The sequence below is a fragment of the Burkholderia sp. 22PA0099 genome (assembly GCF_047497165.1).
Taxonomy (GTDB): Bacteria; Pseudomonadota; Gammaproteobacteria; order Burkholderiales; family Burkholderiaceae; genus Burkholderia.
On sequence record NZ_CP163165.1, the window covers coordinates 3831275 to 4060571 of the forward strand.

Sequence of the window (229297 nt, forward strand, 5' to 3'; positions counted from 1 at the left end):
GCGAACGCCGCGTCGAACGCGGTTGCCGTGGTGGACGACGAATACTGCGGATACAGCGGCATCAGCAGCACCCGTTCCGCGCCCGCGTGCTTCAACTGGCCGAGCACCGTGCCGATGTCGGGCGTGCCGTAGCGCATCGCGTAATCGACCATCACCTGATAGCTGTTGGCGGCGAACAGCGGCCGCAGGCCTTCGACCTGCCGCTCGGTGTGCACGCGCAACGGCGAGCCTTCGGGAGTCCAGACGGTCGCGTATTTCTTCGCCGAGGCGCGCGAGCGGAACGGCAGGATCAGCCCGCGCAGGATCGGCTGCCAGGCGATGGCCGGGATTTCCACCACGCGCGGATCGGACAGGAATTGCGCCAGATAGCGCCGCACGGCGCCCGGCGTGGGCGCGTCGGGCGTGCCGAGATTGACGAGCAGAACGGCGATGCGATGCGCCGGCGCGTGTTGCGACGGCGGCTCGAGATCAAAACGCATGAACGGGGATGGGCCTGGGCACCGGATCGAACGAGCCTCATTATAGCGACGGCCCACGACCCGGCGACACGAGACGGCGAAAGGCCGACGCGCCAATCGGGGCAATAGCGAACGGCTTACTGGTTGCCGCTCAAGGTCAGCGACAGCAGCCGCGCCGTGATGTCGACGATCGGGATCACGCGGTTGTAGGCCATCCGCGTCGGCCCGATCACGCCGAGCGTGCCGACGATCTTGCCGTTCACCTCATAGGGCGCGGTGACGACGCTCATCTCGTCGATCGGCACCAGCGTCGATTCCCCGCCGATGAAGATCTGCACGCCCTGCGCATGGCTCGACACGTCGAGCAGTTGCAGCAGGCTGGTTTTCTGGTCGAACACGTCGAACAGCTTGCGCAGCCGCGCCATGTCGGACGACAGATCCGCCACTTCGAGCAGGTTGCGCTCGCCCGAGATCAGCAGCGTGTCGCCGTCGTCGGGCGTTTCGGTGCTGGCCGTGACGGCGGCGTGCATCAGTGCGGTCACGTCGTCGCGCAGCGCGTCGATTTCCTCGCGCAGGCGGCGGCGCACCTCGTCGAACGACAGCCCGGCGAAATTGGCGTTGATATAGTTCGAGGCCTCGGTCAGCTGCGACGGCGAATAATCGCGCTGGGTGGCCATCATGCGGTTCTGCACGTCGCCCTCGGGCGTGACGATGATCAGCAGGATCCGCTTGTCGGACAGCCGCATGAATTCGACCTGCTTGAACACATGGCTGCGGCGCGGGGTCAGCACCACGCCGGCGAACTGCGACAGGTTGGACAGCACGCTGGCGGCGGCGGCCACCACCTTCTGCTGCGGCTCGCCCGCCTGCAGGGTGGTTTGCACGAGCCGCGTGAGCGCGTCGCTGTCGATCGGCGATTCGACCGACAGCATGGTGTCGACGAACAGCCGATAGCCGCGTGGCGTCGGTACGCGCCCGGCGGAGGTGTGCGGGCTCGAAACGAGGCCAAGCTCCTCCAGGTCGGACATCACGTTGCGGATGGTGGCCGGGCTCAGCTCGAGCCCGGAATACCGGGACAACGTGCGCGAGCCGACCGGCTGACCGTCGGCGATATACCGTTCGATCAGGGTTTTCAGGAGGGTGCGTGCGCGGGGATCTAACATGGTCGAAAATTCTAGCGCAAGCGCGCGGCGCCCGCGAGGGTTGCGGCGCCAAGGCGCCCTCGGCCTCCCGGCCGGTTCCTTTTCGTCATCCAGCTATGGTGTAATGCCGCCATGAATACCGGCAACCAGTTCCAGACCGTGGCGCTCGTCGGGCGCAGCAACACCCCCGGCATCGCCGAACCGCTCGCCGCGCTGGCCGCTGCCATCGTGAAGCGAGGGCTCGAAGTCGTCTTCGAGGCAGCCACCGCGCAAGAATACGGCATCAAGGGCCATCCGGCGCTGACACCCACCGAAATCGGCGCGCGCGCCGACGTCGCGATCGTGCTCGGCGGCGACGGCACCATGCTCGGCATCGGCCGCCAGCTTGCCCCCTACCGCACCCCGCTGATCGGCATCAACCACGGCCGGCTGGGCTTCATCACCGATATCTCGGCCTCCGAGATGCTCGACCTGGTGCCGCTGATGCTGTCGGGCAGCTTCGAGCGCGAGGAACGCACGCTGCTCGAAGCGCGCATCGTGCGCAACGGCGAGCCGATCTATCACGCGCTGGCCTTCAACGACGTGGTGGTGAACCGCAGCGGCTTCTCCGGGATGGCCGAATTACGGGTCTCGGTGGACGGCCGCTTCATGTACAACCAGCGCTCGGACGGCCTGATCGTGGCCACCCCCACCGGCTCCACGGCCTACGCGCTGTCGTCGGCCGGCCCGATCCTGCATCCGCAACTGCAGGGCATCGTGCTGGTGCCGATCGCCCCGCACGCGCTGTCGAACCGGCCGATCGTGCTGCCCGACGACGTCAAGGTCGGCATCCAGATCATCGGCGGGCGTGACGTCAACGTGAACTTCGACATGCAGTCGTTCACGGCGCTGCAACTGAACGACACCATCGAGGTGCGCCGCTCGCGCCACACGGTGCCATTCCTGCATCCGGTCGGCTACAGCTTCTACACGACGCTGCGCAAGAAGCTGCACTGGAACGAGCATCCGTCGCACGACGACGATCCGGAATCCTGACGCGGCCGCGCCACCCACCATGCTCCGCCATCTCTCGATTCGCGACTTCGTCATCGTCGCCGGGCTCGACCTCGAATTCGACACCGGCTTCAGCGTGTTCTCCGGTGAAACCGGCGCCGGCAAGTCGATCCTGATCGATGCGCTCGCGCTCGCGCTCGGCGAGCGGTCAGACGCCAGCGTCGTGCGCGCCGGCTGCCAGCGCGCCGACATCACCGCCGAATTCACGCCGCACGACCGTGTCGCGCAATGGCTCGACGTGCATGCGTTCGATGCCGACGACGTGGTCATGATGCGCCGCGTCATCGACGCCAACGGCCGGTCGCGCGCGTTCATCAACGGCACCAGCGCCACGCTCTCGCAATTGCGCGAGCTGGGCGAGATGCTGGTCGACGTGCACGGCCAGCACGCGCACCAGTTGCTGATGCGGCCCGACGCCCAGCGCGAGATGTTCGACACGCACGCAGGCCTGACGGCCGACGCGGCCGCCGTGGCGCGCGCCTGGCGCGCCTGGCGCGATGCGCTCCATCAGATCGAGCTCGCGCAAACCCACGAGCGCGAACTGCAGCTCGAACGCGAAAAACTGGCCTGGCAGCTCGCCGAACTCGACAAGCTCGCGCCGCAACCGGGCGAATGGGACGAGGTCAACAGCGAGCACGGCCGCCTCACGCATGCGGCGAACCTCAGCCAAGGCGTGCAGGCTGCGCTGCTGGCGATCTCCGAATCGGATCAATCGATGCTCGGGCATCTGGGCGCGGTGCTCTCGAACGTGCGCCATCTGGCCTCGCTCGACCCGGCGCTCAACGACGTGCTGGCCTCGCTCGATCCGGCCGAAATCCAGTTGCGCGAGGCCTCGTATTCGCTGTCGCACTACGCGCAGCGGCTCGAACTCGATCCGGGCCGGCTCGCGCAGGTCGAGATGCGGCTCGACGCGCTGCATTCGGCCGCGCGCCGCTTCCGGCTGCCGCCCGACACGCTGCACGACGAACACCTGGCGCGCCGCGAGCAGCTTGCCGCGCTCGACGCCGCCGCCGACCTGAGCAACCTGCAGGTCGCGGCCGACCGTGCCCGCGAAGCCTATCTGGACGACGCGCGCACGCTGTCGGCGGCGCGCGCCGATGCGGCCACCGCGCTGGGCAGCGCCGTCACGGCCGCGATGCAGGAGTTGTCGATGGCGGGCGGCAGCTTCGATGTCGCGCTGGTGCCGCTCGCCGAAGGCGGCGCGCACGGCCTGGAACAGATCGAGTTCCGCGTGGCCGGCCATCCGGGCGTGCCGCTGCGCCCGCTGACCAAGGTCGCCTCGGGCGGCGAGCTGGCGCGCATCAGCCTCGCGCTCGCGGTGATCGCCAGCGCGGCCAGCCTCACGCCCACGCTGATCTTCGACGAAGTGGATACCGGCATCGGCGGCGGCGTGGCCGAGGTGGTCGGGCGGCTGCTGCATCAGTTGGGCCGCGACCGTCAGGTGCTGTGCGTGACGCACCTGCCGCAAGTGGCCGCGCGCGGCGATCATCACTTCCAGGTCGCCAAGGGCCGGGACCACGCGGGCGGCACCGTCTCGACGGTCACGCCGCTCGACCGCGCGAGCCGCGTCGAGGAAGTCGCGCGCATGCTCGGCGGCATCGAGATCACCGCCACCACGCGCAAGCACGCCAAGGAAATGCTGGCCGCCTGAGGCCGAGGCGCCGCGCACCGGCGCCATGCCAGCCTGCTCGATCTCGCAGGCCGGCCACCGCGAGCCGATCTCAGTGAGCCGCCAGTGCGTGCCACGGTCGATCGCGGCCGGATCGCCCGCACGGAACGCGTGCTTAGAGAAACAGATGCGGATGGATGACACGTCGCCATTTGAGCGCCGCGCCCGCCCCGTCTGGTTTCCTTCAGCCCTCGGCGTCCCCCGCAGCGGCCGGCGTCACCCCGCCGAACACCCGCTCCCACAAGGCCTGCACGGCCGCGCGCTCGGCCGCCACGGCCTCGCCCGGCACGCGCGCCTTCTCCATGCCATCGAGCCGCAATTGATGCTGCCGCTTGCGATAGACCCGGTAGGCGGCGCCCACCGTCTCGGCCTCGGTGTCGTCCATCAGGCCGAAACGCGCCACCTCGCGCAGCAGCGCGATATTGCCGGTATTGCGGATCAGGGCCGGATCGCTCGCCGCATGCAGCAGCACCCAGTACTGGACGATGAACTCGATGTCGACCATCCCGCCGCGATCGTGCTTGAGGTCGAACAGCTCGCTCGTGTTCGGGTGGCCGGCCGTCACTTTGTCGCGCATGCCGACGATCTCGCGCGCCAGCAGCTCGCCGTCGCGCGGCGTGGTCAGCACCTGCTCGCGGATCGCCTCGAACGCCGCGCCGATCTCGGGATCGCCCGCGCTGAAGCGCGCGCGCGTGAGCGCCTGGTGCTCCCAGACCCAGGCGGTGTTCGCGCCGTCGCCCTCGCGCAACTGATAGCGGCGGAACGCATCGAGATCGGTGACGAGCAGCCCCGCCTCGCCGTTCGGCCGCAGCCGCAGGTCCAGATCGAACAGCGCGCCGGCGCCGGTGGCGGTGGTCAGCCAGGTGATCAGCCGGCGCGTGTAGGTGGTGTAGATGTCGGCGGCGCGGTCGTCGGGGTCGTCGTAGAGGAAGATCACGTCGAGGTCCGACGCGTAGCCCAGCTCCTTGCCGCCGAGCTTGCCGTAGGCGATCACGGCGAAGCGCGGTGCGTCGCGGTGACGCTTGGCCAGTTGCGACCAGACCACGCCGAGCGTCACGTCGAGCACGGCGTCGGCCAGCTCCGAGAGCCGATCGCTGACATGCTCGACCGACAGCTTGCCGGCCAGATCGATCAGCAGAATCCGAAATACCTCGGCGTGCTGCGCGTGGCGCAGCAGGTCCATCTGCTGTTCCATGCCGTCGGCGGCGGCGAGCCGCGCGCGCAACGTGTCCTTGAACAGCGTCACGTCGAACGGGCTGGCGATCGCCTCGTCGTCGAGCAGTTCGTCGAGCAGTTGCGGATGGCGGATCAGGTAGCCGCCGCCCCAGCGCGTCGCGCCGAGCACCGACAGCACGCGCTCCAGCGCGGCCGGGTATTCGGTCAGCAGCGCCAGATAGGCGCCGCGCCGGCCGACCGTCTCCAGCAGATCGAAGAAACGGATCACGGTGTCGCCGCGATGCGCGGCATCGATGCCGGGGGCCGCGTCGAGCGCGCGCTTGGCGACGCGATCGAAACGCTGCCGGCTGCTTTCGGGCAGCCCGGCGTAGCGCGACGAGCGCCACACACCGCGCAGCCGCGCCAGCACGGCCGCCGGGTCGGCGAAGCCGAGGCCGGACAGGCGAGCGAGCAGCGCGTCGTCCTCGCCGTCGTCGGCCAGCGCCTCGCTCCAGATCCAGGCCGACGCACCGTCGTCGCCATGGCCGTTGCCGCCCGGCTCGTCGGCCAGCCGGTTCGAGAAGATCTGGTCGAACTGCGCCTCGACGAAACCGCGATGGCGATCGAGTTCGACCAGCAGCGCGGCGTAATCGGCATAGCCGAGCGAGGCCGCCAGCGCCGCGCGATCGGCGGGGTCCACCGGCATCGCGTGGGTCTGCGCATCGTTGCGGTATTGCAGGCGGTGCTCGATCACGCGCAGGAACCGGTAGGCCTCGGCGAAGCGCTCGGCCACGTCGGCCGCCACCAGCCCGCGCGTGACCGCGTGCGCCAGCACCGCGAGCGTCGGCCGAATCCGGAAATCGGCATCCTGGCCGCCGCGGATCAACTGGAACACCTGCGCACTGAATTCGATCTCGCGGATGCCGCCACGGCCGAGCTTGATGTCGTCGGCCTTGTCGGGGCGCATCGAAGCGCGCCGCTGCGCTTCCTGGCGGATCTGGCTGTGCAGCGAGCGGATCGCGCCGATCACGCCGAAATCGAGGTAGCGCCGGTAGACGAACGGCTTGACGATCGCATCGAGCTGTTTCGCCAGGCGCTGCGCCGGCTCGCTGTCGGGCTCCGACACGAGCCGCCCCTTGATCCACGCATAGCGCTCCCACTCGCGGCCCTGCACGTAGAAGTATTCCTCCAGCATGCCGAGGCTGCAGACCAGCGGGCCGGAATCGCCGTTCGGGCGCAAGCGCATGTCGACGCGAAACACGTAGCCGTCGGCGGTGGCGTCGGACATCACGCCGATCAGGCGCCGGCCGAGCCGCGTGAAATATTCCTGGGTGGCCAGCGCGGCGCGCGTGCCGCCGGCCGTCTCGCCGTCGTCTTCGTAGACGAAGATCAGGTCGATGTCGGACGACACGTTCAGCTCGCGCCCGCCGAGCTTGCCCATGCCGACCACGCCGAGCGTCAGGCGCTCGCCCGACGGCCCGCGCGGCTCGCCGTAGAGCGCTTCCAGTTCGGTCGACAGCACGGCCAGCGAGCGTTGCAGCGTGGCTTCGGCCAGGTCGGTCATCGCGCCGGTGACTTCGGCGACGTCGGCCAGCCCGGCCAGATCGCGCTCGGCCACCGCGCCGAACACCTCGATGCGCAACTGCCGCAAGGCGCGGCGCAGCGGCTCCTCGCCGATCGGGTGACCCGGCCCGCCCGCGGCGGCGTCGAGCAGCTCGGTGAGCCGCGCCTCGATCGCGGCGCGGCCGACCGGTGCGGCGGCCCAGGCGGCGATACGCGCGGCGAGTTCGGAGCGCGCGACGGCAGCGCGTGCGAGGTAGCGGGAATAGGCAGTGCTGATCAGGGCGGAGGCGTCGGTCATGGCGGCGGCGCGGCAGGAAGGCAGTCGGAGCGCCGACGCAATGCGCGCGGCGCCAGGAGGCAAGCAGGAGACTGGCCGGATAAGCCGGCGCGCGGCGGCCATCGCCCGCGCTTCGATTTTCCGGCGACAAAGGCGCGCAAGCCGGCCATACGGCCGCTCCGGCGCACCCCTGTGTTACATTCCAGCGTCAGTCCGCAACGCTATCACATCGCCGCCCCTCAGCCGCATGCCCGACCGCCAGGAATCCGCAGCCAGTCAAGAAGCCGGACCTCCCGAGCACGATCATCCGGTGCTGCGTCGCGTGCTCCGCGTCGCCATCGTGAGCGGCGCCACCCTCTATTTCGTCGCCGCCACCGGCTACCTCGGCCTGCGCTACGTGCTGCTGCCGCAGGTCGACACGCTGCGGCCCCGCATCGAAACCTTCGTTTCCGACAAGCTCCATACCGAAGTCCGGATCGGCAAGCTCGCGCCGCATTGGTCGGGCATGCAGCCCGGCGTCGACATCACGGCGCTGACGATTCGCGGCAAGGACGGCAAGACGGCGCTGAACGTGCCGCACGCCACCGCCGCAATCTCGTGGCGCTCGCTGATCCAGTTCTCGCCGGCCCTGTCGAGCCTCGTGGTGGACGCCCCCGACCTGCTGATCGCACGCGCGCGCGACGGCACGCTGTCGGTGGCGGGCGTGACCGTGCCGACCGTGCACACCGGCGGCAACGACACGTTCAGCACCTGGCTGCTGCGCCAACAGGCGATCGTGCTGCGCGGCGGCACGCTGCGCTGGCTCGACGCCCAGCGTGACGCGCCCGAGCTGACGCTGACCGGCATCCGCCTCGCGGTGCTCAACGACGGCCTGGTGCACCGGCTCGCGCTGCAGGCACCGGCCAACGGCACGCTGTTCGCCGGCCCGCTCGATTTCCGCGCGCGCTTCACCCACAAGCCGCTGGCCGCGATCGGCCGGCCCGCCAACTGGACGGGCGACGCCTACGTATCCACCGGCGCGGTCGACCTGCCGACGCTCGCGCGCTACCTGCCGGTGCCGCTGCGCGCCTACGCGGGCCGCATCGACAACACGATCTGGATCGGTTTCCGCAACGGCCGGCTGTTCGACGCGCACGGCAGCCTGAACGGCGCCGATCTGGCGCTGCGCGTGCGGCCGACGCAGCCGCGCCTCGATATCCCGGTCGCGAAGTTCGGCTGGGATCTCGCGCTCGATCCGGGCCACGACTACACGCTGAGCCTCTCGAACCTGCACGCCGAGCTGGGCCAGCCGCCGCTCGACGACGGCACGCCGCTGTCGCGCTCGCTGGCGTTCTCGACGCTGACCGCGCGCTATCGCGTGCCCGACGCGCAGCACGGCCAGTTGATCCGGGTGGCCGGCGACCGCGTCGATCTCGGCATCCTCGCCGAATTCATCCGCGGCTTGCCGCTGCCCGCGCGGTTCCGCAACGAACTGGTGCGCGTCGACCCGCGCGGGCTGGTCGCCAATTACGTGATGGAAGCCGAGCGCGCCGCACCGAGCCGCGCCGAGCTGGCCGGCGACGACACCGCGCATGCCGCGCCGATCGTGCATTACCACGCGACGGGCGATCTGCAGGGCATCAGCTTCGAGGCGCAGGAGCCCGGGCCGGGCCTGTCGCCGCGCGGCCACCCGCGCGCCGGGATACCGGGCTTCGAGAACCTCTGGGGACATATCGATGCGAGCGAGCGCGGCGGACAGGCACAGATCGATACGGTCAATGCCGCCGTCACGGTGCCGGGCGTGTTCGAGGATCCGCGCCTGACGTTCGACCGGATCCGCGCGCAAACCGCCTGGACCATCGCGGCCCAGCCCGCGCCGGGCGAACGGCGGCCGCGCATCGAGGTGCAGGTGCCGTCGCTGTACGTGGCCAACCCGGATGCCGAGATCACCGTGACCGGCAGCTACACGAACCCCGGCCACGGGCGCGGCAACCTCGACCTGAAGGCCGACTTCGGCCGCGCGGCGGTGGCGCGCATCGTCCGCTACCTGCCGACCAGCATGTCGGATCGCCTGCACCTGTACCTCGGCCATGCACTGCAAGCCGGCACGGTGTCGAAGGGCGCGACCATCATCGCCAAGGGGCCGCTCGAAACCTTCCCCTACGAATACACGCCGGATCAGGGCATCTTCCACGTGCACGCGCCGTTCACGGGCGGGCGCTTCGAGCCGACGCCGCAGCCGCCGCGCCGGCTCGCCAACGGCACGCTGAGCGTGTGGCCGGCGCTCGACGGCATCGAAGGCGTGTTCGAGATGCAGCAGAACAAGCTGCGCTTCGACATCCCGCGCGCCCGCTACAAGGGCGTGCAACTGACCAACGTGGTCGGCCGCATCGACGATCTCGGCCATCCGCTCAAATCGCCGCTCGTGATCGAGGGCCGCGCCCACGGCCCGCTGGCCGACCTGATCGACTACGCCGACAACAGCACGCTCGGCGGCCTGTCCGGCCACGTCGGCCAGCGCCTGCGCGCGCAGGGGCCGGCCTCGCTGGCGCTGAAGCTGACCATCCCGCAGCGCCAGAAGCAGCCGCACACGCAGGTCGCCGGCGCGCTCGCGTTCGGCGGCAACACGCTGGAGGCGGACGGCCTGCCGCCGCTGTCGCAACTGCGCGGCACGGTGCGCTTCACGCAGCAGAGCGCCTCGCTCGACCGGCTTTCGGCGCGCCTGCTCGGCGGCGAGGTGCACGCCAACGGCGGCTTCCGTCACGGCGGCAACTACGATGTCGACGTGGACGGCCGGATCGCCGTCGATTCGGCGCGCGGGCTGAACCTGCACGGGCCGGCGGCGGCGCTGCTCGGCCGGGTGGTCGGCGACGCGCCTTACCAGTTGTCGGTGCGCGGCACGAAGGGCGGCCTGCCCGAAGTCAGCGCGTCGTCCGACCTGACCGGCCTCGCGCTCGATTTCCCCGCGCCGTTCACCAAGCCGGCCGGCACGGCCATGCCGTTCAGCTTCACGCTGCGCCCGCTGCCGCCCGACGGCCGCCGCACGCTCGGCCAGGCCGACCTGAAGCTCGGCCCCGTGGCGGCCACCTATCTGCTCGATGCGACGCACGGCGAGCCGCTGCACGCGGTGCGCGGCGCGCTCGGCATGAACCGCATGCCCGACCTGCCGCGCGACGGCGTGACGGCCGTGGTCGACGCCTCCGCGCTCGACGCCGACGCCTGGCTCGCGTTCGCCAAGACGCTGCGCCCGACCGCCGGCACGCGCGCGGTCGCGGCCCCGGCAGCGGCGGCGGTGGCCGACAAAGGCCCGACTGCGCCGTCGGCGCCCACTTCTGCGTCGGCGCCCGCCGCCGCGAACGCACCGCTGCCGGCCGCGCGCGTCGATCTCGCCAGCTTCGCGCCGAAACGCTTCGCGCTGCACTTCGGCACGCTGAAGCTGATCAAGCGCAACTGGGAAAACGTGATCGTCGGCGCCTCGCACGTGGACGACCTCTGGCAGGCCAACGTGGCCTCGAACCAGGTATCGGGCTACCTGTCGTGGGAGCCGCGCGGCGGCCAGAACAGCGCGGGCGTGCTCAATGCGCGGCTCGCCAAGCTGGTGATCCCCGACAGCGCCGATCACGACCTGGTGGGCGGCGCGATGAACATGCCGACCGATCGCGCGATGCCGGCCATCGATCTGGTGGTCGACCAGGTGGTGGCGCGCGGGCACGACATCGGCCGGTTGCAGGTCAACGCGCACAACTTCGACGAAAACGGCATCCCGGTCTGGCAGCTCGACAAGCTCGAACTGGCCAACCCGGCCGCCAAGCTCACCGCCACTGCCAACTGGCGTACCTCGCGGCGCGCCATCGCGCACGGCGCCGACGGGGACGACGCGCCGCGCCGCACCGTGTTCGACTTCAAGCTGGCGATCGACGACGCCGGCGCGCTGCTCGACCGCGTGGGCCTGCCGCGCACGGTCGCGAACGGCCGCGGCACGCTGGAAGGCAAGGTCGGCTGGCGCGGCGGCCCGACCGCCATCGATTACCCGTCGCTCGACGGCCGGCTCGCCATCGATCTCGCTCACGGCCAGATCCTCAAGGTTGATCCGGGCGCGGCCAAGCTGCTCGGCGTGTTGAGCCTGCAGGGGCTGGCGCGCTTCCTGACGCTCGATTTCCGCGACGTGATCGGCAAGGGCCTGCCGTTCGACTCGATCCAGGGCACCAGCCGGATCGACGACGGCATCGCCACCACCGACGATTTCCGCATGGTTACCGCGCCGGCGCGCGTGACCGTCAAGGGCACGGTCGATCTGGCCCACGAAACACAGGACCTGCACGCGCACATCGCGCCGAAGGTGAGCGCCAGCGCGGCGGCGGTGGGCGCGGCCGTGATCAACCCATTGCTCGGCCTCGGCGTGCTGGCCGCCAACCTCGCGCTGTCGCAAACGCTGTCCCACGCGTTCGCGTTCGACTATGCGATCACCGGCTCGTGGGCGCATCCGCGGATTCAGCGAGTGACCGGCGATCGGGGTAAGATGATCCGCACGCCCGACGGCGAACCCCAGCGCTGATGCGCCGCGCCGCCACCGGGCCGCACCCTTTTTACTCCTCGACGAAGCTTCCTCGATGACCGACCGACCCGATCGCGTTTCCCCGTTCACGGTCGCCGCGCTGCAGATGGTCAGCACGCCCGACGTCGTCCGCAACCTCGACGAGGCCGGCCGGCTGATCGCCGAGGCGGCCGCCGACGGCGCGCAACTGGTGCTGCTGCCCGAATACTTCTGCTTCATGGGCCACCGCGATACCGACAAGCTCGCGATCGCCGAGCCCTACCCCGACGGCCCGATCCAGCGCTTCCTGGCCGACGCCGCGAAACGCCACGGCATCTGGGTGATCGGCGGCACGCTGCCGCTGGCCGCGCCGGAACCGTCGCGGGTGCTGAACACCACGCTGGTGTTCGATCCCGAGGGCCGCGAGGCGGCGCGCTACGACAAGATCCACCTGTTCAGCTTCGAGAAGGGCGAGGAATCGTTCGACGAGGCTCGCACGATCCGTCCCGGCGAGGCCGTGCAGACGTTCGACGCGCCGTTCGGCAAGGTGGGCCTGTCGGTCTGCTACGATCTGCGCTTCCCGGAGCTGTACCGCAAGCTCGGCGATTGCGCCCTGATGGTGGTGCCGTCGGCCTTCACGTACACCACCGGCCGCGCGCACTGGGAAACGCTGCTGCGCGCACGGGCAGTCGAGAACCAGTGCTACGTGCTGGCGGCCGCGCAGGGCGGCAAGCACGAGAACGGCCGCCGCACCTGGGGCCACAGCCTGCTGATCGATCCGTGGGGCGAGATCGTCGCCGTGCGCGAGGAAGGCGCCGGCGTCGTGGCCGGCCCGCTCGACGCGGCGCGCATCGCCGAAGTTCGCCAGAGCCTGCCCGCGTGGCGGCATCGCGTGCTCGGCTGAGCGCACCGCCCCCATTACGAGACATCCCCGAGTCACCTGCTAAGAACCCCGATACCGCATGAACATCATCGAACCCGGCATCCGCAATCTCGCCCTCGCCAAGGACATCCTGCTCACGCCGTACGGCCTCGACGAATCGCTGCTCACGCGCACGCTCGCCGACATCTTCACGCATCGCGTCGACTACGCCGACCTGTACTTCCAGGCCACGCGAAGCGAAGCCTGGAGCCTCGAGGAAGGGATCGTCAAATCGGGCAGCTTCAGCATCGACCAGGGGGTGGGCGTGCGCGCCGTGGCCGGCGACCGCACCGCATTCGCCTACTCGGACGACCTCTCGCCCGAGGCGATTCGCCAGGCGGCCTCGGCCACCAAGGCGATCGCCGCGGCAGGCGGCGGCCGGCGCAAGGTGCAGGTCGCCTCGTCGCTGACCGGCGTATCGGGGCGTGATCTGTATCTGCCGTCCGATCCGCTGGCCTCGCTCGACGCCACCGCCAAGGTCAAGCTGCTGGAGCGCGTCGAGCAGATGGCGCGCGGCCGCGACCCGCGCATCACGCAGGTGATGGCGGGCCTGGCCGGCGAATACGACGTGGTGCTGGTGGCGCGCAGCGACGGCGTGCTGGCCGCCGACATCCGCCCGCTGGTGCGCGTGTCGGTCACGGTGATCGCCGAACAGAACGGCCGCCGCGAAATCGGCTCGGGCGGCGGCGGCGGCCGCTTCGATTACGGCTATTTCAGCGACGAAGTCCTGTCGAAATACGTGGACGACGCCGTGCACGCGGCGCTCGTCAACCTCGACGCACGGCCGGCCCCGGCCGGCACCATGACGGTGGTGCTCGGCTCGGGCTGGCCCGGCGTACTGCTGCACGAAGCGATCGGCCACGGCCTGGAAGGCGACTTCAACCGCAAGGGCTCGTCCGCGTTCGCCGGCCAGATCGGCGAGCGCGTCGCCGCCAAGGGCGTGACGGTGGTGGACGACGGCACGCTGCCGAACCGCCGCGGCTCGCTGAACATCGACGACGAAGGCAACCCGACGCAGTGCACCACGCTGATCGAGGACGGCATCCTGAAGGGCTACATCCAGGACACGCTCAACGCGCGCCTGATGAAGATGCCCGTCACCGGCAACGCGCGCCGCGAATCGTACGCGGCGCTGCCGATGCCGCGCATGACCAACACCTACATGCTGAACGGCGACAAGGACCCGCAGGAAATCATCGCGTCGGTCAAGAACGGCCTGTACGCGGTCAATTTCGGCGGCGGCCAGGTCGACATCACCAACGGCAAGTTCGTGTTCTCGGCCTCCGAGGCCTACATGATCGAAAACGGCAAGATCACGTACCCCGTCAAGGGCGCAACGCTGATCGGCAGCGGCCCGGAATCGCTGAAATACGTCAGCATGATCGGCAACGACATGAAGCTCGATTCGGGCGTGGGCGTGTGCGGCAAGGAAGGCCAGAGCGTGCCGGTGGGCGTCGGCCAGCCGACCCTGCGAATCGATTCGATGACGGTGGGCGGCACCGCGTAAGCCGGGCCGGATCGCATGGTGCGATGCGGCAAGCCCGCATCGCCATGCAGAATTTCCTCATTAATTCTTGATTTCGCGCGGATCATCCGCGTTTTTCACCGCCCAGGCTTGCACATCGCGTGCAGCCCGGGTATAAAGTTGCAATCCTCTGCTCGACAACACATCGAACACGCCATGTCCGCCAAGTTTTATTTTTACTTTTTTTGGTATCTCAGACCGTTGGCGGATCGAGAGGAGTGATAGCGCGTAAAGCGCGAACCGAATTCCTGAAAAGACCGCCGGCGAACCCGGCGGTTTTTTTGCCCCGCCGGCGTCGCTCCGGCTCCCGATGAACCACCGGCCGCCCATTCAACCCACGATATCCGCAACGGCCCGACGCAAGCCCGAACCGGCAAAGCGACACTGGAGAACATAGCCATGCCCCCGCACAACACCGACGATGTCCGTATCCGCGAATTGAAAGAACTCACGCCGCCCGCCCATCTGATCCGCGAATTCCCGTGCTCGGAAACCGTGGCCGAGCTGATCTACTCGACGCGCCGTTCGCTGCACCGGATCCTGCACGGCATGGACGACCGGCTCGTGGTGGTGATCGGCCCGTGCTCGATTCACGATACCAAGGCCGCGGTCGAATACGCGAACCAGCTCGTCGACCTGCGCCGCAAGCACAAGGACGACCTGGAAATCGTGATGCGGGTGTACTTCGAGAAGCCGCGCACGACGGTGGGCTGGAAGGGGCTGATCAACGATCCGCAACTCGACAACAGCTTCAAGATCAACGAAGGCTTGCGCACCGCGCGCGAGTTGCTGCTGCAGATCAATACGCTGGGCCTGCCGGCCGGCACCGAATTCCTCGACATGATCAGCCCGCAGTACATCGCCGATCTGGTGTCGTGGGGCGCGATCGGCGCACGCACCACCGAATCGCAGGTGCACCGCGAGCTGGCGTCGGGCCTGTCGTGCCCGGTCGGCTTCAAGAACGGCACCGACGGCAACGTCAAGATCGCCGTGGACGCGATCAAGGCCGCTTCGCAGCCGCACCATTTCCTGTCGGTGACCAAGGGCGGCTACTCGGCGATCGTCTCGACCGCCGGCAACGAGGATTGCCACGTGATCCTGCGCGGCGGCAAGGCGCCCAACTACGACGCGGAAAGCGTGAACGCCGCCTGCGCCGATGTCGGCAAGGCCGGCCTCGCCGCGCGCCTGATGATCGACGCGAGCCACGCGAACAGCTCGAAGAAGCACGAGAACCAGATTCCCGTGTGCGCCGACATCGGCCGCCAACTGGCAGCCGGCGACGACCGCATCGTGGGCGTGATGGTGGAATCGCATCTGGTGGCCGGCCGTCAGGACCTGACGCCGGGCTGCCCGCTGACCTACGGCCAGAGCATCACCGACGCCTGTATCGGCTGGGACGACAGCGTCACGCTGCTCGACGGACTGGCCGAAGCGGTGCGGGCGCGCCGCGTGGCGCGCGGCAGCGGCAACTGAGGCGCGCGGGCTGGGCTGGCAGGGCGTGTCTGAAGCGCCGCCGCCAGGCCGCTGAATTGCCGAACCACTGAAATACACACATCGCCCGGGGGCGTCAACGCTCCCGGGCGATGTTGTTTACCGCGCTCGATGGGTGGTTCGACCGATCAGTCGATCGCGCCCGAACCGAAGATTTCCGCATGCACGCGCTCGCGCGCCACGCCGAGCGCCAGCAGCGCATCGCGCTGCGCGTTCATGAACGCCACCGGGCCGCAGACGTAGTAATCGGCGTCGGGCAGCATCGAGGCGCGCAACACGTCCGGCGTCAGACGCCCTTCGCGATCGTGATCGACGCCCGCGCGATCGCCCGGGCCGACGATTTCGTAGAGCACCTCGCGTTTCGCATCCGGGTAAGCCTTGACCAGCGCATTGAGCCAGTCGCGGAACGCATGCACGCTGCCCGAACGGCAGGCGTGCACGAAGCGGATTGGCCGCGTGCCGCCCGAGGCCGCCAGCGTCGTGGCCATCGACACCATCGGCGTGATGCCGACCCCGCCCGAAATCAGCACGACCGGCTTGCCGGCCTCGCGCGACAGCGTGAAATCGCCGGCCGGCGCCGTCACCTCGACGATCGCGCCCACCTCCACCCCGTCGTGCAGTTGCAACGAGATCTTGCCGGCCGGCACCGCCGGCACGCTGCCTGCGGCATGCCCGGCCTCGCGCTTCACCGAAATCCGCAACCACTTGCCGTTCGGCGCGTCCGACAGGCTGTACTGGCGCGGCTGATCGACGCCGAGATCGCCCACATAGCGCTTGATCGACACGAACTGGCCCGGCTCGAACTTAGGCGCCGAGCCGCCGTCGGTCGGCTCCAGATAGAACGAGGTGATTTCGTCGCTTTCGCGCTCCTTGCGCGCGACGCGGAACGGGCGATAACCGCTCCACGGCGCAGCGTCGTACAGCTTCGCCTCGACGCCGATCAGCAGCTCCGCGAGCTGCGCGTAGGCCGCCTGCCAGGCCGCGACCGTGTCCGCATCGACGGCATCGCCGAGCACCTCGACGACCGACGCCAGCAGATGCTCGCCGACGATCGGATAGTGTTCGGGCCGGATCGCCAGGCTCACGTGCTTCTGCGCGATGCGCGACACGGCGCTGCCGAGCACGGCGAGGTTGTCGATGTTCGCCGCGTACGCGTACACCGCCTTCGCCAGCGCCTCCGGCTGCCCGCCGCCCGCAGTCTGGTGGGTCTGGTTGAACAGGTTCCGCACTTCCGGGCGGTGCTTGAACATCCGCTGGTAGAAGTGCCGCGTGATGGTCGTGCCGTGTGCGGCAAGAACGGGAGCGGTGGCCTTGACCCGGGCCATCTGGTCGGCAGTGAGCGTCGTCATGCGTGTTCTCCATGGGGGTTGTTCTTAAAGATGCACAAACAATACATCTTTAAGAACCGCACGTCGACATAGGCAAATTGACGCATCGCTTCCATCGATAACGACCGAAGCGATCATGCCCTCATTCGGGCCGGCCACGCTCCCACAGCACGTCGCTGCCGCCAGCCGCGCGGTTCAGCACCCGCGCCAGCACGAACAGCAGATCGGAGAGCCGGTTCACGTAGCGGCGCGGCGTGGCCTCGACCGCTTCGGCCGCCCCCAGCGCCACGATCGCGCGCTCGGCGCGCCGGCACACGGTGCGGCAGACATGCGCGAGCGCCGCCGTGCGCGCGCCGCCCGGCAGGATGAACTCCTTGAGCGGCGGCAGTTGCGCGTTGTAGTGCGCGAGCCAGTCGTCGAGTCGGGCCAGATGCGCGTCGGTCATCGCCACATGGCCCGGGATGCACAGCTCGCCGCCCAGGTCGAACAGATCGTGCTGGATCGCCGACAGCGCGCCGCGAATATCTTCCGGCAACGGCTCGGCCAGCAGCACGCCGAGCTGCGAATTGAGTTCGTCGATATCACCGATCGCCGCGATCCGCGCCGCGTCCTTGGCGACGCGGCTGCCGTCGCCCAGGCCCGTGGTGCCGTCGTCGCCGGTGCGGGTTGCAATCTTGCTCAGGCGGTTGCCCATGGTTCGATCCTCGTCGTGTGCGGGCGCGCGGCGCGGCCCGGCCGGTAATGTGACAGCGCGGCGACCGTGCCCTTCCCCGCCACGGAGAAAGGCCGGCGCACGCGCGCGAACGCCGATTATCCCAGCGGCGGCCCCGCTCAAGGCGACGGCCTTTGCGCGTAGAATGATTTCCCCATCGTCGCACCGGCGCACCTCTCGCCGGCCCGCGACTGCACGCCCCCACAAGCCGTTCCAGGAGACACGCGTGAACCATCCCGCCCCGCCGGCGTCGCTGCGCCGTCCGTTCCCCGATGCGCTGCGCGACGCGCTGGCCGCTGCGTTCGGCGAGCGCCTGTCCACCTCTGAAGCCGTGCGCACCCATCACGGCCGCGACGAATCCCCGTTCGACCCCGAGCTGCCCGACGCCGTGGTGTTCGCGCAAAGCGCCGATGAAGTGCGCACCGTGGTCGCGCTGTGCGCGCAACATGGCGTGCCGCTGATTCCGTACGGCGCCGGCTCCTCGCTCGAAGGCCATCTGCTGGCGGTGCGCGGCGGCGTCTCGCTCGATGTCTCGCGCATGAACCGCGTGCTGTCGATCGACGCCGACGACCTGACCGTCACGGTCGAGCCGGGCATCACGCGCAAAGCGCTCAATGAAACGCTGCGCGACACCGGCCTGTTCTTCCCGATCGATCCGGGCGCCGACGCCAGCATCGGCGGCATGGCCGCCACCCGCGCCTCGGGCACCAACGCCGTGCGCTACGGCACGATGCGCGAGAACGTGCTGGGCCTGAACGCCGTGCTGGCCGACGGCCGCCTCATCAAGACCGGCAGCCGCGCGCGCAAATCGTCGGCCGGCTACGACCTGACGCGCCTGCTGGTCGGCTCCGAAGGCACGCTCGGCGTGATCACCGAAATCACGCTGCGCCTGCATCCGCTGCCCGAGGCGGTATCGGCCGCCACCTGCACGTTTCCGTCGATGAGCGACGCCGTGCGCAGCGTGATCGAAACCATCCAGACCGGCGTGCCGATCGCGCGCGTCGAGTTCATCGATGCGCTCGGCATCCGCGCCATCAATCGCCACTCGAACCTGACGCTGGCCGAGGCGCCGACGCTGTTCTTCGAATTCCACGGCACCGAGGCCGGCGTGCGCGAGCAAGCCGAACGCGTGCAGGAGCTGGCCGCGCAGAACGGCGGCCAGGGCTTCGAGTGGGCCACCCGCCCCGAAGACCGCACGCGGCTCTGGTCGGCACGGCACAACGCGTTCTTCGGCATGCTGCAACTGAAGCCCGGCTGCCGCGCCGTGACCACCGACGTGTGCGTGCCGATCTCGCGCCTGGCCGCCTGCGTCGAAGAAACCGAGGTCGACCTGCGCGCCTCCACGCTGCCCTGCCCGATCGTCGGGCACGTGGGCGACGGCAATTTCCACGTCGCGATCCTGATCGATCCCGCCCGTCCCGAGGAATTGCAGGAAGCCGAGCGGATCAACGAGCGAATCGTCGAACGCGCGCTGCGCATGGGCGGCACCTGCACCGGCGAGCACGGCGTGGGCCTGCACAAGATGCGCTTCCTCGCCGCCGAGCACGGCGAGAACGCGATCGACGCGATGCGCGCCATCAAGCTCGCGCTCGATCCGCACAACCTGATGAATCCCGGCAAGATTTTCAGCCTCGACGCATGAGGCGCACGGCGGCGCGCGGGCAACCCGCCGCGCCGCCGGCCCTCGATACCGAGACGACACGAAACGGCCGACCACGGCCGCCGCCCCAGGAGGAGACATGAACGCCAACACCGACGCGCAGGCCGCCGCCGCGAGCGCCGAACCCCCGCCGCTCGGCCCGGCCGCGCGCGCGCAGCGCCAGCGCGAGGTGGTGCAGGCGCTGATGGCCGTGCTGCCGACCCACTGCCTGCTCCATCGCGACGAAGATACCGCCGCCTACGAATGCGACGGCCTGGCCGCCTACCGGCGCCTGCCGCTGGCCGTGGCGCTGCCCGAAACCGAATCGCAGGTGCAGCGGATCGTGCAGATCTGCCGCCGCCTGAACGTGCCGATCGTGCCGCGCGGCGCGGGCACCAGCCTGTCGGGCGGCGCGCTGCCGAACCAGCACGGCATCGTGGTGTCGCTGGCGCGCTTCACGCGCATCGTCGAGGTCGATTCGTACGCACGCACGGCCACCGTGCAGCCCGGCGTGCGCAACCTGGCGATTTCGGAGGCAGCCGCGCCGTACGGCCTCTATTACGCGCCCGATCCGTCGTCGCAGATCGCCTGCACGATCGGCGGCAACGTCGCCGAGAACTCGGGCGGCGTGCACTGCCTCAAATACGGTCTGACCGTGCACAACGTGCTGCGCGTGCGCGCCGTGACGATTGACGGCGACGTGGTGGAATTCGGCTCGCTCGCGCTCGACACGCCGGGCCTCGACCTGCTGGCCATCATGATCGGCAGCGAGGGCATGTTCGCGATCGTCACCGAGATCACCGTCAAGCTGATCCCCAAGCCGCAGGCCGCGCAACTGGTGATGGCCAGCTTCGACGACGTCGTGAAGGGCGGCGAGGCGGTGGCCGCGATCATCGCCGCGGGCATCGTGCCGGCCGGGCTGGAGATGATGGACAAGCCCGCCACGCAAGCCGTCGAAACCTTCACGCAGGCCGGCTACGACCTCGACGCGGCCGCGATCCTGCTCTGCGAATCGGACGGCACGCCCGACGAGGTCGCCGAGGAAATCGCGCGCGTGACGGCCGTGCTGAAGGCCAGCGGCGCGACGCGCATCCAGGTGTCGCGCTCGGAGAGCGAGCGGCTGCGCTTCTGGTCCGGCCGCAAGAACGCGTTCCCGGCCGCCGGCCGCATCTCGCCCGATTACTACTGCATGGACGGCACCGTGCCGCGCCGCGCGATCGGCCCGCTGCTCGCGCGCATCGAGCAGATGGAAACGCGCTACGGGCTGCGCTGCATCAACGTGTTCCATGCGGGCGACGGCAACATGCACCCGCTGATCCTGTTCAACGCCAACGAGCCGGACGAGCTGCACCGCGCCGAGCTGTTCGGCGCCGACATCCTCGAAAGCTGCGTGGAACTGGGCGGCACGGTGACGGGCGAGCACGGCGTCGGCGTCGAAAAGCTCAATTCGATGTGCGTCCAGTTCTCGCCGGAGGAGCGCGACACGTTCTTCGCCGTCAAGCGCGCGTTCGATCCGGCCAACCTGCTGAACCCCGACAAGGGCATCCCGAGCCGCGCGCGCTGCGCCGAATACGGTCGCATGCACGTGCGCGGCGGCCTGCTGCCGCACCCCGATCTGCCGCGCTTCTGAGCCGCCGCGCGCGCGTTCGGGCGCACCGGCGGCGCGCTTGCCGGCAACGCGCCGGCCTCGCCGGGCGGCCTTTCCGAGATACCCGGCGCGGCTGCCGGGCCGCGCGTCTCTAGGGACTTCGCCCGACTGTCGGCGCGCATGGCGTCGGTACAATCGACACAGAACAAACTTGGGAGGAGCCGGCACCGGATGGAACAGGACGACATCGTCGCGCACTGGGCCGAGCGCATTCGCGCGGCGGGCGCCGCAGGCCACGGCCTGCGGATTCGCGGCGGCGGCACCAAGGACTGGTATGGCCACGCGGTCGACGGCGAACTGCTCGACACGCGTGCCTGGCGCGGCATCGTCGCCTACGATCCGGCCGAACTGGTCGTCACGGCGCGCGCCGGCACCCCGCTGCACGAGATCGAGGCCGAACTCGCCGCCCACAACCAGATGCTGCCGTTCGAGCCGCCCCACTTCGGCCCGCAGGCCAGCTTCGGCGGCGCAATCGCGGCCGGGCTGTCGGGGCCGCGCCGCGCCAGCGCCGGCGCGGTGCGCGATTTCGTGCTCGGCGTGACGCTGATGAACGGCCGCGGCAACGTGCTGCGCTTCGGCGGCCAGGTCGTCAAGAACGTGGCCGGCTACGACGTCGCGCGCCTGATGGCCGGCTCGCTCGGCACGCTCGGGCTGATGCTCGAGCTGTCGGTCAAGGTGCTGCCGCGCCCGGTCGCCGAACTGACCGTCAAGTTCGAGATGAGCGCCACCGACGCCGTGCGCAAGCTCAACGAATGGTCGGGCCACCCGTTTCCGCTCAGCGCGAGCGCCTGGCGGTTCGGCACGCTGGTGCTGCGGCTGTCGGGCGCCGAGGCGGCCGTCAAGTCGGCCAAGACCATGCTCGGCGGCGAGGCGGTCGACGCGGTCGAGGCCCAGCGCTTCTGGGAAGGCGTGCGCGAGCAGAACGATCCGTTCTTCAACGCGCTCGCGCCCGGCCAGGCGCTGTGGCGGCTGTCGCTGCCGTCGATAACCGAACCGCTGCACCTGCCCGGCTCGCAGATGATGGAATGGGGCGGCGCGCAGCGCTGGTGGATCACCGACGCCGACGCCACCGCGGTGCGCATGAGCGCCAAGCAGGCCGGCGGCCACGCCACGCTGTTCCGCGCCGCCACCGGCTACGCGCAGGGCGTGCCCGTGTTCACGCCGCTCGCCACGCCGCTGCTGGCGATCCACCGCAGCCTGAAAACCGCCTTCGATCCGGACCGGGTGTTCAACCGCGGCCGGCTCTACCCCGATCTCTGAGCCGCTCATGCAGACGAATCTCGCCGATTTCATTCGCGGCACGCCCGATGGCGACGAAGCCGAATCGATCCTGCGCAAGTGCGTGCATTGCGGCTTCTGCACGGCGACCTGCCCGACCTATCAACTGCTCGGCGACGAACTCGACGGCCCGCGCGGGCGCATCTACCTGATCAAGCAGATGCTGGAAGGCGCGCCCGTCACGCGCAGCACCCAGCAGCATCTCGACCGCTGCCTGACCTGCCGCAGTTGCGAAAGCACCTGCCCGTCGGGCGTGCAATACGGGCGGCTCGTCGAAATCGGCCGCCAGCAACTCGAAACACGCGTGCCGCGCACGCTGTCGCAGCGCCTGATGCGGCGCGCGCTCGCGAGCTTCGTGCCGAACGGCGCGTTGTTCGGGCCGGCCATGCGGCTCGGCCAGCAGATCCGCCCGCTGTTGCCGCGCCAGTTGCGCGACAAGGTGCCGCTGCGCACGCGGCCGCTCGCGTGGCCCACCGCGCGGCATCCGCGCAAGATGTTGATGCTGGCCGGCTGCGTGCAACCCAGCATGATGCCGAACGTCAACATCGCCACGGCGCGCGTGCTCGACGCACTCGGCATCGAAACCGTGGTTGCGCCCGAAGCCGGCTGCTGCGGCGCGATCCGGCTGCACCTGAACTACCGCGACGAGGCGCGGGCCGACGCGCGCCGCAACATCGACGCGTGGTGGCCCGCCATCGAGGCCGGCGCCGAGGCGATCGTCATGAACGCGAGCGGCTGCGGCGCGACCGTGCTCGACTACGCGCACCTGCTGCGCGACGATCCGGCCTATGCCGACAAGGCGCGGCGCGTGGTCGAGCTGACGCACGACATCTCCGAATTGCTGGCCGGCTTCGAGGCGCGGCTCGTCGCGCTCGCGAAACGGCGCGGCATGCAGCCTGTCGCCTATCACCCGCCCTGCACGCTCCAGCACGGCCAGCAATCGCGCGGCAAGGTCGAGCGGCTGCTCGGCGCGCTCGGCGTGGACCTGCGCGTGCCGACCGACAGCCACCTGTGCTGCGGATCGGCCGGCACCTATTCGCTGACCCAACCCTCGCTGTCCTACAAACTGCGCCGCCGCAAGCTCGCCCGGCTCGGCGAGCTCGATGCGCACCTGATCGTGTCGGGCAACGTCGGCTGCATCTCGCATCTGCAAAGCGGCACCAGCACGCCCGTCATGCACTGGATCCAGCTCGTCGAGCAGTTGATCGACGACTGACGCCTGCGCCCGCGGCGCGGTCCGTATAATGAGACCGCGTCGCCTCCGGGCGGCACCGCATCGTTTCCGTTTGCGCTGTTCGTACGCCTTCGTCCGCCTCTTCGTCCGTCTTCCGCCGCGTATGTCCGATCTCGCCGCCAGCCTCGCTTCCGTTCACCGCCGCATCGACGACGCGGCCCGCTCCGCCGGGCGCGCGCCCGGCGACGTGGCGCTGCTCGCAGTGTCCAAGACCTTCCCCGCCGACGCCGTGCGCGACGCGCACGCGGCCGGCCAGCGCGCGTTCGGCGAAAACTACGTGCAGGAGTCGCTCGACAAGATCGCCGCGCTCGCCGCGCTGCGCGACACGCTCGAATGGCATTTCATCGGCCCGCTGCAATCGAACAAGACGCGCCCGGTGGCCGAGCAGTTCGACTGGGTGCATTCGGTCGACCGCCTGAAGATCGCGCAACGGCTGGCCGAGCAGCGGCCCGCGCACCTGCCGCCGCTGAACGTGTGCGTGCAGGTCAACGTCAGCGGCGAGGCCAGCAAGAGCGGCGTCGAGCCGGCCGAGGCGGCCGCGCTCGCGCGCGCGGTGGCGGCGCTGCCGTCGCTGCGGCTGCGCGGGCTGATGGCGATTCCCGAGCCGGCCGGCGATCTCGACGCGCAGCGCGCGCCGCACCGGCGGCTGCGCGAACTGTTCGACACGCTGAACGCGGGCGGGCTGGCGCTCGATACGTTGTCGATGGGCATGTCGGCCGACCTCGAGGCGGCCGTGCTCGAAGGCGCCACGCTGGTGCGCGTCGGCACCGCGATCTTCGGCGCGCGCGACTATTCCACGCCGCGCGCCGCCTGAGCTTCCGAATCTTTCCTCACTCGCACTCATCATGAAAATTGCATTCATCGGCGGCGGCAACATGGCGGCCGCGCTGATCGGCGGGATCGTCAAGCGCGGCACCGCGGCTCCCGGCGACATCTACGTGATCGACCCCAACGACAGCACCCGCCAGCGCCTGCGCGACACCTCGGGCGTGCAGACCGGCGAGGCGATCGACGCCACGCTGGCCGGCTACGACGCGATCGTGCTGGCGGTCAAGCCGCAGGTGCTGAACGATGTCGCGAAGGCGCTCGCGCCGCACGCGGGCCGCGCGCTCGTGATCAGCATCGCGGCCGGCATCCGCGCCACCGATCTGTCGCGCTGGCTCGGCGGCAACACGCGCATCGTGCGCACCATGCCGAACACGCCGGCCCTGGTCGGGATGGGCGTGACGGGCCTGGCGGCGCTGCCCGGCGTCGATGCGGCCGGCCGCGAGCTGGCCTCGGCCGTGCTCGGCGCGGTGGGCGACACCGTGTGGTTCGACGATGAATCGAAGCTCGACGCCGTCACCGCGATCTCGGGCAGCGGCCCGGCCTACGTGTTCTATTTCATCGAGGCGCTGCAGGAAGCCGCGCGCCAACTCGGCATGAACGACGAGCAGGGCCGCGCGCTGGCCGTGGCCACCTTCACCGGCGCCGCGCAACTGGCCGCGCAATCGGGCGAGCCGGCCGGCGTGCTGCGCGAGCGCGTGACCTCGAAGGGCGGCACGACCGCCGCCGCGCTGGCCGCGTTCGACGCCCAGCAACTGAAGGATGCGATCGTGCGCGGCGTGCTGGCCGCCGATGCGCGCGCCAAGGAACTCGGTGACGAACTGGGCCAGGCCTGACGCCCGAAGCCCGAACGGGCGCCATCAACAAAAAAGCGACCTCGACGGTCGCTTTTTTCATGGCGGCTGCGGTGCGCGGCCGGGCTCAGGCGCCGGCCAGCGCGTAATGCAGCGCGATGCCCACGAACAGCGCACCGCCGAGCCAGTTGTTGTGGCGGAACGCAGCGAAGCACTTCATGCGGTCGCGATCCTTGATCAGCGTGTAGTGGTAGACGGCGCAGCCCACTGCCGCCGCCCAGCCGAGCCAGAACACCGGCCCGAAATGCTCGACCATGCCGATCCACACGTAGATCGCGAACATCGCCGCATAGCAGAACATGATCGCGATCACGTCGTACTGACCGAACGTGATCGCGGAGGTGCGCATGCCGATGCGCAGGTCGTCGTCGCGATCGACCATCGCGTAGGCCGTGTCGTAGGCCACCGACCAGAACACATTGGCGATCAGCATGACCCAGGCGATCGGGGGCACCGTGTCCTGCACGGCCGCGAACGCCATCGGAATGCCGAAGCCGAACGCGATGCCGAGATAGGCCTGCGGAATCGCGAAGAAGCGCTTCATGAACGGATAGCTGCCGGCCACGAACACGGCCACCACCGACAGCCCCTTGGTCAGGCCGTTGAGCGGCAGGATCAGCAGGAACGCCAGCAGCGCGAGCACCACGGCGATCGCGATCGCCTCCCATGCCTGGATCTTGCCCGAGGTCAGCGGCCGGTCGACGGTGCGCTTCACGTGGCGGTCGAAATCGCGGTCGGCGTAATCGTTGACCGCGCAGCCTGCCGAGCGCATCAGCAAGGTGCCGACGATGAAGATCGCGAGCAGCGAGAGCGTGGGACGACCGCCCGAGGCGATCCACAACGCGTTCAGCGTGGGCCACAGCAGCAGCAGGCTGCCGATCGGCTTGTCCATCCGGACGAGGCGCAGATAGAGGGGGAAACGGGCAAACATGTCGGAATTCCGCCGCGAAAACGATGGCGGCATTGTAACGCGCGACGGCGGCCGGCCCGCGCGAGCGACCCTCCGTGGCTTGCCGCGCGCGGACGAAAAAAAACCTCCCGCCGATGCGGGAGGCCTCGTGCCGCGCGAACCACCGCGCCGGCTTATTGCAGCAGCGAGCGCAGCATCCAGGCGGTCTTTTCGTGGATCTGCATGCGTTGCGTCAGCAGGTCGGCGGTCGGCTCGTCGCGGGCCGAATCGGCATCGGGGAAGATCTCGCGCGCGGTGCGCGTGACGGCTTCGTGCCCTTCCACGAGCTGGCGGATCATCTCTTCCGCAGCCGGCACGCCCGAGGCTTCCGGCACCACCGTCAGCTTCGCGAAATCGCCGTAGGTGCCCGGCGCCACCACGCCCAGCGTGCGGATCCGTTCGGCCACGGCATCCACCGCGAGCCAGAGTTCGTTGTACTGCTCCTCGAACATCAGGTGCAGCGTGTTGAACATCGGCCCGGTCACGTTCCAGTGGAAATAATGGGTCTTCAGGTACAGCGAAAACGTATCGGCCAGCAGCCGCGACAGGCCGTCCGCAATCTTCTTGCGGTCCTTGTCGCCGATGCCGATGTTGATCTGCGTTGCGTTGCCTTTTTTGGCCATGTTGCTGACTCCTTGTCGATGAGTTGAACCGGCTTGAAACGCCTCGGGATCACCCGCTTGTCCTGCCTGAAACGAGCGCCCCCGAGCGCGGCTCAGTGTAGCGTAGATCGCTGCACGGGGACGGATGGCGCGGCAGGCCTCGGGCGCTCCGCACCGCGCTCAGGCGCCGTTCAGATGAGCCATCGCCTGTGCCGCGAGCGTCAGCACGCCGGCGAACGTGATGGCGAAACCGAAGGTCTGGCGAAAGGCCGAGGTGGCCGCGCGGTTGACGACGGCGGTAACGGCGACGGCAGGCGCGGAAACGGGACGGGCGATCTGCATGATGAGTTCTCCTTCGAATCGGAAATCGGGTTGGGCTCAGGCGCCGAGCAGGCGGCCGGCGAAATACGCAACGGCCAGCGGGCGAAGCTGCCGGAACAGCACACGCGCGCGATGGGCCGTGCGTTCGGCGTCGATCTGTTGCGAGATTCGGTTCATGGCGGCTCCGGGGTTCGGCAAGCGGAATGCGAAAGACCGGTGATCCGGTCCGGGCCGGCCCATACGGCGAATCGATCGCCGTTGCGCCAGCCCATGCATGCCATCCTACGGAACGCTATCGAATCAGTAAATTCAATAGAATTTATATAAATGATAGGCAAAACAAAACCGGGGCAAGCCGCACCCCGGTCAGTTCACGCCACCCGCCCTGCCGCTCAGTTCAGCGTGGCGGGCATGTCGAGCTTGGCCACGCCCGGCAGGGAACAGGCGGTGATCGCCTCGCTGATCGCGTCGATGGCCGGCATCCGCGTGAAGCTCTTGCGCCACACCAGCACCACGCGGCGATCGGGCACCGGCTCGTCGAACGGCACGTAGGACAGCAGATCCGAATCGGAGTTGTTGGCCAGCGGCCCCACTTCGCCCACCGACATGCGCGGCAGCACCGTGATGCCCACCCCGCTCGCGACCATGTGGCGGATGGTTTCCAGCGACGAGCCTTCGAAGGTCTTCTGGATGCCGTCGGCGGTTTGCGAGAAGTGCATCAGCTCGGGGCACACGCCGAGCACGTGATCGCGGAAGCAATGGCCGTTGCCGAGCAGCAGCATGGTTTCCTGCTTGAGGTCGGCGGCGTCGATCTTGCGGCGCTTCGACCACGGATGGCTCGACGGCAGCGCGACCACGAACGGCTCGTCGTACAGCGGACGCACCATCAGGCCCGTTTCGGGGAACGGCAGCGCCATGATGGCCGCGTCGATCTCGCCCTGCTTGAGCAATTCGAGCAGCTTCAGCGTGTAGTTCTCCTGCAGCATCAGCGGCATCTGCGGCACACGGTGGATCATCTGCTTGACCAGCGTGGGCAGCAGGTACGGCCCGATCGTGTAGATCACGCCAAGCCGGAACGGACCGACCAGCGGGTCCTTGCCCTGCTTGGCGATTTCCTTGATGGCAAAGGTCTGTTCGAGCACGCGCTGCGCTTGCGTGACGATCTGGTCGCCGATCGGCGTCACGCTCACTTCGCTCGCGCCGCGCTCGAAAATCTGCACGTTCAGCTCGTCTTCGAGCTTCTTGATCGCAACCGACAGCGTCGGCTGGCTCACGAAGCACGCTTCGGCCGCACGGCCGAAATGCCGCTCGCGGGCGACGGCGACGATGTACTTCAGTTCAGTAAGCGTCATTTAGGTCAATCACGGGGATGCAAACGATAGTTTTAATTTATACACCGGATAGCGCGGTTTCGCCAGCGTTCTTCGCGGCAATAGCTCACGCCCCATTTAATGCCGGCGGGAAACGAAGCCGGCCAGCCTGGTTCGGCGCATACCGGGAGGATTTCAGGTGAACGTCAGGCCTTCAGGAATTGCTCGCGGGCGCCGAGCCAGCGCGCGAGATGCTGCGTGACGACATCGGGATAATGCGCGATCAGTGCAGCCGCCGCTTCGCGTGCCGGGTCGATCAGCCAACCGTCGAGTTCCAGGTCGGCGAAGCGCAGCATGGCCGCGCCCGATTGCCGCGCCCCGAGGAATTCGCCGGGGCCGCGAATTTCGAGATCGCGGCGGGCGATCTCGAAGCCGTCGTTGGTTTCGCGCATGGTCTTGAGCCGCGCGCGGCCGGCGATCGACAGCGGGCCACTGTACATCAGCACGCAGGCCGACGCCGCCGTGCCGCGCCCGACCCGGCCGCGCAACTGGTGCAATTGCGCCAGGCCGAAACGCTCGGCGTGCTCGATCACCATCAGCGATGCATTCGGCACATCCACCCCCACTTCGATCACCGTGGTCGCCACCAGCAACTGCACCTCGTTACGCGAGAACGCCTCCATCACGGTGGCCTTCTCCAGCGGCGACAACCTGCCATGCACCAGCCCGACGTTGATGCCGGGCAGCGCCGCCGCGAGCGTCTCGTAGGTCTCGACGGCCGTCTGCAACTGCAGCGTCTCGCTCTCCTCGATCAGCGGGCAGACCCAGTACACCTGCCGCCCGCCGAGCGCCGCGTCGCTCACGCGGCCGATCACCTCCGCCCGGCGCGCGTCGGCCACCAGCTTGGTGACGATCGGCGTGCGGCCGGGCGGCAACTCGTCGATGGTCGACACTTCGAGATCGGCGTAATAGGTCATCGCCAGCGTGCGCGGGATCGGCGTGGCCGACATCATCAACTGATGCGGCTGGAAGCCGGCCGGGCCGCCGGCCTTGGCGCGCAAAGCAAGCCGCTGCGCCACGCCGAAGCGGTGCTGTTCGTCGACGATCACGAGGCCGAGCCGCTTGAATTCGACGGTGTCCTGGATGATCGCGTGGGTGCCGATCACGAGCTGCGCGGTGCCGAGCGCCGCCGCCTCGATCGCCGAACGCTTCTCCTTCGCCTTCAGGCTGCCGGCCAGCCATGCCACCGTCACGCCGAGCGGTTCGAGCCAGCCACGCAGCTTGCGCGCGTGCTGCTCGGCCAGGATTTCGGTCGGCGCCATCAGCGCGGCCTGGTAGCCGGCGTCGATCGCCTGCGCGGCGGCCAGCGCCGCGACCACCGTCTTGCCGCTGCCGACGTCGCCCTGCAGCAGCCGCGACATCGGGTGCGGCATGGTCAGATCGGTGGCGATTTCGTCGACCACGCGCGTTTGCGCCTGCGTCAGCGAGAACGGCAGCGCCGCCAGCAAGCGCGCGACCAGCGAACCGGCATCGGCGGAGGTGCTGCGCGGCATGGCGGGCGCCGCGCGCGTGCGGCGCTCCTCGTGGGCGCGCTTGAGCGACAACTGCTGCGCGAGCAGTTCGTCGAACTTGATGCGGGTCCAGGCCGGATGCGTGCCGTCGATCAGCGCCGTTTCGTCCGATTCGACGCCGGGGTGATGCAACTGGCGCACCGCCTCGGCCAGCGCCGGCACGCCGAGCGGCCGCAGGTACGCGGCCTCGACGTCGGGCGGCAGCAGCTCGGGCAGCGGCGTGCGCGTGAGCGCGTTGTCGATCGCCTTGCGCAGGTAGGCCTGCGACACCCCGGCCGTGCTCGGATAGACCGGCGTGAGCACCTGCAGCAGCGGCGTGTCCTCGTCGACCACGCGCACCGCTGGATGCACGATCTCCAGCCCGAAGAAGCCGCCGCGGATGTCGCCGCGCACGCGCAGCCGCTGGCCGACCGCCATCTGCTTGACCTGCGAGCCGTAGAAATTGAGGAAGCGCAGCACCAGCTCGTCGCCGTCGTCGTCGCGCAGGCGCACCAGCAACTGGCGGCGCGGCCGGAACGCGACCTCGTTGTCGTACACCACGCCTTCGGTCTGCGCGATCTCGCCGGGCAGCAGTTCGCGGATCGGCGTCAGCGTGGTTTCATCCTCATAACGCATCGGCAGATGCAGCACGAGATCGATCGAGCGCGTGAGGCCGAGCTTGGCGAGCTTGTCGGCGGTCTTGACGAGCTTCGGCGCGGCCTTGGCGGCCTTGGCGCCCTTGGCGGGTTTGCCGTCCGCGGCGTTGCCCGTATCGCCGGGTTCGCCCGCATCGCCATCGGCCGGCACGGCCTTCTTGCGCCCGCGCCGGGCCGGCGGTGATGCGGCGTCGCCATTGGCGGATGGGCCGATTTCCTCGGTTTCGCCGGCCTCGGCGCGCCCCATGTCGGCCGCCGCGACGGCCGGTGCGGCGAGCCGCCCGTCGGCGCCGCGCCGTGGCGTGCGGGCGCGCGGCGCGGGCTGCGCCTCGTCGTGCGTGGGCGGATTGCCGGAATCGGCATCGGCGGCGGCATCGACGGAAACGGAGCGGCGGGCGGGTACAGGCATCGGATCGGGATTTCGCAAGGGACAAGCAAGTACAATAACGGCTTTGACGTCGCCCGACCGGGCGGTGCCCGCGAGCCGCGCGACCCCGCCATCATAGCGGCTCGCGTCGGCGATGACGCGGCTCTCGCGCCGCTTCGCCCCCATTTCTCATGTTCAAGCTTTCCGATTTCGATTTCGATCTGCCGCCCGAGCTGATCGCGCAAACGGCGCTCGCCGAGCGCAGCGCGAGCCGCCTGCTCGAGGTGGACGGCAGCGCCAGCCCGGCGCGCCTCACCGACCGCCGCTTCACCGAGCTGCCCGACTGCATCGGCGCGGGCGACCTGCTCGTGTTCAACGACACCAAGGTGCTGAAGGCCCGCTTCTTCGGCCAGAAGGCCAGCGGCGGCCGCATCGAGGTGCTGGTCGAGCGCATCACCGGCCCGCGCACGGCGCTGGCGCAGATCCGCGCCAGCAAGAGCCCCGTGACCGGCACCACGCTGCGGCTGGCCGAGGCGTTCGACGTCACCGTCGGCGAGCGCGTCGAGCCGTTCTTCACGCTGCACTTCCCCGAGGATTGCCTGACGCTGATCGAGCAGCACGGCCGCCTGCCGCTGCCGCCGTATATCGAGCACGATCCCGACGCGACCGACGAAACGCGTTACCAGACCGTGTTCGCCAGCAACCCGGGCGCGGTCGCCGCGCCCACCGCCGGCCTGCATTTCGACGACGCGCTGCTCGCCACGCTGCGCGCGCGCGGCGTGGAAACCGCCACGCTCACGCTGCACGTGGGCGCGGGCACGTTCCAGCCGGTGCGCGTCGACGCTATCGCCGAGCACAAGATGCACAGCGAGTGGTACGAACTGACCGACGCGCTGGTCGCGCAGATCGCCGCCACGCGTGCACGCGGCGGCCGCGTGATCGCGGTCGGCACCACCTCGATGCGCGCGCTCGAAGCGGCCGCGCGCGACGCCGAAGCCGCGGGCCGCCCGCTCGCGGCCACCCGCGCCGAAACCGACATCTTCATCACGCCCGGCTACCGCTTCCGCGTGGTGGACCGGCTCGTGACGAATTTCCACCTGCCGAAGTCGACGCTGCTGATGCTGGTGTCGGCGTTCGCGGGCGTCGAGACGATCCGCGAGGTGTACCGCCACGCGATCGCCGAGCGTTACCGCTTCTTCAGCTACGGCGACGCGATGCTGCTGACGCGCCGCGAGCCCGAATAAGCCTGCCTTTCCTCATGAAAATTCGCCGTGGCGCATTCCGCCGCGGCGCCGCTAACGCGCGCCGAACTGTTCTTCGGTAGCCAAGGAGTCCCGCGATGACCGATCGCCAACCGGAACCCGTGCAATCGCACGTCCCGCCCGAGAACGGGCTCGAATTCGAACTGCTCGCCACCGACGGCCACGCCCGCCGCGGCCGCGTCACGCTGAACCACGGCGTGGTCGAGACGCCGATCTTCATGCCGGTGGGCACCTACGGCACCGTGAAGGCGGTGCAGCCGCGCGAGCTGCACGAGATGCACGCGCAGATCATCCTCGGCAACACGTTCCACCTGTGGCTGCGCCCGGGCCTGGAAACGATCGCCGCGCACGGCGGCCTGCACCGCTTCATGGGCTGGAACAAGCCGATCCTGACCGATTCGGGCGGCTTCCAGGTGTTCTCGCTGGGCGATCTGCGCAAGATCACCGAGGACGGCGTAACGTTCGCGTCGCCGATCAACGGCGACAAGCTGTTCCTGTCGCCGGAAGTGTCGATGCAGATCCAGAAGGTGCTGAATTCGGACGTCGTCATGCAGTTCGACGAATGCACGCCGTACGCCACCGACAACGTGCCGACCACCCACAAGGAAGCGGCCGAATCGATGCGCATGTCGATGCGCTGGGCCAAGCGCTCGCTGAACGAATTCAATGCGCTCGGCAACCCGAACGCGCTGTTCGGCATCGTGCAGGGCGGCATGTTCGAGGATCTGCGCGACGAATCGCTGGCCGGCCTGGCCGAGCTCGATTTCCACGGCTATGCGATCGGCGGGCTGTCGGTCGGCGAGCCGAAGGAAGACATGATGCGCGTGCTGCGGCACACCGGCCCGAAGCTGCCGGCGCACAAGCCGCATTACCTGATGGGCGTGGGCACGCCGGAAGATCTCGTGGAGGGCGTGGCGAACGGCATCGACATGTTCGACTGCGTGATGCCCACCCGCAATGCGCGCAACGGCTGGCTGTTCACGCGCTTCGGCGACGTGAAGATCCGCAACGCCACCCACAAGCATTCGCTGAAGCCGCTCGACGAAAGCTGCACGTGCTACACCTGCCGAAATTTCACGCGCGGCTACCTGCACCACCTGCACCGCGTCGGCGAAATCCTCGGCGCGCAGTTGAACACGATCCACAACCTGCATTACTACCTGACGCTGATGAGCGAGATTCGCGAAGCGATCGAAACCGGCACGTTCGACGCGTTTCGCGCCCGTTTCGCGGCCGATCGGGCGCGCGGCGTCGAGCAGCGCGAGTAGCGCCGGCAGGGGCGCCGGGGCGGCCGCGCGGCCCGAAATGCGTCGCGCGCGGCGTTCGTCACACCGGTGTCGAACGCCGCGGCGATCCTTCGGGATTGCATTTTTCGCACGCATCGCCCGACCGGCACATTACAATCGCCTTTCGCAAAACACGCTCACGCGCCCTGATTCAGCTTAATTGCTTGATCCGAAAGCGCATTTGCTGTGATGTCGCGGTTTTCGCCGGTGGTAGAATACCCGGCTATTTTTCTGATTTTCCCCAACGGAGAGACCAAGGTGTCGTTCATTTCCAATGCATTCGCGCAGGGTACCGGCGGTGGCGCCGAATCGAGCCTGATGAGCTTTCTGCCGCTCGTCCTGATGTTCGCGGTGCTCTACTTCATCATGATTCGTCCGCAGATGAAGCGACAGAAAGAGCATCGCAACATGCTCTCGGCCATGGCCAAGGGCGACGAGGTCGTGACGAACGGCGGCCTGGTCGGCAAGGTCACGAAGGTCGGCGAAGCCTATGTCGGCGTCGAAGTGTCGGAAGGCACCGAGATCACGGTGCAGAAGTCGGCCGTGACGACGATCCTGCCGAAGGGCACGATCAAGTCGCTGTAAGAGGTACCCCGAGCGTCCGGCATCCGGGCCGGCCCGCGTCATGAAGCGCGGGCGGCACGGCGGCCGGACGCGACGCTTTTCAAGCCAACTTTCCCGTTCGGCCCCCTCATGAATCGTTACCCAATCTGGAAATATGTCGTGATGGTCGTCGCGCTCGCGATCGGCCTTCTGTACACATTGCCCAACTTCTACGGCGAAGCGCCGGCGGTGCAGGTGTCGAGCGGCAAGGCCACGGTCAAGATCGACACGGGCACGCTGTCCGATGTGCAGACCGCCCTCGCGGGCGCAAAGATCACGCCGGACGACATCACCTTCGACAATTCGGCGAGCAACGCGAACATCCGCGTGCGCCTGAAGGACACCGACACCCAGCTTCGCGTCAAGGATCTCTTGCAGACGGCGCTCAACAGCGACCCGAGCGATCCGCAGTACGTCGTCGCCCTGAACCTGCAAAGCGCCTCGCCGCGCTGGCTGACCGCCCTGCACGCGCTGCCGATGTACCTCGGCCTCGATCTGCGCGGCGGCGTGCACTTCCTGTTGCAGGTGGACATGAACGGCGCGCTGACCAAGAAGCTCGATTCGGATGCCACCGACGCGCGCACGCAATTGCGCGACAAGGGCGTGCGCGACGGCGGCGTGAACCGCGTCGACCTGTCGGTCGTGGCGAATTTCGCCGACCAGGACACCGCCGAACAGGCGCGTCGCCTGCTGACGGGTTCGATCACCGAACTGCAATGGGCCACCCAGCCGGGCGGCGGCGGTTACCAGGTGGTCGGCACGTTCTCGCCGGCCGTGCAGGCCGCGGTGGAAGACGCCGCGCTCAAGCAGAACCTGACCACGCTCCACAACCGCGTCAACGAACTCGGCGTGTCCGAGCCGATCCTCCAGCAGCAAGGCAAGGATCGCATCGTGGTCGAGCTGCCGGGCGTGCAGGACACGGCCAAGGCGAAGGACATCATCGGCCGCACGGCCACGCTCGAAGCGCGCCTCGCCGATCCGGTCAACCTCCATCCGAACCCCACCGACCCGGTGCCGCCGGGCGACGAGCTGTTCACGCAAGGCGCGCAGGCGCCGGTGCTGCTGCGCAAGCAGGTGATCTTCACCGGCGACCGCATCATCGACGCGTCGGCCGGCTTCGACGATCACCAGCGCCCGTCCGTCAACATCCGCCTCGACGCCGCCGGTGGCCGCTCGGTGCGCGACGTGTCGCGCGAGAACATCGGCAAGCCGATGGCGATGGTGCTGTTCGAGAAGGGCAAGGGCGAGGTGCTGACGGTCGCGACGATCCAGTCCGAACTCGGCGACCGCTTCCAGATCACCGGCCAGCCCACCTCGCAGGCCGCCACCGACCTCGCGCTGCTGCTGCGCGCCGGTTCGCTGGCCGCGCCGATGGACATCATCGAGGAACGCACGATCGGCCCGAGCCTCGGCGCCGACAACATCCGCATGGGCGTGCACTCGGTGGTGTGGGGCTTCGTCGCGATCGCGGTGTTCATGGTGCTGTACTACATGCTGTTCGGCGTGGTGTCGGTGATCGGCCTGTCGCTGAACCTGCTGCTGCTGGTGGCTGCGCTGTCGATGATGCAGGCCACGCTCACGCTGCCCGGCATCGCCGCCATCGCGCTCGCGCTCGGCATGGCGATCGACTCGAACGTGCTGATCAACGAGCGGATTCGCGAGGAACTGCGCGGCGGTGCGGCGCCTCAAGTGGCGATCCAGCAAGGCTACGCGCACGCCTGGGCGACCATTCTCGACTCGAACGTGACCACCCTGATCGCCGGTCTGGCACTGCTCGCGTTCGGTTCCGGCCCGGTCCGCGCGTTCGCGATCGTGCACTGTATCGGCATCCTGACCTCGATGTTCTCGGCCGTGTTCTTCTCGCGCGGCCTCGTGAACCTCTGGTACGGCGGCCGCAAGAAGCTCAAGTCGGTAGCGATCGGCCAGGTCTGGAAGGCGCCGGCCGCCGAAGCCGCCGGCCTGCCGATCCTCGAGCAGGACGCCGACACCGACACGGCCAAGGCCGTCGCCGGGTCGTCGGCCAAGGCCTCGAAGCAAGGCGCCAAGCAGGGTGCTGCGCGCGGCAATGCCAAGCCGGTGGCGCGTCGCCGCACCGGCCCCGGCGTGCCGCCGAAGACGCCCGGCTCCTCCAACTAAGCGCCGGAGAACGTACATGGAATTTTTCCGCATCCGTAAAGACATCCCGTTCATGCGGCACGCGTTGATCTTCAACGTGGTTTCGCTCGTGACGTTCCTGGCCGCCGTGTTCTTCCTCGTGCATCGCGGCCTGCACCTGTCGGTCGAATTCACCGGCGGCACGGTGCTCGAAGTGCAGTACCAGCAAGCCGCCGAACTCGAACCGGTGCGCGCCACGCTCGGCAAGCTCGGCTACAGCGACGCGCAGGTGCAGAGCTTCGGCACCTCGCGCAACGTGCTGATCCGCCTCGCGCTGAAGTCGGGCCTGACCTCGGCGCAGCAGAGCGATCAGGTGATGGCGGGCCTGAAGGCGCAGAACCCCGACGTGCAGTTGCAGCGCGTGGAGTTCGTCGGCCCGCAGGTCGGCAAGGAACTCGCCACCGACGGCCTGCTCGCGCTGGCCTGCGTGGTGATCGGCATCGTGATCTACCTGTCGTTCCGTTTCGAGTGGAAATACGCGGTGGCGGGCATCATCGCCAACCTGCACGACGTGGTGATCATTCTCGGCTTCTTCGCGTTCTTCCAGTGGGAGTTCTCGTTGTCGGTGCTGGCCGCCGTGCTCGCGGTGCTCGGCTACTCGGTCAACGAATCGGTGGTGATTTTCGACCGGATCCGCGAGACGTTCCGCCGCGAACGCAAGATGACCGTGCAGGAAGTGATCAACCACGCCATCACCAGCACGATGTCGCGCACGATCATCACCCACACGTCGACCGAAATGATGGTGCTGTCGATGTTCTTCTTCGGCGGCCCGACGCTGCATTACTTCGCGCTGGCGCTGACGGTCGGCATCATGTTCGGCATCTACTCGTCGGTGTTCGTGGCCGGCTCGCTGGCCATGTGGCTCGGCATCCGCCGCGAGGATCTGATCCGCGACAAGAAGAGTGCGCACGATCCGGGCGACCCGAACGCGGGCGCACAGGTCTGATCCTCACCGTGCTCGCGCTGCATGAAAAAACCGGCCGCCCTGGCCGGTTTTTTTCGTCTGCGCGCGGTGGGCGAACGTCCGGGTTCAGGCGTCCGCCCTCGCCTGCTCCCAGTCGAGGCCGAAGCGCGCCGGGTATTTGCGCAGGCGGCGCGCGTCGTTCGGCTGCCGCGACGGGGAATGGATTCCGCTCGCACAGCGCTTTTGCACAGGCGCCTGGGGACAAGCGCTGTGAGTCGGCCATCTTCATGCGCCTGTGCGCTCGCCACAAAACAAAAACCGCCGCACCCGTTCCCGGATTGCGGCGGTTTTTTCTGCAGGAAACCGAAACGCTTACTGCGCCACGCCTTCCGCCGTGATCAGCAGCTTCGTCTGCATCTTGAAGCCGTAGGCCTTGCCGTAGTCGAGGCCGAATTCGTCGCGGTTGAACACGCCGACGGCGTCCACGCCGCACACTTCGCGCTTGAGCATCGGGTGCTGCATGCACTTGAACGAATCGATCTTCAGGGTCAGCGGCTTGGTCACGCCGTGCATCGTCAGCGTGCCGACGGCGGCCACCGGCTTGTCGCCCTTGAACTTCAGGTCGCCCTTGAACGTCGCGTCCGGGTACTGGGCGGCGTCGAAGAACTCGGCCGTCTGGACGTGCTCGTCGAGCTTGGCGCTGCCGGTGTGGATCGAGGCGATCTTGGTCGTGACTTCAACCGAGCCCGTCTTGGCTTCCTTGTCGATCGTGACCGTGCCGCTCGACGTGTCGAACTTGCCGCGCCAGACCGACAGGCCGCCGAAGTGGTCGGTCTCGAAGCTCGGGTACGTGTGGCTCGGGTCGAGCTGGTACGTCACCGGTGCGGCCATCGCCGGGATCGACAGCGCTGCGGCGAGTGCGCCCGCAGCCATCATCAGGGTCTTGTTCAATTCATTCTCCTAACTAACGTTGAACGGACGCCACAGCGAGTTGCGGCTTCCGGATGCGATTCGCCGGCCTTACTTGGCGGCGACGAGATGAAACTTGATCTGCACTTCGTCGGCCACGATCGAGGTGTCCTTCCACTCGCCCGTGCCGATCTCGAACGTCGAGCGCTTGATCGGCAGCACGCCGTCGAACACGCGCGTGTTGCCGCTGTCGGCGATGGTGACCGGCACCGTGACGGCCTCGGTCTTGCCCTTGATCGTCAGCTTGCCGGCGACGTTGTACTTGTTGCCGCCCGCGGGCGCGATCGACGACGACACGAAGCTCGCCTGCGGGAAGCCCTTCGCGTCGAACCATTCCTTGCCGGCCACCTGGTCGTTGTACATCTTGTCGCCGAGGTCGAAGCTGGCGATGTCGATCGTGACCTGCGCACTGCCTTGCGCGGCGTGGGCCGGATCGAACTTCAGGTTCGCGCTGAATTTCTTGAACACGCCTTCGGTCGGCACGTTCATCTGCTTCGAGACGGCCGACACCTTGCTCTTGGCGACGTCGACCTGCGCGAGCGCGCTGCCCGACACGGCGAGCGCGGCGGCGGCCACGGCCGCCAGCACGGTGCGATGGAACGAGATCTTCATGGCTTTCCTTTTGTTATTTGAGGAACGGGAGCATGCGGGCCAGCACGCCGTCGCGATCGACGATCTGGTGCTTCAGCGCGCCCAATACGTGCAGCGCAACAATCGCGAGCAGCGTGTAGTTCAGCGTGATGTGGAGCGTCTTCAGCGTTTCCTTGAGCACCGGATCGGGATCGATCAGGCGCGGCAGCGGGATCAGGCCGAGATAGACGACCGGGATGTTCGAGGCCGAGCTGTACAGGTAGCCGGTGATCGGGATCGCCAGCATCAGCACGTAGAGCAGCCCGTGCACCGCGTGCGCCACGCCCGTGACCAGCTTCGAGGTGCCGGCCGGCAACGGCGGCGCGGCATGCGTGGCGCGCCACAGCACGCGGATCACGGCCAGCGCGAACACGGTCACGCCGATCCACTTGTGCCACGAGAAATACTTGAGCTTGGTGGGCGTGAAGCCGGGGATGTCGGTCATCACCCAACCGAGCGCGAAACCGCAGACGATCAGCAGGGCGATCAGCCAGTGCAGCGCGATCGCGGTGCGCGTGTAGGCGGCCGGCCGGTTCAGCGTGAGGGACGATGCCATGTGTCGGAGCCCAGGGAATGACGGTGGAGCGTCGCCTGCCTCGGCGGCAGATTCGACGGATTCAAGGCCGCCATCCTAACCCAACAATCTGGCGCCCGATGCAACTGAAAACTGGCAAACCAGTCAGAATCGGGCAGGGTGTCGCCAACCCGGCGTAATGCGCCGTTACGTTCCCGTAACCGGGCCTTGACACCGGGAAAATGCCCTTTTGGTAAGATTGGCGCGGCTTCCCGCCTGCCCCCGCGTCCTCGCAATGCCGCGCAACCGGCTTCCAATATGGAAACAAACGACCTGATTGCCTGTCACGAGTGCGACGCACTGTTGCACAAAACGCAGCTTAGCGGCAAAGAAGCGGCCCGCTGCCCACGCTGCGACGCCCTGCTCTACCGCGCTACGGCGAGCCATCTCGAACGCATCTGCGCGTTGACGCTGACCGCGCTGATCACCTTCGTGATCGCTCAGACCTTTCCCATCCTCGAAATGGACGTCAACGGCATGCGCGTCCAGACCACCCTGGTCGGCGCGCTCGGCGCGCTGTGGGACCAGGGCATGCAGGTGGTGGCGGTGATCGTATTCTGCTCGACGCTGCTGTTCCCGCTGATCGAAATGTCCGCGCTGCTCTACGTGCTGTTCGCGCTGCGCGCGGGCACCGTGCCGCCGGCCTTCAACGCCGTGATGCGGGCAATCCACCTGGTGCGTCCGTGGGGGATGATCGAGGTGTTCATGCTCGGCATCCTCGTGACGATCGTGAAGATGGTCAGCCTCGCCCGCGTGGTGCCGGAGGCCGCGCTGTTCGCGTTCGGCGCGCTGACGCTGATGCTGGCCGTGGTGGTGATGTTCGATCCGCACACGTTGTGGGACATCGCCGACGAGATCCGCGCTCGCCGCCAGGCGAAAGGCCGCGCCGGCCCGCATGAACACGCTCACGCCGGAGTGCCGCGCCAATGAAGATCACCACCGCCGCCAGCCGGGGCATGGCGAGCTGCCACACCTGCGGCCACGTGCAGAAGCTCGAGCGCCCCGCTGCGCATCCGCCCGAGCCGTGCGCGCGCTGCGGCACCGCGCTGCATCTGCGCACGCCCGACAGCGTGATGCGCACCTGGGCGCTGCTGATCGCGGCCGCGATCCTGTATATTCCCGCGAACCTGTTGCCGATCATGCGCACGGCCTCGATCGTCGGCTCGCAGGAAGACACCATCATGAGCGGGGTCGTCTATTTCTGGACCTCGGGCGACTGGCCGCTGGCGCTGGTGGTGTTCGTCGCCAGCATCCTAGTGCCGATGCTCAAGCTCGGCGCACTGACCATCCTCGTCATCACGGCGCAGCGCCGTTCGAGCTGGCGGCCGATACAGCGCACCCGGTTGTACCGGATCGTCGAGCGGATCGGCCGCTGGTCGATGCTCGACATCTTCGTCGTCACGCTGACGGTCGCGCTCGTCCACTTCCGCTCGCTCGCCGAGATCACCGCCGGCCCCGGCGCGATCGCGTTCGGCTCGGTGGTGATCCTCACCATGCTCGCCTCGATGCAGTTCGACCCGCGCCTGATCTGGGACTACGTCGTCACCTCTGGAAAACACCATGAATAGTCCGCAAGGCCCGCAACACGACCCGAACGAGGCGCCCTCCACGCCCCCCAACCCGCTCGACCTGCCGGACGCCGTCGTCGCGCGCCGCACCGGCTGGCTGCCGTCGCTGGTGTGGCTGGTGCCGCTGGTCGCCGCGCTGATCGGCATCGGGCTGGTGGTCAAATCGGTATTCGACCGCGGCCCCGAGGTCACCATCAGCTTCCGCAACGCGGAAGGGCTGGAGCCGGGCAAGACCCAGGTGAAATACAAGGACGTCGAGATCGGCACGGTCAAGACCATCAAGCTCTCGAAGGATTTCTCGCACGTGCTCGTCAACGTGCAGCTCAAGAAGGAAGCCGAGGATTTCGCCGTCAAGGGCACGCGCTTCTGGGTGGTGCGGCCGCGCGTTGGCGTGAGCGGCGTGTCGGGCCTCGGCACGCTGCTGTCGGGCGCCTACATCGGCGTGGATGCGGGCCGCTCGCCCGATTCGCAGACCGATTTCACCGGCCTCGAAACGCCGCCGCCCGTCACGGGCGACGAAAAAGGCAGTTCCTATGTGCTGCACGGCGATTCGCTCGGCTCGGTCGACATCGGCTCGCCCGTCTATTACCGGCGCGTGCAGGTCGGCCAGGTGGTGGGCTTCTCGCTCGACAAGGACGGCACGGGCGTGACCTTCAACGTGTTCGTCAATGCGCCGTACGACCAGTACGTCGGCTCGAACTCGCGCTGGTGGCAGGCAAGCGGCGTGGACCTGCGCCTCGATTCGAGCGGCTTCAAGCTCAACACGCAGTCGCTCGCGACGGTGATTCTCGGCGGCCTCGCGTTCCAGTCGCCGCCGAACCAGACGGCCGGCAGCACGGTGCGCAACGGCGCGACGTTCCGGCTCGGCTCGGACGAAGCCGATGCGATGCGCGATCCGGACGGCCAGCCGGTGGCGGTGGTGATGAACTTCAACCAGTCGCTGCGCGGGCTGTCGGTGGGCGCGCCGGTCGATTTCCGCGGCATCGTGCTCGGCAACGTCACGAACATCGCGATCGACTACGACCCGAAGGCCAAGAACTTCATGATGCCGGTCACCATGAACATCTATCCGGAGCGGCTCGGCAAGACCTTCCGCGAACTGGTGGCCAAGCAGGGCGAGGCGGGCCAGCGCGAGATCCTGACGCGCCTGGTCGAGCACGGGCTGCGCGGCCAGTTGCGCACCGGCAACCTGCTGACCAGCCAGCTCTACGTGGCGCTCGACTTCTTCCCGAAGGCCGCGCCGGCCAAGGTCGACCTGAACCGCAAGCCGGTGGAACTGCCGACCGTGCCGAACACGCTCGACGAGCTGCAACTGCAGGTGGCCGACATCGCCAAGAAGCTCGACAAGATCCCGTTCGACCAGATCGGCAACAACCTCAACGACGCGCTCAAGCACGCCGACACGCTGTTCCAGCAGCTCGACACGCAGGTCGCGCCGCAGGCGCGCGACACGCTGTCGGCGGCCAAGCAGACGTTCACGACGGCCGAGGCCACGCTGCAGCAGGATTCGCCGCTGCAATCGGACGTGCGCGGCGCGCTGAAGGAGCTGACGCGCACGCTGCAATCGCTGAACAACCTCGCCGACTACATGGAGCGCCATCCCGAATCGCTGCTCCGCGGCAAACCCGGAGACCAGAAATGAGCGCATCCACGCCCCGTCCGACTCGCCGCGCCGCGCGCGCCGGCCTGAAGGCGCTGGCCGCCCTGGCCGCCGCCACCGGCGTCGCGCTGGCCACCGGCTGCGCCTCGCCGAGCGCGCACTTCTACACGTTGTCGGGCGACGCCGGCAAGCTGAGCGCCGGCCGCGCGATGCCGGCCAATCCGGCGTTTCTGATCCAGGTGCCGGCCGTCAACGTGCCCGAGCAGGTCGCCAAGCCGCAGCTCGTCGTGCAGCGCGGCGACGCGCACGTGGACGTGCTCGAGGAACACCGCTGGGCCTCGACGCCGGCCGACGAAATTCGTCGCGCGCTGTCGGGTGCGCTGACGCGCCGCCTCGACACCATCGACGTGGCCGATTCGGCCGTGCCGCCGGGCGTGCCGGTGTATCGCGTCAGCGTGGATGTGCAGCGTTTCGAATCCTGGCCCGACAGCAAGGCCGCGATCGACGCCGTGTGGAGCGTGCGTTCGTTGAGCACGCAATCGGTGATGACCTGCCGCACCGCGCTGGTCGAGCCGGTCGGCGCGGGCTATGACGCGCTGGTGGGCGGCCACCGCAAGGCGATCGGCGAGCTGGCCGGGCGCATCGCGGTGGGCGTGCGCGCGATGGCGGCCGCGCCGGCGCCGGCTGCGTCGAAGAGCGGGGGGGTGAATCCGGTGGCGGTGCGGTGCCCGGTGGAAGCGGGGGGGTGACGCTGCTTCCCGGCGGATTCGGAAATCGGGCCGCTCGGCCCGCTGCGCCGTTCTCCGCCCGCCGCACCTCACGCCACTGCATCAATTTGACAATCCTTGTCATCCCCCGCCCATCCGCCGGGCCGATAATTCGCCAACGCGGTGGCCGCCCCATCGCCCACCGCACGCATTTCTGACCGATTGACGCGCCCGGGCCGCACACGGCAAGCTCCTCACGGCGCGCCGCCCGCCGCACCACGCTCCGGAAGCCACCGCCGCCGCCCATCCGGCGCGGTATGTGCCGCCCCTCCGTCCGACCGACCCGCGCCGCCACCCGCGGCGCCTGACCGTCCGCTGCCATGTTCCGTTCCCTTGCCACGCTCCTGAAGAAATGGCGCGCCTCGCGCAGCGCCAGCCAGCAACTCGACGCGCTGCTCGCCTCCGCCGATGCCGCTGCGCCCTACGCCGAGCGCAGCGAATGGCTGATCGAACTCACGCACTGGCTGCGCCGCGAAGGCGGCGTGCAGCAGCCGGCCGAGGCCGAATCGCCGGCCCGCCCCGCCGAAACCGGCGACGACGACGCGCCCCGCCGCTTTGCCTCGCACGCGCGGCTGCGCTACGTGCTGCACGTGCTCGACCGCAACCCGGCCTGGAAAACCCACGTCGCGCGCATGCTGCGCGCGCTGCTGCGCGAAAGCGACGGCATCTCGCTGCTCTGCGACGCCGGCATGCCCGTGCATTCGGGCTTCTTCGGCGCGCTGTTCGAACGCATCGACGCGTCGCTGGTGCCGCCCGCGCCGAACCGCCGCGAGCTGGCCGCGCTGTTCACGCTGATGTTTCCCGCGCCCGGCGACGCGGCATCGATCGAGGCGCTGCCGGCCGATCTGCTCGCGCGCCTGCAGGCGTTGTTCGCCCATGACATCTCCGACACCGAACGCCACCAGCCCGGCTCGTTCTCGCGCGACCTGCTGGCCGCGCTGCACAACCTGACGCTGCAGATCAGCTCGACCGGGCTGTCGCACACCGTGCGCAGCCGCCTGTCCGACGACGACGCGCGCAAGCCGGCCGAGGCGCAGCCGTTCTACCGGCTCACGCGCGCGATGCTGGCCGTGGAAGCCGCGCAGGACGACACCGGCCACGCCGAGCCGGCCCGGCTGCTGCACGAGGTCAACTACCTGCGCGTGCTGCTCGACGAATGCCGCCAATCGGCCGACGACGTGTCCGCGCATCTCTATCGCAACGGCGTGTCGGTCGACATCGTGTTCCAGGTCGAGCGCATGCGCATGCGAATCCAGCGCGCCGAGGCGCTGCTCGACGCCTGGATGGCGCGCAGCGACCCGCGCAGCCTCGCGCGCCTGACCGCCGCGCTGATCGACGCGAACCAGAACAGCCAGAGCGTCTCGCACCTGGTGCGCAGCAACTTCTCGCTGTTCGCGCGCAAGCTGGTGGAAACCAACGCCGACACCGGCGAGCACTACATCACGCGCGGCCGCGCCGACTATCTGAAGATGATGCGGATGGCGGCCGGAGGCGGGCTGGTGACGGTGGCCACCGTCTGCGTGAAGTTCTGGATCACCGGCGCGCACCTGCAATCGATGGTCGAGGGCGTGCTGGCCGGCATCAACTACGCGGCCAGCTTCACGCTGATGCACTTCCTGCATTTCACGCTGGCCACCAAACAGCCGGCGATGACCGCGCCGACGCTCGCCCGCGAACTCGACGACATCGGCCACGAGGAAGGCGTGCGGCGCTTCGTGGCGTCGGTGGTGGCACTGATCCGCACGCAGGCGGCCGCGATCTCCGGCAACGTGCTGGCGGTGTTGCCGGTCTGCCTGGCCGTGCAGCTCGGCGCGCACGCCTGGCTGCATGCCGACGTGATCTCCGTCGAGAAAGCGCACGCCACGCTGCGCTCGTTCTCGCTGCTCGGGCCGACGCCGTTCTATGCGGCGCTGACCGGCGTGCTGCTGTGGGCGTCGAGCCTGGTGGCGGGATGGGCCGACAACTGGTTCGTGCTGCATCGCGTCGCCGACGCGATCGCCTGGCACCGCCGCCTGCGCCTGACGCTCGGCGTGGCCGGCGCGGCGCGGCTGGCGCGCTTCTGCCGCAGCAACGTGGCCGGGGTGATCGGCAACGTCGGCCTCGGCATGATGCTCGGGCTGGTGCCGGCGATCGTCAGCGCGTTCGCGTTCGGCTTCGAGGTGCGCCACGTCACGCTGTCGGCCGGCTCGATCGGCGTGGCGCTCGGCGTGATCGGCGAGCGTGCGCTCGGCTCGGGCGAGCTGTGGTGGGCGATGGCCGGCGTGCTGTCGATGGCGGTGCTCAACGTGGCCGTGAGCTTCGCGCTGGCGTTCACGATGGCGGTGCGCTCGCGCGCGCTGCGGCCGACCAAGGTGCGCGCGCTGATCGCCGCGATCTGGCGCGCGGTGCGCGCGAACCCGGCCAGCCTGATCTGGCCGCAGGCCGCGCGCGGCCAGGATGACGGCGCGCCGGGTTCACGGCCGCACTGAGGGGCGGTGAGGCACGGCGGCGGCTTCGTGTTGCTCCGTGTTGCTCCGTGCTGCTCCGGCCTGCTCCGTGCTGCTCCGTGCTGCTCCGTGCTGCTCCGTGCTGCTCCGTGCTGCTCCGGCCTGCTCCGGGACACGCGGAGCGCCCTCGGCGACCCCGCAAGCCCCCCTCCTTGAACGATAGCGGCCCGACGGCGCGCACCCGCCCCGCCCGCCCTCATTCCGATTCGCCCCGGCGACAGCCCCCGGGCCGCGTACAATGACGGCTTTTGCACGCACCGCCCCGCCTAATGTCCTCTTCCGACTTCGATTTCTTCGCTCCCTGCCCCCGCGGGCTCGAGGCCGCCCTGGCCGCCGAGCTGGCCGAAATCGGCACCCGCCGCACCGGCGGCGCGCCGTTCGAGGTTGGCGCCCAGGTGCCGGGCGGTGTCCACTTCCGCGGCGGCTGGATGGCCGCAATGGCGGCGAACCTCTATTCGCGGATCGCCAGCCGCGTGCTGCTGAACATCGCCGACCGCCCGTACCGCAGCGAACAGGATGTCTACGCGCTCGCGCTCGAACAGGCCTGGGAGCGCTGGTTCGCGCCCACCCAGACGCTGCGCGTCGACATCACCGCGATCAAGTCGCCGCTCAAGAGCCTCGAATTCGCCACGCTGCGCGTCAAGGATGCGATCTGCGACCGCCTGCGCGAAAAAACCGGCTCGCGTCCGAGCATCGACACCGCGCTGCCCGACGTGCGCGTGTTCGCGTTCCTGACCGCCACGCACTGCACGCTGTATCTCGACACCTCGGGCGAGCCGCTGTTCAAGCGCGGCTGGCGGCTCGACAAGGGCGCCGCGCCGCTGCGCGAGAACCTCGCCGCCGGCATCCTGCGCCTGGCCAACTGGACGCCGGAAGTGCCGCTGTACGATCCGATGTGCGGCAGCGGCACGTTCCTCGCCGAAGCCGCACAGATCGCGCTCGACGTCGCACCGGGCGTCGAGCGCCGCTTCGGCTTCGAGAAGCTCAAGCAATACGACATCAGCGCGTGGCAAACGCTGAAGGTCGCCGCGATGGACGCCAAGCGCGCCGCACGCGGCCGCCGCGACGGGCTGCAGGTGTACGGCAGCGACATCTCGGGCGACATGCTCGACAAGGCGCGCGCCAACATCGAACGGGCCGGCGCGCCGGGCGTCTCGCTCAAGCAGGTCGATGCGCGCTTCATGGCGCCGCCGTGCGACGCGCCGGGCCTGATCATCGCGAACCCGCCGTACGGCGAGCGGATCGAGGTGCGCGGACGCAACGCGCGTGGCGAAGTGCGCGAGACGGGCCGCAACCGTGGCGCCGACGACGCGTTCCGCCGCACCCACACCGACGCGCCGCCCGACAACGAGTTCTTCATCGCGCTCGGCACCGCGCTCAAGCAGCGTTTCACGGGCTGGCAGGCGTTCCTGCTGACCTCCGACCGCTCGCTGCCGGGCCTGCTGCGCCTGCGCGAATCGGCCAAGACGCCGCTGTTCAACGGCGCGCTCGAATGCCGGCTGTTCCGCTTCGACATGATGGCGGGCAGCGTGCGCCGGCAGCCGGGCGAAGCCGGCACGGACGAATAAACCGGCACCGCGCGGCGCCCGCCGCGCATCGTGCGCCTCACCCGACAGGGCCGGATTTTCCGGCCCTGTCGCGTTTCCGGGGCACCCTTCATTTGCTGCGGCAGGTTGTTGCCGGCTGCTGACAACACGCTGTCAGCAGCCCCCCGCCACACTGCGTCTCACGCATCCGACGCGATGCGCTCCTCCCCGCCACTTCCTCTTCCGGAGACGCCCCATGACGACCGCCACCGCTACCCCCACCGCCACGACTACCGCCGCCGACACCCCGCTCACGCGCCGCCCGATCACGTGGTTCGAGATCCCGACCGTCGATCTCGACCGCGCCACGCGCTTCTACGAGGCGATGCTCGAGATCCGCCTGCGCCGCGAAAACTTCGGCGGCGCGCCGATCGCCGTGTTCGACGGCGAAGGCGCGACCAGCGGCGCGCTGGTGCAGGACCCGCACGGCAGCAAGCCCGCCAAGGCCGGCCCGGTCGTCTACCTGGGCGCCGGCGACTCGGTGACGGGCGCGATCGAGCGTGCCAAGCGCGCGGGCGGCGCGGTCGATGGCCCGGTGCACGAACTGCCGCGCGGCATCGGCTACATCGCCTACGTGTTCGACACCGAAGGCAACCGCGTCGGCCTGCACGCCAGCGCACACTGAACGCGTCACCGCCCTGCCACGCCTGCGCCACGGCCACGCGATGACCTGCGCCGCGCCGCATGCGCGGCGCTATCATCGCGGCACCGCCCACGCTTTCGCCGCACCCACGCCATGACCCGCCGCGCCGACCGCCTGTTCCAGATCGCCGAATTGCTGCGCGGCCGCCGCCTGACGACCGCGCAGCAACTGGCCGAATGGCTCGCGATCTCGCCGCGCACCGTCTACCGCGACATCCGCGATCTGCAGTTGTCCGGCGTGCCGATCGAGGGCGAGGCCGGCATCGGCTACCGGCTGAATCGCGCGGCCAGCCTGCCGCCGCTGACCTTCACGGCCGACGAGCTGTCCGCGCTCGCGGCCGGCGCGCGGATGCTCGAATCGTGGGGCGGCACGCGCTTTGCCGGCGGCGCGCGTTCGGCGCTGGCCAAGATCGCCTCGGCGATGCCGGCCGACAAGCGCGTCGTGCTGGACCGCCTGCCGGTGTTCGCGCCCTCGCAGCGCGTCGATGCCGCCTATTCCGAAACGATGGACGTGCTGCACCGCGCGCTGGAGGAACGGCGCGTCGTGCATTTCCGCTATCGGGACAAGAAGGATGCGGCCAGCGAGCGGCGCATCTGGCCGCTCGGCCTGGCCTATTGGGGCGGGCAATGGACGGTGTCCGCGTGGTGCGAGCTGCGCGACAATTTCCGCAATTTCGACGTGGCCCGCATGCGCGGGGCCACCGCCTGCGAGGTCCACCCCGACATCGACGGGCGCCGGCTCGCCGATTTCCTGCGCACGCTCGAACGCGAATGCGGCAAGGACTGGCCGGCGGGCTGAACGCCGCGCCGGCCGCCGCGCGACTCGAGCGGCTACTCGACCGACTTGACCATGTCCTCGACCACCTTCTTCGCGTCGCCGAACACCATCATCGTCTTGTCCATGTAGAACAGCTCGTTGTCGAGCCCCGCGTAGCCGGAGGCCATCGAGCGCTTGTTGACGATCACGGTGCGCGCCTTGTACGCCTCCAGGATCGGCATGCCCGCGATCGGCGATTTCGGGTCGTTCTTCGCGGCCGGGTTGACCACGTCGTTCGCGCCGAGCACCAGCACCACGTCGGTCTGGCCGAACGCGTTGTTGATGTCGTCCATCTCGAACACCAGGTCGTACGGCACCTCGGCCTCGGCCAGCAGCACATTCATGTGCCCCGGCATGCGCCCGGCCACCGGGTGGATCGCGTAGCGCACATCGATGCCCTTCTCGATCAGCTTGTCGGTCAGCTCCTTGAGCGCATGCTGCGCGCGCGCCACCGCCAGCCCGTAGCCCGGCACGATCACCACCGTTTCGGCGTTGGCGAGCATGAACGCGGCGTCGTCGGCCGAGCCCGATTTCACCGGCCGCTGCTCCTTCGCGCCGGCCGCATCGCCCGCGCCGGCCTCGCCGCCGAAGCCGCCGAGGATCACGTTGAAGAACGAGCGGTTCATCGCGTGGCACATGATGTACGACAGGATCGCGCCCGACGAGCCGACCAGCGAGCCGGCGATGATCAGCATCGGGTTGTTCAGCGAGAAGCCGATGCCGGCCGCCGCCCACCCCGAATACGAGTTCAGCATCGACACCACCACCGGCATGTCCGCGCCGCCGATCGGGATGATGATCAGCACGCCGAGCGCGAACGCGATCGCCGTCATCACGATGAACGGCAGCCACGCCTGCGTGACGAAGAACAGGATGCCGAAGCCGAGCATGCCGAGCGCCAGCATCAGGTTGATCAGATGCTGGCCCGCGTACACCACCGGCGCGCCCTGGAACAGCCGGAACTTGTATTTCCCCGACAGCTTGCCGAACGCGATCACCGAGCCGGAGAACGTGATCGCGCCCACGAAGGTGCCGATGAACAGCTCGATGCGGTTGCCGAACGGGATGAAGTTGGCGGCCGCCGCGTCCTGCGGCACCAGGCCGAACGCTTCCGGCTCGGCCACCACGGCGTAGGCGATGCACACGGCAGCCAGGCCGATCAGCGAGTGCATCGCGGCGACCAGCTCGGGCATCTTGGTCATCTCGACGCGCGCGGCCACGTAGGCCCCCACCGCGCCGCCGACCACCAACGCGCCGAGCACCAGCGCCAGCCCGAGCGGCAGGTTGGCGCCAAGCCAGGCCGCCTGCCGGACGATCAGCGCGAGCGTGGTCAGGATCGCGATCGCCATCCCGACCATCCCGAACAGGTTGCCGCGCCGCGCGGTGCGCGGATGCGACAGCCCCTTGAGCGCCTGGATGAAGCACACCGAGGCGACCAGATACAGCAGCGTGACGACGTTCAGGCTCATCGCGCGCCCTCCGTCTTGCCCTGGGCGCCGTCCTTCGGCGTCTTCTTGCGGAACATCTCCAGCATTCGCCTGGTGACGAGGAAGCCGCCGAACACGTTGACGGCGGCCAGCGCCACCGCGATCGTGCCGAACACCTTGCCGGTGGTGCCGACCGTCAGCGCGGCGGCCAGCATCGCGCCGACGATCACGATCGCCGAAATCGCGTTGGTGACGGCCATCAGCGGCGTATGCAGCGCCGGCGTGACGTTCCAGACCACGTGATAGCCGACGTACACCGCCAGCACGAAGATGATCACGTTGATCACCGTGTGATTGATCACTTCCATCGCGATCGCCCCCTTATTTGCGAACCACGTCGCCGTCGCGACACAGCAGCGTCGCGGCGACGATGTCGTCGTTCATGTCGATGTTCAGGACGCCTTCCTGCGTGACGATCAGCTTCAGGAAGTCGGCGAGATTGCGTGCGTAGAGCGCCGAGGCATCGGCCGGCACCTGCGCGGCGAGGTTGGTGTGGCCGGCGATCGTCACGCCGTGCACGTTCACCACTTCGTCGGCCACGGTCAGCGGGCAATTGCCGCCGCGCCGCCCGTCCGGGCCGGGCGCGCCGCGCCCGGCGGCCAGGTCGACCAGCACCGCGCCGGGCTTCATGGCGACCACCGTCTCGGCCTGGATCAGCGTGGGTGCGGCGCGGCCCGGGATCAGCGCGGTGGTGATCACGATGTCGGCCTGCTTGGCGCGCTCGTGCACCAGCCCCGCCTGCCGCGCGAGCCACGACGGCGGCATCGGCCGCGCGTAGCCGCCGGTGCCCTGCGCGGCCTCGCGTTCCTCGTCGGTCTCGAACGGCACGTCGACGAACTTCGCGCCGAGCGATTCGATCTGCTCCTTGACGGCGGGCCGCACGTCGGACGCCTCGATCACCGCGCCGAGCCGCTTGGCCGTGGCGATCGCCTGCAGGCCGGCCACCCCCGCGCCGAGCACCAGCACGCGGGCCGCCTTCACGGTGCCGGCGGCCGTCATCAGCATCGGCAGGAAGCGCGGATAGAGCGAGGCGGCCAGCAGCACGGCCTTGTAGCCGGCGATATTGGCCTGCGAAGACAGCACGTCGAGGCTTTGCGCGCGGGTGGTGCGCGGCGCGGCCTCCAGCGCGAACGCGGTCACGCCGGCTGCCGCGAGCTGCGCGGCCTGCTCGGTGTTGAACGGATCGAGCATGCCGGCCAGCACCGCGCCACGGCGCATCAGCGCCAGCTCGGCCGCGTCGGGCGCCTGCACCTTCAGCACCAGGTCGGCGGCGTAGACGGCTGCGCGCTCGGCCAGCGTCGCGCCGGCGGCCGCATAGGCGTCGTCGGGGTAGCTCGCGGCCGTGCCGGCGCCATGCTCGACACTGACGGCGTGGCCGGCCGCCACGTATTTCCTGACGGTTTCGGGCGTCGCGGCCACGCGCGCCTCATGAGCCCGCGTCTCGACGGGCACTCCGATCTGCATCGTGATCCTCCAGCTGGCTTTCTGATTCTTGATTTCGACTGCGAGGCGAGCCGGAGCATTTCCGGACGACGACGACCGGCTCGGGGCAACGGCATGGTCAACGCGCCAATGTACCCGATCGCCGCCGCCGCGCCGCATCCGGCCCTTTCCCGGCTGGACAAACGGCTGCGGATCGGTCAGGCACGGTGGTGGCCGGCTTGCGACTGGCTTGCTGCAGGCTTGGGGCCGGATCGCCGCGCGTGCCGGGGCCGCCCCCCGCTTGCGCTTCGGCAGCCGCGCCGCGCAACCGGTAAAATGCTCGCCCATGAAACCCGAACTCTGGACCCCGCACGTCACGGTGGCCGCGATCGTCGAACGCGACGGCCGCTTCCTGCTGATCGAGGAACACACGTCGGCAGGATTGCGGCTCAATCAGGCCGCCGGCCATCTCGAGGCCGGCGAAACGCTGATCGAGGCCGTGATCCGCGAAACGCTCGAGGAAACGGCGCACCCGTTCGAGCCGGAAGCGCTGGTGGGCGTCTATCAGACGCACTTCGAGCGGCCCGGCAAGGGCGGCGCGACCTACCTGCGCTTCACGTTCTGCGGGCGGGCCGGCGAAACCGTCGCGGGCCGCGCGCTCGACGACGGCATCGTCCGCACGCTGTGGATGACGGCCGACGAGCTGCGCGCCGCCTCGCATCGCCACCGCACGCCCGCGGTCATGCAGTGCGTCGACGATTACCTCGCCGGCCGCCGCGTGCCGCTGGAGTTCGTCCATACGCATTCCGTCGCGCCCTACCGCGCGACGCCCGAACATCAGGCTGTCAGCAAATGAAGAAGCAACGTGTCGTGGTCGGCATGTCGGGCGGTGTCGATTCGTCGGTCACCGCGTGGCTGCTGAAGGAACAGGGTTACGACGTGGTCGGCCTGTTCATGAAGAACTGGGAAGACGACGACGACGGCGAGTACTGCTCGACCCGTCAGGACTGGATCGACGTGGTGTCGGTGGCCGACCTGATCGGCATCGACGTCGAGGCTGTCAATTTCGCCGCCGAATACAAGGACCGCGTGTTCGCCGAATTCCTGCGCGAATACTCGGCCGGCCGCACGCCGAACCCGGACGTGCTCTGCAACGCCGAGATCAAGTTCAAGGCGTTCCTCGATCACGCGATGTCGCTCGGCGCGGAAACCATCGCCACCGGCCACTACGCGCGCGTGCGCGAGCGCGACGGCCGCTTCGAACTGCTCAAGGCGTTCGATCACACCAAGGATCAGTCCTACTTCCTGCACCGGCTCAATCAGGCGCAGCTTTCGAAAACGCTGTTCCCGCTGGGCGAGATGCCGAAAACGCGCGTGCGCGAGATCGCCGAACAGATCGGCCTGCCGAACGCGAAGAAGAAGGATTCGACCGGCATCTGCTTCATCGGCGAGCGGCCGTTCCGCGATTTCCTGAACCGCTACCTGCCCACCCAGCCCGGCCCGATGAAGACGCCCGACGGCCGGCGCGTGGGCGAGCACATCGGCCTGGCGTTCTACACGTTCGGCCAGCGCAAGGGCATAGGCCTCGGCGGCAGCAAGGACGGCAGCGGCGAGCCGTGGTTCGTGGCCGGCAAGGACATCGCGTCGAACACGCTGTACGTCGCGCAGGGGCACGACCATGCGTGGCTGCTGTCGCACGAACTGGTGGCCGGCAACGTCAGTTGGGTGGCCGGCGAGCCGCCCGCCGAAGGCTTCACGTGCGGCGCGAAAACACGCTACCGGCAGGCCGACGCGGCCTGCGCGTTCGGCCGCGCCAAGCCGGGCGAGGCCGGCGAGGCGCGCTTCTCGCTGGCGTTCGAGGCCGCGCAATGGGCCGTCACGCCGGGCCAGTCGGCCGTGCTCTACGACGGCGAAATCTGCCTGGGCGGCGGCATCATCGAGGTGGTCGCAACGGGCCAGCCCGGCTCGGCCGACGCAGTGGGCGCGGCGCTCGCGCGCGAGACGGCCGGCGGCGTGGCGATCTGAATCGGGCCGCTTTCTCCCGCCTTTCAACCGCCTTTAGTGGGGCCGGCTTCGAAGCGGCCTGACACATTATCGGTTTAGACTTGCGGCACGCGACGATTGGCCGCCGCACCAGCAGGCGGCCGGCGCCGTGCGCCGCCGGCCGCGGCCTTGACGGCCTCGCCATGGCGGCCAACCGAAGAATAAGGAATCCCCCATGTTTGCAAGACGCTATCTCGCGATGTGGTGCGCGACGCTCGTGCTCGTTCTGCTCGCCCTCCTCGCCTTGTCCCACCTGATCGCCTGGCCCTGGATCCTGATCCCCGCCGCCCTCGTCGGCCTCGGCCTCTGGGATCTCCAACAGGATCACCACGCGATCCTGCGGAACTACCCGCTCTGGGGCCACTTCCGCTTCATGTTCGAGTTCATCCGCCCGGAGATCCGCCAGTATTTCGTCGAGGACGATACCGACGAGAAGCCGTTCTCGCGCGCCCAGCGCAGCGTGGTTTACCAGCGCGCCAAGAACGTGGCCGACAACCGGCCGTACGGCACCGAACTGAACGTCAAGGCGGTCGCGCACGAGTGGATCAGCCACTCGCTGGTGCCGACCCGGCTCGCGAACCACGATTTCCGGATTCGCGTCGGCGCCGAGCGCGCCCAGCCCTACGACATTTCCATCTTCAACGTCTCGGCGATGAGCTACGGCTCGCTGTCGGCGAACGCGATCCGCGCGCTGAACCTCGGCGCCAAGAAGGGCGGCTTCGCGCACGACACCGGCGAGGGCTCGCTGTCGAAATATCACCGCGAGCACGGCGGCGACATCATCTGGGAAATCGCCTCGGGTTACTTCGGATGCCGTAACGACGACGGCACGTTCAACGCGGACAAGTACGCGAAACAGGCCGCCGATCCGCAGGTCAAGATGATCGAGGTGAAGCTGTCGCAGGGCGCCAAGCCGGGCCACGGCGGCGTGCTGCCGGCCGCCAAGATCACGCCCGAGATCGCCGAGACGCGCGGCATCCCGATGGGCAAGGATTGCATCTCGCCGGCCTCGCATTCGGAATTCTCGACGCCGCGCGGCCTGCTCGAATTCGTCGAGAAGCTGCGCACGCTGTCGGGCGGCAAACCCACCGGCTTCAAGCTGTGCATCGGCCACCCGTGGGAATTCTTCGGCATCGCCAAGGCCATGCTCGAAACCGGCATCGTGCCGGACTTCATCGTGGTGGACGGCGCCGAGGGCGGCACCGGCGCGGCGCCGCTCGAATTCACCGACCACGTGGGCGTGCCGTTGCAGGAAGGGCTGCTGCTGGTGCACAACACGCTGGTGGGCATCGGCCTGCGCGAGCGCATCAAGATCGGCGCGAGCGGCAAGATCATCACGGCATTCGACATCGCGCGCACGCTCGCGATCGGCGCGGACTGGGTCAACTCGGCACGCGGCTTCATGTTCGCGGTGGGCTGCATCCAGGCGCAGACCTGCCACACCGGCCGCTGTCCGACCGGCGTGGCGACCCAGGACGAAGTGCGCCAGCGCGCGCTGGTGGTGCCCGACAAGTCGGAGCGCGTCTACAACTTCCACCGCAATACGCTGCATGCGCTGCAGGAGCTGGTGCAGGCCGCCGGCCTCGCGCATCCGGCCGACCTGCACGCGCATCACATCGTGCAGCGCGTCGCCCCGCACGAGGTGCGGCTGATGTCGCAACTGCTCAAGTACGTGAAGCCGGGCGCGCTGCTGACCGGCGAGAAGCTCGGCCTGACGCTCTACGACACATGGTGGCCGGCGGCGCGCAGCGATTCGTTCTCGATCGGCGACGCGGCTTATGCGGCGTGGGCGGCCTACGACGAATAAACCCCGCGAGGCCGTGCCGCACGCGTAAAAACGCCCCGCCGGTGCGATGCCCGGCGGGGCGTTTTTTTGATGCTGTTCGTTGAAAAGCCCGACGGGCGATCAGTCCTGCGGCACGGTATCGATGAACGACTGCCGCTGCGAGAGCTTCACGAAGTGCTTGTCGAGGTTCGGATGCCGCTCGCGCCAGGCGAGTTCGGGCATGCGGAAGTCGAGATAGCCGAGCGCGCAACCGAGCGCGACATCCGACAGCGTGTAGTGATTGCCGACGCACCACGGCTTGCCGCCGAGACCTTGCGACATCGCCACCAGGCCGTCGTCGATCTTGCGCTGCTGGCGCGCGATCCAGGCCTCGCTGCGCTGTTCCGGCGTGCGCTGCGTGTGTTCGACACGAATGTTGACCGTCGCATCGAGCACGCCGTCGGCGAGTGCCTCCCAGCACCGCACCTCCACGCGCTCGCGCCCCGACGGCGGAATCAGCTTGCCGACCGGCGACAAGGTATCCGCGTATTCGCAGATCACGCGCGAATCGAACACGGCCGCACCGTCGTCCATCACGAGACACGGCACCTTGCCGAGCGGATTCGAGCCGTGAATCGTGGTGTCCGGCCCCCACACGTTCTCGAGTTCCAACTGGTAATCGATCTTCTTTTCGGCCAGCACGATACGCGCCTTGCGCACGTAGGGGCTGCCGAGCGAACCGATGAGTTTGATCATCCTGCTTGCCTGCCTGCCAAGTAAATACCGCCCGAGAGTATACGTCGTCAGACGTCGGCGACGATCATAACCGCCCACCCGGCCCTCGGCGCAAGTCGACCGGACAGCCTGTGGACCGGATGCAACAGCGTCGCAACGCCGCTTGCGACAAGGGCCGGCGGCCGTCGGCCGGCCGCACCGACCGACGCGCGCCCTGCGCGACAGCGCTACAATCGCGCCATGAACGCACCCACCGAAACCGCCCTCGCCCCCGACGTCTACCGCCAGCGCCGTGCGCGCGTGCTCGCCGCGCTGCGCGCGACGGGCGGCGGCGTCGCGATCGTCCCCACCGCAGCCGAAGCGATGCGCAACCGCGACGCCGGCTATCCGTACCGTCACGACAGCTACTTCTATTACCTGACCGGCTTCACCGAACCCGACGCGCTGCTCGTGCTCGACGCGCGCGCGGCCGGCGGCGAACCGGAATCGATACTGTTCTGTCGTGCGAAGCATCCCGACCGCGAGATCTGGGAAGGCTTCCACTACGGCCCCGACGCCGCGCGCGAGACGTTCGGCTTCGACGCCGCGTTCGCCAACGACGTGCTCGACACCGAACTGCCGCGCCTGCTCGGCGACGCGGGCGCGGTGCACTACCGCTTCGGCGCATCGGCCGAGTTCGACCGGCAACTGGCCGGCTGGCTCGACGCCGTGCGCGCACGCAGCCGCGCCGGCGTGGCCGCGCCGGCCTCGGCCCACGATCTCACGCCGCTGCTCGACGAGATGCGCCTCGTCAAGGACGTTCACGAGCAGGCGATCATGCGCTGCGCCGGCGTGATTTCCGCGAGCGCGCACCGACGCGCGATGGCGGTCACGCGCCCCGGCATCCGCGAATACGAGATCGAGGCCGAACTGCTGCACGAATTCCGCCGCCACGGCTCGGCCGGGCCGGCCTACGGCTCGATCGTCGCGGCCGGCGCGAACGCCTGCGTGCTGCACTACCCGGCCGGCAACGCCGTGGCCCAGGACGGCGATTTGATCCTGATCGACGCGGCCTGCGAACTCGAAGGCTATGCCTCCGACATCACCCGCACGTTCCCCGCGAACGGCCGCTTCTCCGGCCCGCAGCGCGCGCTCTACGACATCGTGCTGGCCGCGCAGGAAGCCGCCGCCGCGGCCACGCGCCCCGGCGTGCCGTTCGAGGCGCCGCACGACGCGGCGGTGCGCGTGCTCGCGCAGGGCCTGCTCGACACCGGCATCGTGCCGAAGTCGCGCTTCGCGAGCGTCGACGACGTGATCGCCGAGCGCGCCTATTCACGCTTCTACATGCACCGCACCGGCCACTGGCTCGGCATGGACGTGCACGATTGCGGCGACTACCGCGAGCGCGGCGCCGAACGCGACGCCCAGGGCGCGCTGCCGTGGCGCACGCTGCGCGCGGGCATGGCGCTGACCATCGAGCCGGGCCTCTACGTGCGCGCGGCCGACGACGTGCCGGCCGAATTCCACGACATCGGCATCCGCATCGAGGACGACGCATTCGTCACCGCCGACGGCTGCGAGCTGATCACGCGCGACGTGCCGGTGGCCGCCGACGAGATCGAGGCGCTGATGCGCGACGCTCGGGGCGCGGCGGCCGTCGTACCCGTCGTAAGTTAAGCGCAGGCGAACCCGCACGATGACGCACGCTCCCGCTCCCACCGCCCCGTCCGACACGCCATTCGACGCCGATGTCGCCATCATCGGCGCCGGCCCGGTCGGCCTCGCCCTGGCCGGCTGGCTCGCGCGCCGCAGCGCGACGCAGGCGCTGTCGGTGGTGCTCGTCGATGCCCGCGACCCGTCGGCCAGCGCCGGCGACCCGCGCGCGATCGCCGTCTCGCACGGCAGCCGCGTGTTGCTCGGCGCACTCGGCTGGCCCGGCGACGCGACGCCGATCGAACACATCCATGTTTCGCAGCGCGGCCACTTCGGCCGCACGCTGATCGACCGCGAGGAACACGGCGTCGATGCGCTCGGCTACGTGGCGCGCTACGGCTCGCTGGTCGGCACGCTGGCGCGCGCGGTCCACGCCACGCCGGTGCAATGGCTGACCTCGACCACCGCGCGCGCGCCGCAACAGGACGCCGACGGCGTGAGCGTCACGCTCGACACGCCCCAGGGCGAACGCGTACTGCGCGTGCGTACGCTCGTCAACGCCGAGGGCGGGCTGTTCCAGGACACCCCGCGCAACGGCGTGCGCGACGAGCGCCACCGCCGCGATTACGCGCAAACCGCCATCGTCGGCACCGTCAGCGTGGCCGCGCCGCAGCCGCGCGTGGCCTGGGAACGCTTCACGCCCGAAGGCCCGCTCGCGCTGCTGCCACTCGGCGGCCCGAACCAGGCCGACTACGCGCTCGTCTGGTGCTGCTCGCCGGACGAAGCCGCGCGCCGCGCCGCGCTGCCCGACGCGGCGTTTCTCGCCGAACTCGGCATCGCGTTCGGAACACGCATGGGCCGTTTCACGCAGATCGCCGGCCGCGCCGCGTTCCCGCTCGGGCTGGCCGCCGCGCCCACGCTGGTCAGCGGCCGCGTGGCGAGCGTCGGCAACGCCGCGCAAACCCTGCATCCGGTGGCGGGACAAGGGCTGAACCTCGGCCTGCGCGACGCGCACACGCTGGTCGACGCGCTGTCCGAACACGGCGCCACGCCGCTCGCGCTGGCCGCGTTCAACGGGCGCCGGGTGCTCGACCGGCGCCTGACGATCGGCGCGACCGACCTGCTGGCGCGGTTGTTTACGATCGAATCGCGCCCGCTCGCGGCGCTGCGCGGGGCCGCCCTGACCGCGCTCGAATTCGTGCCGCCGCTCAAGGCGGTGATCGCGCGGCAGATGATGTTCGGCCAGCGCCGCTGACTCCGCGCCGGCGCCCAGGTCGGGCGGTATCGGCACGACATCAGGTCAACACCCGGGCAGCGGCAGGCCGGCATGGTCGCCCGGCCCCACCGTGACACCGTCACCGGAATTTCACCGAAGCTTCATCTCGATTTGACGCTTGTCGACAATCGCGATCGCCCGGCCCCCCCGGCGCTTACGGTAAAATGCGCGTTTTCCCACCGTCCGATCGTTGCCCGCGCCCTCGCGCGGGCGCTGCCATTGCAATGCCCGTTCTCGGCTCTCACGTCCTGCGCAACAACCTGTTCGTCGCCCCCATGGCCGGCGTCACGGATCGCCCGTTCCGCCAGCTCTGCAAGCGGCTGGGCGCCGGCTACGCCGTGTCCGAGATGGTCGCGTCGAACGCGCAGCTCTGGAAAAGCGAGAAGACCATGCGCCGCGCCAACCATACGGGCGAGGTCGAACCGATCGCGGTGCAGATCGCCGGCGCCGATCCGGCGATGATGGCCGAGGCGGCCCGCTACAACGTGGCGAACGGCGCGCAGATCATCGACATCAACATGGGCTGCCCGGCCAAGAAGGTCTGCAACGTGGCGGCCGGTTCGGCGCTGCTGCAGAACGAACCGCTGGTAGTGCGGATCGTCTCGGCCGTGGTGGCGGCCGTGGGCACCGGCCCCGACGCGGTGCCTGTCACGCTGAAGATCCGCACCGGCTGGGATCGCGAGCACAAGAACGCGCTGACCATCGCGCGCCTCGCGCAGGACGCCGGCATCGCGATGCTGACCGTGCACGGCCGCACGCGCGCCGATCTCTACAAGGGCGACGCCGAATACGACACGATCGCCGCCGTGAAGGCCTCGGTGAAGATCCCGGTGGTGGCGAACGGCGACATTACCTCGCCGGCCAAGGCACGTGCCGTGCTCGACGCCACCGGCGCCGACGCGCTGATGATCGGTCGCGCCGCGCAAGGCCGCCCGTGGCTGTTCCGCGAAATCGAGCATTTCCTGCGAACCGGCGAAACCCTGCCGCCGCCGAGCGTCGACGAGATCCAGCACCTGCTCAACGAGCACCTGGAAGATCATTACGCGTTCTACGGCGAATTTACCGGCGTACGTACTGCGCGCAAGCACATCGGCTGGTACACTCGCGGCCTTTCCGGCGCCAACGCGTTCCGGCACCGGATGAATACGCTCGATTCCACACGCGACCAGCTTGCCGCCGTCAACGATTATTTCGACGCGCAGCGCGCGCTGTCCGACCATCTCGTCTATGTCGACGACGGCGGCGCATCCGACCCTATTCAATAGCAGCATGAGCAAGCACAACATCGAACAATGTGTCCGCGACAGCCTGGACGTGTATTTCCGGGATCTCGACGGGTCCAACCCGCATGACGTCTACGACATGGTGATGTCGTGCGTCGAGAAGCCGATGCTCGAGGTCGTGCTCGAACAGGCGGGCGGCAACCAGTCGCTCGCCGCCGAGTACCTCGGCATCAACCGCAACACGCTGCGCAAGAAGCTGCAGCAGCACGGCCTGCTGTAAGGCCGTTGCACGACCGGCCGCTTCCGTCCCCCGTTTCCCTGGCTACTGGTGCTCCCCATCATGATCAAGCAAGCGCTCCTTTCCGTTTCCGATAAAACCGGCATCGTCGAATTCGCGACGGCCCTCTCGCAACAGGGCGTCAAGCTGCTGTCGACGGGCGGCACCGCGAAGCTGCTGGCCGACGCGGGCCTGCCCGTCACCGAAGTGGCCGACTACACCGGTTTCCCGGAAATGCTCGACGGGCGCGTGAAGACGCTGCACCCGAAGGTGCACGGCGGGATCCTGGCGCGCCGCGACCTGCCCGAACACATGCAGGCGCTCGACGCGCACGGCATCCCGACCATCGACCTGCTGGTGGTGAACCTGTACCCGTTCGTCGCGACCATCGCGAAGGACGACTGCACGCTGGCCGACGCGATCGAGAACATCGACATCGGCGGCCCGACCATGCTGCGCTCGGCCGCGAAGAACCACCGCGACGTGACGGTGATCGTCGATCCGGCCGACTACGCCGTGGTGCTCGACGAAATGAAGGCGAACGGCAACACGGTGGGCTACACCACCAACTTCCGCCTCGCCACCAAGGTGTTCGCGCACACCGCGCAATACGACGGCGCGATCACGAACTACCTGACGAGCCTGACCGAAGAGCTGCAGCACGCCACGCGCAAGCCGTACCCGGCCACGCTGAACCTGGCGTACGACAAGGTGCAGGACCTGCGCTACGGCGAGAACCCGCACCAGACGGCCGCGTTCTACCGCGACCTGGCCACCCCGGCCGGCGCGCTGGCGAACTACCGCCAGTTGCAGGGCAAGGAACTGTCGTACAACAACATCGCCGATTCCGACGCGGCCTGGGAATGCGTGAAGACCTTCGACGCCCCGGCCTGCGTGATCATCAAGCACGCCAACCCGTGCGGCGTGGCGGTGGCCGCCAGCCCGGCCGAAGCCTATGCCAAGGCATTCCAGACCGATCCGACCTCGGCGTTCGGCGGCATCATCGCGTTCAACCGCGAAGTGGACGAAGCGACCGCGCAAGCCGTGGCCAAGCAGTTCGTCGAAGTGCTGATCGCCCCGTCGTTCTCGGAAGCGGCCAAGCAGGTGTTCGCGGCCAAGCAGAACGTCCGTCTGCTCGAAATCGCGCTCGGCGAAGGCTTCAATGCATTCGACCTGAAGCGCGTCGGCGGCGGCCTGCTGGTGCAGTCGCTCGACTCGCGCAACGTGCAACCCGAAGAACTGCGCGTGGTGACGAAGCGCCAGCCGACGCCGAAGGAACTCGACGATCTGCTGTTCGCCTGGCGCGTCGCGAAGTTCGTCAAGTCGAACGCGATCGTGTTCTGCGGCAACGGCATGACGCTCGGTGTCGGCGCCGGCCAGATGAGCCGTGTGGATTCGGCCCGCATCGCGGGCATCAAGGCGCAGAACGCCGGCCTCACGCTAACCGGCTCGGCCGTGGCGTCGGATGCGTTCTTCCCGTTCCGCGACGGCCTCGACGTGGTGGTGGCCGCCGGCGCGACCGCGGTGATCCACCCGGGCGGCTCGATGCGCGACGACGAAGTGATCGCGGCAGCCGACGAACACGGCATCGCGATGGTGCTGACGGGCATCCGTCACTTCCGTCACTGATCGCACGCGCCGGCCACGGCGCTCGACAGGCGGCAAACCGGGGCGAGCGGGCAACCGCCGCCGCCCCGCGAAACGGCGGCGCAGGCTTTCCTCGCCGCCGTTTTTCATGGCGCGACGTGGTGCGAACCGCGCCCGCCGTTGCCCAACCCACGCGGTGATCGTTGTACCATCGGCGCATTCCGCTGATTTCCCCTGCGCTCCTCACCCGCTTTCCCACCCGCTCTTCATGCGTATCATCGGCATCGACCCCGGCCTGCGCGTCACCGGCTTCGGCGTGATCGACGTGCACGGCAGCAAGCTCGCCTACGTGGCGAGCGGCGTGATCCGTACCCCGTCCGCCGCCGATCTCTCGGTGCGCCTCGGCGTGATCTTCGACGGCGTATCCACGCTCGTGCGCGAACATGCGCCGGACCAGGCCTCGATCGAGAAAGTGTTCGTCAACGTCAATCCGCAATCCACCCTGCTGCTCGGCCAGGCCCGCGGCGCGGCGATCTGCGGGCTGGTGGCCGGTGCGCTGCCGGTGGCCGAATACACCCCGACGCAACTGAAGCAGGCCATCGTCGGCTACGGCCGCGCCACCAAGGAGCAGATGCAGCAGATGGTGGTGCGCCTGCTCGCGCTGTCGGGCCTGCCCGGCACCGACGCAGCCGATGCGCTCGGCGTGGCGATCTGCCATGCGCACGGCGGCGGCACGCTCGAAGCGCTCGGCGGCCTCGCCCCTTCGCTGGTCAAGAAGGGCTTTCGCGTGCGGCGCGGCCGGCTGGTGGGCTGAGGCGGGCGCGGGCGCCTGCGCTTCCCTCTCACACTTCACGCCTGCGGCGCGATCAGCGCGAGCTTCGGGAAATAGGTGCGATAGCGGCCGATATCCCGCGTCAGCAGTTGCACGCCGAGCACGCTGGCGTGGGCACCGATGAAAAAATCGGGCAGCACGCCGACCTTCGCGCCGGCCGTGCGCCGGTATAGCCCGAACGCCTTGCCGGCCAGGAACAGCGCGGCACGCGGCATCGGTTCGATGCGCAGCCCGGCGCTCGCCACGAACGCATCGAGCGCCTCGATGCGCGCATACCCCACGCCAAGTTCCGCATAAACGACCTCGTTGATCGACAGCGGCCCGTGCAGCGAAGCGGCTTCGAGCTGATGCTGGGACCAGCCGGCCCAGACCGGATCGTCGGTCGCCAGATCGAGCAGCACGTTGGTGTCGACGAAGATCATGCGCCGTCGCCCCGCGTGAGGGCGAGGATCTCGTCGGTGCTCATCGGCGCATCGAGCGAGCCGCGCAGCTCGGCAAAACGCGAGGCCGGCGCGCCGCCGCCCGCCCGCTGCACCGTCACGCGGCCGTCGCTCTCCATCCGAAAATCCACCTCCATGCCCGGCACGAGGCCGAGGCGCTCGCGCACGGCCTTCGGAATCGTCACCTGCCCCTTCACGGTCATCGTCGACATCGTCGCTCCCGAGTAATACCTGAAATCGAGAGCGTAATACTTCAACTCCGGAGCGACAAGCGACACGATGTCGGCCGGTTCGCGTCGCACGGCGTGGCGTGCGCTACACTCGCGCTTTCGGTCCTTCGTTGTCCTCGCCATGATCGGTCGCATTGCCGGCACCCTCCTCGAAAAAAACCCACCCCACCTGCTGGTCGACTGCAACGGCGTCGGCTACGAGCTCGACGTGCCGATGAGCACGTTCTACAACCTGCCGAACACGGGCGAGCGCGTGGTGCTGCTCACGCAGATGATCGTGCGCGAGGATGCCCACCTGCTGTACGGCTTCCTCACGCCGCAGGAACGCACCACGTTCCGCGAGCTGCTGAAGATCACCGGCATCGGCGCGCGCATGGCGCTCGCGGTGCTGTCCGGCATGAGCGTGCAGGAGCTCTCGCAGGTCGTGACGATGCAGGACACCGCGCGCCTCACGCGCCTGCCCGGCATCGGCAAGAAAACCGCCGAACGCCTGCTGCTCGAACTGAAGGGCAAGCTCGGCGCGGACCTCGGCGAACTGGCCGGCCAGGCCTCGCAATCGGACCACGCCGCGGACATCCTCAACGCGCTGATCTCGCTCGGCTATTCCGAGAAGGAAGCGCTGGCCGCGATCAAGAACGTGCCGGCCGGCACCGGCGTGTCCGAGGGCATCAAGATCTCGCTGAAGGCACTCTCGAAGGCCTGATCACCGGCCGGCGGCAGCCCGTGGCCGGCCTGGCACCACCACGATCTCATGCCGCGCCCGGCCGCGCGAGTCGGCCGTTCGGCCGATTCTTCGGCGCGGGGCCGCGCGGTACAATGCGCGCATGATCGAAACCGACAAACTCGCCGGCGAGCGCATCATCGCCGCCACGCCCGCCTCGTCGCACGAGGAGGCGTTCGAACGTGCGCTGCGGCCGCGCCAGCTCGACGAATACGTCGGCCAGGAAAAGGTGCGCGGCCAGCTCGAAATCTTCATCGAAGCCGCCAAGCGCCGCGCCGAAGCGCTCGATCACGTGCTGCTGTTCGGGCCGCCGGGCCTCGGCAAGACCACGCTCGCGCACATCATCGCGCGCGAGATGGGCGTGAACCTGCGGCAGACCTCCGGCCCGGTGCTGGAACGCCCGGGCGATCTCGCCGCGCTGCTGACCAACCTCGAAGCGAACGACGTGCTGTTCATCGACGAAATCCACCGGCTCTCGCCGGTCGTCGAGGAAATCCTGTATCCGGCGCTCGAGGATTACCAGATCGACATCATGATCGGCGAGGGGCCCGCCGCGCGCAGCGTCAAGCTCGATCTGCAGCCGTTCACGCTGGTCGGCGCCACCACCCGCGCCGGCATGCTGACCAACCCGCTGCGCGACCGCTTCGGGATCGTCGCGCGGCTCGAGTTCTACGATGCGGGCCAGTTGTCGCGGATCGTCCAGCGCTCGGCCTCGCTGCTCAATGCGCGCATCGATCCGAACGGCGCGTTCGAGATCGCGCGGCGCTCGCGCGGCACGCCGCGGGTCGCCAACCGCCTGCTGCGCCGCGTGCGCGATTACGCCGAGGTGAAGGCCGACGGCGCGATCACCGCCGAGGTGGCCGATGCGGCGCTGGCGATGCTCGATGTCGATCCGGTCGGCTTCGACGTGATGGACCGCAAGCTGCTCGAAGCGATCCTGCACAAGTTCGACGGCGGCCCGGTCGGCGTCGACAACCTCGCCGCCGCGATCGGCGAGGAGCGCGACACCATCGAGGACGTGCTCGAGCCTTACCTGATCCAGCAGGGCTTCCTGCAACGCACGCCGCGCGGGCGCGTCGCCACGCTGCTGACCTACCGCCACTTCGGCCTGCCGGTGCCCGAGTCGGGCAACGACGCCACGCCGCGCTAGCTCGCGGCACCCAGCCATGTCGCGGCCACCACCGAATCGGGATCGCAAGCAGGCGCCTTCCGCGCAGGCCGCGCCTTCGTCCGGCGGCCTCGCCGGGCTGCTGCGCGCACGGCTCGCGGCCGGCGTCACGATGCTGACCTCGGGCGGCGGCGGGCCGTCGATCGATTATTCGTCGCCGCCGGGCGACCCCGGCCTGTTCGGCCCCGACGCCGTGTGCTGGCGGGTGCACGCCGATTTCACCTCGATGATGGCGGGCGGCATCGCCGCGCTGCTGTTGCAGGCGCTGCATCCGCTCGCGCTGGCGGGCGTCTGGGATCACTCCTCGTTTCGTACCGACATTCTCGGCCGGCTGCGCCGCACCGCCACGTTCGTGGCCGGCACCACGTTCGCGAGCCGCGCCGATGCGCTGCACCTGATCGAGCGCGTCAAGACCATTCACGACGGCGTGACCGGCACTGCCCCCGACGGCCGGCCCTACCGCGCCAGCGATCCAGCGCTGCTGACCTGGGTGCATGTGGCCGAGGTGTCGAGCTTCCTGGCCGGATACCTGCGTTACGTGAATCCGGCGCTCACCGGTGAGGAGCAGGACCGCTACTACGCCGAAACCTCGCGCATCGCCGTGATGCTCGGCGCGGCCGACGTGCCGTGTTCGCGCGCGGAAATCGCCGCCTATCTCGAACGGATGCGCGGCGAGCTGGTGGCCAGCGAGCGCACCCGTGAAGTGATCCGCGTGCTGCGCGAGGCGCCGGTGCCGCGCGCGGTGATGCGCCCGGCGTCCGCCATGCTGTTCCACGCGGGCGTGGATCTGCTGCCCGACTGGGCTCAACAGCAGCTCGGCCTCGCGGCCCTCGCACCGATGCGGCGAATGGTTGCCATCCCCGGCGTGCGGCTTATGGGGCCGGTGATGCGCTGGGCGCTCGTCAACGGCGCGTCGAAGCGTTCGCGGCGCCGGGCCGCAGCGGCCCCGGCCACGGCCACGGCCCCGGCATCGGCATCGGCATCGGCATCGGCATCGGCATCGGCATCGGCATCGGCATCGGAGTCAGTATCAGCGCCGAAGTCGGCACCGACAGCGCCCGCAACAGCCGAATCCGCGCCGCCGCGCCAGCAAACCGAGCCACCTCACACGGCCGTAGCCCCTCAATCCGCCCCGCACCGCACCCCGGCCGTCGACGAATAACACCGCTCGTTCAACGCCCGACCGCCCTCGCTTTCACGGCCAGACACCGCCGCTCCACCGCCCCGCCCGTCTCATCGATTTGTCATATTTCAAATCGCTGTCACATCCCGTCGGCAAGCTTGCGCCTTTTCTTGCATCTGCCTTCCAACTCTTACCGATTGCTACCCCGATGATTCCTTCGCTCCACCGAATCGCGCTGGCCGCCTCGTTCTCGTCGCTGATCGCGCTTGCCGCGTGCGGTGGCGACGGCACGTTGGCCTCGTCCTCGCTCGCCGCCTCGCCGGCGCCGGCTTCCTCGACGCCCACGACCACCCCGGGCAAATGGGCCGCGGCCGTGCCCGGCGACATCCTCGACGTCGCACTGAGCGACCTGCACCCGAGCCAGGACGCGCTCGGCTACGACCAGATCTATTACAAGCTCGGCCGCTACGAACTCGATCCGACCAAGAAGTTCGACGACTTCTGCGCCGACGAAGGCCTCGGCGGCCTCGTCTCGGGCAGCTCGACCCCCACCTCGAAGCTGACCGACGCCACCACCTACACCTGCACCACCACCGACCCGACCAAGCGCGACACCACCGTGCTGAACCCGGTCGTGATCGGCCCGAACGGCAGCACGCTCTACCTGACCGACGGCCACCACGGCCTGTCGACCTACTACGAAACGACCGACGGCGGCCCCGCGCTGCACGTCCACGTGCTGGTCAAGGCGAACTTCAGCAGCTACGCCGGCAGCACGTTCTGGTCGATGATGCAGACCGGCGGCTTCACGCGCCTGAAAGACGCCAACGGCGCGGCCATCACGCCGGACAAGCTGCCCACCGCACTCGGCCTGACGCACGGCATGCAGAACGACGTCTACCGCTCGCTCGTCTACTTCACGCGCGACATCGGCTACAGCAAACCGACGCCGTCGACCGACTTCCTGGAATTCTTCTGGGCCGACTGGCTGCGCGCCAACTTCCCGCTGTCGGGCTACACGCTGACCAAGCTCGGCACGGTCAGCCCCGATCCGGCCACGGCCGATACCGGCTACCTGAACGCCACCTGGAACGCGTCGGTGAAGATGGTCGCCACCACCGATCCGGTGATCGACGGCAAGACGGGCGCCGAACTCGGCCGCCTCGCCCAGATCAATGTCGGCAAGGCCTATACGAAGGGCAATTTCGGCGACCTCAGCGCGGCGATCACCGCCTCGAAGCCGGGCAAGCTCGCCTACGCACTCGACTACAAGTCGCGCCACAACATCCAGTAAGCCGTCTCGGCCCGCCGGTGAACATCGCCGCCGCACGAACGCGGTGGCGAAAAAAAGCCTCGCAGATGCGAGGCTTTTTTCATGGGCTGGAAGACGCGGCGTTACATCACCTTGCGATAGCCGTCGTCCTCGCTCTCGCCACCGAGATGATCGACATCGGCCCAACGGACGATGCGCGGCGCGTTGCCGTCGAACTCCACCACGTTGATGCTGGTGTTCAGCAGCGCGTACTGGCGCGGCGCGTCGAGCGGCAGCGAAATCGCCCACCGATAGACGCAATCGAGCACGCCGCCATGCGCCACCACGGCGATCCGGCCGCCCGGATGCGCCGCCACGATCGGTTCGAGCGCATGCAGCACGCGGTGGTAGAACGCGCGCTGCGATTCGCCGCCGGCCGGCTCGAAACCGGGATCGCGCGTCTGCCATTGGGCATGGGCATCGGGAAACTTCTCGGCGATCTCGGCGCTGTCGTGGCCCTGGAACGCACCGTAGTTGCGCTCGCGCAGCCCTTCGTTCAGCACCACCGGCAGGCCGAGTGCGTCGGCGAACGGCTGCGCCGTCTGGCGCGCGCGTTGCAGATCGCTCGAATAGATCGCGTCGAGCCGCTGGCCTTCGCGGGCCTCGCGCGCGAGCCGTTCAGCCAGTTGCGCCGCCTGCTCGACGCCGCTTTCCGCAAGCGGAATGTCGATATGGCCCTGGATGCGCTTGATGCGGTTCCACGGGGTTTCGCCGTGACGAATGAAGAGGATTTGCGTGGTGGTCATCGTGTGGCGAAGCGAGAGAAGGGCCGGCGGCCGCACGGCATCACGACGGACGCACCTGCAGCCAGAACGTGACGGGGCCGTCGTTGACGAGCGATACCTGCATGTCCGCGCCGAACTCGCCGGTCTCGACGACCGGATGGCGCGCGCGTGCCGCATCGACGAAATGGGAGAACAGCCGGGCGCCTTCATCGGGCGGCGCGGCCGGCGTGAAGCTCGGCCGCATCCCGCTTTGCGTGTCGGCCGCCAGCGTGAACTGCGAGACCAGCAGCAGGCCGCCGGCGCGGCCTTCACCGTCGAGGTTGGTGACGGGCAGGTTCATCTTGCCGGCCGCATCGCCGAACACGCGGTAGCCGAGCACCTTGGCGAGCAGCTTGTCGGCCACCGCCTCGGTGTCGCCGCGCTCGGCGCACACCAGCGCGAGCAGGCCCGCGCCGATTTCGCCGGTGACGCGCTCGCCCACCCGCACGTCGGCGCGCTTCACGCGCTGGATCAGCGCGATCATGCGCCGAGCGTCACGCGCGCGAAGCGGCGCTTGCCGACCTGCACGACGTATTCGCCGGCTTCGATCTTCACGCCCTTGTCGGACACGGTGGCGCCGTCGATCTTCACGCCGCCCTGCTCGATGTTGCGCAGCGCTTCGCTGGTGGACGGCACGAGGCCGGCCTGCTTGAGCAACTGGCCGATCGCGAGCGGCGCACCGGTCAGCACGACCGACGGAATGTCGTCGGGCACACCGCCCTTGGCGCGGTGGTTGAAATCTTCCAGCGCGCGTTCGGCATCGGCCTGCGAGTGGAAGCGCGCGACGATTTCCTGCGCGAGCAGCACCTTGAAATCGCGCGGGTTGCGGCCGCCCTCGATCTCGGCCTTGAACTTCTCGATCTCGCCCAACGGACGGAACGACAGCAGTTCGAAGTAACGCCACATCAGCACGTCGGAAATGCTCATCAGCTTGCCGAACATGTCGTTGGGCTTCTCGCTGATGCCGATGTAGTTGTGCTTGGACTTCGACATCTTCTCGACGCCGTCGAGGCCTTCGAGCAACGGCATCGTCAAAATGCACTGCTGTTCCTGGCCGTATTGCTTCTGCAGTTCGCGACCGACCAGCAGGTTGAACTTCTGGTCGGTGCCGCCGAGCTCCAGGTCCGCGTTGAGCGCGACCGAATCGTAGCCCTGCATCAGCGGGTACAGGAATTCATGGATCGAGATCGGCACGCCGCCCTGGAAGCGCTTGGTGAAATCCTCGCGCTCGATCATGCGCGCGACCGTGTAGCGCGACGCCAGCTTGATCAGGCCGTCCGAGCCGAGCGGCAGGCACCATTCGCTGTTGTAGCGGATTTCGGTTTTTTCGCGGTCGAGCACCAGCGCGGCCTGCTCGAAGTAGGTCTTCGCGTTGTGCTCGATCTGCTCGCGCGTGAGCGGCGGACGCGTGGCGTTGCGGCCCGACGGATCGCCGATCAGCGACGTGAAATCGCCGATCAGGAAGATCACCGTGTGGCCGAGATCCTGGAGCTGACGCATCTTGTTCAGCACCACGGTGTGGCCGATGTGGATGTCGGGGGCGGTCGGATCGAGGCCCAGCTTGATTCGCAGCGGCGTGCCGCTGGCTTCGCTGCGCGCGAGCTTCTGCGCGAACTCGTCCTCGATCAGCAGTTCGTCGACGCCGCGTTTCGTGATCGCGAGCGCTTCGCGCACGCCGTCGGTGATCGGGAGCGCGGGCTTCGTTTGGGGATCGTGGCTCATCGGTGCAAGAAAGAGGAAAGTCGAAAAAAGAAGGATTTTCCCATAACTCGCGGGCGGACCGGTATCGCTTAACGGCGCGGCGGCTTGCGCGGATAATCGGGGCACCGCGGCGCGGGCATGTTGCCCGCGTACGCGACGACAGAACAGGAGCGAAACCGTGGCGCCCAATCCCACGCAGTCCGGCCAGCGCGCCGGCACGCACGACGCCCATCCGGCCGATGGCGTCTACTTCGGCCTGATGTCGGGCACCAGCATGGACGGCTGCGACGGCATCGCCGTGCGCTTTCAGGCCGGCTCGGCGCCCGAGGTGCTGGCCGAGGCCTTCGTCGGCTTCGACGGTGCGCTGCGCGAGGCGCTGTTCGCGCTGCAGCAGCCCGGCGACAACGAGATCGAACGCGAATCGCTGGCCGCCAACGCGCTGGCCACGCGCTACGCGGTGTGCTGCCACGAATTGCAGCGCGCCGCGCATCTCTCGCCCGATGCGGTGCGCGCGATCGGCGTGCACGGCCAGACGGTGCGCCACCGCCCCGAGCGCGGTTACACACGCCAGATCAACAACCCGGCGCTGCTCGCCGAACTGACGCGCGTGGACGTGATCGCCGATTTCCGCAGCCGCGACATCGCGGCCGGCGGCCAGGGCGCGCCGCTCGCGCCGGCGTTTCACGCCACCGTGTTCGGCGCGGCCGACGAAACGCGGGTGGTCTGCAACCTCGGCGGCATCAGCAACATCACGATCCTGCCGGCCGAGGGCGCGCATCATGGCGCCGGCGTGCGCGGCTTCGATTGCGGCCCGGCCAACGCGCTGCTCGATGCCTGGGCGCTGCGCCATCTCGGCAAGCCGTTCGACGAGGGCGGCCAGTTCGCCGCGCGCGGCACGGTCGACATCGCGCTGCTGGCGGCCCTGCTCGCCGAGCCGTATTTCGACCTGCCGCCGCCGAAAAGCACCGGCCGCGACCTGTTCAACCCCGATTGGCTGCACGCGCGGCTGCAGGCGTTCGCGCAAGTCTCGCCCGAGGACGTGCAGGCCACGCTGACCACGCTCACGGCCGTGACGATCGCGCGCGAAATCGGCCGACATGCACCGGATTGCCGCGATGTTTATGTCTGCGGCGGCGGCGCCCGCAATCCGGCGTTGATGCAGGCGCTTGCCGACGCGCTGGCCAAGGCCGGCGTGGCAGCGGCCGTCGACACCACGGCCGCGCTCGGCGTGCCGCCGCAGCAGGTCGAGGCGATCGCGTTCGCCTGGCTCGCGTGGCGCTTCACGGCCCGCGAACCCGGCAACATCGCCGGCGTGACGGGCGCGGCCGGCGAGCGCGTGCTCGGCGCGTTGTATCCGCGCTGAATCGGGGGCAGCGCTTCAGGCAGCCCGCGCACTCGAAACGCCGGAAACGACAAAACCCCCACGCACGCGTGGGGGTTTTTCATGGCACCAACGGCAAGCGCCCCAATCGGGCGCCCGCTGAAACGCCTAGGCGCTCAGACCGAGAACGACGAGCCGCAACCGCAGGTGGTCGTGGCGTTCGGGTTCTTGATCACGAACTGCGCGCCGTTCAGGTCGTCCTTGTAGTCGATTTCTGCGCCGACCAAGTACTGGTAGCTCATCGAATCGACCAGCAGTTGGACGCCGTTCTTGACCAGCACGGAGTCGTCTTCGTTGACTTCTTCGTCGAACGTGAAGCCGTACTGGAAGCCCGAGCAGCCGCCGCCTTGCACGAACACGCGCAGCTTCAGTTCGGGATTGCCTTCTTCGTCGATCAGTTGCTTGACTTTGTCGGCCGCCGAGTCGGTGAAGACGAACGGGGTCGGCATTTCGGTGGCGGTGCTTACCGCGGATTCAGTGACAGCGTTCATGACGAACTCTCCAAAAAGCACTAGCCGCTATTGTAGGGCTGTTCCGAAGATCGTGCCGAAGTCCACGAAATCAAGCGGGACATGCGCATCGCGCACCGGCGGGATCGGATCGATACGGGTCGCGCCCCGATTCCACAGGAATCGAAGCGCGCATAAAAAAACCGCCAGTCGAGGACTGGCGGTTTTCGTCGGCGGCATCGCCCGAGGGCGACGAGCCGGAAGCGCTTAACGCTTCGAGAACTGCTTTGCGCGACGTGCCTTGCGCAGACCCATCTTCTTACGCTCGACTTCACGCGCATCGCGCGTCACGAAGCCGGCGGTCGACAGTTGCGGCTTGAGCGTTGCATCGTAGTCGATCAGCGCGCGGGTGATGCCGTGACGCACTGCGCCTGCCTGACCCGTTTCGCCGCCGCCCGTCACGTTCACCTTGATGTCGAACGTTTGGCCGTGGCTCGTGAGCTCCAGCGGTTGGCGCACGATCATCAGCGACGTTTCGCGCGAGAAGTAGTCGGCGATGGGCTTGCCGTTGACAATGATGTCGCCCTTGCCTGCCTTGATGAAGACACGTGCAACGGCGCTCTTGCGGCGGCCCGTACCGTAATTCCAGTTACCGATCATGTGGGTCTCCTTAGAACTCGAGCGCCTGCGGCTGTTGGGCCGAGTGCGGATGCGTCGCTTCTGCGTAGACCTTGAGCTTCTTGATCATCGCGTAACCGAGCGGGCCCTTGGGCAGCATGCCCTTGACCGCCTTCTCGAGCGCACGGCCCGGGAAGCGTTCTTGCATCTTGCCGAACGTCGTTTCATAGATACCGCCCGGGTAGCCCGAGTGGCGGTAGTACTTCTTGTCCAGCGTCTTGTTGCCCGTGACTTTCAACTTGCTCGCGTTGATGACGATGATGAAATCACCGGTGTCGACGTGCGGAGTGAACTCAGGCTTGTGCTTGCCGCGCAGACGGCGTGCCACTTCGCTGGCAACACGGCCGAGAACCTTATCCGTCGCGTCAATCACGTACCATTCGCGCGTCACCTCATGGGCTTTTGCGGAAAACGTCTTCATGATCGATCCAAAAATAATGACTGCTGCCCTTGTTTTTTTCCTGCTTGGATTTGGTTGCGCTCTGGGCGCTGTGCAGGCTCTCCCTGATTCTTCTCCGCGGGCATGAATGCGGAAAACCGAGAATTATAAAGGAAATTTTGGCAAGCGGACAAACAAATCGACGATTGTCGACTCAGCCCTGAGCGATCGGCAGGCGGTGCGCCGCGATCCACGAAAAAAAGCCCGAACCGTCGTTCGGGCTGAATCCACCTTTGGAGAAGGGTGGAGGAGACATAAGGGGATTTCCGCAGCGCGGCAATCAATGGTCTGAATGATAGGAAGCCCGTCGCCGAAATTCAAGTCAATCCATATGGTAAAAACATATACCATCATGCGAAATTTCCATATCGATGCCTCGGTTGCCGCTCGGTCCCATTGAAATCAGTCACTTAGCCGCTATCTGCCGGGCATGAAAGCCCCGGAACGCGCGGCATCTTGCCCGTCCCGGTACCCCGTTGGAACGGCCGCACGCGCGACCGTCTCCTCCGATTCTTTCCATTCCCGCACTGCATCAGCCGACAGCTGCCACGCGGGCTACAATGCCGGTTCGCAATCGAAGCCGGAAAGACGGGAGCACACGCATATGGAATGCAAAGTTAGCTGGATGGGCCAGGAAGGCATGGCGTTCGTCGCCGAGACGGGCAGCGGCCACCTCGTGACGATGGATGGCGCGCCCGAAGGCGGCGGCCACAACCTTGCCGCCCGCCCGATGGAAATGGTGTTGCTCGGCACCGGCGGCTGCACCGCATACGACGTCGTGCTGATCCTGAAGAAAAGCCGCCAGGAAGTGACAGGCTGCTCGGTCACGCTGAAGGCCGAGCGCGCCAGCGAGGATCCGAAGGTGTTCACCAAGATCCACTTCCACTTCACCGTCACGGGCCGCAACCTGAACCCGGCCACGGTCGAGCGCGCGATCAACCTGTCGCACGACAAATACTGCTCGGCGTCGATCATGATCGCCAAGACGGCCGAACTGACGCACGGTTTCGATATCGTCGCCGGTTGAGGCAGGCTCCGGGCGCGGCGAGCGCCCATGAAAAAAGGCCGGCACCCTTCGGGGGCGCCGGCCTTTTAGCTTGAATCGGGGCAAAGCGGGCCGATAAGCCGGATTCTGTGCATCGTGCGCGCAGGACGCGCACGACGTGGCAGCCATTCCTCTAGGCGCGCCATTGCTGACGCGCTCAAGCTTCCTACCCGCAGACGAGACGGGGGCACCGTCCTGCATCTCGAAGATGCGCGCCTGCCTACTTGGAATTGCTCCGGGTGGAGGTTACCGTGCCGGCGTACGTCGCCGCAGCCGCGGTGCGCTCTTACCGCACCGTTTCACCCTTACCTGATCCCGGCTTGCGCCGGGCCATCGGCGGTCTGTTCTCTGTTGCCCTGTTCCGCGTGTCGCCACGGATGGCCGTTAGCCATCACCCTGCCCTGGCGGAGTCCGGACTTTCCTCGCCCCGCGCGGCCGAAACCGCGCAGGCCGCGACTGCCTGGCCCACTTTGCGACGCGAATTCTAGCATCCGCGCCGCCGCACCGCGAGCCGCATGGCGCGGAAACCGCCTGCGGGCATCGATGCAATCGAGATGGAATCGGAATGGGACCGACCAACAAACGGGGATCGAATCGCAATCGATCGACTCCACACCACGCCACGCCGGGTTACGCCACGGCCCGCCGCCCCGCGCGAAACACCTGCGCGTCGTCGTAGAAGCCTGCATCGGCATTGGCCGGCCACCAGCCCGGCACACCGAGCACCGGCAGCGGCGCGAACCCGCGGCTCGACGGCAGCCGCGCGTCGAAGCCGGCCGCCACGTGCGCATCGAGCCAGCCTCGCCGCGCGCCTTCGTCCCAGTCGAAGAACGCCGGCGGCGCCTCGACGATCCACGCATGCGCCGTGCACGCCTTGTACGGCTGCACGAGCTTTTCGAGCAACGCATGCCCGACCAGCCGCAATTCGCAGGCGCGCCCCCAGGCGGCGCGGTTCTCGACGAACAGCGCCTGCCAGCCGAAGTCGCGCAGCGCGGCGCCGAGCGCCGGATCGGCGGTGACGAACAGCGCGCCGTTCTCGTCGAGCAAGGTGAGCGCGTCGCGCACGCCGCCGCGCTCGCCGCCCACGCCGAGCGCATCGATGGCGGCCGACTGGCGTGCGTTGATCGCCGCCTTGATCCGCGGATACGCGAACCAGACGAGCGCATTGAAGAAATCGTGGAGATTGTGGCGAGTGGGCACGCCGCCGGTGGCGGCGATCTGCGTTTCGTAGGCGACGCCGGCCGGCAGCCCGGCCTGCTCGATGAAATGCAGCGGATGGCCGCGCCCGGTGGTCAGGCCAGCCGCGGTAGCGTCATCGCCGAGCGCCGCGAGCCAGGCGGCTTCGCCGGCCAGCGCCGCGGCCTGCCAGCGCGGGCCGCGCGCCGCGAACGGCGCCAGCCACGGCGCGGCCCAGTCGATCGAATCGAATCCGGCCGCGCGCGGGCCGCCGGCCGCCGATGTCACGCGAGACGCCAGCCGATCGATTCGCCGCCGCGCAGCGGCACCACCGAGGTGTCGCCCGCTTGCACCGTGGCCGGCAGTTGCCAGGTGTCACGCAGCAGCGTGACGGTGTCGGTGGCGCGCGGCAGGCCGTAGAAATCGGCGCCGAAGAAGCTCGCGAAGCCTTCGAGCTTGTCGAGTGCGCCGACCTGATCGAACGCCTCGGCATACAGTTCGAGCGCATGCAGCGCCGTATAGCAGCCCGCGCAGCCGCAGGCGGCTTCCTTCGCGTCCTTCTCGTGCGGCGCGCTGTCGGTGCCGAGGAAGAAGCGCGCGTTGCCCGAGGTGGCGGCTTCGACCAGCGCGACGCGGTGCGTCTCGCGCTTGAGCACCGGCAGGCAGTAGTAATGCGGACGGATCCCGCCGGTAAAGATGGCGTTGCGGTTGTAGAGCAGGTGATGCGCCGTGATCGTCGCGCCGAGCGTGCCCGGTGCGGCATCGGCGTCGCGCACGTAGTCGGCCGCGTCCTTGGTGGTGATGTGCTCGAACACCACCTTCAGCGCCGGGAAATCGCGGCGCAGCGGCGTCATCACGCGGTCGATGAAGACCTTCTCGCGATCGAACAGATCGATATCGGCATTGGTCACCTCCCCGTGCACGAGCAGCGGCATGCCCACTTCCTGCATCGCCTCGAGCGCGCTCGCGCATTTGCGCAGGTCGGTCACGCCCGCATCCGAATTGGTGGTGGCGCCGGCCGGATACAGCTTCACGCCGTGCACGAAGCCGCTCGCCTTGGCGCGGCGGATCTCGTCGCCGGGCGTGTTGTCGGTCAGGTAGAGCGTCATCAGCGGCTCGAACGTCATGCCGGCCGGCAGCGCGGCCAGGATGCGCGCGCGATAGGCTTCGGCCTGCGCCGTGGTGGTCACGGGCGGCTTCAGGTTCGGCATGATGATCGCGCGGCCGAACTGGCGCGCGGTGTGCGGCAGCACGGCCGCCAGCATCGCGCCGTCGCGCACGTGAAGGTGCCAATCGTCGGGACGGGCGAGAGTCAGCGAGGAGACGGGAGCGGAGGCGGCGTTCTGGGCGGTCATGGCGTCGTAGGGGTAAGGCGGGCAACCAGCAGCGAGATGGCTGCTGCAGCCGCGCCCCGCGGCGCCAAGTGACGGAAAACCGCAACACGATGTCGTGTGCGCGCGGTTCCGCTTTTGGCCGCCCGGGGCTGGGTGTATGCTTGAAACCACTATTGTACCGGTTCCGCCCGGTGTCCCTACCCGCCAGACCTGCCGCAACATCTATGTGCCAACTCTTCGGAATGAACTGCGCCGAGCCGACGGACGTGACCTTCTCGTTTACCGGTTTCGCGGCCCGCGGCGGGCTGACGGATCATCACGCGGACGGTTGGGGCATCGCCTTCTTCGAAGATAAAGCCTGCCGCCTGTTCCTCGATCACCAGTCGTCGGCCACCTCGCCGATCGCCGAAATGGTGAAGCGCTATCCGATCAAGTCGAAGAACACGATCGCCCATATCCGCAAGGCCACGCAAGGCGCCATCCTGCTCGAGAACAGCCATCCGTTCATGCGCGAGCTGTGGGGGCGCCACTGGATCTTCGCGCATAACGGCGACCTGCCCGGCTATGCGCCCGAACTGAGCGACGGCGTGTATCAACCGGTCGGCACGACCGACAGCGAACAGGCGTTCTGCATGCTGATGCAGGGCCTGCGCGACACGTTCCCCGGCGCGCAGCCGCCGCTGCCCGAACTGTTCGAGCGGCTCGCCGAGCTGACCGAGGCGATCACCGCCTACGGCGTGTTCAACTTCCTGCTGTCGAACGGCCAGGCGCTGTTCGCGCACTGCTCGACGCGGCTGCACTATCTCGTGCGCCGCTGGCCGTTCTCCACCGCGCACCTGATCGACGAGGATCTCTCGATCGATTTCGCGAAGTACACCACGCCCGAGGATCGCGTCGCCGTGATCGCCACCCAGCCGCTGACCGACGACGAAGTCTGGACCGCGTTCGAGCCGGGCGAACTGATGATGTTCCAGTGCGGCGACGTGGCCGCGCAAACGCGCGTGAAGGTGCCCGAAATCGTGCTCGAGAAGCTGCGCAATCCGTCGCTCGATCCATCGTCCTCGCAAAACTGCCGCCGCACCGCCGCCACCGCCGGCGACACCACGCTCGCCGCGGCAGCCGCTGCGATGGCCACCGGCGACGATCCCGTCGATTTCTGAGGCGGCGCACGCAACACATTCCCTGCTGCAATGAAAAACGCCCGGCGCGATGCCGGGCGTTTTTCATTGGCGCACTGCCGCCGCGCAAGCGCGGCTCGGCGCGACACTCAGTGCAGGATCTTCGCGAGGAAGTCCTTGGCGCGATCCGACTTCGGATTCGCGAAAAATTCATCCTTGCGGTCGTCCTCGACGATGGCGCCCTTGTCCATGAAGATCACGCGATGGGCCACCTTCTTCGCGAAGCCCATTTCGTGCGTCACGCACATCATCGTCATGCCTTCCTGCGCCAGCTCGACCATCACGTCGAGCACCTCGTTGATCATCTCGGGATCGAGCGCCGAGGTGGGCTCGTCGAACAGCATCGCGATCGGATCCATCGACAGCGCGCGCGCAATCGCCACACGCTGCTGCTGACCGCCCGAAAGCTGCCCCGGGAACTTGTGCGCATGCGCCTTTAGGCCCACACGGTCGAGCAGGCGCAGGCCCTTTTCGTTGGCTTCGTCCTTGCTGCGGCCGAGCACCTTGATCTGCGCGAGCGTCAGATTTTCCGTGATCGACAGATGCGGAAACAGTTCGAAGTGCTGGAACACCATGCCGACCTTCGAGCGCAGCTTCGACAGATTGGTGCGCTTGTCGCCCACCGAATCGCCGTTGACGAGGATCTCGCCCTGCTGGAACGGTTCGAGGCCGTTCACCGTCTTGATCAGCGTGGATTTGCCCGAGCCCGACGGCCCGCACACCACCACCACTTCGCCCTTCTTCACTTCCGTCGTGCAGTCGGTCAGCACCTGGAACTGGCCGTACCACTTCGAAACGTTCTTGATGGAAATCATCTTGTGACCTTTTTCTGAAGACCCTTGACGAGTGCGGAGGCGATCACGCACACGACGAAATAGCAGGCGCCGGCGAACAGGACCATCTCGACGGTGGTGCCGTCACGATCGCCGATGTTGCTGGCGGTACGGAAGAAATCCGCGAGGCTGATCACGTAGACGAGCGAGGTGTCCTGGAACAACACGATCGCCTGCGTCAGCAGCAGCGGCACCATGGCGCGGAACGCCTGCGGCAGGATCACGAGACGCATCGCCTGCGCGTAGCTCATGCCGAGCGCGAACGCCGCGTTCACCTGGCCGCGCGACACCGCCTGAATGCCGGCGCGGATGATCTCGGAATAATACGCGGCTTCGAACAACGAAAACGCGATCATCGCCGAGGCGAGCCGGATATCGATGGTCGGCGACAGCCCGAGCACACCCTGCAACACCTGCGGCACGATCAGGAAGAACCACAGCAGCACCATCACCAGCGGGATCGAACGGAACACCGTGACGTAGAGCCGCGAGAACCATTGCAGCGGCTTCACGCCCGACAGCCGCATCAGCGCGAGCAGCGTGCCCCACACGATGCCGACCACGATCGCCAGCACGGTGATCTGCAACGTGACGATGGCGCCTGTCCACAGCGCGGGCAGCGCGCCCGGAATACCGCTCCAGTCGAAATCGTGCATCACTTGCCTCCGATATAGCCGGGCAGGCGCGTTTTCGCCTCGATCCAGCGCATCAAGGCCATCACGACCAGGTTGATGATCACGTACGCGAGCGTGACCGCGATGAACGACTCGTAGGTTTGCGCGGTGTAGTCGACGAGCTGGCGCGCCTGGGCCGACAGATCGAGCAGGCCGATCGTCGAGGCCACGGCCGAGTTCTTGAAGATGTTGAGGAACTCGGAGGTGAGCGGCGGCACGATGATGCGGTACGCCACCGGCAGCAGCACGTAGCGGTAGGTCTGCCATTCGGTAAAGCCCATCGCCAGGCCGGCCCCGCGCTGGCCCTTCGGCAGCGCGTTGATGCCCGAGCGCACCTGCTCGCACACGCGCGCGCCCGTGAACAGGCCCAGACAGACGATCGACGCCGTGAAGAACTGCGTGCTCGGCGGCAGCTGCTTGATCCAGGTGCCGATCGACGCGGGCAGCAGCTCGGGTATGACCAGATACCAGACGAAGAACTGCACGATCAGCGGGATGTTGCGGAAGATCGACACGTACAGCGTGCCGATCGCGGACAGCCGCCGGTCGGGCACGGTACGCAGCACGCCGAACAGCGAACCGACGATCAGCGCGACCACCCAGGCCGCGAGCGAGACCTTGATCGTCACCCCGAAGCCCGACAGCAGCCAGCCGAGGTAAGTGGTCGGCTCGCCCGTCGAAACGGGACTCAGGAAAATGCCCCAGTTCCAGTGGTAAGACATGATGGACAAGACTCCAGCAAAAAGAAAACGGAAGAAGCGGAGCGCCTCTTCCGTTGCGTCAGAGCAAGGTGTGAAACCGGCTCGGGTTTAGTCGAGCGCCTTGTCGTTCGGGTTCGCGTACAGCTTCTTCATCGAATCCGACAGCGGGAAGTTCAGATTCAGGCCCTTCGGCGGAATCGGATTCTCGAACCACTTCGTGTACAGCTTGGCCGCGTCGCCCGACTTCTCGAGTTCGGTGATCGAATCGTCGACCACCTTCTTGAACGCCGGATCGTCCTTGCGCATCATGCAGCCGTAGGCTTCTTCCGATTGCGGCGTGCCGACGATCACCCAGTTGTCCGGCTTCTTGGCCTTGGCGCGTTCGCCTGCCAGCAGCGCGTCGTCCATCATGAACGCCACGGCGCGACCCGTTTCCAGCGTCTGGAACGATTCGCCGTGATCCTTCGCGCTGATGATGTTCATGCCCATCTGCTTGTCGTTGTTCATCGCGCGCAGCAGGCGTTCCGACGTGGTGCCGGCAGTCGTCACGACGGTCTTGCCCTTCAGGTCGGCGAAGTCCTTCACGCCCGAATCCTTCGAGGTCATCAGGCGCGTGCCGATCACGAAATAGGTGGTCGAGAAGGCGGCCTGCTTCTGGCGGTCGAGGTTGTTGGTGGTCGAGCCGCATTCGATGTCGACGGTGCCGTTCTGCACCAGCGGAATGCGGTTCTGCGACGTGACCGGAATGTTCTTCACCTGCAGGTTCGGCAGGCTCAGCTTCTTCTTCACGGCGTCGACGATCTTCATCTGGAAGTCACGCGCGTACCCGATCACGTTCTGGCTTTGGTCGTAGTACGAAAACGGGATCGACGACTCGCGGTGGCCGAGAGCGATCACGCCGGTGTCCTTGATCTTCTTCAGCGTCCCGGTTTCTTGCGCCACGGCCCCACCCGCGAACGTGGCGAGAGCGGCGGCCATCAGCAGCGCTTTTTTGAAATTCATCTGGTATCTCCTTGGGCTAACCGGCGCCAGTCTAGCAAAGTAATTTTTTTGAAAGTAATTATTGTTAACCACTGTTTTTATTGTGCAACGACCATTCGCAGCCGTGCGAAATGCGCCTAAGTCAGGCGTACAGATGCGCCGAAGCGGGCAGCGCCGGATTCGGCGCTGCCCGCTTCGAGAAGGTGCCTCGGCGGGTAGCCGCGGCACCGGGTGGATCGTCGCCCGAAGGCGTCGATCAGGGGTAGAGACCGCGCATTTCGCGCGCTTGCAGGATGCGTTTGCACGCCACGATGAAGGCGGCCGTACGCACCGTCACGCCGTGCTCTTCCGACACCGCCCAGACGCCGCCGAACGCTTCGCGCATGATGCGTTCGAGACGCAGGTTGATCTCGTCCTCGGTCCAGAAGAAGCTCGAGAAATCCTGCACCCATTCGAAGTACGACACGGTCACGCCGCCGGCGTTGGCGATCACGTCGGGGATCACCAGCGTGCCGTTGGCCGCCAGGATGTCGTCGGCCGCCGTGGTGGTCGGGCCGTTCGCGCCTTCCACGACGATCTTCGTGCGGATCTTGCCGGCGTTCTTCTCGGTGATCTGGTTTTCCAGCGCGGCCGGAATCAGGATTTCGGTTTCGATGGTCCAGAACTCGTCGTTCGGAATCGATTCGGCGCCTTCGAAGCCCGCCACGCCGCCGGTACGCGCCACGTGATCGAGCAGCTTGTACGCGTCGAGGCCGGCCGGCTGATAGATCGTGCCGGTGTGATCCTGCACCGTGATGACCTTCGCGCCCGCTTCCTGGAACAGCCTGCCGGCGATCCCGCCGACGTTGCCGAAGCCCTGCACGGCGATGCGCGCGCCTTCGATGGCGACGCCCTTCTTCTTGGCCGCTTCGCAGCCGACCACGAACACGCCGCGGCCGGTCGCTTCACGACGGCCGAGCGAGCCGCCCAGCGTGATCGGCTTGCCGGTCACGACGCCGGTGGCGGTTTGGCCCTGGTTCATCGAGTAGGTGTCCATCATCCACGCCATCACCTGTTCGTTGGTGTTGACGTCGGGCGCCGGAATGTCCGTGTTCGGCCCGATGATGATGCCGATCTCGCTGGTGTAGCGGCGCGTCATGCGTTCGAGTTCGCCGCGCGAGAGCTTGCGCGGGTCGACGCGGATGCCGCCCTTCGCACCGCCGTACGGCACGTTGACGGCCGCGTTCTTGACCGACATCCACGCCGACAGCGCCATCACTTCCGACAGCGTCACGTCCTGGTGATAACGGATGCCGCCCTTGCCCGGGCCGCGCGACACGTTGTGCTGCACGCGATAGCCCTCGAAGTGGGCCACCGTGCCGTTATCGAGTTCGATCGGCACGTCGACGATCAGGATGCGCTTCGGGCGCTTCAGCGTTTCGAGCCAGCGCGACAGCGAGCCGAGGTACGGCGCGACGCGATCGACCTGCTGCAGGTAGTTGCCCCACGGACCCAACGCCTCGGCGTTCAGGTAGGACGGCACGGATTGCACGGGGGACGGGGACTGCGGTTGCGAAGACATGGATTCTCCAACGGTCAGCGAATGACGCCATTGTCGAAAAACGCATTTTCGAAATCCAATGCCGTTTGCTTATTCGATTATGCGTTTTTTGCATGATCGCGCTATTGCTGGGCAAAGCGCGTGTTCCCGGCATGAACGCCAGCAATCCGCATGCCTTCGAACCGGCGCGCGCGGGCGGTGCGCGCCGAGTAACCTCACCGGCCGCGCGGGATTCAGCGCGCGCGCTGCGCGAGTTCCTCGCTCACGGCGTCCCACAGCGCGCGCACCAGCGCGTGGCGGGCATCGTCGCCTTGCGCGGCGAGCTTGTCGCGGTAGAGCCGGATCTCCATGTTCAGCGTGAACGGCTGCGCGGCGCCGGCGCGGGCCGGCCGGTCGAGCCGGATCAGCGCGCCGCCCGCCACGGCATCCTCCACCGCGCTGTGCGGCAGGAACGCCACGCCGTGCCCGGCCAGCGCCATCGCCTTCAGCCCTTCGGCCATGTCCGTTTCATAAACACGATCGAGATACAGCGGCTCGCGCGCATTGGCGATGATCACCTCGGTCATCCGGCCCAGATAGGCGTTCGGCGTGTAGGAGAGGTACGGCACCGGCGCGTCGGCGTCGCCGGGCAGCGTGTAGCGCGGCCGCCCGGCGCGCAGCGGCGCCGAGAACGGGCTGATCGGCTCCATGCCGAGCGTGAGCATGTCGTAGCGCGCCGGGTCGAGCGCGACCGGGTGGCTCGGATGGTGATAGCCCATCACCAGATCGCAGCCGCCTTCCACCAGCGACAGCACCGCATCGTGCACGTTCAGCGCGCGCAACCGCGTATGCACCGGCCCGAGCTTGGCCTCGATGCGCTGCAGCCAGAACGGGAAATAGGTCAGCGACAGCGTGTGCGGCACCGCGAACTCGATGGTCGGCACCGGCGCCACGGCGTGCCCGCGCAGCAGCGTGCGCGCCTCGTGCGCCTGCGACAGCATGGTCAGCGCCTGTTCGAGAAACACCTGGCCGGCCTGCGTGAGCCGCGTGGGATAGACGGAACGGTCGATCAGCTCGGTGCCGAGCCAGGCTTCGAGCGCCTGGATGCGCCGCGAGAACGCCGGCTGCGAGACGTGCCGCAGCTCCGCCGACCGGCTGAAGCTGCGCGTCTCCGCGAGCGAGACGAAGTCTTCCAGCCATTTCAGTTCCATGCGGACCTTGCTGCGCGACGAGTGTGGAGCCCGCATTGTAGCCGCGCACCGAAGCGATCCGGCTGCACTGGTGCGGTGCCGCACGCGCGCCAGGTTCGCGCAGCCACCCGGCGGCCATGGTGCGCGAAGCGGGCACCGCAACGGCCGCGTGTCGCCCGGCCCGCGCGTCGTCCGGGCCGGAATCCGCCCCCCGCGCGCGATCCCGCACCGCCCCTCGAAACATGCATGCCAATGGCATGAAGCTTGCGGATAGCGAGCTCGGGCAGCGGCGTCCGGTTTCGCCGATCCGCCCATCGACCGACCGCCCATTTCAGAGGCCCCCGATGACGACTTCCCTCCGCGCTTCGCTCGCGAGCGGCAACTGGCGCTCCCTGCTGGCCTGCTTCCTGTATTTCGACACGGGCTTCACGGTCTGGGTGCTGTACGGCCCGCTCGCGCCGTTCATCGGCAAGGACCTCACGATGACGGCGGCCCAGCAGGGCTTCCTGGTCGCGGTGCCGGTGCTGGCGGCGGCGATCCTGCGCGTCACGCTCGGCAACCTCTATCAGTCGACCGACGGCCGCCGCATCGCGCTGATGGGCGTGCTGCTGTCGGCGATCCCGGCCGTGGTGCTGCCGTTCGTGCCGGGCGCGCCGTCCTACACGCTGCTGCTGGTGCTCGGCGTGTTCCTCGGCATCGGCGGCGCGAGCTTCGCGGTGGCGCTGCCGATGGCGGGCAGCAGCTATCCGCCGAAGGTGCAGGGGCTGGTGCTCGGGCTGGCCGCGGCCGGCAACATCGGCGCGGTGCTCGACGGTTTCCTGTTCCCGCATCTGGCCGCCGTGCTCGGCTGGAAGATGTCGACCGCCGCCGCGCTGCCGCTGCTGGCGATCGCCGGCTTCGCGCTGTTCGCGTGGGCCGAGGATCGCGGCGAAAAAAGCGGCAGCACGCCGCGCGCGCTCGCGGCGTTCGCGATCTCGCTGGCCGGCCTGCTGGCGCTGGTGCTGGCGGTTCACGCCGGGCTGTTCGGCGCGGGCAAGACGGGCGTGCTGCTGTTGCCGGTGCTCGGCGCGCTGCTGGCGATCCTGGTGCTGCCCGCGCATTACCGCAAGGTGCTGGCCGAACGCGATACGTGGGTCGTGATGCTGGTCTACAGCATCACGTTCGGCGGCTTCGTCGGCATGTCCTCGTACGTCACGCTGCTGCTGACCAACCTCTATCAGATGCCGAAGATCGAAGCGGGCCTGTTCATGTCGCTGCTGGCGTTCCTCGGCGCGATCGTGCGGCCGTTCGGCGGCTATCTGGCCGACCGCGTGACGGGCGTGCGCGCGCTGATCGTGCTGCTGGCCGCGATCGCGGCGGCTGATTTCGCGTTCGCCGCCTGGATGCCGCCGCTCGCGGGCGGCATCGCGCTGCTGGTGTGCCTGTATCTGGCCTTCGGGCTCGGCAACGGCTCGACGTTCCAGCTCGTGCCGCACCGCTGGCGCGGCCGCACCGGGCTGCTGTCGGGGATCGTCGGCGCGGCCGGCGGCATCGGCGGCTTCTATCTGCCCGTCATCATGGGCATCGCCAAGGAAAGCACCGGCAGCTACCAGCTCGGCTTCGCGACGTTCGGCGCGCTGGCCACCGTCGCCTGCGGGCTGGTGGTGATGCTGCGCACGCAATGGCTCGGCTGGGCCAGCACGGCGTCGAGCGGTGCAGCCGGCGGCGCGCTGCATACGGCGCACGCGACCGAGTAGGCCTCGCCGGGGAAGGCGGCCGGCCGGGGCAGCGTGGACACCAACCCGCCAAGACCGAGCCATAAGCCGGCCGCCGCCCAACTGACACCCGGCCGCGGCCGAGCCACAACCCGGCCGTCTCCCGACTGCCACCCGGCTGGGACCGAGCCACAATCCGGCCGCCTTCCAACTGCCACCCGGCCGCGACCGAGTCACAACCCGGCCGCCTTCCAACTGCCACCCGGCTCCAACCGAGCCACAACCCGGACGCCTTCCAACTGCCGCCCGGCTCCGACCAAGCCACAATCCGGCCACCTTGCCACGCCAACAACCGCCCCCGCCCGCCCCCTCCGCCGGCGGCCCGCATCATGCGCCGCCGGACCCGCCCCCCGCCGATGGTAAAATTCCGGGTTACCTTCTCCACGCCCGACCGGCCGCCCCATCATGTCCGACACCCGCCCCGACACCCTTTTCGCCCTCACCGCGCTGTCGCCGCTCGACGGCCGCTACGCCAGCAAGACGGAAGCCCTGCGCGACTGGCTCTCCGAAGCGGCGTTCATGCGCCATCGCGTGACCGTCGAGGTCCATTGGCTGATCGCGCTGTCGCGCGCCGGTTTCGCCGAAGTGCCGCGCTTCTCGGAAGCGTCCGAGCAATTCCTGCTGCAACTGGTCGAGCGCTTCACGGCCCACGACGCGGCGCGCATCAAGGATATCGAGCGCGTCACGAACCATGACGTGAAGGCCGTCGAATACTGGCTCAAGGAATCGGTCAAGGGCCAGCCGGAGCTGGAGCGCGCCAGCGAATTCATCCACTTCGCCTGCACCTCGGAAGACATCAACAACACCTCGCACGGCATGATGCTCGCCGGCGCGCGCGACAACGTGATCGTCCCGGCGCTGCGCACCGTGCATCAGCGCCTCGTCGCGCTCGCGCACGCCCAGGCCGAACAGCCGATGCTGTCGCGCACCCACGGCCAGCCGGCCAGCCCGACCACGCTCGGCAAGGAAATCGCCAACGTCGCGGCCCGCCTGGCGCGCGCCATCGATCGCATCGCCAAGGTCGAGCTGCTCGGCAAGATGAACGGCGCGGTCGGCAACTTCAACGCGCACCTGTCGGCCTACCCGACGTTCGACTGGGAAGCGTTCTCGAAGGACGTGGTCGAAAACCGCCTGAAGCTCGGCTTCAACCCGTACACGATCCAGATCGAACCGCACGACTACATGGCCGAGCTGTTCGACGCCGTGGCGCGCGCCAACACGATCCTGCTCGACCTCGACCGCGACGTGTGGGGCTACATCGCGCTCGGCTACTTCAAGCAGCGCACCAAGGCCGGCGAAATCGGCTCGTCGACCATGCCGCACAAGGTCAACCCGATCGATTTCGAGAACTCGGAAGGCAACCTGGGCCTGGCCAACGCCACGCTGCGCCATCTGTCCGAGAAGCTGCCGGTGTCGCGCTGGCAGCGCGACCTGACCGATTCGACGGTGCTGCGCAACATCGGCGTCGCGTTCGGCTACTCGCTGCTCGCCTACGACGCGCTGACGCGCGGCCTCGACAAGCTCGAAGTGAACCCGTCGCGCCTGAACGAAGATCTCGACAACTGCTGGGAAGTGCTGGCCGAGCCGGTGCAGACGGTCATGCGCCGCTACGGCATCGAGAACCCGTACGAGCAACTGAAGGAACTGACGCGCGGCAAGGGCATCACGCGCGAAGCGCTGCAGGAATTCGTCGGCGGCCTGGCGATTCCGCAAGACGCCAAGGATCTGCTGCTGGCCATGACGCCCGGCTCGTACATCGGCAAGGCCGTCGAACTGGCCAAGCGCATCGCGTAACACCGGCGCGGCCCGCCGTCGCCGGCCGGGCCGCACGCCGTTCGCGCCAAACAGAAAAGCGCCCGGGGCTTTCGCCGCCGGGCGCTTTTTTCATGGGCGCGGCCCGCAATGGGCCACGCGGATTCCGATCGCCGGAACGCTCAGGATTGCGCGGAAAGGCCGAGCTTTTTCAGCACCTCGTCCACCATCTGCTCGGGCGTCTGCTCGATGCTGACCTGCACCGCTTCGTCGTCGCCCGGCACTTCGAGCGTATCGAGCTGGCTTTTCAGCAGCTTCGGATCGAAGAAGTGGCCGGTGCGCGTCTTCAGGCGCTCGGTCAGCACCTCGAAGCTGCCGTGCAGATAGACGAAGCGCACGTCGTGGTCGCCGCCGCGCAGCACGTCGCGGTACGCCCGCTTGAGCGACGAGCAGGTGAACACGGCCGTTTCGCCGGCCTGCTGCTTCGCCTCGATCGCCGTGCGGATCGACTTCAGCCACGGCCAGCGGTCGTCGTCGGTCAGCGGAATGCCCTGATGCATCTTCTCCTTGTTGGCGGCGCTGTGAAACGCGTCGCCGTCGGTGAACGTACATCCGAGACGCTCCGCCAGCAGCTCGCCGATGCGCGACTTGCCGGCGCCCGAGACGCCCATTGCGATCAAAATCATTGACTACCCCTTGTTGCTGTTACAGGACGGTGGCCAGCGCCATCGTCAGACCCAGGCCCATCAGCGAAATGATGGTTTCGAGCAGGGACCAGGTCTTGAACGTCTGACCGACCGTCATTCCGAAATATTCCTTGATCAGCCAGAACCCACCGTCATTGACGTGCGAGAAGATCAGCGAACCCGAGCCGGTGGCCAGCACCAGCAGTTCCGGCTTGACCGTCGAGGCCGAGGCCGCGGCGATCGGCGCGACGATGCCGCAGGCCGTCGTCATCGCCACGGTGGCGGAGCCGGTTGCCAGGCGCATCAGCGCGGCGGCGAACCAGCCGAGCAGCAGCGGCGACAGGTGCGCGGCCTTGGCCGTTTCGACGATCTGGGTGGAGATGCCGCTGTCGCGCAGGATGCCGCCGAAGCCGCCGCCCGCGCCGACGATCAGCGTGATGCCGGCGATCGGCGCCAGGCACTCGCCGCAGAACTTCTGGATCTGCTCGCGGTTGAAGCCCTGCTTCGCGCCGAACGTCCAGAAGCTGACCAGCACGGCGATCAGCAGCGCCACGTCGGAGTTGCCGGCGAAGCGCAGCAGGTTGTTCGGCACGGTTTTCGGTTCGAACACCAGGTCGGCCCAGCTGCCGACCAGCATCAGCACCACCGGCAGCAGGATCGTAGACAGCGTGATACCGAAGCCCGGCAGGTCGCGATCGCGCTTGGCCTGGTCGCCCGAATCGACGAACTGCGAGGCCAGCGGGTTGTTCGCCGGCAGCTTGACGTGCTTGTGGATCAGCAGCGCGAACAGCGGGCCGGCGACGATGGCGGTGGGAACACCGACCATCAGGCCGTAGGCGATGGTCTTGCCGATATCGGCGTGGAACGCCTGCACCGCGAGCAGCGCGGCCGGGTGCGGCGGGATCAGCCCGTGCACGACCGACAGGCCGGCCACCATCGGCAGGCCGACCAGCAGCAGCGATTTATTGGTGCGCTTGGCGACGTTGAACGCGATCGGGATCAGCAGCACGAAGCCCACTTCGAAGAACACCGGCAAGCCGATGATGATGGCCACGCACATCATCGCCCAGTGAATGTTCTTCTCGCCGAACCAGCCGATCAGCGTGACGGCGATCCGTTCGGCGCCGCCCGATTCGGCCATCATCTTGCCGAGCATGGTGCCGAGGCCGACCACGATCGCGATGTGGCCCAGCGTGCCGCCGTTGCCGGTTTCGAACGATTTGACGATCTTGTCCATCGGCATGCCGACCACGGCGCCCAGGCCGAGCGACACGATGATCAGGACCAGAAACGGATAGATCTTGAAGCGCGCGATCATCACGATCAGCAATACGATCGCGATCACCGTGCACCACAGCAGCCCGCTGCCTTGAACAGCACCCATGAACTCCTCCTAGCGATTATTGGAACCGGGCCGACGCACCACGACACCCGGCCATTCTTCTATGGGCCTGCGCGCGCGAACCTGACGCGCCCGACAGGACGCTGAATTCTACTTTCGTTTTAATCGGCGCGATAGAACCGGTTCCATGCGCATAAACCCCTAGAAAAAGGCCGAAAGTCTGAAGAATCGGGCGAATTGCGCCGCGCCTCGACGAGGCGGCGTCATGTCGCAATCGCGCGGCTCAACTATAGGGGATGGCGGCGGGTTTCGCCTCGCGAATGCGAGGCTCGGGAGGCAGAGGCGGCGGGCGCGGCCACAGCGCGGCGGGACCGATGGTCGCGGATGCAACCATCGGTCCCGCTCGACTTCAGAAGCGAACCGGCGCGCCTTAGCGCGTCAGTTGGCTGGCCGCCTGCGCGAGGCGCGTGACTTCGGCCCAGTCCTGCGCGGCCAGCGCCGCCTTCGGCGTGAGCCACGAGCCGCCGACGCACACCACGTTCGGCTGCTTGAGGAAATCGGGCGCCGACTGCGCGCTGATGCCGCCCGTCGGGCAGAACTTCAGCGTGGGGAACGGGCCGTGGAACGCCTGCAGCATCGGAATGCCGCCGGCTTGCTGGGCCGGGAAGAACTTGACGACTTCATAGCCGAGTTCGAGCGCGGCGATGATGTCGGTCGGCGTCATGACGCCCGGCAGCAGCGGCAGGCCGGCGTCCTGCGCGGCCTCGTGCATGGCGCGGGTCAGGCCCGGCGACACGCCGAACTGCGCGCCGGCCTTCTTGGCGAGCGCGCAGTGCTCGGGCTTCGTGATGGTGCCCACGCCGACCACGATGTCGTCGGCCAACTGGCTCGCGCGCTCGATCGCCTTGAGGCCGGCTTCGGTGCGCAGCGTGATTTCCAGCACCTTCACGCCGCCCGCGTGCAGCGCGCGCGAGACATGCTCGCCCTGCTCGACCGTCTCGAACGCGAGGACCGGAATCACCGGGCCGAGTTTCACGATGTCGTGGATGGTTTTCATCTGCTGCTTCTCCTGTAACGGGATGGATCTCGCCGGGTTCGATGCCCGCGATGCGAGCTGTGTGGGCGCGATAGGGCTTCAGTGCGGGCTTCGGTGCAGGCCTCAGTGCGCGCTCGTCACGCCGGCGCGGGCGGTTTCGCCCACCAGCGCGCCGAACACCGAGGCGCCCGCCTCGGCCGGCATCGCCGCCGCGCGGAACACGCCGAACAGTTCGCGGCCGAAGCCCACTTCGTTGTCGGCCTGATGCATCGGGCGCACCAGTTCGCGCGCCGCCCAGGCCTGGGCGTCCACATCGACGTCGAGGATGCCGGCCTGCGCATCGATCACGATCGTGTCGCCGGTGCGCACCTTGGCCAGCGGGCCGTCGAGCAGCGCCTCGGGCGAGACGTGGATCACCGCCGGCACCTTGCCCGACGCGCCCGACATGCGCCCGTCGGTGACCAGCGCGACGTGGAAGCCCTGATCCTGCAGCACGCCGAGCAGCGGCGTCAAACGGTGCAGCTCGGGCATGCCGTTGGCGCGCGCGCCCTGGAAGCGCACCACCGCCACGAAATCGCGCTTCAGTTCGCCCGCGTCGAACGCGGCCTGCACGGCCTCCTGCGATTCGAACACGATGGCCGGCGCGACCACCTTGCGGTGCTCGGGCGCCACGGCCGAAATTTTGATCACGCCGCGGCCCAGGCGGCCCTGCATCAGGCGCAGGCCGCCGTCGGCCTGGAACGGCTCGGCGATCGGGCGCAGCACCTTGGCGTCCTGGCTCTCGGCCACGCCCGGCACCCATTCGAGCTTGCCGTCGATCAGCTTCGGCTCGTGCGTGTAGTGCGACAGCCCCTTGCCGGCCACGGTCGTGACGTCCTCGTGCAACAGGCCGCCTTCGAGCAGGTTGCGCACCAGGAACGCCACGCCGCCGGCCGCGTGGAAATGGTTCACGTCGGCCTTGCCGTTCGGGTAGATCTTGGCGAGCAGCGGCACCACGGCCGACAACTGGTCGAAATCGTCCCAGTCGATCAGGATGCCGGCCGCGCGCGCGATCGCCACCAGATGCATCGTGTGGTTGGTCGAGCCGCCCGTCGCGAGCAGCGCGACGATGCCGTTGATCACCGCCTTCTCGTCGACCACATGGCCGATCGGCGTGTAGCTGCCGCGCTCGACCGTCAGGTCGAGCACGCGGTGCGCGGCGGCGGCCGTCAGCGCGTCGCGCAGCGGCGTGTGCGGATGCACGAACGCCGAGCCCGGCAGATGCAGGCCCATCACTTCCATCAGCATCTGGTTGCTGTTGGCGGTGCCGTAGAACGTGCAGGTGCCGTGGCCGTGATAGGCGGCCGATTCGGCTTCGAGCAGCGCGTCGCGGCCCACCTGGCCGGTGGCGAACTGCTGGCGGATCTTGGCCTTGTCGTCGTTCGACAGGCCGCTCGTCATCGGGCCGGCCGGCACGAAGATGGTCGGCAGATGGCCGAATTGCAGCGCGCCGATCAGCAGGCCCGGCACGATCTTGTCGCAGATGCCGAGACACAGCGCCGCGTCGAACATGTTGTGCGTCAGCGCGATCGCGGTGCTCATCGCGATCGTCTCGCGCGAGAACAGCGACAGCTCCATGCCCGGATTGCCCTGCGTGACGCCATCGCACATGGCCGGCACGCCGCCCGCGAACTGCGCGACGCCGCCGTTCTCGCGCGCGGCCGCCTTGATCAGATCCGGATAGCTGACAAACGGCGCATGCGCCGACAGCATCTCGTTGTACGACGAGACGATGCCGATGTTCGGCTCGCGCACCGACTTGATGACGAACTTGTCGTTGCCTTCGAGGCCGGCGAAGCCGTGCGCGAGGTTGGCGCACGACAGCGCGCCGCGCGCAGGGAAACGGCCTTGCGCGGCATCGATGCGTTGAAGGTAGGCAGTGCGGGTGGGACGGCTGCGTGCGACGACGCGCTCGGTCACGTTCACGAGAGTGGAATGCAGCGAGGCCATGCTGGGCGGCTCCTCTGTGGCCGGCGAGGCCGGCATCGGAAATCGTGGGGTGGAGGCCGGTTCGACCGACCGATCGCCGCGAAGTTTAGTAGAAAAACTACATGACTGCAATCTTGCGGCGCAGCATCGGTTCGGTCGCATCTTGCACAAAGCTTGCTACGCATGGCTTATAGATCAGTGAAAACCCTGATATTCGAGCATCACACGCGTCTAGCGGCCATGAAAAATCATGTAGTTTTTCTACACATCGTGCGCAATACTACAATCCGTCATTTCCAAAACGAGCCGCCGATGCTGCCCCGAATCGAAGCACTGCGCGCGCAGTTGCGCCCGTCCGAGCAGAAACTCGCCGATTACGTGCTGGCCGCGCCGCGCGAGATCCTCGACATGTCGATGACCGACCTCGCGGCGCGCGCCGGCGTGAGCCAGCCGACCATCGCGCGCTTTTGCCAGGCGCTCGGCTGCAGCGGCTTTCGCGAATTCAAGATCCGCTTGGCGCAGAGCGTGGCGCCGGGCGTGGCGTCGGTGTATCGCGACGTCGAGCCCGACGAGCCCGCGCCCGGCATCATCGGCAAGGTGTTCGATCGCACCATCGGCGCGCTGATCGAGGTGCGCAACAGCCTGTCGGCCGGCAGCGTGGCCGAGGCGATCGCCCTGCTCGCGCGCGCGTCGCGCATCGAGTTCTACGGCGCGGGCGGCTCGGGCATCGCCGCACAGGACATCCAGCACAAGTTCTTCCGGCTCGGCGTGCCGAGCGTCGCCTATTCCGATCCGCACACGTTCTCGATGTCGGCCGCGCTGCTCGGGCCGCAGGACATCGTCGTCGCGATCTCGAACACCGGCCGCACGCGCGACATCGTCGAGGCCGCGAAATCGGCGCTCGCCTGCGGGGCCAAGGTGGTGTCGATCACGCACAGTCATTCGCCGCTCGCGCAGATCGCCAGCGTCAACCTCGCGTCGAACATCGCCGAGGAAACCGACGTGTTCTCGCCGATGACCTCGCGCATGTCGCATCTGGCGATCGGCGACATCCTCGCGGTGGGCGTGGCGCTGCAGCGCGGCCCCGAACTCGTCGATCGGCTCGGCCGCGCCAAGGCCGCCATCGTGCGGCGGCGCATCGATGCCGAGGTGCGCCCGGGCGAGCGCCGGAGCACGCGTGAGGCGCGCGAGGCAGCACCGGAGGATTCCGGCGGCGACGCCTGAGCGTTTCATTTTTTGGGCTTCGGTGCCACCAACGCACAACGCCCGCGCGAACCGTGCCCTTGGAGGACCACGGCCCGTGCGGGCGTCGAGGTGTATCGAGGAGGCAGTAGAGGCCGATCGGCTCCGCCAAACCGCCTCAGAACGGCTTGATCACCGCCAGCGCCACCGCGCCGAGCATGCCGAGCACCGGCAGTTCGTTGAAGAAGCGATACCAGCGGTCGGACCGGCGGTTCTCGCCGCGCTCGAACACGCGCAGCAGGTGGCCGCAATAGACGTGATAGCCGATCAGCAGCAGCACGATCGTCAGCTTCGCGTGAATCCAGCCCTGCCCCTGGCCGACGCCGGCCACCAGCCAGAGCCACAACCCGCACGCCAGCGCCGGCACGGCAATGAAGCTCATGAAACGGAACAGCTTGCGCGCCATCGTCAGCAGGCGGCGCACGGCGCCGGGATCGGTTTCCATCGCCAGGTTCACGAAGATGCGCGGCAGATAGAACAGCCCCGCGAACCAGGCGGCGATCAGCACGATGTGGAAGGTTTTGACCCAGAGGTACGTCATCGAATCGTCCGTTCGTCAGTGGCGGGCGGCGATCACTGCCGGCCCTCGCCGTGCCCGAGCACGACGTATTTCAACGAGGTCAGCCCTTCCAGCCCGACCGGGCCGCGCGCATGCAGCTTGTCGTTCGAGATGCCGATTTCGGCGCCGAGGCCGTATTCGAAGCCGTCGGCGAAACGCGTCGACGCGTTGACCATCACGCTGGCCGAATCGACCTCGCGCAGGAAGCGCATCGCGCGGTCGTGATCCTCGGTGACGATGGCGTCGGTGTGCGCCGAGCCGTAGGTGTTGATGTGCTCGATCGCGGCGTCGAGGCCGTCGACCACCTTGATCGCAAGCACCGGCGCGAGATATTCGGTGCGCCAGTCTTCCTCGGTGGCATCCACCAGCGGGCCGACGCCGGCTGCCTCCAGCACCGCCCTGGCGGCCGCATCGACGCGCAGCTCGACCGACTTGTCGCGATAGAGCCGGCCCAGCGGCGGCAGCACCGCGGCCGCCACGCCGCGCGCCACCAGCAGCGTTTCCATGGTGTTGCAGGTGCCGTAGCGGTGCGTCTTGGCGTTGTCGCACACCGTGAGCGCCTTGGCCAGATCGGCGCGATCGTCGACGAACACGTGGCAGATGCCGTCGAGGTGCTTGATCATCGGCACGCGTGCGTCCTGCATCAGCCGTTCGATCAGGCTCTTGCCGCCGCGCGGCACGATCACGTCGACGTATTCGGTCATCGTGATCAGCTTGCCGACCGCCGCCCGATCGGCGGTGGCCACCACCTGCACGGCGTCGGCCGGCAGCCCGGCCGCCGACAACCCCTCGCCGATCAGCTTCGCCAGCGCGGTGTTCGATTCGAGCGCCTCGGAACCGCCACGCAGGATGGTGGCGTTGCCGGACTTCAGGCACAGCGCCGCGGCGTCGATCGTCACGTTCGGCCGCGATTCGTAGATGATGCCGATCACGCCGAGCGGCACGCGCATCTGGCCGACCTGGATGCCGCTCGGGCGAAACTTCAGGTTCGAAATCTCGCCGATCGGATCGGCCAGCGCGGCGACCTGGCGCAGCCCTTCGATCATCGTGTTCAGCGCCTTGTCCGACAGCGTCAGGCGATCGATGAACGCGGCGTCCTGGCCGTTCGCGCGCGCACGTTCGACGTCGCGCGCGTTGGCGGCCTTCAGCGCCGGGGCCTCGCGTTCGATCGCGGTGGCGATCGCGGCGAGCGCGGCGTTCTTGGCGGCGGTGTCGGCCCGCGCGATCGCGCGCGAGGCGTGTCGCGCGCGGCGGCCGACGTCCGACATGTACTGATCGATATCCATCGTGAAACCCGAATCCGGAATGGCAGCCGCGCCGTGCGGCGGCTCGCCGTGGTGATGATGAGCGCCGCCGCCCGGCTCGGGCGCGGCGAGTGAAGATTGTATGCGCGCCGGCGCGCGCCTGCCGAAGCCGGCGGCGTCAGGCCGGGCGACGTCCTGCCGCACCCGCGCGCGGGCCGGCCGCGCCGCGCGACGAACCCTGCGCGCCGGCCACCGTCATCGCGAGCTGGAACAGCCCGTCCCACGGATCGGGCGGCGGCTCGTCGGCACGCGGCAGCCCCCCGGCGCGATGCCGGACAAGCCCTTGACCTGACGGTCGAGCTTGGCGGCCAGCGCCAGCGATTTTTCGAGCACCGCTTCCGACACACGCGCCAACGCCGGGCCGATCAGCCGCTCGCGCGGCCCCCAGACGCGGTTCTCGCGCACCAGCACCGCGAGCGGCTTGCCGGCCTCGACGCCGCGCTTGATCCGCAGCAGCGTGCGCAACTCGTCGACCACGGCCCACAGCACCAGCACGAGCGCTTCACCCTCGCCCTTCAGGCCGTCGATCATGCGCGCGAGGCGCGCAGCATCGCCGGCCAGCATCGCTTCATTGAGCTTGAACACGTCGTAGCGCGCGACGTTGAGCACGGCGTCCTGCACCTGTTCGAAATTCAGCGTGCCCGACGGATACAGCAGCCCGAGCTTCTGGATTTCCTGGTGCGCCGCGAGCAAATTGCCCTCGACGCGCTCGGCGATGAACTGCAGCGCGCGCCGCCCGTCCTCGCCGGCCGCAACGCGCTGGCCCTGCGCCGACAGCCGCTGGCCAATCCAGTTCGGCAGTTGCGTGCGATCGACGGGATCGATCTTCAACGCGACGCCGCCGTTGCCCAGCGCGGTGAACCACGCCGACTTCTGCGTGGCCGCATCGAGCCGCGGCAACGTGACGAGCACCAGCACGTCGGGATTGCCCGCACCGGCCAGGGTTTTCAGCGCGTCGGCGCCTTCCTTGCCGGGCTTGCCGGACGGAATGCGCAGCTCGATCAGTTGGCGGTCGCCGAACAGCGACATCGCCTGGGTCGCACCGAGCAGCGAACTCCAGTCGAAACTGCGCTCGACGGTAAACACCGAACGGTCGGTAAAACCGGCCGCGCGCCCGGCGGCGCGAATCCGGTCGCATGCCTCCAGCGCCAGCAACGGCTCGTCGCCGTACACGGTGTAAAGGCCGGCCAACCCCTTCGCGAGGTGCGGCTCCAGCGCGTCAAGTCGCAATTGCATCGGTTCGAACGCTCGGCAGTCGGAAGAAAACGACGATCGGAAAGTGCGCCGCGATCAAAGCGGCGGCGGCGGCAGCGGCGCGCGCGGCGCGACGCCCGGCACCACTTCGTTCGGCTGCGGCGTCAGCGTGTGCACGATCGACAGCCGGCGCGTCAACTGATCGACGGCGTCGTTCTGCATGTCGGCGTACAGCACGTCCGACTCCTGCGCCTTCGCCTGCACGAATTGCGCGTTGTAGGTCATCGCGCGGTTCAGCGAGATCACGCTGGGCGCGATCAGCAACGCGCCGTCTTTCGTGGTCAGCGTGTAGTTCAGCGAATAGTTGAGCTGGTATTCCTCGACCGTGCCGAACTGGTCGAGCGTCAGCGTGCTCGTGCCGCGCGTTTCGGCCACGCGCAGCACCGCATCGGCGGCGTCCGGGTTCGTCACGATCTTGGTATCGCTGCCGCCCTCGACCATGCGCCGCAGGCGCGCGGCGACGGCCGGCGGCGCACCCGCGATCATCAGATGCTTGAACGCGTAATCCTGCGTGCCGCGCAACTGGAAACCGCATGCGGACAGCAGCGCCGCGCTGCCCACGGCCATCAAAAACGATCTGCGAATCACCTTCGCTCCTTGCTGGTTCGTACTGCGCGTCAGACCACGACGTTGACGAGACGGCCCGGCACGACGATGACCTTCTTCGCCGGCTTGCCTTCGCTGAACTTCGCAAACGCCTCGTCGGCGAGCGCGGCGGCTTCGATCACGTCGCGGCCCGCATCCTTGGCGACCTTCACGGCGCCACGCACCTTGCCGTTGATCTGCAGCACGAGTTCGATCTCGGCCTGTTCGAGCGCGGCTTCGTCGACCTTCGGCCAGGGCGCGTCGAGCAGCGTGCCGAATTCGTCGGCGTAGCCCAGTTCGCGCCACAGCTCGAAGGTCAGGTGCGGCACGACCGGATACAGCACGCGCAGCAGGATGCCGTAGGTTTCGCGCTGCACGGCGGCCGACACGCCCTTGGCGCCTTCGATCGCGTTCAGCATCTTCATCGAGGCCGACACCACCGTGTTGTATTGCAGGCGCTGGTAGTCGAAATCGGCCTGCTTGAGCACGCCGTGGACCTCGCGGCGCAGCGTGCGCGCCGTGTCGTCGAGCTGGGCCGCATCGAACGCCTCGCGCGCGACCAGCGCCGCGCGATTGGCCGCGCCGAACGCCCAGACGCGGCGCAGGAAGCGGCTCGCACCTTCCACGCCGGCGCCCGACCATTCGAGTTGCTGCTCGGGCGGCGCCGCGAACATCGTGAACAGGCGGGCCGTGTCGGCGCCGTGCTGGTCGATCAGCAATTGCGGATCGACGCCGTTGTTCTTCGACTTCGACATCTTCTCGATGCCGCCCATCACCACCGGCTGGCCGTCGGCATTCACCACCGCGCCGACCGGGCGGCCCTTGTCGTCATGCGTGACCGTCACGTCGGCCGGGTTGTACCAGGTCTTCTTGCCGGCCGCGTCTTCGCGGTAGAACGTGTCGTTGAGCACCATGCCCTGCGTCAGCAGGTTCTTGGCCGGCTCGCCGAACTTCACCAGGCCCAGGTCGCGCATGACCTTGGTCCAGAAGCGCGAATACAGCAAGTGCAGGATCGCGTGCTCGATGCCGCCGATGTATTGATCCATCGGCATCCAGTGATCGGTGCGCGCGTCGACCATGGTGTTCGCGTCGGGCGCCGTGTAGCGCGAGAAGTACCACGACGAATCGACGAAGGTGTCCATCGTGTCGGTTTCGCGCTTCGCGGCCGCGCCGCACTTCGGGCACGTGCAGTTCACGAACGCGTCCGACTTCGCGAGCGGGTTGCCCGTGCCGTCCGGCACGAGGTCTTCCGGCAGCACCACCGGCAGATCCGCTTCCGGCACCGGCACGTCGCCGCACGACGGGCAATGGATGATCGGGATCGGGGTGCCCCAGTAGCGCTGGCGCGATACGCCCCAGTCGCGCAGGCGCCAGGTGACCTGCTTGTCGCCGAAGCCGCCGGCGTTCAGGTCGGCCGCCACCGCATCGATGGCCGCTTCGTAGCCGAGGCCGTCGTACTTGCCGCTGTTGATGCAGAGGCTGCGCGACTTGTCGCCGTACCACTCCTGCCACGCTTCGGTCGAATAGGTTTCGCCTTCGGCGGCGATCACCTGCTTGATCGGCAGCGCGTACTTGGTGGCGAACGCGAAATCGCGCTCGTCGTGCGCGGGCACACCCATCACGGCGCCTTCGCCATAGCTCATCAGCACGTAGTTGCCGATCCACACCGGCACCGGCTCGCCGGTCAGCGGATGCTTGACCGAGAAGCCCGTGGCAATGCCCTTCTTTTCCATGGTGGCCATGTCGGCCTCGGCCACGCCGCCCTGCTTGCATTCCTCGATGAAGGCCTGCAGCTCGGGGCGGCCTTCGGCCAGGCGCGTGGCGAGCGGGTGCTCGGCCGCGACGGCGCAGAACGTGACGCCCATGACCGTATCGGCGCGCGTGGTGAACACGCGCAGCAGCTTCTGCTCGCCGTCGAGCTCGTACGGGAAGCCGAAGTTCACGCCGAAGCTCTTGCCGATCCAGTTCTGCTGCATGATCTTGACGCGCTCGGGCCAGCCGAGGCCTTCGAGATCGTTCAGCAGCTCATCGGCGTACTGCGTGATGCGCAGGTAGTACATCGGGATTTCGCGCTTCTCGACCACCGCGCCCGAACGCCAGCCACGGCCGTCGATCACCTGCTCGTTGGCGAGCACGGTCTGGTCGACCGGGTCCCAGTTGACGGTGCCTGTTTTCTTGTACGCGATGCCCTTCTCGAGCATCTTCAGGAACAGCCACTGGTTCCACTTGTAGTAATCGGGCTTGCAGGTGGCGATCTCGCGCGACCAGTCGATCGCGAGGCCCATCGACTGCATCTGGCCCTTCATGTAGCTGATGTTGTCGTAGGTCCACTTCGCGGGCGGCACGCCGTTGGCCATCGCGGCGTTTTCGGCCGGCATGCCGAATGCATCCCAGCCCATCGGCATCAACGTGTTGTAGCCGTTCATCCGCAAGTAGCGGTACATCACGTCGTTGATCGTGTAGTTGCGGACGTGACCCATGTGCAGCTTGCCCGACGGATAAGGCAGCATCGACACGCAAAAGAACTTCGGCTTTTGCGAATCTTCCTTTGTCAGGTAGGCGTCGGTAGCGCGCCAGTCTTGCTGGACGGCGGCTTCGACGTCGGCGGGTACGTATCGTTCTTGCATGGTGTGTTCGGCTTGGCTGTCGGCGTGCGTGGCGCGCGCTGGCTGGAGTGGATTGAAAGTCGCACTCCCCGGGTCGCGGGGAAAGGGTCGATTATACCGTCCGCTCCGGCCCGTCAGGCCATCGCGCACGGCATAGGCTCAATGGCCGGGTGCGACCGGGTGCGGCGTGTTCCGTGGCGCGGCGGCAGGCGCCGCGGATGGCGTGGCCAACGGCGCGCCGGCGCCGGCCGGTGCGGGCGACGGCCCGGCCGGCGCATCGGGATCGGTGACGAAACCGATGCGCGACAACCCGGCCGCCTGTGCGGCGCCCATCACGCGCGCGATCGTGTCGTAGCGCGCCGCCGCCGCAGCGCGCAGGTGCAGCTCGGGCGCGCGGCCCTGCGCGGCGGCCTCGCGAAAGCGCGCGACCAGCGCGTCGTAGCCGAGCGGCGTGGCGTTCCAGAAAAAATGGCCGTCGGCATCGATCGACAGCGTGATGGTGTCGGGCCGCTCGGCGGCCGGCGCGGCGGCCACCTTCGGCAGGTCGAGCCGGATCGCGTGCGTCAGCAGCGGCGCGGTGATGATGAAGATCACCAGCAGCACCAGCATCACGTCGATCAGCGGCGTCATGTTGATGTCCGCCATCGGCGCGGCCGGTTCGCGATCGTCGAGTCCGCCGAATGCCATCGCGCGCTCCCGTTCAGGCCCGGGGCGCGGACGCGCGGCCGGGTTCATCGCCGGCTTCGTTGCCCGCAAAAGCGTGCAGATCGCGCGCGAAACCGTCGAGATCCTCGATCAACTGGCGCACCAGCCGGCCGAGCATGTTGTAGGCGAGCACGGCCGGGATCGCCACCACCAGCCCGAACGCGGTCATGATCAGCGCCTCGCCCACCGGGCCGGCCACGCTGCCGATCTGCGCCTGGCCGCTTTCGGCGATGCTGCCGAGCGCGTGGTAAATGCCCCAGACGGTGCCGAGCAGGCCGACGAACGGCGCGGTGCTGGCGATCGAGGCCAGCAGCACGAGGCCGAATTCGAGCCGGCGCTGCGAGCGGCGCAACGCCCGCCGCACCGCGCGCAGCACGCGCTCGGCCCGGTCAACGCGCGCGCCGAGCAGCGCGGGCGAGGCGGCCGCCGCCTCATGGGCGGCTTCGGCCAGCGGCGCGAACACGCGCTCGCGGTCGGCGGCACGCAGCGCCGCCAGCCCTTCGGAGAACGAACCGGCGCGCCAGAACGCGACGATCGCGGGCGGCCCCTGGCGCTTCGCACGCACCAGCGTCCAGGCCTTCAGCAGCAAGAAGCACCAGCTCGCCACCGACATCGCCAGCAACAGCCAGGCGACGCCATGCGTGACGGCGTCGCCGCTCGCGAGGTAGTGCATCACACCGGTGTCCGTCGCCATTCGCGCCTCCCGGTCGTTCGGCTCAGCGCAGGCCGAGCACGTCCTGCATGTCGAACAGGCCGGCCGGCTTGTCCGCGAGGAAGCGCACCGCGCGCATCGAGCCCTGCGCGTACGACACGCGGCTCGACGACTTGTGGCTGATCTCGACGCGCTCGCCGATCCCGGCGAACAGCACGGTGTGATCGCCGACGATGTCGCCGCCGCGGATCGCCGCGAAGCCGATGGTGGACGGATCGCGCGCGCCGGTTTCACCGTGGCGGCCGTAGACGGCGCACGCGTCGAGCGTGCGGCCCAGCGAGGCGGCCACCGTCTCGCCCATCATCAGCGCGGTGCCCGACGGGGCATCGACCTTGTGGCGGTGATGCGCCTCGATGATTTCGATGTCGTAGCCCTGCGCGAACTGCTTGGCGGCGAATTCGAGCAGCTTGAGCGTGACGTTGACGCCCACGCTCATGTTGGCCGAGAACACGATGCCGACCTGCTCGGCCGCCGCGCGCAATTGCGCCTTCTGCGGCTCGCTGAAGCCGGTCGTGCCGATCACCAGCTTCACGCCGTGGCGGCGCGCCGCGTCGAGATAGCCGAGCGTGGTGTCGGGGCGCGTGAAATCGATCAGGTAATCGGCGCTGGCGAACACGCGCTCGACGTCGTCGGTAATGATCACGCCGGTCGGCTTGCCGAGGAACGCGCCGGCGTCCTGGCCCAGATGCGCGGAACCCGTGCGGCCGAGCGCGCCGACCAGCTTCGCGTCGGCATCGTTGAGAACCGCTTCGATCAGCATCCGGCCCATACGGCCCGATGCTCCGGCAATGGCAATGTTCATGGTCGTGTGTCGCGAATCCGCGTAATGGACTGAAAAAAAACGATCGGAGCGCACATTTCGCCCCGAAAAACGAACCGGGCGGCCGAAGCCGCCCGTCGGGAGATCCTGCCGGATCAGTTCGTGCTGCTCGGCGGCGCCGAAATGTCGGCCGGCGGCGAGGTCAGCGGCTGGTTCGGCAGATTGTCGGTGCTGCGCGGGCCGACCGGCTGCGTGCCGTCGCTCGGTGCGACCGGAGCCGGCGGGCGATGGAACTGGAACTGCGGCTGGATCGCCGGGCTTGCGCCGGGCGGCAGGCCGCCCGGGGTCGGGGCGGACGGCGCCGTTTGCGACGAAGGCGAGAAACGGCGGCCTTGCGTGCCCTGATTCGGAACCTGCGCGGTGGCGCGGTTCGCGGCGCGGGCCGCTTCGGAATTCGCGTCGGACTGGCCGACCGTGCTGGCCGAAGCCGGCGGCGCGACAGCCGGCGTGGCGGCAGGCGCCATGTCGGGCGCGCTGGCGGCGGCCACCGGTGCCGATGCGGCAGCGGCCGATGCCGCCGCGGCGCGGGCGGCGGCTGCAGCCTTCGCCTGCTTCTTGCTGCGACGATCGCCGTCGATGTCGGCCAGCAGATCGAGTTCGGACGGCAGGTTCTCGCCACCCGACCAGCTCGCGACACGGTCGCCCTGGAAATTCACGATGAGGTCGCGCTGCTGAACGATCGAGGTCGAGCCGCGCTTGAAGTAGAACAGGTAATCCCAGCGATCCGCGTGGAACAAATCGGCCAGCAGCGGCGTGCCGAGCAGCGCGCGGACCTGGTCGCGCGACATGCCGACCTGCAATTGCGAAGCCTTTTCCTCGGAAACGAAGTTCCCCTGGACAACCGTGATGCGGTAAGGCGTGATGCTCTGCGCGATTCGTTGCGAGACGCTGTCATAAGACGAACAGCCTGCCAGCGTGACGACGGCGACAGCGACGGCAGCAGTGATGGCACTCCGCATGCGGGTCCTCTGAAGTTGCGAACGGGATACGGGAAACTTGTCCACCTGTCGGCCTGGGCCGGTCGGGGACGCGGTTCACAGGTGACTGACAGGGCGAAAAGCCGGTACTATTGGAACCCTGCATTGTACTCTAGGGATGCCTAGCCATGACCAATCCGACCGAGCTGAAAAATATCGGGCTCAAGGCCACCCTACCTCGCCTCAAGATTCTCGAAATCTTCCAGCAAAGCGAAGTGCGCCATTTGACCGCCGAAGATGTCTACCGCAACCTGCTGCACGAGCAGCTCGACATCGGTCTGGCTACTGTTTACCGCGTGCTGACGCAGTTCGAGCAAGCCGGCCTGCTGTCGCGCAGCAACTTTGAATCGGGCAAGGCGGTGTTCGAGCTGAACGAAGGTTCGCACCACGATCACCTGGTCTGCCTCGATTGCGGCCGTGTCGAGGAATTCTTCGACGCCGAAATCGAAAGCCGTCAGCAAGCCATCGCCAAGGATCGCGGCTTCAAGCTGCAAGAGCATTCGCTGGCCATGTACGGCTCCTGCACCACGGAAGACTGCCCGCACCGCAAGCACTGAACGCCGGCAGTTCACACGCAAACGATTCGGCCCGGCGGGCGCAAGCCCGGCCGGGCCGAATCGTTTCCGCTCCGAAAAGCCGCATGCGGTATTTGTCAGGCAAATACCGCATGCGGCAAATCGCCTCACTTCATCATGGCGCCAGCAGCACGCGCGGCAGCTCCAGCGCCAGTTCGTCGCAGTTGTGTTCGCCGTTGCCGCCGCGATCGACCACCACGAAATCGCTGACCGTATCGAGCGCGAGCAACGGGTGATGCCACACACCCTTCGCGTAATTGACGCCGCGCCAGCCCTCGACGAGAAACGCGCGCAGCTTCGACGGATCGAGTTCGCCGGCCGGCGCGACCACCACCACGTAGCGCCCCGCCGTGGCGAGCGGCACGAATGCCTGGCTGCCAAGCGGATGCCGCTCCATCATCGCGATCGCGATCGGCCAGGGGTGCGGCTGCCCGCGAAACAGGTTGACGAGCGGCCGGCCGCCCGCCGTGCCGACGTCGACCGTCGCCAGATCGTGGAAGCGCTCGGTGGTGCCGCCGTTGATCGGGAAGTGCCGCGCGCCGTCGAGTTCGATCACGTCGCCGAACGGCGCGAACGCCTCGCGCGTGAGCGGCTCCAGTTGCAGCGGCAGCGGTGCCAGTGGCGCATTCATGATTGCCCTCCGTTCAGGCCAACTCGCCCCAGAGGCGCAGGCGCGACACGCCGCCGTCCGGGAAGATGTTGAAGCGCACATGCGTGACGGGGCCGAGCGCGGCCAGCCCGCTCTCGAACACATGGACGTGATCCATCGACAGCGATTGCTCGCCGAGCAGTTCCGGCCAGAACATCGCCTGCGTGACCAGCGAATCGTCGGTGCCGCCCGCCACACGCGCGGCCTGCAGCGAGCAGCGATCCGGGAAATTGCCCTTGAAGTGCGCGGTATCCACCTCGACGCGGCGAATGATGCCCGGCCGCGCCAGCGCGACGATCGCCCAGTCGTTGCCCGGCTCGCGGCGGCGCCGCGTTTCCCAGCCGTCGCCCATGTTCACGCCGCGCCCCGGCATCAGCATCTGCGAGGCCGCGCCGAAGTGCTGGTTGTTCGCGGCCACCAGATACGCGCCGTTCTCGGTCGCGGCCAGATCGACCAGTTCGCCGGCCGTCGCGCGGCTCCAGTCGCGCAGCGGCTGGCCGTACACGCGCAGGCGCGCCAGCCCGCCGTCCGGGTAGAGATTGACGCGCAGGTGCGTGACGGTGCGTGCGGCGTCCACGGCGAGGTAATGATGGCGGTTGCCCTGCAGCGTGGTGGCCGGCACCAGCGGCTGCCAGTCGGCATGCTCGGGCGGCAGTTCGCCTTCGGCGCTGCACGCCTCGATCGACGCGGCCGGCGGGAAGTTGCCGGTGAAATGGCTCGTGTCGAGATCGACGCCGTGCACGACGCCGGGCCGCGCCAGCTTCACGATGCACCAGTCGTGGCCGGCGGTGCGCTTGCGGCGCGTTTCCCAGCCGTCCATCCATTTGCCGTGGTCGTCGTACTTGCCGGGAATGAACACGGCCGGTTCCGGATCGAGCATGCGCTCCTTGGGCGCGAAAAACTCGTCGCTGGCCACCAGCGCCTTCGCACCGAGCCGCGGATCGGCGAGATTCATGTAGCGGCGCGTGAAGGCCGGTGCGTCGGGATCGAGGATCGGTGCAGCCATGATGTCTCCTGTCGGGGAACAGGCCCGGCGCCGCGCGCCGAGCCGAAAAAGGGGAAAGGCGAGGAAATGGGGTGTCAGTGCGAATGGGCGTGGCGGCCGCCCGCCACCGCTTCGCCGGCCTCGGCCGCTTCGTCGCCGGCCGGCACGTACTGCAGTTCGCGGTTCAGCACGCGGCGCGCGCGGGCGATATCGATGTCGTGCTCCCACACCGCCACCACCACCGTCGCCACGCAGTTGCCGATCAGGTTGGTGGCGGCGCGCGCGATGCCGACGAACCAGTCCACCGGCAGGATCAGCACCAGGCCGAGCACGGGGATCGCCGGAATCGCCGACAGCGTCGCGGCCAGAATCACGATCGCCGAGCCGGGAATGCCGTGCGCACCCTTCGACGTGATCAGCGACACCAGCAGCACCACGATCAGGTCATGCGCCGACAGCGGCGTATTGGTGGCCTGCGCGATGAACAGCACGGCGAGTGTCAGATAGATCGAGAAGCCGTCGAGGTTGAACGAATAGCCGGTCGGGATCACCAGGCCCACCGTCGAATCCTTGACGCCCATGAATTCGAGCTTGCGCATGACCTGCGGCAGCACGGCGTCCGACGAGGCGGTGCCGAGCACGATGGTCAGTTCCTCGCGCAAATAGCGGATCAGCTTGAACACGTTGAAGCCGGCCAGCCGCATGACCGCGCCGAGCACCACCGCGACGAACAGCGCGCAACTCACGTAGAACACCGCCACCAGCAGCCCGAGCTGTTCGAGCGAGGCGACGCCGTACTTGCCGGTGGTGAACGCGATCGCACCGAGCACGCCGAGCGGCGCGAGCTTGATGATGAAACCCATCACGCGAAAGCACACCTGCGAGAACTCGTCGATCAGGCCGTTCAGGCGGCTGGCACGCTCGCCGAGCAGCGACAGCGCCGAGCCGAACAGCACCGCGAACACCAGGATCTGCAGGATGTCGCCCTTCGCGAACGCGTCGAACGCCGTGTCGGGGATGATCTTCATCAGGTAGCCGGCGGTGTCCTTGAGGCTCTGCGCGTTCTTCGCGTATTCGGCCAGCGAGGCCGGATCGAGCGAGTGCAGATCCACGTTCATGCCCGCGCCGGGGCGCGTCACCACGGCCAGCACCAGCCCGATGCCGAGCGCCAGCGTGGTCATCAGCTCGAAGTAGACGATCGCCTTCACGCCCACCCGCCCGACCTTCTTCAGGTCACCCGCGTTGGCGATGCCGCCGACCACCACGCAGAACACGATCGGCCCGATCACCATCTTGATCAGCTTGAGGAAGCCGTCGCCGAGCGGCCGCAGCGATTGCGCCAGATGCGGAAACGCCGCACCGAGCACGACGCCGATCACGAGCGCGATCACCACGCGTCCGAACAGGGAATTCAGGAATCTCGACATCGCACCTCCCGTCACCACGGTTGTTGTGGACCAACTGTTCATACTGGTCATACCAGTTAAGTTATGACGGAGTGTAGGAAGCCGATATGGCGGCGTCAACCGTGTCAAAAACAGGGATTACCCGATCGTCGACACCCGGTCGAACGGCACGGCGCGCGCTGTCCGGCCGGATTACAATGCCGGTCTGACCGGCCCCCGTGTAGTCATGAAGAACGTTCCCCATACCGTTACCGACGCCGCCGTGGCGACGATCCAGGCCCGCATCGAAACCGGCGCCTACCCCGTCGGCAGCCTGCTGCCGGCGCAGCGCCAGCTTTCCGAGGAACTGGAGATCAGCCGCGCCTCGCTGCGCGAAGCGCTGTCCACGCTCGAAGCGCTCGGCATGCTGACGATCCGGCCCGGCAAGGGTGTCTACGTCGAACGCGCGCAGGCCGCCGCCGGCCATCCGTGGCGCTTCGCGGCGCAATCGTCGCCGCCCGATACCTATCAGATGCGCTACGCGCTGGAAGGCTTCGCGGCGCGCATGGCCGCGCTGGCGGTGAGCGATGCCGACCTCGCCTGGTTCGAGGAAAACCTCGCCGCGCTGCATGTGGCGCTGACCGAAAACACGCTCGACGACGCGGCCCAACTCGATTTCGAGTTCCACATGCGAATCCTCGGGCTGGCCGGCAATGCCGCGATCGAATCGGTGCTGCGCAACAGCGCCGACATCATGAAGGAAAGCCAGCGCATGCCGTTCTACCGGCGCGAGCTGATGCTGTCGACCTGGCACGAGCACCGCGCGATCCTCGACGCGCTGATCGCCCGCGATTCCGCTGCCGCGGGCCGCGCGATCGAAACGCACATCGAAAGCGCCGCGCAACGCGCCGGCGTGTTCTTCCCGACGCCGCGCGGCTGAGGCCGCCACCCGCCCTTTCCCCCGCTCCAAAACAAAACCCGCCGCCGCGCACGAGGCGCGACGGCGGGTTTCGATGTCCTGCCGCCAGCCCGAACCACCGGGGCCGGCGAGCGGAGCCGGCTTACTTGGCGTTGGCGAATGCCACGGCCGTGTCCAGCATGCGGTTCGAGAAGCCCCACTCGTTGTCGTACCAGCTCGACACCTTCACGAGACGGCCCGACACCTTCGTCAGCGTCGAATCGAACGACGACGAAGCCGGGTTGTGGTTGAAGTCGACCGACACCAGCGGTGCATCGTTATAGGCCAGCACGCCCTTCAGCGCGCCTTCCGAGGCTTCCTTCATGATCGCGTTGACTTCCTCGACCGTCGTGTCGCGCTTGGCGATGAACGACAGGTCGACGATCGACACGTTGATGGTCGGGACGCGGATGGCATAGCCGTCGAGCTTGCCGTTCAGTTCCGGCAGCACCAGGCCGACCGCCGAGGCAGCGCCCGTCTTGGTCGGGATCTGGCTGTGGGTGGCCGATCGCGCGCGGCGCAGATCTTCGTGATAGACGTCGGTCAGCACCTGGTCGTTCGTGTAGGCGTGGATCGTCGTCATCAGGCCGTTTTCGAGGCCGATCTTGTCGTTCAGCGGCTTGACCAGCGGGGCCAGGCAGTTGGTCGTGCACGATGCGTTCGAGATCACGGTGTGCTCGGCCTTCAGCACGTTGTGGTTCACGCCGTAGACGATCGTCGCGTCGACGTCCTTGCCGCCCGGCGCCGAGATGATGACCTTCTTCGCGCCACCCTTCAGGTGGGCACTGGCCTTTTCCTTGGTGGTGAAGAAGCCGGTGCACTCGAACACGATGTCGACGCCCAGCTCGCCCCACGGCAATTCGGCCGGGTTGCGGTTGGCCAGCACGCGGATGCGGTCGCCGTTGACGATCAGGTAATCGCCGTCCACCGACACTTCGCCCGGGAAGCGGCCGTGTGCCGTGTCGTACTGCGTCAGGTGGGCGTTGGTCTTGGCATCGCCGAGGTCGTTGATCGCCACGATCTCGATGTCGTGCTTCTTGCCGTTTTCATAGAAAGCGCGCAGCGTGTTGCGGCCGATACGGCCGTAGCCGTTGATTGCGACGCGAATCGTCATGGTCTATCTCCTGATGGCTGAAAAAATTCGATACGTGCAGCTTCACGACGGCGCCGGCCTGGCTTGGGGAAACCCGGCCGACGCCTGACTATTCGATGCTCAGGCAAGCACGCGCTTGGCTATCTCGACGATGTTCTCGACGGTGAAGCCGAAGTACTTGAACAGCACGCCGGCCGGGGCCGATTCGCCGAACGAATCGATGCCGACCACGCCGCCCTCGAGCCCGACGTACTTGCGCCAAAAATCGGTCACGCCCGCTTCGATCGCCACGCGGCGCACGCCGGCCGGCAGCACGCGCTCGCGGTACTCGGCGTCCTGGCGGTCGAACACGGTGGTGGCCGGCATCGACACGACGCGCGCCGCGATGCCTTGCTGCGCCAGCGGCTCGATCGCCTTCATGGCCAGCTCCACCTCGGAACCCGTGGCGATCAGGATGATCTTGCGGGCGACGATGTCTTCCTGCCAGTCACGCAGCACGTAGCCGCCCTTGGCGACGTTGGCGATCTGCGCTTCGCTGCGGGTGTTGAATTGCAGGTTCTGACGGCTGAAGATCAGGCACGACGGACGTTGCGCGGCGATCGATTCGGTCCAGGCCACGGCGGTTTCGACCGTGTCGGCCGGACGCCAGACGTCCAGATGCGGGATCAGGCGCAGGCTGGAGACGTGCTCGATCGACTGGTGGGTCGGGCCGTCTTCGCCAAGGCCGATCGAATCGTGCGTGAACACGAAGATCGACGGCGCCTTCATCAGCGCGGCGACGCGCAGCGCATTGCGGCTGTAGTCGGAGAAGGTCAGGAACGTGCCGCCGAACGGCTTGTAGCCACCGTGCACGACCAGGCCGTTGATCGCGGCGCTCATGCCGAATTCGCGCACGCCGTAGTTGATGTGGTTGCCCCACTGGATGCCGTGCTCGCCGGCGCGCACCGGCTTCGAGGCCTTCCAGTTGGTCAGGTTCGAGCCGGTCAGGTCGGCCGAACCGCCGAGCAGTTCGGGCAACGCCGCGGCCAGGCCTTCGATGGTTTGCTGCGATGCCTTGCGGGTGGCAACCGTTTCGGCGCGCTCGTTGGCGGCGGCGACGATCGCGGCGGCCTTCTCGGCCCAGTCGGCCGGCAGCTTGTTGGCCGAGCGGCGCTCGAATTCGGCGGCTTCGGCCGGGTACTTCGCGCGGTAGGCGTCGAACGCGCCTTGCCATTCGCTTTCGAACTTCGCGCCGGCTGGCTTGCCATCCCATGCCGCATAGACTTCCTGCGGAATCACGAACGGCTCCCAGCTCCAGCCCAGCGCCGCGCGCGTCTTGGCGATTTCCTCGGCGCCGAGCGCCGCGCCGTGCACGTCGTGGCCGCCGGCCTTGGTGGCCGCGCCCTTGCCGATCACCGTCTTGCAGCAGATCAGCGTGGGCTTGTCCGATTGCTTGGCCTGGGCGATGGCGGCGTCGACCGCATCGACGTCATGGCCGTCCACGCTCGGGATCACGTTCCAGCCGTAGGCTTCGAAGCGCTTCGGGGTGTTGTCGTGGAACCAGTTCACGACGTCGCCGTCGATCGAGATGCCGTTGTCGTCGTACAGCGCGATCAGCTTGTTCAGCTTCAGCGTGCCGGCCAGCGAGCAGGCCTCGTGCGAGATGCCTTCCATCAGGCAGCCGTCGCCGAGGAACACGTAGGTGTGGTGATCGACGATCTTCGCGTCGGCCTTGTTGAACTCGGCCGCGAGCAGCGCTTCGCCGAGCGCCATGCCGACCGCGTTCGCCAGACCCTGGCCGAGCGGGCCGGTGGTCGTTTCGACGCCGGCCGTGATGCCGTATTCCGGGTGGCCCGGCGTCTTGGAATGCAGTTGGCGGAAGTTCTTCAGTTCTTCGATCGGCAGGTCGTAGCCGGTCAGATGCAGCAGCGAGTACAGCAGCATCGAGCCATGGCCGTTCGACAGCACGAAGCGGTCGCGATCGGCCCAATGCGGATTCACCGGGTTGTGGCGCAGGTGGCGCGACCACAGTGCGACGCCGATTTCAGCCATGCCCATCGGCATGCCGGGGTGGCCGGAATTGGCTTGCTGCACGGCGTCCATCGCGAGCGCACGGATCGCGTTGGCCATCAGGGAGGTATTGGCGGGAGACGAGGTCGTCATGTCGAGTCCGGAGAACGAGTCGAGAAAAACAGGGCACGGCATGTCCGGAAGCTCGCGGGCCAGCCGACCCCGGCGCGCGATGCGGCGCCATCAGGACGCGAAGCGGACGAGCAATCAGACGGGAGGCTGCAAAGCCGGTCATTTTAACAGATGACCCGGTTCGCGCCCCGGTGAAAACGGAGTCCGGGGCGCTGTGGGCGGCGGCATGCCCGGTGCGCCGGGTTCGGGGCCGAACCGGGGCCGACTTGGCGGTGGCTCGGGGTCATATCGATATCGCTTTGGCCCTGTTTTGACGATGTTTCGGCCCTGTTTCGATCGCATCCCGGCACCACACCGGCGACCGACGAGCCGGCCGCGCCACGGGATCGTCCACCAGCGCGGCACCTCAGGCAGTGCGGTATCGCGCCATCGCCGCGCTCCACGTTCCGATTTGCCGCCCCACGCGCCGGCCGCCTCCTATAATTCACCGCATCCCCCGCCCTTGCCGCCGCCCGTGAGCACCACGCTGTTCTTCCACCCGTCCCCCGACGCGACCTACGGCTTCCCGAACGCGCGCCGGCTCGAATCGCTCGCCTCGCCGCATCAGCACATCGAGGTCTGGGACACACCGCAGCTCGGCCGGCTGTTCACGCTCGACGGCCAGCCGATGACTTCGACCGGCGACGAATTCGTCTATCACGAGTGCATGACCCACCCGGCCGCGCTGGCCCATCCGCGGCCGCGTCGCGCGCTGGTGCTCGGTGGCGGCGACGGCGGCGCCGCGCGCCAGTTGCTCAAGCACCCGTCGATCGAGCGGATCGTGATCGCCGAACTCGACGCGGCGGTGGTCGCCATGGCGCGCCGCCATCTCGGCGAAGTCCACGGCGGCGCGTTCGACGACCCGCGCGTCGAACTCGTGATCGGCGATGCCGCGCACTACGTCGAGCACGCGCCCGGGCATTTCGACCTCGTCGTATTCGACCTGACGCCGCCCGATTCGCCGGCCGCCGGCCTCTACACGCGCGCCTTCCTCGCCCGGCTCAAGCGCCTGCTGACACCGTGCGCGGCGCTGTCGATGCACCTCGGCGCGCCGGGTTTCCACATCGAACGGATCGCCGCGCTGGTGGCCGAGCTGCGCGCCAGCTTCACGGTGGTCGCGCCGCTGGCCGCGCCGGTGCCGCTGTACGGCGGCGAATGGTTGATGGCGGTGGCCAGCGACACGCTCGACGCGGGCGCGCTGTTCGCCCACGACATCGACGAGCGGCTGGCCGAACGCGGCGTGGGCGGCCTGCGCTTCTACGATGCCGAGCTGCATCCCGCGCTGTTCACCCTGCGCCACACGCTGCGCGATACACTCGGCCTACGGCGCTGAATTGGCGCTATCGTCCCCCATCCCGCAGGAGCTTGTTCGATGACCGACCCACGCCCGGCCAACGTGCCGTGGTTGACGCCCTATCTGACCGTTCGCAACGCCCAGGCATCGATCGCGTTTTATGCCAACGCATTCGGGTTCGAAAAGCGTGAATTGATCGACGAAGACGGCGCGATCATGCACGTCGAGATGAGCTACCACGGCCAGCTGATCGTGATGTTCGCGCCCGAGGGCGCATTCGGCTCGACCGCGCGCACGCCGCGCAGCGCGGACGCCATGGCGCCGCAATCGTTCTATCTGTACGTCGACGACGTGGATGCCGTCCACCGCCGCGCCCTCGACGCCGGCGCGAAATCGCTGACCGAACCGTGCGACCAGTTCTGGGGCGACCGCTTCGCGCAGGTCGAGGATCTCGACGGCTATCGCTGGGCGCTCGCGTGCCGGATCGCGTCATGAGCGGCAGCAGTACGTCGTCGATTCCGCGCTTTTTCGTCGATGTTCCGCTCGCGGCCGACACCCATGTCACGCTGCCGGCCGAGGTCGCACGCCATGTGCAGGTGCTGCGGCTCGAAGCCGGCGATGCGCTCACGCTGTTCGACGGCACCGGCGGCCAGCATCGCGCCGAGCTGATCGAGGTCGGCAAGCGCACCGCCATCGTTCGCACCGTCGCGTTCGACGCGCGCGAAGTGGAAACGCCTTACCGCGTCACGCTCGCGCAAGGCATCGCCGGCGGCGACAAGATGGATTGGCTGATCGAGAAGGCCGTGGAACTGGGCGTGGCGGCGGTCGCGCCGCTGTCCACCGCACGCGGCGTGGTGCGGCTGTCGGGCGAGCGCGCCGAGAAGCGCGTGTCGCACTGGCAAGGCGTGGTGCGCGCATCGTGCGAGCAATGCGGCCGCAACCGTCTGCCAACGGTGGCGAACATCGCCGATTTCAACGGCTGGCTCGCGGCGCTGCCGCCCGCGCCAGGCGATGCATTGCGGTTGATGCTGTCGCCGCGCGCGAGCATCGCGTTCGACGCGTTGCCTACCGCGGCGCCGGCCGGCGGCGTCACGCTGCTGATCGGGCCGGAAGGCGGGCTCTCGCCGGCCGAGGAAGACGCCGCACGCGAGGCCGGTTTCCAGGCGATCGTGCTCGGCGCGCGCGTGCTGCGCACCGAGACGGCCGGCATGGCGATGCTCGCGGCGCTCGCCGCGCGCTGGGGCGGCTGGTAAAGCGGGCCGGCGCTTCGGCCGGCTTTACTGCCCGCCTCACTGCCCTTTCATCTCGGCCGGAATCCCGACCGCATCGAGGATCGGGCGCGACACCACGTCGATCATGTCGCCCGCCGCCGGCGCGCGCCAGCCGGTCATGTCGCTGCCCTGCAATTCGAGCGTGCCCGATACCGGCAGCTCGATCGGCGCCGACGGGATCATGTCCGCCAGCCGCGACATCCGGGTCACGGCGGCGGCCTCGGCCGCCTTTTCCGAGGTGATCTGCTGGCGCGGCAGCGTCACGCGCAGCCGCTCCATGACAGGCGCCAGATTGGCGATTTCACACGTGTAGCCGACCTTCGCGATCCACTGCTCGTCGTTCGCGGGATCGAGCTCGCGCGTCTCGCCCGTGGTGCGGCAGCGCGAGCGGCCGATCGCGTCCGTTACCGCGCTCAACAAGCGTCGCAGCGGCTCGGCCATCGTCTCGCGGCGGGCTTCGGGCATCGTCTCGGTGATCCGCTCGGCCAGCAGCCGCGGGTTCTGGGCGCGCAGCGTCGCATAGGTTTCGAGATCGACCTGCTGCGCGCCGCCGCTGACGCCGCGCATCGCGTCGTTATATTGCTGGCCCTTGGACAGATCGCCGTTCACGAACAAGCCCAGCAGCAGATCGGTGCTTTGTGTCGGTGAAGGCGGCACCGTGGATACGGCGTGCGCGGCCACTGCAAACGCGCCGGCCAACAGGCACGGCGCGAGGCGGCACACGGTTCGGAGCGCGGTAACGGCGCGCGAGGCTCGGATGGCGATCATCGGAATCAGGCCCTCGGGCAAGGTGGGATGGCGCGAGCGGCCGGCAACCGCGCCCGGCACGCGAAATGCGGGCCGAAGCACGCCGGTCGTCGACGCAAAAAAGCCCGCGCGAGGCGGGCTTTCGGCTGACAGGCACGCGCGCGCACATGCAACGCGGTGCTCACCGGCATGACCGGTGCATTCGGCACGACAGGAATAACGGCGCCCGCTTACGCGAACGAGTAAAACACGCGGAACGCCACGCCACGCTCGGCCCAGAACTCGGCGGCCTCGCGGAACACGTCCAGCAGCGTCTCGCGGCCTTCCTTGTCGAACTTCTGGGCAATCGGCAACGCTTCCAGCACGATCACGAAACCGGGCTGATCGCCGGCCTTGCTCACCAGATCGGTCAGGCAGTCGTACAGCGCGTCGTAGTTCTTGCCGAAATGCTTCGGGAACAGGAACGACGTCGCGATCGTTTCGAGCACCTCCTGCTTCGACTGCGCCGTGCCGCAATACGCGAACAGGAAATGCTCGCCGAGACGAGCGGCCTCATCGGCGAGATCGTGAACACGGAATGCGCGAATCGACTGCACGAGATTGGGTCGCACGGTCGCGAAAAGACTCATAGGCTCCTCGGTCGATGAAAGCTCCGGGCAGACCGGCTGTGATTCCGGCGCTCCGCCGCCCAGCGCGGCCTCGTGCAGCTGCATCACGCGCTGGAACAGGTTGCCGTCGCCGGCCGCGAACAGCTCCGCCGCCGCCGACGTATCGTGCGCGTAGGTAATGTCGCTCATGCCGATTATCCCGAGATCATTCAACAATACGTTTAAAACTGGTGTAGTGGTCGTCGCTGTAAAAACAGTTGTCGATCCGGCGCAGCGGGCCGCCGCAGACGATGCGCTTCGCGCCGCGATTGCGCGCGCGAGGCGTTGGCACCGTGTACTCGTGGTAATAGCCGCGCCGCTGCTTCGGCAGGATGCGCTCGAAGTTGCCGAACACGACGCCATCTTTCGAGTACGGATAAGGGCCGCCCGACGCAATCAGCCCGAGCGTCGCGACAGCTTCGCGCGGCAAGGCAGAGGCCGGCACCGTGCCGACCGCCGAGCCATCCGGCATCTCCCGTGCTTCGACGGTGGAAATCGCGGAAGGCATCGAACTGCCCACCGGCAAGCCGGCAGTACCCAGTGCGATAAGCGCGAAAACGGACGCGAGCGCGCCGTTGCGGAGCCACTTGCGTGCCATGAACCGGGGTTCCCGCTGTTAAATCAACAAGTTGACGACCAGGAAAGGCGTAAGCGTAGCGCTAATGGCGGGCGGAATCAATGTTCGACCTGGAATTGAAAGCCCCATTTGCGGCTATTTGACACATTTAGCGCAGCATTATATCTAGATCAATACTTTTTTATCTTGATCGAGATAATATTTTACCAACAGCATCGGCTGGCGAGTCTTTGCCTCCTCGCCAGCCACCGGCGGCCCGGCGATGCTGTTGTTCGACCTTGGGTAAACGCGTTCTGCCATGCCCGACGGCGTGCCTTGCAATGAGGCACGCCGCTTTTCCGTTTCCGATTCGCGACCGATCGACGAAGAATTCGGCCGTTGAAAGCAAATCGCCCGGCGTTTGAAGGCCGGGCGATTCGCGGGCCATGGCGGCCCGAGGTGCTTTCAAGCGCAGCCGCTCGGCGCCGAGTTAGCGCGCGTTGACGTCCGCCACCAGCAGCGCCGCCATGTTGACGATCCGGCGCACCGTGGCCGATTCGGTCAGCACGTGCACCGGCTGGGCCGCGCCGAGCAGGATCGGGCCGATCGCAATATTGTTGCCGGCCGCCGTCTTCAGCATGTTGTAGGCGATATTGGCCGCGTCGATGTTCGGCATCACCAGCAGGTTCGCATCGCCTTCCAGCGTCGAATCCGGCAGGATTTCCTTGCGCAGCGCAGCGTCGAGCGCCACGTCGCCGTGCATTTCGCCGTCCACTTCGAGGCCCGGCGCGCGTTCCTTCAGGATCGCCAGCGTGTCGCGCATCTTCACCGCGGTCGGTGCGTTGCTCGTGCCGAAGTTCGAATGCGACAGCAGCGCGACCTTCGGCTCGATGCCGAACCGACGCACTTCCTCGGCGGCCATCATCGTGATCTCGGCCAGTTGCTCCGGGGTCGGATCGACGTTGACGTGCGTATCGACGATGAAGATCTGGCGGCCCGGCAGCACCAGGCCGTTCATTGCCGCGTACACGCTGCAACCCTCGCGCTTGCCGATCACCTGATCGACGAAGTGCAGATGGCGGTGCGTGGTGCTGATCGTGCCGCAGATCATGCCGTCGGCTTCGCCCTTCTTGACCAGCATCGCGCCGATCAGCGTGGTGCGGCGGCGCATTTCGAGCTTGGCAAGCTGATGGCCCATGCCCTTGCGCGCCATCAACTGGTAGTAGGTTTGCCAGAAATCACGGTAGCGCTCGTCGTGCTCGGTGTTGACGATCGTGAAATCGACGCCCGGCGTGATGCGCAGGCCAAAGCGCTTGATGCGGCTTTCGATCACCTGCGGGCGGCCGATCAGGATCGGCTTGGCCACCTTTTCGTCGATCAGGATCTGCACGGCGCGCAGCACGCGCTCTTCCTCGCCCTCGGCGAACACCACGCGCTTCTTGTCTTCCGGCGCGCTGCGTGCGAGCTGGAACACCGGCTTCATGGTGTTGCCGCTGTGGTAGACGAACTGCTGCAGATGCTGGACGTAGGCGTCCATGTCCTCGATCGGGCGCGTCGCGACGCCGCCTTCCATGGCCGCCTTGGCCACGGCCGGCGCGATCGTCACGATCAGGCGCGGGTCGAACGGCTTCGGGATCAGGTATTCGGGGCCGAACGAGAGATCTTCGATGCCGTAGGCGGTGGCGACGATGTCGCTCTGTTCCTGCTGCGCCAGGCCGGCGATCGCGTTCACGGCGGCAATTTCCATCTCGCGCGTGATGGTGGTCGCACCGACGTCGAGCGCGCCGCGGAAGATGAACGGGAAGCAGAGAACGTTGTTGACCTGGTTCGGGTAATCGGTGCGGCCCGTCGCGAGGATCGCGTCCGGACGCACTTCATGCGCGGCTTCCGGCATGATTTCCGGGTTCGGGTTGGCGAGCGCGAGGATCAGCGGGCGATCCGCCATGCCCTTGACCATCTCCTGCTTCAGCACGCCGGCGGCCGACAGGCCGAGGAACACGTCCGCGCCGGCGATCACGTCGGCCAGCGTGCGTGCCTCGGTTTCCTGCGCGAAGCGCTCCTTGTCCGGATCCATCAGCTCGGTGCGGCCCTTGTACACCACGCCGGCCAGGTCGGTGACGATGATGTTTTCGAGCGGCAGGCCAATGTCGACCAGCAGGTCCAGGCAGGCCAGCGCCGCCGCACCCGCGCCCGACGCGACCAGCTTGATCTTCTTGATGTCCTTGCCGACCACCTTCAGGCCGTTCGTGACGGCGGCCGCCACCACGATCGCCGTGCCGTGCTGGTCGTCGTGGAACACCGGGATCTTCATGCGCTTGCGGCATTCGCGTTCGACGATGAAGCAATCCGGCGCCTTGATGTCTTCGAGGTTGATGCCGCCGAAGGTGGGCTCGAGCGCGGTGATCACGTCGACCAGCTTGTGCGGATCGGATTCGTTCAGCTCGATGTCGAACACGTCGATGCCGGCGAACTTCTTGAACAGCGCCGCCTTGCCTTCCATCACGGGCTTCGAGGCGAGCGGGCCGATGTTGCCGAGGCCGAGCACCGCGGTGCCGTTGGTGACGACGCCCACCAGGTTGCTGCGCGACGTGAAGCGCGCGGCGTTCAGCGGGTTCTCGACGATCTCTTCGCAGGCGAACGCGACGCCCGGCGAATAGGCCAGCGCGAGATCGCGCTGATTGATCATCTGCTTGGTCGGCTGGACGGCGATTTTGCCCGGCGTCGGAAATTCGTGGTAATCGAGGGCGGCTGCGCGGAGATCGGCTTTCGAGGAGGGCTTGGTGGACATGGGAGCTGGAAGAAGGGCGGAATTAGAATATCTGTTCGAGGCACATTGTAGCGCCAATCCCCGCCCCGCAATTTGTCGCGCCGGCTACAACAGCCCTGACCGGAATGCACGTAACGGGGCCGCGCAGCCTTACAATGGCCGCCCTTCGTCTGCTCGCCGGAACCGCCTGCCGTGGCCGCCTCTGCCCTGTCCGAATTCTCGTTGATCGATCGCTATTTCACGCGCCGCGCACGGCGGCACGGTGCGCACACCGTGCTCGGCATCGGCGACGATTGCGCGCTGCTCGCGCCCAACCCGGACACGATGATGGCGATTTCGACGGACATGCTGGTCGAAGGCCGCCATTTCTTCCCCGACGTGCCGCCGCGCGCACTCGGCCACAAAACCCTGGCCGTCAATCTCTCGGATCTCGCCGCGATGGGCGCGCAGCCGCGTGCGTTCACGCTGGCGTTCGCGCTGCCGCGCGCCGACGCCGACTGGCTCGACGCGTTCTCGGACGGCCTGTTCGAGATCGCCGATCGCCACGGCTGCGAGCTGGTGGGCGGCGACACCACGAGCGGCCCGCTGAACCTGTGCGTGACGGTGTTCGGCGACGTCGCGCCCGACCGCGCGCTGCGCCGCGATGCGGCGCGCGACGGCGACGACGTGTGGGTATCGGGCACGCTCGGCGACGCACGCGCCGGGCTCGGCGTCGTACGCGGCGAATGGCCGGCAGGCGACGCGGAAATCGCCACGTTCCGCCGCGCGCTCGAATGGCCGGAGCCGCGCGTCGCGCTCGGGCTGGCGCTGGCCGGCATCGCGCATGCGGCGCTCGACGTGTCCGACGGCCTGGCCGGCGATCTGCGCCACATCCTCGAACGCTCGCAGGTGGCCGCCGAGATCGACGCGGACGCGGTGCCGCGCTCGGCCGCGCTCGCCACGCTGCCGAGCGCCGTGCAGCGCACCTGCACGCTGGCCGGCGGCGACGATTACGAACTCTGCTTCACGGCCCCCGTCACGGCACGCAAGGCCGTGCTGGCGGCCGGCGAAACAGCCGGCGTGCCGGTCACGCGGATCGGCGAGATCCGCGCGCTCACCGCCGGAGAAACGCCCGCGATCCGCTGGCGCGACGGCCAGGGCGCGCCGCTTTCGCTGACCCTGCACGGTTTCGATCACTTCCATGACGATCAATGATCCGGCGCCGCGGCCCGACGACAGCCGCCCCGACGCCCTGCCCCTGATTCCGGCCGCCCGGGAGCGCGAACCCGAGCCGGAGCCCGCGGCCGCCGCGCGCACCGAACGCATCGAACCCGGCGCGGGCTCCGCCGCATTCCACGACATCCACGAGATTCACGACGACACCCGCCCGCAACCGCGCCGCGCAAGCGCGCCGTTCATGCGCTCGCACCCGCTGCATCTGCTGTCGCTCGGCTTCGGCAGCGGCCTCGCCCCGCTCGCGCCGGGCCTGATCGGCTCGCTGTTCGGCTGGATCAGCTTCGTCGCGCTGGCGCCGTACCTGGGCGACGCCGGCTGGACCGCGCTGATCGTGGCCGGCTTCGCGCTGGGCGTGGCGGCCACCGGCTTCACGGCCCGCGCGCTCGGCGGCGCAAACCCGGACGCAAAGCCGGACGTGAAGCCGCGCGCGATCGTCTGGGATCGCATCGTCGCGGTCTGGCTCGTCATGTGGCTCGTGACGCCGGCCAGCTTCGCCCAGCAACTCGGCGCGTTCGTGCTGTTTCGTCTCGTCGACAGCGTCAAACCGCCGCCGGTACGCCATTTCGACCGCCGTTTGAAAGGTGGTTTTGGCATCATGGCCGACGATCTGCCGGCCGCCTTCGTGACGCTGTTCGTGATCGCGATGGGGCAGGCCCTGTTTTCCACTTCTCGCTGATACCGCACGCATGCCGACCGATTCCGTCGTCCACCAGCTCGCGATCCGCGCCGGCAACAAGCTGCGCGACGAGCACCTGATGCTCGCCACCGCCGAATCCTGCACCGGCGGCATGATCGCCACCGCCGTCACCGATATTTCCGGCAGCAGCGGCTGGTTCGAGCGCGGCTTCGTCACGTATTCGAACCAGGCCAAGAGCGAGATGATCGGCGTGCCGCCGGAGCTGATCGAAAAGCACGGCGCGGTCAGCGAACCGGTGGCGCGCGCGATGGCCGAGGGCGCGCTGCGCAACAGCCGCGCGCAGGTGGCGCTGTCGGTCACTGGCATCGCCGGCCCCGGCGGCGGCTCCGAGCACAAGCCGGTGGGCACCGTCTCGTTCGGCTGGAGCAACCGGCTGCACACCGAGGTCGAGACGCGCGTGTTTCGCGGCGATCGCGAACAGATCCGCGTGCAGGCCGCCGTGCACGCGCTGCGCGGGCTGCTCGAGCTGCTCGACGAACGCGAGCGCTGATCCGTCGCCGATCTTAAGAAAAAAGCGCCCGGGCATCGCTGCCTCGGGCGCTTTTTTTATCGCTTCGATTGCCGCTTACCGTGACGCGAGCGGCGGAGCGATCAGCGATGCGCGTTGATCGCGTCGCGCGTGGCCTGCGCGGCGCGCGCGGCGGCTTCGGTGAAGTCCTCGCCGTTGCTGGCGTAGAGGATCGCGCGCGACGAGTTGATCATCATGCCGCCGCCATCGGCCGTGCGGCCGGCCGACACCGTCGCCTGCACGTCGCCGCCCTGCGCGCCCACGCCGGGGATCAGCAGCGGCATGTCGCCGACGAGGCCGCGCACGATCTCGATCTCCTTCGGGAACGTCGCGCCCACCACCAGCGCGAGCTGGCCCGTCTTCGCGTTCCATTTGGTGGCGGCCAGCTCGGCCACCACCTGATAGAGCGGACGACCGCCGGTTTCGAGGAACTGCAGATCCGAGCCGCCCGGGTTCGAGGTGCGGCACAACACCACCACGCCCTTGTCCTCGTAGGCCAGATACGGCTCGATCGAGTCGTAGCCCATGTACGGATTCACCGTCACGGCGTCGGCGCGATAGCGCTCGAACGCCTCGCGCGCGTATTGCTCGGCGGTGCTGCCGATGTCGCCGCGCTTGGCGTCGAGCACCACCGGGAGGCCCGGGTGCTGCAGGTGGATGTGCGCGATCAGCCGTTCGAGTTGATCTTCGGCGCGGTGCGCGGCGAAGTAGGCGATCTGCGGCTTGAACGCGCTCGCGTAGGGCGCGGTCGCGTCGACGATCTCGCGGCAGAAATCGAAGATCGCTTCGGGGCGGTTCGCCAGATGGGCGGGGAAACGCGTCGGTTCGGGGTCGAGACCGACGCAGAGCAGGGAGTTCGTGCGCTGCCAGGCGGCGCGCAGCGTATCGATGAAGGTCAGCGGAGCGGACATGTTCGCGGCGGATCGGGTGAGAAATGCCGCGTATTTTACCCGCTGCGCCGCGGCCGTCCGCCGCAATCGGCCCGAACCCAGGCCCGAACCCGCGTCAGCGGCCGGCCGCCCTGGCGCCGCGCGCCGCCGCGCCCGCGCGCGGATCGGCACGCTCGACCGTGAAGCGGAAGCGCCGCGCGAGCCGTTCGCCCGGCGCGAGCAGCGTCATGCCGTGCGCCTCGGGGCCGCCGGGCAGGTTCACCGCGTTGATCGGGTGATCGACCGGCTCGAAGCAGAAAAAGCGCTCGCCGGGTGGCGTGTAGAGCACGTAGCAATCGGCGTCCGATTCGATCGCCATGCTGAGTCCGCGCGACGGCCAGGCCACGGTCGCGCGCCCGCCCCAGCCGGTGAACGCGTGATTGACGAGCGTGGACGGCAGCGGATAGGCGATGCCGAACTGCCAGGCGGGCGGCACGCCGACATGCCGGCGCGGCAGCCAGTCGGGGCCGGACAGCCACAGGCCGCCCGCCGAGGCGGCCAGCTCGGTGGTGTCGTCGCGCACGATGAACGGATGCACGCCGAGCCCGAACGGCAGCGGCTCGCGGCCGGCGTTCTCGATCGACAGCGCGATCGACAGCGTGGGGCCGTCGAGCACGAACGATTGCGTCGCGCGATAGGCGTGGGGCGCGGCGCCGTGCCGGTCGAGCGACAGATGCAGCTCGGTGGCCGACGCCTCGTCGATGCGCCAGCGCGACAGCCAGCCGTCGCCGTGAATCGGCAGCGGTTCGCTCGCGCGGTTGCGCGGCACCTCGACGCGACGCCCGTCGCACTCGAAGCGCCCGCCGCCGATCCGGTTCGAATACGGCAGCAGCGGATAGCAGCCGAGCGCGTTCGGATCGGTGGCCGCCTCGACGTGCTCGCAGCCGCGGAAGATCGGCGTGGACGCGCCGTCGCCGCGCCAGTCGAAGCGCGCGATGCCGCCGCCCAGGTGCGGCACCACATCGAGCCGCAATTCGGCGGTGGCGAGCGTGACCGCCGCGTCGGCCGCCGATAGCACGCCCTGCGCGACGCTGGCCGTTTGCGGGCCGGGGCTGACCGGCTGCGCGGCGGCCGCCAGCCGGGCGCGGCGCGCGCGGGCCGCAGCCGGCGAACCCACCGGCGAACCCGCCGGCGAGGAAGAAGCACTGCCCATGGTCGATGTCGTCATGCTCGTCTCCTGTCAGCGCCGCGCGGGCGGCACGCGAATCCGGGTCAGGCCCAGCCGCCGTCGATCACGACGTCCTGGGCGGTCATCATGCGGCTGTCGTCGGCCGCGAGGAACAGCGCGGCGCGGGCCACGTCGTCGGGCAGCAGCTCGTCGCCGATGCACTGCCCGGCCTTGATGGCCGCGCGCCCGGCATCGTCGAGCCACAGCGCGCGCTGCTTGTCGGTCATCACCCAGCCCGGCACCAGCGCATTGACGCGAATCCGGAACGGGCCGAGGTCGCGCGCCAGCGTGCGCGTGAGCCCCTGGATCGCGGCCTTCGAGGTGGCGTAGATCGGGTAGCCGCCGTTCTTCAGCATCCAGCTGATCGAACCGAGGTTGACGATCGCACCGCCGCCGAGCGATTTCATGTCGTCGATCACCGCCTGCGCGGCGAAGAACTGATGGCGCAGGTTCACGGCGATGGCCGCGTCGAACGATTCGGGCGTGACGTCCTCGATGCTGTGGCGGCGGTCGTTGGCGGCGTTGTTGATCAGCACGCCGAACGGGCCGGTGCGCGTGCGCAGCTCGGCGATGGCGCGGCGCAGCGCATCGATGTCGGTCAGGTCGGCCGCGACGAACGCCGGCGCATGGCGCGCGTCGGACAGCCGCTCGGCCAGCGCAACGCCGGCCTGCGCGTCGAGATCGAGAAAGCCGACGCGCGCGCCCTGCGCCGCGAAGTGCTCGACGAACGCGGCGCCGATGCCGGTGGCGCCGCCCGTGATCAACACCGCCCGGTCGGTCAGGCTCGGAAAGCGCGCGCCGTGTGCGTCGTCGGCGGCGATCGGCTGATGGGTTTGCATGGTGCGTGGTCCTTGATCCTTGAAGCCGCGTCAGTCGCGCGTGCCGCGGTTCTTCAACTGGTCGAGCAGCACGGCGGCGAGCAGGATCGCGCCGCGCACGAGGTACTGGTAGAACGCGTCGATATTGAGCAGGTTCATCACGTTCTCGACCGTGCCCATGATCAGCACGCCGATCACCACGCCCGAGATCGTCGCCCGCCCGCCGAGCAGCGACACGCCGCCGAGCACGCAGGCCGAGATCACGTTCAGCTCGAAGCCTTCGGCCGCGTTCGGCTGACCCGAGGTGATGCGCGAGGCGAGGATCACGCCGGCCAGCGCGGTCACCGCGCCCTGGATCAGGAAGATCCACACGCGTGTGCGCTCGACGTTGATGCCGGCCAGGCGCGACGCCTCCGGGTTGCCGCCGATCGCCAGCGTGTTGCGGCCGTACACCGTCTGGTTCAGCATCACGCCGAACACGATGAAGCACAGCAGCGTGACCCAGATCGGCAGCGACACGCCGAACATCGCCAGGCCGCCGAGCGCGATGAAGGTGTCCGACGACACGCCCACCGCCTGCCCGTGCGAGACGATGAAGCCCAGGCCGCGCACGATTTCCATGGTGGCCAGCGTGGTGATCAGCGCGTTGATGCGCAGGTAGGCGATCACCGCGCCGTTGACGAAGCCGATCGCCGCACCGGCCACCACCGCCGCGACGATCGCGATGAAGGTGTTGTCGGTGGCGTTCAGCACCATCGCGCAGAGCACACCCGAGAACGCGACGGTCGAGCCGATCGACAGGTCGAAATCGCGCGAGGCGAGACAGAACATCATGGTGCAGGCCACCATGCCGATCTGCGAGATCGACAGCGCGAGGCCCAGCATGTTGTCGATCGAGAAGAAGTGATCGACCGTCACCGACATGGTGATGAACATCACCGCGAAGATCACGATCAGGCTGTAGTCGGTGACCTGCTGCCACCACTTCTGCTTGTCGTTGCTCTGCGGAATCAAGGCTTCGGCCGCTTTTTTGGCGGCGGCCTGCGCGATATTTTCTCTGGCTTCCATCGTGTTGCTCCCTACGATGCGCGGCGAAGAGTGTGCCGCGCGGTCTCCATGTTCGTCTGTCCGCTCGCGCACGCCGTCAGGCGGCCTGCTCGCTCGGACCCTGCGGCAGCGCCAGACTGAGCACCGCCTGTTCGTTCGCGTCGGCGCGCGCCAGCTCGCCGGCGATCCGGCCCTCGCGCATCACGACGATGCGGTCGGACACGCCCAGCACCTCGGGCAATTCCGACGACACCATCACGATCGCGCAGCCGCGCTCGGCCAGTTCGTAGATCACCTGGTAGATCTCGTTCTTCGCGCCGACGTCGATGCCGCGTGTCGGCTCGTCGAGAATCACGACCTTCAGGTCCGGCTCGGCGAGCCAGCGCGACAGAATCGCCTTCTGCTGGTTGCCGCCCGACAGGAACCGGATCTTCTGGCGGCGGCTCGGCGTCTTGATCTTCAGCAGCTTGATGAAGCGATCGGCCGTTTCGGCTTCCTTGCGGCCGTTCAGGAACATCCCCGCGCGCAGCGAATGGCGGCGGCAACTGATGTTGATGTTCTCGGCAACCGTCGCCATCGCGACGATCCCCTCTTCCTTGCGATCTTCCGGGCACAGCACGATGCCGTGGCGGATCGCGTCGCCGGTGCGGCGAATCTCGATGCGCTTGCCGTCGAGCGTCAGCGAGCCGCCGCGTTTGCGGTCCGCGCCGTAGATCACCCGCATCAGCTCGCTGCGGCCCGCGCCCACCAGGCCGAAGAAGCCGACGATCTCGCCGGCCCGCACCGAGAAGCTGGCCGGCGCCTTCAGCGCGTCGCCCGCCACCTGGTCGGCTTCGAGCCGCACCGCGCCGAGCTGGCGCGGGCGGTAGTGATAGATGTCGTTGATTTCGCGGCCGACCATCTGGCTGACCATCTGGTCGCGCGTCACCTCGGCCAGCACCGGGTGCGAAGCGATCCGCCGCCCGTCGCGGAAGATCGTGCACGCGTCGCACAGCCGGTAGATCTCGTCCATGCGGTGCGAGATGTAGATCAGCGCGCGGCCGTCGGCGCGCAGGTCGTCCACCAGCTTGAACAGCACCTCGGTCTCGCGGTGCGACAGCGAGCTGGTCGGTTCGTCGAGCGCGATCACGCGTGCGTTGCGCATCAGCGCCTTGCAGATTTCCACCATCTGGCGCTGCGCGATCGACAGCCGGCGCAGTTTGGCGCCCGGGTCGAGATCGACGCCCATCGCCTCCAGCCGCTCGCGCACATGGCGCCGTGCGTCGCGCTTGCGCACGAAACCGAGCGAGTTCGGCAGCCGGCCGAGCATCAGGTTCTCGGCCACCGTCAGATCGGGCACGTATTGCAGCTCCTGGTGAATCACCGCCACGCCGGCCGCGATCGACGCCGCCGCGCTCGTGAATTTCACCGGCTCGTCGTCGACGAGCACGCTGCCGGAATCGGGCTGATACTCGCCACCGAGGATCTTCAGCAGCGTCGACTTGCCCGCGCCGTTCTCGCCCATGAGGCCGTGGACCTGCCCGGCGTGCACGTCGAACGAGATGCCGTCGAGCGCCCGCACGCCGGGGAAGACCTTGCCGATATTGTCGAAACGCAGAACCGCAGCCACTTGGCCTCCACTCGTCGTTACCGGGCCGCCGCCTCGCGCGGCGCCCGTTCCTGCTTGGCGAGGCGCGCCGGCCAGACCGGCGCGCCCCTGCCTCGATCGCCTCGACTTACTTCGATGCGAGACCCATCTCGGTGCGTACCTTCTCGACGTTGTCACGCGTCGCGAGCATGCCGGTCGTCAGCGTCAGCAGCGGCGGCATCTTGTTCTGCGTGATCCAGTCGTACATCAGCTCGGTGGTTTCCTCGCCATGACGCTTCGGGCTGATGATGACGGTGCCGTAGAAGCCCGTCGGCTGCGGCTTCTTGAACTCGCTGAGTGCCGAATCCGAACCGCCGATGCCGATGCCGATCATGTTGTCGGCCTTGAAGCCGCGCCCTTCGGCCGCGCGCACCGCGCCGAGCACCGCCTCGTCGTTGAGGCCGTACGCCACCCAGTGCTTGAACTTCGGGTTCTTGGTCAGCGCGATGTTGGCCGCGTTGAACGCGTTCTCGGTATCGGTCTTGGCTTGCGGCGCGGCGATGATGTTCGCCTTCGGGAAGCCCGCCGCAACCAGCGCTTCGGTCGCGCCGCCGGTGCGGTCGTGCGCCGTCGGGAGCTGTTCGTAGGTGATGTCGATCGCGCCGACTTCGTTCATGTTCCAGCCGCGCTTCTTGATCTCGGCGGCGATGCCGTCGCCGACCTGCTTGCCGATGTTGAACGCCGAGATGCCCATGTGCGGCACCGATTCGATCGGCTTGCCGCTGCCGTCCACCAGGCGGTCGTCCACCGTCATCATCTTCAGCTTGTGCGACTTGGCCTTGGCGACGATGCCCGGCCCGAGCTTGACGTCGGGCGTGCAGATGATGAAGCCCTGCGCCTGCTGCGCCGAGAGGTTGTCGATCGCGCTCATGACCTTCTCGCCCGACGGCGCGCCGATCTTCACCAGCGTGAAGCCCTTCTCCTTCGCGGCCATTTCGGCGAACTTCCACTCGTCCTGGAACCACGGTTCCTCGGGTTGCTTGACGAGGAAGCCGATCTTCACCGGGTCCGCGGCTTGCGCGAACGGGGCGCCGCCGGCCAGCACGGCCGCAGCGGCCGCCAGCGTGACAAAGGTTCTGCGTTTCATGTGTTTCGTCTCCTGTTGATGCCACATCGGTTCCGGCCGCCTGATTTTTTGACGCGGCACACGCGCGGCCTTCGCGTGCTGCGGTCTTTCGGTATCCTGCCTTTCCGCCTCGCCTGCCGCCCCGTCGCGCGGGGCCGCCGGCCTCAATCGTGGTACAGCGCGGTGCGTCCGCCATCGATCGTGATGCAGGTGGCGTTGATGAACGGCGCCTCGTCGGAGGCGAGGAACACCGCCGTCATCGCCACCTCGTCGGGACGGCCGATCCGCTTCATCGGCTGCAAAGCCAGCGTTTCCGCCTGCGCCTTGACCGGGTCCGGCTGCGCGTTCCACCAGTCGTGCGTCAGTTGCGTTTCGACGTAGCCGGGCGCGATCGCGTTGACGCGCACGTTGCGCGGCGCGTATTCGATGCCGAGCGCGCGCGTCAGGCCCAGCACGCCGTGCTTGGCGACCGGGTACGGAAAACAGCCCGGGATGATCTGGAACGCGTGCGTCGAGGCCACGTTGACGATGCTGCCGCGGCCACGCTCGACCATCCCGGCCAGCACCGCGCGGCAGCCGTTCCAGACCCCATCGAGATCGACCGCGAAGCAGCGCCGCCAATCCTCGTCGCGCATCGTCAGCGGATCGCAGAACACGTTGACGCCCGCGTTGTTGACCAGCACGTCGAGCGCGCCGAATTCGCGCTCGGCGGCGCCCACCGCATCGGCCACCGACGCCGCGTCGGTCACGTCGGTGCGCACCGCCTGCACGCGCGCCTGCGGCACCTCGCGTGCGATCGCGGCGGCGGCCTCGCGGCCCGCGGCTTCGTCCAGCTCGGCGATCGTCACGGCCGCGCCCTCGCGGGCGAACGCCAGCGCGATCGCCGCGCCGATGCCCCGGCCCGCGCCCGTCACCAGCGCCGTCTTGCCGGCCAGCCGGTTCATCTCGCGGCTCCGCTGCGCGCGATCGCGAGGCCCTTCACGTAGGCCTGCGCGTGCAGCGCGGTGGTGGCGGCGGTCTGGCCCGGCTTGAACAGCGCCGAGCCGAGGCCGAAGCCGTTCGCGCCCGCCGCCAGGTACGGCCCCATGTTGTCCGGCGTCACGCCGCCGACCGGCACCAGCGGCACGCGCTTGTCGATCACGGCGCGCCAGGCCTTCACGGCGATCGGGCCGAGCTGCTCGGCCGGGAACATCTTCAGCACGTCGGCGCCGGCGCGCAGCGCGGCGAACGCCTCGCTCGGCGTCGCCACGCCGGGCGCACTGGCCAGGCCGAGCGTCTTGGCGCGGCCGATCACGGCGGCGTCGGCGTGCGGCATCACGATCAGCTCGCCGCCCGCGCGTGCCACTTCGTCGACATATTCGGGACGCAGCACCGTGCCCGCGCCGATCAGCACCTCGGGCGGCAGCGCGGCGCGCAACGCGGCGATGCTCGCGAACGGATCGGGGGAATTGAGCGGCACCTCGATCAGCCGGAAACCGGCTTCCGCCAGCGCCGTGCCGTGCGCGACCGCGTCGGCCGGCGTCAGGCCGCGCAGGATCGCCACCAGCGGGCACGCCTCGAAGGCGCGCACCAGGCCGGCGTGCGGCGTGTACGGTGCGGGCAGCGTCAGTTCGGATGACATCGTTTCGATCTCCTGAATACAGTGAATGGCGCTCAACCCGGCGTGCACGCGGCGGCGGCCACCAGCCCCGCCTGCGTCGCGATGCGCCAGAGACCGCGCTCGGTGGCCCGCTCGACCACGCGCGCGCCGTCGCAGCCGAACGCACGCAGCGCCGTCAGATAGCGCGCACACAAGGCCGGATCGCCGATCAGGCGCGGCGGCTGCGCGGCCAGGCTCGCGCCGACGCTCGCCAGCATCGCGACCAGCGCGTTCATTTCATGGCCGATCAGCAGTCCCGACAAATAATCGGCCTGCGATTCGGGCGCGAGCCGGCCGGTCAGGCCCAGCGTGCGGGTGCTGAAAATCGTTGCGAGCAGGCCCGCGTCGCGGCCGTCGCGCGCCACGTCCACGCCGCGCCGGAACGCGTCGAGATCGGCCGCCGCGCCGGCGCGCATGGTGCGGCCGAGGATCGTGTGATCGCGCAGCGTCGCGAACAGCTCGCCCGTCATATAAGTGCGGAACCGCTCGATGCGGCCCTGGCGCACCCAGGCCCACTTCGCATGGGTGCCGGGCAGGCCGATCAACGCGCCAGTGCCGTCGCCGCCCAGCGCCGGATCGCCGGCCAGCGCGCCGACGATCTGGGTTTCCTCGCCACGCATCACGTCGGGCAGCGCACCGGCTTCGAGCACGCCGGGCACGATCGCCACCGATACGCCGCGCGCCGTCTCGACGCGAATCAGGCCCGCCGCCAATGCATCGGCATCGACCGGCGTCGTCACATAGGGCGCCTCGCGCCAGCCCTGCGCGCTGCCGACCATGCCGGCCGCCAGCACCGGCAGGCCGGGCGTGGCGTCGAGCCAGGCGCCGCAGGCGGTTTCGAACGCCGCGTCGAATGCGGCCGCGCCGCCGCCGCGCGGCAGGTTCATCACGCCGGCGGCGTGGGCGTTCGATTCGAGTACCGAGCCGTCGGCCGCGAACAGGAACGCGCGCATCGACGTGGTGCCCCAGTCGAGCGCGATCAGCGCCGGCGAGGCAGGCTTCGGGTCCGGACGGTCCATCGTCATCGCTTGATCCTGCGGGTCGTTTGCGGTGCGCTCCAGCCCAACTCCGACGAGATGGCGCGCGCTTCGCGCTGCAAGACCGGGATCAGTTCGTCCATCCGGTCGAGCGGCATGTAGGGAATCGTGCTCGCCACCGACACCGCCGCCACGATCGCGCCCGAGGCGTCGCGCACGGGCGCGGCCACGCAGCGGATCGATGCTTCGTTCTCCTCCAGGTCGAACGTGTAACCGCCGGCCGCGTAATGGGCCATGCGCTGGAGGAAGGTGGTGGCGTCGGGGCGGCGGTCGGGCTTGAAGTTCACGCCGGCCAGCGAGCGGCGCGACGCCTCGAACAGCGCGGCCCAGGTGTCGGGCACGAGGTCGAGCATCATCGCCTTGCCGATGCCGGTCGAGGCCAGCGGCATCCGGTGGCCGATCCGCGAGCGCATTTCGAGGCCGCGCGTGCCGGGGATCTTGTCGATGTAGAGCACGTCGTCGCCGTCGCGCACGCCGAGGTGGATCGTGTCGAGCGTCGCGTCGGCCAGCGCTTCGAGATGCGGGCGGGCCACGGCGGTCAGCGGCATCTGTTCGAGCGCGACCGTGCCGAGTTCGATCAGCTTCGGGCCGAGCAGATAGCCGCCCTGGATCTGGCGCAGGTAGCGCGCCTGAACCAGGCTGCTGACGAGGCGGTGCGTGGTGCTGCGCGTCGTGCCGAGCGCGGCGCCGATGGCGCGCATGTCGCGGGCGCCGCCGGCGATCGCCTCGATGATCGCGAGGCCGCGCAGCAAGGTTTGCGTGCCGGCCTGTTGCGCGGCGAGGTCGAGCGGCGAGCCGGTCGCGCCGATGGTGTCGGCCAGCGCGCCGAGCGGGGCTTGCGCATGGCTGTCGTTGGACGGACGGGTGCCGTTGGCCGGCGCGATGGAAATCGGGGTCTTGGTCATGAGGGAGCGGGTCACGTGACGGGCGATCACAAGGCGGCGGGCTGGGCCGCGCCTCGCGGCAAGCGTGCGCGCACCTCGGCGGATTGCTGGATCGGCGTCATCGTCTGTCTCCTGGTTGCTTGCGGCTGCGGCCCCTTCGGGGTCTCGCGCCGTGCATATCGATGGGTGCCGATTGTAGGGGCCGGGGTGCGGCGTCTTCAATATTTGAATGCGTCGCCCAAATATTGAGATATTGACATGATTGGGGTGTCGCAGGGCGATATGGGGAGGGGGCGGCGATGCGGCCGCGCGTCACGACGAGGTGTCAATGGCGTGTCGACTTGATACGCATCAGCGCGAAAGCCGATCGGCCTGCGATAGCGTCCAGTCTTTCCAGTTACGACAGGTGAGAGGCTCCATGCGCAAGGCGGCCGTGTGCAACGGCGACCGGACCACGACCGGCGGCATCGTGATGGCCGTTGCGGCAACGACGAGCGACCACGGCAGAAAGATCGCGCTCGACGGCGAACATGCGACCTGTGGAACTTGCGAAGGCACATTCCGCATGGTGTCCAGTTGCACCACCATGAGCGAGAAAGGGCGCGCGATCATGCTCGACGGCGACGCCGTCCTGTGCCCTTGCCAGCGCAATCGCGTGATTGCGGGGCGGAATGCGAGGGTATTCGTTGATGGGGGAGTGAAAACAATCGACAAAGCAATGCGAATTGCACCGGTTATCGATGCGCCTGCCTCGCAAGACATCACACCGCAGATGCCCACTACGCCCGCCGCTCGCCGAACGTCGATTCAGTCAACTGCCAGGCCCGAACACCCGCCCGCCCGTGCTCGAATCGATCAGGGCGAATGCGATTATCTCGACGGTACACGTCAGCGTATCGACGCTCCAGCCCGCTTTTACGACAACCGCCACAAAGTCACTTTATCCGGTGGCAAACCGGCAATGGCGACGATTCCTGGGCTGGGGGAGATTCCGGCCACTGTCTACTAGGTGTCCGTCGAAAACAAAATCATCCCTGTTTTTATGCCCATCGATTCCGCACCGAAAGGCACCTCCGTCTTCGATACCCGGCAGATATCGCACGCCGTCGGAACGCTCCCTGATCAGCATTTGCAGAATCTTCACAAGATTACGGTCAGCCCGCACGCCAACCCCAATGATGCTAAATGGCAAAGCGAATACGGAGACCCCGATTTCTATTCGGCGGCCGTGGCCAATATCGAAGTCGGAGTCATCGCTTTCCCATGGAAAGGATGGACAGACATTCCGCAGGGTTACGTCGACAGCACCTTGACGCACGAAACGGCACATCAGGTCAGCCAATCGCTATGGCGCCAACTCGACAGCAAAGCTGAATGGGCGCGTGCCGTCGCCAGCGACGCCCGAGCCCCGTCAGACTATGCAAAAAACAACCTCTCCGAAGATTTTGCGGAATCGGCCAACATGTATCGGAGCAGCAAAGGCACACCCTGCGAGGCGACGGGCAGAAACCTCTACCCCGCGCGCTATCGCTACTTCGACTCGATCATGAAATGAGACAGGACCCTAGCCTTGCGCTTGCCGCATTCGTCGCCGCGGCGGGCATGACAGCTTGCACCGCTTGTTTGGGAGAACACATCGTGCAACAACCCGATTCGCTTCACGAAGCGCTGAAAAAAATCAGGCAGGATCCCAGGACGCCACACCCAGGAACCATTACGCTGCGCTATCTGTGGAACCATTCGGAACGCGTTGAACGAGCAAGCGACTGGCCCGAAAGCATTATATTTTTTTGCGTCAACGACAAACACGAGGAAGTCCCACGCAATCAAGCGAAATGGTGCATTCCACTTGTCGAATTCGAAACGCTCTCGGTCGACGAAAAGGGGAATTCCGTGCCGCCACGCGAAGCGAGCTTCATCGAGCGGTTCGAATACGGGCCGGACCATACGTTCCTACGATCTGTATCGACGCCGCCGGTCAGGGTCCCGCCACCGGAACTGCGCGCCCCACCCCCATCTCGCGCTGAACCGGAGCGGCAGACCTACACAGCCCCCAATCGAACGGAAACATGGCTGACACGCCTCACGCGTTGGATCCGTTCGGTATAACGCCCCGTCACTGCGAAGCCGGCAACTCCGCCGCCCCCATCCGCCGCGCGATCACGCGCGTGCGCTGGGCAAGCCAGGGCGAATTGCGATGGGCATCGAAGAACTTCGGATTGGGCAGCATCACGGCAAGCCGGGCGGCCTGCCAGGCCGTGAGCCGGCTTGCCGGCTCCTTGTAGTAGTAGCGCGCCGCCGCTTCCGCGCCGTACACGCCGCGCCCGAACTCCACCGAATTCAGATAGATCTCGAAGATCCGCTCCTTGTCGAGCAGCGTTTCGAGCATCCAGGTGATGATCAGCTCCTGCCCCTTGCGCAGATAACTCTTCTGGCTCGACAGGAACAGGTTGCGCGCGAGCTGCTGCGAGATGGTGGAGCCGCCCGCCACGATCCGCCCGCGTGCGCGGTTCCGTTCCCAGGCCTGCAGGATCGCATCGACTTCGTAGCCGTTGTTGTTGGCGAAATCGGCATCCTCGGAGGCGATCACGGCGCGCTTCAGATTGCGCGAGATCTGGTCGTAGGGCACCCACTGGTGCTGGATCGTCACCGGCGGCGTTTCGGCCTTCAGCCGCCACGCGTCAGCGCGCATGAACGCGGTCGAGCCGGGGTCGACGACGTTCCACAGGGCGATCTGCGCGAAGTAATAAAGCTGGGTGACGAGCCACGCGAGCGCCAGCACGGCCGCCACGTAAGCAGCCCAGCGCGCGAGCCCGCGCCGGCGCGCCGGGCCGGTCGTGCGAGCCTTGCCGGCACCGAGCGGGATCGCCATGGCGATGCGGAAACGGGCCGCTCAGGCCGCCGCGACGAGCGCGTCGCGCAACGCCGCGAGCACCGGCGCGCCGTCGGGCCGCACGCCGCGCCACACATGAAACGCCTCGGCGGCCTGCTCCACCAGCATGCCGAGCCCGTCGGCAGGACGCGCGCCGAGCGAGGCCGCGTGCCGCATGAAAACGGTCGGCTGGGCGCTGTACATCATGTCGTAGGCGAGCGTGCCCGCGCCGAACGCGGCCGTGTCGCACTCGGGCAGCGCGGCATCGAGGCTGCCGGCCGTGGCGTTGACGATCACGTCGTACGGACGGCGCTCGACGATCGCCGCGCTGCCGCCCGCCAACCGGCAACCGGCGTCGTGCGCGGCCTGCATGAACTGGCTGACCAGATCCTCGGCCTTGCTCGCGGTGCGGTTGACGATGGTGATCGACAGCGGTGCGCGATCGAGCATCGGCACCACCACGCCGCGCGCCGCGCCGCCCGCGCCGAGCAGCAGGATGCGCGCGCCGGCCAGCGACACGCCGAGGTTCTGCTCGATGTCGCGCACGAGGCCGACGCCGTCGGTGTTGTCGCCGTAAATGCCGCCATCGGCATCGAAACGCAGCGTATTGACCGCGCCCGCCGCCGCCGCGCGCGGCGACAGCGTATCGGCCAGCGCATGCGCTTCCAGCTTGAACGGCACCGTGACGTTGGCACCGCGCCCGCCCGCCGCGATGAATTCGCGCACCGACGCCTCGAAGCCGTCGAGCGGCGCGAGGCGGTGCGTGTAGGCCACCGGCTCACCCGTCTGCGCGGCGAACGCGGCATGGATCGCCGGCGACTTGCTGTGCGCCACCGGGTTGCCGATCACGACATAAGGGTCGCGCTCGCTCATTTTGTCTCCTCGTCGCCGGCCGCCGGGCCGGTCTGTTCTGTGTGTTCCGCGTTGCCCGCTTCCGGCGCGGCTGCGCCTTCGGCGGCATCGCCGGCCTCGGCCAATGCCTCGGCTTCGCTTTCGGCCGAATCGTCGGCGGCCTCGACGAGCGTGTCGCCCGCCGCTTCCTCGCCGCCGTCATCCTCCTCGGCCGCCTCGCCGCTCGTGACGACCGGCGCATCGAGCACGTTGAGCAGGCGCACCGACGCCTCGATCGTCAGCTCGTCGATCGACATCACGTCGAGCAGCACGCGCGTGCCGCGCGCATGCACGCCGAGCCCCGGCACATGCAGCAGCAGCGGGATTTCCTCGAGCCGCACCAAGTCGCCCTTCACCACCGCCGCCACGACCTGCCGGCGGTTTTCCTGACGCAGCCAGCGCAGGCACCAGAAATACTCCATGCGGCGCTGATGATCGGCATAGGCGGTGTAGGTATCGTCGAAGCCCTGCACGACCGCGTAAAGATCGGCGTCCTTCGGCTTGAACGGCGCGGCCAGCTTGGCCGTCACGCCGTGCTGCACGCAGGCCAGCAGTTGCCACTGGTTGACCAGGTCGACGTAGCGGCGCAGCGGCGAGGTGCTCCACGCATATTGCGCAACGCCCAGGCCTTCGTGCGGCGCGGCGGAGGTCTGCATGCGGGTGCGCTTCGGGCCGGTCGGCACGCCGAGCGCGCGCTGCGAGCGGTAGATGCCCGGCACGGTGTGATCGTGCAGGAACGCGCCCCACGTGGAATTCGACAGGATCGCCAGCTCGGAAACGATCAGGTCGAGCGGCGAGCCGCGACGCCGCGGCGTGATCGAGATGTGCTCGCCTTCCACGTAGAAGTTGTAATCGGTGTTGCGCTGCACCTCGCGCTTCAGGCCGTAGCCGGCGCGCGCCACCTGGCGCTTCTCGAACAGCGCCTGCGCGAGCGGCCACAGCACCGCGATGTCGTCCTTGTGCGGATACTCGCCGCTGCCGGCCGCGAGCGTTTCCTCGTTGACCAGCTCGTCGAGCGTGTTGTGGCGCAGGTTACTCTTCACGAACACGTATTCGGCGCGCGTTTCGTTGGCGACGATGTCCTGCGTCTCGCGGTCGACGATGATGTACAGCGACAGCGCCGGGCGGAAGCCGCCTTCCTTCAGCGTGAACACCTCCACCACGTCGTCGGGCAGCATGGTGATCTTGTCGCCGGGCATGTAGACGGTCGACAGCCGCGCGCGCGCGATCGCATCGATCGCGTCGCCGCGCGTGATGCCGAGCGCCGGCGCGGCGATGTGCACGCCGATCCGCACGCGATTCTCGGGCAGGTGCTCGACCGAGAACGCATCGTCGATTTCGGTGGTGGTCACGTCGTCGATCGAGAACGCCTCGACGTTGGCGCGCGGCAGGTCGTCCGGCAACGCGCCCACCGTGACGGGCGGGAAACCGGTGCCGTGCGGGAAGTGTTCGGCCAGGAAGCGCGCCTCGTGCAGCGCGCGCGGCGAGGCCACCCCGCCGCAATCGAGCATCAGGCGCGCCTGCGACACGCCGAGCGCGATCGCCGCGGCGTCGAGCGCCTTGTATTCGATCGAGTTCTTGTCGGGGCGTGTCAGCAACGCCAGCGCCTTGCCCTCGAACGAGGCCGGCAGCTTGCGCGCCTTCAGTTCCTCTTCGTAACCGGCCTGCACCAGCGCCTGCTGGCGCTTGCGCTCGAGCCCGGCGAGCGCCATCTTCAGTTGCTCTTCGGGCGCGCGCTGATACTGGCCGCGCCCCTTGCGGCGGAAGTACACCGGCGAGCCGTGCATGCGCAGCACCAGCGCCGCGCGCTCGACGGGGCCGTAACCGCTGCCGAAATACTCGTCGGCCAGCGCGGCATAGGCGAATTCCTCATTCGGCGCGCATTCCCAAAGGAAATCGAGGTCGATTTCCTGCGCGGCCGCGTCGGCCTGCTGCATCAGTTCGCCGGCCGCCGGCTTGTCGAACTCGATCAGCACATCCTTGGCGCGCACCTTGGCGCGCCGCCCGCCCGGCAGTTCGACCTGAAACGCGTCGCCCTGGCGCGACAGCACGCTGCCGGCCTTGAAACTGCCCGATTCCTCGAAAAAAACGTTCACTCGATTACTCTCGTTGAGACTGTCCGGCGCCGCCCGGCGGCGCCTCGTCCAGCTTGGATTGAATTCGGTTGCCGGCCCTGACGGGCACGGCTAGGGCGTTCGCGGCGCGTCGCAGAACGCCAGCACCTCGTCGGCATAGTCGGCGAACTCGCTGATGCCGTGATCGCTGCCGTCGATGAGGCGGGTGCGCGCGCCCGGATAGTGCGCGAGCATCTCGCGGTAGTCGAGCACTTCGTCGCCCGTCGCGGCGATCAGATAGTAGCGTTCCGGGCGCGTCACGGCGCGCACGCTCAACGCGTCAAGTTCGCCCAGGTGGCGCGGCTCGACGACGATGCTGCCGCCGCCGTGCCAGAGCGGCTGTTCGCCGAGATGGCGCGCCAGGTCGCGCTGCGGCAGCGTGGCCGGATTGAGCAGCACCGCGCGCCAGCCGTGCTGTTCGGCCAGCCAGGTGGCGTAATAACCGCCCAGCGAGCTGCCGATCACGGTGACCGTGTCCGGCGCCGCGCCGGCCACCTCGGCTTCGGCCCGCGCCACCGCTTCGAGCGGCGACACCGACAGCGCCGGGCAGCGCCATTCGTCGGCACGGCCGAGTTCGGCCATGCGCGCCGCCAGCAGCCGCGACTTGAACGACTGCGGCGACGACCGGAACCCGTGCAGATACAGAATCACGCGCCGCCCCGTGCGGACAGCGCGTCGAGCAGCTTCTGGTGCACGCCGCCGAAACCGCCGTTGCTCATCACGAGGATCTGGTCGCCCGGCCGGGCGGCGGCCGTGACGGCCTTGACCAGCGCGTTGAGATCGTCGAACGCCTGCGCGCGCTCGCCGAGCGGCGCCAGCGCATCGGCCAGGCTCCAGCCGAGCGCGTCGCGGCCCGACGCCGCGCCGTAGCCGAACACGAGATCGGCATCGGCCAGGCTGCCCGGCAATTGCGCCTTCATGGTGCCGAGCTTCATGGTGTTCGAGCGCGGCTCCAGCACGGCGAGGATGCGGGTGTGATCGCGGCCGATTCGCGCGCGCAGGCCGGCGATCGTGGTGTCGATCGCGGTCGGGTGGTGCGCGAAATCGTCGTAGACGGTCACGCCGTCGACGCTGCCGCGAATCTCCATGCGCCGCTTGACGTTGCGGAAGGTGGCGAACGAACGCGCCGCCTGGGCCGGCGGCACGCCGACCGAGCGCGCGGCCGCGATCGCGGCCAGCGCGTTCTGGCGGTTGTGCTCGCCCTGCACCGTCCATTCGACTTCGCCCATCCGCTCGCCGCGCCAGTAAACCGCGAAGCGCTCGTCGACGGGCACGCCGTCCTCGGCCGGCAGCGCCTGCCAGCCGCCTTCCACGCCGAAGCGTTCGACCTCGCTCCAGCAGCCGCGCGCCAGCACGCGGTCGAGCGCGGCCTCGCGGCCGTTCGAGACGATCCGGCCGACGCCCGGCACGGTGCGCACGAGGTGATGGAATTGGGTTTCGATCGCGGCGAGATCGGGGAAGATGTCGGCGTGATCGAATTCGAGGTTGTTCAGCACCGCGGTGCGCGCCCGGTAATGGACGAACTTGGAGCGCTTGTCGAAGAACGCCGTGTCGTACTCGTCGGCCTCGATCACGAAGAAGCTCGAATCGGTCAGCCGCGCCGACACGCCGAAGTTCAGCGGCACGCCGCCGATCAGGAAGCCCGGGTTCAGGCCGGAATCCTCGAGCAGCCAGGCCAGCATCGAGCTGGTGGTGGTCTTGCCGTGGGTGCCGGCCACGGCCAGCACCCACTTGCCGGCCAGCACGTGCTCGCCGAGCCACTGCGGGCCGGACGTGTACGGCAGGCCGCGATCGAGGATCGCTTCCATCAGCGGATTGCCGCGCGAGACGACATTGCCGATCACGAACAGGTCCGGCGCCAGATCGACCTGTTCGGCGCCGTAACCTTCGATCAGTTGTATACCCTGCGCTTCGAGCTGGGTGCTCATCGGCGGATAGACGCCCGCGTCGCATCCGGTCACGGTATGGCCCGCCTCGCGGGCGAGCACGGCGAGCCCGCCCATGAACGTGCCGCAGATGCCAAGAATGTGGATATGCATAGAGAGCTGTCGCGCCGCGCGGGCGCCATGCGAAGTCGCGAATCGAAACCGGCGGGCGCGCCGTGCCGCGAGGATCGCGCCGGCCGGCAGCCGGGGAAAGGCTGCCATTGTAACCGAGCCGCCTGCCCCGCCGCGTCGGCCGGGCAGGTGCTGCGCCGTCCGGCCGATCGAGTATGATTGCCGCACCATGCCTCGACACTCCCTGCTCGATCCGCGTCGCGTCCGCGAGGAAATCGCGCTCAGCGCCGCCCGCCTCATCGCCGAGGACGGGCTCGATTACGCCGCCGCGAAACGCAAGGCCGCCCGCCAGTTGCTCGGCGACACCCGGATCGCCGGGGAATGGCTGCCCGACAACGACATGATCGAGGCCGAGCTGCACGAATACATGGCGCTGTTCCAGTCCGACACGCAACCGGCCGAGCTGGCGCGGCTGCGGCAGGTGGCGCTCGACTGGATGGAGCGGCTCGCGCAGTTCGCGCCCTACCTGGCCGGCGCCGTGCTGAACGGCACCGCCAACGCGCACTCCGACATCCATCTGCAGATGTTTTCCGACAGCCAGAAGGAAGTCGCGATCTATCTGCTGAACCAGAACATCCAGTACGACGTGTCCGAAACCCGGCATTTCGCCGGTCGCGGCGACGTCGAGACCTTGAGCTTTCTTTGGCGCGAGCGTCGCGATGCCGACCCGATCGGCATTCATCTGGCACTCTACGGCGCCGACGACCTGCGCGGCGCGGTGCGCGCCGATGCGCGCGGCCGGCTCAATCGCGCCGACGCCGCGGCCCTGCGCGCGCTGCTCGACGCGCCGGCCGCCCTTTCCACCCCGATTCGATCCGAAGATGAACAGTAAACGATACCTCCCCATCGCCGTGGTCGCGGCCGTCGCGGTCGCCGGCGGTCTCGCCGCCGGCCACTGGATGCGCGGCGACGTGTTCGAGAACGCCGCCGAAGCGGCCACCGCCAAGGCCGATCCGGTCGCCACGCTGTGGGCCGCGTCAGTCACCGACGACGACGGCAAGCCGCAATCGCTGGCCGCCTTCAAGGGCCAGAAGGTCGTGGTGAACTTCTGGGCCTCGTGGTGCGGCCCCTGCGTCAAGGAAATGCCGGAACTCGTGCAGCTCTCGCACGCCTACAAGGCGAAGGGCATTCGCTTCGTCGGGGTGGCCGTCGACTCGGACAAGAACGTCCAGGCGTTCCTGCAGAAAGTGAAGGTGGACTACCCGGTATTCGTCAGCGGCTACGCCGGCGCGGATCTGGCCCGTAATTTTGGCAACACGGCCGGCGCCCTGCCGTTTACGGTCGTAATTGATGCGAACGGCCGGGTACGCATGACAAAATTAGGCGAAATCGAGCCGAACCAGCTCAAAAAGACGCTCGACACGCTTTAAGCGCGAAGCTTTTCGTATCGCGCGTTACCGGCGGTTGACCTCCGGTTCGCGGCAGATTGGCGAAAAATACCGCGAACTTCGCGCTACGGCGGGCAATTCGGCCCGCCGCGAGCAAGCGCGCCACACGGCAAAACTGGACAAATTTCTCGAAACGGCGATAAAGTGCGCCCAATTCCGCAGAAATTGAAGCGACCATGACACGATTGCTGGTACTGCACGGCCCCAACCTCAATCTTCTCGGCACCCGGGAACCCGGGGTCTACGGGCGCGTAACACTGGCCGAGATCGATCGGGCCCTGGCCGCGCGGGCCACCGAAGCGGGCGCCGAACTGACCTCGTTCCAGAGCAATCACGAAGGCGCGCTGGTCGACCGCATCCACGCTGCCCGGGACGAAAAGACCGATTTCATCGTGATCAACCCGGCCGCCTACACGCATACGAGTGTCGCGATCCGCGACGCGCTGGCCGGCGTCGCCATTCCGTTCGTCGAGGTACATCTGTCGAATGTGCACCGCCGCGAGTCGTTCCGGCATCACTCGTACTTCTCCGATCAGGCCGAAGGCGTGATCTGCGGCCTCGGCTGGAAGGGCTACCTGTACGCGCTCGAGCATGCGCTCGATACGCTGCAGGGTGCGTCGCGCCGCTGAGCAGTTTCAAGAATCCGAATCGCAGCCGGCCCGGCCGGCGCTTCACGACTAGACAAGGGGAATACCCGATGGACCTTCGCAAGCTGAAAACCCTGATCGACCTCGTCTCCGAATCCGGCATCTCCGAGCTGGAAGTCACGGAAGGCGAAGGCAAGGTGCGTATCGTCAAGAACGCGCCGCCCGTCTATGTGCAGTCCGCCCCCGGCTACCTGCCGCAAGCCGGCGCCCCCGCGCCGGCCGCGAACTTCGGCGGCGAAGCTGCCGCACCGGCCGCCGCGCCGGCGCCGGCCGCACCGCAAGGCCACGTCGTCACCTCGCCGATGGTCGGCACGTTCTACCGCGCACCGTCGCCGGGCGCCGATCCGTTCGTCCAGGTGGGCGACACGGTCAAGGAAGGCCAGACGCTGTGCATCATCGAAGCGATGAAGCTGCTCAACGAGATCGAGTCCGACAAGTCGGGCATCATCAAGGAAATCCTCGTCGAGAACGGCCAGGCGGTCGAATACGGCCAGCCGCTGTACGTGATCGGCTAAAGCCGAGCGCGCCGCCCCGCGCCAGAGCGCGCTACCGGAAAGACGAATACCCGCTATGTTTGAAAAAATCCTCATCGCCAATCGCGGCGAAATCGCCTTGCGCATCCAGCGCGCGTGCCGCGAACTCGGCGTCAAGACGGTCGTCGTGTACTCGGAAGCCGACAAGGAAGCCAAGTACGTGAAGCTGGCCGACGAAGCGGTCTGTATCGGCCCCGCTCCGTCGAACCTCAGCTACCTGAACATGCCCGCGCTGATCAGCGCGGCCGAGGTGACCGACGCGCAAGCGATCCACCCCGGCTACGGCTTCCTGTCCGAGAACGCCGACTTCGCCGAGCGCGTCGAGCAATCGGGCTTCACCTTCATCGGCCCGCGTCCGGACACGATCCGCATGATGGGCGACAAGGTCACCGCGAAGCAGACCATGATCCGCACCGGCGTGCCGTGCGTGCCGGGCTCGGAAGGCGCGCTGCCCGAAGATCCGAAGGAAATCGTCAAGATCGCGCGCGCGGTCGGCTACCCCGTCATCATCAAGGCGGCGGGCGGCGGCGGCGGCCGCGGCATGCGGGTCGTCCACACGGAAGCGGCGCTCGTCAACGCGGTCAACATGACCCGCGAGGAAGCCGGCCGTGCGTTCGGCAACCCGCAGGTGTACATGGAGAAGTACCTCGAGAATCCGCGCCACATCGAGATCCAGGTGCTGGCCGATTCGCACAAGAACGCGCTCTGGCTCGGCGAACGCGACTGCTCGATGCAGCGCCGCCACCAGAAGGTGATCGAGGAAGCGCCGGCGCCGGGCATCGCGCGCCGCCTGATCGATCGCATCGGCGACCGCTGCGCCGACGCCTGCAAGAAGATGGGCTACCTCGGCGCGGGCACGTTCGAATTCCTGTACGAGAACAACGAGTTCTACTTCATCGAGATGAACACGCGCGTGCAGGTCGAGCATCCGGTCACGGAGCTGATCACCGGCGTCGACATCGTGCAGGAACAGATCAAGATCGCGGCCGGCGAGAAGCTCGCGCTGCGCCAGCGCGACATCCAGTTCCGCGGCCACGCGATCGAATGCCGCGTGAACGCCGAAGATCCGTTCAAGTTCACGCCGTCGCCGGGCCGGATCACGTCGTGGCACACGCCGGGCGGCCCGGGCATCCGCGTCGATTCGCACGTCTACAACGGCTATTTCGTCCCGCCGAACTACGATTCGATGATCGGCAAGCTGATCGCCTACGGCGCGACGCGCGAGCAGGCCATGGCGCGCATGCGCATCGCGCTGTCGGAAATGGTCGTCGAAGGCATCCAGACGAACATCCCGCTGCACCGCGAGCTGATGCTCGACTCGAAGTTCGTCGAAGGCGGCACCAGCATCCACTATCTGGAAAATCGCTTGGCCGCCAAGCAGCAGGTCGCGCCGGACGAGGCCTGAGCATGAGCTACCGGGAACTGGTCGTCGAGCTCGCGCGCGAGCATGCGGAAGCGCTGTCGGACGCGCTGATCGAGCTGGGCGCGCTGTCGGTGTCCGTCGAGGATGCCGATGCCGACACGCCCGACGAGCAGCCGCTGTTCGGCGAGCCCGGCCTCACGCCCGAGCGCGCCGCCTGGCAACATTCGCGGGTGATCGCGCTGCTGGCGGAAACGGCCGATCCGGCCGTGCTGCTGGCCGCCGCCGCGAACGAAGTCGGCCTCGATGCCGCGCCCGCGTTCAGCGTGCGTGACGTCGAGGAGCAGGATTGGGTGCGACTCACGCAATCGCAGTTCGATCCGATCCCGATCGGCGAACGGATCTGGGTGGTGCCCTCGTGGCACGATGCACCCGATCCCGACGCGCTGGTGCTGGAGCTCGATCCGGGCCTCGCGTTCGGCACGGGCAGCCACCCCACCACGCGACTTTGCATGGAATGGCTCGAGCAAACCGTGCAGGCCGGCCAGTCGGTGCTGGACTACGGCTGCGGCTCGGGCATTCTCGCGATCCTCGCCAGGAAGTGCGGCGCGGGCGAGGTGACCGGCATCGACATCGACCCGCAAGCCGTCGAATCGGCTCGCCACAACAGCGAGCGCAATCGCGCCGACGTGACCTACGGCCTGCCGGACGATTGCCCGGCCGGTGAATTCGATATCGTGGTCGCCAACATCCTGTCGAACCCGCTCAAGCTGATGGCGTCGATGCTGGCGTCAAAGGTCAAGCCGGGCGGCCGCATCGCGCTGTCGGGCGTGCTGGCACGGCAGGCGGACGAAGTCGCGGCCGTGTATGCGCGCTATGTCAACATTTCGGTCTGGCGCGAGCACGAAGGTTGGGTGTGCCTTGCCGGAACCCGGCGCGAAAGCCATTAGAATAGGCGCTGTCCTTCACTCCGGCCCCGCTGCCCGTGACCATGCCACTCGCGACGCGCTGCCCCCACTGTGAAACCGTGTTCCGAATTCAGCCGGAACATCTGAAGCTGCACGGCGGGTTCGCGCGTTGCGGGCACTGCCAGCAGGTCTTCGACGCGGCGAATTCGCTCGTCGAGCCCGATCCCGAACTGGCCCCGGCCATCGTCGAACCGCAGCCCGCCACGGCAAGCGCGCCGTCGCAGCCGCCGCGCGTGTTCTCGGCCACCTTGGCGCACGCCGCCCCCGACCAGCCCGCGAACGGCAACTTCACGCCCGGCGATTGGGACATGTGGGCGCCCTGGCTCGACGGCGGCATCGATCCCGCGCTGCGCCATCACGGCGGCAACACCGGTACCGAGCCGCTGGTGCCGATCGAATCGGCCTCCCGTCTCGAAGCACCGGCCAATCAGGCCGGCCTGATGCGCGGGGCGATGACGCGGCCCGCGAACGGCCAGGCCGCCGCCATCCATGCCGGCGAGCATGAAGCCGCCGTGGCCACCGCGACCGTCGATACCGCATCGGTCGCCACGCTGCCGCGCGATGCGGCCGAACCGTCGCTCGGCCTTGCCGCCGCCTCGCTCCCTCCCCTCGTCGATACCGACGATCCCCTGCATCCGGTCGAAGCGGACGATCACGTCCGCGTCCACCTGCCGCCGCGCCACACGCCCCCGAACGAACCGTTCGCCGCCGAGCCCGCCGCCGACGGCCGCGTCCATTTCGCGATGACGCGCGAATCGCCGGCCACCGCACGCGGCGGCTTCGGCCGGCGCGTGTTCGGCGGCTTCGTCGCGGGCTTGCTGATCGTGGTGTTGGCGGGCCAGATGGCCTGGTGGTGCCGCGAACCGCTGATCGTGCACTGGCCGGCCAGCCAGCCGCTGTTCGCGCAGGCCTGCTCGGCGTTCGGTTGCACGCTCGAACCGCCGCGTGCGATCGACGGGCTGCGGCTCGGCGCCTCGGACCTGCGCCAGCTCGACGGCTCGCGCGTGCTCGAACTGAAGGTGCCGCTGTCGAACCGCACCACCATCGCGCTCGCCTATCCGTCGATCGAGCTGACCCTGCTCGATGCGTCGGACCGGGTGGCCGCGCGCCGCGTGCTGGCGCCCCCCGATTACGTCAGGCCGGGCACGCCGGTGGGCGCGGGCCTGCCGGCCGGCGCCACCGAAACCTCGTACGTGCGCATCGATACCGCACCGGGTGCCGCCGACGGCGCGCCCGGCATCGCCGCATCGAATTTCCGCGTCCAGATCTTCTATCCGTAAGCGCACGGCGCCCCGCACCGGGCGCGCCGGCCTCAACCTCGGCGTCGCATGACGCCCTCTCTCCGGAGTACGAAATGAGCAAAGTCACCCTGGGCGGCAACCCGATCGAACTCGCCGGCGCGTTCCCGACGGTCGGCTCGCAAGCCCCCGACTTCAAGCTGGTTGGCCAGGATCTCGGCGAGCTGTCGCTCGCGAGCTTCGCGGGCAAGCGCAAAGTGCTGAACATCGTGCCGAGCCTCGACACGCCGACCTGCGCCACGTCCACGCGCAAGTTCAACGAAGCGGCCGGCAAGCTGGCGGATACGGCCGTGGTGGTGGTGTCGGGCGACCTGCCGTTCGCCGCCAAACGCTTCTGCACGACCGAAGGCCTCGAAAACGTGTCGACGGCCTCGACGTTCCGCGGCGGCCGTGAATTCGCGAACGCCTACGGCGTCGACGTCACGAGCGGCCCGCTGAACGGCCTGACCGCACGCGCGGTGGTGGTCATCGATGCGAACGACAAGGTCGTCTATACGGAACTGGTCGGCGAAATCAAGGAAGAGCCGAACTACGACGCCGCCCTCGCCGCACTGAAGTAAGCGCTTCCGCTTAAGTACCCGCGCGCATCGCCCCGGCATGGCGGTGCGCGTCGCTTTTTCTTCTCTCGCCGCCTTCCCTTCTGAACAGGAACGACCTTGGCTACCCTGATTTGCGGTTCGATCGCCTACGACAACATCATGACCTTCGAAGGGCGCTTCCGGGAGCACATCCTGCCCGACCAGGTCCACCTCATCAACCTGAGCTTCCTGGTGCCCACCATGCGCCGCGAGTTCGGCGGCTGCGCCGGCAACATCGGCTATGCGCTGCATGCGCTCGGTGGCGATGCGCGCGTGATGGGCACGATCGGCGCCATCGACGCCCAGCTCTATCTCGACCGCTTCGATGCGCTCGGCCTGTCGCGCGACTACGTGCGCGTGGTGCCCGACACGCACTCGGCGCAGGCGATGATCACCACCGACCTCGACAACAACCAGATCGCCGCGTTCCACCCGGGCGCGATGATGCAGTCGCACCTGAACCACGCCGGCGAAGCGCGCGACATCACGCTTGCGATCGTCGGCCCGGACGGCTTCCAGGGCATGGTCCAGCACGTCGAGGAACTGGCCAAGGCAGGCGTGCCGTTCATCTTCGATCCGGGCCAGGGCCTGCCCTTGTTCGACCGCGACACGCTGCGTCGCAGCATTGAACTTGCCACCTATCTGGCGGTCAACGATTACGAAGCCAAACTGGTGAGCGACAAGACGGGCTGGTCGGAAGACGAGATCGCGAGCCGGGTCCAGGCCCTGATCATCACGCGCGGCGAACACGGCGCCACGATCCGCCACCGCGAAGGCACCGAGCAGATCCCGGTCGTGAAGGCCGAGCAGATCGTCGATCCCACCGGTTGCGGCGACGCCTTCCGCGGCGGCCTGCTGTACGGGATCGAGAAGGGGCTGGATTGGGCCACCACCGGCCGCCTCGCGAGCCTCATGGGGTCGATCAAGATCGCTCACCCGGGCCCGCAAAGCTACACGCTGAGCCGCGCGGAAATCCTGTCCCGCTTCGAGACCGCGTTCGGCTACAGTATCGAATAAGATTTGTTGGAGAGAACCACCCATGCTGACCAGGAAAACCCTCATGCTCGCCGCGATGATCACCGCTTCGGTGTCGCTCGCGGGCTGCTTCGCACCGCCGGGCTCGGCGGACGTCTATAGCTCGAGCCAGGCGAATCGCGAGCAAAGCGTCCGTCTCGGCACGATCGAAAGCGTGCGTGCCGTGCGCATCGAAAGCGACACCGGTGCCGGCTCCACGCTCGGCACGCTCGGCGGCGGCGCACTCGGTGCGGTGGCCGGCAGCGCGATCGGCGGCGGCCGAGGGTCGATCCTCACCGCAATCGCCGGCGGTATCGCCGGTGCGGTGGCAGGCAATGCGATCGGCCAGGGCATGAGCACGGCGAACGGTGTGGAAATCACCGTGCGCCTCGACAACGGCGATCTGCGTTCGATCACACAGGCCGCCACGCCTGAAGTATTCCGCGCCGGTGACCGCGTCCGCCTGCTGTCGAGCGGTGGCGTCACCCGCGTCACGCATTAGAGGAGACCTCAGCGCGCGGCTCAAGCCGCGATATCCCGCGCATACGCGATTCGTTTCGCGTATGCGTTTTTTTATGCGCGCGAGAAACGTGCGACGCGGGTGCGAAGCGTACAAAGCGTGCGAGGCCATTCCCGCCACCGCGCACGCATAAAAAAATCCCGCTGCCGAAACCGGCAACGGGATCTGATCGAGCCAACGAATCGGCCCGCTACATCATCTGCTTCAGGCTATACAACGCAGGCCGCACGGTGCCGCGCAACCGGTCTACGGTCGCGCGGCAAACCGATTACGGACGGCTGCCCGTCGGGAACGGCCATGCCGCTGCCGGGTTCAGCGCGGTCTTCGCACCCGAGGACGGTGCCACCGACGCCGTCGACGCCGTGGTCGTCGCCGGAGCGGCTGCGGCCTTCTTCGCGGCTGCCTTCTTGGCCGGCGCTGCCTTCTTGGCGGCCGGTGCCTTCTTCGCTGCCGGGGCTGCCTTCTTGGCTGCCGGCGCCTTCTTCGCTGCCGGTGCGGCTGCGGCCTTCTTGGCGGCCGGTGCAGCCTTCTTCGCTGCCGGTGCCTTCTTGACGGCAGCAACCTTCTTCACTGCTGCCTTCTTGGCGGCCGGTGCTGCCTTCTTGGCAGCAACCTTCTTCACGGCAACTTTCTTCGCTGCAACCTTCTTCGCTGCCGGCGCCTTCTTGGCGGCAACCTTCTTCACCGCTGCCTTCTTGGCGGCCGGTGCTGCCTTCTTCGCGGCAACCTTCTTCACTGCGACCTTCTTCGCAGCAACCTTCTTCACCGCTGCCTTCTTGGCGGCCGGTGCTGCCTTCTTCGCGGCAACCTTCTTCACCGCGACTTTCTTCGCAGCAACCTTCTTCACTGCGACCTTCTTCGCCGGGGCAGCCTTCTTCGCTGCGACCGGTGCGGCCTTCTTGGCGGCGACTTTCTTCGCAGCCGGTTTCTTCTTGGCAACTGCCATGATGTTCTCCTTCAGGTTCAGATGAGAGTCAGTTCAAACACCCTTCGTCAAAACCCGTTTCTCGCGGACGGTATAGGCGTAACGCGCGCTACGAAGCGGGCTATTCATCGGCGTACGCTTCCTGCTCGCGCTTACGCTAATGAATACGGTAAGGCGCGCCGTGCCCTGCGGCACCGCGCGCCAGATCAAGTGGGCAGCCGACGCCGTTCGCGCCGTCGCCCCGAATCGCTTGATAAAGACGGGAGGCTCGAGGCCTGCCGGCTTTTCCGGAGGGAAGTTTGCCCAGCCCACTGAAGGGTTCGCAAGGTGCCTGTCATATCTGAGCGCCGTATCGGCGCAGGCCACGCTTTGCATCAGGCGTTCTGCTCCTAAACCTTGCGCCGGGCGTGCACGCCCGGCGGTTCACATACTGCTGACGGAGTCGCGCCCGGGTTATTCCCAGGACAGCGCGCCACCCGTCTGATACTCGATCACTCGCGTCTCGAAGAAGTTCCGCTCTTTCTTCAAATCGATCATCTCGCTCATCCACGGGAACGGGTTTTCTTCGTTCTGATAAAGCGCGTCGAGGCCAATTTGCTGGCAACGACGATTCGCGATGAAGCGCAGATAACCCTTGAACATGCCCGCGTTCAGACCGAGCACGCCGCGCGGCATCGTGTCTTCAGCGTAGCGATACTCGAGCTCGACTGCATGCTTGAACAGTTCGCGGATCTCGGCGCGGAACTCGTTCGTCCACAGATGCGGATTCTCGAGCTTGATCTGGTTGATCAGGTCGATGCCGAAATTGCAGTGCATCGACTCGTCGCGCAGGATGTACTGATACTGCTCCGCGGCGCCCGTCATCTTGTTCTGGCGGCCCAGCGCGAGAATCTGCGTGAAGCCGACATAGAAGAACAGGCCTTCCATGATGCAGGCGAACACGATCAGCGACTTCAGCAATTTCTGGTCCGCGTCGGGCGTGCCCGTCACGAACGCCGGGTCCGTCAGCGTGTGGATGAACGGAATCAGGAACTCGTCCTTGTCGCGGATCGATTTGATCTCGTGATACGCGTTGAACATCTCGCCTTCATCGAGGCCGAGCGATTCGACGATGTACTGATAGGCGTGGGTGTGGATCGCTTCCTCGAACGCCTGGCGCAGCAGGTACTGCCGGCACTCGGGCGCGGTGATGTGGCGATAGGTGCCCAGCACGATGTTGTTCGCGGCGAGCGAATCGGCGGTCACGAAGAAGCCGAGGTTGCGCTTGACGATGCGTCGCTCGTCTTCGGTCAGACCGTTCGGATCTTTCCACAGCGCGATGTCGCGGGACATGTTCACTTCCTGCGGCATCCAGTGGTTCGCACAACCCGCCAGATACTTTTCCCACGCCCACTTGTATTTGAACGGCACCAACTGATTGACGTCGGTCTTGCCGTTGATGATGCGCTTGTCGTCGATATTGACGCGCTCTTGCGAGCCGGCCAAGGGCGCTGCCGCCGGTGCGTACGGTGCGACCGCGAGGTCGCCTTCGAAAATGTCGCGTACCGACGGAGCCTGATGAGCGGCAGGCGCTGCCTGCACACCGACAGCCATTCCGGCGGGGGCGCGTTGCGCTCCACTCGCGGGCGTTGCGGCCGTCTTCTCGTCATCCCAATTGAGCATAAATTCTCACCATCAATTTAGAACGGTTTGTACCATCTTTTCTTGAGCGATAAAAGGGTTCGCTCATGAAAAATCCTGTTTTCGATTCGCGCTGCGACCTCGATACAACACTTCGCGCAGCATGAGACCGATCGCGATGCATGACTCGCGAGTGATGCGGTGGGTTCGGGACATCGAGCGATGATCGTCGAGTGTGCGACTGCGTCGCCCGATCGTCCCGCTCACGGCACTCGCGATGCGTGTCGCGAGACTGCCAAAGTACGGATTCCTTATCCGTTTGTAGTCAACGACGGCGCGCAGTTCAACCTTCGTCTCGAATGCGCGCCGCGTTCACTTCAACGTGCCGCGCTTACTGGCACGCTTCGCACTCTTCGAAGCCCGCGTCGCCCGGACGCATCGTGCAGACCGGACCATCGGCTTCGATGGGTGCCGCGTTCAAGGCGCCCGACACATCCGAGCCACCCGCCGCGCCGAAACCACCGGCCGCGCCTTGCGCACCGCCGGCCGAACCGCCGCCGCTCATGCCGCCGGACGGCACCGCGTTCAGTGCGCCGTGCGCCACCGTCGACTTCTCGACGTGCGTCGCCGCCATCGTGCGGAGATAGTAGGTGGTCTTCAGGCCACGCAGCCAAGCGAGCTTGTAGATCTCGTCGAGCTTCTTGCCCGATGCACCGGCCATGAAGATGTTGAGCGACTGCGCCTGGTCGATCCACTTCTGACGACGCGAGGCGCCTTCGACCAGCCACTTCGGATCGACTTCGAACGCCGTCGCGTAGATGGCGCGCAGGTCCGAGGGGATTCGATCGATGCGCGAGAGCATGCCGTCGAAGTACTTCAGGTCGGCGACCATCACTTCGTCCCACAGGCCGCGTTCCTTCAGGTCGCGCACCAGGAACTCGTTGACCACCGTGAACTCGCCCGACAGGTTCGACTTCACGAACAGGTTCTGGAAGGTCGGCTCGATACACGGCGAGACGCCGATGATGTTCGAGATGGTGGCGGTCGGCGCGATCGCGATGCAGTTCGAGTTGCGCATGCCGTGGACGGCGATCCGCTCACGCAGCGGCGCCCAGTCGAGCGATTCGCTCATGTCGACTTCGACATAGCCGCCGCGCGCTTCTTCCAGCAGCTTCAGCGAATCCTGCGGGAGGATGCCGCGATCCCACAGCGAACCGCGGTAGCTCGAGTAGCGGCCGCGCTCTTCCGACAGCTCGGTCGACGCCCAGTAGGCGTAGTAGCAGACCGCTTCCATCGAACGGTCGGCGAACTCGACCGCCGCATCCGACGAGAACGGCGTGCGCAGCAGGTGCAGGCAATCCTGGAAGCCCATGATGCCCATGCCGACCGGGCGGTGCTTCAGGTTCGAGTTACGTGCCTTCGCCACCGCGTAGTAATTGATGTCGATGACGTTGTCGAGCATGCGCATCGCCACGCTGATGGTGCGCTTGAGCTTGTCGTGGTCGAGCGCGTAGTTGCCGTCCGCCTGCTTGACCAGGTGAGCGACGAGGTTGACCGAGCCGAGGTTGCAGACCGCGATTTCGGTGTCGCTCGTGTTCAGCGTGATTTCCGTGCACAGGTTCGACGAGTGGACGACACCGACGTGCTGCTGCGGGGAACGGATATTGCAGGGATCCTTGAACGTGATCCACGGGTGGCCCGTTTCGAACAGCATGCCGAGCATCTTGCGCCAGAGTTGCTGCGCCGGAATCTTCTTGAACAGCTTCAGCTCGCCGCGCGCGACCTTCTGTTCGTAGCCGACATAGGCCGCTTCGAATTCGGCGCCGAACTTGTCGTGCAGATCCGGGCAGGTCGACGGCGAGAACAGCGTCCAGTCGGTGCCTTCCATCACGCGCTTCATGAACAGGTCGGGAATCCAGTTCGCCGTGTTCATGTCGTGGGTACGGCGGCGATCGTCGCCGGTGTTCTTGCGCAGCTCGAGGAATTCCTCGATGTCCAGGTGCCACGTCTCGAGGTACGCGCACACCGCGCCCTTGCGCTTGCCGCCCTGGTTGACCGCCACGGCCGTGTCGTTGACGACCTTCAGGAACGGCACCACGCCTTGCGACTTGCCGTTCGTGCCCTTGATATGCGAACCGAGCGCACGCACGCGCGTCCAGTCGTTGCCGAGGCCGCCGGCAAACTTCGAGAGCAGCGCGTTTTCCTTCAGCGCTTCATAAATGCCGTCGAGATCGTCGGCAACCGTCGTCAGGTAGCACGACGACAACTGCGAGCGGCGCGTGCCCGAGTTGAACAGCGTCGGGGTGGAGCTCATGAAGTCGAAGCTCGACAGCACGTTGTAGAACTCGATCGCCCGCGCTTCGCGGTCGACTTCGTTCAGCGACAGGCCCATCGCCACGCGCATGAAGAACGCTTGCGGCATTTCGATGCGGGTGCCGTCGACGTGCAGGAAGTAGCGGTCGTACAGCGTCTGCAGGCCCAGATAGCCGAACTGCAGGTCGCGGCTTGCGTCGAGCGCGGCGCCCAGGCGCGGCAGATCGAACTGCAGCAGCTTGTCGTCGAGCAGCTCGGCTTCGACGCCGCGCTTCAGGAATTGCGGGAAGTATTCGACGTAGCGCGCCTGCATCTCGCCTTGCAGCACTTCCTCGCCGAGGATTTCGCGACGGATCGTGTGCAGCAGGATGCGCGACGTGACCTGGCTGTAAGCCGGGTCCTTCTCGATCATCGTGCGGGCGGCCAGGATCGCCGAGTCGTAGACCTGGCTCAACGGCACGCCGTCGTACAGGTTCTTGATCGTTTCCGTGACGATCGGCTCCGGGTTGACGGCATCGCCCAGCCCTTCGCAGGCCGCGCCGACCAGCGCACGCAGGTCGGCCAGGTCGAGCGGACGCGTCACGCCCTTGTCGGTCACGTTCAGGCCGACGGTGCCGGCCGGTGCGTCGACCGGCGCGTCGGCATGCGCGCGCTCGAGGTGACGCTTCTCGCGGTACAGCACGTAGGCGCGTGCGACGTTGTGCTCGCCGCCGCGCATCAGCGCCAGTTCGACCTGATCCTGGATGTCTTCGATATGGAACGTGCCGCCGTTCGGGCGGCTGCGCACCAGCGCGCGCACGACGCTTTGCGTCAGTTGCTCGACCAGTTCGCGCACACGCGCCGACGCGGCACCCTGGCCGCCGTTCACCGCGAGGAACGCCTTCGTCACGGCGATCGCGATTTTCGACGGCTCGAACGCCACCACGCTGCCGTTACGGCGGATCACCTTGTAGTCGGCGAACGTCGCCTGCGGCGCCAGTGCGGGCGCCTGCGAAGCCGTTCCAAGAGGGCGCTGCGCGCTCTCGTATTGGGACGTCCCGGTGTCGGTCGTTTGCATGTGCAAAGCTCCTGGTGTTGGATGGTGCGGAGAGATCCGCGGATTTGAAGATTAATGCGCCGGGCTTGGCGCGGGCGGCAAAACACAATAGCGGCACGGGCCGCGCGATACCGTACAACCGACGTCTGTTTTCGTCATGCGTATCGCGCCCCTTGCCGCCTGGTGTGTCTGCGCTATCCGCGGCGCGCCGGGCTGGCCAGGCGCCGCGCTCAGAATTCGTGCCGGCAGCCCCCTGCCGGTGGAGCGGGCCACCTTGGCGGCGCCCACTGTTTTAACACTATATCTAGTGACAAACTCGTCAACTGGCACCAAGTATAGTGGACGTTCTTACTATCTCAAAACGGAAAATTTGGGGCTTCGCTATTGACAGCGAAGCACATTGGCGAAGGCGTAGACGGGGCAAGGATCAGGCGAAATCGTCGCGGCAGCGCAGCGTGCCGAGCGGTGCTCGACGCCCGCCCGGTTAGCGACGATAAGGAAAGGATTCGGGGCCGAGGCCGGTATCGCTCGCATAGCGTTGCCAATCGAAGCACGGGCCGGGGTCGGTCTTGCGGCCCGGCGCGATGTCGGCATGCCCCGCCACCGCCTCGACCGGATAGCGGGCGGCGAGCGCGCGCGTCAGCGTGGCCAGCGTGGCGTATTGCGACGGCTCGAACGGCTGGTCGTCGGCGCCTTCGAGTTCGATGCCGATGGAAAAATCGTTGCAGCGCTCGCGGCCAAGGAAGTTCGACGCGCCGGCGTGCCAGGCACGCGCGTCGCACGACACGAACTGCACCAGCTCGCCATCGCGGCGGATCAGGAAATGCGCCGAGACGCGCAGGCCGCGCAGGTTGGCATCGAAATAGGGATGGGCATCGCAATCGAGCCGGTTCTGGAACAGCGCCTCGATCGCCCCGCCGCCGAACTCGCCGGGCGGCAGGCTGATGTTGTGCACCACCAGCAGCGTGGGCGTCACCCCTGCCGGCCTGGCCTCGTGATTCGGCGACGGCGCGTGGCGCGCACCGCGCACCCAGCCGTACGCGTCGATCACCGGCAGCGCTTGCGTCACGCGCCGCGGCCGGCCGACGTCGTGTGACGTGCCGCGTGCTCGGTGCTGCAGAAGAATTCGCCGCCGGCGGACACCGCCTCGCCCTTCGGCGTGTGCACGCCGCAGTGCGCGCAGCGCACCATCGGCTCGGGCAGCGCGGCGGCGCGCTCGGCCGACGGCCGCGCGCCGCCGAAGCCGCGCCCGGAAGACGGGCCGCCGGCCGAGCCGCCGCGTGCGGTGCGTTCCTGCGCCTGGCGCAGCTTGCGCGCCACCCAGGAGCCGGCGAAGAACAGGAGGATCAGCAGGAGAAGGTTACGCATCGAATTCAGACCATCAGACCATCAGACCACGGAACGGTGCAGCAGCACCTCGAGCACGAAGCGGCTGCCGACATAGGCAAGCAGCAGCGCGCCGAACGAGGCGAGCACCCAGCGTGCGGCGCCGCGCCCGCGCCAGCCCGACAGGCGGCGCGCGACGAGGATACCGCCGAACATGAACCACGAGAGGATCGCGAACACCGTCTTGTGATCGAAGCGCAGCGCGCGCGCATCCACCTGCTCGCTGAACAGGATGCCCGAGGCGAGCGTGAGTGTCAGCAGCACGAAGCCGGCGGCGATCAGACGGAACAGCAGCTTTTCGAGCGTCAGCAGCGGCGGCAGCGTTTCGAGCCAGCCCGCCAGGAAACTGGCCGACTCGATCCGCGCGCCTTGCCGCAGCGCCTGCAGGCGGCGCTCGACCATCAGCATCAGCACCGCATGCAGTGCCGCGATCGCGAACAATCCGTAGGCGATGTTGGCGATCAGGAAGTGCATCTTGAACAATGGCGCGGCCGCATACGGCAGCACGCGCACGCCGCCGAACGCGAGCGGCAGCAGCGAAGCGGCGCAGGCCAGCGGCAGCACCAGCAGGCGCAGGCTGTCGAGCCGGAAGAAGAAGCTCTCGATCCAGTAGATGCCGGCGCCGAGCCAGAACATCGCCGACAACGCGAACGCGAAGCCGAACACCATCGAATCGTGCGGGAAGATGGTGGCGTGCAGCAGCACGCCGTGGGCGAGCAGCGCCGCGAACAGCAGCGCGCGGCCCGTGCCGCTCACCCCGGACGCGGCGGATGCGCGCAGGTCCCGCGGCACGGGAGGCACGCTCGCGACGAGCGGCTGCGCAAGGCCGGAACGGTGCGCGCGCCATCCTGCGACGGACAGGCCGCCGTACAGGAGCGCGGTGAGGGCATACAGTACAATATCCATGTTCGAAGTTTACACTAGGCCCCTTGCCTGCGACGGCTGTCAATATAGCCGACGCCAGCCTTCAGGCCCCACTGTCCATCGCTCCCCATGCTCGACAATCTCACCCAACGGATGGCGCGCGTCGTCAAGACGCTGCGCGGCGAAGCCCGTCTCACCGAAGCGAACACGCAGGAGATGCTGCGTGAAGTCCGGCTCGCGCTGCTCGAGGCCGACGTTTCGCTGCCGGTCGTCCGCGAATTCATCGCCAAGGTCAAGGAAAAGGCGCTCGGCGAGGATGTGATCAGCAGCCTGTCGCCGGGCCAGGCGCTCGTCGGCGTGGTGCAGAAGGAACTGACCGCGGTGATCGGCGGCGACTACGAAGGCAAGGCCGCCGAGCTGAACCTCGCCGTCACGCCGCCCGCGATCATCCTGATGGCCGGCCTGCAAGGCGCGGGCAAGACCACCACGGTCGGCAAGCTCGCCAAGCTGCTGCGCGACAAGCAGAAGAAGAAAGTGCTGACGGTGTCGTGCGACATCTACCGCCCCGCCGCGATCGCCCAGTTGAAAACGGTGAGCGAACAGGTCGGCGCCGAATTCTTCCCGTCCACGCCGGACCAGAAGCCCGTCGAGATCGCGCGCGCCGCGGTCGACTGGGCCAAGCGCCATTACTGCGACGTGCTGATCGTCGACACGGCCGGCCGCCTCGGTATCGACGAGGCGATGATGAAGGAAATCGCCGACCTGCACGCGGCGCTCGATCCGGCCGAAACGCTGTTCGTGGTCGACGCGATGCTGGGCCAGGATGCCGTCAACACCGCCAAGGCGTTCAACGACGCCCTGCCGCTCACGGGCGTGGTGCTGACCAAGCTCGACGGCGATTCGCGCGGCGGCGCGGCGCTGTCGGTGCGCCACATCACCGGCAAGCCGATCAAGTTCGTCGGCGTGGCCGAAAAGCTCGACGGCCTCGAAGTGTTCCACCCGGATCGCATGGCGAACCGCATCCTCGGCATGGGCGACATCCTCGCGCTGGTCGAGGAAGCGCAGCGCGGCGTCGACATGCAGGCGGCCGAAAAGCTCGCCAACAAGGTCAAGAAGGGTGGCGATTTCGACCTCGACGATTTCCGCGCGCAAATCTCCCAGATGAAGAACATGGGCGGCCTGTCGTCGCTGATGGACAAGCTGCCGGCGCAGTTCCAGCAAGCCGCCGCCGGCGCCAACATGGGCATGGCCGAGAAGCAGATCCGCCGCATGGAAGGCATCATCAACTCGATGACGCCGACCGAGCGCGCCAAGCCCGAACTGATCAAGGCCACCCGCAAGCGCCGCATCGCGGCCGGCGCGGGCGTGCCGGTGCAGGAAGTCAACCGCATGCTGAATCAGTACGACCAGATGCGCACGATGATGAAGAAGCTGAAGGGCGGCAACATGCAGAAAATGATGCGCGGCCTGAAGGGCATGATGCCGGGCATGCGTTAAGCCGCCCCGCATCGAATTTTGCCGCGCCCCACGCGGCACGATGCGAGGTATATCCTACTCACGCATCGTCCGCCGGCCCGTTCGCGGGCCGTTTCCGATTGATCCGATCGCACCTCAGAACCCATGAACCGCGAAGAAGCCCTTCAGATATTCCAGCACTCCGAGCAGATCGTCTCCGCCGAGGAGGTCAACGCCTCGATCTCGCGGATGGCCTCCGCGATCCGCGACGAAATCGGCGATGCGTTCCCGCTCGTGCTGTCGGTGATGGGCGGCGCGGCCGTGTTCACCGGCATGCTGCTGCCGCACCTCGATTTCCCGCTCGAGTTCGACTACATCCACCTGACGCGCTACCGGAACACCACCCAGGGCAGCCCGGAAATGCACTGGCGCGTGGCGCCGCGCGAATCGGTGAAGGATCGCATCGTGATCGTGCTCGACGACATTCTCGACGAAGGCGAAACGATGGCCGCGATCCGCGACCGCATCCTCGACATGGGCGCGAAGCGGTTCCTGTCCGCCGTGCTGTGCGAAAAGACGCTCGCCAAGGACAAGCCGCTGCATCCGGATTTCTGCGGTTTTTCGGTGCCGGATCGTTACGTGTTCGGCTGCGGCATGGATGCCAAGGGCTACTGGCGCAACCTGCCGACGATCCGCGCGCTGACGGCCGAGGTCTGACGCCGGCCAACGCCAGCGCCACGCGCGCGGCCCCCCGCACAAAACAAAACGGCTCGCGCCAGAACGCGAGCCGTTTTTTCATGGGCAGCCCCGGGAACGGCGCGCCGAGGCGCCCTTCCCGCCGGCCCGCGTTCAGCGCGCGAGCGCTTCGCGCACCTTCTCGATCACCGTCAGCGCCGCGCCCTGAACCGGCAGCAGCGTCGCCTCGGTTTCGCGACGGCCCTGATACTCGATCTTGCCGTCCTTCAGGCCACGATCGCCGATCACGAGGCGGTGCGGCACGCCGATCAATTCCCAATCGGCGAACATCACGCCGGGGCGCTCGCCGCGATCGTCGAGGATCACGTCGATGCCGGCTGCCAGCAGGTCCGCGTGCAGCGTATCGGCCGCTTCGCGCACCGCTTCGCTGCGGTCATAGCCCATCGGGCACAGCACGACCTGGAACGGCGCGATCGATTCGGGCCAGATGATGCCCTTGTCGTCGAAGTTCTGTTCGATCGCGGCGCCGAGAATGCGCGTGACGCCGATCCCGTAGCAACCCATTTCCATCGGCTGCGGCTTGCCGTTTTCATCGAGGAACGTCGAACCGAGCGCCTTCGAGTACTTGGTGCCGAGCTGAAACACGTGGCCGACTTCGATGCCACGGCAGATGTCGAGCACGCCCTTGCCGTCCGGCGACGCGTCGCCCTTCCTGACGTTGCGCAGGTCGGCAACGACCGGCTCGGGCAGGTCGCGGCCCCAGTTCACGCCGGCGATGTGGTAATCCACCTCGTTGGCGCCCACCACGAAATCGCTCATGTTCGCGACTGTGCGATCGGCGATCACCTTGACCGGCTTCTTGGTGCCGATCGGGCCGAGGTAGCCCGGCGGCGTGCCGAACCATTCGACGATCTCGGCTTCGGTCGCCATCCGATAACCGGCCAGGCCCGGCTGCTTCGACGCCTTGATCTCGTTCAGTTCGTGATCGCCGCGCATCATCAACAGCCAGATGGTGGGTTCGGCGCCTTCGTTGTCGGTCGCGACGATGATCGACTTGATGGTGCGTTCCAGCGGGATATTCAGCAGCTCGGCCACCGCTTCGCACTTCGCCTTGCCCGGCGTGGCGACCTTGGCGAGCGCCTCGGCCGGCGCCGCGCGGCTGGCGATCAGCGGCAGCGCTTCGGCCGCCTCGACGTTCGCCGCGAAATCGGAGGTCGGGCAATAGGCGATCGCGTCCTCGCCGGTGTCGGCGATCACGTGGAATTCATGCGAGCCGCTGCCGCCGATCGAGCCGTTGTCGGCCGCCACCGCACGGAATTCGAGGCCGATGCGCGTGAACACGCGCACGTAGGCTTCGTACATCTTGCGGTACGACTCCTTGAGGCCGGCCTGATCCTTGTCGAACGAATAGGCGTCCTTCATGATGAATTCGCGGCCGCGCATCACGCCGAAGCGCGGGCGGATCTCGTCGCGGAACTTGGTCTGGATCTGATAGAAGTTCACCGGCATTTGCCGGTAGCTCTTGATCTGCGCGCGCGCGATGTCGGTGATGACTTCCTCGTGCGTCGGCCCGATCACGAAGTCGTTGTCCTTGCGATCCTTGAAGCGCAGCAGTTCGGGGCCGTACTGCACCCAGCGGCCCGATTCCTGCCAGAGCTCGGCCGGCTGGACGGCCGGCATCAGCAGTTCGATCGCACCTGCCCGGTTCATCTCCTCGCGCACGATCGCCTCGACCTTGCGAATCGAGCGCAGGCCGATCGGCAGATAGTTGTAGATACCGCCGGCGACGCGGCGAATCATGCCGGCGCGCACCATCAGTTTGTGGCTGACGATCTCGGCGTCGGCGGGAGCTTCCTTCAGGGTGCCGATAAAGAAACGGGAGGCTTTCATGCGGACAGTTCCAGAAACGACGGCCCAACGCGGGGCCGCCGGAAAAAGGCGAAAAGGGGTGGATAACTGCGCGCAACGGTGTGCAACGAGGCGATCGTGGCGCAGATGACGTAGCAGACGAATCGGGGACAGTGTAGCTGCGAACCTCGCCGAGATTCGGGCCATTGCGGTGCGCGGCGCCCGTTATCTGTTTATAATCAAAGCAATTTTAAAGGATTCGAAGGTGGTTGTATGCTGGATCGTGAAGGCTTTCGCCCGAACGTCGGCATCATCCTCTTGAACGCGCACAATGAGGTGTTTTGGGGCAAACGGCTTCGTGAGCATTCCTGGCAATTCCCGCAAGGGGGCATCAAGTATGGTGAGACCCCGATGCAGGCCATGTTCAGGGAATTGCACGAGGAGACGGGCCTGCTTCCCGAGCACGTCAAGATCATCGGCCGCACACGCGACTGGTTGCGTTACGAGGTGCCGGACAAGTTCATCAAGCGTGAAGTCCGCGGGCATTATCGCGGACAAAAGCAGATCTGGTTTCTGCTGCGGATGGTCGGACGCGATTGCGACATTTGCTTGCGCGCAACCGACCACCCGGAGTTCGATGCCTGGCGCTGGAACGAGTACTGGGTGCCGCTTGACGCAGTGATCGAGTTCAAGCGGGATGTCTATCAGTTGGCGTTGACGGAATTGTCGCGTTTCCTGCGCCGGCCGGCGCAGCGGCCCGACGGCAACAAAACGCGCGCCGCAGTGCGGCCCACGCGTTATCCGCGCATGATCGGGGTTCATCCGATCGACGCATCGCAGGTGTGTTCCGAGGTCGAGCCGGGCGCTAGCGTGCTCGACGAGCCCCCGGTTCGCTACCTGCTGCGCGACTGATCCCGCCGACCGGGAAAACCATGAAGCATGTCCGGGCGCGGCAGCGGTTGCCGCGCCCTTTTTTCGAGGTGTGCAATTTGAAATCGTTCGCTCTTGCCGCAGCATCGTTGGCTGCGGTCGCCGTGCTGGCCGGCTGCGCTCACTCCAAAACGCAAAGTCAGCCGTCCGACCAGGACAGCAAGGACAGCAAGGACAACAGCACGTTCGTCTATCTGCTCGACCGTCACCCGATCTGGCAGGAAAACAAGGTCGACACGCTCCCGCCGTTGCCGCAAGCCTCGAACCTGATCCCGTTCGAAGTCTCGCAGAACACGCCGCTGCAGTTTTCCGTCGACGACAAGTCGCTGGTCGTCGGCACCGACGGCATCGTTCGTTACACGTCGGTCATCACCAGCCCGGCCGGCGCGCGCAACGTGACCTACGAAGCGATCCGCTGCGACACCTATGAGTGGCGCCAGTACGCGGCGTTGAACGCCGACCACGACGGCTGGGACCGCACCGTCGAAACCGACTGGACGCGCATCGAGAACGGCAACCTGAACGCCTATCGCGCCGCGCTCTACCAGGACTACTTCTGCTCGAACAAGATGCCGGCCGCAACCACCAAGGCGATCATCGAGAACCTGCGCGCGCACCGCACGATCCTGAGCCAACAGATTCGCTGAACGGCCGCAGTCGCCGCAACGCGTTCCTTTACCAGGAAGTCAAAAAACAAGCCCGCATCAGCGGGCTTTGTTTTTACCGGGTCGGCAGCCCGACGTGCGTCAGATCAGCACGAGGTTGTCGCGATGAATCAGCTCGGGCTCAAGCATGTAGCCGAGCACGGTTTCGATCTCGCTGCTCGGCTTGCGCTGAATCAACTTGGTTTCGGCGCTGCTGTAGTTGGTCAGCCCGCGCGCGACCTCACGGCCGGCATCGTTGACGCAGGCGATCACCTCGCCGCGCGCGAACACGCCCTGCACATTGACGATACCGATCGGCAGCAGGCTCTTGCCGCCGCTGGTCAGCTTCTCGACCGCGCCCGCATCGATGACGACGTGGCCGCGCACCTGCAGGTGATCGGCCATCCACTGCTTGCGCGCCGCCATGCGCGCCGTGCGCGCGATCAACTGGGTGCCGATCGCTTCGCCTTCCGCGAGCCGCACGAGCACGTCGGTCTCGCGGCCGCTCGCGATCACGGTATTCGCGCCGCTATGCGCCGCGCGCTTCGCCGCGAGGATCTTGGTCAGCATGCCGCCACGGCCGAGGCTCGACCCCGCACCGCCGGCCATCGACTCGAGATCGGACGCGCCGGCATCGGCCTCCTGCACCAGCGTGGCCTTCGGATCCTTGCGCGGATCGGCCGTAAACAGCCCCGGCTGATCGGTCAGGATCACGAGCGCATCGCCTTCGATCAGGTTCGCGACGAGTGCGCCCAGCGTATCGTTATCGCCGAATTTGATTTCGTCGGTAACGACCGTGTCGTTCTCGTTGATGATCGGGACCACGCCCAGACGCAGCAGCGTGAGCAGCGTCGAGCGCGCATTCAGATAACGCTCGCGGTCCGCCAGGTCGGCGTGGGTCAGCAGGATCTGGGCGGTGCGGATGCCGTGTTCGCCGAAACGGCTTTCGTAGACTTGCGCCAGCCCCATCTGACCGACCGCGGCGGCGGCCTGCAACTCGTCGATTTCACGCGGACGCTTGCTCCAGCCGAGCCGCTGCATGCCCTCGGCGATCGCGCCCGAGCTGACCAGCACGACCTCCTTGCCGGCCTCGCGCAGTGCGGCGATCTGGGCGGCCCAGCGGCCGATCGCAGCATGATCGAGCCCGCGCCCGTCGTTGGTGACGAGGCTGGAACCTACCTTCACAACCAATCGCTTCGAATCGGCGATGATCGAACGCATCGTGCGCTGCTCCTGTAGTGAAGCGCAATTCAATCGGAGCGCGGCGGCCGGAGCAGCCTGCCGCGCATCGGTCGGCGGCCTGAGCCGCCCGGGTATCGATTACTCGCCTGCCGGCTCGGCACCCGGCTCCGGCGACGCAGGATGGGCGCCCGGCGCTTCGCGGAACCGCACGTCGGCGGCGAGATCCTCGGCTTCGGCCGCACGATGCGCATCCGAGTGCGCCGACACGTAGTCGTACACCGCATAGATCAGGCTTTCGCAGCCCTGCCCCGTCAGCGCGGAGATCTCGAACACCGGACCTTCCCAGCCGAAACGGCTGATGAAATCGGCAACGCGTTCGGCGCGCTCGTCTTCCGGCACCATGTCGAGCTTGTTCAGCACGAGCCAGCGCTGCTTTTCGTAGAGCGATTCGTCGTACTTGCGCAGTTCGCCGACGATCGCCTTCGCCTCGGCCACCGGATCGACGTTCTCGTCGAACGGCGCGAGATCGACCAGATGCAGCAGCACGCCGGTACGCTGCAAGTGGCGCAGGAACTGGTGGCCAAGGCCCGCACCTTCGGCGGCGCCTTCGATCAGCCCCGGAATATCGGCGATCACGAAGCTCTTGCTCGGGCCGACGCGCACCACGCCGAGATTCGGCGCGAGCGTCGTGAACGGGTAGTCGGCAATCTTCGGCCTGGCGTTCGACACCGACGAAATGAAGGTGGACTTGCCCGCATTCGGCATGCCGAGCAGGCCGACGTCGGCCAGCACCTTCAGTTCGAGCTTCACCATGCGTCGCTCGCCGGGCTTGCCGTCGGTCTTCTGACGCGGCGCACGGTTCGTGCTCGACTTGAAGTGCAGGTTACCGAGGCCGCCCGCGCCGCCTTCCGCGACCTGCACCTTCTGCTCGTGCTCGGTCAGGTCGGCGATCAACTCGCCGGTATCCATGTCGGTAATGATGGTGCCCACCGGCATGCGCAGCGTGATGTCATCGCCACCCTTGCCATAGCAATCCGAGCCACGGCCGGTTTCGCCGTTGCGCGCCAGGTGCTTTTTCGAGAACCGGTAGTCGATCAGCGTATTGATGTTGCGGTCAGCCACCGCATACACGCTGCCGCCTCGGCCGCCGTCGCCGCCGTCCGGCCCGCCGAACGGAACGAACTTCTCGCGGCGCATCGACGCGCTGCCATCACCTCCGTCCCCGGCGATGACTTCGATTCGCGCTTCGTCAATGAACTTCATCCGTTGCTCCGCCCAGAATGTGAACCAATATTGTGCCGCGAGCCGCCGCGCTTGACCATTCGGCCATTCGGCCAGGTCGGGCCGACCCGGCCAGACGCGCGGCGTCGCGCAAATGAAAAAGGCCCCGCGTTTTCAGCGGGGCCTTTGTGGCTATGAAGCCCGAACCGGCGAAAACTTACGCAGCAGCCGGGACGACGATAACCAGATGCTTCTTGTCCGCGCCCTTGGTCGCGAACTTGACGTGACCGTCGACCAGTGCGAACAGCGTGTGGTCCTTGCCGATACCGACGTTATCGCCCGGGTGCATGCGCGTGCCGCGCTGACGAACGATGATGCCGCCGGCATTGATGGCCTGACCGCCGTAAACCTTCACGCCGAGGCGCTTCGATTCGGAGTCGCGGCCGTTACGGGAGGAACCCCCTGCCTTTTTGTGTGCCATTTGATAGCTCCTTTACCGTAGCGCTTACGCGGTGATCGCGTCGATGCGCAGTTCGGTGTAGTTCTGGCGGTGGCCGCCGTGCTTTTGGTAGTGCTTCCGGCGACGCATCTTGAAGATGGTGACCTTGGCATGACGACCGTGCGACACAACGGTAGCCTTGACGGAAGCCCCACTGACCAGCGGCGTACCGAACTGAATCGATTCGCCTTCGCCCACTGCGAGAACCTGGTCGAGCGTGATTTCTGCGTCAATGTCTGCCGGTATCTGTTCTACTTTCAATTTTTCGCCGACAGCAACCTTATACTGCTTGCCACCGGTTTTTATGACCGCGTACATTGCAAACCTCACTCTAGATCTGTTTTTCCATGCACCGTGCGTGGAAAACGCGTGATTATACAGAGAGTTAGGAGATAGGTCAAAGCCAATCGCGATCGCCCGCGCAAGCGCTTCCGCCGCGCGCCGCACCGGTCGATGTGACCCTCGGAAAGCCCTTGCCCCGCCTGGCATCGGGTGCCGGCCGTGTGAAACGGGGCATGAAACACGCGTCGAATCCGCCCGCCGCCGCGTGCTCCGGTGCGACACGCGCGAAGCAAACCCGGCCGTCCGGCAGGCTACGGCCCGGCGATCTCCCGAATCGCCTTATAATCCGGCGCACTACCCCATTCCATGATCATGTCGTCCACTGCCTCCCCTTCCCCGAGCGCCGCCCAACTGCTGGCCCCGATCACCGACGATATGGAGCAGGTCAACCGCGTCATTCGGCAGAGCCTGTCGTCCGATGTGCTGCTGATCAACCAGATCGCCGAATACATCATCGGCGCGGGCGGCAAGCGGCTGCGCCCGGCACTGCTGCTGCTCGTCGCGGGTGCGCTGGGCGACAGCTCCAGCCATCGCCACACGCTGGCCGCGGTCGTCGAGTTCATCCACACGGCCACGCTGCTGCACGATGATGTCGTCGACGAATCGGAACTGCGACGCGGCCGCAAGACGGCCAACGCGCTGTTCGGCAATGCCGCGAGCGTGCTGGTCGGCGATTACCTTTACTCCCGTTCGTTCGAGATGATGGTCGGCGTCGGCAAGATGCGCGTGATGGAAATCCTCTCGGAAGCCACCACGATCATCTCCGAAGGCGAAGTGCTGCAGTTGCTCAACATGCATGACGCCGATGTGGACGAATCGCGCTACATGCAGGTGATCCGCTACAAGACAGCGAAGCTGTTCGAGGCGTCCGCGCGCCTGGGCGCCGTGCTGGCCGGCGCCGACGCGACGGTCGAAGCTGCGGCGGCCGAATACGGCCGCCGCATCGGCACCGCGTTCCAGATCATGGACGACTGGCTCGACTACGCCGGCACCGCCGAATCGATGGGCAAGAACGCCGGTGACGATCTGCGCGAAGGCAAGCCGACGCTGCCGTTGATCCATTTGCTCGAGCACGGCACGCCCGAACAGCAGACGCTCGCGCGCGACGCGATCGAGCAAGGCGGCACCGATCGATTCGACACGATCTTCGATGCGATCACGCGTTCGGGCGCCCTCGATCACACGCTCGAATGCGCGCGGCAGGAAGCCCAGGCCGCCGCCGCCGCAATTTTTTCATTCCCCTCTTCCATTTTCAAAAACTCGCTGCTAGAATTATGTTCTTACTCGACGACACGGAAGTCTTGAACGAGACTGAAGTAGCAGAAGAGTCCAATTCGGGGTGTAGCTTAGCCTGGTAGAGCGCTACGTTCGGGACGTAGAGGCCGGAGGTTCGAATCCTCTCACCCCGACCAGAATTTTGAAAAAACCGCATATTCGTATGCGGTTTTTTTTTGCCTGATTTCATCGCCCCTCCCCGTCAAGCGCCGCCACGGGCCTTACCACGGCTCGTCACAAGCGCCGGGCGGCCCTCTGCTATAGTCACCCCATCCCTGACCCTCACCGTTCCCGATCCGCGTGGACCACATTCCCTTATGGGCGCAAATCTGCGCCGTCTTTGTCCTGCTTCTCTGCTCCAGCTTCTTCTCGATTTCTGAAACGGCCATGATGGCGCTCAACCGCCATCGGTTGAAGCTCCTCGCCAATCAGAACGCACTCGGCGCGAAAACCACGCAACGGTTGCTGACGCGTACCGATCAACTGTTGAGCGTGATCCTGATCGGCAACAACCTGTTCAACACGATCATCCCGGTCCTGACCACCTCGATCGCGCTGCGCACGTTCGGTCACGACAACCTGGTGCTGTCGATCGCGACCGGCATCGTGGCGTTTCTGATCATCGTGTTCGCCGAAATCACGCCGAAGATCGTCGGCGCAACCTATCCCGAGCGCATCGCCCTGCCGGCCAGCCTGCTGATCGCGCCGCTGATGCGCGTCATGAAGCCGGTGATCTGGTTCGTCAATCAGCTCGCGAACGGCACGCTCGGCCTCTTGCGCATCAACACCAAGGGCGGCCGCGACCAGCGCTTCTCGATCGAGGAACTGCGCTCGATCGTGCTCGAATCGGGCAGCTTCATGCCGACCAAGCACCGCAGCATCCTGCTGAACCTGTTCGACCTGGAAAACATCACCGTCGACGACGTGATGATCCCGCGCCGCCAGATCGAATCGCTGAACTTCGACGCGCCGCTCGACGACATCCTCCATCAGATCGAAACCTGCTACCACAACCGCCTGATCGTGTATCAAGGCGATATCGACCAGGTGCTCGGTGTGCTGCACGTGCGCAAGACGCTGGCCGCGCTGCGCAATCAGGAACTCGACCGCGACACGCTGCGCCGGCTGCTGGCCGAGCCGTATTACGTGCCGTCGGGCACCCCGGTGTTCCAGCAACTGCAATATTTCCAGGAGAGCCGCCAGCGCACCGCGCTGGTGGTCAACGAATACGGCGAGCTCGAGGGCCTCATGACGCCCGAGGACATCATCGAGGAACTGATCGGCGAATTCACCTCGTCGACGCCGAACGGCAGCGGCTCGCGCGGCGGCTGGAACGCCAGCGGCGAGTGCATCGTGTCGGGCGGCATCCCGCTGCGCGAACTGAATCGCTGGCTGCATCTGAGCCTGCCGACCAGAGGGCCGAAGACGCTCAACGGGCTGATCCTCGAAACCCTTGAAGAAATTCCCGAGGGCGACGTATGCATGAAGATCGGCGACGTAATGCTCGAGGTCATGCGTAGCGACGACCAGGCGGTGCGCACCGTCAAGCTGTTCAAGCCGCGCACCACGCGAGCGGCTCGCGGGCTGCTGCGCTGATTCCTGTCATATTCGAATCCTGACGGAGCCGCCGCTCCCGCACCATTGGTCGTTCGGCCGACTACCGGCCCGCCACCGCCCGCGCGATGATCGTCTCGTCGCAATCCCGAGGCGGCCGCGAGGCCGGTTTCCGATGTCCACGCCCCATTCCTCCGACGTCGCGCGGCTTGCGCCGCCGGTGTCAGCCGGTGACGCGCCCGTCGTCGCCCTCGTCAACGAAATCCTGCAAGCGGCGGCCGCGCGCGACGCGTCCGATATCCATATCGAGCCGGCCGAACGCGGCTGGCGCGTGCGACTGCGGATCGACGGCGCACTGCATGCGTTCGCCGCGCCGCCCGCGCATCTGCGCGACGGTGTCGTCACACGCCTGAAGGTGCTCGCGCGGATGGACATCGCGGAGCGCCGCGTGCCGCAGGACGGTCGCCTGCGCCTGACGCTCGCGCCGGGCCAGACGGGCGACTATCGCGTCAATTCGCTGCCGACGCTGCATGGAGAAAAACTCGTGCTGCGCCGGCTCGACACGCTGCCGGCCGACCTGTCGCTGCCGGCGCTTGGCTTCGATCCGCAGCAAGCTGCCGAACTCGATGCGGCGATCGCCGCACCACATGGCCTCGCGCTGGTTACGGGGCCGACCGGCAGCGGCAAGACGGTCACGCTCTATTGCTGCCTGCAACGGCTCAACCTCGCCTCGCGAAATCTCTGCACCATCGAAGATCCGGCGGAACTGCAGCTCGACGGCCTCAATCAGGTCAACGTACGCGACAAGGCCGGGCTGAATTTCGCCGTCGCGCTGCGCGCGTTCCTGCGGCAGGACCCGGACGTCATCATGGTTGGCGAAATCCGCGACACGGAAACCGCCGATGTCGCGCTGAAGGCCGCGCAAACCGGCCACCTCGTGCTGTCGACGCTGCACACCAACGACGCGCCGGGCGCGATTGCCCGCCTGCTCGATATCGGCGTTGCGCCGTATCACATCGCGGCGGCGCTGCGCGTGGTCACGGCCCAGCGGCTCGTGCGGCGGCTCTGCGGCACCTGCCGCCAGCCCTCGCGCACGACACGCACCGCGCTCGCCGCCGCCGGCCTCGATCCGGCACAGCTCGACACTGGCTGGCAGCCCTTCGAGGCCACCGGCTGCGAGGCCTGCCACGGCATCGGTTATCGTGGCCGGATCGGTATACATCAGGTGATGCGCGTCTCCGATGCATTGCGCGAGGCCATCGTCGCGCGCAACGGCATCGGCGCGCTCGTCCGGCAAGCACGGGCCGACGGCATGCGGACCTTGCGCGAAGCCGCGCTGGCACGCGTGTACGACGGCACCACCAGCCTCGACGAGGCACTCGCCGCCACGGACGCCGGATGAGCGCGCCGCTGGTGGACGAGCGACGGTTTCGCTGGGCCGGGGTGGCGCGGGATGGCGCACGCCGCCAAGGCACCCTGATCGCCGTCGACGGCGCTGCGGCGCGCCGGCAACTGCATCGCGGCGGCGTCACCGTGCTTGATCTCGCCGATCGCGGCCCGGCCCGCCTGCCGGCTGCGCGGGCGCGCGACGTCACGCGCCTGACGCGCCAGCTCGGTGGCTTGCTGCGCGCGGGCTTGCCGCTCGCGCCCGCGCTCGACCTGCTCGCCGAGCCGGGGGGCCGGCACGACATCGCACGCATCGCGGCCGGGCTGTCCCGCGCGATCGTCGCGGGCAGCCAGTTGTCGGAGGCCATGTGCCGCTATCCGCGCCAGTTCGATCCGATGTTCCGACAATTGATCGCGGTCGGCGAGGCCTCGGGCCAACTCGCCGCCTTGCTCGCGCGCCTGGCCGACGATCGCGAACACGCCGCCGCCCTGCGCGCACGGGTGCGTTCGGCGCTGACCTATCCGGCTGCCGTGCTGGCCTTCGCACTGGCGATCACGGCGGCGCTGCTGGTCTGGGTCGTACCCACCTTCGCGCAGGTTTTCGAGGGCTTCGGCGCGGCGCTGCCCGCGCCCACCCGCTTCGTACTCGCGCTGTCCGATGGCGTTGCTCGTTATGGGCCGCCGGCCTTGCTTGCCTGCGCGGTGGCAGTCATCGCCGGCACCACGCTGCTGCGCCGTTCACCCGATGCGCAAATCGTCATCAGCCGCGCGACCTTGCGCCTGCCGTTGCTCGGCCCGTTGTTGCGCACGCTCGCGGCCGCGCGCTGGAGCCGCACGCTCGGCACGCTGCTGCGTGCGGGCACGCCGCTGGCCGACGCGTTCGATTCGCTCGCGCACGCCACCGGCAACCCCGTATTCGACCGGGCCACGCCCGACATCGCGGCGCGGCTGCTGCGCGGCGAGCGGCTCGCGGCGGCCATGCGCGCGGCCGGCTGCTTCCCGGCCGAGGTGGTGCAGCCGATCGCCGTGGCCGAGGAATCGGGCACGCTCGACGCCATGCTGGTGGATATCGCCGTGCTCTGCGAGCGGCAGGTCGACGAACGAATCGGCACGCTGACCAGCCTCTGCGAGCCGCTCGTCGTGATCGTGCTCGGCGGGCTGGTCGGCGCACTCGTGGTCGCCATGTACCTGCCGATCATCCAGCTCGGCAACGTGGTGGTGTAGCATCGCTCCCGGTCCCCGCTCTCGACTTCCCCGGCTTCGATGAATTCGCTCCTCGCCCTGTCCGATCCCTGGTTCGCGTTCGCCGCGTTGCCGGCCGCCGTTCGCTACGCGTTCGCGGTCGTGATCGGCCTCGTGGTCGGCAGCTTCCTGAACGTCGTCGCGCATCGGCTGCCGGCCATGATGGAGCGCGCCTGGAAGGCGGAGCTCGCGGAGGCAACGGGCAACGATCCGGCGCACGACGACGGGCTGCCGCCGCGCTACAACCTCTGGGCGCCGCGCAGTGCCTGCCCGCATTGCGGCCATGTCCTGCGCGCCTGGGAGAACGTGCCGGTATTCAGCTACCTCGCGCTGCGCGGGCGCTGCGCCCGATGTCGCGCGCCAATCAGCCTGCGCTATCCGCTCGTCGAGCTCGGCTCCGGCTTGCTCGCGGCCGCCTCGCTCTACGCGTTCGGCCCCGCACCGGCCGCGCTGGCCGCGTTCGGCTTGTGCGCGACGCTGCTGGCGATGAGCCTGATCGACATGAAAACGGGTTATCTGCCCGATTCGATGACGCTGCCGCTGCTGTGGGCCGGCCTGATCGTCAACCTGTCGGGCAACTTCGTCGATCTGCGCGAGGCGGTGATCGGCGCGATTGCCGGTTATCTGTTCCTCTGGTGCGTGTTCTGGCTGTTCAAGCTGCTGCGCGGCATCGAGGGCATCGGCTATGGCGACCTGAAGCTGCTGGCCGCGCTCGGCGCGTGGCTCGGCTGGGTTGCGCTGCCGCAGGTGCTGCTGATCGCGGCGTTGAGCGGCGCAGCGGTCGGGCTGGTGGCGATGTGGCGCGGCCGCATGCGTTATGAAGAACCGCTGCCGTTCGGCCCGTTCCTCGCGCTCGGCGGCATCGTCACGCTGCTGCATGGCACGCCGTTCTACCTGGCCCTCGGAGGCTGACCCCATGTTCTCGGTTGGATTGACGGGCGGAATCGGCAGCGGCAAGACCACGGTGGCGAACCGCTTCGGCGAGCTCGGCGCCACGCTGATCGACACCGATGCCATTGCTCATCGCGTCACGGCGCCGGGCGGCAGCGCCATGGCGCCGATCGCGGCAGCCTTCGGCGACGAATTCGTCGCGGCCGACGGCGCACTCGACCGCGCCCGCATGCGCGCGCTGGTGTTCGGCGACGACGCCGCGCGCAAGCGGCTCGAAGCGATCACGCATCCGCTGATCCGCGCCGAAACCGAACGCGAGGCCACGCTGGCAACCGGCGCCTACGTGATCTTCGTGGTGCCGCTGCTGGTCGAATCGCGAAGCTGGCGCCGCCGCGTCGATCGCGTACTTGTGATCGATTGCGAAGTGGAAACGCAGATCATGCGCGTCATGCAGCGCAATGGTTTCGCGCGCGAGCAGGTCGAGGCGATCGTCGCCCGCCAGGCCACGCGCGAGGCACGCCTGGCGGCAGCCGACGACGTGATCGTCAACGAACATGCGCCCGATGCCGTGCTCGACGCCCGCATCGACGCGCTGCACACCCGCTATCTCGCGCTCGCCGCATCGAAGTCCTGAGCATTCGCGCCCGGCGCGCACCGTGTAGGCGCACGCGCCAAGCGAGGTCAAAATGGCGCGATTGCGACACCAGACAGTGGGCATTAGAATGGGCGGCAATTCCGGTCCATTTGTCCCAACCTAGGCGAGCGCGCTTGATTCTTTACGAGTATCCGTTCAACGAACGCATCCGCACGTTGCTGCGCCTCGAAGATTTGTTCGAGCGCCTGACGTTCTTCCTCGCGCAGGAAGACCCGAGGGAGCATCACGTTGCGCTCACGACGCTGTTCGAAATCGCGGAAGTCGCGGGCCGGGCGGACCTCAAATCGGACCTGATGAAGGAACTGGAGCGCCAGCGGCAAACGCTCGCGCCGTTTCGCGGCAATCCCGGCATCGAGCAGAACGCGCTCGAAGCCGTGCTCGGCGAAATCGAGCAGACGCTCGCGAACCTGAGCCAGATGCAGGGCAAGACCGGCCAGCATCTGCTCGACAACGAATGGCTCAGCAGTATTCGCAGCCGCGCCGTCATTCCGGGCGGTACCTGCAAATTCGATCTGCCGTCCTACTATGCGTGGCAGCAATGGCCCGCCGAGCAGCGGCGCCAGGACATCGCCAAGTGGGCAATGCCGATGCTGCCGTTGCGCGACGCGGCGACCATCGTGTTGCGTCTGGCGCGTGAATCGGGCCAGGCGTCGAAAGTGATGGCGATGCAAGGCAGTTACCAGCAAATGCTGTCGGGACGCAGCTACCAGCTCATGCAGGTGCGCGTGCCGCCCGAACTCCATGTGATCCCCGAAGCCAGCGCCAACAAGTACATGCTGTGGGTGCGCTTCACCGTCCAGGATGGCGACGTCCGGCCGCGCGCGGTCGATATCGACGTACCGTTCCAGTTGACGCTCTGCAATCTCTGAAATCGTGACTACTGTCGTCAAATGCCCGGCCTGCGGCAAACCTGTCCGCTGGGTTCCGGAAAGCAGCTTCCGCCCGTTCTGTTCGGCCCGTTGCAAGCAGATGGATCTCGGCGCCTGGGCCGCCGAACGTTACCGGATCGGCAGCACCGACGAACCGTCGTCGGAAGACGAGCCGGACGACCGCAACGGCCGTCACGACTGATCGTTCAACGCGCGCCGGCTTCCTTGGCCAGCAGGTCGAGCACCGGCAGTGCAGCCGGCAGCAGCGGTGCGACCTCCACCGGCAAATGCTGCCAGACGAACGCCTGCCCTTCCCGGCTGTGCGGCTCGCCATCCCAGCCCGTCACCTTGCAGAAGAACAAGCGCACGTAGGCGTGCGGGTAATCGTGCTCGAGCGTGTGCCAGCGATGGCAGGCCGTCACGTGAATGCCCAGCTCCTCGTGCAGCTCGCGCGCGAGCGCGGCCTCGACGCTTTCACCCGCCTCAAGCTTGCCGCCCGGAAACTCCCAATACCCTTCATAGGGCTTGCCGGCCGGACGCTGCGCGAGCAGATAGCGGCCGTCGGGCTGCACCAGCACGCCAACGGCGACTTCCGTGACCTTGCGCGGCGCCGCGCCACCGGTGCCGGTTTCGGCTGCCGTGCTCATGCCGTCTCCTGACGGCCCGAGCGATCGCGCGCGAATTGCCATGCGACCCGGCCCGAGCGCGAACCACGTTCAAGCGCCCACACCAGCGCATCGCCGCGCGCCGCCTCGACATCGGCGTCGTTGCAGCCGAAATGGCGCAGCCAGTGGCCGACGATCGCCAGATAGTCGTCCTGCTTGAACGGATAGAAGCTGACCCACAGGCCGAAACGCTCGGACAGCGAGATCTTCTCCTCGACCACCTCGCCCGGATGGATTTCACCGTCCGGCAGGTGCTTGTACGACTCGTTATCGCTCATGTACTCGGGCAGCAGGTGCCGGCGATTCGACGTGGCGTAGATCAACACGTTGTCGGATTGCGCCGAGATCGAGCCGTCGAGCGCGACCTTGAGCGCCTTGTAGCCCGATTCGCCATCTTCGAACGAGAGATCGTCGCAGAACACGATGAAGCGCTCGGGCCGCGCCGAGATCAGGTCGACGATGTCGCCGAGATCGTGCAGATCGTCCTTGTCGACTTCGATCAGACGCAGGCCGTCGGCCGCGAATTCGTTGAGGCAGGCCTTGATCAGCGACGATTTGCCGGTGCCGCGCGCGCCCGTCAGCAGCACGTTGTTGGCCGGGCGGCTCTGTACGAACTGGCGCGTGTTCTGCTCGATCAGTCCTTTCTGGCGATCGATGTTGTGCAGATCACCGAGCGAGATCTGCGAAATGGCGGGCACCGCCTGCAGGTAGCCACGGCCCTGGCGCTTGCGCCAGCGGAACGCGTTCGCGGCGCTCCAATCGATGTCGGCGGGGGCCGGCGGCAGCAGCGCTTCAAAGCGGCCGATCAGCGCTTCGGCGCGGTCGAGAAACTGTTCGAGCTTGTCCATCTGTCTGGGAATCCGGAAATTCAGGGGCACGGCGCGCCGGTCGGGCGCGCCGCAAGGTCGGTCGGGAACCGATCAGGAACGATAGTCGGCGTTGATGCTGACGTAGTCGTGCGAGAGGTCGCAGGTCCAGATGGTCGCTGCCGCGTCGCCGCGGCCGAGCAGCACGCGGATCGTGATCTCGCTCTGCTTCATGACGCGTTGGCCGTCCGCTTCCTGGTACTCGGGGTTGCGGCCGCCGGCCTTGGCGACCAGCACGTCGTCGAGGTACAGGTCGATCTTGCCGACATCGAGATCGGCCACGCCCGCATAGCCGATCGCCGCGAGAATCCGGCCCAGGTTCGGGTCCGAGGCGAAGAACGCCGTCTTGACGAGCGGCGAATGGCCGATCGCGTAGGCGATCTGGCGGCATTCGGCCACGTTCCTGCCGCCTTCGACCTGCACCGTCATGAACTTGGTCGCGCCTTCGCCGTCGCGCACGATCAGTTGCGAGAGCGTTTGCGCCACTTCGGTCACGGCTTCGCGCAGCGCCGCGTAGGCCGGCGAATCGGTGGACGTGATGGCCGGCAGGCTCGATTTGCCCGATGCGATCAGGATGAAGGAATCGTTGGTCGAGGTATCACCGTCGATCGTGATGCAGTTGAACGAGCGGTTCGCCACGTCCTTCACGAGCTGATCGAGCACCGGCTGGGCAACCGTCGCGTCGAACGCGAGGAAGCCGAGCATGGTGGCCATGTTCGGCTTGATCATGCCGGCGCCCTTGCTGATGCCGGTCAGCGTGACGGTATGGCCGTCGATCGCGACCTGGCGCGAGGCCGCCTTCGGCAGGGTGTCGGTGGTCATGATCGCCTGCGCGGCGTCGAACCATTTCGCGGCCGCGCGATTGGCCAGCGCGGCCGGCAGGCCGGCCTTCAGGCGGTCGACCGGCAGCGGTTCGAGAATCACGCCGGTCGAGAACGGCAGCACCTGCGACGGCTGCAAGCCAGCCAGGCGGGCCAGTTCGTCACACGTTGCGCGGGTGGCGGCAAGGCCCGGCTCGCCGGTGCCGGCGTTGGCATTGCCGGTATTGACGACCAGCGCGCGAATCGCCGGCGCGCCGGCGCTCACGCCTGCCAGATGCTCACGGCAAACGATCACGGGCGCGGCACAGAAACGGTTCTCGGTGAACACGCCCGCCACCGTCGCGCCTTCTTCGACGGAAATGACGAGCACGTCCTTGCGGTTCGGCTTGCGGATATTCGCTTCCGCCCAGCCGAGCGTGACGCCGGCCACGGGATGCAGTTGCGCGGGATCGATCGAAGGGAAGTTGACAGCCATGGATTCACCTGCCGAAAGGACAATGCCGGCTCCTGCCGGCATTGTTGGATTAGGACGAAGCGGCGGCGCGCATGACTGCGGGCCGCCGCGGATTCATCTTGCAAACTCTGTGTGACGAACCGGCGACTGCCGGCGGCATGGATCGCACGCCGCCGCATCCGCCGCAGGCATCAGCTCAGTTTGCCGTGGCACTGCTTGTACTTCTTGCCGCTGCCGCACGGGCAGGGGTCGTTGCGACCCACGCGCGGCACGTCGCCGGCCGGCGCCGCGCCGGCCATCGCGTCGTCGACGAGGCCGGCCGTGGCATCGGCGGCCACCGCCGTCGCAACCGCCGCGCCTGCCGTGACTGAGGCGGCATCGGTGAAATCGGCATGACGGAATTCGACGTGGTCGAGATTGCCGCCCGCTTCCTCGATCTGTTCGGCCGCTTCTTCCAGTTGCTCGGGCGACTGGATCTGCACGTTCATGACGATGCGCGTGACTTCCTGCTTGGTGGCGTCGAGCATCGCGGCGAACAGTTCGAACGCTTCGCGCTTGTATTCCTGCTTCGGGTTCTTCTGCGCATAGCCGCGCAGGTGGATGCCCTGGCGCAGGTGATCGAGCGCGGCGAGATGCTCGCGCCAGAGGCGGTCGAGCGTCTGCAGCATGATCGAGCGCTCGAACGAGTTGAATGCCTCGCGGCCGACCATCGCGACCTTCGCCTCGTAATGCTCGTCGGCCGCCGTGACGACCGCGTCGAGGATTTCATCGACGCTGATCGACTGCGATTCGTTGACCATCTCCTGGATCGCCAGATCGAGGCCCCAGTCGTTGCGCAGCGCTTCCTCGAGCTCGGGCAGATCCCATTGCTCTTCGATGCTGCCGGCCGGCACGTGCTGGTGCGTGATCTCGGCCACCACGCCATGACGCATCGCGCCGATCGTCTCGGCGATGTCGTTCGCCTCGAGCAGCTCGTTGCGCTGCTGGTAGATCACCTTGCGCTGGTCGTTCGACACGTCGTCGTATTCGAGCAACTGCTTGCGGATATCGAAGTTGCGGGCTTCGACCTTGCGCTGCGCCGATTCGATCGAACGCGTGACGATGCCCGCCTCGATCGCCTCGCCTTCCGGCATCTTCAGGCGATCCATGATCGCGCGCACGCGATCGCCGGCGAAGATGCGCAGCAGCGGATCGTCGAGCGACAGGAAGAAGCGCGAGGAACCCGGATCGCCCTGGCGGCCGGCACGGCCACGCAACTGGTTGTCGATCCGGCGCGATTCGTGGCGCTCGGTGCCGATGATGTGCAGGCCGCCTGCCGCCTTCACCTGCTCGTGCAGCGATTCCCACTCGTCATGCAGCTTCTGGATGCGCGCGGCCTTTTCTTCGGCCGGGATCGATTCGTCGGCTTCGATGAACGAGGCCTGCTTCTCGACGTTGCCGCCGAGCACGATGTCGGTACCGCGCCCGGCCATGTTGGTGGCGATCGTGATGCGCTTCGGACGGCCCGCTTCGGCCACGATCGCCGCTTCGCGCGCGTGCTGCTTCGCGTTCAGCACTTCGTGCGGCAGCCCGGCCTGCTTGAGCAGGTGGGAGAGCAGCTCCGAGTTCTCGATCGAGGTGGTGCCCACCAGCACCGGCTGGCCGCGCTCGTAGCAATCGCGGATGTCGCGCGTGACGGCGTCGTAGCGCTCCTTCGCGCTCTTGTAGATCTGATCCTGCTTGTCGATCCGCTTCGGCGGCCGGTTGGTCGGGATCACGACCGTTTCGAGACCGTAGATCTCGTTGAATTCGTACGCCTCCGTATCGGCCGTGCCGGTCATGCCCGACAGCTTGGCGTACATCCGGAAGTAGTTCTGGAACGTGATCGACGCGAGCGTCTGGTTCTCGCTCTGGATCTTGGCGTGTTCCTTGGCCTCGACCGCCTGGTGCAGACCATCCGACCAGCGCCGGCCGGCCATCAGGCGGCCCGTGAATTCGTCGACGATCACGACTTCGCCGTTCTGCACGACGTAGTGCTGATCGAGATGGAACAGCGTATGGGCGCGCAGCGCGGCATACACGTGGTGCATCAGCGTGATGTTCTGCGGCGCGTAGAGGCTTTCGCCCTCGCCGATCAGGTGCCACTCGGCGAGCAGGCGCTCGGCCTTCTCGTGGCCCGATTCCGTCAGGAACACCTGGCGCGCCTTTTCGTCGAGCGTGTAGTCACCCGGCTTTTCGACGCCCGTGCCGTCGGCCTTCTCTTCGCCGATCTGGCGTTCGAGCAGCGGCGGCAGCGCGTTCATGCGCACGTAGAGTTCGGTGTGATCCTCGGCCTGGCCCGAGATGATCAGCGGAGTACGCGCCTCGTCGATCAGGATCGAGTCCACCTCGTCGACCACCGCGAAGTTCAGCACCCGCTGCACGCGCCCGTCGGTCTCGTAGACCATGTTGTCGCGCAGGTAGTCGAAGCCGAATTCGTTGTTGGTGCCGTAGGTGATGTCGGCGGCGTAGGCCTCGTGCTTCTGCTCGTGCTCCATGCCGGACAGGTTGATGCCGACCGACAGACCGAGGAAGTTGTAGAGGCGCGCCATCCATTCGGCATCGCGCTGGGCGAGGTAGTCGTTGACCGTGACGACGTGCACGCCGCGGCCCGACAGCGCATTCAGGTAGACCGGCAACGTGGCGACGAGCGTCTTGCCTTCGCCGGTGCGCATTTCGGCGATCTTGCCGTAGTGCAGCACCATCCCGCCGATCAGCTGCGTATCGAAGTGCCGCATCTTCAGCACGCGACGGCTGGCCTCGCGGCACACCGCGAAGGCTTCGGGCAGCACCTTGTCGAGCGATTCGCCGCCCGCGACGCGCTGGCGGAATTCGTCCGTCTTGCCGCGCAACTGGTCGTCCGTCAGCTTCTCGACTTGCGCTTCGAGCGCATTGATCGCCGCGACGGTCTTTTGGTATTGCTTGACGAGCCGCTGATTGCGGCTGCCAAAAATCTTCTGGAGAAAACCGGTTGTCATCGGATCGGATCTGCGTCGCAGCAACGGCCCCGGAGCAGAAATGGCGCCAGCCCCGGCGCGCCGAGCCTTGGCGGCTTAGCGTATGAGTGAATGCAAACGGGGAATTTTAGCACGCGCATTTGGGCAAGCCGGTGTCGCTCCGGTATGGACTTTGCACGGGCAATCCGCCGGCCGGACCACGAACGGCCCGTGTCGGCTCAGGTTCCGATATGCGGCCGGATCGGGGCTGCGTCAAGAGGCGGGGCGAAACGGCCCGAACAGCCCGTCCGGCGCGGCGATCGAGCCCTTTCCCGCGGCATGGCGGCGCGGCCGTTCGGCAGAGGGTGTGCGCGGTACAATCCGGCCATCGACCGTCATCACGCCGCTCCACGCCTTCATGAATCGCCCCCCGAGGTACCTCCGTTCATCCGGCTTCGCACGCGCGCAGGTGGCCGCCGACGTGCTCAAGCGCACCGACGCGTTCGCCGCGCTGCGGGCCGGCGTCGAGCAGGTGGCCTCGTTGCAGCGCGACCTGCGCGCATTGCTGCCCGACTATCTGGCCGATCACGTCGATCCGGGATCGATCAAGGACGGCACGCTGACGCTGTTCGCGGCCCATAACGCCCTGGCCGCGCGGCTGCGGCAAGTCGCGCCGCGCCTGGTGGCGGACTTGCAGGCCCGCGGCTGGAACGTGGCGGCGCTGAAGGTGCGCGTGCGGCCCCAGGATGCACCGGAGCCGGTGCGCATCAAACAGGCGCGCATGACGCCGGTCGGCGCCGACGCGCTGCGCGATCTGGCCGACACGCTGCCGCCCTCGCCGCTGCAGGATGCGCTCGCGAAAATGGCCGCGCGCCATGTAAAGAAGCCGGTGCGCTGAACGCGCCCGGCCCCGGGCAGGAAAAGAAAAAGGCAGCCCGCGGGCTGCCTTTTTATCGGATTCGTGCAACTTCGCTCAGGCGAAGGCCGTTTGCGCGTCGAACGCAAAGCCACGCGGCGCGGCTTTCAGATCGTCGAACGTGACCATCTCGTAGGCCTCTTCGTGTGCGAGCAGTTCGCGCAGCAGCGCGTTGTTCAGGCCGTGACCCGACTTGTACGCCGTGTAGGACGCCAACAGCGGATGGCCGACCACGTACAGATCGCCGATCGCATCGAGCATCTTGTGCTTCACGAACTCGTCGTCGTAGCGCAGGCCGTCGTTGTTGAGGATGCGGTACTCGTCGAGCACGATCGCGTTGTCCATGCTGCCGCCGCGCGCCAGCCCCAGCTCGCGCATCATCTCGACTTCGTGCGCGAAGCCGAACGTGCGCGCCCGCGCAATTTCGCGCACATAGGACGTATTGGCGAAATCGACTTCCAGTTCCTGCCCCGTTTTATCGACGGCCGGGTGACGGAAATCGATCGTGAACTTGAGCTTGAAACCGAAGAACGGATCGAGGCGCGCGAATTTATCGCCGTCGCGCACTTCCACCGTGCGCTTGACCTTGATGAAACGCTTCAGCGTGCCCTGCTCCTCGATGCCTGCCGACTGGATCAGGAACACGAACGACGAGGCGCTGCCGTCCATGATCGGGATTTCCTCGGCCGTCACGTCGACATAGAGGTTGTCGACACCGAGACCGGCGCAGGCCGACATCAAGTGCTCGATGGTCGAAACGCGCGCGCCATCCTTCTGCAGCACCGATGCGAGCCGCGTGTCACCGATCGCCATGGCGTTGGCGGGGATCTCGACCGGCGTCGGCAAATCGACGCGCGTGAAGACTATCCCCGTGCCCGGCGCTGCCGGACGGAGGGTCAGTTCGACCTTGCGGCCAGAGTGGAGGCCGATGCCGACCGTCTTCACGATCGATTTGATGGTTCGCTGCTTCAACATGGCGGTGCGCTTCTTGATTGACGTTATCAATCAGTACTTTTATTCGATAGGCGAGAGTATAGCGCAAAACAACAGACGGCGTTCGGCCGATTGTCGTAGCAACTGTTTCTGCACGTTACTCTCGCGGAGCCCGTGCAGGTCGAGAAAGACAGGCCGACGCCCGGAACGGAGGCGTTCCCGGACGTCGGCCCGTATTGCGGCACCCTGTCGTTACGACGCGTTGCCGCGACGCAACGTTCGGCGAGAAACGCTCAGCGTTTCGCCGCCGCCAGGATGCTTGCCGCGTCGCTGACTTCGAATTTGCCCGGCGCCTCGACGGCCAGCGTCTTGACCACGCCGTCGTCGATCACCATCGCGTAGCGCTGGGAACGGATTCCCATGCCGCGCGCGGACAAATCCTGCGTAAGCCCCAGTGCATGAGTGAAGGCTGCGCTGCCGTCCGCGATCATGCGCACCTTGCCCGAGGTGTGCTGATCCCTTCCCCAAGCGCCCATCACGAATGCGTCGTTGACGGACACGCACCAGATCTCGTCGATGCCGGCCGCGCCGAACGCGTCGGCGGCCTCGACATAACCGGGTACGTGCTTCGCCGAACAGGTGGGCGTGAACGCGCCCGGCAATCCGAAGATCACCACGCGCTTGCCGGCCGTCTGTTCGCGCACGCTCAGCGCATTCGGCCCGAGCGTGCAACCCTCACGCGCTTCGTCGACGAATTCGAAGACTTGTGCGTCGGGCAGCGTGTCGCCTGCTTGAATCATGACTGGTCCTTCATTGCGATGCGGTTGCGGGTTGGGTTACGGACAACACGGCCCATGCCACCTCGCGACTGCGAAGCGGGCGATTGGCCCGGCCCTGCGTCGCTGGCGACGCGGCCTCGGTCGATCCGTTCCACCCGTCACGTCGGCAGGCCGCGCGAGCGGCCGGCCTGCCCGTGTCAGTCGGCCTGCTTGCGCAGGAACGCCGGAATGTCGTACGTATCGACGCCCTTTTCCTGCAGCGCCTGCACGTGCGAAGCCGCCGTTTCACGCGAATTGCGCCAGACGGCCGGCGTGTCGAGCGCGCCGTAATCTGCCGTGTTCACGTGCGCCGGTGCGTAGCTGTGGCCCACCGCGGCAACCGGCTGGTTGTCGGTACCGGTGCGCAGCAGGGTCATCGGCGTTTGCTGCTTCTTAGCGGCGCGGCCGAGGCCCGTCGCGACCACCGTCACGCGCAGCGCATCGCCCATCGCGTCGTCGTACACGGCACCGAAGATCACCGTGGCGTCTTCCGCCGCGTAGCTCTTGATGGTGTTCATGACTTCACGCGTTTCCGACAGACGCAGCGAACGGCTCGACGTGATGTTGACGAGCACGCCGCGCGCGCCCGACAGATCGACACCTTCGAGCAGCGGGCTGGCCACGGCCTGCTCGGCGGCCAGACGCGCGCGATCGACGCCGGCCACCGTGGCCGTGCCCATCATCGCCTTGCCCTGCTCGCCCATCACCGTCTTGACGTCTTCGAAGTCGACGTTGACGAGGCCGTCGACGTTGATGATTTCGGCGATGCCGGCCACCGCGTTGTTCAGGACGTCGTCGGCGCACTGGAAGCACTTGTCCATTTCGGCGTCGTCGCCCATCACGTCGAACAGCTTGTCGTTGAGCACGACGATCAGCGAATCGACGTGATCCTCGAGCTGCTGCGCGCCCGCTTCGGCGACGCGCATGCGCTTGCCGCCTTCGAATTCGAACGGCTTGCTGACGACACCGACCGTCAGAATGCCCATTTCCTTGGCGATCTGCGCGACCACGGGCGCGGCGCCCGTACCGGTGCCGCCGCCCATGCCGGCGGTGATGAACACCATGTGCGCGCCGCGCAGCGAATCGGCGATGCGCTCACGGGCTTCCTCGGCCGCCGCACGGCCCATGTCCGGCTTCGCGCCGGCGCCGAGGCCGGTGTTGCCGAGCTGGATCACGTTCGGTGCACGCGAACGCGAAAGGGCTTGCGCGTCGGTGTTCATGACGACGAAATCGACGCCCTGCACGCCACGGTTGATCATGTGCGAAACGGCATTGCCGCCCGCGCCACCGACCCCGATCACCTTGATGATGGTGCCGTTGGTCTCGGTTTCCAGCATTTGGAATTCCATTATTGCCTCCGTCAAGAAAGATAAATCTGCTCGGCGTTATTCGGCAGGAGATCGGGCAACCCCCTGCGCGCGCGCCAGCCGCCGGCACCAGCGCTTGAAATCGTCAAAAATTGCTCAGGAACCAGTCTTTCATTCGCGTGAAGATCTGGCCCGCCGAGCCGGATTGCACGGCCACCTTGCGGCCGCGCATCCGCTGCGCGCTACCCTCGACGAGCAGGCCCATCGCGGTCGAGTAGCGCGGATTGCGCACCACGTCGGCCAGGCCGCCCGCATATTCCGGCGCACCGATGCGCACCGGTTTCAGGAAAATGTCTTCGCCCAGTTCGACCATGCCGGGCATCATGGCAGCGCCGCCGGTCAGCACCACACCGGAACTGAGTAACTCTTCGTAACCCGACTCGCGCACGACTTGTTGCACGAGCGAGAACAGCTCCTCGACGCGCGGCTCGATCACCGCCGCCAGCGCCTGGCGCGACAGCGTGCGCGGACCGCGCTCGCCGAGCCCCGGCACTTCGACCATCTCGTCCGGATCGGCCAGCGCCTGCTTGGCGATGCCGCAACTGACCTTGATGTCCTCGGCGTCCGGCGTGGGCGTGCGCAGCGCCATCGCGATGTCGCTCGTGATCTGGTCGCCCGCGATCGGGATCACCGCGGTGTGACGGATCGCGCCTTCCGCGAAGATCGCGATGTCGGTCGTGCCGCCGCCGATGTCGACCAGCACCACGCCCAGGTCCTTCTCGTCCTCGGTCAGCACCGCCAGCGACGACGCCAGCGGCTGCAGGATCAGGTCGTTCACTTCGAGGCCGCAGCGGCGCACGCACTTGACGATGTTCTGCGCGGCGCTGACCGCGCCCGTCACGATGTGCACCTTCACTTCGAGGCGAATCCCGCTCATGCCGATCGGCTCGCGCACGTCTTCCTGGCCGTCGATGATGAATTCCTGCGTCAGGATGTGCAGCACCTGCTGATCGGTCGGGATGTTGATCGCCTTCGCCGTCTCGATCACGCGCGCGACGTCCGTCTGCGTGACTTCCTTCTCCTTGATCGCGACCATCCCGCTCGAATTGAAGCTGCGGATGTGGCTGCCGGCGATCCCCGTGAAGACGTTGGTGATCTTGCAGTCGGCCATCAGCTCGGCTTCTTCGAGCGCACGCTGAATGGACTGCACCGTGGCCTCGATGTTCACCACGACGCCTTTCTTGAGACCTTTCGATTCGCTCTGGCCGAGGCCGATGACCTCGTAGTGGCCCTCGCCCTTCAGCTCGGCGACGACGGCCACGACCTTCGACGTGCCGATGTCGAGGGCAACCAGCAGATCTTTGTAGTCTTTGCTCATAAGTGCTCTTGCGTGTGATGTCCTGTTACTTCTTGCCCTTGTCGGTATCGCTCAAGAACCGCATGTTCGCCGCGCGGATCGCGAATCCGTTCGGGTAGCGCAGATCCGCGTACTCGATGTCGTTGCCCCAGCGCTGCGAGACGGCCGGCCATGCCGCCACCAGCCGCTGCGCTCGGTCCGGCAGCGTATCCGTGTTGCGCTCCCTCCCGAATTCGATTTCCATGCCGTTCGCCAGCTTGACCGTCCAGGCGTAGCGCGATGACAGCGTCACTTCCTCCGGCTCCGAATTGAGCGGCGCGAGCCACTTCGTGAAGTCGCGATAGCGCTGCACGACTTCCTTGGCGCTGCCGTCCGGGCCGTCGAACGCGGGCAGCTCCTCGTCCAGCTCGCCCTGGTTCGCCGTGAACAGCTCGCCGTCGGTGCTGACCAGCTGATCGCTGCCCCAGGTGCCGAGCGGTTTGTACTCCTCCAGCGTGACGGCCAGCGCATCGGGCCAGACCCGCCGCACGCTCGCGTGACGCACCCACGGCATCTGCTCGAACGCGACCCGCGCGGTGTCGAGATCGACCGTGAAGTAATTGCCTTTCAGGCGCCCGACCACGCCGGCCCGCACCGTCGGCGAGTTGATGTGATCGGTATCGCCGTCGATCAGGATCGTCCGCAACGCGAACGCCGGGCGCTGGATCAGCCAGTAGCAGCCCGCCGCCGTGCAACCGAGCAGCAGCAACGCGTAAAGCGCGCTGGCGGCGAAGTTGAGTTGGCGAACGTTGTTCCACATGGGTTGCGTCCCGTTTCCGTCAGTCGTCGAGCGTCATCGACAGCACCTTCACCACCAGCTCCGAATAGCTGATGCCGACCGCGCGCGCCGCCTTCGGCGGCAGCGAATGGTCGGTCATGCCCGGCGCCGTGTTCACTTCGAGGAAGTACGGCTTGCCGGCCGCATCCAGCATGAAATCGGCGCGGCCCCAATCGGTGCAGCCCAGCACGTCGAACGCGCGACGCGCGAGCCGCTTGAATTCGGCTTCCTGTTCCGGCGCGATACCGCAGGGAATCAGGTATTGCGTGTCGTCGGCGACGTACTTCGCGTGATAGTCGTAGAACTCGCCGGCCGGCACGATGCGGATCACCGGCAGATCGAGATCGCCCGCGATGCACGCCGTGTATTCGCCGCCGCCCTCGATGCTCTGCTCGACCAGCACGATCTTGTCGTGCTTCGCGGCTTCCTCGATCGCGGCCGGCAGCGCCGCGGCGTCCTTCACCTTGATCACGGCGACGCTCGAGCCTTCGCTGGCCGGCTTCACGAACAGCGGCAGACCGAGCTTCGCGACGATCCCGGGGGCGCGCTGCGCGACGTCGTCGCCGCGCATCACGGTTTCGAACGGCGGGGTGGGCACGCCGGTTTGCTGCCACACCAGCTTGGTGCGGAACTTGTCGAGGCCCAGCGCCGAACCGAGCACGCCGGTGCCCGTGTAGCGGATGCCGTAGAAATCGAGCGCGCCCTGAATCTGGCCGTTCTCGCCGTAGCCGCCGTGCAGCGCGTTGAACGCGCGCACGAAGCCTTCGTCCTTCAGCGCGGCCAGCGGCCGCTCGGACGGGTCGAACGGATGCGCGTCGATACCTGCCTCGCGCAGGCCCTGCAACACCAGCCGGCCCGAATTCAGCGACACCTCGCGCTCGGCGGACACGCCGCCGAACAGTACCGCCACCTTGCCGAAACGTTTCGGATCGATCCCGCTCATGTCATTCCTTGTGTTGCTGTTGCTGCGCGATTCGCCCCGGCACCGCGCCGATCGAACCCGCGCCCATCGTGATCACCACATCGCCCGCGCGCACCACCTGGGCCAGCGCGGCCGGCAATTCGTCGACCGTTGCGACGAACACCGGATCGACCCGCCCGATCGCCCGCAGCGCGCGCGACAGCGCCTCGCCGCTCGCGGTCGGAATCGCGGCCTCGCCGGCCGCGTACACCTCGGTCAGCACCAGCGCGTCGACGGTCGACAGCACCTTGACGAAATCCTCGAAGCAGTCGCGCGTGCGCGTGTAGCGGTGCGGCTGGAACGCCAGCACGAGGCGGCGGCCCGGGAACGCGCCGCGCGCGGCGGCGACGGTGGCCGCCATCTCGACCGGATGGTGGCCGTAGTCGTCGATCAGCGTGTAGCTGCCGCTGCCGTCCGCCACGGCCACTTCGCCGTAGCGCTGAAAGCGCCGGCCGACGCCGTTGAATTCGGCGAGCGCCTGCTGGATCGCCGCATCCGACACGCCCAGGTCGGTCGCGATCGCGATCGCGGCCAGCGCATTCTGCACGTTGTGCAGGCCCGGCAGGTTCAGCACCACGGGCAGCGGCGCGCGACCCTCGCGGATCACCGTGAAATGCATGCGGCCGTCGCGCGCGTCGACCTGTTCGGCGCGCACCTGCGCATCGGCCGACAGCCCGTAGCCGACCACCGGCTTCGAGATGAACGGCACGATCTGGCGCACGTTCGGATCGTCGACGCACACCACGGCGCTGCCGTAGAACGGCAGCTTCTGCGTGAATTCGATGAAGGCCTGCTTCAGGCGCGCGAAATCGTGCCCGTAGGTATCCATGTGATCTTCGTCGATGTTCGTGATGACTTCGATGACGGGATACAGGTTCAGGAACGACGCGTCCGATTCGTCCGCCTCGGCGACGATGAAATCGCCCGAACCGAGCCGCGCATTGGCGCCGGCGCTGATCAGGCGACCGCCGATCACGAAGGTCGGATCGAGCCCGCCCGCGGCCAGCACGCTGGCGACCAGGCTGGTGGTGGTGGTCTTGCCGTGAGTGCCGGCGATCGCGATGCCCTGCTTGAGGCGCATCAACTCGGCCAGCATGACGGCGCGCGGCACGATCGGCACGCTCAGGCGGCGCGCGGCCAGCACTTCGGGATTGTCCGACCGCACCGCGGTGGACACCACCACGGCGTTCGCGCCCTCGATATTGGCGGCGTCGTGGCCGATCGCCACGCGCGCGCCCAGCGCCTCGAGGCGCTCGGTCACGGCATTGCGCGACAGATCGGAGCCGCTGACCTGGTAACCCAGGTTGACGAGCACTTCGGCGATGCCGCTCATGCCCGCGCCGCCGATGCCGACGAAATGGATGTGTTTGACGATGTGTTTCATTGCTTCGATTCCAGGTTCGCGCCCGCGACTTGCGCGCACACGCGCGCGACCACGTCGGTGGCATCGGGCTTCGCGAGGGAGCGCGAACGTTCGGCCATGCCGGCCAGCGAGGCGCGGGTCTGGCCACGCAGCCAGTCGGCCAGACGCTCGGCCGACAGGTCGCGTTGTTGCATCAGCACCGCCGCGCCCTGATCGGCGAGGAAGGCTGCATTGGTGGTCTGGTGATCGTCGACGGCGTGCGGGAACGGCACGAACAGCGCCGCCACGCCCACCGCGGCGATCTCCGACACCGTCATCGCGCCCGACCGGCAGATCACCAGGTCGGCGTTCGCGTAGGCGGCGGCCATGTCGTCGATGAACGGCAGCAGCGCGACGTCCTGGCCGGCCGCGAGGCCCGCCGCGTCGTAGTTGGCCCGCAGCGCGTCGATGTGCTTGGCACCAGCCTGATGCACGACCTGGGGGCGCGCCTCGGGCGCGAGCAGCGCCAGCGCACGCGGCACGACTTCGTTGAGCGCCGCGGCGCCGAGGCTGCCGCCCACCACCAGCACGCGCAGCGGGCCGGTGCGCGCGGCGTAGCGCGCGGCAGGCGGCTCGGTGTGCGTGAGCTCGTCGCGGATCGGGTTGCCTGTCCACTCGGCGTTCGGCAGCGCGCCCGGGAACGCCACCAGCACGCGCCGCGCCAGCTTGGACAGCACCTTGTTGGCCAGGCCGCCGATCGAATTCTGTTCGTGCAGCACGAGCGGACGGCCGGTCAGCGCCGTCATCACGCCCGCCGGGAACGTGATGTAGCCGCCCATACCGAGCACCACGTCGGGCCGCACCCGGCGCAGCGCGCCGAGGCTCTGCGCGCAGGCGCGCAGCAGGTTCAGCGGCAGCGTCAGCTTGGTCTTCAGGCCCTTGCCGCGCAGGCCGCCGAAACGCACCGGCTCCATCGCGATGCCGTGCTTCGGCACCAGCGTGGCTTCCATCCCGGCCGGATTGCCGAGCCATACGACCCGCCAGCCTTGCGCCTGCATCCGATGGGCGACCGCCAGCCCCGGGAACACATGGCCCCCGGTGCCGCCTGCCATCACCATCAGCGTGCGCTGCCGTGCGGTCATATCTTGCCTCCGCGCATCAGCACCCGGTTTTCGTAGTCCACCCGCAGCAGCACGGCCAGCGACACGCAGTTGAGCAGGATGCCCGAGCCGCCGTAGCTGACGAGCGGCAGCGTCAGGCCCTTGGTCGGCAGCAGGCCGAGGTTCACGCCCATGTTGATGAAGGTCTGGGCGCCGAACCACAGGCCGATGCCCTTGGCCATCAGGCCGGCGAACGTGCGGTCGAGCGCGAGCGCCTGACGGCCGATCTCGAACGCGCGGCGCACGATCCAGTAGAACAGCAGGATCACCACCAGCACGCCGACGAAGCCGAGTTCCTCGCCGATCACGGCGAGGATGAAGTCGGTATGCGCTTCGGGCAGGTAGTTGAGCTTCTCGACGCTGCCGCCGAGCCCGACGCCGAACCATTCGCCGCGTCCGAACGCAATCAGCGAGTGGGTCAACTGGTAAGCCTTGCCCTGCGCGTAACGCTCATCCCACGGATCGAGATAGGCGAAGATCCGCTCACGACGCCACGGCGATGCCCACACGAGCATCGTGAAGGTACCCACCGCCGTCGCCACTAGGCCGCCGAACAGCTTGCCGTTCACGCCGCCGAGGAACAGCACGCCCATCGCAATCGCGGCGACCACCATGAATGCGCCCATGTCCGGTTCGAGCAGCAGCAGCATCCCGACCAGGCCGACCGCGGCGGCCATCGGCAGAAAGCCCTTGGCGAAGCTGTGCATGTATTCCTGCTTGCGCACCGTGTAGTTCGCGGCGTAGATCGTCACCGCGAGCTTCATGATTTCCGACGGCTGCATGTTCGTGATGCCGAGCGGAATCCAGCGCCGCGCGCCGTTCACGCCCTTGCCGATGTGCGGGATCAACACCACCACGAGCGCGACCAGCGCCAGCAGGAACAGGTGCGGCGCGTATTTGTCCCAGGTCGCGATTGGCACGCGGAACGCGAATACGGCCGCGATCAACGCGACCGTCAGCGAGATGCAGTGACGCATCAGGAACGCGTAGTCGCGATAGGCCGCGTACTTCGGCGAATCGGGCATCGCGATCGACGCCGAATAGACCATCACCACGCCGAGACCGAGCAGCGCGATCGCCACCCACATCAACGAGTAGTCGAAATCGAGCACGCGCGAGCGGGTCGGGCGCACGCCGCCGAGGCCGGCGGCAAAGCCGCCCGACGACGAGGCGCCGCGCGTGGCCGGCCGTGCGACGGCCGCGCCGCCGCCGGCTTCGCGCTGGCCGATGAAACGGGAAACAAAGCGGTCGGACCAGCTCATAGCGTCGTACCTCGGTCGAGTGCGATGTCCTCGAGCGCGCTGCGGAACACCGCGGCGCGATGTGCGTAACCGGTAAACATGTCGAAACTCGCACAGGCGGGCGACAGCAGCACGGCGTCGCCCGGCTCGGCCAGCTCGACGGCGGCCTGCACGGCGGCTTCGAGCGTGGCCTGATCGATCAGCGGCACGCCGGCATCGGCCAGCGCGGCGCGGATCAGCCCGGCATCGCGGCCGATCAGCATCACGGCGCGGCACCAGCGCGCGACCGGCGCGGCCAGCGGCGAGAAATCCTGGCCCTTGCCTTCGCCGCCGGCGATCAGCACGGCGCGTTGCGCGAGGCCGTCGAGCGCGGCCACGGTCGCGCCGACGTTGGTGCCCTTGCTGTCGTCGACGTAATCGACGCCATCGAGCGCGGCGATCAGCTCGACGCGATGCGCCTCGCCGCGATACTCGCGCAGGCCGTGCAGCAGCGCGGCCGGCGCCAGGCCGATCGCACGGGCGAGCGCGAACGCCGCCAGCGCGTTCGCGGCGTTGTGCAGGCCACGAATGCGCAGCGCGTCGGCCGGCATCAGGCGTTTCTGGGCCAGCGCGGGCGCGACGGCCGCTTCGGCCTTGCGACGGCGCGGCGACACCGGCTCGTCGTGGCCATCGCGATCGATCGCTTCCACCAGCCAGTTGATCCCGCCCTCGCGCAGCAGGCCGTAATCGCCCTCGCGCGACGGCTCGTTCAAGCCGAACGTGACCGCGCGCGGCGCGTCGGCGGCCGCGGCGGGCGGCACGAACTTCATGACTTCCGCGTCGTCGCGGTTCAGCACGCGCACCGTGCGCGGCCCGAAAATCCGGCCCTTCGCGGCTGCGTAGGCGTCGAAGCCGCCGTGCCAGTCGAGGTGATCCTGCGTGATGTTGAGGACGGTGGCCGCGTCGGGCGCGAAGCTTTCGGCGCTTTCGAGCTGGAAGCTCGACAGTTCGAGCACCCACACGTCGGGCAGCGCGGCCGCGTCGATCGCGGCCGACAGCTTGTCGAGCATCGCGGGGCTGATGTTGCCGGCCACCGCGACCGAGCGCCCCGCACGTTCGCAGAGCAGGCCCGTCAGGCTGGTGGTGGTGGTCTTGCCGTTGGTGCCGGTGATCGCCAGCACCTTCGGCGCATAGCCGTTCGCGCCGAGCGCGGCCAGCGCACGCGCGAAGAATTCGAGTTCGCCCCACACGGGGATGCCGCGTTCGCGCGCGGCGTCGAGCAACGCGGCGGTGGCCGGATCGCGCGGCGACAGGCCGGGGCTCAGCGCCACCAGCTCCACGCCGCCGTCGAGCAGCGCGGGCGAGAACGGGCCGACGACGAATTCGGCTTCGGCGACGGCGTCGCGCAATTGGGCAAGATTCGGCGGCGCCTCGCGCGTATCCGCGACGCGCAACGGACACGCGTGCCTCGCGCACCAACGCGCGATCGCGAGGCCCGATTCACCGAGCCCCAGCACGAGCACCATCGGCCGTTGCCGATCTCCAAACATCTCGCCAGACATCGCTTGCTATCCCTTTACCGCAATTTGAGCGTGGTCAAACCGAACAGGCAGAGCATCAACGTGATGATCCAGAAACGCACGACCACCTGCGTCTCTTTCCAGCCGGACAATTCGAAATGGTGATGCAGCGGCGCCATCTTGAAGATGCGACGCCCTTCGCCGTAACGGCGCTTGGTGTACTTGAACCAGGTCACTTGCAGCATGACGGACAGGGTTTCGGCCACGAACACGCCGCCCATGATGAACAGCACGATTTCCTGGCGGACGATCACGGCCACCGTGCCGAGCGCGCCGCCGAGCGCCAGCGCGCCGACGTCGCCCATGAACACCTGGGCCGGGTGGGTGTTGAACCAGAGGAACGCCAGCCCCGCCCCGCCCATCGCCGAGCAGAAAATCAGCAGTTCGCCCGCGCCCGCGATGTGCGGGAACAACAGGTATTTCGAATAGACCGAGCTGCCCATCACGTAGGCAAACACGCCGAGCGACGCGCCGACCAGCACCACCGGCATGATCACGAGCCCGTCGAGGCCGTCGGTCAGGTTCACCGCATTGCTCGCACCGACGATCACGAAATACGTGAGCGCGATGAAGCCCCACACGCCGAGCGGATAGCTGATCGACTTCAGGAACGGCAGCATCAGGTCGGCGCGCGCCGGCAGGCCCATCGACAGGCCGCTGCGCACCCAGCTCATGAACAGGTCGAACACGCGCACGTTGCTGGCTTCGGACACGCTAAATGCGAGATAGACCGCGGCAAACAGGCCGATCAGTGATTGCCAGAAATATTTCTCGCGCGAGGACATGCCGCGCGGGTCCTTGTGGACGACCTTGCGGTAATCGTCCACCCAACCGACCACGCCGAAGCCGAACGTGACCAGCATCACGATCCAGATGAAACGGTTCGTCAGGTCGCCCCACAGCAGCGTGGCGACCGCGATGCCGATCAGGATCAGCACGCCGCCCATGGTCGGCGTGCCCGACTTGATGAGGTGGGTTTGCGGACCGTCCTTGCGCACCGCTTGGCCGACCTTCATTTCGGCCAGCTTGCGAATGACCCACGGACCGCAGACCAGGCCGATGCCAAGCGCGGTGATGGTAGCCATCACCGCACGGAACGTCAGATAGGTGAACAAGCGCAAAAAGCTTGCGTCTCCTTGCAGCCATTGCGCCAGCGCCAGCAACATTGCTTACTTCCTTCTCAGTGTGCGTCGGGCGTCGCGCCCGTCGCGGGTTGGTTCGTCAGTGCGTCGACCACGCGCTCCATCTTCATGTAACGCGAGCCCTTCACCAGCACCGTGGCGGCCGCGCCGTGGCCGGCGGCGTCGAGCGCCGCGAGCAGCGCGCCGATCTCGCCGAAATGCCGTGCGGCGGGGCCGAACGCGGCGCAGGCGTCGCGCGTGGCGTCGCCGATCGCGTAAAGCGCCTCGATGCCGCGCTCGCGTGCGTAGGCGCCGATCTCGCGATGGAACGCCGGGCCTTCGTCGCCCACCTCGCCCATCTCGCCGATCACCAGCACGCGCGGTGCGGCCTGCTGGGCCAGCACGTCGATCGCGGCGCGCATCGAATCGGGATTCGCGTTGTAGCTGTCGTCGATCACGGTCGCGCCAGCCAGCGACGCGAGCGCCGCATGCTTGACCTGCAAGCGGCCCTTCACCGGCTCGAACGCCTCGAGGCCGGCGCGGATCGCGTCGAGCGGCACGTTCGCCGCGATCGCAGCCGCGGTGGCCGCGAGCGCGTTGCGTGCGTTGTGCGCGCCCAGCGCCTGCAAACGCACCTCCAGCGCGCCGGCCGGCGTCGCGATGGACAGCACGCCGCCCTGCATGGTGCCCGTCACCGCGGCGTCGGTCGTGCCGGCGCCGTCGTTGAGTGCGAAATCGACCACCCGGTTGCCGGTGGCCGCGACGCGCCAGATCCCGGCGTATTTGTCGTCGGCCGGAAACACCGCGACGCCGTCGGGCGTCAGCGCGTGGATCACCGACGCATGTTCGAGCGCGACGGCCTCGACCGTCGCCATGAATTCCTGATGCTCGCGCTGCGCGTTGTTGACCAGCGCGACCGTGGGCGCGGCGATCTTCGCGAGCGTCTGCGTCTCGCCGGGGTGATTCATCCCCAGTTCGATCACGGCGAGCCGGTGCGCCGGCGCGAGCCGCAACAGCGTCAACGGCAAGCCGATGTCGTTGTTGAAGTTGCCGGCCGTCGACAGCCGGGCATCCTTGCCCACTGCCGCCGCGAACACCGACGCGATCATTTCCTTGACGGTGGTCTTGCCATTGCTGCCCGTCACGGCAACCAGCGGCCCCGTGAAGCGCCGACGCCAGCCGTGCGCGAGCGCGCCGAGCGCCACGCGCGTGTCGGCCACCTTCAGTTGCGCCAGCGTGGCCGGTGCGTCGCTGCGCGACACCAGCACCGCGCTCACGCCGCGTGCGGCGACCTCGGCGAGAAAATCGTGCGCATCGAAGCGCTCGCCCTTCAGCGCGACGAACAGATCGCCTTCGCCTGCCGTGCGGCTGTCAGTGGACACGCGCGAGAACGCGATGTTCCCGTCGCCCGCGATCGTCGCACCCGGAATCAGTTCGGCGGCTTCGCGCAGGGTCAGCATCGTCATTCATTGCCTCCGTGTGTGTGCGTCGCACGCGCGGCCAATGCGAGCCGCGCATGGTTCTGATCGGAGAATTCGCGTTTCTTGCCCATGATTTCCTGTGTGGCTTCGTGGCCCTTGCCGGCGAGCAGCACGACATCCTCGCGCGCCGCGCCGCGTACGGCCTGCAGGATCGCGCTGGCGCGATCCTCGATGCGTTGCGCGGCATCCGGCGTGCGCATGCCGGCGGCGATCTGCTCGATGATGGCGAGCGGCACTTCGCTGCGCGGGTTGTCGCTCGTGACCACGACGCGATCGGCGAGCCGCTCGGCGATGCCGCCCATCAGCGGACGCTTGGTGGTGTCGCGATCACCGCCGCAGCCGAACATGCAGACCAGCGCGCCGCCGCGTGCCGCCGCGATCGGGCGCAAGGCTTCGAGCGTCTTTTCGAGCGCGTCGGGCGTGTGCGCGTAATCGACCACGACCAGCGGTTCGTCGCTCGCGATCCGGCCGCCGAGCCGCTGCATGCGGCCGTTCACCGATTCGAGCTTGCGCAGTTCGGCCAGCGCCGCGTCGAACGGCACGTCGGCCACCAGCAGCGTGCCGAGCACGGCCAGCAGGTTGCTGACGTTGAACAGGCCGAGCGTGCCGACTTCGACATCGGCATCGCCCCACGACGACGCCAGACGGAACGCCGTGCCGGTGGCCGTGGCGCGCACGTCGTGCGCGATAAGTTCGCGATCAGCGTCGGGCGCATCGGCGCGATCGCCAATGCCGTACGCCACGGTCCGCGTGCGCCCGGCCAGCGCTTCGAGCAGACGTTCGCCGGCCGCGTCGTCGCGGTTGACGATGGCGTGACGCAGCCCGCGCCACGCAAACAGCTTCGCCTTCGCGGCCTCGTAGGCCTCGAAGCTGCCGTGGTAATCGAGGTGATCCTGCGTCAGATTCGTGAACACGGCCACGTCGAACGCCGTGCCGTTGACGCGGCCCTGCTGCAGCGCATGCGACGACACTTCCATCGCCACGGCCTTGGCTCCCTCGTCGCGCAGTTGCGCCAGGCTGCGCTGCAGTTGCGGCGCATCGGGCGTGGTAAAGCCGGTGGCGACCAGCCGGCCCGGCATGCCGCTGCCAAGCGTGCCGATCAGCGCGCACGGCGTGCGCAGCGCACTCAGCGCCGTCGCGATCCATTGCGTGCAGGAGGTCTTGCCGTTGGTGCCCGTCACGCCGACCGCGAACATCGCATCGCTCGGATCGCCATACCAGCCGCTGGCGATCTCGCCGGCCAGCGCGCCGAGTTCGGGCACGGCGTGCGTGACAGCCGCGTCGAGCGCATCGACGGCGAAGCCTTCGGGCTGCACCAGCACGGCGGCCGCGCCGCGCGACAACGCGCCGGCGATGTGCTGGCGGTTGTCGACGCCGTCGACCGCATAGGCGAGGAACCCGTCGCCCGGCTGCACCGCGCGCGAATCGGAATGCAGGTTCGCGCCGGACTGCAGATGTGCGCGCAGCCACGCGAGCGCGGCTGCAATTCGAGCGTGCGCCGGATGGGCGCTGCGTACGGCGCTCATCGAACGACTCCGGGGCGGTTATGCGCGTTGCTGGCCACTACCATGTGATGCGCCGGCATGGCCGCGAGCCGCGCGGCGCCAGCCTTCGGCGCGGCAGGTGGCTTCGGCGTGTCGTCGTTCACGACCAGTTGCTTGACGGGCATGTTCGGCGGCACGTTCAGCGCGCGCAGCGTATCGCCGGCAATCGTCGAGAACACCGGGCCGGACACCGCGCCACCGAAGTGGCTGCCGGCGGTGGGCTCGTCGACCGAGACGGCCACCACGATGCGCGGATTCGGCATCGGCGCCATGCCGACGAACGATGCGCGATATTTCTTGTGGTCGTAGCCGCGGCCGACCTGCTTGTACGCCGTGCCGCTCTTGCCGCCGACGCGATAGCCGGGCACCGCCGCGTCGGGCGACGTGCCGTCCTTCGTTACGACGCTTTCGAGCATTTCGCGCACTTCGCGCGCGGTGGTGGGCGAAAACACCTGCGGGCCTTGTGGCGGCTGCTTGTCGTCGGTCTTGAACAGCGACAGCGGCATCAGCTCGCCGTCGTGGGCGATGGCCGTGTAGGCATGCGCGAGCTGGAACAGCGACACCGACAGGCCATAGCCGTACGACATGGTGGCCTGCTCGATGCGGCGCCAGCTCTTCCACGGCCGCAGGCGGCCGGCCACGGCGCCGGGGAAACCGACCTTCGGCGCCTGGCCGAGGCCGATGCTCGTATACATATTCCACATTTCCTCGGGCCGCATCGTCATCGCGATCTTGGTCGCGCCGATGTTGCTCGACTTCTGGATCACGCCGCCCACCGTCAGCACGCCGAAGCCGGCGTCATCGCTGATCGGCGCCCCGTCGAGCACGAAGTGGCCGTTGCCGGTATCGACCAGCGTGTTCGGCGACACGCGGTCCAGATCGAGTGCGAGCGATACCGTGAACGGCTTCATGATCGAGCCCGGCTCGAACGTGTCGGTCAGCGCGCGGTTGCGCAACTGCTCGCCGGTCAGGTGCGAACGGTCGTTCGGGTTGTAGGTCGGATAGTTGACCAGCGCCAGCACCTCGCCGGTGCGCACGTCGACCACCATCGCCGCGCCCGCCTTGGCGTGGAACTTCTCGACCGCGGCCTTCAGGTTCGCGTAGGTGACGTACTGGATCTTGCTGTCGATCGACAGATCGACGTCGGTGCCGTTGTGCGGCGGCAGTTGCTCGTCGACGTCCTCAACGATATGGCCGACGCGATCCTTGATCACGTGACGGCTGCCCGACACACCGGCCAGCAGCTTCTGGTCGGCCAGCTCGACGCCTTCCTGGCCTTCGTCCTCGACATTGGTGAAGCCGATCAGGTGAGCGGTGATCTCGCCTTCCGGGTAGAAGCGCTTGTATTCGTTGCGCGCATAGATGCCCGGGATATCGAGCGCGGTGACCTTGTCAGCCACGTCGATCGGCACCTGCCGCTTCACGTAGACGAAGCTGCGGTCGCCCGACAGCTTGCGGCGCAGCTCGGGCGCGCTCATGTCGAGCAGCTTGCCGAGCTGGTCGAGCTTGCCGGCGCCGAGATCGTCCGGCACCGCTTCGGGGATCGCCCAGATCGCGCGCACGGGCAGGCTCGTCGCGAGCACGAGGCCATTGCGATCGAGGATCTTGCCGCGCGTGGCCGGCAGTTCGAGCGTGCGCTGATAACGGCTTTCGCCCTGCTTCTGGTAGAACGCATTGCCCGGCCCCTGGATCCAGAAGGCGCGCGCGGCCAGCGCGACGAAGGCCATGAACAGCATGAACACGACGAGCTTCGAGCGCCACATCGGCAGATGCACCGACAGGACCGGGCTGGACGCGAATTTCACGTTCGACTGGCGTTGTTTCATCGCCGCCTCCCCTGGTCGCCAGCGGCAGCCGAACTCGGCAGCGGCGTATCGACGGCCTTCACGGCATCGGGCGGCAGCGTCAGGTATTGGGTGCGACCGGTGACGATCGTCTGCATCTTCAGCGAATCGTTGGCGAGCTGCTCGATGCGCGAGGTCTTGGACAACGCGCCCTGCTGATATTGCAGTTGCGCGTAATCCTGCTGGAGCTGGTGCTCCTGCGATTGCGCACGCTGCAACTGGAAGAAGATCTGACGCTGCTGATTGGTCGAATTGACGACCGACAGGGCACAGCCCATCACGACGATCAGCAGGAAGATGTTGAGGCGGTTCATGGCGCGATGCGCTCCGCGATGCGCATCACGGCCGACCGGGCGCGCGGATTCGCGGCCACTTCGGCGTCGCTCGGGAACTTGCGGCCGAGCAGCTTGAGCGGCGGAGACGGGAGATCGGCGGCGCGAATCGGCAGGCGGCGATCGACCACAGGCGCGCTCGCGTGCGTCTGCATGAAGCGTTTGACGATCCGATCCTCGAGCGAATGAAAGCTGATCACGACCAGCCGCCCCCCTTGCTCCAACGACGACAACGCGGACGCTAGAACGACTTGCAGGTCCGCAAGCTCTTGATTGACGTGAATCCGTATAGCTTGAAAGGTGCGGGTTGCCGGATCCTTGCCTTTCTCACGTGTCTTGACGGCGTGACCCACGATTTGGGCAAGCTCGCCCGTGCTGTCGAGGGGACCAAGGCGCTCGGATTCCGCCCGGCGAGCAACAAGCGCCTTTGCAATCTGAAAAGCAAACCGTTCTTCCCCATAATCGCGTATCACCTCCGTCAGTTCCTGCAAGGGCGCGCGGGCCAGCCAGTCGGCTGCCGATTCGCCACGAGTGGTATCCATCCGCATATCGAGCGGGCCGTTCGCGCGGAAACTGAAACCGCGCTCGGGATCGTCGATCTGCGGCGAAGACACCCCCAGATCCAGCAACACGCCCGTCACGCGCGGTACGCCGCGTTCGGCAAGCGCGTCGCCGAGCGACGCAAAACTGTCATGCACGATCGAGAAGCGGGCATCGCCGATCTGACGCGCCGTCTCGATCGCGAGCGGATCCTTGTCGAACGCGATCAGGCGGCCGCCTTCGGCCAGTTGGTCGAGCACCAGGCGGCTATGGCCGCCGCGGCCGAACGTGCCATCCACGTAAAGGCCGTCGGGCCGCGTCACGAGCGCATCGACCGCTTCATCGAGCAGCACCGTCCGGTGCTGAAATTCATTTCCCATCGCGGGCGTCTCCGTCACCGCAATCAGAAGGTGAAATTCTTCAGCGCATCGGGCATGCCCTGCGCCATCGCCGCTTGCTCCTTCGCGATGTAGGTTTGCGAATCCCACAGCTCGAAGTGACTACCCATTCCCAACAACATGACTTCCTTTTCCAGCCCGGCTGCCATTCGCAGCTCCGGCGATACGAGAATCCGGCCCGCGCTGTCGAGATCGACATCCGACGCGTTGCCGAGAAAAATGCGGCGCCACCAGTGCGCGTCCATCGGCAGGGCGGCGATCTTGGCGCGGAAAACTTCCCATTCGGGGCGTGGAAACAGCAACAGGCAGCCGTCCGGATGCTTGGTCACAGTCACCCGTCCTTCTGCCTGTCCTTGCAGCGCCTCGCGATAGCGAGAAGGGACCGACATCCGCCCTTTCGCATCGAGCGTCAGCGCCGACGCCCCCTGGAACACTTTCCGCTCTCCTGTTCGGGGTGTCTCGACACCCGCCCATTGGCTGAGAATCTAACCGGAACGACCCGCCAAATCACACAAAAATACACTTCCTCACACTGTTTCCCACTTTAGAGGAAGGGTCAGGGACGGTCAAGGGCGGTTGCCGTTTTTTTGACGAATTTTGTTAGTTAGAACAAGGACTTACGTTCACCTCTTCACGCTGGCCCTGAAACCGAAATTCGTTTGAAATGAACGGACTAGCGTGATGTGTGGATGTGATACGTGAAAAGGCGCGCGCAAGCTGGCGTGATGGCGAGGGTTAGGGAGGCGGGAAAGTCCGGATCGAGCATTGAAGTTGGCGAGACGCGGGAGGCTCCGCGTCCCACCGAAAACTCAGAGATAGTAGGCAGTCCTCGTCATCACTTTCGAGGCCGCCTGCATCAGCCAGCGAGCCGGCATCGGCAGCTCGGCACCGCCGGCATCGGCGGCCGTGCGGCCGTGTTTGGCCTCGTCGTCACGCATCTGTTCGACGATGGCACGCGAGGCCGAATCGGCTGCCGGCAGCTCGGACAGATGGCTGTCGAGATGGCGTTCGACCTGGCGCTCCGTCTCGGCCATGAAGCCGAGGCTTGCCTTGTCGCCCAGCCGCCCCGCCACCAGGCCGATCGCCATGGCGCCGCCGAACCAGAGCGGATTCAGCAGGCTCGGACGCGAGCCGAGCGACGTGAGACGGTGCATCGTCCACGCCAGATGATCTTCCTCCTCGCGCGCCGATTCTTCGAACAGCGCCTTCAGCGACGGCGACGCCGTCGACAGCTTCTGCGCCTGGTACAGCGCCTGCGCGCACACCTCGCCGACGTGATTGACCCGCATCAAGCCAGCCGCATGCTTGCGCTCTTCCGCGCTCAATTCCGGCAAGAGGTCGCCCTCGGGCAGCGGCACCGGGCGCGTCATGCGGCTCACGCCGGCGATCGCGCGCAGGCCTCGGTCGAATTCGTTAATTAGTTCATCGAACAGCATTCGGGATCTCCGGTCAGCCACTCGCCGCAGGGTTTCGTCAGTTGTTTGTTGCGCTAACTGATCCAATTCTGCCGCGAACATTGCGGTAAACCCCCGATTTTAACCATTGTTGCCAAAAGAGGACATGCGCCATGTCGCGTTGGCCTTTTCCTTTTTCGTAAAAATGCCTTGCGCTACAGTACGTGCGGCTACTCAGAAGTGAAGCGGGGCAACGAACCTACTCAAAACCAAACGCCCCGCCAGATAAAAAATCATTCAGTAATCCTTGGAGATCGTCGAATGAAAAAGTCGCTTTTGGCGCTCGTCGCGCTGGGTGGGTTTGCTGGCGCGGCCCACGCGCAGAGCAGCGTCACGCTGTACGGCATCATCGATGCCGGCATCCTGTTCAACAACAATTCGAATGGCGCACGCCAGTGGCAGCAGTCGAGCGGCGTGCTGCAGGGCAGCCGTTGGGGCCTGAAAGGCGTCGAGGATCTCGGCGGCGGATTGAAGGCCATCTTCGTGCTCGAGAACGGCTTCAGCGTGTCAAGCGGCGCGCTCGGCCAGGGCGGCGGCGAGTTCGGCCGGCAAGCCTTCGTGGGCCTGTCGAGCGATGCATTCGGCAAGGTCACGCTGGGTCGCCAGTACGATTCCGTGGTCGACTACACCGGCGCGCTCGCGACCGGTAGCCAATGGGCCGGCTATATCGGCGCGCACCCGGGCGACCTCGACAACATGAACAACGCCAATCGCGTCAACAACGCGATCAAGTACACCAGCCCCGTGTACGGCGGTTTTCAGTTCGGCGGCTTGTACAGCCTGGGCGGCGTGGCCGGCCAGCCGGGCCGCAACCAGATCTTCTCGGCCGGGGCCGGCTACAACAACGGGCCGCTCGCCCTGGGCGTGGGTTACGTCAACGCGCGCAATCCGAACTACTCGTTCTTCGGCAACAACCCGAACTCGAACACGGCGGCAACGACGAGCGGCCTGAACATGACCAGCCCCGTCTACCGGGGCTACGCGTCGGCCAATACGCTGGAAATCGTTGCGGCAGCCGGCGCCTATTCGATCGGCGCGGCCACACTGGGCCTGACCTACAGCTATACGCGGTTCGACGCGGTCGGCTCGACGGCGGGCGCCAGCCTGAACCCGCTGAACCTGCGCGGCGACGCGGTGTTCAACAACGTCGAAGCGAGCTTCAAGTATCAGTTGAGTCCGGCACTGCTGGCAGGCGTCGCCTACGACTACACGCGCGGCTCCAAGATCAACGGGCAATCGGCGGCCCAGTATCATCAGGTCAACCTCGGCGTCGACTATTTCCTGTCAAAGCGCACCGATCTTTACGCAATCGGTGTTTATCAGCACGCACTGGGCTACGACTCGACCGGCAACCGCGCGGTCGCGGCGATCAACAACATCACCGCTTCCGCCACGCCGAATCAGGTGTCGGCGCAGGTCGGCATCCGTCACAAGTTCTGACGAATACGCATGTAATAACAGCCGCTTCACCCTCGAAAGCGCCCCGCAGGGCGCTTTTTTCTCGCCCGCTCCGGCAGTGTTCCGTCTCAAACAAAACGGGCGCCATTGCTGGCGCCCGTTGCTGTACCGCCTCGCTATCGCTCGATCAGGCCTTACCGTCACGCAACTCGCGACGCAGGATCTTGCCGACATTGGTCTTCGGCAGTTCCGTGCGGAATTCGATGAAACGCGGGCGCTTGTAGCCCGTCAGTCGCTCCTTGCAGTAGGCAACGATATCCGCGTCGGTCAGCGCTGGATCTTTCCTCACGACGAACAACTTCACGGCCTCGCCGGAATGCTCGTCGGGCACGCCGACCGCCGCCACCTCGAACACGCCCGGGTGCGAGGAGACCACATCCTCGACTTCGTTCGGATAGACGTTGAAGCCGGACACCAGGATCATGTCCTTCTTGCGGTCGACGATCTTCACGTAGCCACGCTCGTCCATCACGCCGATGTCGCCCGACTTGAAATAGCCGTCGGGCATCATCACCTTGGCCGTCTCGTCGGGACGATTCCAATAACCGGCCATCACCTGCGGCCCGCGGATGCAGATCTCGCCGGGCAGGCCAAGCGCCACTTCGACGCCATCGTCGTCGCGAATCGAGATTTCGGTCGACGACAGCGGCAAGCCGATCGTGCCCGTGTATTCCGTGGCCGTGACCGGGTTGCAACTGACCACCGGCGAGGTTTCCGACAGCCCGTAGCCTTCGACGATCGGCGTGTGTGTCTTGTCGTACCAGCGCTTCGCGACGCTTTCCTGGATCGCCATTCCACCGCCGTTGGCCACCGCCAACCGCGACAGGTCGAGCTGGTCGAAATCGGGATGATTCAGCATCGCGTTGTAGAGCGTGTTGACAGCCGGGAACGTCGACACCGGATAGCGCTTCAGTTCCTTGATCATGCCGGCGATGTCACGCGGATTCGGGATCAGCAAGCCGGTGCCGCCGGTGCGCATGGTCAGGAAACCACACACCGTCAGCGCGAACACGTGATACAGCGGCAGGGCAGCCACCGTGAAAAATTGCGTTTGCCCGGCCGGCAGCTTCGTATAGGCCGGCGCGTGCCAGGCCTCCGATTGCAGCACGTTCGCGACGATATTCCGGTGCAGCAGCGTCGCGCCCTTGGCCACACCGGTCGTGCCACCCGTGTATTGCAGGAACGCGACGTCGTTCGGTCCGAGCGGCGGCGGCGTAAACGTCTGGCGGCCGCCCTCGGCAAGCGCCGCATTGAAGCGCGTGAACGCCGGCAATTGCCAGGCCGGCACCATCTTCTTGACGCTGCGCACCACGTAATTGACCAGCAGGCCCTTGATGCCGAGCAGGTCGCCCATGGCCGCGACGACCACGTGCTTGACCGACGTTTCGGCGATCACCGCTTGCAGCGTCGCGGCGAAGTTCTCGAGCACGACGATGGCCTCGGCGCCGCTGTCGGCCAGTTGGTGCTGCAACTCACGCGGCGTATAGAGCGGATTGACGTTGACGACGGTATAACCGGCGCGCAGGACGGCGGCAATCGTCACCGGATACTGCAGCACGTTCGGCATCATGATCGCGATGCGCGCGCCGCGCGTCAGCCCACGCGATTGGAACCACGCGCCGAGCTTGCGCGACAACGCGTCGATTTCACCGTAGGTGAGCGCCTTTCCCATACAGATAAAGGCAGTACGGTCGCGATGCGAGCGGAAGCTGTCATCCAGCAGATCGGGGACGGTCGGATAGCGAGATGGATCAATTTCGGCTGGCACGCCGGCGGGGTACGATTTCAGCCAAATCTTGTCCATGCAAGACGTCTCCTTACTGATTTTCGAATGGTCGTGCTAAAAAAGCATCCTAGCCGGTAGACTGCCTCGAAACAACCGGGTTAGACACTCCTTTCAAACTCGGCCGCGCGGCTGGGTTTTATGACCAATTCCGTGTAGGCCGCGATGGTTTGAATCGCGATCTGGTGTCGGATCATCGCAGCGCCAATCGATGCATGCAAGCATTTCGTCGGACGATTTATCCGTTCAGGCGAAATTCAGGAGATATTTTGAGGGATTTTAAAGCGCAGCGGCGTGAACGATGTTCCGCGGCCGAAAAGACAAAACCCCCACTGCATTCGCAGCGGGGGTTCTGAAGGAGGAAGCCTGACGATTACCTACTTTCACACGGGCAATCCGCACTATCATCGGCGTAGAGTCGTTTCACGGTCCTGTTCGGGATGGGAAGGGGTGGTACCGACTCGCTATGGTCATCAGGCTAAAGGGGTTGATGCGTCGCTGCTTGAGCGCCACATCCAATCTGGAAGAAGTAGTAATGAGTTGTGTGTATCGGCACACGAGGACTCAATGCTGTATAACTTGTCGCGCTGTTTAAGATCCTGAACCTGCGGTTCAGGACGGGATGCTCGTCAGTGCTGAAGCACAAACGATCATCGACGCAGACTTGTTATAGGATCAAGCCTTACGGGCAATTAGTATCAGTTAGCTGAACGCATTACTGCGCTTACACACCTGACCTATCAACGTCCTGGTCTCGAACGACCCTTCAAGGAGGTCAAGCCTCCAGGGATATCTCATCTTAAGGCGAGTTTCCCGCTTAGATGCTTTCAGCGGTTATCTCTTCCGAACATAGCTACCCGGCGATGCCACTGGCGTGACAACCGGTACACCAGAGGTTCGTCCACTCCGGTCCTCTCGTACTAGGAGCAGCCCCCTTCAAATATCCAACGCCCACGGCAGATAGGGACCAAACTGTCTCACGACGTTTTAAACCCAGCTCACGTACCTCTTTAAATGGCGAACAGCCATACCCTTGGGACCGGCTACAGCCCCAGGATGAGATGAGCCGACATCGAGGTGCCAAACACCGCCGTCGATATGAACTCTTGGGCGGTATCAGCCTGTTATCCCCAGAGTACCTTTTATCCGTTGAGCGATGGCCCTTCCATACAGAACCACCGGATCACTATGACCTGCTTTCGCACCTGCTCGACTTGTCGGTCTCGCAGTTAAGCACGCTTATGCCATTGCACTATCAGCACGATTTCCGACCGTACCTAGCGTACCTTCGTACTCCTCCGTTACACTTTGGGAGGAGACCGCCCCAGTCAAACTGCCTACCATGCACTGTCCCCGACCCGGATCACGGGCCAAGGTTAGAACCTCAAACAAACCAGGGTGGTATTTCAAGGACGGCTCCACCGAAACTAGCGTTCCGGTTTCATAGCCTCCCACCTATCCTACACAGATCGGTTCAAAGTCCAATGCAAAGCTACAGTAAAGGTTCATGGGGTCTTTCCGTCTAGCCGCGGGGAGATTGCATCATCACAAACACTTCAACTTCGCTGAGTCTCGGGAGGAGACAGTGTGGCCATCGTTACGCCATTCGTGCAGGTCGGAACTTACCCGACAAGGAATTTCGCTACCTTAGGACCGTTATAGTTACGGCCGCCGTTTACCGGGACTTCAATCAAGAGCTTGCACCCCATCATTTAATCTTCCGGCACCGGGCAGGCGTCACACCCTATACGTCCACTTTCGTGTTTGCAGAGTGCTGTGTTTTTATTAAACAGTCGCAGCCACCAGTTTATTGCAACCCTTTCACCCTCCTGGCGCAGGCCAGTCAAGCTACAAGGGCGTACCTTATCCCGAAGTTACGGTACCAATTTGCCGAGTTCCTTCTCCCGAGTTCTCTCAAGCGCCTTAGAATACTCATCTCGCCCACCTGTGTCGGTTTGCGGTACGGTCACTGTTAAACTGAAGCTTAGAGGCTTTTCTTGGAACCACTTCCAATTGCTTCGCTTCCTAAGAAGCTCGCGCCACACCCTTGAATTCTGCGCCCGGATTTGCCTAAGCGCCTTCTCCAATGCAGCGACCGGGACTTCCAACACCCGGACAACCTTCCGCGATCCGTCCCCCCATCGCATTTAACAATGGTGCAGGAATATTGACCTGCTTCCCATCAGCTACGCATTTCTGCCTCGCCTTAGGGGCCGACTCACCCTACGCCGATGAACGTTGCGTAGGAAACCTTGGGCTTACGGCGAGGGGGCCTTTCACCCCCTTTATCGCTACTCATGTCAGCATTCGCACTTCCGATACCTCCAGCACACTTTACAGTGCACCTTCGCAGGCTTACGGAACGCTCTCCTACCATGCACATAAATGTGCATCCGCAGCTTCGGTATATAGCTTAGCCCCGTTACATCTTCCGCGCAGGACGACTCGATCAGTGAGCTATTACGCTTTCTTTAAAGGATGGCTGCTTCTAAGCCAACCTCCTGACTGTTTTAGCCTTCCCACTTCGTTTCCCACTTAGCTATATTTGGGGACCTTAGCTGGCGGTCTGGGTTGTTTCCCTCTTGACACCGGACGTTAGCACCCGATGTCTGTCTCCCGCGATTGCACTCTTCGGTATTCGGAGTTTGCTATGGCGAGGTAATCCGCAATGGACCCCTCAACCATGACAGTGCTCTACCCCCGAAGGTGAGACGCGAGGCACTACCTAAATAGTTTTCGGAGAGAACCAGCTATTTCCAAGTTTGTTTAGCCTTTCACCCCTATCCACAGCTCATCCCCTAACTTTTCAACGTTAGTGGGTTCGGACCTCCAGTACGTGTTACCGCACCTTCATCCTGGCCATGGATAGATCACTTGGTTTCGGGTCTACGCCCAGCAACTGAACGCCCTATTCGGACTCGCTTTCGCTACGCCTGCCCTATTCGGTTAAGCTTGCTACTGAACGTAAGTCGCTGACCCATTATACAAAAGGTACGCCGTCACCCCTTACGAGGCTCCGACTGTTTGTATGCATGCGGTTTCAGGATCTATTTCACTCCCCTCCCGGGGTTCTTTTCGCCTTTCCCTCACGGTACTGGTTCACTATCGGTCGATCACGAGTATTTAGCCTTGGAGGATGGTCCCCCCATCTTCAGACAGGATTTCACGTGTCCCGCCCTACTTGTCGTACACCTAGTTCTTTCATACTGTTTTCGTCTACAGGGCTATCACCTGCTATGGCCGCACTTTCCAGAGCGTTCGACTAACAATACAAATAAAGAGTACAGGCTCTTCCCATTTCGCTCGCCACTACTTTGGGAATCTCGGTTGATTTCTTTTCCTGCGGTTACTTAGATGTTTCAGTTCACCGCGTTCGCTTCACATGACCTATGTATTCAGTCATGGATACTCCAAAAGGAGTGGGTTTCCCCATTCGGACATCTACGGATCAAAGCTTGTTTGCCAGCTCCCCGTAGCTTTTCGCAGGCTACCGCGTCCTTCATCGCCTGTGATCGCCAAGGCATCCACCACATGCACTTGTTCGCTTGACCCTATAACGAGTCTGTCTCGCTTGCGCTCGACAGTCGCTACAGGTTGAGTTCTCGCATTTGTGCCGTATTCCAATTGAGCCGAACATTTAAGTTCGAATCTTCTTGAGATACATCGATACAATCACAACCCGAATAACTTTCACGCCCATCTCAAATAGACGCTTCCGTTATTCAAATTACTACTTCTTCTAGATTGTTAAAGAACGACAGCCGATAAGTACACATGGTGTACAGATCGCTCTGACTGGCTCAATCGCCAATGACAAATCCTCAGGTCACACTGACCTGAACGCTTGTCATTGAAGATTGGTGGAGGCAGACGGGATCGAACCGACGACCCCCTGCTTGCAAAGCAGGTGCTCTCCCAGCTGAGCTATGCCCCCATACAGAGACTTCTCAAGGATACTGTCCAGACTAAGTGGTGGGTCTGGTTGGATTCGAACCAACGACCCCCGCCTTATCAAGACGGTGCTCTAACCAACTGAGCTACAGACCCCTGAGTCTGTCTTGATTTACAGCCGATAAGCGTGAACGCTCAACTTTCGCGGTATTAGCTCGAGAAAGGAGGTGATCCAGCCGCACCTTCCGATACGGCTACCTTGTTACGACTTCACCCCAGTCATGAATCCTACCGTGGTGACCGTCCTCCTTGCGGTTAGACTAGCCACTTCTGGTAAAACCCACTCCCATGGTGTGACGGGCGGTGTGTACAAGACCCGGGAACGTATTCACCGCGGCATGCTGATCCGCGATTACTAGCGATTCCAGCTTCACGCACTCGAGTTGCAGAGTGCGATCCGGACTACGATCGGTTTTCTGGGATTAGCTCCCCCTCGCGGGTTGGCGACCCTCTGTTCCGACCATTGTATGACGTGTGAAGCCCTACCCATAAGGGCCATGAGGACTTGACGTCATCCCCACCTTCCTCCGGTTTGTCACCGGCAGTCTCCTTAGAGTGCTCTTGCGTAGCAACTAAGGACAAGGGTTGCGCTCGTTGCGGGACTTAACCCAACATCTCACGACACGAGCTGACGACAGCCATGCAGCACCTGTGTATCGGTTCTCTTTCGAGCACTCCCGGATCTCTCCAGGATTCCGACCATGTCAAGGGTAGGTAAGGTTTTTCGCGTTGCATCGAATTAATCCACATCATCCACCGCTTGTGCGGGTCCCCGTCAATTCCTTTGAGTTTTAATCTTGCGACCGTACTCCCCAGGCGGTCAACTTCACGCGTTAGCTTCGTTACTAAGGAAATGAATCCCCAACAACTAGTTGACATCGTTTAGGGCGTGGACTACCAGGGTATCTAATCCTGTTTGCTCCCCACGCTTTCGTGCATGAGCGTCAGTATTGGCCCAGGGGGCTGCCTTCGCCATCGGTATTCCTCCACATCTCTACGCATTTCACTGCTACACGTGGAATTCTACCCCCCTCTGCCATACTCTAGCTTGCCAGTCACCAATGCAGTTCCCAGGTTGAGCCCGGGGATTTCACATCGGTCTTAACAAACCGCCTGCGCACGCTTTACGCCCAGTAATTCCGATTAACGCTTGCACCCTACGTATTACCGCGGCTGCTGGCACGTAGTTAGCCGGTGCTTATTCTTCCGGTACCGTCATCCCTCGGCTTTATTAGAACCAAGGATTTCTTTCCGGACAAAAGTGCTTTACAACCCGAAGGCCTTCTTCACACACGCGGCATTGCTGGATCAGGCTTTCGCCCATTGTCCAAAATTCCCCACTGCTGCCTCCCGTAGGAGTCTGGGCCGTGTCTCAGTCCCAGTGTGGCTGGTCGTCCTCTCAGACCAGCTACTGATCGTCGCCTTGGTAGGCTTTTACCCTACCAACTAGCTAATCAGCCATCGGCCAACCCTATAGCGCGAGGCCCGAAGGTCCCCCGCTTTCATCCGTAGATCGTATGCGGTATTAATCCGGCTTTCGCCGGGCTATCCCCCACTACAGGACATGTTCCGATGTATTACTCACCCGTTCGCCACTCGCCACCAGACCGAAGTCCGTGCTGCCGTTCGACTTGCATGTGTAAGGCATGCCGCCAGCGTTCAATCTGAGCCAGGATCAAACTCTTCAGTTCAATACCTGTTACTGTTTTTCGGTTCTTTCGAACCGGTCGCTCACTCAAAGCTGACAGGATTACGAATTACTTCATAAACCTGACTTACTTTTGTGTGAGACTCTTGATACTTTTGCTGACCTGATCCTAAGATCAGGACCGCTTCCATCAAGCGTCCACACTTATCGGCTGTAGATTGTTAAAGAGCGTTTCCGAGAGAAGCTTGGCTTCGTTTCGGTGCTGCGTTTTCAGCAGCAGAGAAGCGAGATTATGAAGAACATTTTGAAGCGCGTCAACTACTTTTTCAGCGCTTCGATCAACAGACTGCATCGATCGAGTTCCTCACCAGTTCAAAGAAGCGGCCCAAATTCCGGCGCTCTCCTTGTCCTGCCTGGCTTCTCCTCTCGTTCTGCGTTTCCGTCATCGCGAGAGAGGCCGAATTCTAAGCACCCATCCCGCTTCGTGCAAGCGTTTTCGCAAAGAAAATGCATAAAGGGCGCCGCTTGCGCGGCGCCCTTTATGACAAGCCTTTGATCTCAAAAGAAAACGTCAAAAAATGCGACCGAAAATCGGTCGCCCGGCGCTCAACGATGCTTGAACGCCGGCTTGCGCTTCTCGACGAACGCGGCCATCCCTTCCTTCTGATCCTCGGTCGCGAACAGTGAATGGAACACGCGGCGCTCGAATTGCACGCCCTCGGCCAACGTCGTCTCGTAGGCGCGGTTCACCGATTCCTTGATCATCATGACGGCCGGCAGCGAGAACTCCGAGATGGTGGTGGCCGCCGCCAACGCGTCGTCGAGCAGCGCCGCCGCCGGCACCACGCGCGACACCAGCCCGGCACGCTCGGCTTCGTCGGCTTCCATGAAGCGCGCGGTCAGGCACATGTCCATCGCCTTGGCCTTCGACACCGCACGCGGCAGGCGCTGCGTGCCGCCCGCGCCCGGCATCACGCCCAGGCGGATTTCCGGCTGACCGAACTTCGCCGTGTCGGCCGCGATGATGATGTCGCACATCATCGCCAGCTCGCAGCCGCCGCCCAGCGCGAAACCGGCCACCGCGGCAATCACCGGCTTGCGGATCTGGCGGATCGTCTCCCAATTGCGCGTGATGTAGTCGCCCTTGTAGACATCCATATAGGAATACTTGGCCATCATCCCGATATCGGCGCCCGCAGCGAACGCCTTTTCACTGCCGGTCAGCACGATCGCGCCGATCTCGTCGTCGGCGTCGAAGGCCTTCAGCGCTGTGCCGAGCTCGTCCATCAGCGCATCGTTCAGCGCGTTCAGCGCCTTCGGGCGGTGCAGCGTGATCAGGCCGACGCGGCCGCGCGTCTCCACCAGGATGTTCTCGTAATCCATCGATGTCTCCTCATTAAAGAAACGCCAGGCTCCGCGCACACACGCGGAGAACAATGCTAACATTTGCCGACCAACCGGTCGGTTAATTAATTGCTTTCGTGCGACCGGCTTCCCACTTCCATCAGGCTGCCGTCATGACCCATCCTTTGTTCACGAAGCACGAAGCCACGCTGCAACAGGCGCTGTCGGCCATCGAGACTCGCGCTTACTGGAGCCCGTTCGCCGAAATGCCCAGTCCCAAAGTGTACGGGGAAAGCGCCGCGGCCGAGGGCGAGGCGGCCTTCCAGGCCCAGCTCGACAAGCCCTTCGCGCTCGACCAGCCGGCGTCGGGCGGACAGGTCGGCGCGGAAGTGTCGCCGTTCGGCTTTCCGCTCGGCATCCGCTATCCGCAATCCTCGCCCGACGAACTGATCGCGGCGGCCGCCGCCGCGCAGCCGGGCTGGCGTGCGGCCGGCCCGAGCGCCTGGGTGGGCGTGAGCCTTGAAATCCTCGCGCGGCTCAACCGGGCCAGCTTCGAAATCGCCCACGCAGTGATGCACACCACCGGCCAGGCCTTCATGATGGCGTTCCAGGCGGGCGGGCCGCACGCCCAGGACCGCGCACTCGAAGCGGTGGCCTACGCCTGGGACGCGCTGCGCAAGATCCCGGCCGACGCGCACTGGGAAAAACCGCAAGGCAAGAACCCGCCGCTTGCGATGCACAAGCGCTACGCAATCGTTCCGCGCGGCACCGGCCTCGTGCTCGGCTGCTGCACGTTCCCCACCTGGAACGGCTACCCCGGCCTGTTCGCGGACCTGGCCACCGGCAATACGGCGATCGTCAAGCCTCATCCGGGCGCGATCCTGCCGCTCGCGCTGACCGTGCGCATCGCACGCGAGGTGTTGCGCGAGGCCGGCTTCGATCCGAACGTCATCACGCTGCTGGCCACCGCCCCCGACGACGGCGCGCTGGTCGAAGCGCTGGCGATACGCCCCGAGATCCGTCTGATCGACTTCACCGGCAGCACGCAGCACGGCGACTGGCTCGAACGCCATGCGCATCAGGCCCATGTGTATACAGAGAAGGCCGGCGTCAACCAGATCGTGATCGACTCGGTGGACGACCTGAAAGCCGCCGCGCGCAACATCGCGTTCTCGCTTGCGCTCTACTCGGGCCAGATGTGCACGGCGCCGCAGAACATCTATGTGCCGCGCGACGGAATCCGCACGCCGGACGGCCGGGTCGGCTTCGACGAAGTAGCGCAGGCGATCGGCGCCGCGGTGCAGAAGCTCGTGGCCGATCCGGCCCGCGCCGTCGAACTGCTCGGCGCGATCCAGAACGACGGCGTGACGGCGCGCATCGACGAAGCCCGCGCGCTCGGCAAGGTGCTGGCCGACAGCCAGCCGCTCGACCACCCCGCCCACCCGCAGGCGCGCGTGCGCACGCCGCTGGTGCTGCAACTCGACGCCAGCGAACGCGGCACCTATACGCGCGAATGGTTCGGCCCGATCTCGTTCGTGATCGCCACCGATTCGACGGCGCACTCGCTCGAACTGGCCGGCGGCATCGCGGCCGAATGCGGCGCGCTGACGCTGTCGGTGTACAGCACCGACGAAGCCGTGCTCGACCGCGCCCACGACGCGGCAATCCGCGGCGGCGTCGCGTTGTCGATCAATCTGACGGGGGGCGTATTCGTCAACCAGTCGGCTGCGTTCTCGGATTTCCACGGCACCGGCGCAAACCCGGCCGCGAATGCGGCGCTGGCGGACGCGGCCTTCGTCGCGAATCGCTTCCGCGTGGTGCAGAGCCGCCGTCATGTGGAGCCGCGCGCAGAAAGCACCACAAGCGCCGCCTGAACGCCCACCGCAAGCCGAATCGTTTTTTCAGGAAACCAGACGCATCCGGGCCGACGCACGCCGTCGGCCATCCACGACGTGGAGGAGACACTCGATGCCGTACGACACGATCCGGTTCACGCTCGATGACGCGACGCAGGTTGCGACGATCACGCTCGACCGCCCCGACAAGCTCAACAGCTTCACCCGCGCGATGCACGCCGAACTGGCCGCGGCGCTCGACGCCGCCGAGGCGAGCCACGCGCGCGCGCTGGTGCTGACCGGCGCCGGCCGCGGCTTCTGCGCGGGCCAGGATCTGGCCGACCTCGATTTCACGCCGGGCGCGTCGACCGATCTCGGCGCGCTGATCGACGCGCATTTCAACCCGCTCGTGCGTCGCCTTCAGGCGTTGCCGCTGCCGGTGATCGCGGCCGTCAACGGCACGGCGGCCGGCGCCGGCGCGAATCTCGCGCTGGCCTGCGACCTCGTGCTGGCCGCGAAATCGGCCAGCTTCATCCAGTCGTTCGTGAAGATCGGCCTGGTGCCCGATTCGGGCGGAACCTGGTTCCTGCCGCAGCGCGTCGGTTTCGCACGCGCGCTCGGGCTGGCGCTGACGGGCGACAAGCTCGGCGCCGAACAGGCCGCCGACTGGGGAATGATCTGGCGCGCCGTCGACGACGATGCGCTCGCCGCCACCGCCGCCGCGCTGGCCACCGAGCTGGCCCGCCAGCCCACGCGCGCGATCGCCGCGATCAAGCAGGCGATGCGCGCCGGCATGACGAACCCGCTCGATCGGCAACTCGATCTGGAGCGCGACCTGCAACGCGAGCTGGGGCAATCGCACGACTATGCGGAAGGCGTCGCGGCGTTCATGGCCCGGCGCGCACCGCGTTTCGAGGGGCGTTGAGATGACCACGGCCCAAACTTTGCCCGTCGACCCCGATGCGCTCGCCCGCGCCGCCGCCGACGCGATGTACGCGGCCGATGCCTGCACGCGCGCGCTCGGCATCGAATTGCTCGACATCGGGCCAGGCCGCGCGCGCATGCGCATGACGGTGCGCCCCGCGTTCCTGAACGGCCATCGCACCTGCCACGGCGGCCTGATCTTCACGCTGGCCGATTCGGCGTTCGCGTTCGCCTGCAACTCGCACAACCTCAATACGGTCGCGGCCGGCTGCGCGATCGAGTTCCTGCGCCCGGTGCCGGAAGGCGACGTGCTGACGGCCGAGGCCGTCGAGCAGACGCTGGCCGGGCGACACGGCATCTACGATATCCGCGTGACGAACCGCGCCGGCGAAACCGTGGCGATGTTTCGCGGCAAGTCGGCGCGGATCGCCGGCAACGTGATTCCCACCGATAACAACGCAGCGCATTGAGCGCGGCGGCACGGCCCGCCCCCGCCAGAATCCGATCCGGAGACATCGATGAACGCCCCGCTTCCGCTCGAACCGATCGAGACCGCCAGCCGCGACGAATTGCAGGCGCTGCAGCTCGACCGCCTGCGCTGGTCGCTCGCGCACGCCTATGCGCATTCGCCGGTCTACCGGCGCAAGTTCGACGAAGCGGGCGCGCACCCGGGCGACCTGCGCACGCTGGCCGACCTCGCGCGCTTCCCGTTCACGACCAAGAGCGACCTGCGTGACAACTACCCGTTCGGCATGTTCGCGGTACCCCAGGAGCGCGTCGCGCGCATTCACGCGTCGTCGGGCACGACCGGCAAGCCGACCGTGGTCGGCTACACGGCGCGCGACATCGACACCTGGGCCAACCTGGTGGCCCGCTCGATCCGCGCGGCCGGCGCGCGCACCGGCGACAAGGTGCACGTGAGCTACGGCTACGGCCTGTTCACGGGCGGCCTCGGCGCGCATTACGGCGCGGAGCGCGCGGGCCTGACGGTGATTCCGTTCGGCGGCGGTCAGACCGAAAAACAGGTGCAGTTGATCCGCGATTTCCGGCCCGACATCATCATGGTCACGCCGAGCTACATGCTCTCGATCGCCGACGAGATGGAACGCCAGGGGCTGGACCCGCGCGACGCGTCGCTGCGGATCGGCATCTTCGGCGCGGAGCCGTGGACCAACGAAATGCGCACGGCGATCGAGCAGCGCGCCGGTATCGATGCGGTGGACATCTACGGGCTGTCGGAGGTGATCGGCCCCGGCGTGGCGTCGGAATGCGTGCAAACCAAGGATGGGCCGACGATCTGGGAGGATCACTTCTACCCGGAGATCGTCGATCCGCTGACGGGCGAGGTGTTGCCCGACGGCGAGCTCGGCGAACTGGTGTTCACGTCGCTGACCAAGGAAGCGCTGCCGATCGTGCGCTATCGCACGCGCGACCTGTCGCGGCTGCTGCCCGGCACGGCGCGCACGATGCGGCGCATGGAAAAGATCACCGGCCGCTCGGACGACATGATGATCATCCGCGGCGTGAACGTGTTCCCGACGCAGATCGAGGAGCAGCTTCTGAAGCAGCGCGTGCTCGCGCCGCATTACCAGATCGTGCTGACGCGCGACGGCCCGCTCGACGTGATGACGCTGAACGTCGAACCCTGCCCGCTCGCCCGGGCCGAGGCCGCCTTGCTCGATACGGCACGGCAGGCGCTGGCCTACGACATCAAGGCGTTGATCGGGGTGAGCGCGATCGTCAACGTGCTGCCGGTCAACGGCATCGAGCGATCGGTCGGCAAGGCGCGGCGGGTGGTGGACAAGCGCCGATGAACACCGGCGCGAAAGGAAGGCAACACGGGGCGCCGTTTGCCGCGGCGCCCCGGCCGGACATCACGAATTCGGCAGCAGCAGCCACATCCGCCCGACCTGCTTCATGCGGCCGGCCAGATCGCCCGCGTCGTCGCCGAGGCCCCAGAAGTAGTCGGCGCGCACGCCGCCCTTGATCGCCGAACCGGTGTCCTGCGCGAACACGAGGCGATTCATTGGCGTATTGGTCAGCGGGCGGGTGGTCTGCAGGAACACCGGCGTGCCGAGCGGGATGAACGACGGATCGACGGCGATCGAGCGCTCGGCCGTCAACGGCACGCCGAGCGCGCCGATCGGGCCATCCGCGCCGCCGTTCGGCGCGCCTTCGGCCGACGCCATGTCACGGAAGAACACGAAGCGCGGGTTGGTGTCGAGCAGCGCGTCGAGGCGCGTGGGATTGGCGCGCGCCCAGGCCTTGATGCCCTGCATGGTGGCCTGCCCCGGCGTCAGTTCGCCGTGATCGAGCAGCCACTTGCCGATCGAGCGATACGGCTGGTTGTTGGTGCCGCCGAAACCGACCCGCATCACGGTGCCGTCGTCGAGAATCACGCGGCCCGAGCCCTGCACTTGCAGGAAAAACGCCTCGATCGGATCGTCGACCCACACCAGTTCGTTGCCGTTCAGCACGCCCGCGCGTTCGAGCTGCGCGCGCGCCGGCAGCGGCGTTCCGGCGCGATAGCTGCTCGGCCAGCGGTACAGGGCGGTCTGATACGGGCCGCGCCGCACCCGCGAGCCGTGCAGCAGCGGCTCGTAATAGCCGGTCACGAGGCCATCGAGCGTGCCGTCGCCATTGGCAAACTGATAAGGCGTGAAATACGTTTCGAAGAAGCTGCGCGCGCCGGTGAGGTCGAGATCGTCGAGCCGGTTCGCGGCGTCGCAGGCGCGGCGCCAGTTCGCGGCCCGCGCGAGCCGCGTGCAATTCTGCCGCAAGGCGATGGTCGCGCCGATCAGCGCATCATCGTCCCAGCCCGGCACCTGCTGCCACGCCACCGGCGTGAGCCGCTCGGAGGCCGTCTGCCCCGGCACGATCGCCGCGCCGGTGGCGGGCGGCCGCGCATGATGCACGGGCGCGCTGCCGCACGCGGCCAGCAGGGCCGCCGTTGCGATCGCGGCTGCCCAACCGGCAAGCCGCGGCCCGAACCACCTACAATGCTCGTACTTGATGGAAGCCGCCATGTCTGATCTGTTCGACGAATACCCGATGCTGGTTTTTGCGCTGGAATCGCTGCTGGCGCTCGGTTTGCTGATTTTCATCGTGCTCTGGACCGCGTCCGGCAAGAAGAAAGCCCGCACGCGCCACGACGAGCCGCGCCAGCGCTGAGGCTCAATGCAGCGTGCGCGGCATGTGCAGCGCGAACTCCGCAACCGGCGCCTCGAAGCGCTCGCCGTCCTCCGCCACGCAGAAATACGCGCCGCGCATCGTGCCGACCGGCGTTTCGATGACCGCCCAGCTCGTGTATTCGAATTGCTCGCCCGGTTTCAAGAGCGGCTGATGGCCGACCACGCCGAGCCCCTTCACTTCCTGCACTTTCTGATCGCTGTCCGTGATCACCCAGTGACGCGCGATCAGTTGCGCCGGCACCTGGCCGGAATTGACGATCGTCAGCGTGTAGGCAAATGCATATTGACGACGCTCGGGGTCGGATTGTTCCGTCAAATAGGCGGTCTTCACCGTCACGCTGAATTCATACTGGCTCATGGCTATCCCGCTTCGAAGGTCGAGCGACGCCGGCACGGCGCCGCGCCAGGCCGCCGCCAGCCGGCCCGCACTGGTTCGGCATTCTGCTTGATGCGGCCCACGGCCGCAACAGCGGGGCCGCGGGCGGGCGGCGGCCCCGGCCGGCGGCGGTAGAATGGCGGTTTCGCATAAAACGCACGTCCCCCTACCGCCATGACGCAATTCCGCATCGCTCCCAGCATTCTCTCGGCCGACTTCGCCCGCCTCGGCGAGGAAGTCCGCAACGTCGTCGCCGCCGGCGCCGACTGGATCCACTTCGACGTGATGGACAACCATTACGTGCCGAACCTGACGATCGGCCCGCTTGTCTGCGAGGCGATCCGCCCGCACGTGGACGTGCCGATCGACGTGCACCTGATGGTGCGCCCGGTCGACCGGATCGTGCCCGACTTCGCCAAGGCCGGCGCGAACGTGATCAGCTTCCACCCGGAAGGCTCGGACCACATCGACCGCACGCTGTCGCTGATCAAGGATCACGGCTGCAAGGCCGGCCTGGTGTTCAACCCGGCCACGCCGCTCAACTATCTCGACCACGTGATGGATCGGCTCGACCTGGTGCTGATCATGTCGGTGAACCCGGGCTTCGGCGGCCAGTCGTTCATCCCCGAATCGCTGCGCAAGATTCGCGAGGCGCGCGCCAAGATCGACGCCTACCGCGAACGCACCGGCCGCGAGATCCACCTCGAAGTGGACGGCGGCGTGAAGGTCGACAACATCGCGGAAATCGCCGCCGCCGGCGCGGACACCTTCGTGGCCGGCTCGGCGATCTTCGGCAAGCCCGACTACAAGGCGGTGATCGACGAGATGCGCACGCAGCTCGCCGGCACGGTCAAGGCCTGAGGCGCACGGCGATGACGACGATCCGCTTCGCCTCGCCGCGGCTGGCCGCCGCGCTGATCGACCTCGACGGCACCATGATCGACACCGCCGACGATTTCACGGCGGCCCTCAACGCGATGCTGGCGCGGATCGGCGCGCGCGCCACGCAGCGCGACGAGGTCATGAACTACGTCGGCAAGGGTTCCGAGAACCTGATCGCGCAGGTGCTCAAGCCGCGCTTCGGCGAAGCCGAGGCGCAGGCCCGCTTCGAGGAAGCGCTGGAGCTCTACCAGGCCGAATACGCGACCATCAACGGCCGTCACACGCAGCTCTATCCCGACGTCGAAACCGGCCTGCTGGCGATGCGCGAAGCGGGCCTGGCGCTCGCCTGCGTGACCAACAAGCCGTATCGCTTCGCGGTGGAACTGCTCGCGCAATACCGGCTCGACGGCCATTTCGGCGTGGTGCTCGGCGGCGACAGCCTGCCGCGCAAGAAGCCGGACCCGCTGCCGATGCTGACCGCCTGCGAGCGGCTCGGCGTCGAACCGGCGCTGGCGGTGGCCATCGGCGACTCCGAAAACGATGCGCTGGCGGGCCGCGCGGCGGGCCTCGCGACGCTGACGGTGCCTTACGGCTACAACCACGGCAACGCTATACAAACGATAAATTCGGATGGTATAGTCGGCTCGCTGCTCGTCGCGGCGCAGGTCATCACCGCGCACAATGCGACCGAGCAAACCCTCTGATTTAATCTTCCATCCGCATGTTTCTGAACAAAAAACGGAGTCTGAGCAGCATCGACCGGGGAGCCTGGCCCTGGCGTCGCTGGTCGCGCTAACCTCGTCGAGGTTCGCCGAAGCCTGTCTTCGGCATCCGTTTTTTTGTTTTGCTGCGCGATCCGCGCTCCGTCAATCGATGTGCCCGCTGTCCCCCGCTCCGCACGCCTCGCGTCCGGGCGCCGGGAACGTGTATCGGCACATCGCCCGGCGGCAGCGCAAGCCGGTCAGGCACTGACCGCACCCCGCCCTCCGGCCCGCCGCGCAGCGCCCGCGTTTCCACTGGCACGCATTGCCGCTCGTCCCCACAGGACCGGAACATGACCGAACTCGAATTCCAATCGCTCGCGAATCAAGGCTATAACCGCATTCCGCTGATCGCGGAGGCGCTCGCCGATCTCGAAACCCCGCTTTCGCTGTACCTGAAGCTCGCGCAAACCGAGCGCGGCGGCGCCAATTCGTTCCTGCTCGAATCGGTGGTCGGCGGCGAACGCTTCGGCCGCTACTCGTTCATCGGCCTGCCGGCGCGCACGCTGCTGCGCACCCGCAACGGCGTATCGGAGGTGGTGACCGACGGCCAGGTCGTCGAAACCCACGACAGCGATCCGTTCGCCTTCATCGAGCAGTTCCAGGCGCGCTACAAGGTGGCGCTGCTGCCGGGCCTGCCGCGCTTTTGCGGCGGCCTGGCCGGCTACTTCGGCTACGACGCCGTGCGCTACATCGAGAAGAAGCTCGCCGACTCGGCCCCCCACGACGATCTGCAACTGCCCGACATCCAGCTGCTGCTGACCGAGGAAGTGGCCGTCATCGACAACCTGGCCGGCAAGCTCTACCTGATCATCTACGCCGACCCGACGCGCCCCGAGGCGTTCTCGAAGGCCAAGCAGCGCCTGCGCGAGCTGAAGCAGCGCCTGCATGCGACGGTGCAGCCGCCCGTCACCTCGCCGAGCGTGCGCACCGAAACGTTCCGCGAATTCAAGAAGGACGACTACCTGGCGGCCGTGCTGAAGGCGAAGGAATACATCGCCGAGGGCGAGCTGATGCAGATCCAGGTCGGCCAGCGCCTGTCCAAGCCGTATCGCGACAATCCGCTGTCGCTGTACCGCGCGCTGCGCTCGCTGAACCCGTCGCCGTACATGTACTACTACAACTTCGGCGATTGCCACGTGGTGGGCGCATCGCCGGAAATCCTGGTGCGCCAGGAACAACGCGGCGAGGACCGGATCGTCACGATTCGCCCGCTGGCCGGCACCCGCCCGCGCGGCAACACGCCGGAACGCGACGCCGCGCTCGCCACCGAGCTGCTCAACGATCCGAAGGAAGTGGCCGAGCACGTCATGCTGATCGACCTGGCGCGCAACGACGTCGGCCGCATCGCCACCACCGGCTCGGTGGTCGTGACCGACAAGATGATCATCGAGAAGTATTCGCACGTGCAGCACATCGTCAGCTCGGTGGAAGGCACGCTGAAGCCCGGCATGACCAACTACGACGTGCTGCGCGCGACGTTCCCGGCCGGCACGCTGTCGGGTGCGCCGAAGGTACGCGCGATGGAGCTGATCGACGAGCTGGAGCCGGTCAAGCGCGGCCTGTACGGCGGCGCCGTCGGCTATCTGTCGTTCTCCGGCGAGATGGATCTCGCGATCGCGATCCGCACCGGCCTGATCCACAACGGCAACCTGTACGTGCAGGCTGCCGCCGGCGTGGTGGCCGATTCGGTGCCCGAGTCGGAATGGCAGGAAACGGAAAACAAGGCGCGCGCCGTGCTGCGCGCGGCGGAACAGGTGCAGGACGGCCTCGACAGCGACTTCTGAACGGAGACTGACCATGCTTCTGATGATCGACAACTACGATTCGTTTACCTACAACCTGGTCCAGTACTTCGGCGAACTCGGCGAAGACGTCCAGACCCACCGCAACGACGAGATCACGCTCGACGCGATCGCCACGCTCGATCCCGAGGCGATCTGCCTGTCGCCCGGCCCGAGCAACCCGCAGCACGCGGGCATCACGCTCGACGTGCTGCGCGAATTCGCCGGCAAGAAGCCGATTCTCGGCGTGTGTCTCGGCCATCAGGCGATCGGCGAGGCGTTCGGCGGCCGCGTGATCCGCGCCAAGACCATCATGCACGGCAAGGTGAGCCGCATCGAAACCGACGGCCGCGGCGTGTTCGCCGACCTGCCCCGGCACTTCGACGTGACGCGCTACCACTCGCTGGCGATCGAGCGCGAATCGCTGCCCGATTGCCTCGAAATCTCGGCCTGGACCGAGGACGGCGAAATCATGGGCGTGCGCCACAACACGCTGCCGATCGAGGGCGTGCAGTTCCACCCCGAATCGATCCTGTCCGAGCATGGCCACGCGCTGCTGCAGAACTTCCTGAAACAGGCACGCGCGCACGCGGCCCAACCGGCATGAGCGGGGGCGACATGACGATTACGCCGCAGGAGGCGCTGCAACGCACGATCGAGCATCGCGAGATCTTCCACGACGAAATGCTGCACCTGATGCGGATGATCATGCGCGGCGACATGTCGCCCGTGATGGCCGCCGCGATCATCACCGGCCTGCGCGTGAAGAAGGAAACGATCGGCGAGATCGCAGCGGCGGCCACGGTGATGCGCGAATTCGCGCGTCACGTGGAGGTGGCGGACAACTCGAATTTCGTCGATATCGTCGGCACCGGCGGCGACGGCTCGAATACCTTCAACATCTCCACCGCGACCATGTTCGTGTCGGCCGCGGCCGGCGCGAAGGTGGCCAAGCACGGCAACCGCAGCGTGTCGAGCAAGTCGGGCAGCGCGGACGTGCTCGACGCGCTCGGCGTGAACATCGACCTGGAACCCGAGCAGGTGGCCGCCTCGATCGAGGCGACCGGCATGGGCTTCATGTATGCGCCGAACCACCATCCGGCGATGAAGAACATCGCGGCGGTGCGCCGCGAACTCGGCGTGCGGACCATCTTCAACATCCTCGGCCCGCTGACCAACCCGGCCGGCGCGCCCAACCAGTTGATGGGCGTGTTCCACCCCGATCTGGTCGGCATCCAGGTACGCGTGATGCAACGGCTCGGCGCCGAGCACGTGCTGGTGGTGTACGGCAAGGACGGCATGGATGAAGTGTCGCTCGGCGCAGCCACGCTGGTGGGCGAACTGCGCGACGGCAAGGTCACCGAGTACGAGATCCATCCGGAAGATTTCGGCCTGCAAATGGTGTCGAACCGCTCGCTGAAGGTCGAAAACGCCGACGAATCGCGCGTGATGCTGCTCGACGCGCTCGACAACACGCCGGGCGTGGCGCGCGAGATCGTCACGCTGAACGCCGGCACGGCGCTCTATTCGGCGAACGTCGCGCCGTCGATCGCCGACGGCATCGTGCTGGCTCGCGAAGTGATCGCGAGCGGCGCGGCCCGCGCCAAGGTCGACGAACTGGTACGCTTCACGCAGCAATTCAAGCGCTGAACCGAGCGCTGCCCTCTTGCCCGCCGACCGGCCAGCCGGTCGGCCAACCTACCGGACGGCCCGCCGTCAGAGTTCCATGAGCGACATCCTCAACCGAATCATCGACGTCAAACGCCAGGAAGTGGCCGCCGCCCTGCGCAGCACGCCGCTCGAAGCGCTGAAACTCGAAGCCGAAACGCGCGACCTGCGCGATTTCGTCGGCGCGCTGCGCGCCAAACATGCGGCCGGCCAGCCGGCCGTGATCGCCGAGGTCAAGAAGGCCAGCCCGTCGAAGGGCGTGATCCGCGAGCACTTCGTGCCGGCCGAGATCGCCGCTTCGTACGCGCAACACGGCGCGGCCTGCCTGTCGGTGCTGACCGACGAGCAATTCTTCCAGGGCAGCGCGCGCTATCTCGAGCAGGCGCGGGAGGCCTGCGCGCTGCCGGTGCTGCGCAAGGATTTCATGGTCGATCCGTATCAGATCCTCGAAGCCCGCGCGATGGGCGCCGACGCGATCCTGCTGATCGCCGCCGCGCTCGACACGCCGCTGATGCAGGACCTCGAAGCCTACGCGCACTCGCTGGGGCTGGCGGTGCTGGTGGAAGTACACAGCCGCGAGGAGCTGACCGAGGCGCTGACGCTCAAGACGCCGCTGCTCGGCATCAACAACCGCAACCTGCGCACCTTCGAAACCACGCTCGAAACCACCCTCGGCATGCTCGACATGGTGCCGGCCGACCGCATCGTCGTGACCGAATCGGCAATCCTCTCGCGCGCCGACGTCGAACGCATGCAGGCGGCCGACGTGCACACGTTCCTGGTGGGCGAGGCGTTCATGCGCGCCGATCAGCCGGGCGAGGAACTCGCCCGGATGTTCTTCTGACGCGCACGCCCATGGCCATCGAAACCGAAATCAAGCTCGCGCTGCCCGAAGGCGGCGAAGCGGCCGCACGCCGCGCGCTCGACGCCTGCGCCGGAACGGCGGGCCGCGAGATCCAGCTCGCCAACGTCTATTACGACACGCCCGAGCTGGCCTTGGCGCGCGCCAAGAGCGCGATCCGCGTGCGGCTCGCGCCGCAGGGCTGGCTGCAAACCTTCAAGACGGTCGGCTCGGCCGAGAACGGCCTGCACACGCGCCACGAGTGGGAACTGCCGGTCGCCGGCGACGCGCTCGAAATCGATGCGCTGCTGGCCGCCTGCGACGTGCCGGCCGCCGCCGATGCGCTGCGCGCCGCCGCGCCGTTGCTGGCCGCGCTGTTCCGCACCGATTTCGCGCGCACGATCTGGCGCGTCAGCCGCGGCGGCACGACCGTCGAGGTCGCGCTCGATCTGGGCGAGATCGTCGCTGAAGTCGAGGGTGAAAACGGCGTGGAGACGCGCCGCGCGCCGATCCGCGAGATCGAACTCGAACTGATCGACGGCGACGAAGCCGTGCTGCACACGCTGGCCGAGGAACTCGTCGCGGCCGTGCCGGGCCTCGCGCCCGACAACCAGAGCAAGGCGCAGCGCGGCTACCGGCTGCGCGCCGCCTGAGGCCCGATATCGCATGGCAACCCGTTCTTCCTCCCGCACGGCGCCGGCCGCTCAGGCTTCGCTGTTCGATATGGGCGAGACCACGCCCGACACGGCGGCCTCCACCACCGCCGCACAACCGCCCACCGCACCGAACGCCACCGCCGCCTCGATCCAGCCGCTGGCCGCGCAGTTCGACGCGCTGCCCGCCGCCTGGCGCGAGGTACTCGCGCCGTTCGTCGCGAGCGACGCCTACGCGCCGCTGTGCCGCTTCGTCGATGCCGAGCGCGCGGCCGGCAAAACCGTCTACCCGGCCGACGTGTTCCGCGCGCTGCGCCTGACCTCGCCCGACGAGGTCAAGGTCGTGATCCTCGGTCAAGATCCGTATCACGGCGACGACCGCGGCACGCCGCAAGCGCACGGGCTCGCGTTCTCGGTGCCCCCCGGCGTGCGGCCGCCGCCATCGCTGCGCAACATCTTCAAGGAAATCGCCGCGAATTTCGGGCATGACATCCCGAAGCACGGCTGCCTCGATTCGTGGGCGCGTCAGGGCGTGCTGCTGCTCAACACCGTGCTGACGGTCGAGCAGGCGGCCGCCGCCAGCCACGCCAAGCGCGGTTGGGAAGCCTGCACCGACACGCTGATCCGCGAACTGGCGCGCCGCCATCGCGGGCTGGTGTTCATGCTGTGGGGCGCCCACGCGCAGGCCAAGCGCGCGCTGTTCGATGCCGGCGCGCACTGCGTGCTCGAATCGCCGCATCCGTCGCCGCTGTCGGCGCACCGCGGCTTTCTCGGCAACCGCCATTTCGCGCTGGCGAACGCGTATCTCGGCGAGCACGGCAATCCGCCGATCGACTGGCAACTGCCGGACGAGGCCGTCACGCTGGCCTGACGCTTCCGGCGCGCCCCCGTCCCGAACGACGCGATGCGCCCCAAAACGAAACAGCCCGACCGGCCTAAGCCGATCGGGCTGTTTTCATTCGAGCAGGCCGGCGCCACACGGGCACCCGCCTGCCAAAAACGGCGTCAGACCGCTGCGATGGCTTCGCGTGCCGAGGCCAGCGAGGCTGCTTCCGCGTCCGGGCCCATGTTCAGACCTTCAGCGTAGATGAACGTCACGTCCTTCATGCCGAGGAAGCCGAGGAAGGTGGTCAGATACGGCGTTTGCGTATCGTTCGGCGTGCCGAGATACTTGCCGCCGCGTGCCGACACGACATACACCTTCTTGCCCGTGACCAGGCCTTCCGGGCCGTTCGCCGTGTAGCGGAACGTCACGCCGGCGCGGGCGATCCAGTCGAAGTAGGTCTTCAGTTGCGAGGAGATGCCGAAGTTGTACAGCGGTGCGGCGATCACGATGATGTCGGCGGCCTGCAGTTCGGCCACCAGCGCGTCGCTCTGAGCGACCAGCGCGTTCTGTTCGGCGCTGCGCTGTTCGGCCGGCGTGAAGAACGCGCCGAGCACGGCGTCGTCGAGGTGCGGCTGGGCGTTGGCCTGCAGGTCGCGAACCACGACCTTCGCGCCGGGGTTCGATTGCGACAGCTTGGCGGTCAGTTCGTCGGACAGTTGCGTCGAGCGCGCGCCTTGCGAGCGGGCGGCGGATTTGATTTGCAGGATGGTCGTCATGTCGGGCTCCGTTGGGTTTGCGCTGCAGGCAGCGCGAGTGGAGCCATTGTGCGGATGCAAGCCATCCCGAAAAAGCGGGCATCCGGCGACGGATTGTTGCAACAGCGGGACAATCCGCGCCGAATGAAACGCGACCGAACGTGTTAGAGGCCGAGCCAGCCCTTCTGCCAGGCATGCGCAGCCGGCTTGTCGGCGGCCTGCAGCCGGTAGCGCACCACGTCGGGTGCGTCGAGCCGCAGCGTGGTGGCGCGCAGCTCGTCGCGGCGAAAGGCGTGCGCCTCCACGCGATCGCCAGGCTGGAAGCGCGCCAGCAACGCCTCGAGGTTCGAGCCGGTCACGCGCAGGCCGTCGATCGCGATCAGCACGTCGCCGGCCGACAGCCCCGCGCGATGCGCCGCGCCGCCTTCGTGAACCACCGCCAGCGTGCAATCCGCGCCGCCGGCACGGGCACGCGCGCCGATCGACGGCTTCGGGTGGGGGCCGGCATCCGGGGTCAGGTTCACGCCGAACGGCGCGAGCAGGTCGGCCAGCGGCAGGTCGCGCGTGCCCGACACGGCGTCGTCGAACAGGCGGCCGAGTTCCACGCCGGTCGCCTCGGTGATCAACGCGGCCACCTCGTCCTCGCCCACGCCCTTCGGCTTGCCCTGATAGAAGCCGCGGCCGTAGCGCGCCCACAGCAGGCGCATCACGTCGTCGAGCGACTTGCGGTTGCGGGTCGCGGCGCGAATCGCCAGATCGAACGCCAGCGCCACCAGCGAACCCTTGGTGTAGTAGCTGACGATCGCGTTCGAGGCGTTTTCATCCTGCCGGTAATACTTGACCCAGGCGTCGAACGAGCTTTCCGCCACGCTCTGCTTGAGGCGCCCCGCGCCGCGCAACACTCCGCCGACCGTGCGGCCGAGTGCGGTGAAATACTCGTCGCGGCTCATCAGGCCGCTGCGCACCAGCATCAGGTCGTCGTAATAGGACGTGAAGCCCTCGAACAGCCACAGCAGCGACGTGTAGTTCTCCTGCGTCAGGTCGTACGGCACGAAGGCAGCCGGCTTGATCCGCTTGACGTTCCAGGTGTGGAAATACTCGTGGCTGCACAAGCCCAGATAGGTGCGGTAGCCGTCCGTCTTCTCGGACCGCCCCTTCACGGGCAGATCGGTGCGGTTGCAGATCAGCGCCGTGGACGCGCGGTGTTCGAGGCCGCCATAGCCGTCGCTGACGGCCTGCGTCATGAACACGTAGCGCTCCACCGGGGCCTTTTTGGTGCGCGGTTCGAACAGCGCGATCTGCGCCTCGCAGATCCGCTTCAGGTCGGCGCAAAGCCGTTCCATGTCGAGCCGCGCGACGCGGCCCGCGATCACCACGTCGTGCGGCACGCCGTGCGCCTCGAACGTCGCCAGCGCGAATTCGCCGAGCGTGACCGGGTGGTCGATCAACTCGTCGTAATCGTCGGCCTGATACTCGCCGAAGCCGTGACGGCGCGTACCGCGCGCCTCGCGCAGCGCCGTGGCCACGCGCCAGCGGCGGCCCGTGTCGCCGGCCGGCTTGGCGATCTCGACCACGCACGGCGAGGCCTCCTGCCCCTGCACGGCGAGGAACACGCTGGTGCCGTTGAAGAAGCCGCCGGTGTCGTCCAGATGCGCGGCGCGCACCGACAGATCCCACGCGTAGACGTCATAGCGCAGCGTCAGCGGCCCGGCGACGGGTGCGGCCTGCCAGCTGTGCTTGTCGGCCTTGGCGATGCGGACCTTGCGGCCGGCTTCGTTGAACGCGCGCAGCGTGACGATGTTGCGCGCGAATTCGCGCACCATGTAGCTGCCCGGAATCCACACCGGCAGCATGAAGCGCTGGCCGGCCGGATCGGGCTCGGCAACGGTCAGCGTGACTTCGAACAGGTGGGCGGCGGGGTCTTTCGGGACGATCGAATAGCGAATCGGCTTCATCGGCGGGGTCGGCAAAAAATCGGCAAACGGTTCGACATGTGAAAAAGGCGCCAGACAGATGCCGGCGCCTCGTCGCGGAGGGCGGTCAGGCCGTGCGTGCGCGCATTACTTGACGTTGGCGAGCGCGCCGTTGAGGTCGTCGGCGGACACGGCGCCCGGCAGGCGCGTGCCGTCCGCCAGGATGATGGTCGGCGTGCCAGTGACGTTCAGGCCGCGGCCCAGCGCCAGGTTCTTGTCGAGCGCCGAGGTATCGCAGTTGCCCGGGCCGGTCGGCGCCTGATGGCCGACCATCCAGTTTTCCCAGCTCTTGGCGCGATCGGACGCGCACCAGATCGCCTTCGACTTGACCGTCGAATCGGGCGTCAGGACCGGGTACAGGAACGTGTAGACGGTGATGTTGTCCATCGAGCGCAGCGTCGATTCGAAGCGCTTGCAATACGGGCAGTTCGGATCCGAGAACACGGCGATCTTGCGCGCGCCGTTGCCCTTCACGTACTTGATCGCGTTGTTGAGCGGCAGGCTCGCGAAATCGACCTTGTTGATTTCCGACATGCGCGCTTCGGTCAGGTTGCGGCGCGTTTTGGTGTCGACCATCTCGCCAAGCACGACGTAATCGCCGGCGGCATCGCTATAGACGATCTGCGAGCCGAGATTCACCTCGTAAAGGCCCGGGATCGGCGACTTCGCGATGCCCTTGACGGTGGCATCACCGAGGCGCGACTGCAGCGTGGCCTTCAGCTTGTCGGTGGTCTGATCGGCCTGCGCGGTGCATCCCAGCGTGGCGGCGGCGGTCGCCAGCAGCAGCGCGGCGATACGGACGGTGGTTTTCATTCAGTGATCCTTGGGAAGCGGTCAAAGCATGACCGGTAGTGTACGACGACGGCCGGACCGTGTCCGGCCGCCTTTGCCGGTGGCTTTCGCGGCGAAAGCCGCATGCGGGGCGAAGCCGGAGGGCGTGGCATCCGTGGCGGCAGCGGCGCCCGCGCTCAACCGAGCGCCGAGGCCACCAGCCAGCGTTTGACGAACGGCTGCGCGCCGACCAGCGCCATGCCGGTGTTGCGCACCACGCGCGCCACCGGGCCGGGCAACGCGAACAGCCGCTGCAGGCCGTCGGTGGCGACCATCAGCGCGCGGATGTCCTCGCGGCGCGAGCGTTCGTAGCGGCGCAGCAGCACCGTATCGCCGAGATCGCGGAACGCCTCGCGCGAGCCGATCGCGTCGGCCAGCGCGGCCACGTCGCGCAGGCCGAGATTCATGCCCTGGCCGGCGAGCGGGTGAATCAGGTGCGCGGCGTCGCCGACCAGCGCGACGCGCGGGGCGATCAGCTTGTCCACCGTCTGCAGCGCGAGCGGGAAGCCCTGGGCCGGCGTCACGCAATCGAGCGTACCGAGCTGGCGGTGCGTGACGCGTTCGACCTCGGCCGCCAGTTGCGCCGGATCGAGTGCCAGCAGTTCATCGGCATGGGCCGTGTGCGCCGACCAGACCAGCGACACATGGCCGTCCGGCAGCGGCAGCAGCGCGACGATCTCGCCGTCGCGGAACCACTGGCAAGCCGTTTCGCGGTGCGGCTCGGACGCCTTGAAGTTGGCGACCACGCCGGTCTGGCGATAGTCGCGGCGCTGCACGTTCGCGCCCATCTGCGAGCGCACCCACGAATGCGCGCCGTCCGCCCCCACCACCAGATCGGCCGAGATCACGCTGCCGTCGGCCAGCGACAGCACCGCCGCGTCGCGCTTCACGTCGAGCCCCTGCGCGCGCGTGTCGATCCAGCTCAGGTTCGGCTGGAAGCGCAGCGCGGCGTCGAGCGCGCGCTCGACCACCGACGACTCGCCGATCCACGCCAGTTGCGGCACGGCGGCCTGGAAGGCGGAGAAATGGAGTTCGGCCTGCGCGTCGCCGTACACGCGCATGTCGTGGACGGGCGCGAGCCGGGCCGGATCGAGCGCCTGCCAGACGCGCAGCCGTTCGAGCAGCGCCTGCGAGCTCGACGACAGCGCGTAGACGCGCGCGTCGAACGGCGTGCCGGCCGCGCGCGGCGCGGCGGGCTGCGCGAGCAGCGCCGTCTTGAGGCCCGCCTGCGTCATCGCGAGCGCGGCGGTCTTGCCGACAAGGCCGCCGCCGACCACGGCGACGTCGAAGGTCTGAGGATGGGCTGTCATGGCGCGCATTATAGCTGCGGGGCCGGGTTCGCCATGCGACGCCGGCTTGCGGAAGATCAGCCCGGCAACGCATGCCAGGCACGCACTGTCGCGCCGCTCCGACACGGACAAACCCTGTCCGAACGCACGCATCGCCGCCCGAATCGGCCCATCACCGCCCTTCTCCGATCCGGAACCATTTCATCCGTAACCGCCTGCGCGACGCTGCCCGCTCGAACGGGGCACGAGCATTACAGGCCACACGTTTCCTTACAAACGCATACCGCTTGTCATGCCCTGCGCCGCTACAGTCGGCTCCATCGATGAACGAACACCGAAGGAGATCCACCATGAAGCTCAAGCGCATCGCGATTCTTGCCTCGCTCGCCGTCCTGCTCGGCACCACCCTGAGCGGCTGCATCGTCGTGCCGGACGGCGGCGGCTATCACCACCATCACGATTACTACCGATATTGATCAGGGTTCACGCGGGTCGGGCGATTCCCGGCTTGCGTGAAGCCGTTCATGGCGTGCTATTGTTGATTCGTCGGCCCCGCGTTGCACCGGTGACGGAAAGCGAGTCTCAACCCCATCTCGAGCATGGCCATGAGCGACCTACATCCCAGCCTCACCCAACATGATCGTGTCGAGCTGCTGTGCTGGCTCACGGTCGGCAATCTCGGCGCGTTCTATCTGAACGAATCCTGGCCGTCCGCCACCTTCCAGGTTCAAGCAGCGCACAAGTGGCTCGACCGCCATCTGCGCGACGCCGACTGGCTCTGCATCGCGAAGCTCGCCGCCACGGCGCTCGACATCGCGAAGCGGCATGCCGATTTCGTCGAAACGCCCTGGGCGCGCGACGCCGTCGAGGAAATCATCGATACCGAAGATCTCGACACGAAGTCGCGGCTCGTCTCGCTCGTGATGGGCGACTGCCGCGCCGCGCTGGCCGATCGCCGGATCGCCGACTGACCTGCGCCGGGCCGCTGCGGCCCGGTTGCGCTGCCGGCGGCGCCTGGCCGCCGTCGGCGTTTCGGTCCCTGCCGATCCTCCCCCGCCGTGCATCGGGCGCCCGCCGCGCCGCCGTTCGGCGCGCCCGCTTGAAATCCCGTGATCCGAACGCGATACAATTGCCGTTTTCGCGGGCAGCCTCCGCGCCAGACCGCCGGCCCGAGCGCCGCGTCATGCCGCCAGCCGCGCCCCGCGCAAGCACCCAACATCTGATCCAGAAAGGTTTTCCATGAGCCTCAAATGCGGCATCGTCGGCCTGCCGAACGTCGGCAAGTCCACCCTGTTCAACGCGCTGACCAAGGCCGGCATCGCCGCCGAGAACTA

The 229297-nt window shown here is 67.1% G+C and carries 207 protein-coding genes, 3 tRNA genes, 3 rRNA genes, 1 other RNA gene and 3 pseudogenes (2 of these 217 cut by a window edge); 96 read left to right on the top strand and 121 right to left on the bottom strand.

The features are described 5' to 3' along the window. Positions 1–479: the 5' end (the start) of a ferrochelatase gene (gene hemH / locus AB4851_RS32360; RefSeq protein WP_414450303.1), read on the bottom strand. It extends 589 nt beyond the left edge of the window; 479 of the gene's 1068 nt are visible here — the first part of the coding sequence; it begins with the start codon at positions 477–479; its stop codon lies off the left edge, out of view. 116 nt (positions 480–595) lie between these two features. Beyond that, on the bottom strand, positions 596–1621 hold the full coding sequence (gene hrcA, locus AB4851_RS32365; protein ID WP_414443989.1) for a heat-inducible transcriptional repressor HrcA: 1026 nt from the start codon (positions 1619–1621) through the stop codon (positions 596–598). A 111-nt stretch (positions 1622–1732) separates the two neighbouring features. On the opposite strand from hrcA, the gene AB4851_RS32370 reads away from it, so the two are divergent. Next, complete coding sequence (locus AB4851_RS32370) at positions 1733–2635, top strand: NAD kinase (RefSeq protein ID WP_414443988.1); 903 nt, start codon at positions 1733–1735, stop codon at positions 2633–2635. A gap of 19 nt (positions 2636–2654) precedes the next feature. Further along, positions 2655–4304 (top strand): DNA repair protein RecN, encoded by a 1650-nt coding sequence (gene recN / locus AB4851_RS32375; protein WP_414450304.1) that lies wholly within the window; start codon positions 2655–2657, stop codon positions 4302–4304. Between the two features lie 202 nt (positions 4305–4506). On the opposite strand, the gene glnE is transcribed toward recN, so the two are convergent. Beyond that, on the bottom strand, positions 4507–7338 hold the full coding sequence (gene glnE / locus AB4851_RS32380; RefSeq protein WP_414450305.1) for a bifunctional [glutamate--ammonia ligase]-adenylyl-L-tyrosine phosphorylase/[glutamate--ammonia-ligase] adenylyltransferase: 2832 nt from the start codon (positions 7336–7338) through the stop codon (positions 4507–4509). Between the two features lie 226 nt (positions 7339–7564). On the opposite strand from glnE, the gene AB4851_RS32385 reads away from it, so the two are divergent. Genes AB4851_RS32385 through tldD form a run of 3 tightly spaced genes read left to right on the top strand, consistent with a single transcriptional unit; the run spans position 7565 to position 14259 of the window. Next, a complete protein-coding gene (locus tag AB4851_RS32385) occupies positions 7565–11851 on the top strand; it encodes a YhdP family protein (RefSeq protein ID WP_414450306.1) in 4287 nt (1428 codons plus the stop codon). Between the two features lie 55 nt (positions 11852–11906). Then, the gene (locus tag AB4851_RS32390; protein ID WP_414450307.1) at positions 11907–12734 is read left to right on the top strand and encodes a carbon-nitrogen hydrolase family protein; all 828 of its coding nucleotides are present in this window, start codon (positions 11907–11909) and stop codon (positions 12732–12734) included. A gap of 58 nt (positions 12735–12792) precedes the next feature. After that, entirely contained in the window at positions 12793–14259 is a 1467-nt protein-coding gene (gene tldD / locus AB4851_RS32395) for a metalloprotease TldD (RefSeq protein WP_414450308.1), read from the top strand. Positions 14260–14319: 60 nt separating this feature from the next. Here the strand turns inward: tldD and AB4851_RS32400 are convergent, their stop codons facing one another. Then, on the bottom strand, positions 14320–14607 hold the full coding sequence (locus AB4851_RS32400) for a hypothetical protein (RefSeq protein WP_414450309.1): 288 nt from the start codon (positions 14605–14607) through the stop codon (positions 14320–14322). Between the two features lie 69 nt (positions 14608–14676). Between AB4851_RS32400 and aroG the strand changes: the two genes are divergently transcribed. Next, positions 14677–15750 carry a 3-deoxy-7-phosphoheptulonate synthase AroG gene (aroG, locus tag AB4851_RS32405; RefSeq protein ID WP_414450310.1) on the top strand — a complete coding sequence of 358 codons (1074 nt, stop codon included), beginning with the start codon at positions 14677–14679 and terminating at the stop codon, positions 15748–15750. Positions 15751–15896: 146 nt separating this feature from the next. Here the strand turns inward: aroG and hmpA are convergent, their stop codons facing one another. Next, a complete protein-coding gene (gene hmpA, locus AB4851_RS32410; RefSeq protein WP_414450311.1) occupies positions 15897–17117 on the bottom strand; it encodes an NO-inducible flavohemoprotein in 1221 nt (406 codons plus the stop codon). A gap of 121 nt (positions 17118–17238) precedes the next feature. Continuing rightward, positions 17239–17790, bottom strand: a complete 552-nt coding sequence (locus tag AB4851_RS32415; protein ID WP_414450312.1) for a cob(I)yrinic acid a,c-diamide adenosyltransferase — start codon at positions 17788–17790, stop codon at positions 17239–17241. 244 nt (positions 17791–18034) lie between these two features. Here AB4851_RS32415 and AB4851_RS32420 point away from each other — a divergent pair, with 244 nt between their 5' ends. The 6 genes from AB4851_RS32420 (at position 18035) to proC (ending at position 25268) form a co-directional block, all read left to right on the top strand. Beyond that, complete coding sequence (locus AB4851_RS32420; RefSeq protein ID WP_414450313.1) at positions 18035–19450, top strand: FAD-binding oxidoreductase; 1416 nt, start codon at positions 18035–18037, stop codon at positions 19448–19450. A gap of 97 nt (positions 19451–19547) precedes the next feature. Beyond that, positions 19548–21077: an FAD-linked oxidase C-terminal domain-containing protein gene (locus AB4851_RS32425; RefSeq protein ID WP_414450314.1), complete on the top strand. Its 1530-nt coding sequence runs from the start codon at positions 19548–19550 to the stop codon at positions 21075–21077. Positions 21078–21266: 189 nt separating this feature from the next. Further along, positions 21267–22355, top strand: a complete 1089-nt coding sequence (gene glcE, locus AB4851_RS32430; RefSeq protein ID WP_414450315.1) for a glycolate oxidase subunit GlcE — start codon at positions 21267–21269, stop codon at positions 22353–22355. Positions 22356–22362: 7 nt separating this feature from the next. Beyond that, on the top strand, positions 22363–23589 hold the full coding sequence (gene glcF / locus AB4851_RS32435) for a glycolate oxidase subunit GlcF (RefSeq protein ID WP_414443975.1): 1227 nt from the start codon (positions 22363–22365) through the stop codon (positions 23587–23589). 121 nt (positions 23590–23710) lie between these two features. Then, positions 23711–24421: a YggS family pyridoxal phosphate-dependent enzyme gene (locus AB4851_RS32440; RefSeq protein WP_414443974.1), complete on the top strand. Its 711-nt coding sequence runs from the start codon at positions 23711–23713 to the stop codon at positions 24419–24421. A gap of 31 nt (positions 24422–24452) precedes the next feature. After that, complete coding sequence (gene proC, locus AB4851_RS32445; protein ID WP_414450316.1) at positions 24453–25268, top strand: pyrroline-5-carboxylate reductase; 816 nt, start codon at positions 24453–24455, stop codon at positions 25266–25268. A gap of 85 nt (positions 25269–25353) precedes the next feature. On the opposite strand, the gene ubiA is transcribed toward proC, so the two are convergent. The 5 genes from ubiA to recG form a co-directional block, all read right to left on the bottom strand. Further along, positions 25354–26217, bottom strand: coding sequence for a 4-hydroxybenzoate octaprenyltransferase (ubiA, locus tag AB4851_RS32450; protein WP_414450317.1), 864 nt, complete (start codon positions 26215–26217; stop codon positions 25354–25356). Positions 26218–26369: 152 nt separating this feature from the next. Continuing rightward, positions 26370–26858, bottom strand: coding sequence for a Dps family protein (locus AB4851_RS32455; RefSeq protein WP_414443971.1), 489 nt, complete (start codon positions 26856–26858; stop codon positions 26370–26372). Positions 26859–27017: 159 nt separating this feature from the next. After that, a complete protein-coding gene (locus AB4851_RS32460) occupies positions 27018–27179 on the bottom strand; it encodes a hypothetical protein (protein WP_414450318.1) in 162 nt (53 codons plus the stop codon). 371 nt (positions 27180–27550) lie between these two features. Further along, positions 27551–28510, bottom strand: coding sequence for a hydrogen peroxide-inducible genes activator (locus tag AB4851_RS32465; protein ID WP_414443969.1), 960 nt, complete (start codon positions 28508–28510; stop codon positions 27551–27553). A gap of 164 nt (positions 28511–28674) precedes the next feature. Next, complete coding sequence (gene recG / locus AB4851_RS32470) at positions 28675–31083, bottom strand: ATP-dependent DNA helicase RecG (RefSeq protein ID WP_414450319.1); 2409 nt, start codon at positions 31081–31083, stop codon at positions 28675–28677. Positions 31084–31232: 149 nt separating this feature from the next. On the opposite strand from recG, the gene queA reads away from it, so the two are divergent. Beyond that, on the top strand, positions 31233–32285 hold the full coding sequence (gene queA / locus AB4851_RS32475; protein WP_414450320.1) for a tRNA preQ1(34) S-adenosylmethionine ribosyltransferase-isomerase QueA: 1053 nt from the start codon (positions 31233–31235) through the stop codon (positions 32283–32285). 95 nt (positions 32286–32380) lie between these two features. After that, positions 32381–33571: a tRNA guanosine(34) transglycosylase Tgt gene (gene tgt, locus AB4851_RS32480; protein ID WP_414443966.1), complete on the top strand. Its 1191-nt coding sequence runs from the start codon at positions 32381–32383 to the stop codon at positions 33569–33571. A gap of 155 nt (positions 33572–33726) precedes the next feature. Here tgt and AB4851_RS32485 read toward each other — a convergent pair whose 3' ends face one another. Further along, a complete protein-coding gene (locus AB4851_RS32485) occupies positions 33727–33858 on the bottom strand; it encodes a hypothetical protein (protein WP_414450321.1) in 132 nt (43 codons plus the stop codon). On the opposite strand from AB4851_RS32485, the gene yajC reads away from it, so the two are divergent. The 3 genes from yajC (at position 33848) to secF (ending at position 37295) form a co-directional block, all read left to right on the top strand. Next, complete coding sequence (gene yajC / locus AB4851_RS32490; RefSeq protein WP_414443965.1) at positions 33848–34174, top strand: preprotein translocase subunit YajC; 327 nt, start codon at positions 33848–33850, stop codon at positions 34172–34174. The genes AB4851_RS32485 and yajC overlap by 11 nt on opposite strands. Before the next feature lie 108 nt (positions 34175–34282). Further along, entirely contained in the window at positions 34283–36328 is a 2046-nt protein-coding gene (secD, locus tag AB4851_RS32495) for a protein translocase subunit SecD (protein WP_414450322.1), read from the top strand. A 16-nt stretch (positions 36329–36344) separates the two neighbouring features. Then, positions 36345–37295, top strand: coding sequence for a protein translocase subunit SecF (gene secF, locus AB4851_RS32500; RefSeq protein WP_414450323.1), 951 nt, complete (start codon positions 36345–36347; stop codon positions 37293–37295). Between the two features lie 330 nt (positions 37296–37625). Here the strand turns inward: secF and AB4851_RS32505 are convergent, their stop codons facing one another. From AB4851_RS32505 to AB4851_RS32515, 3 genes are all read right to left on the bottom strand, one after another. Further along, positions 37626–38204 (bottom strand): YceI family protein, encoded by a 579-nt coding sequence (locus AB4851_RS32505; RefSeq protein ID WP_414443962.1) that lies wholly within the window; start codon positions 38202–38204, stop codon positions 37626–37628. 69 nt (positions 38205–38273) lie between these two features. Next, positions 38274–38834, bottom strand: coding sequence for a YceI family protein (locus tag AB4851_RS32510; protein WP_414443961.1), 561 nt, complete (start codon positions 38832–38834; stop codon positions 38274–38276). A gap of 13 nt (positions 38835–38847) precedes the next feature. Then, a complete protein-coding gene (locus tag AB4851_RS32515; protein WP_414443960.1) occupies positions 38848–39408 on the bottom strand; it encodes a cytochrome b in 561 nt (186 codons plus the stop codon). Positions 39409–39684: 276 nt separating this feature from the next. Here AB4851_RS32515 and AB4851_RS32520 point away from each other — a divergent pair, with 276 nt between their 5' ends. From AB4851_RS32520 to AB4851_RS32555, 8 genes are all read left to right on the top strand, one after another. Continuing rightward, positions 39685–40356: a paraquat-inducible protein A gene (locus AB4851_RS32520; protein ID WP_414451999.1), complete on the top strand. Its 672-nt coding sequence runs from the start codon at positions 39685–39687 to the stop codon at positions 40354–40356. Next, positions 40353–40994, top strand: a complete 642-nt coding sequence (locus tag AB4851_RS32525) for a paraquat-inducible protein A (RefSeq protein WP_414450324.1) — start codon at positions 40353–40355, stop codon at positions 40992–40994. The genes AB4851_RS32520 and AB4851_RS32525 overlap by 4 nt, the downstream gene beginning before the upstream one ends. Next, a complete protein-coding gene (locus AB4851_RS32530; RefSeq protein WP_414450325.1) occupies positions 40987–42636 on the top strand; it encodes an intermembrane transport protein PqiB in 1650 nt (549 codons plus the stop codon). The genes AB4851_RS32525 and AB4851_RS32530 overlap by 8 nt, the downstream gene beginning before the upstream one ends. Further along, positions 42633–43343, top strand: coding sequence for a membrane integrity-associated transporter subunit PqiC (locus AB4851_RS32535; protein ID WP_414450326.1), 711 nt, complete (start codon positions 42633–42635; stop codon positions 43341–43343). Before AB4851_RS32530 ends, AB4851_RS32535 begins: the two co-directional genes overlap by 4 nt. Before the next feature lie 338 nt (positions 43344–43681). Continuing rightward, on the top strand, positions 43682–45829 hold the full coding sequence (locus AB4851_RS32540) for a site-specific recombinase (protein ID WP_414450327.1): 2148 nt from the start codon (positions 43682–43684) through the stop codon (positions 45827–45829). A 287-nt stretch (positions 45830–46116) separates the two neighbouring features. Then, on the top strand, positions 46117–47415 hold the full coding sequence (locus tag AB4851_RS32545; protein ID WP_414450328.1) for a THUMP domain-containing class I SAM-dependent RNA methyltransferase: 1299 nt from the start codon (positions 46117–46119) through the stop codon (positions 47413–47415). A 214-nt stretch (positions 47416–47629) separates the two neighbouring features. Further along, positions 47630–48058, top strand: coding sequence for a VOC family protein (locus AB4851_RS32550; RefSeq protein WP_414450329.1), 429 nt, complete (start codon positions 47630–47632; stop codon positions 48056–48058). Positions 48059–48169: 111 nt separating this feature from the next. Then, a complete protein-coding gene (locus AB4851_RS32555; protein ID WP_414450330.1) occupies positions 48170–48874 on the top strand; it encodes a helix-turn-helix transcriptional regulator in 705 nt (234 codons plus the stop codon). A gap of 32 nt (positions 48875–48906) precedes the next feature. Here AB4851_RS32555 and AB4851_RS32560 read toward each other — a convergent pair whose 3' ends face one another. The 3 genes from AB4851_RS32560 to AB4851_RS32570 are packed head-to-tail and all read right to left on the bottom strand — an operon-like array spanning position 48907 to position 51843. After that, positions 48907–50361: an NAD(P)(+) transhydrogenase (Re/Si-specific) subunit beta gene (locus AB4851_RS32560; RefSeq protein WP_414450331.1), complete on the bottom strand. Its 1455-nt coding sequence runs from the start codon at positions 50359–50361 to the stop codon at positions 48907–48909. Then, the gene (locus AB4851_RS32565) at positions 50358–50687 is read right to left on the bottom strand and encodes an NAD(P) transhydrogenase subunit alpha (RefSeq protein ID WP_414450332.1); all 330 of its coding nucleotides are present in this window, start codon (positions 50685–50687) and stop codon (positions 50358–50360) included. Before AB4851_RS32565 ends, AB4851_RS32560 begins: the two co-directional genes overlap by 4 nt. 13 nt (positions 50688–50700) lie before the next feature. Continuing rightward, positions 50701–51843: a Re/Si-specific NAD(P)(+) transhydrogenase subunit alpha gene (locus AB4851_RS32570; RefSeq protein ID WP_414450333.1), complete on the bottom strand. Its 1143-nt coding sequence runs from the start codon at positions 51841–51843 to the stop codon at positions 50701–50703. Between the two features lie 304 nt (positions 51844–52147). Between AB4851_RS32570 and AB4851_RS32575 the strand changes: the two genes are divergently transcribed. The 3 genes from AB4851_RS32575 (at position 52148) to AB4851_RS32585 (ending at position 55651) form a co-directional block, all read left to right on the top strand. Then, a complete protein-coding gene (locus AB4851_RS32575) occupies positions 52148–52657 on the top strand; it encodes an NUDIX hydrolase (RefSeq protein ID WP_414450334.1) in 510 nt (169 codons plus the stop codon). Then, entirely contained in the window at positions 52654–53826 is a 1173-nt protein-coding gene (mnmA, locus tag AB4851_RS32580) for a tRNA 2-thiouridine(34) synthase MnmA (RefSeq protein WP_414450335.1), read from the top strand. Before AB4851_RS32575 ends, mnmA begins: the two co-directional genes overlap by 4 nt. A gap of 193 nt (positions 53827–54019) precedes the next feature. Then, positions 54020–55651 carry an FMN-binding glutamate synthase family protein gene (locus AB4851_RS32585; RefSeq protein WP_414443946.1) on the top strand — a complete coding sequence of 544 codons (1632 nt, stop codon included), beginning with the start codon at positions 54020–54022 and terminating at the stop codon, positions 55649–55651. Positions 55652–55750: 99 nt separating this feature from the next. Here the strand turns inward: AB4851_RS32585 and AB4851_RS32590 are convergent, their stop codons facing one another. Beyond that, positions 55751–56365, bottom strand: a complete 615-nt coding sequence (locus AB4851_RS32590) for a glutathione S-transferase family protein (protein WP_414450336.1) — start codon at positions 56363–56365, stop codon at positions 55751–55753. Between the two features lie 219 nt (positions 56366–56584). Here AB4851_RS32590 and AB4851_RS32595 point away from each other — a divergent pair, with 219 nt between their 5' ends. From AB4851_RS32595 to ruvC, 6 genes are all read left to right on the top strand, one after another. Further along, positions 56585–58000 (top strand): aminopeptidase P N-terminal domain-containing protein, encoded by a 1416-nt coding sequence (locus AB4851_RS32595; protein WP_414450337.1) that lies wholly within the window; start codon positions 56585–56587, stop codon positions 57998–58000. A 19-nt stretch (positions 58001–58019) separates the two neighbouring features. Next, positions 58020–59231 (top strand): UbiH/UbiF/VisC/COQ6 family ubiquinone biosynthesis hydroxylase, encoded by a 1212-nt coding sequence (locus tag AB4851_RS32600; RefSeq protein WP_414450338.1) that lies wholly within the window; start codon positions 58020–58022, stop codon positions 59229–59231. A 245-nt stretch (positions 59232–59476) separates the two neighbouring features. Beyond that, positions 59477–60517, top strand: a complete 1041-nt coding sequence (gene dusB, locus AB4851_RS32605; RefSeq protein ID WP_414443942.1) for a tRNA dihydrouridine synthase DusB — start codon at positions 59477–59479, stop codon at positions 60515–60517. A gap of 4 nt (positions 60518–60521) precedes the next feature. Continuing rightward, positions 60522–60755, top strand: a complete 234-nt coding sequence (locus AB4851_RS32610) for a Fis family transcriptional regulator (protein ID WP_013696668.1) — start codon at positions 60522–60524, stop codon at positions 60753–60755. Positions 60756–60815: 60 nt separating this feature from the next. Next, positions 60816–62381: a bifunctional phosphoribosylaminoimidazolecarboxamide formyltransferase/IMP cyclohydrolase gene (purH, locus tag AB4851_RS32615; RefSeq protein ID WP_414443941.1), complete on the top strand. Its 1566-nt coding sequence runs from the start codon at positions 60816–60818 to the stop codon at positions 62379–62381. A gap of 226 nt (positions 62382–62607) precedes the next feature. Next, a complete protein-coding gene (gene ruvC, locus AB4851_RS32620; RefSeq protein WP_414443940.1) occupies positions 62608–63153 on the top strand; it encodes a crossover junction endodeoxyribonuclease RuvC in 546 nt (181 codons plus the stop codon). Between the two features lie 35 nt (positions 63154–63188). Here the strand turns inward: ruvC and AB4851_RS32625 are convergent, their stop codons facing one another. Together AB4851_RS32625 and AB4851_RS32630 are read right to left on the bottom strand one after the other, a co-directional pair. Further along, positions 63189–63593 (bottom strand): type II toxin-antitoxin system VapC family toxin, encoded by a 405-nt coding sequence (locus AB4851_RS32625; protein ID WP_414450339.1) that lies wholly within the window; start codon positions 63591–63593, stop codon positions 63189–63191. Continuing rightward, on the bottom strand, positions 63590–63823 hold the full coding sequence (locus AB4851_RS32630; RefSeq protein ID WP_414443938.1) for an AbrB/MazE/SpoVT family DNA-binding domain-containing protein: 234 nt from the start codon (positions 63821–63823) through the stop codon (positions 63590–63592). The genes AB4851_RS32625 and AB4851_RS32630 overlap by 4 nt, the downstream gene beginning before the upstream one ends. A 139-nt stretch (positions 63824–63962) precedes the next feature. Between AB4851_RS32630 and ruvA the strand changes: the two genes are divergently transcribed. The 4 genes and pseudogenes from ruvA to AB4851_RS32650 all read left to right on the top strand — a co-directional run bounded on the left by ruvA (position 63963) and on the right by AB4851_RS32650 (position 68147). Beyond that, positions 63963–64544, top strand: coding sequence for a Holliday junction branch migration protein RuvA (gene ruvA, locus AB4851_RS32635; RefSeq protein ID WP_414450340.1), 582 nt, complete (start codon positions 63963–63965; stop codon positions 64542–64544). Positions 64545–64665: 121 nt separating this feature from the next. Further along, positions 64666–65712, top strand: coding sequence for a Holliday junction branch migration DNA helicase RuvB (ruvB, locus tag AB4851_RS32640; protein WP_414450341.1), 1047 nt, complete (start codon positions 64666–64668; stop codon positions 65710–65712). A 16-nt stretch (positions 65713–65728) separates the two neighbouring features. Beyond that, positions 65729–66679, top strand: a pseudogene (locus AB4851_RS32645) (oxygenase MpaB family protein); the annotation flags it as partial. A gap of 382 nt (positions 66680–67061) precedes the next feature. Next, positions 67062–68147 carry a ParB/Srx family N-terminal domain-containing protein gene (locus AB4851_RS32650; protein WP_414450342.1) on the top strand — a complete coding sequence of 362 codons (1086 nt, stop codon included), beginning with the start codon at positions 67062–67064 and terminating at the stop codon, positions 68145–68147. A gap of 101 nt (positions 68148–68248) precedes the next feature. Here the strand turns inward: AB4851_RS32650 and AB4851_RS32655 are convergent, their stop codons facing one another. From AB4851_RS32655 to tyrS, 3 genes are read right to left on the bottom strand one after another with little or no spacing between them, the layout of a single operon-like run. After that, positions 68249–68911, bottom strand: a complete 663-nt coding sequence (locus AB4851_RS32655; RefSeq protein ID WP_414443934.1) for a histidine phosphatase family protein — start codon at positions 68909–68911, stop codon at positions 68249–68251. Between the two features lie 40 nt (positions 68912–68951). Beyond that, a complete protein-coding gene (gene dtd / locus AB4851_RS32660; protein WP_414450343.1) occupies positions 68952–69413 on the bottom strand; it encodes a D-aminoacyl-tRNA deacylase in 462 nt (153 codons plus the stop codon). Beyond that, the gene (gene tyrS, locus AB4851_RS32665; protein WP_414450344.1) at positions 69410–70651 is read right to left on the bottom strand and encodes a tyrosine--tRNA ligase; all 1242 of its coding nucleotides are present in this window, start codon (positions 70649–70651) and stop codon (positions 69410–69412) included. The genes dtd and tyrS overlap by 4 nt, the downstream gene beginning before the upstream one ends. A gap of 157 nt (positions 70652–70808) precedes the next feature. Here tyrS and AB4851_RS32670 point away from each other — a divergent pair, with 157 nt between their 5' ends. Beyond that, entirely contained in the window at positions 70809–71993 is a 1185-nt protein-coding gene (locus AB4851_RS32670) for an anhydro-N-acetylmuramic acid kinase (RefSeq protein ID WP_414450345.1), read from the top strand. A gap of 134 nt (positions 71994–72127) precedes the next feature. On the opposite strand, the gene erpA is transcribed toward AB4851_RS32670, so the two are convergent. The 3 genes from erpA to rplM form a co-directional block, all read right to left on the bottom strand. After that, positions 72128–72502, bottom strand: coding sequence for an iron-sulfur cluster insertion protein ErpA (gene erpA / locus AB4851_RS32675; RefSeq protein ID WP_206129224.1), 375 nt, complete (start codon positions 72500–72502; stop codon positions 72128–72130). Positions 72503–72727: 225 nt separating this feature from the next. After that, on the bottom strand, positions 72728–73120 hold the full coding sequence (rpsI, locus tag AB4851_RS32680) for a 30S ribosomal protein S9 (protein WP_414443930.1): 393 nt from the start codon (positions 73118–73120) through the stop codon (positions 72728–72730). 10 nt (positions 73121–73130) lie between these two features. Continuing rightward, positions 73131–73559 (bottom strand): 50S ribosomal protein L13, encoded by a 429-nt coding sequence (rplM, locus tag AB4851_RS32685; RefSeq protein WP_414443929.1) that lies wholly within the window; start codon positions 73557–73559, stop codon positions 73131–73133. Positions 73560–74181: 622 nt separating this feature from the next. On the opposite strand from rplM, the gene AB4851_RS32690 reads away from it, so the two are divergent. Continuing rightward, complete coding sequence (locus AB4851_RS32690) at positions 74182–74604, top strand: OsmC family protein (RefSeq protein ID WP_414443927.1); 423 nt, start codon at positions 74182–74184, stop codon at positions 74602–74604. Between the two features lie 78 nt (positions 74605–74682). On the opposite strand, the gene rnpB is transcribed toward AB4851_RS32690, so the two are convergent. The 3 genes from rnpB to pyrC form a co-directional block, all read right to left on the bottom strand. Next, positions 74683–75094: RNase P RNA component class A (gene rnpB, locus AB4851_RS32695), an RNA gene on the bottom strand. A gap of 158 nt (positions 75095–75252) precedes the next feature. Beyond that, positions 75253–76086, bottom strand: a complete 834-nt coding sequence (locus AB4851_RS32700; protein WP_414450346.1) for a DUF3025 domain-containing protein — start codon at positions 76084–76086, stop codon at positions 75253–75255. Further along, complete coding sequence (gene pyrC / locus AB4851_RS32705) at positions 76083–77153, bottom strand: dihydroorotase (protein ID WP_414450347.1); 1071 nt, start codon at positions 77151–77153, stop codon at positions 76083–76085. The genes AB4851_RS32700 and pyrC overlap by 4 nt, the downstream gene beginning before the upstream one ends. A 203-nt stretch (positions 77154–77356) precedes the next feature. Here pyrC and AB4851_RS32710 point away from each other — a divergent pair, with 203 nt between their 5' ends. Next, positions 77357–78292 carry a class II glutamine amidotransferase gene (locus AB4851_RS32710; protein WP_414443925.1) on the top strand — a complete coding sequence of 312 codons (936 nt, stop codon included), beginning with the start codon at positions 77357–77359 and terminating at the stop codon, positions 78290–78292. 107 nt (positions 78293–78399) lie between these two features. Here the strand turns inward: AB4851_RS32710 and AB4851_RS32715 are convergent, their stop codons facing one another. The 6 genes from AB4851_RS32715 to AB4851_RS32740 all read right to left on the bottom strand — a co-directional run bounded on the left by AB4851_RS32715 (position 78400) and on the right by AB4851_RS32740 (position 84229). Beyond that, entirely contained in the window at positions 78400–79125 is a 726-nt protein-coding gene (locus tag AB4851_RS32715; protein ID WP_414443924.1) for an amino acid ABC transporter ATP-binding protein, read from the bottom strand. Beyond that, entirely contained in the window at positions 79122–79799 is a 678-nt protein-coding gene (gene gltK, locus AB4851_RS32720) for a glutamate/aspartate ABC transporter permease GltK (protein ID WP_414443923.1), read from the bottom strand. Before gltK ends, AB4851_RS32715 begins: the two co-directional genes overlap by 4 nt. Continuing rightward, complete coding sequence (locus tag AB4851_RS32725; protein ID WP_414443922.1) at positions 79799–80539, bottom strand: amino acid ABC transporter permease; 741 nt, start codon at positions 80537–80539, stop codon at positions 79799–79801. Before AB4851_RS32725 ends, gltK begins: the two co-directional genes overlap by 1 nt. A gap of 87 nt (positions 80540–80626) precedes the next feature. Then, positions 80627–81520, bottom strand: coding sequence for a glutamate/aspartate ABC transporter substrate-binding protein (locus tag AB4851_RS32730; RefSeq protein ID WP_414443921.1), 894 nt, complete (start codon positions 81518–81520; stop codon positions 80627–80629). A gap of 235 nt (positions 81521–81755) precedes the next feature. Further along, entirely contained in the window at positions 81756–83060 is a 1305-nt protein-coding gene (locus AB4851_RS32735; RefSeq protein ID WP_414450348.1) for a Glu/Leu/Phe/Val family dehydrogenase, read from the bottom strand. 212 nt (positions 83061–83272) lie between these two features. Then, positions 83273–84229, bottom strand: a complete 957-nt coding sequence (locus tag AB4851_RS32740; protein ID WP_414443919.1) for a LysR family transcriptional regulator — start codon at positions 84227–84229, stop codon at positions 83273–83275. A gap of 323 nt (positions 84230–84552) precedes the next feature. Here AB4851_RS32740 and AB4851_RS32745 point away from each other — a divergent pair, with 323 nt between their 5' ends. Next, positions 84553–85944: an MFS transporter gene (locus AB4851_RS32745; protein WP_414450349.1), complete on the top strand. Its 1392-nt coding sequence runs from the start codon at positions 84553–84555 to the stop codon at positions 85942–85944. Between the two features lie 423 nt (positions 85945–86367). Then, on the top strand, positions 86368–87756 hold the full coding sequence (purB, locus tag AB4851_RS32750; protein WP_414450350.1) for an adenylosuccinate lyase: 1389 nt from the start codon (positions 86368–86370) through the stop codon (positions 87754–87756). A gap of 140 nt (positions 87757–87896) precedes the next feature. Here purB and AB4851_RS32755 read toward each other — a convergent pair whose 3' ends face one another. From AB4851_RS32755 to edd, 4 genes are all read right to left on the bottom strand, one after another. Then, complete coding sequence (locus AB4851_RS32755; protein ID WP_414450351.1) at positions 87897–88400, bottom strand: gluconokinase; 504 nt, start codon at positions 88398–88400, stop codon at positions 87897–87899. A 19-nt stretch (positions 88401–88419) separates the two neighbouring features. Next, complete coding sequence (locus AB4851_RS32760) at positions 88420–89784, bottom strand: gluconate:H+ symporter (RefSeq protein ID WP_414450352.1); 1365 nt, start codon at positions 89782–89784, stop codon at positions 88420–88422. A gap of 388 nt (positions 89785–90172) precedes the next feature. Then, the gene (eda, locus tag AB4851_RS32765; protein WP_414450353.1) at positions 90173–90799 is read right to left on the bottom strand and encodes a bifunctional 4-hydroxy-2-oxoglutarate aldolase/2-dehydro-3-deoxy-phosphogluconate aldolase; all 627 of its coding nucleotides are present in this window, start codon (positions 90797–90799) and stop codon (positions 90173–90175) included. A gap of 102 nt (positions 90800–90901) precedes the next feature. Continuing rightward, entirely contained in the window at positions 90902–92767 is a 1866-nt protein-coding gene (gene edd / locus AB4851_RS32770) for a phosphogluconate dehydratase (protein ID WP_414450354.1), read from the bottom strand. A gap of 291 nt (positions 92768–93058) precedes the next feature. Between edd and AB4851_RS32775 the strand changes: the two genes are divergently transcribed. Then, positions 93059–93970, top strand: a complete 912-nt coding sequence (locus AB4851_RS32775; protein ID WP_414450355.1) for a MurR/RpiR family transcriptional regulator — start codon at positions 93059–93061, stop codon at positions 93968–93970. 136 nt (positions 93971–94106) lie between these two features. On the opposite strand, the gene AB4851_RS32780 is transcribed toward AB4851_RS32775, so the two are convergent. The 9 genes and pseudogenes from AB4851_RS32780 to bamE form a co-directional block, all read right to left on the bottom strand. Next, positions 94107–94529 carry a CopD family protein gene (locus AB4851_RS32780; protein ID WP_414450356.1) on the bottom strand — a complete coding sequence of 141 codons (423 nt, stop codon included), beginning with the start codon at positions 94527–94529 and terminating at the stop codon, positions 94107–94109. A 32-nt stretch (positions 94530–94561) separates the two neighbouring features. Next, entirely contained in the window at positions 94562–95833 is a 1272-nt protein-coding gene (locus AB4851_RS32785) for a glutamate-5-semialdehyde dehydrogenase (RefSeq protein WP_414443910.1), read from the bottom strand. A gap of 136 nt (positions 95834–95969) precedes the next feature. Next, positions 95970–97087: pseudogene (gene holA, locus AB4851_RS32790) on the bottom strand (DNA polymerase III subunit delta). A 54-nt stretch (positions 97088–97141) separates the two neighbouring features. Further along, the gene (gene lptE, locus AB4851_RS32795; RefSeq protein ID WP_414450357.1) at positions 97142–97693 is read right to left on the bottom strand and encodes an LPS assembly lipoprotein LptE; all 552 of its coding nucleotides are present in this window, start codon (positions 97691–97693) and stop codon (positions 97142–97144) included. A 29-nt stretch (positions 97694–97722) separates the two neighbouring features. Continuing rightward, positions 97723–100317, bottom strand: a complete 2595-nt coding sequence (leuS, locus tag AB4851_RS32800; RefSeq protein ID WP_414450358.1) for a leucine--tRNA ligase — start codon at positions 100315–100317, stop codon at positions 97723–97725. Positions 100318–100455: 138 nt separating this feature from the next. Next, positions 100456–100983: an ExbD/TolR family protein gene (locus AB4851_RS32805; protein ID WP_414450359.1), complete on the bottom strand. Its 528-nt coding sequence runs from the start codon at positions 100981–100983 to the stop codon at positions 100456–100458. Positions 100984–100996: 13 nt separating this feature from the next. After that, positions 100997–101695 carry a MotA/TolQ/ExbB proton channel family protein gene (locus AB4851_RS32810; RefSeq protein ID WP_414450360.1) on the bottom strand — a complete coding sequence of 233 codons (699 nt, stop codon included), beginning with the start codon at positions 101693–101695 and terminating at the stop codon, positions 100997–100999. Between the two features lie 22 nt (positions 101696–101717). After that, positions 101718–102515: a 4-hydroxy-tetrahydrodipicolinate reductase gene (gene dapB, locus AB4851_RS32815; protein WP_414443904.1), complete on the bottom strand. Its 798-nt coding sequence runs from the start codon at positions 102513–102515 to the stop codon at positions 101718–101720. A gap of 113 nt (positions 102516–102628) precedes the next feature. Beyond that, the gene (bamE, locus tag AB4851_RS32820; RefSeq protein WP_414450361.1) at positions 102629–103492 is read right to left on the bottom strand and encodes an outer membrane protein assembly factor BamE; all 864 of its coding nucleotides are present in this window, start codon (positions 103490–103492) and stop codon (positions 102629–102631) included. 146 nt (positions 103493–103638) lie between these two features. On the opposite strand from bamE, the gene fur reads away from it, so the two are divergent. After that, positions 103639–104067 (top strand): ferric iron uptake transcriptional regulator, encoded by a 429-nt coding sequence (gene fur / locus AB4851_RS32825; RefSeq protein ID WP_414443902.1) that lies wholly within the window; start codon positions 103639–103641, stop codon positions 104065–104067. 133 nt (positions 104068–104200) lie between these two features. On the opposite strand, the gene AB4851_RS32830 is transcribed toward fur, so the two are convergent. The 3 genes from AB4851_RS32830 to AB4851_RS32840 all read right to left on the bottom strand — a co-directional run bounded on the left by AB4851_RS32830 (position 104201) and on the right by AB4851_RS32840 (position 107146). Further along, positions 104201–104716, bottom strand: a complete 516-nt coding sequence (locus tag AB4851_RS32830; protein WP_414450362.1) for an ureidoglycolate lyase — start codon at positions 104714–104716, stop codon at positions 104201–104203. A gap of 13 nt (positions 104717–104729) precedes the next feature. Beyond that, a complete protein-coding gene (gene alc / locus AB4851_RS32835) occupies positions 104730–105740 on the bottom strand; it encodes an allantoicase (RefSeq protein ID WP_414450363.1) in 1011 nt (336 codons plus the stop codon). Between the two features lie 74 nt (positions 105741–105814). Further along, complete coding sequence (locus tag AB4851_RS32840) at positions 105815–107146, bottom strand: C4-dicarboxylate transporter DctA (protein ID WP_414450364.1); 1332 nt, start codon at positions 107144–107146, stop codon at positions 105815–105817. 205 nt (positions 107147–107351) lie between these two features. Between AB4851_RS32840 and AB4851_RS32845 the strand changes: the two genes are divergently transcribed. Beyond that, positions 107352–108044: a FadR/GntR family transcriptional regulator gene (locus AB4851_RS32845; protein ID WP_414443898.1), complete on the top strand. Its 693-nt coding sequence runs from the start codon at positions 107352–107354 to the stop codon at positions 108042–108044. A 121-nt stretch (positions 108045–108165) separates the two neighbouring features. Here the strand turns inward: AB4851_RS32845 and gap are convergent, their stop codons facing one another. After that, entirely contained in the window at positions 108166–109176 is a 1011-nt protein-coding gene (gene gap, locus AB4851_RS32850; protein WP_414443897.1) for a type I glyceraldehyde-3-phosphate dehydrogenase, read from the bottom strand. 99 nt (positions 109177–109275) lie between these two features. Further along, positions 109276–111297: a transketolase gene (gene tkt, locus AB4851_RS32855; protein ID WP_414450365.1), complete on the bottom strand. Its 2022-nt coding sequence runs from the start codon at positions 111295–111297 to the stop codon at positions 109276–109278. A gap of 493 nt (positions 111298–111790) precedes the next feature. Between tkt and speE the strand changes: the two genes are divergently transcribed. From speE to AB4851_RS32870, 3 genes are read left to right on the top strand one after another with little or no spacing between them, the layout of a single operon-like run. After that, on the top strand, positions 111791–112648 hold the full coding sequence (speE, locus tag AB4851_RS32860) for a polyamine aminopropyltransferase (RefSeq protein WP_414450366.1): 858 nt from the start codon (positions 111791–111793) through the stop codon (positions 112646–112648). Positions 112649–112687: 39 nt separating this feature from the next. Beyond that, positions 112688–113104: a VOC family protein gene (locus AB4851_RS32865; protein WP_414443894.1), complete on the top strand. Its 417-nt coding sequence runs from the start codon at positions 112688–112690 to the stop codon at positions 113102–113104. Next, complete coding sequence (locus AB4851_RS32870) at positions 113101–113862, top strand: 16S rRNA (uracil(1498)-N(3))-methyltransferase (protein WP_414450367.1); 762 nt, start codon at positions 113101–113103, stop codon at positions 113860–113862. The genes AB4851_RS32865 and AB4851_RS32870 overlap by 4 nt, the downstream gene beginning before the upstream one ends. A 36-nt stretch (positions 113863–113898) precedes the next feature. Here the strand turns inward: AB4851_RS32870 and AB4851_RS32875 are convergent, their stop codons facing one another. From AB4851_RS32875 to AB4851_RS32890, 4 genes are all read right to left on the bottom strand, one after another. Then, positions 113899–114648: a hypothetical protein gene (locus tag AB4851_RS32875; protein ID WP_414450368.1), complete on the bottom strand. Its 750-nt coding sequence runs from the start codon at positions 114646–114648 to the stop codon at positions 113899–113901. Positions 114649–114857: 209 nt separating this feature from the next. Next, positions 114858–115424, bottom strand: coding sequence for a barstar family protein (locus AB4851_RS32880; RefSeq protein ID WP_414450369.1), 567 nt, complete (start codon positions 115422–115424; stop codon positions 114858–114860). Between the two features lie 16 nt (positions 115425–115440). Then, the gene (locus tag AB4851_RS32885; RefSeq protein WP_414450370.1) at positions 115441–115872 is read right to left on the bottom strand and encodes a ribonuclease; all 432 of its coding nucleotides are present in this window, start codon (positions 115870–115872) and stop codon (positions 115441–115443) included. Positions 115873–116320: 448 nt separating this feature from the next. Beyond that, positions 116321–118618 (bottom strand): NADP-dependent malic enzyme, encoded by a 2298-nt coding sequence (locus AB4851_RS32890; RefSeq protein WP_414450371.1) that lies wholly within the window; start codon positions 118616–118618, stop codon positions 116321–116323. 171 nt (positions 118619–118789) lie between these two features. Here AB4851_RS32890 and thiL point away from each other — a divergent pair, with 171 nt between their 5' ends. From thiL to AB4851_RS32905, 3 genes are read left to right on the top strand one after another with little or no spacing between them, the layout of a single operon-like run. After that, positions 118790–119791, top strand: coding sequence for a thiamine-phosphate kinase (gene thiL / locus AB4851_RS32895; RefSeq protein ID WP_414450372.1), 1002 nt, complete (start codon positions 118790–118792; stop codon positions 119789–119791). Continuing rightward, positions 119778–120488 carry a phosphatidylglycerophosphatase A gene (locus AB4851_RS32900; RefSeq protein ID WP_414450373.1) on the top strand — a complete coding sequence of 237 codons (711 nt, stop codon included), beginning with the start codon at positions 119778–119780 and terminating at the stop codon, positions 120486–120488. Before thiL ends, AB4851_RS32900 begins: the two co-directional genes overlap by 14 nt. A 10-nt stretch (positions 120489–120498) precedes the next feature. Then, positions 120499–120999: a CinA family protein gene (locus AB4851_RS32905; RefSeq protein ID WP_414450374.1), complete on the top strand. Its 501-nt coding sequence runs from the start codon at positions 120499–120501 to the stop codon at positions 120997–120999. Positions 121000–121100: 101 nt separating this feature from the next. On the opposite strand, the gene pyrF is transcribed toward AB4851_RS32905, so the two are convergent. The 10 genes from pyrF to AB4851_RS32955 all read right to left on the bottom strand — a co-directional run bounded on the left by pyrF (position 121101) and on the right by AB4851_RS32955 (position 131253). Beyond that, positions 121101–121928, bottom strand: a complete 828-nt coding sequence (gene pyrF, locus AB4851_RS32910; protein ID WP_414450375.1) for an orotidine-5'-phosphate decarboxylase — start codon at positions 121926–121928, stop codon at positions 121101–121103. Positions 121929–122022: 94 nt separating this feature from the next. Further along, positions 122023–123099 (bottom strand): aldose 1-epimerase, encoded by a 1077-nt coding sequence (locus AB4851_RS32915; protein WP_414452000.1) that lies wholly within the window; start codon positions 123097–123099, stop codon positions 122023–122025. A gap of 59 nt (positions 123100–123158) precedes the next feature. Next, positions 123159–123953 (bottom strand): SDR family NAD(P)-dependent oxidoreductase, encoded by a 795-nt coding sequence (locus AB4851_RS32920; protein WP_414450376.1) that lies wholly within the window; start codon positions 123951–123953, stop codon positions 123159–123161. Positions 123954–123983: 30 nt separating this feature from the next. After that, on the bottom strand, positions 123984–125000 hold the full coding sequence (gene araH / locus AB4851_RS32925; RefSeq protein ID WP_414443883.1) for an L-arabinose ABC transporter permease AraH: 1017 nt from the start codon (positions 124998–125000) through the stop codon (positions 123984–123986). Positions 125001–125076: 76 nt separating this feature from the next. Beyond that, positions 125077–126588 (bottom strand): L-arabinose ABC transporter ATP-binding protein AraG, encoded by a 1512-nt coding sequence (araG, locus tag AB4851_RS32930; protein ID WP_414450377.1) that lies wholly within the window; start codon positions 126586–126588, stop codon positions 125077–125079. A 106-nt stretch (positions 126589–126694) separates the two neighbouring features. Beyond that, positions 126695–127693 (bottom strand): arabinose ABC transporter substrate-binding protein, encoded by a 999-nt coding sequence (locus tag AB4851_RS32935; protein ID WP_414450378.1) that lies wholly within the window; start codon positions 127691–127693, stop codon positions 126695–126697. A 143-nt stretch (positions 127694–127836) separates the two neighbouring features. Beyond that, positions 127837–128616 (bottom strand): SDR family oxidoreductase, encoded by a 780-nt coding sequence (locus AB4851_RS32940; protein WP_414450379.1) that lies wholly within the window; start codon positions 128614–128616, stop codon positions 127837–127839. After that, positions 128613–129293: a 2-dehydro-3-deoxy-6-phosphogalactonate aldolase gene (locus AB4851_RS32945; RefSeq protein ID WP_414443879.1), complete on the bottom strand. Its 681-nt coding sequence runs from the start codon at positions 129291–129293 to the stop codon at positions 128613–128615. Before AB4851_RS32945 ends, AB4851_RS32940 begins: the two co-directional genes overlap by 4 nt. A 32-nt stretch (positions 129294–129325) precedes the next feature. Next, positions 129326–130336, bottom strand: a complete 1011-nt coding sequence (locus AB4851_RS32950) for a 2-dehydro-3-deoxygalactonokinase (protein ID WP_414443878.1) — start codon at positions 130334–130336, stop codon at positions 129326–129328. Beyond that, positions 130333–131253, bottom strand: coding sequence for an IclR family transcriptional regulator (locus tag AB4851_RS32955; protein ID WP_414443877.1), 921 nt, complete (start codon positions 131251–131253; stop codon positions 130333–130335). Before AB4851_RS32955 ends, AB4851_RS32950 begins: the two co-directional genes overlap by 4 nt. Positions 131254–131650: 397 nt before the next feature. Between AB4851_RS32955 and AB4851_RS32960 the strand changes: the two genes are divergently transcribed. The 3 genes from AB4851_RS32960 to AB4851_RS32970 all read left to right on the top strand — a co-directional run bounded on the left by AB4851_RS32960 (position 131651) and on the right by AB4851_RS32970 (position 133341). Beyond that, entirely contained in the window at positions 131651–132241 is a 591-nt protein-coding gene (locus AB4851_RS32960; protein ID WP_414450380.1) for a PAAR domain-containing protein, read from the top strand. Continuing rightward, positions 132242–132787 carry a hypothetical protein gene (locus AB4851_RS32965; RefSeq protein ID WP_414450381.1) on the top strand — a complete coding sequence of 182 codons (546 nt, stop codon included), beginning with the start codon at positions 132242–132244 and terminating at the stop codon, positions 132785–132787. Positions 132788–132870: 83 nt separating this feature from the next. Next, positions 132871–133341, top strand: coding sequence for a hypothetical protein (locus AB4851_RS32970; RefSeq protein WP_414450382.1), 471 nt, complete (start codon positions 132871–132873; stop codon positions 133339–133341). Between the two features lie 7 nt (positions 133342–133348). Here the strand turns inward: AB4851_RS32970 and mtgA are convergent, their stop codons facing one another. The 5 genes from mtgA to mpl all read right to left on the bottom strand — a co-directional run bounded on the left by mtgA (position 133349) and on the right by mpl (position 139148). Further along, positions 133349–134104 (bottom strand): monofunctional biosynthetic peptidoglycan transglycosylase, encoded by a 756-nt coding sequence (gene mtgA, locus AB4851_RS32975; protein WP_414450383.1) that lies wholly within the window; start codon positions 134102–134104, stop codon positions 133349–133351. 21 nt (positions 134105–134125) lie between these two features. Next, on the bottom strand, positions 134126–134977 hold the full coding sequence (aroE, locus tag AB4851_RS32980) for a shikimate dehydrogenase (RefSeq protein WP_414443875.1): 852 nt from the start codon (positions 134975–134977) through the stop codon (positions 134126–134128). Next, complete coding sequence (locus tag AB4851_RS32985) at positions 134974–137091, bottom strand: RNB domain-containing ribonuclease (protein WP_414450384.1); 2118 nt, start codon at positions 137089–137091, stop codon at positions 134974–134976. The genes aroE and AB4851_RS32985 overlap by 4 nt, the downstream gene beginning before the upstream one ends. A 90-nt stretch (positions 137092–137181) precedes the next feature. Continuing rightward, positions 137182–137760, bottom strand: coding sequence for a YqiA/YcfP family alpha/beta fold hydrolase (locus AB4851_RS32990; protein ID WP_414450385.1), 579 nt, complete (start codon positions 137758–137760; stop codon positions 137182–137184). Continuing rightward, positions 137757–139148, bottom strand: coding sequence for a UDP-N-acetylmuramate:L-alanyl-gamma-D-glutamyl-meso-diaminopimelate ligase (mpl, locus tag AB4851_RS32995; protein ID WP_414450386.1), 1392 nt, complete (start codon positions 139146–139148; stop codon positions 137757–137759). Before mpl ends, AB4851_RS32990 begins: the two co-directional genes overlap by 4 nt. Before the next feature lie 187 nt (positions 139149–139335). Here mpl and AB4851_RS33000 point away from each other — a divergent pair, with 187 nt between their 5' ends. The 10 genes from AB4851_RS33000 (at position 139336) to AB4851_RS33045 (ending at position 147454) form a co-directional block, all read left to right on the top strand. Continuing rightward, a complete protein-coding gene (locus AB4851_RS33000) occupies positions 139336–139998 on the top strand; it encodes a UDP-N-acetylmuramate--alanine ligase (protein ID WP_414450387.1) in 663 nt (220 codons plus the stop codon). Beyond that, complete coding sequence (locus tag AB4851_RS33005) at positions 139988–140536, top strand: TlpA family protein disulfide reductase (RefSeq protein WP_414443870.1); 549 nt, start codon at positions 139988–139990, stop codon at positions 140534–140536. Before AB4851_RS33000 ends, AB4851_RS33005 begins: the two co-directional genes overlap by 11 nt. A 194-nt stretch (positions 140537–140730) precedes the next feature. Beyond that, positions 140731–141183 (top strand): type II 3-dehydroquinate dehydratase, encoded by a 453-nt coding sequence (gene aroQ / locus AB4851_RS33010; protein WP_414450388.1) that lies wholly within the window; start codon positions 140731–140733, stop codon positions 141181–141183. Positions 141184–141251: 68 nt separating this feature from the next. Continuing rightward, on the top strand, positions 141252–141716 hold the full coding sequence (accB, locus tag AB4851_RS33015) for an acetyl-CoA carboxylase biotin carboxyl carrier protein (RefSeq protein WP_414450389.1): 465 nt from the start codon (positions 141252–141254) through the stop codon (positions 141714–141716). A 55-nt stretch (positions 141717–141771) separates the two neighbouring features. Next, entirely contained in the window at positions 141772–143139 is a 1368-nt protein-coding gene (gene accC, locus AB4851_RS33020) for an acetyl-CoA carboxylase biotin carboxylase subunit (protein WP_414443867.1), read from the top strand. Positions 143140–143141: 2 nt separating this feature from the next. Then, a complete protein-coding gene (prmA, locus tag AB4851_RS33025; RefSeq protein ID WP_414443866.1) occupies positions 143142–144044 on the top strand; it encodes a 50S ribosomal protein L11 methyltransferase in 903 nt (300 codons plus the stop codon). 41 nt (positions 144045–144085) lie between these two features. Continuing rightward, on the top strand, positions 144086–145342 hold the full coding sequence (locus AB4851_RS33030; protein WP_414452001.1) for a zinc-ribbon and DUF3426 domain-containing protein: 1257 nt from the start codon (positions 144086–144088) through the stop codon (positions 145340–145342). 74 nt (positions 145343–145416) lie between these two features. After that, positions 145417–145920: a thiol peroxidase gene (tpx, locus tag AB4851_RS33035; protein ID WP_414450390.1), complete on the top strand. Its 504-nt coding sequence runs from the start codon at positions 145417–145419 to the stop codon at positions 145918–145920. A 96-nt stretch (positions 145921–146016) separates the two neighbouring features. Beyond that, a complete protein-coding gene (locus AB4851_RS33040; protein ID WP_414450391.1) occupies positions 146017–146955 on the top strand; it encodes a carbohydrate kinase family protein in 939 nt (312 codons plus the stop codon). A 22-nt stretch (positions 146956–146977) separates the two neighbouring features. Beyond that, positions 146978–147454, top strand: a complete 477-nt coding sequence (locus AB4851_RS33045; RefSeq protein ID WP_414443864.1) for a glycine zipper 2TM domain-containing protein — start codon at positions 146978–146980, stop codon at positions 147452–147454. A gap of 286 nt (positions 147455–147740) precedes the next feature. On the opposite strand, the gene AB4851_RS33050 is transcribed toward AB4851_RS33045, so the two are convergent. From AB4851_RS33050 to AB4851_RS33080, 7 genes and pseudogenes are all read right to left on the bottom strand, one after another. Next, positions 147741–148418 carry a histone H1-like DNA-binding protein gene (locus AB4851_RS33050; protein ID WP_414443863.1) on the bottom strand — a complete coding sequence of 226 codons (678 nt, stop codon included), beginning with the start codon at positions 148416–148418 and terminating at the stop codon, positions 147741–147743. Between the two features lie 28 nt (positions 148419–148446). Next, positions 148447–148772 (bottom strand): annotated as a pseudogene (locus tag AB4851_RS33055) (hypothetical protein). A gap of 78 nt (positions 148773–148850) precedes the next feature. After that, positions 148851–150059, bottom strand: a complete 1209-nt coding sequence (locus AB4851_RS33060; RefSeq protein WP_414443862.1) for a ribonucleotide-diphosphate reductase subunit beta — start codon at positions 150057–150059, stop codon at positions 148851–148853. A gap of 349 nt (positions 150060–150408) precedes the next feature. Continuing rightward, on the bottom strand, positions 150409–153387 hold the full coding sequence (locus AB4851_RS33065; RefSeq protein ID WP_414450392.1) for a ribonucleoside-diphosphate reductase subunit alpha: 2979 nt from the start codon (positions 153385–153387) through the stop codon (positions 150409–150411). A 463-nt stretch (positions 153388–153850) separates the two neighbouring features. Beyond that, positions 153851–154435, bottom strand: a complete 585-nt coding sequence (gene ampD, locus AB4851_RS33070) for a 1,6-anhydro-N-acetylmuramyl-L-alanine amidase AmpD (RefSeq protein WP_414450393.1) — start codon at positions 154433–154435, stop codon at positions 153851–153853. Further along, the gene (locus AB4851_RS33075; protein WP_414450394.1) at positions 154432–154734 is read right to left on the bottom strand and encodes a PP0621 family protein; all 303 of its coding nucleotides are present in this window, start codon (positions 154732–154734) and stop codon (positions 154432–154434) included. Before AB4851_RS33075 ends, ampD begins: the two co-directional genes overlap by 4 nt. A gap of 21 nt (positions 154735–154755) precedes the next feature. Then, positions 154756–155658 (bottom strand): inner membrane protein YpjD, encoded by a 903-nt coding sequence (locus AB4851_RS33080; RefSeq protein ID WP_414443858.1) that lies wholly within the window; start codon positions 155656–155658, stop codon positions 154756–154758. 87 nt (positions 155659–155745) lie between these two features. Here AB4851_RS33080 and ffh point away from each other — a divergent pair, with 87 nt between their 5' ends. Together ffh and AB4851_RS33090 are read left to right on the top strand one after the other, a co-directional pair. Beyond that, positions 155746–157113, top strand: a complete 1368-nt coding sequence (gene ffh / locus AB4851_RS33085) for a signal recognition particle protein (RefSeq protein ID WP_414443857.1) — start codon at positions 155746–155748, stop codon at positions 157111–157113. Positions 157114–157236: 123 nt separating this feature from the next. Then, entirely contained in the window at positions 157237–157788 is a 552-nt protein-coding gene (locus AB4851_RS33090) for a hypoxanthine-guanine phosphoribosyltransferase (RefSeq protein WP_414443856.1), read from the top strand. A 132-nt stretch (positions 157789–157920) separates the two neighbouring features. Here the strand turns inward: AB4851_RS33090 and AB4851_RS33095 are convergent, their stop codons facing one another. Beyond that, positions 157921–159657, bottom strand: coding sequence for a proline--tRNA ligase (locus tag AB4851_RS33095; RefSeq protein ID WP_414443855.1), 1737 nt, complete (start codon positions 159655–159657; stop codon positions 157921–157923). Positions 159658–159888: 231 nt separating this feature from the next. Between AB4851_RS33095 and AB4851_RS33100 the strand changes: the two genes are divergently transcribed. After that, on the top strand, positions 159889–160527 hold the full coding sequence (locus AB4851_RS33100) for an RNA pyrophosphohydrolase (protein ID WP_414443854.1): 639 nt from the start codon (positions 159889–159891) through the stop codon (positions 160525–160527). 77 nt (positions 160528–160604) lie between these two features. Beyond that, positions 160605–161192: a CNP1-like family protein gene (locus AB4851_RS33105; protein ID WP_414450395.1), complete on the top strand. Its 588-nt coding sequence runs from the start codon at positions 160605–160607 to the stop codon at positions 161190–161192. A gap of 99 nt (positions 161193–161291) precedes the next feature. Here the strand turns inward: AB4851_RS33105 and proB are convergent, their stop codons facing one another. From proB to rplU, 4 genes are all read right to left on the bottom strand, one after another. After that, positions 161292–162410, bottom strand: a complete 1119-nt coding sequence (gene proB / locus AB4851_RS33110; RefSeq protein WP_414450396.1) for a glutamate 5-kinase — start codon at positions 162408–162410, stop codon at positions 161292–161294. Between the two features lie 99 nt (positions 162411–162509). Continuing rightward, positions 162510–163634 (bottom strand): Obg family GTPase CgtA, encoded by a 1125-nt coding sequence (cgtA, locus tag AB4851_RS33115; protein ID WP_414450397.1) that lies wholly within the window; start codon positions 163632–163634, stop codon positions 162510–162512. 175 nt (positions 163635–163809) lie between these two features. Further along, a complete protein-coding gene (gene rpmA, locus AB4851_RS33120) occupies positions 163810–164073 on the bottom strand; it encodes a 50S ribosomal protein L27 (RefSeq protein ID WP_278651142.1) in 264 nt (87 codons plus the stop codon). 24 nt (positions 164074–164097) lie between these two features. Beyond that, complete coding sequence (rplU, locus tag AB4851_RS33125) at positions 164098–164409, bottom strand: 50S ribosomal protein L21 (protein ID WP_091010980.1); 312 nt, start codon at positions 164407–164409, stop codon at positions 164098–164100. 336 nt (positions 164410–164745) lie between these two features. Here rplU and AB4851_RS33130 point away from each other — a divergent pair, with 336 nt between their 5' ends. The 9 genes from AB4851_RS33130 to AB4851_RS33170 all read left to right on the top strand — a co-directional run bounded on the left by AB4851_RS33130 (position 164746) and on the right by AB4851_RS33170 (position 172507). Then, the gene (locus AB4851_RS33130; protein ID WP_414450398.1) at positions 164746–165738 is read left to right on the top strand and encodes a polyprenyl synthetase family protein; all 993 of its coding nucleotides are present in this window, start codon (positions 164746–164748) and stop codon (positions 165736–165738) included. Positions 165739–165768: 30 nt separating this feature from the next. Continuing rightward, a tRNA-Pro gene (locus AB4851_RS33135) sits at positions 165769–165845 on the top strand. 163 nt (positions 165846–166008) lie between these two features. Then, the gene (locus AB4851_RS33140) at positions 166009–167304 is read left to right on the top strand and encodes an HlyC/CorC family transporter (protein WP_414443849.1); all 1296 of its coding nucleotides are present in this window, start codon (positions 166009–166011) and stop codon (positions 167302–167304) included. A gap of 133 nt (positions 167305–167437) precedes the next feature. Further along, positions 167438–168664 (top strand): GspE/PulE family protein, encoded by a 1227-nt coding sequence (locus AB4851_RS33145; RefSeq protein WP_414450399.1) that lies wholly within the window; start codon positions 167438–167440, stop codon positions 168662–168664. Further along, complete coding sequence (locus AB4851_RS33150) at positions 168661–169872, top strand: type II secretion system F family protein (protein WP_414450400.1); 1212 nt, start codon at positions 168661–168663, stop codon at positions 169870–169872. Before AB4851_RS33145 ends, AB4851_RS33150 begins: the two co-directional genes overlap by 4 nt. 39 nt (positions 169873–169911) lie before the next feature. Next, on the top strand, positions 169912–170802 hold the full coding sequence (locus AB4851_RS33155) for a prepilin peptidase (protein WP_414450401.1): 891 nt from the start codon (positions 169912–169914) through the stop codon (positions 170800–170802). A 4-nt stretch (positions 170803–170806) separates the two neighbouring features. Then, positions 170807–171415, top strand: a complete 609-nt coding sequence (gene coaE / locus AB4851_RS33160) for a dephospho-CoA kinase (RefSeq protein ID WP_414450402.1) — start codon at positions 170807–170809, stop codon at positions 171413–171415. A gap of 134 nt (positions 171416–171549) precedes the next feature. Continuing rightward, entirely contained in the window at positions 171550–172305 is a 756-nt protein-coding gene (gene zapD, locus AB4851_RS33165; RefSeq protein WP_414450403.1) for a cell division protein ZapD, read from the top strand. A gap of 4 nt (positions 172306–172309) precedes the next feature. Continuing rightward, positions 172310–172507 (top strand): DNA gyrase inhibitor YacG, encoded by a 198-nt coding sequence (locus tag AB4851_RS33170; RefSeq protein WP_414443843.1) that lies wholly within the window; start codon positions 172310–172312, stop codon positions 172505–172507. A 4-nt stretch (positions 172508–172511) separates the two neighbouring features. On the opposite strand, the gene AB4851_RS33175 is transcribed toward AB4851_RS33170, so the two are convergent. From AB4851_RS33175 to secA, 4 genes are all read right to left on the bottom strand, one after another. Then, positions 172512–172952, bottom strand: a complete 441-nt coding sequence (locus AB4851_RS33175) for an NUDIX domain-containing protein (RefSeq protein WP_414450404.1) — start codon at positions 172950–172952, stop codon at positions 172512–172514. Then, a complete protein-coding gene (locus AB4851_RS33180; protein WP_414443841.1) occupies positions 172949–173818 on the bottom strand; it encodes an ATP-binding protein in 870 nt (289 codons plus the stop codon). Before AB4851_RS33180 ends, AB4851_RS33175 begins: the two co-directional genes overlap by 4 nt. Before the next feature lie 72 nt (positions 173819–173890). Next, the gene (gene argJ, locus AB4851_RS33185; protein ID WP_414450405.1) at positions 173891–175132 is read right to left on the bottom strand and encodes a bifunctional glutamate N-acetyltransferase/amino-acid acetyltransferase ArgJ; all 1242 of its coding nucleotides are present in this window, start codon (positions 175130–175132) and stop codon (positions 173891–173893) included. Positions 175133–175302: 170 nt separating this feature from the next. Next, complete coding sequence (gene secA / locus AB4851_RS33190) at positions 175303–178107, bottom strand: preprotein translocase subunit SecA (RefSeq protein WP_414450406.1); 2805 nt, start codon at positions 178105–178107, stop codon at positions 175303–175305. A gap of 376 nt (positions 178108–178483) precedes the next feature. On the opposite strand from secA, the gene AB4851_RS33195 reads away from it, so the two are divergent. Continuing rightward, entirely contained in the window at positions 178484–178963 is a 480-nt protein-coding gene (locus AB4851_RS33195) for a DciA family protein (RefSeq protein WP_414450407.1), read from the top strand. Between the two features lie 75 nt (positions 178964–179038). Here AB4851_RS33195 and lpxC read toward each other — a convergent pair whose 3' ends face one another. The 18 genes from lpxC to coq7 all read right to left on the bottom strand — a co-directional run bounded on the left by lpxC (position 179039) and on the right by coq7 (position 199172). After that, entirely contained in the window at positions 179039–179956 is a 918-nt protein-coding gene (gene lpxC, locus AB4851_RS33200; protein WP_414450408.1) for a UDP-3-O-acyl-N-acetylglucosamine deacetylase, read from the bottom strand. Positions 179957–180207: 251 nt separating this feature from the next. Then, a complete protein-coding gene (locus tag AB4851_RS33205) occupies positions 180208–180714 on the bottom strand; it encodes a peroxiredoxin (RefSeq protein WP_206127293.1) in 507 nt (168 codons plus the stop codon). A gap of 176 nt (positions 180715–180890) precedes the next feature. After that, entirely contained in the window at positions 180891–182081 is a 1191-nt protein-coding gene (gene ftsZ / locus AB4851_RS33210) for a cell division protein FtsZ (RefSeq protein ID WP_414443836.1), read from the bottom strand. A 103-nt stretch (positions 182082–182184) separates the two neighbouring features. Further along, positions 182185–183417, bottom strand: coding sequence for a cell division protein FtsA (gene ftsA, locus AB4851_RS33215; RefSeq protein WP_206127294.1), 1233 nt, complete (start codon positions 183415–183417; stop codon positions 182185–182187). Positions 183418–183442: 25 nt separating this feature from the next. After that, on the bottom strand, positions 183443–184195 hold the full coding sequence (locus AB4851_RS33220; protein ID WP_414443835.1) for a cell division protein FtsQ/DivIB: 753 nt from the start codon (positions 184193–184195) through the stop codon (positions 183443–183445). 19 nt (positions 184196–184214) lie between these two features. Then, positions 184215–185156 (bottom strand): D-alanine--D-alanine ligase, encoded by a 942-nt coding sequence (locus tag AB4851_RS33225; RefSeq protein WP_414443834.1) that lies wholly within the window; start codon positions 185154–185156, stop codon positions 184215–184217. Between the two features lies 1 nt (position 185157). Beyond that, the gene (murC, locus tag AB4851_RS33230; protein ID WP_414450409.1) at positions 185158–186558 is read right to left on the bottom strand and encodes a UDP-N-acetylmuramate--L-alanine ligase; all 1401 of its coding nucleotides are present in this window, start codon (positions 186556–186558) and stop codon (positions 185158–185160) included. After that, positions 186555–187658, bottom strand: coding sequence for an undecaprenyldiphospho-muramoylpentapeptide beta-N-acetylglucosaminyltransferase (gene murG / locus AB4851_RS33235; RefSeq protein ID WP_414443832.1), 1104 nt, complete (start codon positions 187656–187658; stop codon positions 186555–186557). The genes murC and murG overlap by 4 nt, the downstream gene beginning before the upstream one ends. After that, positions 187655–188938, bottom strand: a complete 1284-nt coding sequence (ftsW, locus tag AB4851_RS33240) for a putative lipid II flippase FtsW (RefSeq protein ID WP_414450410.1) — start codon at positions 188936–188938, stop codon at positions 187655–187657. Before ftsW ends, murG begins: the two co-directional genes overlap by 4 nt. After that, positions 188935–190446 (bottom strand): UDP-N-acetylmuramoyl-L-alanine--D-glutamate ligase, encoded by a 1512-nt coding sequence (gene murD / locus AB4851_RS33245; protein ID WP_414452002.1) that lies wholly within the window; start codon positions 190444–190446, stop codon positions 188935–188937. The genes ftsW and murD overlap by 4 nt, the downstream gene beginning before the upstream one ends. Positions 190447–190472: 26 nt before the next feature. Beyond that, on the bottom strand, positions 190473–191642 hold the full coding sequence (mraY, locus tag AB4851_RS33250; protein WP_414450411.1) for a phospho-N-acetylmuramoyl-pentapeptide-transferase: 1170 nt from the start codon (positions 191640–191642) through the stop codon (positions 190473–190475). 14 nt (positions 191643–191656) lie between these two features. Then, positions 191657–193063 (bottom strand): UDP-N-acetylmuramoyl-tripeptide--D-alanyl-D-alanine ligase, encoded by a 1407-nt coding sequence (locus tag AB4851_RS33255; RefSeq protein WP_414450412.1) that lies wholly within the window; start codon positions 193061–193063, stop codon positions 191657–191659. After that, the gene (locus tag AB4851_RS33260; RefSeq protein WP_414450413.1) at positions 193060–194604 is read right to left on the bottom strand and encodes a UDP-N-acetylmuramoyl-L-alanyl-D-glutamate--2,6-diaminopimelate ligase; all 1545 of its coding nucleotides are present in this window, start codon (positions 194602–194604) and stop codon (positions 193060–193062) included. The genes AB4851_RS33255 and AB4851_RS33260 overlap by 4 nt, the downstream gene beginning before the upstream one ends. Continuing rightward, on the bottom strand, positions 194601–196448 hold the full coding sequence (locus AB4851_RS33265) for a peptidoglycan D,D-transpeptidase FtsI family protein (RefSeq protein WP_414450414.1): 1848 nt from the start codon (positions 196446–196448) through the stop codon (positions 194601–194603). The genes AB4851_RS33260 and AB4851_RS33265 overlap by 4 nt, the downstream gene beginning before the upstream one ends. Next, positions 196445–196780, bottom strand: coding sequence for a cell division protein FtsL (gene ftsL, locus AB4851_RS33270; RefSeq protein ID WP_414450415.1), 336 nt, complete (start codon positions 196778–196780; stop codon positions 196445–196447). The genes AB4851_RS33265 and ftsL overlap by 4 nt, the downstream gene beginning before the upstream one ends. Beyond that, on the bottom strand, positions 196777–197718 hold the full coding sequence (gene rsmH, locus AB4851_RS33275; protein WP_414450416.1) for a 16S rRNA (cytosine(1402)-N(4))-methyltransferase RsmH: 942 nt from the start codon (positions 197716–197718) through the stop codon (positions 196777–196779). The genes ftsL and rsmH overlap by 4 nt, the downstream gene beginning before the upstream one ends. A 23-nt stretch (positions 197719–197741) precedes the next feature. Then, positions 197742–198170 (bottom strand): division/cell wall cluster transcriptional repressor MraZ, encoded by a 429-nt coding sequence (gene mraZ, locus AB4851_RS33280; protein WP_206129819.1) that lies wholly within the window; start codon positions 198168–198170, stop codon positions 197742–197744. A gap of 375 nt (positions 198171–198545) precedes the next feature. Beyond that, positions 198546–199172 (bottom strand): 2-polyprenyl-3-methyl-6-methoxy-1,4-benzoquinone monooxygenase, encoded by a 627-nt coding sequence (gene coq7, locus AB4851_RS33285; RefSeq protein ID WP_414452003.1) that lies wholly within the window; start codon positions 199170–199172, stop codon positions 198546–198548. 279 nt (positions 199173–199451) lie between these two features. Here coq7 and AB4851_RS33290 point away from each other — a divergent pair, with 279 nt between their 5' ends. Beyond that, positions 199452–200630, top strand: coding sequence for a porin (locus AB4851_RS33290; protein WP_414450417.1), 1179 nt, complete (start codon positions 199452–199454; stop codon positions 200628–200630). A 145-nt stretch (positions 200631–200775) separates the two neighbouring features. On the opposite strand, the gene AB4851_RS33295 is transcribed toward AB4851_RS33290, so the two are convergent. From AB4851_RS33295 to AB4851_RS33330, 8 genes are all read right to left on the bottom strand, one after another. Then, positions 200776–202452 (bottom strand): long-chain fatty acid--CoA ligase, encoded by a 1677-nt coding sequence (locus AB4851_RS33295; protein WP_414450418.1) that lies wholly within the window; start codon positions 202450–202452, stop codon positions 200776–200778. Between the two features lie 343 nt (positions 202453–202795). Further along, positions 202796–202909 (bottom strand): 5S ribosomal RNA (gene rrf / locus AB4851_RS33300). A 193-nt stretch (positions 202910–203102) separates the two neighbouring features. Next, positions 203103–205982: ribosomal RNA gene (locus AB4851_RS33305) — 23S ribosomal RNA — on the bottom strand. A gap of 307 nt (positions 205983–206289) precedes the next feature. Further along, positions 206290–206365: transfer RNA gene (locus tag AB4851_RS33310), tRNA-Ala, on the bottom strand. A gap of 36 nt (positions 206366–206401) precedes the next feature. Then, positions 206402–206478 (bottom strand) — tRNA-Ile (locus AB4851_RS33315). Between the two features lie 64 nt (positions 206479–206542). Further along, positions 206543–208073 (bottom strand): 16S ribosomal RNA (locus AB4851_RS33320). The 16S, 23S and 5S rRNA genes sit together here with 2 tRNA genes alongside, the layout of an rRNA operon. Positions 208074–208220: 147 nt before the next feature. Next, positions 208221–208382, bottom strand: coding sequence for a hypothetical protein (locus tag AB4851_RS33325; RefSeq protein WP_414448339.1), 162 nt, complete (start codon positions 208380–208382; stop codon positions 208221–208223). 254 nt (positions 208383–208636) lie between these two features. After that, positions 208637–209413 (bottom strand): enoyl-CoA hydratase, encoded by a 777-nt coding sequence (locus tag AB4851_RS33330; RefSeq protein WP_414450419.1) that lies wholly within the window; start codon positions 209411–209413, stop codon positions 208637–208639. A 134-nt stretch (positions 209414–209547) separates the two neighbouring features. On the opposite strand from AB4851_RS33330, the gene paaN reads away from it, so the two are divergent. The 4 genes from paaN to paaK all read left to right on the top strand — a co-directional run bounded on the left by paaN (position 209548) and on the right by paaK (position 213947). Further along, a complete protein-coding gene (paaN, locus tag AB4851_RS33335) occupies positions 209548–211248 on the top strand; it encodes a phenylacetic acid degradation protein PaaN (RefSeq protein WP_414450420.1) in 1701 nt (566 codons plus the stop codon). Between the two features lie 94 nt (positions 211249–211342). Next, positions 211343–212134 (top strand): 2-(1,2-epoxy-1,2-dihydrophenyl)acetyl-CoA isomerase PaaG, encoded by a 792-nt coding sequence (gene paaG / locus AB4851_RS33340; RefSeq protein WP_414450421.1) that lies wholly within the window; start codon positions 211343–211345, stop codon positions 212132–212134. A gap of 1 nt (position 212135) precedes the next feature. Continuing rightward, positions 212136–212603, top strand: a complete 468-nt coding sequence (gene paaI / locus AB4851_RS33345) for a hydroxyphenylacetyl-CoA thioesterase PaaI (protein WP_414450422.1) — start codon at positions 212136–212138, stop codon at positions 212601–212603. A gap of 48 nt (positions 212604–212651) precedes the next feature. Continuing rightward, complete coding sequence (gene paaK / locus AB4851_RS33350; RefSeq protein ID WP_414450423.1) at positions 212652–213947, top strand: phenylacetate--CoA ligase PaaK; 1296 nt, start codon at positions 212652–212654, stop codon at positions 213945–213947. A gap of 60 nt (positions 213948–214007) precedes the next feature. Here the strand turns inward: paaK and AB4851_RS33355 are convergent, their stop codons facing one another. After that, the gene (locus tag AB4851_RS33355; RefSeq protein WP_414450424.1) at positions 214008–215237 is read right to left on the bottom strand and encodes a murein transglycosylase A; all 1230 of its coding nucleotides are present in this window, start codon (positions 215235–215237) and stop codon (positions 214008–214010) included. A gap of 70 nt (positions 215238–215307) precedes the next feature. Next, a complete protein-coding gene (gene apaG / locus AB4851_RS33360) occupies positions 215308–215682 on the bottom strand; it encodes a Co2+/Mg2+ efflux protein ApaG (RefSeq protein WP_414443816.1) in 375 nt (124 codons plus the stop codon). Between apaG and AB4851_RS33365 the strand changes: the two genes are divergently transcribed. The 9 genes from AB4851_RS33365 to AB4851_RS33405 all read left to right on the top strand — a co-directional run bounded on the left by AB4851_RS33365 (position 215608) and on the right by AB4851_RS33405 (position 223160). Further along, positions 215608–215835: a hypothetical protein gene (locus AB4851_RS33365; RefSeq protein WP_414443815.1), complete on the top strand. Its 228-nt coding sequence runs from the start codon at positions 215608–215610 to the stop codon at positions 215833–215835. The genes apaG and AB4851_RS33365 overlap by 75 nt on opposite strands. A 39-nt stretch (positions 215836–215874) precedes the next feature. Continuing rightward, on the top strand, positions 215875–216561 hold the full coding sequence (rpe, locus tag AB4851_RS33370) for a ribulose-phosphate 3-epimerase (protein WP_414450425.1): 687 nt from the start codon (positions 215875–215877) through the stop codon (positions 216559–216561). A gap of 11 nt (positions 216562–216572) precedes the next feature. Continuing rightward, positions 216573–217286 (top strand): phosphoglycolate phosphatase, encoded by a 714-nt coding sequence (locus AB4851_RS33375; protein ID WP_414450426.1) that lies wholly within the window; start codon positions 216573–216575, stop codon positions 217284–217286. Positions 217287–217636: 350 nt separating this feature from the next. Then, on the top strand, positions 217637–219130 hold the full coding sequence (gene trpE, locus AB4851_RS33380) for an anthranilate synthase component I (protein ID WP_414450427.1): 1494 nt from the start codon (positions 217637–217639) through the stop codon (positions 219128–219130). A 13-nt stretch (positions 219131–219143) separates the two neighbouring features. Next, positions 219144–219734 carry an anthranilate synthase component II gene (locus tag AB4851_RS33385; protein ID WP_414450428.1) on the top strand — a complete coding sequence of 197 codons (591 nt, stop codon included), beginning with the start codon at positions 219144–219146 and terminating at the stop codon, positions 219732–219734. A gap of 11 nt (positions 219735–219745) precedes the next feature. Then, a complete protein-coding gene (trpD, locus tag AB4851_RS33390) occupies positions 219746–220777 on the top strand; it encodes an anthranilate phosphoribosyltransferase (RefSeq protein ID WP_414450429.1) in 1032 nt (343 codons plus the stop codon). A gap of 76 nt (positions 220778–220853) precedes the next feature. Continuing rightward, positions 220854–221639, top strand: a complete 786-nt coding sequence (gene trpC / locus AB4851_RS33395) for an indole-3-glycerol phosphate synthase TrpC (RefSeq protein WP_414450430.1) — start codon at positions 220854–220856, stop codon at positions 221637–221639. Between the two features lie 11 nt (positions 221640–221650). Then, a complete protein-coding gene (locus AB4851_RS33400; RefSeq protein WP_414450431.1) occupies positions 221651–222289 on the top strand; it encodes a CYTH domain-containing protein in 639 nt (212 codons plus the stop codon). Between the two features lie 13 nt (positions 222290–222302). Next, the gene (locus tag AB4851_RS33405) at positions 222303–223160 is read left to right on the top strand and encodes a uracil-DNA glycosylase (RefSeq protein ID WP_414450432.1); all 858 of its coding nucleotides are present in this window, start codon (positions 222303–222305) and stop codon (positions 223158–223160) included. Positions 223161–223294: 134 nt separating this feature from the next. Here AB4851_RS33405 and AB4851_RS33410 read toward each other — a convergent pair whose 3' ends face one another. The 4 genes from AB4851_RS33410 to AB4851_RS33425 form a co-directional block, all read right to left on the bottom strand. Further along, entirely contained in the window at positions 223295–223891 is a 597-nt protein-coding gene (locus AB4851_RS33410; protein WP_414450433.1) for an FMN-dependent NADH-azoreductase, read from the bottom strand. 143 nt (positions 223892–224034) lie between these two features. Beyond that, on the bottom strand, positions 224035–225825 hold the full coding sequence (locus tag AB4851_RS33415; protein WP_414450434.1) for a M61 family metallopeptidase: 1791 nt from the start codon (positions 225823–225825) through the stop codon (positions 224035–224037). A 105-nt stretch (positions 225826–225930) separates the two neighbouring features. Continuing rightward, complete coding sequence (locus AB4851_RS33420; protein ID WP_414443804.1) at positions 225931–226656, bottom strand: DsbC family protein; 726 nt, start codon at positions 226654–226656, stop codon at positions 225931–225933. Positions 226657–226811: 155 nt separating this feature from the next. Continuing rightward, the gene (locus tag AB4851_RS33425) at positions 226812–227993 is read right to left on the bottom strand and encodes a UbiH/UbiF family hydroxylase (RefSeq protein ID WP_414450435.1); all 1182 of its coding nucleotides are present in this window, start codon (positions 227991–227993) and stop codon (positions 226812–226814) included. A gap of 320 nt (positions 227994–228313) precedes the next feature. On the opposite strand from AB4851_RS33425, the gene AB4851_RS33430 reads away from it, so the two are divergent. From AB4851_RS33430 to ychF, 3 genes are all read left to right on the top strand, one after another. Next, positions 228314–228439, top strand: coding sequence for a hypothetical protein (locus AB4851_RS33430; protein ID WP_414443802.1), 126 nt, complete (start codon positions 228314–228316; stop codon positions 228437–228439). Between the two features lie 129 nt (positions 228440–228568). After that, a complete protein-coding gene (locus tag AB4851_RS33435; protein ID WP_414450436.1) occupies positions 228569–228934 on the top strand; it encodes a hypothetical protein in 366 nt (121 codons plus the stop codon). A gap of 268 nt (positions 228935–229202) precedes the next feature. After that, positions 229203–229297 carry the start of a redox-regulated ATPase YchF gene (gene ychF, locus AB4851_RS33440; protein WP_414443800.1) on the top strand. 1000 nt of this gene lie beyond the right edge of the window, so only the first 95 of its 1095 coding nucleotides appear in the window; it begins with the start codon at positions 229203–229205; its stop codon lies beyond the right edge, outside the window.

Coding starts and splice junctions, on each gene's coding strand:
- hrcA (WP_414443989.1), bottom strand. CDS start 1,621: ATGTTAGATCCCCGCGCACGCACCCTCCTGAAAACCCTGATCGAACGG.
- AB4851_RS32370 (WP_414443988.1), top strand. CDS start 1,733: ATGAATACCGGCAACCAGTTCCAGACCGTGGCGCTCGTCGGGCGCAGC.
- recN (WP_414450304.1), top strand. CDS start 2,655: ATGCTCCGCCATCTCTCGATTCGCGACTTCGTCATCGTCGCCGGGCTC.
- glnE (WP_414450305.1), bottom strand. CDS start 7,338: ATGACCGACGCCTCCGCCCTGATCAGCACTGCCTATTCCCGCTACCTC.
- AB4851_RS32385 (WP_414450306.1), top strand. CDS start 7,565: ATGCCCGACCGCCAGGAATCCGCAGCCAGTCAAGAAGCCGGACCTCCC.
- AB4851_RS32390 (WP_414450307.1), top strand. CDS start 11,907: ATGACCGACCGACCCGATCGCGTTTCCCCGTTCACGGTCGCCGCGCTG.
- tldD (WP_414450308.1), top strand. CDS start 12,793: ATGAACATCATCGAACCCGGCATCCGCAATCTCGCCCTCGCCAAGGAC.
- AB4851_RS32400 (WP_414450309.1), bottom strand. CDS start 14,607: ATGGGCGGCCGGTGGTTCATCGGGAGCCGGAGCGACGCCGGCGGGGCA.
- aroG (WP_414450310.1), top strand. CDS start 14,677: ATGCCCCCGCACAACACCGACGATGTCCGTATCCGCGAATTGAAAGAA.
- hmpA (WP_414450311.1), bottom strand. CDS start 17,117: ATGACGACGCTCACTGCCGACCAGATGGCCCGGGTCAAGGCCACCGCT.
- AB4851_RS32415 (WP_414450312.1), bottom strand. CDS start 17,790: ATGGGCAACCGCCTGAGCAAGATTGCAACCCGCACCGGCGACGACGGC.
- AB4851_RS32425 (WP_414450314.1), top strand. CDS start 19,548: ATGAACGCCAACACCGACGCGCAGGCCGCCGCCGCGAGCGCCGAACCC.
- glcE (WP_414450315.1), top strand. CDS start 21,267: ATGGAACAGGACGACATCGTCGCGCACTGGGCCGAGCGCATTCGCGCG.
- glcF (WP_414443975.1), top strand. CDS start 22,363: ATGCAGACGAATCTCGCCGATTTCATTCGCGGCACGCCCGATGGCGAC.
- AB4851_RS32440 (WP_414443974.1), top strand. CDS start 23,711: ATGTCCGATCTCGCCGCCAGCCTCGCTTCCGTTCACCGCCGCATCGAC.
- proC (WP_414450316.1), top strand. CDS start 24,453: ATGAAAATTGCATTCATCGGCGGCGGCAACATGGCGGCCGCGCTGATC.
- ubiA (WP_414450317.1), bottom strand. CDS start 26,217: ATGTTTGCCCGTTTCCCCCTCTATCTGCGCCTCGTCCGGATGGACAAG.
- AB4851_RS32455 (WP_414443971.1), bottom strand. CDS start 26,858: ATGGCCAAAAAAGGCAACGCAACGCAGATCAACATCGGCATCGGCGAC.
- AB4851_RS32460 (WP_414450318.1), bottom strand. CDS start 27,179: ATGCAGATCGCCCGTCCCGTTTCCGCGCCTGCCGTCGCCGTTACCGCC.
- AB4851_RS32465 (WP_414443969.1), bottom strand. CDS start 28,510: ATGACGCTTACTGAACTGAAGTACATCGTCGCCGTCGCCCGCGAGCGG.
- recG (WP_414450319.1), bottom strand. CDS start 31,083: ATGCCTGTACCCGCCCGCCGCTCCGTTTCCGTCGATGCCGCCGCCGAT.
- queA (WP_414450320.1), top strand. CDS start 31,233: ATGTTCAAGCTTTCCGATTTCGATTTCGATCTGCCGCCCGAGCTGATC.
- tgt (WP_414443966.1), top strand. CDS start 32,381: ATGACCGATCGCCAACCGGAACCCGTGCAATCGCACGTCCCGCCCGAG.
- AB4851_RS32485 (WP_414450321.1), bottom strand. CDS start 33,858: ATGAACGACACCTTGGTCTCTCCGTTGGGGAAAATCAGAAAAATAGCC.
- secD (WP_414450322.1), top strand. CDS start 34,283: ATGAATCGTTACCCAATCTGGAAATATGTCGTGATGGTCGTCGCGCTC.
- secF (WP_414450323.1), top strand. CDS start 36,345: ATGGAATTTTTCCGCATCCGTAAAGACATCCCGTTCATGCGGCACGCG.
- AB4851_RS32510 (WP_414443961.1), bottom strand. CDS start 38,834: ATGAAGATCTCGTTCCATCGCACCGTGCTGGCGGCCGTGGCCGCCGCC.
- AB4851_RS32515 (WP_414443960.1), bottom strand. CDS start 39,408: ATGGCATCGTCCCTCACGCTGAACCGGCCGGCCGCCTACACGCGCACC.
- AB4851_RS32520 (WP_414451999.1), top strand. CDS start 39,685: ATGGAAACAAACGACCTGATTGCCTGTCACGAGTGCGACGCACTGTTG.
- AB4851_RS32525 (WP_414450324.1), top strand. CDS start 40,353: ATGAAGATCACCACCGCCGCCAGCCGGGGCATGGCGAGCTGCCACACC.
- AB4851_RS32530 (WP_414450325.1), top strand. CDS start 40,987: ATGAATAGTCCGCAAGGCCCGCAACACGACCCGAACGAGGCGCCCTCC.
- AB4851_RS32535 (WP_414450326.1), top strand. CDS start 42,633: ATGAGCGCATCCACGCCCCGTCCGACTCGCCGCGCCGCGCGCGCCGGC.
- AB4851_RS32540 (WP_414450327.1), top strand. CDS start 43,682: ATGTTCCGTTCCCTTGCCACGCTCCTGAAGAAATGGCGCGCCTCGCGC.
- AB4851_RS32545 (WP_414450328.1), top strand. CDS start 46,117: ATGTCCTCTTCCGACTTCGATTTCTTCGCTCCCTGCCCCCGCGGGCTC.
- AB4851_RS32550 (WP_414450329.1), top strand. CDS start 47,630: ATGACGACCGCCACCGCTACCCCCACCGCCACGACTACCGCCGCCGAC.
- AB4851_RS32555 (WP_414450330.1), top strand. CDS start 48,170: ATGACCCGCCGCGCCGACCGCCTGTTCCAGATCGCCGAATTGCTGCGC.
- AB4851_RS32560 (WP_414450331.1), bottom strand. CDS start 50,361: ATGAGCCTGAACGTCGTCACGCTGCTGTATCTGGTCGCCTCGGTGTGC.
- AB4851_RS32565 (WP_414450332.1), bottom strand. CDS start 50,687: ATGGAAGTGATCAATCACACGGTGATCAACGTGATCATCTTCGTGCTG.
- AB4851_RS32570 (WP_414450333.1), bottom strand. CDS start 51,843: ATGCAGATCGGAGTGCCCGTCGAGACGCGGGCTCATGAGGCGCGCGTG.
- AB4851_RS32575 (WP_414450334.1), top strand. CDS start 52,148: ATGAAACCCGAACTCTGGACCCCGCACGTCACGGTGGCCGCGATCGTC.
- mnmA (WP_414450335.1), top strand. CDS start 52,654: ATGAAGAAGCAACGTGTCGTGGTCGGCATGTCGGGCGGTGTCGATTCG.
- AB4851_RS32585 (WP_414443946.1), top strand. CDS start 54,020: ATGTTTGCAAGACGCTATCTCGCGATGTGGTGCGCGACGCTCGTGCTC.
- AB4851_RS32590 (WP_414450336.1), bottom strand. CDS start 56,365: ATGATCAAACTCATCGGTTCGCTCGGCAGCCCCTACGTGCGCAAGGCG.
- AB4851_RS32595 (WP_414450337.1), top strand. CDS start 56,585: ATGAACGCACCCACCGAAACCGCCCTCGCCCCCGACGTCTACCGCCAG.
- AB4851_RS32600 (WP_414450338.1), top strand. CDS start 58,020: ATGACGCACGCTCCCGCTCCCACCGCCCCGTCCGACACGCCATTCGAC.
- dusB (WP_414443942.1), top strand. CDS start 59,477: ATGCCCGTTCTCGGCTCTCACGTCCTGCGCAACAACCTGTTCGTCGCC.
- AB4851_RS32610 (WP_013696668.1), top strand. CDS start 60,522: ATGAGCAAGCACAACATCGAACAATGTGTCCGCGACAGCCTGGACGTG.
- purH (WP_414443941.1), top strand. CDS start 60,816: ATGATCAAGCAAGCGCTCCTTTCCGTTTCCGATAAAACCGGCATCGTC.
- ruvC (WP_414443940.1), top strand. CDS start 62,608: ATGCGTATCATCGGCATCGACCCCGGCCTGCGCGTCACCGGCTTCGGC.
- AB4851_RS32625 (WP_414450339.1), bottom strand. CDS start 63,593: ATGATCTTCGTCGACACCAACGTGCTGCTCGATCTGGCGACCGACGAT.
- AB4851_RS32630 (WP_414443938.1), bottom strand. CDS start 63,823: ATGTCGACGATGACCGTGAAGGGGCAGGTGACGATTCCGAAGGCCGTG.
- ruvA (WP_414450340.1), top strand. CDS start 63,963: ATGATCGGTCGCATTGCCGGCACCCTCCTCGAAAAAAACCCACCCCAC.
- ruvB (WP_414450341.1), top strand. CDS start 64,666: ATGATCGAAACCGACAAACTCGCCGGCGAGCGCATCATCGCCGCCACG.
- AB4851_RS32650 (WP_414450342.1), top strand. CDS start 67,062: ATGATTCCTTCGCTCCACCGAATCGCGCTGGCCGCCTCGTTCTCGTCG.
- AB4851_RS32655 (WP_414443934.1), bottom strand. CDS start 68,911: ATGACCACCACGCAAATCCTCTTCATTCGTCACGGCGAAACCCCGTGG.
- dtd (WP_414450343.1), bottom strand. CDS start 69,413: ATGATCGCGCTGATCCAGCGCGTGAAGCGCGCCGACGTGCGGGTGGGC.
- tyrS (WP_414450344.1), bottom strand. CDS start 70,651: ATGAGCCACGATCCCCAAACGAAGCCCGCGCTCCCGATCACCGACGGC.
- erpA (WP_206129224.1), bottom strand. CDS start 72,502: ATGAACGCTGTCACTGAATCCGCGGTAAGCACCGCCACCGAAATGCCG.
- rpsI (WP_414443930.1), bottom strand. CDS start 73,120: ATGATCGGTAACTGGAATTACGGTACGGGCCGCCGCAAGAGCGCCGTT.
- rplM (WP_414443929.1), bottom strand. CDS start 73,559: ATGAAGACGTTTTCCGCAAAAGCCCATGAGGTGACGCGCGAATGGTAC.
- AB4851_RS32690 (WP_414443927.1), top strand. CDS start 74,182: ATGGAATGCAAAGTTAGCTGGATGGGCCAGGAAGGCATGGCGTTCGTC.
- pyrC (WP_414450347.1), bottom strand. CDS start 77,153: ATGACCGCCCAGAACGCCGCCTCCGCTCCCGTCTCCTCGCTGACTCTC.
- AB4851_RS32710 (WP_414443925.1), top strand. CDS start 77,357: ATGTGCCAACTCTTCGGAATGAACTGCGCCGAGCCGACGGACGTGACC.
- AB4851_RS32715 (WP_414443924.1), bottom strand. CDS start 79,125: ATGATTTCCATCAAGAACGTTTCGAAGTGGTACGGCCAGTTCCAGGTG.
- gltK (WP_414443923.1), bottom strand. CDS start 79,799: ATGCACGATTTCGACTGGAGCGGTATTCCGGGCGCGCTGCCCGCGCTG.
- AB4851_RS32725 (WP_414443922.1), bottom strand. CDS start 80,539: ATGTCTTACCACTGGAACTGGGGCATTTTCCTGAGTCCCGTTTCGACG.
- AB4851_RS32730 (WP_414443921.1), bottom strand. CDS start 81,520: ATGAATTTCAAAAAAGCGCTGCTGATGGCCGCCGCTCTCGCCACGTTC.
- AB4851_RS32735 (WP_414450348.1), bottom strand. CDS start 83,060: ATGTCTTCGCAACCGCAGTCCCCGTCCCCCGTGCAATCCGTGCCGTCC.
- AB4851_RS32740 (WP_414443919.1), bottom strand. CDS start 84,229: ATGGAACTGAAATGGCTGGAAGACTTCGTCTCGCTCGCGGAGACGCGC.
- AB4851_RS32745 (WP_414450349.1), top strand. CDS start 84,553: ATGACGACTTCCCTCCGCGCTTCGCTCGCGAGCGGCAACTGGCGCTCC.
- purB (WP_414450350.1), top strand. CDS start 86,368: ATGTCCGACACCCGCCCCGACACCCTTTTCGCCCTCACCGCGCTGTCG.
- AB4851_RS32755 (WP_414450351.1), bottom strand. CDS start 88,400: ATGATTTTGATCGCAATGGGCGTCTCGGGCGCCGGCAAGTCGCGCATC.
- AB4851_RS32760 (WP_414450352.1), bottom strand. CDS start 89,784: ATGGGTGCTGTTCAAGGCAGCGGGCTGCTGTGGTGCACGGTGATCGCG.
- eda (WP_414450353.1), bottom strand. CDS start 90,799: ATGAAAACCATCCACGACATCGTGAAACTCGGCCCGGTGATTCCGGTC.
- edd (WP_414450354.1), bottom strand. CDS start 92,767: ATGGCCTCGCTGCATTCCACTCTCGTGAACGTGACCGAGCGCGTCGTC.
- AB4851_RS32775 (WP_414450355.1), top strand. CDS start 93,059: ATGCTGCCCCGAATCGAAGCACTGCGCGCGCAGTTGCGCCCGTCCGAG.
- AB4851_RS32780 (WP_414450356.1), bottom strand. CDS start 94,529: ATGACGTACCTCTGGGTCAAAACCTTCCACATCGTGCTGATCGCCGCC.
- AB4851_RS32785 (WP_414443910.1), bottom strand. CDS start 95,833: ATGGATATCGATCAGTACATGTCGGACGTCGGCCGCCGCGCGCGACAC.
- leuS (WP_414450358.1), bottom strand. CDS start 100,317: ATGCAAGAACGATACGTACCCGCCGACGTCGAAGCCGCCGTCCAGCAA.
- AB4851_RS32805 (WP_414450359.1), bottom strand. CDS start 100,983: ATGGCATTCGGCGGACTCGACGATCGCGAACCGGCCGCGCCGATGGCG.
- AB4851_RS32810 (WP_414450360.1), bottom strand. CDS start 101,695: ATGGCGACGGACACCGGTGTGATGCACTACCTCGCGAGCGGCGACGCC.
- dapB (WP_414443904.1), bottom strand. CDS start 102,515: ATGAACATTGCCATTGCCGGAGCATCGGGCCGTATGGGCCGGATGCTG.
- bamE (WP_414450361.1), bottom strand. CDS start 103,492: ATGCGGAGTGCCATCACTGCTGCCGTCGCTGTCGCCGTCGTCACGCTG.
- fur (WP_414443902.1), top strand. CDS start 103,639: ATGACCAATCCGACCGAGCTGAAAAATATCGGGCTCAAGGCCACCCTA.
- AB4851_RS32830 (WP_414450362.1), bottom strand. CDS start 104,716: ATGAATGCGCCACTGGCACCGCTGCCGCTGCAACTGGAGCCGCTCACG.
- alc (WP_414450363.1), bottom strand. CDS start 105,740: ATGGCTGCACCGATCCTCGATCCCGACGCACCGGCCTTCACGCGCCGC.
- AB4851_RS32840 (WP_414450364.1), bottom strand. CDS start 107,146: ATGTCGAGATTCCTGAATTCCCTGTTCGGACGCGTGGTGATCGCGCTC.
- AB4851_RS32845 (WP_414443898.1), top strand. CDS start 107,352: ATGAAGAACGTTCCCCATACCGTTACCGACGCCGCCGTGGCGACGATC.
- gap (WP_414443897.1), bottom strand. CDS start 109,176: ATGACGATTCGCGTCGCAATCAACGGCTACGGCCGTATCGGCCGCAAC.
- tkt (WP_414450365.1), bottom strand. CDS start 111,297: ATGACGACCTCGTCTCCCGCCAATACCTCCCTGATGGCCAACGCGATC.
- AB4851_RS32865 (WP_414443894.1), top strand. CDS start 112,688: ATGACCGACCCACGCCCGGCCAACGTGCCGTGGTTGACGCCCTATCTG.
- AB4851_RS32870 (WP_414450367.1), top strand. CDS start 113,101: ATGAGCGGCAGCAGTACGTCGTCGATTCCGCGCTTTTTCGTCGATGTT.
- AB4851_RS32875 (WP_414450368.1), bottom strand. CDS start 114,648: ATGATCGCCATCCGAGCCTCGCGCGCCGTTACCGCGCTCCGAACCGTG.
- AB4851_RS32880 (WP_414450369.1), bottom strand. CDS start 115,424: ATGAGCGACATTACCTACGCGCACGATACGTCGGCGGCGGCGGAGCTG.
- AB4851_RS32885 (WP_414450370.1), bottom strand. CDS start 115,872: ATGGCACGCAAGTGGCTCCGCAACGGCGCGCTCGCGTCCGTTTTCGCG.
- AB4851_RS32890 (WP_414450371.1), bottom strand. CDS start 118,618: ATGTCCACCAAGCCCTCCTCGAAAGCCGATCTCCGCGCAGCCGCCCTC.
- AB4851_RS32900 (WP_414450373.1), top strand. CDS start 119,778: ATGACGATCAATGATCCGGCGCCGCGGCCCGACGACAGCCGCCCCGAC.
- AB4851_RS32905 (WP_414450374.1), top strand. CDS start 120,499: ATGCCGACCGATTCCGTCGTCCACCAGCTCGCGATCCGCGCCGGCAAC.
- pyrF (WP_414450375.1), bottom strand. CDS start 121,928: ATGTCCGCTCCGCTGACCTTCATCGATACGCTGCGCGCCGCCTGGCAG.
- AB4851_RS32915 (WP_414452000.1), bottom strand. CDS start 123,099: ATGGGCAGTGCTTCTTCCTCGCCGGCGGGTTCGCCGGTGGGTTCGCCG.
- AB4851_RS32920 (WP_414450376.1), bottom strand. CDS start 123,953: ATGCAAACCCATCAGCCGATCGCCGCCGACGACGCACACGGCGCGCGC.
- araH (WP_414443883.1), bottom strand. CDS start 125,000: ATGGAAGCCAGAGAAAATATCGCGCAGGCCGCCGCCAAAAAAGCGGCC.
- AB4851_RS32935 (WP_414450378.1), bottom strand. CDS start 127,693: ATGAAACGCAGAACCTTTGTCACGCTGGCGGCCGCTGCGGCCGTGCTG.
- AB4851_RS32940 (WP_414450379.1), bottom strand. CDS start 128,616: ATGAACCGGCTGGCCGGCAAGACGGCGCTGGTGACGGGCGCGGGCCGG.
- AB4851_RS32945 (WP_414443879.1), bottom strand. CDS start 129,293: ATGTCATCCGAACTGACGCTGCCCGCACCGTACACGCCGCACGCCGGC.
- AB4851_RS32950 (WP_414443878.1), bottom strand. CDS start 130,336: ATGACGATGGACCGTCCGGACCCGAAGCCTGCCTCGCCGGCGCTGATC.
- AB4851_RS32955 (WP_414443877.1), bottom strand. CDS start 131,253: ATGACCAAGACCCCGATTTCCATCGCGCCGGCCAACGGCACCCGTCCG.
- AB4851_RS32960 (WP_414450380.1), top strand. CDS start 131,651: ATGCGCAAGGCGGCCGTGTGCAACGGCGACCGGACCACGACCGGCGGC.
- mtgA (WP_414450383.1), bottom strand. CDS start 134,104: ATGGCGATCCCGCTCGGTGCCGGCAAGGCTCGCACGACCGGCCCGGCG.
- aroE (WP_414443875.1), bottom strand. CDS start 134,977: ATGAGCGAGCGCGACCCTTATGTCGTGATCGGCAACCCGGTGGCGCAC.
- mpl (WP_414450386.1), bottom strand. CDS start 139,148: ATGCATATCCACATTCTTGGCATCTGCGGCACGTTCATGGGCGGGCTC.
- AB4851_RS33000 (WP_414450387.1), top strand. CDS start 139,336: ATGCCTCGACACTCCCTGCTCGATCCGCGTCGCGTCCGCGAGGAAATC.
- AB4851_RS33005 (WP_414443870.1), top strand. CDS start 139,988: ATGAACAGTAAACGATACCTCCCCATCGCCGTGGTCGCGGCCGTCGCG.
- aroQ (WP_414450388.1), top strand. CDS start 140,731: ATGACACGATTGCTGGTACTGCACGGCCCCAACCTCAATCTTCTCGGC.
- accB (WP_414450389.1), top strand. CDS start 141,252: ATGGACCTTCGCAAGCTGAAAACCCTGATCGACCTCGTCTCCGAATCC.
- accC (WP_414443867.1), top strand. CDS start 141,772: ATGTTTGAAAAAATCCTCATCGCCAATCGCGGCGAAATCGCCTTGCGC.
- prmA (WP_414443866.1), top strand. CDS start 143,142: ATGAGCTACCGGGAACTGGTCGTCGAGCTCGCGCGCGAGCATGCGGAA.
- AB4851_RS33030 (WP_414452001.1), top strand. CDS start 144,086: ATGCCACTCGCGACGCGCTGCCCCCACTGTGAAACCGTGTTCCGAATT.
- tpx (WP_414450390.1), top strand. CDS start 145,417: ATGAGCAAAGTCACCCTGGGCGGCAACCCGATCGAACTCGCCGGCGCG.
- AB4851_RS33045 (WP_414443864.1), top strand. CDS start 146,978: ATGCTGACCAGGAAAACCCTCATGCTCGCCGCGATGATCACCGCTTCG.
- AB4851_RS33050 (WP_414443863.1), bottom strand. CDS start 148,418: ATGGCAGTTGCCAAGAAGAAACCGGCTGCGAAGAAAGTCGCCGCCAAG.
- AB4851_RS33060 (WP_414443862.1), bottom strand. CDS start 150,059: ATGCTCAATTGGGATGACGAGAAGACGGCCGCAACGCCCGCGAGTGGA.
- AB4851_RS33065 (WP_414450392.1), bottom strand. CDS start 153,387: ATGCAAACGACCGACACCGGGACGTCCCAATACGAGAGCGCGCAGCGC.
- AB4851_RS33075 (WP_414450394.1), bottom strand. CDS start 154,734: ATGCGTAACCTTCTCCTGCTGATCCTCCTGTTCTTCGCCGGCTCCTGG.
- AB4851_RS33080 (WP_414443858.1), bottom strand. CDS start 155,658: ATGGATATTGTACTGTATGCCCTCACCGCGCTCCTGTACGGCGGCCTG.
- ffh (WP_414443857.1), top strand. CDS start 155,746: ATGCTCGACAATCTCACCCAACGGATGGCGCGCGTCGTCAAGACGCTG.
- AB4851_RS33090 (WP_414443856.1), top strand. CDS start 157,237: ATGAACCGCGAAGAAGCCCTTCAGATATTCCAGCACTCCGAGCAGATC.
- AB4851_RS33095 (WP_414443855.1), bottom strand. CDS start 159,657: ATGAAAGCCTCCCGTTTCTTTATCGGCACCCTGAAGGAAGCTCCCGCC.
- AB4851_RS33100 (WP_414443854.1), top strand. CDS start 159,889: ATGCTGGATCGTGAAGGCTTTCGCCCGAACGTCGGCATCATCCTCTTG.
- proB (WP_414450396.1), bottom strand. CDS start 162,410: ATGCGTTCGATCATCGCCGATTCGAAGCGATTGGTTGTGAAGGTAGGT.
- cgtA (WP_414450397.1), bottom strand. CDS start 163,634: ATGAAGTTCATTGACGAAGCGCGAATCGAAGTCATCGCCGGGGACGGA.
- rpmA (WP_278651142.1), bottom strand. CDS start 164,073: ATGGCACACAAAAAGGCAGGGGGTTCCTCCCGTAACGGCCGCGACTCC.
- rplU (WP_091010980.1), bottom strand. CDS start 164,409: ATGTACGCGGTCATAAAAACCGGTGGCAAGCAGTATAAGGTTGCTGTC.
- AB4851_RS33130 (WP_414450398.1), top strand. CDS start 164,746: ATGTCGTCCACTGCCTCCCCTTCCCCGAGCGCCGCCCAACTGCTGGCC.
- AB4851_RS33145 (WP_414450399.1), top strand. CDS start 167,438: ATGTCCACGCCCCATTCCTCCGACGTCGCGCGGCTTGCGCCGCCGGTG.
- AB4851_RS33150 (WP_414450400.1), top strand. CDS start 168,661: ATGAGCGCGCCGCTGGTGGACGAGCGACGGTTTCGCTGGGCCGGGGTG.
- AB4851_RS33155 (WP_414450401.1), top strand. CDS start 169,912: ATGAATTCGCTCCTCGCCCTGTCCGATCCCTGGTTCGCGTTCGCCGCG.
- coaE (WP_414450402.1), top strand. CDS start 170,807: ATGTTCTCGGTTGGATTGACGGGCGGAATCGGCAGCGGCAAGACCACG.
- AB4851_RS33175 (WP_414450404.1), bottom strand. CDS start 172,952: ATGAGCACGGCAGCCGAAACCGGCACCGGTGGCGCGGCGCCGCGCAAG.
- AB4851_RS33180 (WP_414443841.1), bottom strand. CDS start 173,818: ATGGACAAGCTCGAACAGTTTCTCGACCGCGCCGAAGCGCTGATCGGC.
- argJ (WP_414450405.1), bottom strand. CDS start 175,132: ATGGCTGTCAACTTCCCTTCGATCGATCCCGCGCAACTGCATCCCGTG.
- secA (WP_414450406.1), bottom strand. CDS start 178,107: ATGACAACCGGTTTTCTCCAGAAGATTTTTGGCAGCCGCAATCAGCGG.
- AB4851_RS33195 (WP_414450407.1), top strand. CDS start 178,484: ATGAATCGCCCCCCGAGGTACCTCCGTTCATCCGGCTTCGCACGCGCG.
- lpxC (WP_414450408.1), bottom strand. CDS start 179,956: ATGTTGAAGCAGCGAACCATCAAATCGATCGTGAAGACGGTCGGCATC.
- AB4851_RS33205 (WP_206127293.1), bottom strand. CDS start 180,714: ATGATTCAAGCAGGCGACACGCTGCCCGACGCACAAGTCTTCGAATTC.
- ftsZ (WP_414443836.1), bottom strand. CDS start 182,081: ATGGAATTCCAAATGCTGGAAACCGAGACCAACGGCACCATCATCAAG.
- ftsA (WP_206127294.1), bottom strand. CDS start 183,417: ATGAGCAAAGACTACAAAGATCTGCTGGTTGCCCTCGACATCGGCACG.
- AB4851_RS33220 (WP_414443835.1), bottom strand. CDS start 184,195: ATGTGGAACAACGTTCGCCAACTCAACTTCGCCGCCAGCGCGCTTTAC.
- AB4851_RS33225 (WP_414443834.1), bottom strand. CDS start 185,156: ATGAGCGGGATCGATCCGAAACGTTTCGGCAAGGTGGCGGTACTGTTC.
- murC (WP_414450409.1), bottom strand. CDS start 186,558: ATGAAACACATCGTCAAACACATCCATTTCGTCGGCATCGGCGGCGCG.
- murG (WP_414443832.1), bottom strand. CDS start 187,658: ATGACCGCACGGCAGCGCACGCTGATGGTGATGGCAGGCGGCACCGGG.
- ftsW (WP_414450410.1), bottom strand. CDS start 188,938: ATGAGCTGGTCCGACCGCTTTGTTTCCCGTTTCATCGGCCAGCGCGAA.
- murD (WP_414452002.1), bottom strand. CDS start 190,446: ATGTTTGGAGATCGGCAACGGCCGATGGTGCTCGTGCTGGGGCTCGGT.
- mraY (WP_414450411.1), bottom strand. CDS start 191,642: ATGTTGCTGGCGCTGGCGCAATGGCTGCAAGGAGACGCAAGCTTTTTG.
- AB4851_RS33255 (WP_414450412.1), bottom strand. CDS start 193,063: ATGACGATGCTGACCCTGCGCGAAGCCGCCGAACTGATTCCGGGTGCG.
- AB4851_RS33260 (WP_414450413.1), bottom strand. CDS start 194,604: ATGAGCGCCGTACGCAGCGCCCATCCGGCGCACGCTCGAATTGCAGCC.
- AB4851_RS33265 (WP_414450414.1), bottom strand. CDS start 196,448: ATGAAACAACGCCAGTCGAACGTGAAATTCGCGTCCAGCCCGGTCCTG.
- ftsL (WP_414450415.1), bottom strand. CDS start 196,780: ATGAACCGCCTCAACATCTTCCTGCTGATCGTCGTGATGGGCTGTGCC.
- rsmH (WP_414450416.1), bottom strand. CDS start 197,718: ATGGGAAATGAATTTCAGCACCGGACGGTGCTGCTCGATGAAGCGGTC.
- coq7 (WP_414452003.1), bottom strand. CDS start 199,172: ATGCTGTTCGATGAACTAATTAACGAATTCGACCGAGGCCTGCGCGCG.
- AB4851_RS33290 (WP_414450417.1), top strand. CDS start 199,452: ATGAAAAAGTCGCTTTTGGCGCTCGTCGCGCTGGGTGGGTTTGCTGGC.
- AB4851_RS33295 (WP_414450418.1), bottom strand. CDS start 202,452: ATGGACAAGATTTGGCTGAAATCGTACCCCGCCGGCGTGCCAGCCGAA.
- AB4851_RS33325 (WP_414448339.1), bottom strand. CDS start 208,382: ATGCAGTCTGTTGATCGAAGCGCTGAAAAAGTAGTTGACGCGCTTCAA.
- AB4851_RS33330 (WP_414450419.1), bottom strand. CDS start 209,413: ATGGATTACGAGAACATCCTGGTGGAGACGCGCGGCCGCGTCGGCCTG.
- paaN (WP_414450420.1), top strand. CDS start 209,548: ATGACCCATCCTTTGTTCACGAAGCACGAAGCCACGCTGCAACAGGCG.
- paaG (WP_414450421.1), top strand. CDS start 211,343: ATGCCGTACGACACGATCCGGTTCACGCTCGATGACGCGACGCAGGTT.
- paaI (WP_414450422.1), top strand. CDS start 212,136: ATGACCACGGCCCAAACTTTGCCCGTCGACCCCGATGCGCTCGCCCGC.
- paaK (WP_414450423.1), top strand. CDS start 212,652: ATGAACGCCCCGCTTCCGCTCGAACCGATCGAGACCGCCAGCCGCGAC.
- AB4851_RS33355 (WP_414450424.1), bottom strand. CDS start 215,237: ATGAAAATCAGCAAACCGAGCGCCAGCAGCGATTCCAGCGCAAAAACC.
- apaG (WP_414443816.1), bottom strand. CDS start 215,682: ATGAGCCAGTATGAATTCAGCGTGACGGTGAAGACCGCCTATTTGACG.
- rpe (WP_414450425.1), top strand. CDS start 215,875: ATGACGCAATTCCGCATCGCTCCCAGCATTCTCTCGGCCGACTTCGCC.
- AB4851_RS33375 (WP_414450426.1), top strand. CDS start 216,573: ATGACGACGATCCGCTTCGCCTCGCCGCGGCTGGCCGCCGCGCTGATC.
- trpE (WP_414450427.1), top strand. CDS start 217,637: ATGACCGAACTCGAATTCCAATCGCTCGCGAATCAAGGCTATAACCGC.
- AB4851_RS33385 (WP_414450428.1), top strand. CDS start 219,144: ATGCTTCTGATGATCGACAACTACGATTCGTTTACCTACAACCTGGTC.
- trpD (WP_414450429.1), top strand. CDS start 219,746: ATGACGATTACGCCGCAGGAGGCGCTGCAACGCACGATCGAGCATCGC.
- trpC (WP_414450430.1), top strand. CDS start 220,854: ATGAGCGACATCCTCAACCGAATCATCGACGTCAAACGCCAGGAAGTG.
- AB4851_RS33400 (WP_414450431.1), top strand. CDS start 221,651: ATGGCCATCGAAACCGAAATCAAGCTCGCGCTGCCCGAAGGCGGCGAA.
- AB4851_RS33405 (WP_414450432.1), top strand. CDS start 222,303: ATGGCAACCCGTTCTTCCTCCCGCACGGCGCCGGCCGCTCAGGCTTCG.
- AB4851_RS33410 (WP_414450433.1), bottom strand. CDS start 223,891: ATGACGACCATCCTGCAAATCAAATCCGCCGCCCGCTCGCAAGGCGCG.
- AB4851_RS33415 (WP_414450434.1), bottom strand. CDS start 225,825: ATGAAGCCGATTCGCTATTCGATCGTCCCGAAAGACCCCGCCGCCCAC.
- AB4851_RS33420 (WP_414443804.1), bottom strand. CDS start 226,656: ATGAAAACCACCGTCCGTATCGCCGCGCTGCTGCTGGCGACCGCCGCC.
- AB4851_RS33425 (WP_414450435.1), bottom strand. CDS start 227,993: ATGCGCGCCATGACAGCCCATCCTCAGACCTTCGACGTCGCCGTGGTC.
- AB4851_RS33430 (WP_414443802.1), top strand. CDS start 228,314: ATGAAGCTCAAGCGCATCGCGATTCTTGCCTCGCTCGCCGTCCTGCTC.
- AB4851_RS33435 (WP_414450436.1), top strand. CDS start 228,569: ATGAGCGACCTACATCCCAGCCTCACCCAACATGATCGTGTCGAGCTG.